This is a genomic window from Pantoea sp. SGAir0430, assembly GCF_043549295.1.
Genome location: NZ_CP039427.1, coordinates 2,691,284 through 2,921,969, shown reverse-complemented (window position 1 = coordinate 2,921,969; position 230,686 = coordinate 2,691,284). Strand labels below are relative to the sequence as shown.

Annotated in this window: 200 protein-coding genes, 10 tRNA genes, 3 rRNA genes, 2 other RNA genes and 1 riboswitch (2 of these 216 cut by a window edge); of the genes, 140 read left to right on the top strand and 75 right to left on the bottom strand. The window is 58.1% G+C overall.

Annotation, left to right across the window (positions count from 1 at the left end; translation table 11 throughout):
- On the bottom strand, positions 1–280 hold the start of the coding sequence (glnL, locus tag E7738_RS13845; protein ID WP_021507118.1) for a nitrogen regulation protein NR(II). It extends 770 nt beyond the left edge of the window; the window shows 280 of its 1,050 coding nt (coding positions 1–280); its start codon is at positions 278–280; its stop codon lies beyond the left edge, outside the window.
- Positions 281–478: 198 nt separating this feature from the next.
- Positions 479–1,888: a glutamate--ammonia ligase gene (glnA, locus tag E7738_RS13840; protein ID WP_031279641.1), complete on the bottom strand. Its 1,410-nt coding sequence runs from the start codon at positions 1,886–1,888 to the stop codon at positions 479–481.
- 440 nt (positions 1,889–2,328) lie between these two features.
- Between glnA and typA the strand changes: the two genes are divergently transcribed.
- The 5 genes from typA to fabY all read left to right on the top strand — a co-directional run bounded on the left by typA (position 2,329) and on the right by fabY (position 7,243).
- Entirely contained in the window at positions 2,329–4,149 is a 1,821-nt protein-coding gene (gene typA, locus E7738_RS13835) for a ribosome-dependent GTPase TypA (protein WP_058771001.1), read from the top strand.
- Positions 4,150–4,332: 183 nt separating this feature from the next.
- Positions 4,333–4,929 (top strand): glucose-1-phosphatase, encoded by a 597-nt coding sequence (gene yihX / locus E7738_RS13830; RefSeq protein WP_021507115.1) that lies wholly within the window; start codon positions 4,333–4,335, stop codon positions 4,927–4,929.
- A gap of 6 nt (positions 4,930–4,935) precedes the next feature.
- Positions 4,936–5,802, top strand: a complete 867-nt coding sequence (locus E7738_RS13825) for a virulence factor BrkB family protein (RefSeq protein ID WP_021507114.1) — start codon at positions 4,936–4,938, stop codon at positions 5,800–5,802.
- Positions 5,799–6,236, top strand: coding sequence for a D-aminoacyl-tRNA deacylase (gene dtd, locus E7738_RS13820; RefSeq protein ID WP_021507113.1), 438 nt, complete (start codon positions 5,799–5,801; stop codon positions 6,234–6,236). The genes E7738_RS13825 and dtd overlap by 4 nt, the downstream gene beginning before the upstream one ends.
- A gap of 59 nt (positions 6,237–6,295) precedes the next feature.
- On the top strand, positions 6,296–7,243 hold the full coding sequence (gene fabY, locus E7738_RS13815; protein ID WP_021507112.1) for a fatty acid biosynthesis protein FabY: 948 nt from the start codon (positions 6,296–6,298) through the stop codon (positions 7,241–7,243).
- Between the two features lie 205 nt (positions 7,244–7,448).
- On the opposite strand, the gene E7738_RS13810 is transcribed toward fabY, so the two are convergent.
- From E7738_RS13810 to E7738_RS13800, 3 genes are all read right to left on the bottom strand, one after another.
- On the bottom strand, positions 7,449–9,128 hold the full coding sequence (locus E7738_RS13810; RefSeq protein ID WP_394515721.1) for an AsmA family protein: 1,680 nt from the start codon (positions 9,126–9,128) through the stop codon (positions 7,449–7,451).
- 122 nt (positions 9,129–9,250) lie between these two features.
- A complete protein-coding gene (locus tag E7738_RS13805) occupies positions 9,251–10,639 on the bottom strand; it encodes a nucleobase:cation symporter-2 family protein (RefSeq protein WP_058780487.1) in 1,389 nt (462 codons plus the stop codon).
- Between the two features lie 90 nt (positions 10,640–10,729).
- A complete protein-coding gene (locus E7738_RS13800) occupies positions 10,730–11,665 on the bottom strand; it encodes a quinone oxidoreductase family protein (RefSeq protein ID WP_088516694.1) in 936 nt (311 codons plus the stop codon).
- Between the two features lie 69 nt (positions 11,666–11,734).
- Between E7738_RS13800 and E7738_RS13795 the strand changes: the two genes are divergently transcribed.
- Positions 11,735–12,220, top strand: coding sequence for a MarR family winged helix-turn-helix transcriptional regulator (locus tag E7738_RS13795; protein WP_127833485.1), 486 nt, complete (start codon positions 11,735–11,737; stop codon positions 12,218–12,220).
- Here E7738_RS13795 and recG read toward each other — a convergent pair.
- The 5 genes from recG to gmk are packed head-to-tail and all read right to left on the bottom strand — an operon-like array spanning position 12,217 to position 18,079.
- On the bottom strand, positions 12,217–14,295 hold the full coding sequence (gene recG / locus E7738_RS13790; protein WP_262256692.1) for an ATP-dependent DNA helicase RecG: 2,079 nt from the start codon (positions 14,293–14,295) through the stop codon (positions 12,217–12,219). The two genes, E7738_RS13795 and recG, sit on opposite strands and share 4 nt — an antisense overlap.
- Positions 14,292–14,987 carry a tRNA (guanosine(18)-2'-O)-methyltransferase TrmH gene (trmH, locus tag E7738_RS13785; protein ID WP_031279638.1) on the bottom strand — a complete coding sequence of 232 codons (696 nt, stop codon included), beginning with the start codon at positions 14,985–14,987 and terminating at the stop codon, positions 14,292–14,294. Before trmH ends, recG begins: the two co-directional genes overlap by 4 nt.
- A 3-nt stretch (positions 14,988–14,990) precedes the next feature.
- Complete coding sequence (spoT, locus tag E7738_RS13780; protein WP_021507105.1) at positions 14,991–17,102, bottom strand: bifunctional GTP diphosphokinase/guanosine-3',5'-bis pyrophosphate 3'-pyrophosphohydrolase; 2,112 nt, start codon at positions 17,100–17,102, stop codon at positions 14,991–14,993.
- Positions 17,103–17,122: 20 nt separating this feature from the next.
- Entirely contained in the window at positions 17,123–17,398 is a 276-nt protein-coding gene (rpoZ, locus tag E7738_RS13775) for a DNA-directed RNA polymerase subunit omega (RefSeq protein WP_021314198.1), read from the bottom strand.
- 57 nt (positions 17,399–17,455) lie between these two features.
- Entirely contained in the window at positions 17,456–18,079 is a 624-nt protein-coding gene (gene gmk / locus E7738_RS13770) for a guanylate kinase (protein ID WP_021507104.1), read from the bottom strand.
- Between the two features lie 238 nt (positions 18,080–18,317).
- Between gmk and ligB the strand changes: the two genes are divergently transcribed.
- On the top strand, positions 18,318–20,087 hold the full coding sequence (gene ligB / locus E7738_RS13765) for an NAD-dependent DNA ligase LigB (protein ID WP_262256688.1): 1,770 nt from the start codon (positions 18,318–18,320) through the stop codon (positions 20,085–20,087).
- On the opposite strand, the gene E7738_RS13760 is transcribed toward ligB, so the two are convergent.
- A complete protein-coding gene (locus E7738_RS13760; protein WP_031279636.1) occupies positions 20,001–20,618 on the bottom strand; it encodes a trimeric intracellular cation channel family protein in 618 nt (205 codons plus the stop codon). The genes ligB and E7738_RS13760 overlap by 87 nt on opposite strands.
- Positions 20,619–20,906: 288 nt before the next feature.
- On the opposite strand from E7738_RS13760, the gene E7738_RS13755 reads away from it, so the two are divergent.
- A complete protein-coding gene (locus E7738_RS13755; protein ID WP_058771006.1) occupies positions 20,907–21,596 on the top strand; it encodes a response regulator transcription factor in 690 nt (229 codons plus the stop codon).
- Between the two features lie 79 nt (positions 21,597–21,675).
- On the opposite strand, the gene E7738_RS13750 is transcribed toward E7738_RS13755, so the two are convergent.
- The 6 genes from E7738_RS13750 to E7738_RS13725 all read right to left on the bottom strand — a co-directional run bounded on the left by E7738_RS13750 (position 21,676) and on the right by E7738_RS13725 (position 27,202).
- Positions 21,676–22,320 carry an oligosaccharide flippase family protein gene (locus tag E7738_RS13750; protein WP_021507100.1) on the bottom strand — a complete coding sequence of 215 codons (645 nt, stop codon included), beginning with the start codon at positions 22,318–22,320 and terminating at the stop codon, positions 21,676–21,678.
- A gap of 74 nt (positions 22,321–22,394) precedes the next feature.
- Positions 22,395–22,661, bottom strand: a complete 267-nt coding sequence (locus E7738_RS13745; protein ID WP_021313935.1) for a hypothetical protein — start codon at positions 22,659–22,661, stop codon at positions 22,395–22,397.
- Between the two features lie 436 nt (positions 22,662–23,097).
- On the bottom strand, positions 23,098–23,493 hold the full coding sequence (locus E7738_RS13740) for a hypothetical protein (RefSeq protein WP_058771009.1): 396 nt from the start codon (positions 23,491–23,493) through the stop codon (positions 23,098–23,100).
- 121 nt (positions 23,494–23,614) lie between these two features.
- Positions 23,615–24,757: an alanine racemase gene (locus E7738_RS13735; RefSeq protein WP_262256683.1), complete on the bottom strand. Its 1,143-nt coding sequence runs from the start codon at positions 24,755–24,757 to the stop codon at positions 23,615–23,617.
- A 53-nt stretch (positions 24,758–24,810) separates the two neighbouring features.
- A complete protein-coding gene (lpxP, locus tag E7738_RS13730; RefSeq protein ID WP_021507097.1) occupies positions 24,811–25,734 on the bottom strand; it encodes a kdo(2)-lipid IV(A) palmitoleoyltransferase in 924 nt (307 codons plus the stop codon).
- A gap of 604 nt (positions 25,735–26,338) precedes the next feature.
- The gene (locus tag E7738_RS13725) at positions 26,339–27,202 is read right to left on the bottom strand and encodes a YicC/YloC family endoribonuclease (RefSeq protein ID WP_021507096.1); all 864 of its coding nucleotides are present in this window, start codon (positions 27,200–27,202) and stop codon (positions 26,339–26,341) included.
- 566 nt (positions 27,203–27,768) lie between these two features.
- Here E7738_RS13725 and E7738_RS13720 point away from each other — a divergent pair.
- From E7738_RS13720 to pyrE, 15 genes are all read left to right on the top strand, one after another.
- The gene (locus E7738_RS13720) at positions 27,769–28,293 is read left to right on the top strand and encodes a fimbrial protein (RefSeq protein ID WP_021507095.1); all 525 of its coding nucleotides are present in this window, start codon (positions 27,769–27,771) and stop codon (positions 28,291–28,293) included.
- A 63-nt stretch (positions 28,294–28,356) separates the two neighbouring features.
- Positions 28,357–28,893 (top strand): fimbrial protein, encoded by a 537-nt coding sequence (locus tag E7738_RS13715; RefSeq protein ID WP_021507094.1) that lies wholly within the window; start codon positions 28,357–28,359, stop codon positions 28,891–28,893.
- 29 nt (positions 28,894–28,922) lie between these two features.
- Positions 28,923–31,469, top strand: coding sequence for an outer membrane usher protein (locus tag E7738_RS13710; RefSeq protein WP_072208991.1), 2,547 nt, complete (start codon positions 28,923–28,925; stop codon positions 31,467–31,469).
- A gap of 14 nt (positions 31,470–31,483) precedes the next feature.
- The gene (locus E7738_RS13705) at positions 31,484–32,233 is read left to right on the top strand and encodes a fimbria/pilus periplasmic chaperone (protein WP_021507092.1); all 750 of its coding nucleotides are present in this window, start codon (positions 31,484–31,486) and stop codon (positions 32,231–32,233) included.
- Between the two features lie 3 nt (positions 32,234–32,236).
- The gene (locus E7738_RS13700) at positions 32,237–32,767 is read left to right on the top strand and encodes a fimbrial protein (RefSeq protein ID WP_132466155.1); all 531 of its coding nucleotides are present in this window, start codon (positions 32,237–32,239) and stop codon (positions 32,765–32,767) included.
- Positions 32,760–33,266 (top strand): fimbrial protein, encoded by a 507-nt coding sequence (locus tag E7738_RS13695; RefSeq protein WP_081035969.1) that lies wholly within the window; start codon positions 32,760–32,762, stop codon positions 33,264–33,266. The genes E7738_RS13700 and E7738_RS13695 overlap by 8 nt, the downstream gene beginning before the upstream one ends.
- 9 nt (positions 33,267–33,275) lie before the next feature.
- Positions 33,276–33,791 (top strand): fimbrial protein, encoded by a 516-nt coding sequence (locus tag E7738_RS13690; RefSeq protein ID WP_132466149.1) that lies wholly within the window; start codon positions 33,276–33,278, stop codon positions 33,789–33,791.
- Between the two features lie 9 nt (positions 33,792–33,800).
- On the top strand, positions 33,801–34,652 hold the full coding sequence (locus E7738_RS13685; protein ID WP_394515720.1) for a winged helix-turn-helix domain-containing protein: 852 nt from the start codon (positions 33,801–33,803) through the stop codon (positions 34,650–34,652).
- A complete protein-coding gene (locus tag E7738_RS13680; protein WP_127833493.1) occupies positions 34,619–35,128 on the top strand; it encodes a hypothetical protein in 510 nt (169 codons plus the stop codon). Before E7738_RS13685 ends, E7738_RS13680 begins: the two co-directional genes overlap by 34 nt.
- A gap of 36 nt (positions 35,129–35,164) precedes the next feature.
- Positions 35,165–36,193, top strand: a complete 1,029-nt coding sequence (locus tag E7738_RS13675) for a fimbrial protein (protein WP_394515719.1) — start codon at positions 35,165–35,167, stop codon at positions 36,191–36,193.
- 153 nt (positions 36,194–36,346) lie between these two features.
- Complete coding sequence (locus E7738_RS13670; protein ID WP_394515718.1) at positions 36,347–37,408, top strand: fimbrial protein; 1,062 nt, start codon at positions 36,347–36,349, stop codon at positions 37,406–37,408.
- Between the two features lie 277 nt (positions 37,409–37,685).
- Positions 37,686–39,521 (top strand): PglL family O-oligosaccharyltransferase, encoded by a 1,836-nt coding sequence (locus tag E7738_RS13665; RefSeq protein WP_394515717.1) that lies wholly within the window; start codon positions 37,686–37,688, stop codon positions 39,519–39,521.
- Positions 39,522–39,654: 133 nt separating this feature from the next.
- A complete protein-coding gene (locus E7738_RS13660) occupies positions 39,655–39,936 on the top strand; it encodes a DUF3574 domain-containing protein (protein ID WP_394515716.1) in 282 nt (93 codons plus the stop codon).
- Between the two features lie 85 nt (positions 39,937–40,021).
- Entirely contained in the window at positions 40,022–40,738 is a 717-nt protein-coding gene (rph, locus tag E7738_RS13655) for a ribonuclease PH (protein WP_021507082.1), read from the top strand.
- 49 nt (positions 40,739–40,787) lie between these two features.
- Positions 40,788–41,429: an orotate phosphoribosyltransferase gene (gene pyrE / locus E7738_RS13650; RefSeq protein WP_021507081.1), complete on the top strand. Its 642-nt coding sequence runs from the start codon at positions 40,788–40,790 to the stop codon at positions 41,427–41,429.
- Positions 41,430–41,880: 451 nt separating this feature from the next.
- Here the strand turns inward: pyrE and slmA are convergent, their stop codons facing one another.
- The 3 genes from slmA to coaBC form a co-directional block, all read right to left on the bottom strand.
- Positions 41,881–42,477: a nucleoid occlusion factor SlmA gene (gene slmA / locus E7738_RS13645; protein WP_021507079.1), complete on the bottom strand. Its 597-nt coding sequence runs from the start codon at positions 42,475–42,477 to the stop codon at positions 41,881–41,883.
- A 115-nt stretch (positions 42,478–42,592) separates the two neighbouring features.
- Positions 42,593–43,051, bottom strand: coding sequence for a dUTP diphosphatase (dut, locus tag E7738_RS13640; protein WP_031279631.1), 459 nt, complete (start codon positions 43,049–43,051; stop codon positions 42,593–42,595).
- A complete protein-coding gene (coaBC, locus tag E7738_RS13635; RefSeq protein ID WP_058759428.1) occupies positions 43,020–44,249 on the bottom strand; it encodes a bifunctional phosphopantothenoylcysteine decarboxylase/phosphopantothenate--cysteine ligase CoaBC in 1,230 nt (409 codons plus the stop codon). Before coaBC ends, dut begins: the two co-directional genes overlap by 32 nt.
- Before the next feature lie 190 nt (positions 44,250–44,439).
- On the opposite strand from coaBC, the gene radC reads away from it, so the two are divergent.
- The 4 genes from radC (at position 44,440) to mutM (ending at position 46,635) form a co-directional block, all read left to right on the top strand.
- Complete coding sequence (gene radC / locus E7738_RS13630) at positions 44,440–45,096, top strand: RadC family protein (protein ID WP_021507076.1); 657 nt, start codon at positions 44,440–44,442, stop codon at positions 45,094–45,096.
- Positions 45,097–45,339: 243 nt separating this feature from the next.
- Entirely contained in the window at positions 45,340–45,576 is a 237-nt protein-coding gene (rpmB, locus tag E7738_RS13625) for a 50S ribosomal protein L28 (RefSeq protein WP_010616494.1), read from the top strand.
- Between the two features lie 11 nt (positions 45,577–45,587).
- Positions 45,588–45,755: a 50S ribosomal protein L33 gene (gene rpmG / locus E7738_RS13620; RefSeq protein ID WP_001051798.1), complete on the top strand. Its 168-nt coding sequence runs from the start codon at positions 45,588–45,590 to the stop codon at positions 45,753–45,755.
- Between the two features lie 70 nt (positions 45,756–45,825).
- Entirely contained in the window at positions 45,826–46,635 is an 810-nt protein-coding gene (gene mutM / locus E7738_RS13615) for a bifunctional DNA-formamidopyrimidine glycosylase/DNA-(apurinic or apyrimidinic site) lyase (RefSeq protein ID WP_394515715.1), read from the top strand.
- On the opposite strand, the gene coaD is transcribed toward mutM, so the two are convergent.
- The 8 genes from coaD to E7738_RS13575 form a co-directional block, all read right to left on the bottom strand.
- Complete coding sequence (gene coaD, locus E7738_RS13610; RefSeq protein WP_394515714.1) at positions 46,636–47,121, bottom strand: pantetheine-phosphate adenylyltransferase; 486 nt, start codon at positions 47,119–47,121, stop codon at positions 46,636–46,638.
- Entirely contained in the window at positions 47,118–47,894 is a 777-nt protein-coding gene (locus E7738_RS13605) for a glycosyltransferase family 2 protein (RefSeq protein WP_394515713.1), read from the bottom strand. Before E7738_RS13605 ends, coaD begins: the two co-directional genes overlap by 4 nt.
- Positions 47,895–47,897: 3 nt before the next feature.
- Complete coding sequence (waaA, locus tag E7738_RS13600) at positions 47,898–49,172, bottom strand: lipid IV(A) 3-deoxy-D-manno-octulosonic acid transferase (RefSeq protein ID WP_021507071.1); 1,275 nt, start codon at positions 49,170–49,172, stop codon at positions 47,898–47,900.
- Between the two features lie 85 nt (positions 49,173–49,257).
- Positions 49,258–50,391, bottom strand: coding sequence for a glycosyltransferase family 4 protein (locus tag E7738_RS13595; RefSeq protein WP_215480752.1), 1,134 nt, complete (start codon positions 50,389–50,391; stop codon positions 49,258–49,260).
- Positions 50,384–51,460 carry a putative lipopolysaccharide heptosyltransferase III gene (rfaQ, locus tag E7738_RS13590; RefSeq protein WP_394515712.1) on the bottom strand — a complete coding sequence of 359 codons (1,077 nt, stop codon included), beginning with the start codon at positions 51,458–51,460 and terminating at the stop codon, positions 50,384–50,386. Before rfaQ ends, E7738_RS13595 begins: the two co-directional genes overlap by 8 nt.
- A gap of 73 nt (positions 51,461–51,533) precedes the next feature.
- Entirely contained in the window at positions 51,534–52,484 is a 951-nt protein-coding gene (locus tag E7738_RS13585; protein WP_241798873.1) for a glycosyltransferase, read from the bottom strand.
- Positions 52,485–52,515: 31 nt separating this feature from the next.
- On the bottom strand, positions 52,516–53,637 hold the full coding sequence (locus E7738_RS13580; protein WP_394515711.1) for a glycosyltransferase family 9 protein: 1,122 nt from the start codon (positions 53,635–53,637) through the stop codon (positions 52,516–52,518).
- Positions 53,638–53,680: 43 nt separating this feature from the next.
- On the bottom strand, positions 53,681–54,805 hold the full coding sequence (locus tag E7738_RS13575) for a glycosyltransferase (protein WP_058759422.1): 1,125 nt from the start codon (positions 54,803–54,805) through the stop codon (positions 53,681–53,683).
- A 314-nt stretch (positions 54,806–55,119) separates the two neighbouring features.
- On the opposite strand from E7738_RS13575, the gene E7738_RS13570 reads away from it, so the two are divergent.
- Positions 55,120–56,085, top strand: a complete 966-nt coding sequence (locus E7738_RS13570; protein WP_394515710.1) for a polysaccharide deacetylase family protein — start codon at positions 55,120–55,122, stop codon at positions 56,083–56,085.
- A gap of 14 nt (positions 56,086–56,099) precedes the next feature.
- Here the strand turns inward: E7738_RS13570 and rfaC are convergent, their stop codons facing one another.
- Genes rfaC through rfaD form a run of 3 tightly spaced genes read right to left on the bottom strand, consistent with a single transcriptional unit; the run spans position 56,100 to position 59,064 of the window.
- Positions 56,100–57,068: a lipopolysaccharide heptosyltransferase RfaC gene (rfaC, locus tag E7738_RS13565; protein ID WP_132466116.1), complete on the bottom strand. Its 969-nt coding sequence runs from the start codon at positions 57,066–57,068 to the stop codon at positions 56,100–56,102.
- A gap of 2 nt (positions 57,069–57,070) precedes the next feature.
- Positions 57,071–58,114 (bottom strand): ADP-heptose--LPS heptosyltransferase RfaF, encoded by a 1,044-nt coding sequence (gene rfaF / locus E7738_RS13560; RefSeq protein ID WP_132466113.1) that lies wholly within the window; start codon positions 58,112–58,114, stop codon positions 57,071–57,073.
- Positions 58,115–58,131: 17 nt separating this feature from the next.
- Positions 58,132–59,064, bottom strand: a complete 933-nt coding sequence (gene rfaD, locus E7738_RS13555) for an ADP-glyceromanno-heptose 6-epimerase (RefSeq protein WP_021507062.1) — start codon at positions 59,062–59,064, stop codon at positions 58,132–58,134.
- Positions 59,065–59,295: 231 nt separating this feature from the next.
- Between rfaD and E7738_RS13550 the strand changes: the two genes are divergently transcribed.
- Positions 59,296–60,507: a glycine C-acetyltransferase gene (locus tag E7738_RS13550; protein WP_058771026.1), complete on the top strand. Its 1,212-nt coding sequence runs from the start codon at positions 59,296–59,298 to the stop codon at positions 60,505–60,507.
- The gene (tdh, locus tag E7738_RS13545; RefSeq protein WP_215480754.1) at positions 60,504–61,532 is read left to right on the top strand and encodes an L-threonine 3-dehydrogenase; all 1,029 of its coding nucleotides are present in this window, start codon (positions 60,504–60,506) and stop codon (positions 61,530–61,532) included. Before E7738_RS13550 ends, tdh begins: the two co-directional genes overlap by 4 nt.
- A gap of 30 nt (positions 61,533–61,562) precedes the next feature.
- Here tdh and E7738_RS13540 read toward each other — a convergent pair whose 3' ends face one another.
- From E7738_RS13540 to envC, 4 genes are all read right to left on the bottom strand, one after another.
- Entirely contained in the window at positions 61,563–62,474 is a 912-nt protein-coding gene (locus E7738_RS13540) for a hypothetical protein (RefSeq protein WP_058775481.1), read from the bottom strand.
- A complete protein-coding gene (locus E7738_RS13535) occupies positions 62,467–63,696 on the bottom strand; it encodes a glycosyltransferase (protein WP_394515709.1) in 1,230 nt (409 codons plus the stop codon). Before E7738_RS13535 ends, E7738_RS13540 begins: the two co-directional genes overlap by 8 nt.
- 67 nt (positions 63,697–63,763) lie before the next feature.
- Positions 63,764–64,672: a divergent polysaccharide deacetylase family protein gene (locus E7738_RS13530; protein WP_394515708.1), complete on the bottom strand. Its 909-nt coding sequence runs from the start codon at positions 64,670–64,672 to the stop codon at positions 63,764–63,766.
- Entirely contained in the window at positions 64,673–65,974 is a 1,302-nt protein-coding gene (gene envC, locus E7738_RS13525; RefSeq protein WP_031279626.1) for a murein hydrolase activator EnvC, read from the bottom strand.
- A gap of 249 nt (positions 65,975–66,223) precedes the next feature.
- On the opposite strand from envC, the gene E7738_RS13520 reads away from it, so the two are divergent.
- From E7738_RS13520 to cysE, 5 genes are all read left to right on the top strand, one after another.
- On the top strand, positions 66,224–66,655 hold the full coding sequence (locus E7738_RS13520) for a rhodanese-like domain-containing protein (protein WP_058759412.1): 432 nt from the start codon (positions 66,224–66,226) through the stop codon (positions 66,653–66,655).
- A 19-nt stretch (positions 66,656–66,674) separates the two neighbouring features.
- Complete coding sequence (grxC, locus tag E7738_RS13515; protein WP_010616518.1) at positions 66,675–66,929, top strand: glutaredoxin 3; 255 nt, start codon at positions 66,675–66,677, stop codon at positions 66,927–66,929.
- Positions 66,930–66,969: 40 nt separating this feature from the next.
- Positions 66,970–67,434, top strand: a complete 465-nt coding sequence (secB, locus tag E7738_RS13510; RefSeq protein WP_021507054.1) for a protein-export chaperone SecB — start codon at positions 66,970–66,972, stop codon at positions 67,432–67,434.
- A complete protein-coding gene (gene gpsA, locus E7738_RS13505) occupies positions 67,434–68,453 on the top strand; it encodes an NAD(P)H-dependent glycerol-3-phosphate dehydrogenase (protein ID WP_262256650.1) in 1,020 nt (339 codons plus the stop codon). Before secB ends, gpsA begins: the two co-directional genes overlap by 1 nt.
- A gap of 68 nt (positions 68,454–68,521) precedes the next feature.
- Positions 68,522–69,337 (top strand): serine O-acetyltransferase, encoded by an 816-nt coding sequence (gene cysE, locus E7738_RS13500; protein ID WP_021507052.1) that lies wholly within the window; start codon positions 68,522–68,524, stop codon positions 69,335–69,337.
- Here the strand turns inward: cysE and trmL are convergent.
- The 3 genes from trmL to cpxR are packed head-to-tail and all read right to left on the bottom strand — an operon-like array spanning position 69,334 to position 71,914.
- Positions 69,334–69,807, bottom strand: coding sequence for a tRNA (uridine(34)/cytosine(34)/5-carboxymethylaminomethyluridine(34)-2'-O)-methyltransferase TrmL (gene trmL, locus E7738_RS13495; protein ID WP_021507051.1), 474 nt, complete (start codon positions 69,805–69,807; stop codon positions 69,334–69,336). The two genes, cysE and trmL, sit on opposite strands and share 4 nt — an antisense overlap.
- A gap of 35 nt (positions 69,808–69,842) precedes the next feature.
- Positions 69,843–71,219: an envelope stress sensor histidine kinase CpxA gene (cpxA, locus tag E7738_RS13490; RefSeq protein WP_031279625.1), complete on the bottom strand. Its 1,377-nt coding sequence runs from the start codon at positions 71,217–71,219 to the stop codon at positions 69,843–69,845.
- Entirely contained in the window at positions 71,216–71,914 is a 699-nt protein-coding gene (gene cpxR, locus E7738_RS13485; protein WP_007885339.1) for an envelope stress response regulator transcription factor CpxR, read from the bottom strand. The genes cpxA and cpxR overlap by 4 nt, the downstream gene beginning before the upstream one ends.
- Positions 71,915–72,064: 150 nt before the next feature.
- Here cpxR and cpxP point away from each other — a divergent pair, with 150 nt between their 5' ends.
- The 5 genes from cpxP (at position 72,065) to E7738_RS13460 (ending at position 76,864) form a co-directional block, all read left to right on the top strand.
- Complete coding sequence (cpxP, locus tag E7738_RS13480) at positions 72,065–72,577, top strand: cell-envelope stress modulator CpxP (RefSeq protein WP_021507049.1); 513 nt, start codon at positions 72,065–72,067, stop codon at positions 72,575–72,577.
- A 194-nt stretch (positions 72,578–72,771) separates the two neighbouring features.
- The gene (gene fieF / locus E7738_RS13475) at positions 72,772–73,674 is read left to right on the top strand and encodes a CDF family cation-efflux transporter FieF (protein WP_058781662.1); all 903 of its coding nucleotides are present in this window, start codon (positions 72,772–72,774) and stop codon (positions 73,672–73,674) included.
- Between the two features lie 207 nt (positions 73,675–73,881).
- The gene (gene pfkA, locus E7738_RS13470) at positions 73,882–74,844 is read left to right on the top strand and encodes a 6-phosphofructokinase (RefSeq protein WP_021507047.1); all 963 of its coding nucleotides are present in this window, start codon (positions 73,882–73,884) and stop codon (positions 74,842–74,844) included.
- Positions 74,845–74,991: 147 nt separating this feature from the next.
- Positions 74,992–75,981, top strand: a complete 990-nt coding sequence (locus E7738_RS13465; protein ID WP_021507046.1) for a sulfate ABC transporter substrate-binding protein — start codon at positions 74,992–74,994, stop codon at positions 75,979–75,981.
- Positions 75,982–76,108: 127 nt separating this feature from the next.
- Positions 76,109–76,864 carry a CDP-diacylglycerol diphosphatase gene (locus tag E7738_RS13460; protein WP_262256646.1) on the top strand — a complete coding sequence of 252 codons (756 nt, stop codon included), beginning with the start codon at positions 76,109–76,111 and terminating at the stop codon, positions 76,862–76,864.
- Positions 76,865–76,931: 67 nt separating this feature from the next.
- Here the strand turns inward: E7738_RS13460 and tpiA are convergent, their stop codons facing one another.
- The 3 genes from tpiA to fpr all read right to left on the bottom strand — a co-directional run bounded on the left by tpiA (position 76,932) and on the right by fpr (position 79,263).
- Entirely contained in the window at positions 76,932–77,699 is a 768-nt protein-coding gene (gene tpiA / locus E7738_RS13455; protein WP_031279624.1) for a triose-phosphate isomerase, read from the bottom strand.
- A 121-nt stretch (positions 77,700–77,820) separates the two neighbouring features.
- Positions 77,821–78,411: a YiiQ family protein gene (locus E7738_RS13450; protein WP_058771031.1), complete on the bottom strand. Its 591-nt coding sequence runs from the start codon at positions 78,409–78,411 to the stop codon at positions 77,821–77,823.
- A gap of 105 nt (positions 78,412–78,516) precedes the next feature.
- Positions 78,517–79,263, bottom strand: coding sequence for a ferredoxin--NADP(+) reductase (gene fpr, locus E7738_RS13445; protein WP_058771032.1), 747 nt, complete (start codon positions 79,261–79,263; stop codon positions 78,517–78,519).
- Positions 79,264–79,554: 291 nt separating this feature from the next.
- Here fpr and emrD point away from each other — a divergent pair, with 291 nt between their 5' ends.
- Complete coding sequence (emrD, locus tag E7738_RS13440; RefSeq protein WP_275044624.1) at positions 79,555–80,748, top strand: multidrug efflux MFS transporter EmrD; 1,194 nt, start codon at positions 79,555–79,557, stop codon at positions 80,746–80,748.
- On the opposite strand, the gene glpX is transcribed toward emrD, so the two are convergent.
- The 3 genes from glpX to E7738_RS13425 all read right to left on the bottom strand — a co-directional run bounded on the left by glpX (position 80,738) and on the right by E7738_RS13425 (position 84,233).
- A complete protein-coding gene (glpX, locus tag E7738_RS13435) occupies positions 80,738–81,748 on the bottom strand; it encodes a class II fructose-bisphosphatase (protein WP_141497161.1) in 1,011 nt (336 codons plus the stop codon). The genes emrD and glpX overlap by 11 nt on opposite strands.
- 95 nt (positions 81,749–81,843) lie before the next feature.
- Complete coding sequence (gene glpK, locus E7738_RS13430; RefSeq protein ID WP_021507040.1) at positions 81,844–83,355, bottom strand: glycerol kinase GlpK; 1,512 nt, start codon at positions 83,353–83,355, stop codon at positions 81,844–81,846.
- A gap of 29 nt (positions 83,356–83,384) precedes the next feature.
- Complete coding sequence (locus tag E7738_RS13425) at positions 83,385–84,233, bottom strand: MIP/aquaporin family protein (protein WP_021507039.1); 849 nt, start codon at positions 84,231–84,233, stop codon at positions 83,385–83,387.
- A 416-nt stretch (positions 84,234–84,649) separates the two neighbouring features.
- On the opposite strand from E7738_RS13425, the gene zapB reads away from it, so the two are divergent.
- Positions 84,650–84,889, top strand: a complete 240-nt coding sequence (gene zapB / locus E7738_RS13420) for a cell division protein ZapB (RefSeq protein WP_021507038.1) — start codon at positions 84,650–84,652, stop codon at positions 84,887–84,889.
- Positions 84,890–84,940: 51 nt separating this feature from the next.
- Here zapB and rraA read toward each other — a convergent pair whose 3' ends face one another.
- The 5 genes from rraA to E7738_RS13395 form a co-directional block, all read right to left on the bottom strand.
- Positions 84,941–85,426: a ribonuclease E activity regulator RraA gene (rraA, locus tag E7738_RS13415; protein WP_021507037.1), complete on the bottom strand. Its 486-nt coding sequence runs from the start codon at positions 85,424–85,426 to the stop codon at positions 84,941–84,943.
- A 165-nt stretch (positions 85,427–85,591) separates the two neighbouring features.
- Positions 85,592–86,140, bottom strand: a complete 549-nt coding sequence (gene mtlR / locus E7738_RS13410) for a mannitol operon repressor MtlR (RefSeq protein ID WP_193717991.1) — start codon at positions 86,138–86,140, stop codon at positions 85,592–85,594.
- 60 nt (positions 86,141–86,200) lie between these two features.
- On the bottom strand, positions 86,201–87,349 hold the full coding sequence (gene mtlD, locus E7738_RS13405; RefSeq protein WP_058758068.1) for a mannitol-1-phosphate 5-dehydrogenase: 1,149 nt from the start codon (positions 87,347–87,349) through the stop codon (positions 86,201–86,203).
- Positions 87,350–87,443: 94 nt separating this feature from the next.
- Positions 87,444–89,378, bottom strand: a complete 1,935-nt coding sequence (locus E7738_RS13400; RefSeq protein ID WP_058771034.1) for a PTS mannitol transporter subunit IICBA — start codon at positions 89,376–89,378, stop codon at positions 87,444–87,446.
- 433 nt (positions 89,379–89,811) lie between these two features.
- The gene (locus E7738_RS13395) at positions 89,812–90,528 is read right to left on the bottom strand and encodes a DUF3053 domain-containing protein (RefSeq protein WP_010616539.1); all 717 of its coding nucleotides are present in this window, start codon (positions 90,526–90,528) and stop codon (positions 89,812–89,814) included.
- A gap of 270 nt (positions 90,529–90,798) precedes the next feature.
- Positions 90,799–90,893, top strand: a riboswitch (guanidine-I (ykkC/yxkD leader).
- 63 nt (positions 90,894–90,956) lie between these two features.
- Here E7738_RS13395 and E7738_RS13390 point away from each other — a divergent pair.
- The 7 genes from E7738_RS13390 to E7738_RS13360 all read left to right on the top strand — a co-directional run bounded on the left by E7738_RS13390 (position 90,957) and on the right by E7738_RS13360 (position 99,210).
- A complete protein-coding gene (locus E7738_RS13390) occupies positions 90,957–92,015 on the top strand; it encodes a putative urea ABC transporter substrate-binding protein (protein ID WP_058758070.1) in 1,059 nt (352 codons plus the stop codon).
- 14 nt (positions 92,016–92,029) lie between these two features.
- Positions 92,030–92,842 carry an ABC transporter permease gene (locus E7738_RS13385; RefSeq protein WP_058771035.1) on the top strand — a complete coding sequence of 271 codons (813 nt, stop codon included), beginning with the start codon at positions 92,030–92,032 and terminating at the stop codon, positions 92,840–92,842.
- A gap of 10 nt (positions 92,843–92,852) precedes the next feature.
- Complete coding sequence (locus E7738_RS13380; RefSeq protein ID WP_058758072.1) at positions 92,853–93,614, top strand: ABC transporter ATP-binding protein; 762 nt, start codon at positions 92,853–92,855, stop codon at positions 93,612–93,614.
- Between the two features lie 11 nt (positions 93,615–93,625).
- The gene (locus E7738_RS13375; protein ID WP_394515707.1) at positions 93,626–94,333 is read left to right on the top strand and encodes an urea amidolyase associated protein UAAP1; all 708 of its coding nucleotides are present in this window, start codon (positions 93,626–93,628) and stop codon (positions 94,331–94,333) included.
- On the top strand, positions 94,333–94,968 hold the full coding sequence (locus E7738_RS13370) for an urea amidolyase associated protein UAAP2 (protein WP_021507029.1): 636 nt from the start codon (positions 94,333–94,335) through the stop codon (positions 94,966–94,968). Before E7738_RS13375 ends, E7738_RS13370 begins: the two co-directional genes overlap by 1 nt.
- A gap of 80 nt (positions 94,969–95,048) precedes the next feature.
- Positions 95,049–98,648 carry an urea carboxylase gene (gene uca, locus E7738_RS13365; protein ID WP_394515706.1) on the top strand — a complete coding sequence of 1,200 codons (3,600 nt, stop codon included), beginning with the start codon at positions 95,049–95,051 and terminating at the stop codon, positions 98,646–98,648.
- Between the two features lie 265 nt (positions 98,649–98,913).
- A complete protein-coding gene (locus E7738_RS13360) occupies positions 98,914–99,210 on the top strand; it encodes an HTH-type transcriptional regulator (protein ID WP_021507026.1) in 297 nt (98 codons plus the stop codon).
- A 46-nt stretch (positions 99,211–99,256) separates the two neighbouring features.
- Here E7738_RS13360 and E7738_RS13355 read toward each other — a convergent pair whose 3' ends face one another.
- Entirely contained in the window at positions 99,257–99,850 is a 594-nt protein-coding gene (locus E7738_RS13355) for an HD domain-containing protein (RefSeq protein ID WP_021507025.1), read from the bottom strand.
- A 60-nt stretch (positions 99,851–99,910) separates the two neighbouring features.
- On the opposite strand from E7738_RS13355, the gene E7738_RS13350 reads away from it, so the two are divergent.
- The 17 genes from E7738_RS13350 (at position 99,911) to E7738_RS13270 (ending at position 122,169) form a co-directional block, all read left to right on the top strand.
- On the top strand, positions 99,911–100,375 hold the full coding sequence (locus E7738_RS13350; RefSeq protein WP_010616544.1) for a MarR family winged helix-turn-helix transcriptional regulator: 465 nt from the start codon (positions 99,911–99,913) through the stop codon (positions 100,373–100,375).
- A gap of 96 nt (positions 100,376–100,471) precedes the next feature.
- Positions 100,472–100,900: an organic hydroperoxide resistance protein gene (locus E7738_RS13345; RefSeq protein ID WP_021507024.1), complete on the top strand. Its 429-nt coding sequence runs from the start codon at positions 100,472–100,474 to the stop codon at positions 100,898–100,900.
- A 269-nt stretch (positions 100,901–101,169) separates the two neighbouring features.
- Complete coding sequence (gene eptB, locus E7738_RS13340; RefSeq protein ID WP_104094238.1) at positions 101,170–102,864, top strand: kdo(2)-lipid A phosphoethanolamine 7''-transferase; 1,695 nt, start codon at positions 101,170–101,172, stop codon at positions 102,862–102,864.
- A gap of 124 nt (positions 102,865–102,988) precedes the next feature.
- Positions 102,989–103,065, top strand: a tRNA-Pro gene (locus E7738_RS13335).
- A gap of 937 nt (positions 103,066–104,002) precedes the next feature.
- Positions 104,003–105,613 carry a dipeptide ABC transporter periplasmic-binding protein DppA gene (gene dppA / locus E7738_RS13330; RefSeq protein WP_058758078.1) on the top strand — a complete coding sequence of 537 codons (1,611 nt, stop codon included), beginning with the start codon at positions 104,003–104,005 and terminating at the stop codon, positions 105,611–105,613.
- A 245-nt stretch (positions 105,614–105,858) separates the two neighbouring features.
- Positions 105,859–106,878, top strand: coding sequence for a dipeptide ABC transporter permease DppB (gene dppB / locus E7738_RS13325; protein ID WP_021507021.1), 1,020 nt, complete (start codon positions 105,859–105,861; stop codon positions 106,876–106,878).
- A 9-nt stretch (positions 106,879–106,887) separates the two neighbouring features.
- Complete coding sequence (dppC, locus tag E7738_RS13320; protein ID WP_021507020.1) at positions 106,888–107,790, top strand: dipeptide ABC transporter permease DppC; 903 nt, start codon at positions 106,888–106,890, stop codon at positions 107,788–107,790.
- A 12-nt stretch (positions 107,791–107,802) separates the two neighbouring features.
- Positions 107,803–108,789, top strand: a complete 987-nt coding sequence (dppD, locus tag E7738_RS13315; RefSeq protein WP_021507019.1) for a dipeptide ABC transporter ATP-binding protein — start codon at positions 107,803–107,805, stop codon at positions 108,787–108,789.
- Positions 108,779–109,789 carry a dipeptide ABC transporter ATP-binding subunit DppF gene (dppF, locus tag E7738_RS13310; RefSeq protein ID WP_021507018.1) on the top strand — a complete coding sequence of 337 codons (1,011 nt, stop codon included), beginning with the start codon at positions 108,779–108,781 and terminating at the stop codon, positions 109,787–109,789. The genes dppD and dppF overlap by 11 nt, the downstream gene beginning before the upstream one ends.
- A gap of 474 nt (positions 109,790–110,263) precedes the next feature.
- Positions 110,264–110,896 carry a cellulose biosynthesis protein BcsO gene (gene bcsO, locus E7738_RS13305; protein ID WP_394515705.1) on the top strand — a complete coding sequence of 211 codons (633 nt, stop codon included), beginning with the start codon at positions 110,264–110,266 and terminating at the stop codon, positions 110,894–110,896.
- Positions 110,887–111,687 carry a cellulose biosynthesis protein BcsQ gene (bcsQ, locus tag E7738_RS13300; protein WP_031279622.1) on the top strand — a complete coding sequence of 267 codons (801 nt, stop codon included), beginning with the start codon at positions 110,887–110,889 and terminating at the stop codon, positions 111,685–111,687. Before bcsO ends, bcsQ (E7738_RS13300) begins: the two co-directional genes overlap by 10 nt.
- A gap of 61 nt (positions 111,688–111,748) precedes the next feature.
- The gene (gene bcsA / locus E7738_RS13295; protein ID WP_394515704.1) at positions 111,749–113,854 is read left to right on the top strand and encodes a UDP-forming cellulose synthase catalytic subunit; all 2,106 of its coding nucleotides are present in this window, start codon (positions 111,749–111,751) and stop codon (positions 113,852–113,854) included.
- The gene (bcsB, locus tag E7738_RS13290) at positions 113,851–116,370 is read left to right on the top strand and encodes a cellulose biosynthesis cyclic di-GMP-binding regulatory protein BcsB (RefSeq protein WP_394515703.1); all 2,520 of its coding nucleotides are present in this window, start codon (positions 113,851–113,853) and stop codon (positions 116,368–116,370) included. The genes bcsA (E7738_RS13295) and bcsB (E7738_RS13290) overlap by 4 nt, the downstream gene beginning before the upstream one ends.
- Positions 116,371–116,381: 11 nt before the next feature.
- Positions 116,382–120,185, top strand: a complete 3,804-nt coding sequence (locus E7738_RS13285) for a cellulose biosynthesis protein BcsC (protein WP_394515702.1) — start codon at positions 116,382–116,384, stop codon at positions 120,183–120,185.
- Positions 120,185–120,631, top strand: a complete 447-nt coding sequence (bcsD, locus tag E7738_RS13280; protein ID WP_058758083.1) for a cellulose biosynthesis protein BcsD — start codon at positions 120,185–120,187, stop codon at positions 120,629–120,631. The genes E7738_RS13285 and bcsD overlap by 1 nt, the downstream gene beginning before the upstream one ends.
- A 9-nt stretch (positions 120,632–120,640) precedes the next feature.
- Positions 120,641–121,645, top strand: a complete 1,005-nt coding sequence (locus tag E7738_RS13275) for a glycosyl hydrolase family 8 (protein ID WP_031279620.1) — start codon at positions 120,641–120,643, stop codon at positions 121,643–121,645.
- 221 nt (positions 121,646–121,866) lie between these two features.
- Positions 121,867–122,169, top strand: coding sequence for a BrnA antitoxin family protein (locus tag E7738_RS13270; RefSeq protein ID WP_058775497.1), 303 nt, complete (start codon positions 121,867–121,869; stop codon positions 122,167–122,169).
- Between the two features lie 5 nt (positions 122,170–122,174).
- Here E7738_RS13270 and bcsC read toward each other — a convergent pair whose 3' ends face one another.
- From bcsC to bcsR, 5 genes are read right to left on the bottom strand one after another with little or no spacing between them, the layout of a single operon-like run.
- Complete coding sequence (gene bcsC / locus E7738_RS13265; RefSeq protein WP_394515701.1) at positions 122,175–125,555, bottom strand: cellulose synthase complex outer membrane protein BcsC; 3,381 nt, start codon at positions 125,553–125,555, stop codon at positions 122,175–122,177.
- Positions 125,548–127,845, bottom strand: coding sequence for a cellulose biosynthesis cyclic di-GMP-binding regulatory protein BcsB (gene bcsB / locus E7738_RS13260; RefSeq protein WP_394515700.1), 2,298 nt, complete (start codon positions 127,843–127,845; stop codon positions 125,548–125,550). Before bcsB (E7738_RS13260) ends, bcsC begins: the two co-directional genes overlap by 8 nt.
- Positions 127,846–127,860: 15 nt before the next feature.
- On the bottom strand, positions 127,861–130,476 hold the full coding sequence (gene bcsA, locus E7738_RS13255; RefSeq protein WP_394515699.1) for a UDP-forming cellulose synthase catalytic subunit: 2,616 nt from the start codon (positions 130,474–130,476) through the stop codon (positions 127,861–127,863).
- Positions 130,473–131,204, bottom strand: a complete 732-nt coding sequence (gene bcsQ / locus E7738_RS13250; RefSeq protein WP_021507006.1) for a cellulose biosynthesis protein BcsQ — start codon at positions 131,202–131,204, stop codon at positions 130,473–130,475. The genes bcsA (E7738_RS13255) and bcsQ (E7738_RS13250) overlap by 4 nt, the downstream gene beginning before the upstream one ends.
- Positions 131,204–131,398, bottom strand: coding sequence for a cellulose biosynthesis protein BcsR (bcsR, locus tag E7738_RS13245; RefSeq protein ID WP_021507005.1), 195 nt, complete (start codon positions 131,396–131,398; stop codon positions 131,204–131,206). Before bcsR ends, bcsQ (E7738_RS13250) begins: the two co-directional genes overlap by 1 nt.
- Before the next feature lie 199 nt (positions 131,399–131,597).
- Here bcsR and bcsE point away from each other — a divergent pair, with 199 nt between their 5' ends.
- From bcsE to E7738_RS13215, 6 genes are all read left to right on the top strand, one after another.
- Entirely contained in the window at positions 131,598–133,142 is a 1,545-nt protein-coding gene (gene bcsE / locus E7738_RS13240) for a cellulose biosynthesis protein BcsE (protein WP_394515698.1), read from the top strand.
- A complete protein-coding gene (gene bcsF, locus E7738_RS13235) occupies positions 133,139–133,327 on the top strand; it encodes a cellulose biosynthesis protein BcsF (protein ID WP_010617915.1) in 189 nt (62 codons plus the stop codon). The genes bcsE and bcsF overlap by 4 nt, the downstream gene beginning before the upstream one ends.
- The gene (gene bcsG / locus E7738_RS13230) at positions 133,320–134,957 is read left to right on the top strand and encodes a cellulose biosynthesis protein BcsG (RefSeq protein ID WP_125309552.1); all 1,638 of its coding nucleotides are present in this window, start codon (positions 133,320–133,322) and stop codon (positions 134,955–134,957) included. Before bcsF ends, bcsG begins: the two co-directional genes overlap by 8 nt.
- A 204-nt stretch (positions 134,958–135,161) precedes the next feature.
- Positions 135,162–137,174 carry a biofilm formation regulator HmsP gene (gene hmsP, locus E7738_RS13225; protein WP_021507002.1) on the top strand — a complete coding sequence of 671 codons (2,013 nt, stop codon included), beginning with the start codon at positions 135,162–135,164 and terminating at the stop codon, positions 137,172–137,174.
- A gap of 232 nt (positions 137,175–137,406) precedes the next feature.
- On the top strand, positions 137,407–138,687 hold the full coding sequence (locus E7738_RS13220; protein WP_031279619.1) for a dicarboxylate/amino acid:cation symporter: 1,281 nt from the start codon (positions 137,407–137,409) through the stop codon (positions 138,685–138,687).
- A 242-nt stretch (positions 138,688–138,929) separates the two neighbouring features.
- Positions 138,930–140,444, top strand: coding sequence for a M16 family metallopeptidase (locus E7738_RS13215; RefSeq protein WP_264249806.1), 1,515 nt, complete (start codon positions 138,930–138,932; stop codon positions 140,442–140,444).
- Between the two features lie 134 nt (positions 140,445–140,578).
- Here E7738_RS13215 and E7738_RS13210 read toward each other — a convergent pair whose 3' ends face one another.
- A complete protein-coding gene (locus E7738_RS13210) occupies positions 140,579–141,451 on the bottom strand; it encodes an alpha/beta hydrolase (protein WP_058771051.1) in 873 nt (290 codons plus the stop codon).
- Positions 141,452–141,847: 396 nt separating this feature from the next.
- The gene (locus E7738_RS13205) at positions 141,848–142,786 is read right to left on the bottom strand and encodes a 2-dehydro-3-deoxygluconokinase (RefSeq protein WP_394515697.1); all 939 of its coding nucleotides are present in this window, start codon (positions 142,784–142,786) and stop codon (positions 141,848–141,850) included.
- A gap of 283 nt (positions 142,787–143,069) precedes the next feature.
- On the opposite strand from E7738_RS13205, the gene pdeH reads away from it, so the two are divergent.
- Together pdeH and E7738_RS13195 are read left to right on the top strand one after the other, a co-directional pair.
- Positions 143,070–143,843 carry a cyclic-guanylate-specific phosphodiesterase gene (gene pdeH / locus E7738_RS13200; protein WP_394515696.1) on the top strand — a complete coding sequence of 258 codons (774 nt, stop codon included), beginning with the start codon at positions 143,070–143,072 and terminating at the stop codon, positions 143,841–143,843.
- Between the two features lie 61 nt (positions 143,844–143,904).
- The gene (locus E7738_RS13195; protein ID WP_394515695.1) at positions 143,905–145,965 is read left to right on the top strand and encodes an AsmA family protein; all 2,061 of its coding nucleotides are present in this window, start codon (positions 143,905–143,907) and stop codon (positions 145,963–145,965) included.
- On the opposite strand, the gene ppiC is transcribed toward E7738_RS13195, so the two are convergent.
- Entirely contained in the window at positions 145,966–146,247 is a 282-nt protein-coding gene (gene ppiC, locus E7738_RS13190; protein WP_058758095.1) for a peptidylprolyl isomerase PpiC, read from the bottom strand.
- Positions 146,248–146,414: 167 nt separating this feature from the next.
- Here ppiC and rep point away from each other — a divergent pair, with 167 nt between their 5' ends.
- Entirely contained in the window at positions 146,415–148,436 is a 2,022-nt protein-coding gene (gene rep / locus E7738_RS13185) for a DNA helicase Rep (RefSeq protein WP_058758096.1), read from the top strand.
- 141 nt (positions 148,437–148,577) lie between these two features.
- Here the strand turns inward: rep and ppx are convergent, their stop codons facing one another.
- Complete coding sequence (gene ppx, locus E7738_RS13180) at positions 148,578–150,062, bottom strand: exopolyphosphatase (RefSeq protein WP_031279616.1); 1,485 nt, start codon at positions 150,060–150,062, stop codon at positions 148,578–148,580.
- 6 nt (positions 150,063–150,068) lie between these two features.
- On the bottom strand, positions 150,069–151,364 hold the full coding sequence (gene rhlB / locus E7738_RS13175; RefSeq protein ID WP_031279615.1) for an ATP-dependent RNA helicase RhlB: 1,296 nt from the start codon (positions 151,362–151,364) through the stop codon (positions 150,069–150,071).
- A 116-nt stretch (positions 151,365–151,480) separates the two neighbouring features.
- Between rhlB and trxA the strand changes: the two genes are divergently transcribed.
- From trxA to E7738_RS13075, 20 genes are all read left to right on the top strand, one after another.
- Positions 151,481–151,813 carry a thioredoxin TrxA gene (trxA, locus tag E7738_RS13170; protein WP_021313352.1) on the top strand — a complete coding sequence of 111 codons (333 nt, stop codon included), beginning with the start codon at positions 151,481–151,483 and terminating at the stop codon, positions 151,811–151,813.
- A gap of 346 nt (positions 151,814–152,159) precedes the next feature.
- Positions 152,160–153,419: a transcription termination factor Rho gene (gene rho, locus E7738_RS13165; protein ID WP_021506991.1), complete on the top strand. Its 1,260-nt coding sequence runs from the start codon at positions 152,160–152,162 to the stop codon at positions 153,417–153,419.
- A gap of 280 nt (positions 153,420–153,699) precedes the next feature.
- Entirely contained in the window at positions 153,700–154,776 is a 1,077-nt protein-coding gene (gene wecA, locus E7738_RS13160) for a UDP-N-acetylglucosamine--undecaprenyl-phosphate N-acetylglucosaminephosphotransferase (protein ID WP_021506990.1), read from the top strand.
- A 37-nt stretch (positions 154,777–154,813) separates the two neighbouring features.
- Positions 154,814–155,863: an ECA polysaccharide chain length modulation protein gene (wzzE, locus tag E7738_RS13155; protein WP_058758099.1), complete on the top strand. Its 1,050-nt coding sequence runs from the start codon at positions 154,814–154,816 to the stop codon at positions 155,861–155,863.
- A gap of 10 nt (positions 155,864–155,873) precedes the next feature.
- Entirely contained in the window at positions 155,874–156,998 is a 1,125-nt protein-coding gene (wecB, locus tag E7738_RS13150) for a non-hydrolyzing UDP-N-acetylglucosamine 2-epimerase (RefSeq protein WP_166712334.1), read from the top strand.
- Between the two features lie 2 nt (positions 156,999–157,000).
- On the top strand, positions 157,001–158,260 hold the full coding sequence (wecC, locus tag E7738_RS13145) for a UDP-N-acetyl-D-mannosamine dehydrogenase (protein ID WP_394515694.1): 1,260 nt from the start codon (positions 157,001–157,003) through the stop codon (positions 158,258–158,260).
- Entirely contained in the window at positions 158,257–159,333 is a 1,077-nt protein-coding gene (gene rffG, locus E7738_RS13140) for a dTDP-glucose 4,6-dehydratase (RefSeq protein WP_166720213.1), read from the top strand. Before wecC ends, rffG begins: the two co-directional genes overlap by 4 nt.
- A gap of 23 nt (positions 159,334–159,356) precedes the next feature.
- On the top strand, positions 159,357–160,238 hold the full coding sequence (gene rfbA, locus E7738_RS13135) for a glucose-1-phosphate thymidylyltransferase RfbA (RefSeq protein WP_166720212.1): 882 nt from the start codon (positions 159,357–159,359) through the stop codon (positions 160,236–160,238).
- The gene (gene rffC, locus E7738_RS13130) at positions 160,216–160,911 is read left to right on the top strand and encodes a dTDP-4-amino-4,6-dideoxy-D-galactose acyltransferase (protein WP_058758102.1); all 696 of its coding nucleotides are present in this window, start codon (positions 160,216–160,218) and stop codon (positions 160,909–160,911) included. The genes rfbA and rffC overlap by 23 nt, the downstream gene beginning before the upstream one ends.
- The gene (gene rffA, locus E7738_RS13125; RefSeq protein ID WP_021506983.1) at positions 160,911–162,041 is read left to right on the top strand and encodes a dTDP-4-amino-4,6-dideoxygalactose transaminase; all 1,131 of its coding nucleotides are present in this window, start codon (positions 160,911–160,913) and stop codon (positions 162,039–162,041) included. Before rffC ends, rffA begins: the two co-directional genes overlap by 1 nt.
- Positions 162,041–163,294, top strand: a complete 1,254-nt coding sequence (gene wzxE, locus E7738_RS13120) for a lipid III flippase WzxE (protein WP_394515693.1) — start codon at positions 162,041–162,043, stop codon at positions 163,292–163,294. Before rffA ends, wzxE begins: the two co-directional genes overlap by 1 nt.
- Positions 163,291–164,361, top strand: coding sequence for a TDP-N-acetylfucosamine:lipid II N-acetylfucosaminyltransferase (locus tag E7738_RS13115; RefSeq protein WP_058775511.1), 1,071 nt, complete (start codon positions 163,291–163,293; stop codon positions 164,359–164,361). The genes wzxE and E7738_RS13115 overlap by 4 nt, the downstream gene beginning before the upstream one ends.
- Positions 164,358–165,701: an ECA oligosaccharide polymerase gene (gene wzyE / locus E7738_RS13110; protein ID WP_104094224.1), complete on the top strand. Its 1,344-nt coding sequence runs from the start codon at positions 164,358–164,360 to the stop codon at positions 165,699–165,701. Before E7738_RS13115 ends, wzyE begins: the two co-directional genes overlap by 4 nt.
- A gap of 28 nt (positions 165,702–165,729) precedes the next feature.
- Positions 165,730–166,464: a lipopolysaccharide N-acetylmannosaminouronosyltransferase gene (gene wecG, locus E7738_RS13105; protein ID WP_021506979.1), complete on the top strand. Its 735-nt coding sequence runs from the start codon at positions 165,730–165,732 to the stop codon at positions 166,462–166,464.
- Between the two features lie 159 nt (positions 166,465–166,623).
- Positions 166,624–166,700: transfer RNA gene (locus E7738_RS13100), tRNA-Arg, on the top strand.
- A 90-nt stretch (positions 166,701–166,790) separates the two neighbouring features.
- A tRNA-His gene (locus E7738_RS13095) sits at positions 166,791–166,866 on the top strand.
- Between the two features lie 16 nt (positions 166,867–166,882).
- Positions 166,883–166,969 (top strand) — tRNA-Leu (locus E7738_RS13090).
- Positions 166,970–167,005: 36 nt separating this feature from the next.
- Positions 167,006–167,082, top strand: a tRNA-Pro gene (locus tag E7738_RS13085).
- Between the two features lie 35 nt (positions 167,083–167,117).
- Positions 167,118–167,247: non-coding RNA, RtT sRNA (locus E7738_RS13080), on the top strand.
- 35 nt (positions 167,248–167,282) lie between these two features.
- Positions 167,283–167,412, top strand: a non-coding RNA gene (locus tag E7738_RS13075) — RtT sRNA.
- 629 nt (positions 167,413–168,041) lie between these two features.
- Here the strand turns inward: E7738_RS13075 and hemY are convergent.
- From hemY to hemC, 4 genes are read right to left on the bottom strand one after another with little or no spacing between them, the layout of a single operon-like run.
- On the bottom strand, positions 168,042–169,238 hold the full coding sequence (gene hemY, locus E7738_RS13070) for a protoheme IX biogenesis protein HemY (protein WP_058775512.1): 1,197 nt from the start codon (positions 169,236–169,238) through the stop codon (positions 168,042–168,044).
- A gap of 2 nt (positions 169,239–169,240) precedes the next feature.
- Positions 169,241–170,371: a uroporphyrinogen-III C-methyltransferase gene (gene hemX / locus E7738_RS13065; RefSeq protein WP_058758109.1), complete on the bottom strand. Its 1,131-nt coding sequence runs from the start codon at positions 170,369–170,371 to the stop codon at positions 169,241–169,243.
- A gap of 23 nt (positions 170,372–170,394) precedes the next feature.
- The gene (hemD, locus tag E7738_RS13060) at positions 170,395–171,135 is read right to left on the bottom strand and encodes a uroporphyrinogen-III synthase (RefSeq protein ID WP_058758110.1); all 741 of its coding nucleotides are present in this window, start codon (positions 171,133–171,135) and stop codon (positions 170,395–170,397) included.
- Positions 171,132–172,073: a hydroxymethylbilane synthase gene (hemC, locus tag E7738_RS13055; RefSeq protein WP_059012020.1), complete on the bottom strand. Its 942-nt coding sequence runs from the start codon at positions 172,071–172,073 to the stop codon at positions 171,132–171,134. The genes hemD and hemC overlap by 4 nt, the downstream gene beginning before the upstream one ends.
- 317 nt (positions 172,074–172,390) lie before the next feature.
- On the opposite strand from hemC, the gene E7738_RS13050 reads away from it, so the two are divergent.
- The 9 genes from E7738_RS13050 (at position 172,391) to E7738_RS13010 (ending at position 183,352) form a co-directional block, all read left to right on the top strand.
- The gene (locus tag E7738_RS13050) at positions 172,391–174,949 is read left to right on the top strand and encodes a class I adenylate cyclase (protein ID WP_021506974.1); all 2,559 of its coding nucleotides are present in this window, start codon (positions 172,391–172,393) and stop codon (positions 174,947–174,949) included.
- A 125-nt stretch (positions 174,950–175,074) separates the two neighbouring features.
- A complete protein-coding gene (locus E7738_RS13045) occupies positions 175,075–175,281 on the top strand; it encodes an LPS translocon maturation chaperone LptM (protein ID WP_022548017.1) in 207 nt (68 codons plus the stop codon).
- 29 nt (positions 175,282–175,310) lie between these two features.
- Positions 175,311–176,135 carry a diaminopimelate epimerase gene (dapF, locus tag E7738_RS13040; RefSeq protein ID WP_031279612.1) on the top strand — a complete coding sequence of 275 codons (825 nt, stop codon included), beginning with the start codon at positions 175,311–175,313 and terminating at the stop codon, positions 176,133–176,135.
- A complete protein-coding gene (locus tag E7738_RS13035; protein ID WP_021506972.1) occupies positions 176,132–176,836 on the top strand; it encodes a DUF484 domain-containing protein in 705 nt (234 codons plus the stop codon). The genes dapF and E7738_RS13035 overlap by 4 nt, the downstream gene beginning before the upstream one ends.
- Complete coding sequence (gene xerC, locus E7738_RS13030) at positions 176,833–177,744, top strand: tyrosine recombinase XerC (RefSeq protein WP_021506971.1); 912 nt, start codon at positions 176,833–176,835, stop codon at positions 177,742–177,744. The genes E7738_RS13035 and xerC overlap by 4 nt, the downstream gene beginning before the upstream one ends.
- Positions 177,741–178,457 (top strand): 5-amino-6-(5-phospho-D-ribitylamino)uracil phosphatase YigB, encoded by a 717-nt coding sequence (gene yigB / locus E7738_RS13025; RefSeq protein ID WP_211727046.1) that lies wholly within the window; start codon positions 177,741–177,743, stop codon positions 178,455–178,457. The genes xerC and yigB overlap by 4 nt, the downstream gene beginning before the upstream one ends.
- A 173-nt stretch (positions 178,458–178,630) precedes the next feature.
- Entirely contained in the window at positions 178,631–180,793 is a 2,163-nt protein-coding gene (uvrD, locus tag E7738_RS13020) for a DNA helicase II (RefSeq protein ID WP_021506969.1), read from the top strand.
- 321 nt (positions 180,794–181,114) lie between these two features.
- The gene (corA, locus tag E7738_RS13015) at positions 181,115–182,068 is read left to right on the top strand and encodes a magnesium/cobalt transporter CorA (RefSeq protein ID WP_010617090.1); all 954 of its coding nucleotides are present in this window, start codon (positions 181,115–181,117) and stop codon (positions 182,066–182,068) included.
- Between the two features lie 231 nt (positions 182,069–182,299).
- A complete protein-coding gene (locus E7738_RS13010) occupies positions 182,300–183,352 on the top strand; it encodes an AbrB family transcriptional regulator (RefSeq protein WP_394515692.1) in 1,053 nt (350 codons plus the stop codon).
- On the opposite strand, the gene rarD is transcribed toward E7738_RS13010, so the two are convergent.
- A complete protein-coding gene (gene rarD, locus E7738_RS13005; RefSeq protein ID WP_058771068.1) occupies positions 183,323–184,222 on the bottom strand; it encodes an EamA family transporter RarD in 900 nt (299 codons plus the stop codon). The two genes, E7738_RS13010 and rarD, sit on opposite strands and share 30 nt — an antisense overlap.
- 43 nt (positions 184,223–184,265) lie before the next feature.
- Positions 184,266–184,736, bottom strand: a complete 471-nt coding sequence (locus tag E7738_RS13000) for a thioesterase family protein (RefSeq protein ID WP_031279610.1) — start codon at positions 184,734–184,736, stop codon at positions 184,266–184,268.
- A gap of 164 nt (positions 184,737–184,900) precedes the next feature.
- Here E7738_RS13000 and pldA point away from each other — a divergent pair, with 164 nt between their 5' ends.
- Genes pldA through rhtC form a run of 3 tightly spaced genes read left to right on the top strand, consistent with a single transcriptional unit; the run spans position 184,901 to position 188,259 of the window.
- Complete coding sequence (gene pldA / locus E7738_RS12995; RefSeq protein WP_021506965.1) at positions 184,901–185,779, top strand: phospholipase A; 879 nt, start codon at positions 184,901–184,903, stop codon at positions 185,777–185,779.
- Between the two features lie 20 nt (positions 185,780–185,799).
- Positions 185,800–187,623: an ATP-dependent DNA helicase RecQ gene (recQ, locus tag E7738_RS12990; protein ID WP_394515691.1), complete on the top strand. Its 1,824-nt coding sequence runs from the start codon at positions 185,800–185,802 to the stop codon at positions 187,621–187,623.
- 12 nt (positions 187,624–187,635) lie between these two features.
- Positions 187,636–188,259 carry a threonine export protein RhtC gene (gene rhtC / locus E7738_RS12985; protein ID WP_021506963.1) on the top strand — a complete coding sequence of 208 codons (624 nt, stop codon included), beginning with the start codon at positions 187,636–187,638 and terminating at the stop codon, positions 188,257–188,259.
- An 81-nt stretch (positions 188,260–188,340) separates the two neighbouring features.
- Here the strand turns inward: rhtC and rhtB are convergent, their stop codons facing one another.
- Positions 188,341–188,964, bottom strand: a complete 624-nt coding sequence (rhtB, locus tag E7738_RS12980) for a homoserine/homoserine lactone efflux protein (RefSeq protein ID WP_021506962.1) — start codon at positions 188,962–188,964, stop codon at positions 188,341–188,343.
- 103 nt (positions 188,965–189,067) lie between these two features.
- Between rhtB and pldB the strand changes: the two genes are divergently transcribed.
- Positions 189,068–190,063, top strand: coding sequence for a lysophospholipase L2 (pldB, locus tag E7738_RS12975; RefSeq protein WP_058775518.1), 996 nt, complete (start codon positions 189,068–189,070; stop codon positions 190,061–190,063).
- A gap of 32 nt (positions 190,064–190,095) precedes the next feature.
- Positions 190,096–190,896 (top strand): sugar/pyridoxal phosphate phosphatase YigL, encoded by an 801-nt coding sequence (yigL, locus tag E7738_RS12970; RefSeq protein WP_058758117.1) that lies wholly within the window; start codon positions 190,096–190,098, stop codon positions 190,894–190,896.
- A 34-nt stretch (positions 190,897–190,930) separates the two neighbouring features.
- Here yigL and glpT read toward each other — a convergent pair whose 3' ends face one another.
- Complete coding sequence (gene glpT, locus E7738_RS12965) at positions 190,931–192,271, bottom strand: glycerol-3-phosphate transporter (RefSeq protein WP_058758118.1); 1,341 nt, start codon at positions 192,269–192,271, stop codon at positions 190,931–190,933.
- A gap of 404 nt (positions 192,272–192,675) precedes the next feature.
- Here glpT and E7738_RS12960 point away from each other — a divergent pair, with 404 nt between their 5' ends.
- Positions 192,676–193,554, top strand: coding sequence for a carboxylate/amino acid/amine transporter (locus tag E7738_RS12960; RefSeq protein ID WP_150361811.1), 879 nt, complete (start codon positions 192,676–192,678; stop codon positions 193,552–193,554).
- On the opposite strand, the gene E7738_RS12955 is transcribed toward E7738_RS12960, so the two are convergent.
- Both E7738_RS12955 and metR read right to left on the bottom strand, forming a co-directional pair.
- On the bottom strand, positions 193,551–194,033 hold the full coding sequence (locus tag E7738_RS12955; protein ID WP_021506956.1) for a YehS family protein: 483 nt from the start codon (positions 194,031–194,033) through the stop codon (positions 193,551–193,553). The genes E7738_RS12960 and E7738_RS12955 overlap by 4 nt on opposite strands.
- A 90-nt stretch (positions 194,034–194,123) precedes the next feature.
- The gene (gene metR, locus E7738_RS12950) at positions 194,124–195,056 is read right to left on the bottom strand and encodes an HTH-type transcriptional regulator MetR (RefSeq protein ID WP_021506955.1); all 933 of its coding nucleotides are present in this window, start codon (positions 195,054–195,056) and stop codon (positions 194,124–194,126) included.
- Between the two features lie 226 nt (positions 195,057–195,282).
- On the opposite strand from metR, the gene metE reads away from it, so the two are divergent.
- Positions 195,283–197,553, top strand: coding sequence for a 5-methyltetrahydropteroyltriglutamate--homocysteine S-methyltransferase (gene metE / locus E7738_RS12945; RefSeq protein WP_394515690.1), 2,271 nt, complete (start codon positions 195,283–195,285; stop codon positions 197,551–197,553).
- Between the two features lie 53 nt (positions 197,554–197,606).
- On the opposite strand, the gene E7738_RS12940 is transcribed toward metE, so the two are convergent.
- Positions 197,607–198,446: a dienelactone hydrolase family protein gene (locus E7738_RS12940; RefSeq protein ID WP_394515689.1), complete on the bottom strand. Its 840-nt coding sequence runs from the start codon at positions 198,444–198,446 to the stop codon at positions 197,607–197,609.
- Between the two features lie 300 nt (positions 198,447–198,746).
- Between E7738_RS12940 and udp the strand changes: the two genes are divergently transcribed.
- From udp to tatD, 10 genes are all read left to right on the top strand, one after another.
- Entirely contained in the window at positions 198,747–199,508 is a 762-nt protein-coding gene (udp, locus tag E7738_RS12935) for a uridine phosphorylase (protein ID WP_021506952.1), read from the top strand.
- A 100-nt stretch (positions 199,509–199,608) separates the two neighbouring features.
- Positions 199,609–200,880: a tetratricopeptide repeat protein gene (locus E7738_RS12930; RefSeq protein ID WP_059012367.1), complete on the top strand. Its 1,272-nt coding sequence runs from the start codon at positions 199,609–199,611 to the stop codon at positions 200,878–200,880.
- A gap of 117 nt (positions 200,881–200,997) precedes the next feature.
- Complete coding sequence (gene rmuC / locus E7738_RS12925; RefSeq protein ID WP_021506950.1) at positions 200,998–202,509, top strand: DNA recombination protein RmuC; 1,512 nt, start codon at positions 200,998–201,000, stop codon at positions 202,507–202,509.
- Positions 202,510–202,584: 75 nt separating this feature from the next.
- Positions 202,585–203,343 carry a bifunctional demethylmenaquinone methyltransferase/2-methoxy-6-polyprenyl-1,4-benzoquinol methylase UbiE gene (ubiE, locus tag E7738_RS12920; RefSeq protein ID WP_021506949.1) on the top strand — a complete coding sequence of 253 codons (759 nt, stop codon included), beginning with the start codon at positions 202,585–202,587 and terminating at the stop codon, positions 203,341–203,343.
- 6 nt (positions 203,344–203,349) lie between these two features.
- Positions 203,350–203,955, top strand: coding sequence for a ubiquinone biosynthesis protein UbiJ (locus E7738_RS12915; protein WP_394515688.1), 606 nt, complete (start codon positions 203,350–203,352; stop codon positions 203,953–203,955).
- Positions 203,952–205,589, top strand: coding sequence for a ubiquinone biosynthesis regulatory protein kinase UbiB (gene ubiB, locus E7738_RS12910; RefSeq protein WP_021506947.1), 1,638 nt, complete (start codon positions 203,952–203,954; stop codon positions 205,587–205,589). The genes E7738_RS12915 and ubiB overlap by 4 nt, the downstream gene beginning before the upstream one ends.
- Before the next feature lie 110 nt (positions 205,590–205,699).
- Positions 205,700–205,942 carry a Sec-independent protein translocase subunit TatA gene (tatA, locus tag E7738_RS12905; RefSeq protein WP_010618194.1) on the top strand — a complete coding sequence of 81 codons (243 nt, stop codon included), beginning with the start codon at positions 205,700–205,702 and terminating at the stop codon, positions 205,940–205,942.
- 9 nt (positions 205,943–205,951) lie between these two features.
- A complete protein-coding gene (gene tatB, locus E7738_RS12900; RefSeq protein WP_127833538.1) occupies positions 205,952–206,461 on the top strand; it encodes a Sec-independent protein translocase protein TatB in 510 nt (169 codons plus the stop codon).
- A 2-nt stretch (positions 206,462–206,463) separates the two neighbouring features.
- A complete protein-coding gene (gene tatC / locus E7738_RS12895) occupies positions 206,464–207,225 on the top strand; it encodes a Sec-independent protein translocase subunit TatC (protein ID WP_021506945.1) in 762 nt (253 codons plus the stop codon).
- A gap of 107 nt (positions 207,226–207,332) precedes the next feature.
- Positions 207,333–208,115, top strand: coding sequence for a 3'-5' ssDNA/RNA exonuclease TatD (gene tatD / locus E7738_RS12890; RefSeq protein WP_058758125.1), 783 nt, complete (start codon positions 207,333–207,335; stop codon positions 208,113–208,115).
- On the opposite strand, the gene rfaH is transcribed toward tatD, so the two are convergent.
- Positions 208,112–208,600 (bottom strand): transcription/translation regulatory transformer protein RfaH, encoded by a 489-nt coding sequence (rfaH, locus tag E7738_RS12885; RefSeq protein WP_031279607.1) that lies wholly within the window; start codon positions 208,598–208,600, stop codon positions 208,112–208,114. The two genes, tatD and rfaH, sit on opposite strands and share 4 nt — an antisense overlap.
- Before the next feature lie 209 nt (positions 208,601–208,809).
- Between rfaH and pepE the strand changes: the two genes are divergently transcribed.
- The 3 genes from pepE (at position 208,810) to fre (ending at position 211,832) form a co-directional block, all read left to right on the top strand.
- Positions 208,810–209,541, top strand: coding sequence for a dipeptidase PepE (pepE, locus tag E7738_RS12880; protein WP_058758126.1), 732 nt, complete (start codon positions 208,810–208,812; stop codon positions 209,539–209,541).
- 73 nt (positions 209,542–209,614) lie between these two features.
- Positions 209,615–211,099 (top strand): 4-hydroxy-3-polyprenylbenzoate decarboxylase, encoded by a 1,485-nt coding sequence (ubiD, locus tag E7738_RS12875; RefSeq protein ID WP_127833539.1) that lies wholly within the window; start codon positions 209,615–209,617, stop codon positions 211,097–211,099.
- Positions 211,100–211,130: 31 nt separating this feature from the next.
- Positions 211,131–211,832 (top strand): NAD(P)H-flavin reductase, encoded by a 702-nt coding sequence (gene fre, locus E7738_RS12870; RefSeq protein ID WP_021506940.1) that lies wholly within the window; start codon positions 211,131–211,133, stop codon positions 211,830–211,832.
- Between the two features lie 88 nt (positions 211,833–211,920).
- On the opposite strand, the gene fadA is transcribed toward fre, so the two are convergent.
- Entirely contained in the window at positions 211,921–213,084 is a 1,164-nt protein-coding gene (gene fadA, locus E7738_RS12865) for an acetyl-CoA C-acyltransferase FadA (protein WP_394515687.1), read from the bottom strand.
- 10 nt (positions 213,085–213,094) lie between these two features.
- The gene (gene fadB / locus E7738_RS12860; RefSeq protein ID WP_309785566.1) at positions 213,095–215,278 is read right to left on the bottom strand and encodes a fatty acid oxidation complex subunit alpha FadB; all 2,184 of its coding nucleotides are present in this window, start codon (positions 215,276–215,278) and stop codon (positions 213,095–213,097) included.
- 185 nt (positions 215,279–215,463) lie between these two features.
- Here fadB and pepQ point away from each other — a divergent pair, with 185 nt between their 5' ends.
- The 10 genes from pepQ (at position 215,464) to birA (ending at position 227,135) form a co-directional block, all read left to right on the top strand.
- Positions 215,464–216,795 (top strand): Xaa-Pro dipeptidase, encoded by a 1,332-nt coding sequence (pepQ, locus tag E7738_RS12855; protein WP_132465979.1) that lies wholly within the window; start codon positions 215,464–215,466, stop codon positions 216,793–216,795.
- Positions 216,795–217,412: an IMPACT family protein gene (locus E7738_RS12850; RefSeq protein WP_215800466.1), complete on the top strand. Its 618-nt coding sequence runs from the start codon at positions 216,795–216,797 to the stop codon at positions 217,410–217,412. The genes pepQ and E7738_RS12850 overlap by 1 nt, the downstream gene beginning before the upstream one ends.
- Before the next feature lie 27 nt (positions 217,413–217,439).
- Positions 217,440–218,891, top strand: coding sequence for a Trk system potassium transporter TrkH (trkH, locus tag E7738_RS12845; RefSeq protein WP_021506935.1), 1,452 nt, complete (start codon positions 217,440–217,442; stop codon positions 218,889–218,891).
- 17 nt (positions 218,892–218,908) lie between these two features.
- Positions 218,909–219,457 (top strand): menaquinone-dependent protoporphyrinogen IX dehydrogenase, encoded by a 549-nt coding sequence (gene hemG, locus E7738_RS12840; protein ID WP_058781596.1) that lies wholly within the window; start codon positions 218,909–218,911, stop codon positions 219,455–219,457.
- 394 nt (positions 219,458–219,851) lie between these two features.
- Positions 219,852–221,393 (top strand): 16S ribosomal RNA (locus E7738_RS12835).
- A gap of 88 nt (positions 221,394–221,481) precedes the next feature.
- Positions 221,482–221,556, top strand: a tRNA-Glu gene (locus E7738_RS12830).
- A 214-nt stretch (positions 221,557–221,770) separates the two neighbouring features.
- A 23S ribosomal RNA gene (locus tag E7738_RS12825) occupies positions 221,771–224,675 on the top strand.
- Positions 224,676–224,872: 197 nt separating this feature from the next.
- Positions 224,873–224,988 (top strand): 5S ribosomal RNA (rrf, locus tag E7738_RS12820).
- Together the 16S, 23S and 5S rRNA genes with 1 tRNA gene alongside form the textbook arrangement of a ribosomal RNA operon.
- A gap of 150 nt (positions 224,989–225,138) precedes the next feature.
- Positions 225,139–226,176 (top strand): UDP-N-acetylmuramate dehydrogenase, encoded by a 1,038-nt coding sequence (murB, locus tag E7738_RS12815; RefSeq protein ID WP_150361795.1) that lies wholly within the window; start codon positions 225,139–225,141, stop codon positions 226,174–226,176.
- Positions 226,173–227,135, top strand: a complete 963-nt coding sequence (birA, locus tag E7738_RS12810) for a bifunctional biotin--[acetyl-CoA-carboxylase] ligase/biotin operon repressor BirA (RefSeq protein WP_021508689.1) — start codon at positions 226,173–226,175, stop codon at positions 227,133–227,135. The genes murB and birA overlap by 4 nt, the downstream gene beginning before the upstream one ends.
- Before the next feature lie 53 nt (positions 227,136–227,188).
- Here birA and coaA read toward each other — a convergent pair whose 3' ends face one another.
- On the bottom strand, positions 227,189–228,139 hold the full coding sequence (gene coaA / locus E7738_RS12805; RefSeq protein ID WP_058759911.1) for a type I pantothenate kinase: 951 nt from the start codon (positions 228,137–228,139) through the stop codon (positions 227,189–227,191).
- Between the two features lie 396 nt (positions 228,140–228,535).
- Here coaA and E7738_RS12800 point away from each other — a divergent pair.
- From E7738_RS12800 to secE, 6 genes are all read left to right on the top strand, one after another.
- A tRNA-Thr gene (locus E7738_RS12800) sits at positions 228,536–228,611 on the top strand.
- 7 nt (positions 228,612–228,618) lie between these two features.
- Positions 228,619–228,703: transfer RNA gene (locus tag E7738_RS12795), tRNA-Tyr, on the top strand.
- 189 nt (positions 228,704–228,892) lie between these two features.
- A tRNA-Gly gene (locus tag E7738_RS12790) sits at positions 228,893–228,967 on the top strand.
- Between the two features lie 5 nt (positions 228,968–228,972).
- Positions 228,973–229,048: transfer RNA gene (locus E7738_RS12785), tRNA-Thr, on the top strand.
- 106 nt (positions 229,049–229,154) lie between these two features.
- Positions 229,155–230,339: an elongation factor Tu gene (gene tuf, locus E7738_RS12780; RefSeq protein WP_022547082.1), complete on the top strand. Its 1,185-nt coding sequence runs from the start codon at positions 229,155–229,157 to the stop codon at positions 230,337–230,339.
- A gap of 227 nt (positions 230,340–230,566) precedes the next feature.
- Positions 230,567–230,686 carry the 5' portion of a preprotein translocase subunit SecE gene (gene secE, locus E7738_RS12775; RefSeq protein ID WP_021508209.1) on the top strand. The gene runs 264 nt beyond the window's last position, so only the first 120 of its 384 coding nucleotides appear in the window; the start codon lies at positions 230,567–230,569; its stop codon lies off the right edge, out of view.

Here is a 230,686-nt window from a genome sequence, read left to right as displayed (position 1 = left end):
GCGACATAATGTGCGCGCGGCCATCCACCACTAACGTGACTTCGCTATCGGTAAAGCCCTGGCCTGCCCCTAAACTCTCGCTCATTACCTCAATGTTCAGCGAAAAATAGCCGGTAAGTTCCGGTAAGGGCGTGCCGAACAATTTTCGTGAGCTTTGCGCCAGTAATTGCTGGGCCGCCGGGTTGGCGTAGTGGATAACCAGATCGTTATCGACCAGCAAAATACTGTTGATCAGGGAGTTGAGAATCTGCCCCGCGTCGGGCAGCGTGCCAGTTGCCATACAGCGTTCCTCTGCACTAAATTAGTGCATTATAGCCTTTGGGGACGCAAATCTATCCGTCGAACGATGAATTCGCGGTGAAAAAAGCCCATCCGGAGATGGGCTAAAGTTTCCACGGCAACAAAAAATCTTCAGCGCCAGGATTAGCACCGTCGCGGCGTTGGCGGCTACGATGCATCTGCGCGAATCTTTTAAGGATTAAACGCTGTAGTACAGTTCGAACTCAACCGGGTGCGGCGTCATGCGTACGCGGTCGTTGTCAGCTTTACGCAGTTCGATGTAAGCATCGATAGCGTCGTCGGTGAACACGCCGCCACGGGTCAGGAACTCGCGGTCTTCGTTCAGTGCATTCAGCGCTTCTTCCAGTGAACCGGCCACTTTTGGAATCTCAGCTTCTTCTTCCGGCGGCAGGTCGTACAGATTTTTGTCCATCGCATCGCCAGGGTGGATCTTGTTGATCACGCCGTCGAGGCCGGCCATCAGCAGTGCGGTGAACGCCAGGTATGGGTTAGCCGCTGGATCCGGGAAGCGCGCTTCGATACGACGTGCTTTCGGGCTGGCCACCACCGGGATACGGATAGAGGCAGAACGGTTACGCGCTGAGTAAGCCAGCATGACCGGTGCTTCGTAGCCTGGGACCAGACGCTTGTATGAGTTGGTGGTCGGGTTAGCCAGGGCGTTGATGGCTTTTGCGTGCTTGATGATACCGCCGATGTAGAACAGGGCAGTTTCAGACAGGCCGCCGTATTTGTCGCCAGAGAACAGGTTTACGCCGCCTTTAGACAGTGACATGTGGCAGTGCATACCGGAACCGTTGTCGCCAAACATTGGCTTCGGCATAAAGGTAGCCGTTTTGCCGTAGGCGTGCGCGACGTTGTGCACAACATATTTGTAGATCTGAATTTCGTCAGCTTTCTTGGTCATGGTGTTGAAGCGGGTAGCCACTTCGTTCTGACCAGCTGTAGCCACTTCGTGGTGATGCGCTTCTACCACCAGACCCATCTGCTCCATGGTCAGACACATGGCAGAACGGATGTCCTGTGATGAATCAACCGGTGGCACCGGGAAGTAGCCGCCTTTCAGACCTGGACGGTGACCTTTGTTACCGCCTTCGTACTCTTTACCGGTGTTCCAGGCTGCTTCGATGTCGTCGATAGCCACGTGTGAGCCGGAAGTTGAAGAGCCGAAACGGATGTCGTCAAACAGGAAGAACTCTGGCTCAGGTCCGAACAGTACGGTGTCGGCGATGCCGGAAGAACGCAGGAACTCTTCTGCGCGCTTGGCAATGGAGCGTGGATCGCGATCGTAGCCCTGCAGCGTGCCTGGCTCGAGAATGTCACAGCGGATGATGAGCGTTGGATCTTCGAAGAACGGATCCATCACGGCAGTTGTTGCATCCGGCATCAGCACCATGTCTGATTCGTTAATGCCTTTCCAGCCGCCGATGGAAGAGCCATCGAACATTTTGCCTTCTTCGAAGAAGTCAGCGTTAACCTGGTGAGCAGGGATAGTAACGTGCTGTTCTTTACCTTTGGTATCGGTAAAACGCAGGTCAACAAACTTAACTTCGTGCTCGTTCATCATCGAGAGAACGTGTTCAGCGGACATACTCAACTCTCCTGGAAATGGTCATTTTGTCGTCGTGGTGAGAGAACTTCTGTTGCCGGGAATGTGTCACGACTACTGACCACCCCTGACCAAGATCTCGGCAAGCTCTTCAACCGTTGTGCAACTGTCGTTTTCGCTTAAAAGATATAAAGCGAATTCTGTGCCAACTTTATTACAATGGTGAAAATGGCGCTGTGATGCGCCCTGCGGTGAGACGACGGCTGCACCAGCGTGGATGGAATGCACCAAAATAGTGCCGTCAGTTTAGGGGTAAGCACTTAAATGGTGCAAAGCGCCATCAAAGTGCAGCTTAATGCACCGTTATTGGTGCTAAAAACGCGCACTGCGAGAATCTTTCGGCGAAAACTGTGATCATGTTCAGTCTTTCGCTTAATCCGTGTACAATACCGCGTTATTTCTATAATGCCTGAGGCAAAGCTGTGATCGAAAATTTGCGTAACATCGCCATCATCGCGCACGTTGACCATGGTAAGACCACCCTGGTTGACAAACTGCTGCAACAGTCCGGTACTTTTGATGCCCGTACCGAAGCGACTGAGCGCGTAATGGACTCCAACGATTTGGAGAAAGAGCGTGGGATTACCATCCTCGCGAAAAACACCGCCATCAAATGGAACGACTACCGTATCAACATCGTTGATACCCCGGGACACGCCGACTTCGGTGGTGAAGTTGAGCGCGTCATGTCCATGGTGGATTCGGTGCTGCTGGTTGTAGACGCGATGGATGGCCCTATGCCGCAAACCCGCTTCGTAACCAAGAAAGCCTTTGCCCACGGTTTGAAGCCGATTGTAGTCATCAACAAAGTTGACCGTCCTGGCGCGCGTCCGGACTGGGTTGTGGACCAGGTATTTGACCTGTTCGTCAACCTCGACGCGACTGACGAGCAGCTCGATTTCCCGATCATTTATGCGTCTGCGCTGAATGGTATCGCCGGTCTGGATCACACCGACATGGCTGACGACATGACCCCGCTGTATCAGGCCATCGTCGACCACGTTTCTCCACCGCAGGTTGAAGTTGAAGCCCCACTGCAGATGCAGATCTCGCAGCTGGACTACAACAACTACCTCGGCGTAATCGGTATCGGCCGCATCAAGCGCGGTAAAGTGAAGCCAAACCAGCAGGTTACTGTAATCGACAGCGAAGGGAAAACCCGTAACGCGAAAGTCGGTAAAGTGCTGGGCCATCTGGGTCTGGAGCGTATTGAATCCGATCTGGCTGAAGCGGGCGACATCATCGCTATCACCGGTCTGGGCGAGCTGAACATCTCCGACACCATCTGCGACACGCAGAATGTGGAAGCGCTGCCAGCGCTGAGCGTGGATGAGCCAACCGTAACCATGTTCTTCAACGTCAACACCTCACCGTTCTGTGGTAAAGAAGGTAAGTTTGTGACGTCGCGTCAGATCCTTGAGCGTCTGAACAAAGAGCTGGTGCACAACGTAGCGCTGCGCGTAGAAGAAACTGAAGATGCTGATGCATTCCGCGTATCCGGTCGTGGTGAGCTGCACCTGTCAGTTCTGATCGAGAATATGCGTCGTGAAGGCTACGAGCTGGCGGTATCCCGTCCGAAAGTTATCTACCGTGAATTCGAAGGCCGCAAGCAGGAGCCATTCGAAAACGTTACCCTCGACATCGAAGAAACCCACCAGGGTTCAGTGATGCAGGCGATGGGTGAGCGTAAAGGCGACCTGAAAAACATGGATCCGGATGGTAAAGGCCGCGTACGTCTCGACTACGTGATCCCAAGCCGTGGTCTGATCGGCTTCCGTAACGAATTCATGACTATGACTTCCGGTACCGGTCTGCTGTACTCCACCTTCAGCCACTACGACGACGTGCGTCCGGGCGAAGTGGGCCAGCGTCAGAACGGCGTGCTGATCTCCAACGGTCAGGGTAAAGCGGTTGCCTTCGCCCTGTTCGGCCTGCAGGATCGCGGTAAGCTGTTCCTCGGTCACGGTGCGGAAGTGTATGAAGGCCAGATCATCGGTATTCACAGCCGTTCTAACGACCTGACCGTAAACTGCCTGACCGGTAAGAAACTGACCAACATGCGTGCGTCAGGTACTGACGAAGCTACCACCCTGGTACCACCGCAGAAAATGACGCTGGAGCAGGCTATCGAGTTCATCGATGACGACGAACTGGTAGAAGTGACGCCGCAGTCAGTACGTATTCGTAAACGCCACCTGACCGAGAACGATCGCAAACGCGCGTCTCGCGGCAGCAAAGAGTAAGCGAAATCGTCTGATAATGAGCCCCGCACCCGCGGGGCTTTTTTTTGCCTGCCGTCTGAGGCAGCGCGACCCGCACGAAATCAGACCCCGCTTGCGGAATGCGGATTTCCCCTAAGCGTACCTGTTCAGGCTTGCCTTTTACCGCTAGAGTGAATGATCCAGGGAACGTAGAGGAGAGGTGTCATGCTGTACATCTTTGATTTAGGCAATGTGATTGTTGATATCGATTTCAATCGGGTACTCGGCGTCTGGAGCGATCTGGGACGCGTGCCGCTTGCCACGCTGCAGAGCCGTTTTCGCATGGACGAGACCTTCGAGCAGCACGAGCGGGGCGAAATCAGCGACCCGGAGTTTGCCGCGCGGCTGTGTGACCAGCTCGATATTGCCCTGAGCTATCCGCAGTTCACCGCTGGCTGGCAGGCGGTATTTGTCGGCGTGCGTCCGGAAACGCTGGCGATCATGAACCAGCTGCGCGCCAGCGGCGAGCGCGTGGTGATTCTGTCTAACACCAACCAGCTGCATTTCGAGTTCTGGCCAACGCAGTATCCGGAAGTGCAGCAGGCTGCCGACCACATCTATATGTCGCAGGATATCGGCATGCGCAAACCAGAAGCGCGCATCTGGCACTACGTACTGGAGCATGAAGGCTTCACCGCCGATCAGGCGGTATTCTTTGATGACAACCAGGCCAATGTTGATGCGGCGCGCGCGCTGGGCATTGAGAGCGTGCTGGTCGAAGATGCGAAAACCGTGCCTGACTGGTTTGCGAGCCGTCGCTGAGTGACCATGCGAACTCATCTGCGCCACTCGGCGCATGCATTTTTCCTGTGGATCAAACTGCTGTGGCGCCGCATCGATGAAGACAACATGACCACGCAGGCCGGTAATCTGGCCTACGTGTCGCTGCTGGCGCTGGTGCCGTTGATTGCCGTGGTATTCGCGCTGTTTGCCGCCTTCCCGGTGTTCTCCGACATCAGCGTGCAGCTGAAGAACTTCATCTTCACTAACTTCATGCCGGCCGCCGGGGATGTGATTCAGCGCTATCTCGATCAGTTTGTCGCCAACGTCAACAAAATGACGGCAGTGGGGGCGGTCGGGCTGATAGTCACTGCGCTGCTGCTGATGCACTCGGTCGACAGCGCACTCAATGCCATCTGGCGCAGCGACAAGCCGCGCCCGATGGTCTACTCCTTTGCGGTCTACTGGATGATCCTGACGCTGGGACCGCTGCTGGCCGGTGCCAGTCTGGCCATCAGCTCATATCTGCTGTCGTTGCGCTGGGTGAACGTGACCGGCGTCACCAGCCTGATCGATCAGGCGTTACGCATCTTCCCGCTGGTTTTGTCGATTCTCGCCTTCTGGCTGCTGTACAGCATTGTGCCGACGCGGCGCGTGCCGGGACGTGATGCGTTGATAGGTGCGGTGGTCGCGGGTCTGCTGTTCGAGCTGGGCAAAAAAGGCTTCGCGCTCTATGTTACGATGTTTCCTTCGTATCAGTTAATTTACGGCGTGCTGGCGGTGATCCCCATCCTGTTTCTGTGGGTTTACTGGACCTGGTGTATTGTGTTGTTAGGCGCGGAAGTGACCGTCACGCTGGATGACTATCGCCAGTTAAAACAGCAGGAACGCGATAAAGAACGAGAGGAAACATGATTGCTTTGATTCAGCGTGTGACGCGCGCCAGCGTCAGCGTGGATAACGCCACGGTGGGCGAAATTGGCGCCGGTCTGCTGGTGCTGCTGGGGGTGGAAAAGGGCGATGACGAGCAGAAATCACAGCGCCTGGCGGAGAAAGTGCTGGGCTACCGTATCTTTGGCGATGAGAACGACAAAATGAACCTCAGCGTACAGCAGACAGGCGGTAGCGTGCTGGTGGTCTCGCAATTCACCCTGGCGGCCGACACGCAAAAAGGCATGCGTCCCTCTTTCTCTGGCGGCGCGCATCCGGCGGAAGCGGAGCGCCTCTATCACGACTTCAGCGATCGCTGCCGGGCGCTGGGCGTCACCACCGCCAACGGGCGCTTCGCCGCCAATATGCAGGTTTCACTAATTAACGATGGTCCGGTGACCTTCTGGTTACAGGTGTGAGATTTTTAGCCGAGCGGCAAGGGATCAGCCACGCAAGCTCCGAACGAGAGAATCACTTTATGTATCATCTTCGCGTACCGCAAACGGCGGAAGAGCTGGATATGTATTACCAGTTCCGCTGGGAAATGTTACGGAAGCCGCTGCGCCAGCCGCAGGGCTCAGAACGTGATGCCTGGGATGCGCTGGCGCATCACCAGATGGTGGTGGATGAGCACGGCAAACCGGTAGCGGTAGGCCGGCTGTATATCAATGCGGAAAATGAAGCGGCGATCCGCTTTCTGGCGGTGCATCCGTCGGTGCAGGGCAAAGGGCTGGGTACGCTGGTGGCGATGACGCTGGAGTCGGTGGCGCGCCAGGAAGGGGCCAAACGCGTCACCTGTAGCGCGCGCGAGGATGCGGTGGAGTTCTTTGCCAAGCTCGGCTTTGTTAATCAGGGCGAAATTACCGCACCGCAAACCACGCCGGTGCGTCACTTCCTGATGATTAAACCGGTGGTGACGCTGGATGATATTCTGCATCGCGCCGACTGGTGTGGACAGCTGCAGCAGGCGTGGTACGAACACATCCCGCTGAGCGAAAAGATGGGCGTGCGCATTCTGCAGTATACCGGGCAGAAGTTTGTTACCACCATGCCGGAAGCCGGCAACCAGAACCCGCACCACACGCTGTTTGCCGGCAGCCTGTTTTCACTCGCCACGCTTACCGGCTGGGGGTTGATCTGGCTGCTGCTGCGCGAACGCCATCTCGGTGGCACCATCATTCTGGCCGATGCGCATATTCGCTACAGCAAACCCATCAGCGGACGGCCCGGCGCCATCGCCGATCTCGGCTCGCTGAGCGGCGATCTCGACCGGCTGGCGCGCGGACGAAAAGCACGCGTACAGATGGAGGTGGAGCTGTTTGGGGATGATGAGCTGGGCGCGGTGTTTGAAGGTGTCTACATCGTGTTACCCGCCGATCCCGACGGGCCGCTGGAAGAGGGCGGTTCAGGCGCGCGCATTAATTAACCACGCAGCGCGCAACAAAACCACAGGGTCACTCTGCATGGCGTAATGCTTGCCAGCTAAGATTCAAATGCATGCAACAACAGTTGCATTTTTGGTAGCGGCGCAATTTATTGCGCGATAAATCGCGCCGCTACAAGAATTGTGCGATTGGCGATGGCCTGACGCGCCCGCATCGCGCTTTTCAGCGCGATCGGTCATGCAATTATCACTGCACCTGCCCGCCACGCATCGTCTGCTGCAGCGACTGCGTATCCGTCGTCACCGACAAACTGCCTTCTGCGCTGGTACGCAGCGGGGCGTCCGCGCTGAGCGAACCCTTCAGCTGCAGCTGCAAATTACTGCTACCGCTCAGCGGCAGCGCAGGCCAGCCCCAGTTTTGCAGCACGTTTGCCGACACCGCCTGGCCTTTCAGGTTCAGCGTAAACGGACGCTGTGCTTCCTGTCCTGCGGTTGCCGTGCCTTCCAGTAATCCGCTGCCGTTAAAGGCGCTCATCTCGCTGACCTCAATCTGCCGATCGCTGGCGTTCAGGCTAATCGACGGATGGCGCAAATCGGTGCGGTTAAAGGTGGCTTCCGCCGCGTTAAAGCTGGCTTTGCCCGCCCAGATGCCCCATTGATGCTGGCGCGCCAGCAGCAGATTCTCTGCATTACCGTCGAGCGCGGTCATCTGGAACGGGAAGGCCGGATTGATATCAATCACCAGGTTACGGTTAGCCGTCGCGCGCTTCACCAGCACGCTATCCAGCCAGCCCGGCAGCGTCTGCTGCCAGCGATCGCGCCAGTTTTGCGGCAGCGTGTATTCCAGGCCGGCAATGGCTAAATCGTCAAGCGTCAGGCGCTTATCGCTGCGCGTCCAGCTGCCGCTGGCGCGAATCACGCCGTTGACCCAGCGGGAGCTGAACTGCGTCAGCTGAATGCCCTGCGGTGAGAATTCGGCGTTGACGATCGGATCGTTGAGTTCAAAGCTGCCGTTAATAAAGTTGCCGGCGTTCATGGCCAGCGAACCGTCGTCGCTCTGCCAGTCATCGCCGCGCAGCGTAATGTTCTTCAGGGTCAGATCGAGATCGGTCACCGCCCAGTCCGGGCCCTGCAGGCGCGCATCGGTCATATCCAGCCGGTTGATGCTCACCGAAGGCACGTCACGCAGCGGACTGAGGAACTCGCTCAGGCTCTGTTGGGTTTGCAGACGAATATCGTTAAGACGCAGCTGGTTGATTTGCCAGTTACCCTGCGCGTCGCGCTCGGCCCGTCCGGTCATTGAGCCGCGCGCCAGATCGGCGCCGATATTGCTCAGCACCAGCCGGCGTTTGGCGATATTGCCCTGCAGCAGCACGTTGTTACCGGCGACGCCGTCCAGCGTCATGGCACCTGCGCTCATCTGGAACTGCGCATCGCTGCCCAGCATATCGTCAGGCGTGGGCTTCCACGGCACAATGCCGCCGTTGACCCGCTGCGCCGCCAGCGGCAGGGCGCTGTGCGGGCTTTCGATCTGCACGTTATTGAGCTGCAGCCGGTTGGCCTGAATCGGCAGCGTGGTTTGTGGTGACTGGTTAGCGAGGTTGATGTCGCCGTCGCGCACTTCAATGCTGTCGAAATGCAGCGGATCGCTGAACTGCACCAGTGCCAGTCCGAGATCGACGCGCTTCGTCACCAGTACCGCCGGCTGGCCGTCGTGGCCGAAGCTGAAGTCATCCAGGATGATGTGGGAAGGCGAGGAGAAGTTGTGCTCAATCTTACTCAGCGACAAATGCCAGGCGGTTTTATCGCTTACCCAACGGCTAAACCAGCCTGCGCCCCACTGGGTTTGCAGCAGCACATAGAGAACCACCAGCGCCAGCAGAATCAGCAGTAACAAGGTAAGGAAAAACTTGCCTAAAAATTTCATCGCATCCATCCATCCCGATATTTATCCGGTGAGTGGTTGTTATGCCTGAATTACCGTTACAGCTCAACAGCCTGGATGAAAAAGCGGATAAATAACAGGCAGGCCGTAGCCTGCCAGCAGCATTACTTTTCCTGCGGAAAGACGAGGTTAAGCACGATAGCGGTGATACCCCCGGCGGCGATGCCGGATGACAGCAGGGTTTTCAGCCAGTCCGGGGCAAATTGCAGAATCAGCGGCTGTTGCGATACGCCGAGGCCCACCGCCAGCGACAGCGCGATGATCATAATGGCGCGGCGATTGAGCGGCTCGCGCGACACGATACGCACGCCAGAAGCGGCAATGGTACCAAACATCACGATGGTGGCACCGCCCAGTACCGGTTCCGGAATATGCTGCACAAAGCCGCTCACCGCCGGGAACAGGCCGAGTACGATCAGCATCAGCGCCACCACAAAGCCCACGTAGCGGCTGGCCACGCCGGTCAGCTGAATCACCCCGTTGTTCTGACCAAAGCAGGAGTTAGGGAAGGTGTTGAACAGCGCCGACACAAACGAGTTGAGACCATTGGCCAGCACGCCGCCTTTCAGACGCTTCATATACAGCGGACCGCTGACCGGCTGTTCGGAGACATCGGAGGTGGCGGTAATATCGCCGATGGTTTCCAGCGAGGTCACCATAAACACCAGCATCAGCGGGATCAGCAGATTCCAGTCAAAACCCAGGCCGTAATAGAGCGGCGATGGCACGGCCAGCAGCGCCTGGTTGGTTGGTGCAGAGGTAGCGGGCAGCATATCCAGCGCCCAGGCCAGCGCATAACCCACCGCCATGGCGATCACCAGCGACGCGACGCGCAGATAAGCGTTGCGCTGGCGGTTGAGCAGGATGATAACCACCAGCACGGCACCGGCCAGCAGCAGATTTTTCGGCGCCCCAAAGCTGTGATCGTTCATGGCGGCGAAGCCACCGCCAATCGAGGTCAGGCCGACCTGAATTAGCGACAGACCGATAATCATCACCACAATGCCGGACACCAGCGGCGTGATGATGCGGCGCGCGAGGTGCAGCACGCGTGATAGCAACATCTCAGTACAGGAAGCCACCATCAGGGTACCAAACAGCGCTGCCATCATGGTCGGCACATCGGCACCGCCGTTTTTCAGCGCCATACCACCCATGATCAGCGGTGTGACAAAGTTAAAGCTGGTGCCCTGAATCGACAGCAGGCCAGAGCCCACCGGTCCCCAGGTTTTGATTTGCAGAATGGACGCCACGCCCGAAGCAAACAGCGACATGCTGATGATGTGCTGCGTGTCCTGCGCCGGTAAGCCGAGCGCCTGGCAGATCAGCAGTGCCGGGGTAATCACCGCCACAAACATCGCCAGCAGATGCTGGCAGGCGGCAAACAGCGTTTGCGGCAGCGGCGGACGATCTTCAAGACGGTAAATCAGTTCACTTTTGCTCTCGCCTGGCGCAGTGGCAGGCTGGCGGGATTCAGCAGTATTGACGGACATGGTGGCTTCTCAATAACAACAAAGGGGCGATTTTAAACGGTTGCGTTGTGAAAGCAATCGTTTGCAATGCCCCTTTTAGTTGCGATTGATCTAGAGCGTAAACACCGTGCGGCAGCGGCTGTCATCCTGCTGCCACGCCTGCTCTACCTCACTCAGCGGACGCTGCTGAAAAGCGATGGAGAAGTCACTTTCAGCGGCGGCGTTCAGCATCTCACCAATGCAGGCGATCAGTTCGCTGTCAGAGACGCTGCCCAGTCCGCTGCCCATCAGCGTCAGCCCGGATGAGCGCAGCAGTTTACTGTGCAGCGCGATCTCCTGCCCGCTGAGCGAGCCAATCTGCACGAAGCGCACCGTTTTCTCACCGCCGGCCACCGCCGCGTGCATGATGTCGAGCGCACTCTGGCCCCACAGATAATCCAGCACCACATCAATGCCCTGCTGCATCAGCGCTGGCAGCGCGCCGGGCAGTTCATCCAGCGTCAGGATGATATCCGCACCCTGCGTGCGCAGCTGCTCCAGCACCGCGCGGTTACGGCCGGTGGCGATGATTTTCCCGGCACCGAGGTGACGCGCAATGCGCACCGCCAGCCCGCCGGAGGTGCCGGTTGCACCGTTGATCAGCACGGTTTCACCCGCCTGAAACTGCGCGCGACGCGTCAGTGCGGCCCACGAGGACATGCCGGGATTGGCGATTGCCGCAGCCAGCAGCGGATCAAGCGTCGGCGGCAGCGCAACCACCGCCGCAGCCGGCACCCGGGTCTGCTGCGCCATACTGCCCCACGGTGCGCTAAAGGCGAGAAAATAGACCGGATCGCCGTTGCTCAGCGTGCCGGTGCCATCAATACCGGCGATAAACGGATAGTGGCTACCGGCGCTGTAATGGGCACCGGCAGCTCGCGCTTTCGCCAGCTGGCTGATGGCGGCGGCCTTCACCGTTACCACCACATGCTGTTCATCGGCCTGCGGTGCCGGGAAATCGCCCCATACCGGTTTCTCACCTGCGGCACTGACAATAGCTGCTTTCATGTTTCACCTTCAGTTCATCGGATAATATGTGTAATATGCACACATTAGGCCTGCTCTGGGATGACGTCAATGAAAAGCGTGCAAAATACACATAATAATGCCGGCTTCGATGATTTGCACAACGCGCTGCTGATGATCGTCGGCACCTTTAATCGTCCGCAACGCGATGAATTATTAATAAAAGAGTCCGGTATCCAGCTGGATCGTGCCCTGTTTCCGCTATTGATCCAGATTGGCCGCTTTGGTCCCCTCGGCGTGGTCGAGCTGGCCGATCGCGCCGGGCGCGATTACACCACTGTCAGCCGCCAGGTGGCGAAGCTGGAAGAGCTGGGGCTGGCGCAGCGGCAGAAAAATGCCAGAGACAAGCGGATCAATGAGGCGGTGATCACGGCGGCGGGAAAAGCGATGACGGATAAAGTCGACGTGGCGCGCACCCAGATCTATCAGCAGCTGTTCGCTGGCTGGCCAGCTGAAGAGCGCGCTGAGTTAACGCGCCTGTTACAGCGCTTCGTCGGGGATTTTATGGCAGTGGATCGACAGCCGCAGCTGGATTAAGCGTGGCTGTAGCGCTCGGTTTCCGGCAGCCAGCGCTCGATCAGCGCCTGAGCCTGTTCGGGATAATGCTGGTGGATATGGCGCGCCACGCGCTGAACTTCCGGAATCATGCTTTGATCGCGCAGTAAATCGGCGACTTTAAACTCGGCGTTGCCGGTCTGGCGCGTGCCGAGCAGTTCACCCGGACCGCGAATTTCCAGATCGTGCTGGGCGATGACAAAACCGTCGTTGCTGTCGCGCAGCACCTGCAGGCGTTTCTGCGCGGTTTTACTCAGCGGCGCTTTATACAGCAGCACGCAGTGTGAGGCGACGGCACCGCGGCCAACGCGTCCGCGCAGCTGATGCAGCTGCGCCAGACCAAGCCGTTCCGGGTTTTCGATGATCATCAGGCTGGCGTTGGGCACATCCACGCCAACCTCAATCACCGTGGTGGCCACCAGCAGCTGGATTTCGTTGGCCTTGAACGCCGCCATCACCGCCTGCTTCTCCGCGGGCTTCATGCGCCCGTGTACCAGACCAACCTGCAGGTCCGGCAGCGCCACTTTCAGCTCCTGCCAGGTGGCTTCCGCCGCCTGCGCTTCCAGCACGTCGGATTCATCGATCAGCGTACACACCCAATAGGCCTGACGGCCCTCGTGGCAGGCGCTTTGCACCCGGCTGATGATGTCGCTGCGGCGGGTATCGGGAATTGCCACCGTGGTCACCGGCGTACGGCCCGGCGGCAGCTCGTCAATGGTTGAGGTATCGAGATCGGCGTAGGCCGTCATCGCCAGGGTGCGCGGAATCGGGGTGGCGGTCATGATCAGCTGATGCGGATGGAAACCCTGCTCTTCGCCTTTTTCCCACAGCGCCAGCCGCTGATGCACGCCGAAACGGTGCTGCTCATCAATGATCACCAGCGCCATGCCGTTGAACTTCACCTGTTCCTGGAACAGCGCGTGCGTGCCCACCACCATCGCCACCTGACCGCTGGCAATCGCCTCCTGCTGCGCTTCGCGCGCTTTGCCTTTCTGCTTTCCGGCCAGCCAGCCAACCTCTACGCCAAGCGGCGCAAACCACTGGCGGAAATTACTGGCGTGCTGTTCAGCCAGCAGTTCGGTCGGCGCCATCAGCGCCACCTGTTTGCCGTGGGCGATCACATTCAGCGCCGCCAGCGCAGCCACCAGCGTTTTACCGGAGCCGACATCACCCTGCACCAGGCGCATCATTGGGAAGTCGTGCGCCAGATCGCGCTCAATCTCTGCGACCACGCGCCGCTGCGCCGCGGTGGGCGAGAATGGCAGTGCGGCCAGCAGTTTGTCCACCAGTTCGTGGCGTGCCGGCATGGGCAGGGCGTGATGGCGCTGCGCGCCGGCGCGTACCGCCAGCATGCTGAGATTGTGCGCCAGCAGCTCTTCGAGAATCAGACGCTTCTGCGCCGGATGACGGCCGGTTTCCAGCTCGCTCAGGCGCAGGTCCGGCGGCGGCCGGTGCAGGGTGCGCAGCGCCTCCGGCAGGCTGATCAAACCGCCGCTCAATTCCGGCGGCAGCAGCTCGGCAATCGGGCAGCTCTCCAGCAGCGTCAGTGCCTGATCGGTGAGATTGCGCAGCGTGGCCTGGCGAATACCTTCGGTGGTGGGATAAACCGGCGTCAGGGTTTCCTGCAGCTCAACGCCACCCAGCTCGCCCTGGACGCGATACTCCGGATGAATGATTTCAGCGCCGCGCTGGCCGCGTTTGATCTCGCCATAAGCGGTAACGCGACGGCCCGGTGCCAGGCTGTTTTTCATGCCGGCGTTGAAGTTGAAGAAGCGCATCGTCAGCACGCCGCTGCCGTCGCTGATCTGGCATACCAGCATGCGGCGGCGGCCAAAGGTGATTTCGCTGTGCAGCACTTCACCTTCCACCGTCGCCCAGATGCCGGGCAGCAGATCGTTAATTTTGTACAGCTGGGTGCGGTCTTCGTAGCGCAGCGGCAGGTGCAGCAGCAGATCCTGAATGGTAAACAGGCCGAGTTTCGCCAGCTTACCCGCCTGGCTGGCGCCGACGCCGGTCAGGGTACTGAGCGGAATGGCATCCAGCAGACGGCCTTTCATTTTTTACCCGTCGCTTGCATGGTGGACCACCAGGCGGCATCGGCTTCGACTTCGCCCTGCGCGTTGATGTGCGGATAGGGCAGGCCTTTCTGCTTCGCTACGCGCGCCAGCACCGGATAACCGCCCTCAAACAGCAGGCGCTGCTGCTCATCCTCGTCCAGCAGGCTGTGCTGGCGGCGATACATACCGGCGTTTTGCCGCTGGCGCTGGGCTTCATACAGAATCAGCGCGGAGGCCACGGAGACATTCAGCGACTGCACCATACCGACCATCGGAATGATGATATCGCGGTCGGCCAGCGCCAGCGCTTCAGCGGTGATGCCGGTTTTTTCCTGACCCATCAGAATACAGGTCGGTTTGGTGTAATCGATCTCGCGGAAATCGACCGCTTTATCTGACAGATGGGTCGCCAGCACCTGCATGCCGCGATCTTTCAGATGGCGCACCGCATCAGCAATGTGGCGATGGGTTTTCACCTTCACCCAACTGTTACTGCCCGCCGACGCGGACACCATGGTGCGCATACGCACGCTGGGCCATACGGCGTGCACTTCGTGGATGCCGACGGCGTCGGCGGTGCGGATCACCGCAGAGACATTGTGCGGCTTATGCACCTGCTCCATGCAGACGGTGAGATCGTGCTGGCGCATGGCCAGCATCTCCTGGATACGAGCAAAACGTTGAGCGTTCATGCACTAATTACGGTTACGGTGAACTTTAATCACGTCCGGCATCACGCGGATTTTACGCATGATATTGGCCAGATGGACGCGATCGTTCGCAGTGAGGCGGATGAAGGCGCTGTAAACGCGGCCGTCACGCTCTTCGGTATTGAGGCTTTGAATATTCGAACCTGCGGTATTGATTGCCGCGGTCAGGTTGGCCAGCGCGCCCTGGTGGTTAAACATATCCACCTTAATCTCGGCGACAAACTCCTGATCGGTCACTTTATCCCATTCAACCGGCATGAATTTTTCCGGTTCTTTCTGGTAGCCACGAATGTTGCGGCAGGATTCGTGATGCACCACCAGACCTTTACCGGGGCTGACGTGCGCGACAATCGGGTCGCCAGGGATCGGACGGCAGCACTTGGCGAAGGTGATCAGTACGCCATCAGCGCCCTTGATCGGCAGCTTTTTGCTGCGCTTACTGCTGCCAGATGACGGTTCGCTACCGGATTGCAGCAGGTTCTTCGCCACCACCACGCTCATGGCATTGCCGAGGCCAATCTCCGCCAGCAGATCGTCGATGCTGGAGAGCTTCATACGCTCCAGCTCCTGCTGAATATTCTCCGCCGGAATTTCGGCCAGCTTTTTGCTGCCGCCGAGCGCGTGGCTCAGCAGACGACGACCGAGGTTAACGGAATCTTCGCGCTTGAGGTTTTTCAGCAGCTGGCGAATTTTGGCACGCGCTTTTGAGCTCACCACAAAGTTGAGCCACGCGGCATTTGGCCGGGCGCCAGGTGCGGTAATGATTTCAATCGTCTGGCCGCTGGTCAGCGCCTGCGACAGCGGATACGGCTGGCGATCGACGCGCGCACCGACGCAGGCGTGACCGATATCGGTGTGCACCGCATAGGCGAAATCCACCGGCGTGGCGCCAGCGGGCAGTTCGACGATACGGCCTTCCGGCGTAAACACGTAGATCTCATCCGGGAACAGATCGGATTTTACGCTCTCGATGAATTCAAACGAGCTGCCGGCGCTCTGCTGCAGCTCCAGCAGGCTTTGCAGCCAGCGCTGGGCGCGAATTTGCGCGGTGGTACCGCTTTCGCCAGCTTCTTTATAAGCCCAGTGGGCCGCCACCCCCATCTCCGCCATCTGATCCATATCTTCGGTACGGATTTGCACCTCAACCGGCACGCCGTGCGGGCCGATCATCGAGGTGTGCAGTGACTGATAGCCGTTGGCTTTGGGAATGGCGATGTAATCTTTCACGCGTCCGGGACGCGGTTTGTACAGGCTGTGCATCTGACCGAGCACGCGATAACAGGTATCGAGGTCCTTCACGATGACGCGAAAGGCATAAATATCCATGATCGAGTGAAATCGCTGCTCTTTCAGGTGCATTTTGCGGTAGATCGAATAGAGATGTTTTTCACGTCCGCTAACGCGGCACGGAATGCCGGCTTCCTGCAGACGCCCGTCGATTTCCGACAGGATCTTCTGAATCATCTCTTTACGGTTACCGCGCGCCGCTTTCACCACCTCTTTGATCACGCGGAAACGGTTTGGATAGAGTGCTTCAAAGCCGAGCTCTTCCAGTTCCGTTTTCAGGTGATGAATACCGAGGCGGTGCGCCAGGGGACTGTAAATCTCCAGCGTTTCCAGCGCGATGCGCCGTTTTTTATCCGGACGCAGCGCGCCCAGCGTGCGCATGTTGTGCGTGCGGTCAGCCAGTTTGATCAGGATGACACGAATGTCCTGCACCATCGCCATGATCATTTTGCGGAAGTTTTCAGCCTGCGCTTCTTTCTTATCGCGGAATTTCAGCTTATCGAGCTTGGAAACGCCTTCCACCAGCTCGGCCACGCTTTTTCCGAACAGCTGTTCCATGTCCTGATAGGTGGCGGGCGTATCCTCGATCACATCATGCAGCAGCGCCGCCATCAGCGTTTCGTGGTCGAGCTTCATCTCGGCCAGAATGCAGGCAACCGCAACGGGATGGGTGATATAGGGTTCGCCGCTGGAGCGTGTCTGGCCCTCGTGGGCATCACGTGCGACAAGGTAAGCTTGCTTGAGGCGCTTGATTTGCTCCTCAGGCAAGTATTTTTCAATCAGCTGATTGAGGCTTTCAAACAGATACAAGGTTGACCTGCAGAGTGCTGTTAACGACGACCTTCAGCGATAGCGGTAACGGCTTGTAACTCAGCGGCTTCCTGCTCTTGCTGTTCCTGACGATCACGGACATCCAGAATCTGGTTGGTGATCAGGCCTTCTTCGATTTCGCGCAGGGCGATAACGGTGGCTTTATCGTTCTCTTCCGGAACCAGCGGATCTTTGCCGCCTACCTGCATCTGACGTGCACGACGTGCAGCGACCAACACCAGGTCAAAACGGTTACCAACTTTCTCTACTGCGTCCTGAACGGTTACGCGTGCCATAGGTGTGCTACTCCACAGATGATGAAGAAATGACTGGGCATAATACTGAAAGTGACTTCAGACTGCCAATAGTTTGCTGATTAAAGCATCATGTCGCGCTTTCTGGCGACCCATACGCAGACGTTCTGCGCGAATAATGGTTTTCAGATCCGACAGCGCCAGATCGAAATCATCATTAACAATCAAATAATCGTATTCGGCATAGTGGCTCATTTCTGCCACTGCCTGCGCCATGCGGCGGGCGATCACCTCTTCGCTGTCCTGACCGCGGCCGCGCAGGCGGCGATCCAGCTCTTCGGTGGACGGCGGCAGAACAAAGATGCTGCGGGCGGCCGGCATTCTCTGGCGAATCTGCTGCGCGCCCTGCCAGTCAATGTCGAGAAACACGTCAACGCCGGTCGCCAGCACCTGCTCAATCGCCGCGCGTGAGGTGCCGTAATAATTGCCAAACACTTCCGCATGCTCAAGGAAAGCATCCTCGGCGATCATGCGTTCGAATTCAGGCTTTGAGACGAAAAAGTAGTGTTCACCATGCGCTTCGCCGGGGCGCACGCCGCGGGTGGTATGAGAAACAGACACCTGCGTATCGTACAGCGGTTGTGTCTTTAACAGCGCCTGAATCAGGCTGGATTTACCTGCGCCGCTGGGGGCGGAAACAATATAGAGCGTGCCTTGAGCCATGGTTATCTTGAATTGAGTAAAGAGCGGAGTCGATTTCCTGCACAGTATACACGGCTTAAGCGCAGCACGCAGCGTTTGCCGCCCGCACGCGGCAATTCTTTTTCTGTGCGCGCCCTCCAGCGGCAGCGCAACTTTCTGCAATTCGCACAAAAATCCGTCAGCCTCGCTCCACAATCGGCTTTTTAACGCTGGTGTCACTCACCGCGGCACGCTGCAATCAGCAAAAAAGGAGGCGACGATGAAAGGATGGAGATGGCTGTGTGCGATGTTGCTGGCGGGATGTGCGAATGGGATGGCGGTTTGTCCCAACTGGTCACCGGTGCGCGCTGAACAGGAAATGGGCGTGCTGCACAACCAGCTGCGCCACTGGGATGATGCCTACTACCGTCAGGGGCAAAGCCCGGTAAGCGATGCCGACTACGACAGCCTGCAGCAGCGCTTACAGCAGTGGCAGCGCTGCTTCACGCCGGCGTTGCCCGGCTATGCGGCACAGCTCAGCACCGACGGCAGCACGCTGCACCCGGTGGCGCATACCGGCGTGCGCAAGCTGCGTGACAAGCTGGCGGTGGCCTACTGGATGCAGGATAAACAGGCACTGTGGGTGCAGCCGAAAGTCGATGGCGTGGCGGTGACGCTGGTGTATCGCCACGGCGAACTGGCTGGCCTGATCAGCCGGGGCGACGGACTGCGCGGTGAACAGTGGCTGGCGAAAGCACCGCACATTGCGGCGATCCCGCGGCATATCGCGACCGACCGTGCGGAAGTGGTGTTACAGGGCGAACTGTTTCTGACGATGACCGATCACCAGCAGGCGCGCGACGGCGGTCAGAATGCGCGCGCCCAGGTGGCGGGCGCCATGATGCGGCGCGAAGCCAGCTCGCTGCTGTCGCGCATTGGCGTGTTTATCTGGGCATGGCCGGATGGGCCGCCGATGATGCAGGCGCGGCTGGCGCAGCTTACGCAGTGGGGCTTCGCCCTGACGCAGCAGTGGAGTCGCCAGGTCAGCAATGAAGAGGAGGTCGCAGCCTGGCGTGAGCGCTGGTATCGCCAGCCGCTGCCTTTTGTCACCGATGGTGTGGTGATTCACCAGTCACCGCAGCGCGTCGGGCGCGACTGGCAGCCCGGACAGGGCAGCTGGTCGGCCGCGTGGAAATATCAGCCTGCCGAAGTCAGCAGCGAAGTGCTGTCGGTGGATTTCAACGTCGGACGCACCGGCAAAATTGCCGTGGTGCTGAACCTGCAGCCGGTGCAGCTGGAGGATAAAACAGTCCGGCGGGTCAATCTGGGCTCGCTGCGTCGCTGGAAGCAGTGGGATGTGATCGCCGGCGATCAGGTCACGCTGTCGCTGGCCGGGCTGGGTATTCCGCGGCTGGAACGGGTGATCTGGCGCGTGGCGCAGCGCGACTATCCGCTGCCGCCACAGGACGACGCATTCAATCCGCTGAGCTGCCTGCACTTCAGCGCAGGGTGTCGCGCGCAGTTTCTGGCGCGCCTCAGCTGGCTGAGTCACAAGTCAGTGCTGGATATTGCTGGCATGCAGCGCAGTAGCTGGCAGCGTCTGCTGGACGGCGGCAGCATCAGCCACCTGTTCTCCTGGCTGACGCTCACGCCAGAGCAGATTGCGCAGGCGCAGGGCATCTCCACCGTACGCGCCCGGCAGATCTGGCATCGCTTTAACCTGACGCGCCAGCAGCCGCTGCGCCGCTGGATCAGCGCGCTGGGCTTACCGCTGCCGCGCACGGCACTCCAGGCGTTGCCCGATACGCAGTGGTCGCAGCTGCTGGCGCGTTCAGCCGACAGCTGGCAGCAGCTGCCGGGTATCGGCAACGTCCTGGCACAGCGGCTGGTGACGATGCTGCAGGATGCGCGCCTGCAGTCGCTGATTCACTTTCTGCAGCAGCAGAATATCCCGGCGCAGCCGTCAGTGCTCGGGGTGGGGGTAGTTGAAAATCGGCAGACCGAGGCGGAAGCGCAGCGCCAGCAGGCGGGCGAAGAAGCCGAACAGTAGCGTGATGATCACCACCACTTCATGCGCCAGCGGTGTTTTCAGCAGCAGGATATACATCCAGCCGGAGGCAAAAGCGATACCGGCATACAACTCTTTCTGGAATACCAGCGGAATGCGGTTGCAGAACATATCGCGCAGCACGCCGCCAAAAACGCCGGTGATGACTGCGGCGATGGCGGCGATGATCGCTGCATGGCCGGAATCCAGCGCAACCTGTGCGCCGATAATCGAGAACACCACCAGACCCAGCGCATCCAGCACCAGAAACACTTTACGCAGATGATTCATCAGCGGCGCGACAAAGGTGGTGACCACGGCCGCCGCCGCGACGATCATGATGTATTCCGGGTGTTTCACCCAGCCGAGCGGATAGTGGCCCAGCAGAATATCGCGCACCGAGCCGCCGCCAATCGCCGTGACTGACGCAATAATAATGACGCCGAACAGGTCCATTTTGCGTCGGCCTGCCGCCAGCGCACCGGTCATTGCTTCGGCGGTAATACCAATGATGTACAGGACGGTTAATAACATAGAGCACTCCAGTAAACTGGCGGCAAGGCTAAAGATTTCCCAGAGTGTAGACCACTGAGATTTTCTAAAAAAATGTTTTCGGATTAGCCATCCTGATGGTGAGCCTGCTGATGGGCTTGTTACAGAGGAACTGCGGTTATCAGCCGGTGTTTTCGCATCAATAAAAATGATGCGAGACGGCGGAACGACCCTGATTTAAGTTTCGCCGATGATGTGTCGTACCTGATTAATGCCTGCTCATTCAGGCTCATCATTTACGGGCGCGACGTGCAGCAACTCTGGACAGGCATGAAAAAACACAGCGAAGACATCCTCTACTACTCCTCCGATAAGCTGGCGGCACTCGGGCTGGAAAGCCTGCTATCAGCGTTACCGGTGGGCTGCCGGGTGCATGAACTCTGGTCGCTCAGTACCGTCATCTCGCAGTGTGAAAGAGTGCGGCCGCGGTTACTGGTGTTTATTTTTCACGAGAATATGCCGCTGGCTGGCACCTTCAAAGTGCTGTATGCGCTGCAGCAGCAGTTTCCGGCCATGCAGATGCTGGTGCTGACCCGACGTCTGTTGCCGATGATGCACGCCCTCAGTCGTTATCTGCCCGGACTCAGCGTCCTCGATTTAAAGTCCTCACACACCGCGCTGCGTCGTTGCCTGCTGGCCTGTATCGCCGGCGGGATACCGCAGTTGCAGGAGGGGGCTGACATTCTGCTACCGGACCGGCAGCTACGGGTGCTGCTGATGATGGCGTGGGGCTACAACACGGAGCAGATTGGTAACCGGCTCGGTATCAGCCATAAAACGGTGAATGCACACAAGCTAAATGCGCTTACCCGCCTGCAGGTGAAAAGCAAAAACGACATGGCCGATCTGTTTATGGTGATTGACGAGCTGCGCATGCTGGTGGGATGGCTGCGCCTGCACCGCAATGGCAAGCTGAGCGAGCTGGCTTATCATTCGCTGGAAGAGTTACTGGAAGCATAAAAAGAAAAAAGCGTGCTGGTAACCAGCACGCGAACGCATCTTGCAGATGCCCAGAGCCCACCATACAGACTTGTTGTTATTATCCGTTTCTTGCTCGCACTGCGGCGAAAGCTTTCAGGCTAAAACGGTACTCCGGCTGGAACCAGGGACGTCCGTAGTAGCAGTAGATCAGCATTCTGATGGAAACCATCGCCAGGTAACCCCAGATGGCGCACAGCACTGACGGCGTCAGCCACACGGTAAACAGCGTGACCGCCAGCCCTGCCAGCACGGAAGACGTTTCCGTAAAGGCAATGCGCGTAAATTGTTTTTCCCGTTGCAGGATGGCGCGATAGTGCTGCCCCTGCGGAATAATAATAAAGATGACGGAAATCATCTCCAGCATAATTGCCAGTTCCGGCTGTCCCATTACTCGGCTGTAAATGTCACTACCGATAAATAGCGCGGCAAAAATAAATAAACCGCTTAATACATTACCCCAGTAAAGCGTCGAGAGTTCGCTGTTATTTAAACTTTGATAGCGAATAAGTGCGTTACCAAAGCCGCGATCGGCTAGTGTATCAATCACTAATAATATCACTACGGCAATCGCGAGCAAATTGAGCTCATTTGCCTGCAGGATTTGCGCCAGCAGTGAAAGCTGTAATACCCCAATGCCAACGATTTTTATGGATGACAACACTGACCATTTGGCGCTGGCCAGATTTCTTTCGCGTATCGCCATACTCTGCTCATTATGGTACATGTACCAGTGCAATTAAGGGTTCACCCGGGCGGCGGCCCAGAGTACAGATCACATCAATGCAGCGCTTCCTGTCGCAGTCCTGAGATACCTTTCAGGGCCGGCCACGTCGCGATGCTGTTAATTAAGTGATGCTCTGATAATAAAATGATGCCCCTGGCGCGTAATTGTTGTGGCGTCTGCGCGGTATCTCCTCCGGTCAGGAGGAAATCCGCGAGATCGTTATAAAATCCTTTTGCATTATTATATTTCCCGGCCAATATCCGTCTGGCGATCTCAACAAATTCTTTTTCAGATAACAAAGGATAGGTTGAGCGATCCATGTTATGTCCCTGCTGTTTTTATTATTAAGTACTGCTGTGTGTGAAGGAGTTATACCGTGTTTTATTTAAATTAACACCATAAGAAAACTCCTATAAATCGACTGCAGGAATAAATGGTTTCAGAATATGGATGTGAATATATAAGTTCTGGTCTTTACAATTTATTAGTCCTTTTCCACCTTTTATGGTGCTGCAAAGTTGAACAAGTCAGCGCACAGGAAAAAACAGAGATAAATCAGAAGCACTCAGCTCTCGCCAGTCCGGCACGACCAGGAATTTTCCCGGTTACGACGCTTTAGCCAGACTGGTGAATGGTGCGAAAATGCGCTTTGCGCGCGGTGAAACAGTTAAACACCGCTGCGCGAAAAAAATGCCGCTTTTTCGCGATTGCGTCCAGCGCAGTATAAAGGGCGGCTGGTGGGATAATGCATTGATTCTAATGGGTTAACAGATGCAGGAGACGCTCGAGATCGCGTTTTACCCAGGCAACATCCCCGGCGAACTTCTCATCAGACATCAGCGGCTGGCGATAAACCACCATGACGACTTCGGCCCCCTGCTCGTTGGCAATGACCCGCATCGGCATATAAATCTCTTTACCGCTGCCGGTGTCGATCCAGTGATCCATCACGCCAAACGGGTTATAGGGAGTGAAACGAATCTTCACTGTGCCTTCCGGGCCTTTCGCTTTCCAGTACTGGCCTTCCTGCGTCAGCGTTCTGCTGCTCAGGCCGCTGGCCCACTTCGCAAAACATTCGGGTTTCCAGATGGTTTCGTACAGATCTAACCAGTTACGGGGAATGGTGAGCGTCACTGTCTGAGATGGCAGCATGGAGCCTCCGCGGGGCAGGTAAACGACAAATTAAACCTGAAACATCGCCTGTCACCTTAACTGAAGGTCACCGGACTGCAAATGGCCCGGTGACGGAAGTGTGCTGCAACAGCGTTTTCTGTCAGATAAAACGACCGCGGCCCTGAATGTCATGCAGTCCGGCGCTGCCGTCGGGCTGACGCAGCACGAAGCGATCGGATTGCGCCACCACCGCGCAGCTGTGGTTAGGGAAGATGCGCAACAGGGCGCCAACCGCAGGCGCATGTTCGCCATAGGTTAAAAAGCCGTGCTCTTCCGACAACTTCTGCACTTCATACTGATGGCCATGCTCGTCCACCGCGATGCCGAAACCGCTGGCATTGGTGCCGTGCGGGCCTTTGTCCGAGCTCAGCATTTTGGAGCCGGCATCAATGATGGCGTAATAAGGATTAACGGCCACCACGCGCGTCACGACCGTTAACGCCAGCGCATCCGCCTCACACAAGCCCAGACGCCAGGCAGTGAGATCCAGCAGGGCATAATTGCCGGGACGAATTTCATCGCTGCCAGCGGCTACCGGTGCCGCCAGCGCCGTGGGCGTGGAGCCAACCGAGATGGGACAAGGAACAAAGCCGGCATCCAGCAGCCGCCGTTGCAGGTCACGCATCAGCGCGATCTCCTGCTGCGCCACCTCAGCTATCGCCGTGGCATGACCCGCAGCGTACGCATGACCCGCATGCGAGATCAGCCCGGCGAAGGGCAATCCGCTGGCGACAATCTGCTGCGCCAGCGTCAGCGCGCTATCGCTATGCGGATCGACGCCAACGCGATGCAGACCCACATCCACTTTAATGGCGATCGCCAGCGCGCAGTCCGGCTGCTGCTGATGGGCGGCGGCAATGGCGCTCACGCCCGCCGCGCAATCTGCGATGCAGGTAATGCGTGCCTGATGCTGTGCCGCCAGCTGCAGCAGTTCGGTCAGCGCGGCGGCGTGCACCACGGGATAGGCCAGCAGCACATCGCGTGCCCCGCCGAGCACAAAAGCCACGCCTTCGCTCGGTTTCGACACGGTAATGCCGCGCGCACCCAGCTGGTGCTGCTGTTCAGCGATCCAGACGCTTTTATGAGTTTTGATGTGGGGACGCAGCGCGACGCCGGCGGCATCGGCTTTCTGTTGCATCAGTTGCAGGTTACGCTGCAGGCGCGCAGCATCAACTTCCAGGTAGGGCGTAAGCCGGTCGGCGTGCAGCGGTCGCAGCCAGCCTGCTGTCTCAGAATGTTCCATTATAATAGTCCGCAGGTTATGTCTTGGTGCGGACTATCATTCACGAGCGCTGGTTAGACGTAAAGTGAAGCTTCGCCTGGCGGACGGGTTTTAAAGCGGCGATGCAGCCACAGATATTGCTCAGGCGCGCGCAGAATTTCTTTCTCAATCACCCGATTCATGTACGCCGCGGCGGCCGCTTCATCATCATGCGGGTAATTTTCCAGCTGCGGCTGAATGATCAGCTGATAGCCGTCTTTGCGCGCATTACGAATCAGCACGATGGTCAGCATCGCCGGTTTCGCCAGCCGCGACAGCACAAAGGTGCCATTGGTGGTGGCCGCTTTCTCGACCGCAAACAGTGGAGCAAACACGCTGCCTTTCGGGCCGTAGTCCTGATCCGGCGCGAACCAGACGGCTTCACCCTGTTTCAGCGCCTGTACCATGCCGCGCAGATCGCGTCGATCAATCATTGCTTTATTGGATCGCATGCGCCCTTTGGTTTGCGCCCACTCCATCGCCTGATTATTGTGCGGGCGATACATGGCCATCATTGGCTGGCACAGTCCGGTAATACGGCCGCCCAGCTCCAGCGACATAAAGTGCACGCCAATCACCATCACGCCGCGCTGCTGGCTCTGCGCATGCTGAAGATTGGCGATGCCGTGCACCTGAAACAGCTGCCGCACGCGCGCATCGGACCAGAACCAGGCGATGCCGGTTTCCGCCAGCGCCATGCCCAGCGACTCAAAATTGCCGGCAATCATCATCTCTTTCTCGTCTTCATTAATGTGCGGGAAGCAGAGTTCGATGTTACGCCGCGTGATGCGTTCGCGCCGCTTCAGGAAGTGGCGTGATAGCCGGCCCGCTGTCGCACCCAGCCGGATTAATAAAGGATAGGGGAGCTGCACCAGCAGCCAGAGCACTGCCAGCCCGAACCAGGTAAACCAGTAGCGGGGATGCAAAAGTTTGGAACAGAACTGCCCGGTTTTCTTCATAGCGCCTTCATGTCAGGAGTGAATGTAACGCGCGAAGAAGTCGGTCCATGGTTCCCGGTGCGGTACAACTGTAGTTATTACGACCGGCACTTTAGCAAATAGTGCCGTATAAGATATGTAAACTCTGCAATCTTCAGGATTCAGATGATTGATGGATCGTGCACTAACTGGCGTGAGAATGAAATCGGATTGGGTTTAAACTGCTTAAAAACAATAGGTTGGTGGATTGGCTGGCTAGATTTATATGTCATTTTCGGTCAGTAACAGACACAGTTGTTCATCATTCAGGCAATAAACCTTACATTGCGAAAATTAAATATTGGTCTACCACTGCAACTGGTAGCTTCTGCAAGCCAGTTCCAGACACAGTAATGTCCATTTGACGCTAAAAAAGCCATGCTCAGACACTATTGTGTCTATATGGAAGCGTTATAGCTCAATCAGGCTTACCCTATGGCTACGGTGTGCAGCAAAATCTCACCGCATACCTGCGGCAGGCCGTAAAACCGTGCGATCCAGCAACCAGGCGCTATACAAACCGGCGTAATGGCTGCTGTTAGCAAGGAAAGATAAAGCCCTGAGCAGGGCTTTACAGAGATAAGCGTTACTCGATGTTCTGAATCTGCTCGCGCATCTGCTCGATCAGCACCTTGAGCTCAATTGCCGAGGCGGTGATGTCCGCATTGATCGATTTCGACGCCAGCGTGTTCGACTCGCGGTTGAACTCCTGCATCATAAAGTCGAGGCGACGGCCGACGGCTTCTTTCTTCTTCAGAATGTTGTAAGTCTCTTTTACGTGCGCATCGAGGCGATCCAGCTCTTCGGCTACATCAATACGCTGGGCCATCATCACCAGTTCCTGCTCAAGGCGATTGTTCTCCAGCTGAACCTCAGCTTCTTCCAGCTTGCTCACCAGACGCTCGCGCTGCCATTTCAGCACTTCTGGCATCTGTGCACGCACTTTACTGACCTGCTCGGTCACGCCCTGCAGTCGCTGTTCGATCAGCGCTTTCAGCGCGTTGCCTTCACTTTCACGCGCAATGATGAAATCGTCCAGCGCGCCATCCAGCGCTGCCAGCAGTTCCGCGTTGATGGCATCCAGATCCTGCTCCTGCGCGGTCATCACGCCCGGCCAGCGCAGAATATCCAGCGGGTTAATTGCGCCTTCATCACTCTGCATCTTCACCCAGTTCGCCGCCTGCACCAGCTGTTTAGCCAGCGACTCATTCAGCTGCAGCTCACCCTGGGCGCTGGCATCAGCGTCGAAGCGCAGGTTGCACTCGATTTTGCCGCGCGTCAGGCGGTTGCGGATGCGTTCGCGAATCACCGGCTCCAGGCTGCGAAACTGCTCCGGCAGGCGGATATAGGTTTCGAGGTAACGCTGGTTGACGGAACGCAGTTCCCAGGCGGCGCTGCCCCAGCTGCCTTTGGCTTCACGGCGGGCGTATGCGGTCATACTGCGGATCATAAGCTTCTACTCATTCAGGAAATGTTCTTCGAATTATAGCGAGGGTGCTCCCGGCATGATAGGCGTAAACGCACAGCAGGGTGCCAGGCCTTTAACAATCGCGTTTATTGTTATTGACCGATGTTTTCAGACAATAAAAATATCAAGGTTGTGAATGCAGCGATAAATAACGTTTTAATCTGGCGAAAAAATAGCTACTGCGTGAATTGTTCTGCGTTAATTATCGCCAGCTTGTGAACGGGCAGGGTTTTTCCCTTGATTAAAATCATTAAAACACTGATGCAAAGCTGTGAATTGTGTCAATCCATTGATTTAAATGGCTTTAATAACCGTTAAAACATAATGGATTTGTGAGTGTTGTTTTTGATCATATATAACGAAAATACCGTTGCGCAGGGCAAAATTGATCTCTATCGTTGGCACCACTTGAGGACGACAACCACAAAAATGATGTGGACGGCCATCAGGAAAAATATAAGTAATTAAATTTTTCTATACACAGCAAATTGAATAAGACCGACGCAGAACGCGCTCCTTGTTTTATTCACCTAAATGGAAATCAGCAAATGAACATGAACAAAATCGTTGTGGCTTTAGGTCTGTCTATGTCTCTGGTGGCGGGTTCTGCGATGGCAGCAGGTGAAGGTAACGGTACTGTGACGTTTAAAGGTGCGATTGTTGATGCGCCATGCTCCATCGAACCAGGTTCAGTCGATCAGACGGTTGAGCTGGGTCAGATTTCCAACCTGGCGCTGAAAGACGGTGGCCGTTCTACACCGCGTCCATTCCAGATCAAACTGGAAAACTGCGACACCGCAACGAAGAAAGAAGTGACCGTGACCTTTGCCGGTACTGGCTCTCAGGTTATCCCGGGCAAACTGGCTATCACCGGTACTGCATCAGGCGCGGCGATCGGCATCAACTTCGGCGATACCGAAATTGAACTGGGTACCGCAACACCAGCGCAAAAACTGATGGACGGCAACAACCAGCTCTCCTTCGCAGCCTTCCTGCAGGGTGGCGGCGCTTCTGAGACTATCGTCCCGGGCGAATTCCAGAGCGTGGCTGACTTCGCACTGAACTATCAGTAATGGTCAGAGACTGGCGGGCTTCCTTGCCCGCCACTCTATCTTTTCGCTTAAGGAACTGCGGCGATGAGTCGTTTTATGCCTGCGGCGATAGTTTCGGCATCGGTGCTTTTCATCAATGACTGCCGCGCCGAACAGTTGATCGACCGCGGCCGCGTTGCGTTACGCGGCGCCATTCATCAGGGTGCCTGCGCCATTAAGGTCGATGATGCTGAACAAACCATCGCGATGGGGGTGCTGCCGCTGGCGCGCCTGCAACGTGACGGTAAAGGGCCGGGTTTTCCCTTCTCTATCCAACTGGTGAATTGTCCGGTGGAGTACAGCGCGTCGGGAGGCGTGGCACGCACCTTTTCTATCACCTTTGACCACGATGGCCCGCCGGGTCAGCAGCGTTTTGCTGTGTATGGCGATGCCAAAGGGGTAGAGCTGATGATTACGGATACGCAGGGCAACACCATTGCTCCCGGTGAGGCGCAGCCGATCGATCAGCATCTGACGCAGCAGCACGACCTGCGTTATCGGCTCACGCTGGTCAGCAACCAGCAGCAACTGCACAGCGGGAGTTACGCCGCCGCGATTCGTTTTCACATTAATTACAACTGATCTTTCACGGTTTACGGACACCGCTTGCCATGAAAAAGGCTTCATTAACTGCGCCAGCCTCATGTGCGCGCAGGCAGCGTATCAGGCTGACGCCGCTCAGCGTGGCGTTAATGTTAGCCCTCGGCTACAGTGCTCCGCTCTTCGCTGCCGGTGCGGTCTCATTCAACACCGATATCCTTGATCTCAACGATCGGCAAAACATCGATCTGTCGCAGTTTGCTCAGGCCGGCTACATCATGCCGGGCGAATACATGATGGAGCTGCGCGTCAACCAGACACAGATTCCGGAAATGCTGGTGCGCTACTACGCGCCCGAAAATGCGCCGAATGAAAGTCTGCCCTGCCTGACACCTGAAATGGTGGATAAACTGGCGCTGAAACCGGAAGTGCTGAAAAACGCGTCGTGGCTGCAGGATGGCCAGTGTCTGGCGGTGGATTCCATCTCCGGTATGCAGGTGCGCGGCAATCTGGGTGAATCTCGCCTCAACATCACCATTCCACAAGCATGGCTGGAGTACAGCGCCGCCAACTGGGAACCGCCGTCTCGCTGGGATAACGGCGTCCCGGGCCTGTTAATGGATTACAACCTGTTTGCCTCCACTACGCGTGCGCAATACGGCGCTAAAAGCCAGAGTGTGAGCGGCAACGGCACCGGTGGCGTTAACGCCGGTGCCTGGCGCCTGCGTGCGGACTGGCAGATGCAGCAAAATCGTGGCACGGGCAGCCATCGCCAGGAATTCACCTGGACACGCTTTTACGCCTATCGGCCGCTGCCTTCTCTCCAGGCGAAAGCCACGCTGGGCGAGAACTATCTCGATTCCGGCATGTTTGACAGCTTTCGCTATCTTGGTGCGGCGATCACCAGCGATGACAACATGCTGCCGCCCAACCTGCGTGGCTATGCGCCGGAAGTAACCGGTATCGCCAAAACCAACGCCAAAGTCACCATTAGCCAGCAGGGACGGGTGATTTATGAATCGCAGGTGGCTGCCGGTCCATTTCGTATTCAGGATCTCAATGATGCCGTCTCCGGCCAGCTTGACGTGCGCGTCGAGGAGCAGGATGGCAGCGTGCAGACCTTTAGCGTCGATACCGCCACTATCCCGTATCTGACCCGTCCGGGCCGCGTGCGTTACAAATTCGCCAGCGGCAAACCGGGCAGCGAAGAGCATAAAACGCAGGGCCCCACATTTGCCACCGGCGAATTCTCCTGGGGGATCAGTAACGGCTGGTCGATGTACGGCGGCGGGCTGGCCGCAGGCAATTACAAAGCGTTATCGATGGGTCTGGGACGCGATCTGCTGTTGCTGGGCGCCATTTCGTTTGATGCCACCCAGTCTAAGGCTGGCTTGCCGCAGCAGGGCAACAAAAGCGGCGGCTCTTATCGCCTGAGCTATTCCAAACGCTTCGAGGAACTTGATGGTCAGGTGACGTTTGCCGGCTACCGCTTTTCGCAGCGCAATTTTATGAGTCTGCCGCAGTATCTCGACGCGCGTTATCGCAACCAGCAGGTTTCTAACAGTAAAGAGCTCTACACCATTACGCTCAACAAGCACTTTCGCAGCCTGAACCTGAGTAGTTACCTCAGCTACAGCCATCAGACCTATTGGGATCGTGCCCCGCTGGATCGCTGGAGCTTTTCCACTTCGCGCTACTTTGATGTCGGCCGGTTTAAGAATCTGAGTTTAAGTCTGTCGCTCAACCGGACGCAATATAACGGCAAAAACGATGACAGCGTTTACCTCAACTTCAGTATGCCGATTGGCGGTGACAGTAGCCTGAGCTACAGCCAGCAAACCAGCGGTAAGCAAACCACCCACTCGGCCAGTTTTTATGACCGGCTGGACAGTAACAACAGTTACAGCCTGAGCGCCGGCCTCAATAACGATCGCCGTCAGTCGTTCAGCGGGTTTTACAGTCATCAGGGCAGTCTGACCAGCATGACGGCCAGCGCCAGCGCGCAGCAGGGACAGTACCGCAGCGCCAGCCTGTCACTGCAGGGCGGTTTAACGCTCACGCCGCAGGGCGCGGCGCTGCACCGGCTGGGCATGCCCGGCAGCACGCGTCTGATGGTCGATACCGATGGCGTGTCCGGCGTACCGGTCAACGGTGGTGGCAGTAACACGTATACCAATTTCTTTGGCAAAGCGGTGATTTCGGATGTGAACAGCTACTACCGCAACACCGCCAGTATCGATGTCACCGGACTGGCCGACAACGTGGAAGCGTCGCGCCCGGTAACCCAGATCACCCTGACCGAAGGTGCCATCGGTTACCGGCGTTTTGGTGTGATTAAAGGTATCAAAGCCATGGCCGCCATCCGGCTGGAAGATGGTAGCTGGCCGCCCTTTGGTGCCAGCGTCCAGAGTAACGGACGCGAAGTGGGCATTCTGGATGATGACGGCCTGGTATGGCTGAGCGGCATTGAGGCCGGTGCCAGCATGGATGTGCGCTGGAACGGCGAAACCCAGTGTCAGCTGGCATTACCCGATCCTCTGCCGCAGCAGTTGCTCGACGAAGGACAGAACTTGTTATTACTTTGCACGCGCCGCGCCGCGCCTGCTTCTTCAACGTAAGGAAAGAGTTAATCATGCTGGTAAAAACGCTGAGCAGCGCCTTGCTGCTCTCCACGCTGACGCTATCGCTGCAGGCTCACGCGGCGATTGCGCTTGATCGCACCCGGGTCATTTTTAACGGTAACGAAAAAAACGTCTCACTGAATATCAGCAATGAAAACAAGCAGCTGCCTTATCTGGCGCAGGGCTGGATTGAAGACAGCAGCGGTAAAAAAATTACGTCACCGCTGGTGCTGCTGCCGCCGGTGCAGCGCGTCGAACCGGGCGAACGCAGCGTGGTGAAAGTGCAGGCGCTGCCAGCCATCAAGGCGCTGCCACAGGATCGTGAATCGGTGTTCTATTTCAGCATGCGTGAAATCCCGCCGCGCAGCGAGAAGAGCAACGTGCTGCAAATCGCGTTGCAGACGCGTATCAAGCTGTTCTATCGCCCGGAAGCGATCGTGGTGAGCAATCCGTCAGTGGTGACGCCATGGCAGGAAAAACTGACGCTGACGCGCAAGGGTGCACGCTACCAGCTGAATAATCCCACGCCTTACTTCATCACGCTGGTGGATGCACAGCCAGCGAAAGGCCAGTCGCTGAAGAAGAGCTTTGAACCGGTGATGGTCGCGCCAAAAACCAGTATCGATCTGGGCGTGAACGCAGCAGAACTGGGCAGCGCGCCGCTATTAACCTACATCAACGACTACGGCGGCCGTCCAACGCTGGCGCTGAAGTGTGCTGGCGACAGCTGCAGCGTCGTCAGTAACAAGGTGGAGCAGTAAGCGATGCGTGTGCTGTTGCTGGTGCTGACGCTGTTGAGCCTGACTCTGCAGGCGGCAACCAACGGCGTGGTGCATGTGTATGGCGCGCTGCAGGAGAGTCCATGCTGGCTTGACGTCGGTAACAATGATCAGGCGGCTGGCCTCGATACCACGCCGACCGCCGCGCTGCAACAGGTCGGCGAGCAGGTGATGAAGCAGGCGTTAACGCTGCATTTGCAGGACTGTCCGTACAGTATCCGCAATGTCGCCGATCCGCTATGGCTGCAACATGTGCCGTCCATCAGCATCGACTTTTTTGCCCCGCAAAGTCTGGCCGACCCGCAGCTGATTCGCGTCCAGGGCTCTGACGGCGTGGGCCTGCAATTGTTTGATGAGAACCATCAGCCGCTGCCGCCCACCTTCCGCAATCTGCGCGTGCCGCTCAGCGCTGGCAGCAATGTGCTGAGCTGGCTGACGGTTGAGGAACGCACCGCGCTGCCGCTGCAGCCGGGTGCCTGGTCAGCCAGCGGTCAGTTACAGGTGAACTATGACTAAGCATCGACTTGTTCCGTTGATGAAGTATTACAGCAGGCTGCTGATCGGTAGCCTGCTGCTGTGCATCTGCTGGCCGCTGCATGCGGTGGAGCTGCGCCTGCACGGTACGCTGATTGAGAATCCGCCCTGCACGCTGAATGACAACCAGAGCCTGATGATTGAGTTTGGCGATGCGCTGAGCGTGAAAAAGATCGATGGCGTCAACTATCTGCAGCGTAAGGCGATACCGGTCAAGTGCACCGAGGATCCGGGTGCGGCATTGCAGGTGCGTCTGACCGGTACCGCTTCCGGTTTCGACAGCAGCGCGCTGCTCAGCAGTGTGAGTGCGCTGGGTATTCGCTTTTATCTGGCCAGCAAGCCGCTGGCGGTCAACAGCACGTTGCCGATTGTTTTCCCCGGCACACTCGATCTCGGCGCGGTGCCGGTACAGCAGCCGGGCGTGACGCTGGAGGGTGGGGAGTTCACCGCCAGCGCGGCGCTGCTGCTGGAATATCAGTAAGGAGAGGCGATGAGAGCGGGCGTAATGCTGGTACTGGGATGGCTGCTGGTGTCACAGGCACAGGCGATAGAGATGCAGCTGCACGGCACGCTGGTGGCGGAACCCTGTTCGCTGGAACCGGATCAGCAGCAGCTGGAACTCAACTTTGGCGATATCGTCGCGAAATCGCTGTATCAGAATCCGCGCACGCCGGCGCGTCCGCTGGTGATGCGTCTGAGCGGTTGTGATACCGAACTGGGTAAAGATGTCGAGCTGGTGTTCAACGGCATTGCCGATGCCGAGCAGCCCGATCTGCTGGCGCTGGCCGGTGATGCCGGTGCCAAAGGCGTGGCCATTGGCCTGAGTGATGCGGACGGAAAGCTGGTGCCCATTAACCGCGGCGTGATGCATTTTCCGCTGCAGCAGGGCGACAACCAGCTGCAGTTCAGTGCCTGGTTGCAGGCTTCGGCGAGCGCGATTGCCGAGCGCACCATTGAGCCTGGCAACGTATCGGCGATTGCTACTTTTTATCTGAACTATCCCTGAGTGCCTGTTATGTGGTTGATAAATCAACATATCACGTTTGACCCGGATCGGCGCCTGTTGCGCGATCGGCATGATAACGAGCTGCTGCTCAACCAGAGCAGCGCACGCTGCCTGGCGCTGTTTCTGCAAAAGCCGGGTGAGGTCATTAGCCACGAAACGCTGCTGGATGAGGGCTGGCGTAGCCAGGGGGTGCACGTGACGGAAAACTCGCTGCGCCAGATGCTATCGATGCTGCGCAAACAGTTTCTGCAACTGCGGGTTGAAGGAGAAACCTTTGTCACCGTTCATCGTCAGGGCTACCGGCTGCATGAGTCGGTGCGGGTGGAAGCCTGTTTACCGCTGGTCGAAGCCGTGGAGGAAGCGCGCATTACGTCGGAAGCACGTATTCAGCCGCTGGTGACCACCCATGTGCACACGGCGCCGCTGCCGGTGATAGCGCCGCCGATCACCGCCACTGTGGCGGAGGAAATACCCGCTGCGGCGCCACGCAGCCGTTCCGGACTGGTGTTAATCGGCATGTTAATCAGCGCAGTGTTGTTACTGGTGCTGGCCTTACTCGGTATTAAGGTACTGGAGATTCGCGACGTGGTGACTGTGACCTATGCACCCTATCGCCACGTGCAGGGCCGGCAGTGGTATATCCAGGACGACTTCAGCGCCACCGAGCGTGAAGAGATCGATCAAAACCTGCAGCTGGTGAGTGACAGCATGGCGCGCTTTATCCAGCTGGCCGAAGAGGAACGCCACATCTATATCAACCGCACCAAGCTGGCTGACCGTTACAGCTGGTTTATCTGTCAAAACCCTATCGAGCAGAAGGATGCGTTATGTCGGTCAGCCATATATTTCGTCGCCGAGTAACCTGGGTGTTGCAGGGGGGATTACTGATGCTGGCGCTGGTACTGGCGGCTATCCTGATTTATCAGCTGTCGCGCCGTATCCCTCATTGTGAAGCGGATTCGATTCTGATTTCCAGAGAGGCGGGACAGCTGGTGGTGTCGCATGGGCAGTGGAAAGTGCAAAACAGTCTGTTTCAGGCCACCGGCAATTACAGCGGCATGATCAGTTATTACTCGCCACAACAGCAACTGCAGCGCCGCGAACCGGTTGATGTCTCTTTTGAACTGCGCCACAGCTTCTCCGGCGCCGCGCTGCGCAGCGAAACCACTGCCATTTCCTACAATCTTGCCAATCGCGCCTCACCACAAAATATTGAACGCTATATCTCCGCCGGCCTGGCGCCCGGCCATGTCAATTACGGCTGGATTTATCGTCTGCAGAATGTGCGCTATGTGATTGGCAATAATGCGAATCCGTCGGTGATTTGTAAGAAATAACATTATTTTTAAGCTTTAAAATTAAGGGCGCTACAAATGGGAAAATTAATTATTATCTTCATTTATTTCACGATGATTAATTCGGTAGTCGCTTATGCAAGGAATGAAAACGCATGCTGGGGAGAACCCGTAAATATCACGGCAATTTCAGCAACTTCAATTGGCTCTTTCCCTTCTAATAGAAAAGGGACAGAAAAAAGAATTTTCTTTAAGACGGAGCCAACAACATTTCCTGGTTATTGTAATAAAAGTTTTGCGGGAACACCGAATGGCATGCATTATTATGGGGATATGAATCCATTATTTTCTCTTTCTGAGTTAAATCAAGGGTACTATAAATTAAGTGAAGATGTTGATATCAGAATATCTCTTGGGACAATTTATAAAAGTTATAAGTTTCCTATGATTCCTCCGAATTCTGTAAGCGGAGGTGTCACGCCAAATGGTGTGGGTGAAAGAATATACGTTAATAATTTTTCAGCCGCAGGTGAGGGTTTTATAGATTTAGTACTTAGGCGGGATATCATTGGTGGGGCTATAATTATACCGGCTGGTGTAAAGCTCTACGATATGTATAGAGTTTTAACTATATCTCCATACCCACCTAAACCTGAAGATCCACTTCTTCAAGGTGTTATTATGGGCGGAGGAGTTATAATCCCAGTTCCTGTTGTCTGTAAAATTAATCAGGATAATCTAATTCAGGTAGAGTTTGGTAATTTAAGTATTGCAGCTGTTTCTGATTCTGAATCAAATCCGTCCTTCATCAAAGACATTCCTATTGACGTGTCGTGTAGTGAGAGTATCACAAAAAAGGTTGGAATAAAGCTGGTTTCAGAGTTCTCTCCATTTTCGAGTAATCTGGTGGCAACAAGTAATCAAAGTTTAGGTCTTGCCATGCTTCATAATGGGGTAATAATAAAGCCGTACGACTCTTTTCCAATGGATATATATGATGGGTTAGGTCATGCTGCCTTTAGTATATTTCCTGTAAAAAATAAAATGTCCAAGTTAGAATCAGGTGAATTTACTGCTTCTGCGATCTTGATTGTGACGCCAGACTGAGCTCTGTTTAAATAAAGCATGATAGTTGTTGTATTGCACATTCTGAGTCGGGCTCGATTCTGATTTCTCAGGAGGCAGGCATCTTTTGCGATTCTTTGCAAAATAACAACGGTCTAATTTGATTATTTTAAATTATTTGTGCGTGAATAGACTATGATGATTATTTTGTTGCGAAGGATATATATATTATTTATTGCTAAGGCTTTTTTTATGAGCATTTTTTCTCATCAGGCTCATGCTGGTCTTGATTATGCCTGCTGGACCGACCCTTTAGCAGTAATGGTATTGACATCAGGCCGTTTGGCTAGCCACAGCATATCTCCTGTAAAAGGAGTACACGGCAGGTTATTCTTTGATGAATCATTAGGGGGGTTTTCTGGCATATGTAATAATCCCGGTAAATATGAATGGTATAACTTACTTATTGAGGCTGATCTGGGTGCACATTTTATCCCTTCATCTACAAATATCGGTTATTATAAACTCACTGATGAGGTTGATGTGAAGGTGCAAGGCTATGCTCCAAGCTGGTATCCTTATCCAATGACTTTCGAGGACCGTAGATATAAAAATCCTGGTCGTGGGACAATAAAGCCTGGGCTGGGAATGATTCATGATGTTTTTTCGGCTTCTTCATTTCTTTTAACTGATTTTATTATAACAAAAGATATTATCGGTGGAGCGATTTTTGTCCCGCCTGATGTAGAGATGGTGACCATTTATACGATTGGTTATATGAGCCCGCCTTATCCTCCGAGACCCGAAAAACCCTTGCTAAAAATCGTTATCGGACCTCACGGCATTATCATCCCGGTACCCATTGTCTGCGATATCAATAACGGCAGGGATATTAACGTTGAATTTGACCGCATCGCGGTAAGCTCCGTTTCTGAGTCAGTATCCAATACCGCCAACTACAAAGATGTGCCGTTAGAAGTCAAATGCAGTTCTGCATTAAATCAGGACGTCAATTTACGCTTAGTCGCCGGAACCACCTCTTTCTCGGATGAACTCATCGCCACCAACTATCCTGATCTGGGGATTGCGGTTAAACATAAAGGACAATTGCTCAAACCGATGGGCACTTCTACTGTCCGGTTAATCAACGGCATGGCTTCAGAGGTCATCACCGTGTTCCCGGTGAAAAAGAAAGGACAACCGCTGAGCGGTGGTGAATTCAATGCTTCAGCAACATTGCTGATCAGCATGCCTTGATGATGCTTTAATCCGCGTTATTGATATTAATGTTAATTAATCTTTTTATGATGGTTAAAGTTAAACACTTATCAGAGGGAGATCGGCTTAACCTGCAGCGATACAGATTAACGGTGTTTGAAAATATTTTTCATCATCACAGCTGTGTGAATCACCATGATTCACGGGGGTTTTCACACCATTCACAGCTTTTTGGCCGTACATTTTCTGTAGCCAAAGTCTATCAACCATTATTCAACGAGACAGTTTTTGGCCTGTTTCGGCAATTGGGTTTGCTATGCTCTTTCTCTGTTTTATGTCGTGGTATCTGTCCGGACGAGACCCGCGCGTCACGCCACCTTTGCTGATGCAGCAATTTCTGCAGCGGCGGCGTCGGGGACAGTGCGGTGAGAAAGTCGCCTCTTTCCCTTTCGCTTCGCTGGCCTGTCTTATCTGTTTCCTCCCCACGCTGATTTATCTGCCCAACAGTGGTGGCAACGGCTTTGATCTGCCGCTGAATTTGCTCACTGCAGGCTGCCTCGCGCTGCTGGCGGCCACGCTGCTGTTGAAGAACTGGCGCCAGCCGCGCGATTTAATTGATGACAACGTCATGACGCATGCGCTGCTGCTGATGCTGTTTTGCTTTGCGCTGGCGGTGATCCTGCAGGAGAACGATAACGGACTGCTGACCGGCGTTATCCGACTACTGGGGCTCAGTGCCATACTCATACTGTGGCTGCTGCTGGGCCTGATGCCGCAGCTCTGGCAGCAGCGTCAGCAAATCATTGCCGGCATCGTATTGCTCAGCACCTTGCAGGCGCTGCTGGCGATTGCGCAAACCTGTTTTCCTGCCCAGCTGCAAACGCTGATGGAGTTTCGCTATCACGCTGGCCAGATTCGCCCTTACGGTATTTTTCAGCAGTTCAATTTGCTGGCCAGCTTTCTGGCGACCGGCCTGGCGGCAACGGTGTGGCTCAGCCTGCAATCCGATAATAAACACCGATTCTTACTCCTGTCTGCGGTCCTCATTAACAGTCTGGCACTGTTACTGACGCAGTCGCGTACTGGCGCCTTTGGGTTTGCGCTGGCTCTGCTGGTGATGCTGCTGGTGTGCGATCGCCGCCAGCGTGCGGTAATCATCAGGATTATTATCGTTATGGCGCTTGCTGTGCTGTGCGCCCTGTTGCTACGCAGCGAGTTAGCTCCCGGTATACGTGAATTCGCCGGATCGGATCTGGCACGCCAGCAACTGCTTGAGTACACGCTGCGCATGATAATGGAAAAACCGTTCAGCGGCTGGGGCTTTGGTCAGTTTGAGTATCATTTTTCGCGGATACGCATGGTGGACGCGATTCACCTGAAAGATTTCAATGCCACCCATCCCCATAACGAGTGGCTGTATAGCTGGGTGGAGGGCGGTGTTTTGCCGATGGTAGGCTTCACCGCCGTGTTGCTGGCCTGGCTGACCCCGCTGTGGCGCTGGCGCAGCCAGCCGCAGCGCCTGATGCTGTGGAGTCTGACGCTGCCCGTCATGCTGCACACCATGGTCGAATTTCCGCTCTATCAATCGCTGCCGCATCTGTGGCTGCTGATGCTACTTACCCATCTGGCGTTACGTCAGCCCGAAGATCGGTCAATGATTGAACCTGCGACGCCGGGTCTGCCGTCGCGTATGCTGCGCCTGAACATGGCCGGCGGCGCGATTGCGCTGATGCTGTTTTTCTTCAGCGGCCTGCAGACCAACGCGCTGCTCACCCAGGCGGAGCGCGGTCAGTTCCTCTCGTATCCTTCACGCGATCAGCTGTGGAATCCGTGGATTCAGGGCGAGCGCTATGAGTTCGGTGAAATGGTGCATTGCCTGATGCGCTACAACCAGACGCGGGATGAGCGCCTGCTGGCGCGCTTTGTGCAGCAGTCGTCGCTGTGGCTGGAGCGCCATAACGATCTCAACGTGTTCCGGAATGCGGTAATGATTGAGTGGCATCTGCGGCACTATCAACGCTCGCGCAGGCTGCTGCGTCAGGCGCTGACTCTCTATCCAACAGATGAAAGCCTGCTGCAGCTGAAAGCAAAAATGATGACGGAATGGTCATCGGCGGCCTATGCTGTGACAGATGAGACAGGCAACTTCTGAGGCTAAGATGTTGAATAAATGGATGAGGCCGCTGGGCTTCGCCATGATATTAAGCGGATGTCAGACTTCTCCGCCCACCCCGCAGGTTATTCCGCCGCACACCGCGCCCGTGGCCGTGTGCGGGGCCGGCGAGATGATGATGCAAACCACGCTGTGGTTTGACCTGCCGTCCTCCGCTAGCAGAGCAGCGGGCTGGTCGCAGTTTACTGAACGCGACATCACGCCGCACTTTCCCTCGCCGCTGACGACTTACGATGCCCGCGGCCCGCAGGGCAATCGCAAGGTACTGGTATTGCTTCATCCGGCGGATCGGGCCAGCTCCGAAAGCATTAACGCGCTGCGCGACAAGTTTAAACATCGTTTTGCGACACAACCGGTGACGCGTATCGACTCGCTGGTGTGCGCGGCGCTGTAACACGCGCTGCCTGCACGCGGGCAGGACAGCCGCCTGTGAAGTCCGTATAATGCGCAGCCAAACCCAAGCAAGCCGGAGAGAAACCATGCGTCCAGCAGGCCGTAGCACTTCTGAAGTGCGTCCCGTCACCCTCACTCGTCACTTTACCAAACATGCGGAAGGCTCGGTTCTTGTCGAGTTCGGCGAAACCAAAGTCCTGTGCACCGCGACCGTTGAAGAGGGCGTGCCGCGTTTTCTCAAAGGCAAAGGTCAGGGCTGGGTAACCGCAGAATATGGCATGCTGCCGCGTTCGACGCACAGCCGTATGGCGCGTGAAGCCGCCAAAGGCAAGCAGGGTGGACGTACGCTGGAAATTCAGCGCCTTATCGCCCGCTCGCTGCGTGCGGCGGTTGATCTGCAGGCGCTGGGTGAATTCACCATCACGCTGGACTGCGACGTAATTCAGGCCGACGGCGGCACGCGCACCGCGGCAATCACCGGTGCCTGCGTGGCGCTGGCGGATGCGCTGAACGCGCTGGTGGCAGCCGGTAAACTGAAAGCCAGCCCGCTGAAAGGCATGGTGGCGGCGATCTCGGTCGGCATCGTGGCCGGTGAAGCGGTGTGCGATTTAGAGTATGTCGAAGACTCCGCCGCTGAAACGGATATGAATGTGGTGATGACCGAAGATGGCCGCATGATTGAGGTGCAGGGCACCGCAGAAGGCGAGCCGTTCAGCCATGATGAATTGTTGCAGCTGCTGGCGCTGGCGCGCGGCGGCATTGAGCAGCTGATTCAGGCGCAGAAAGCGGCGTTAATTGATTGATGTAACAGGCGACCACAGAGTCGCCTTTTCTTTATTTGAGGAGTGAGAAATGAAAGCCTGGCAGCGTCAGTTTATTGAGTTCGCCCTGAACAAAGGGGTGCTGAAGTTTGGTGAGTTTACCCTGAAGTCTGGCCGTAAAAGTCCCTATTTCTTTAATGCCGGTCTGTTCAATACCGGGCGCGATTTAGCGCTGCTGGGCCGTTTCTATGCGCAGGCGCTGGTGGATGGCGGCGTCGATTTCGACCTGCTGTTTGGCCCGGCCTACAAAGGCATTCCCATTGCGACCACTACCGCCGTGGCGCTGGCCGATCATCATGACCGCGATGTGCCGTACTGTTTTAACCGTAAAGAGGCCAAAGATCACGGCGAAGGCGGTTTACTGGTGGGCAGCCCGCTGCAGGGCAAAGTGATGCTGGTCGATGATGTGATCACCGCCGGCACGGCAATTCGTGAATCGATGGACATCATCAACGCCCACAACGCCACGCTGGCCGGCGTGCTGATTTCACTCGACCGCCAGGAGCGTGGCCGTGGCGAGATTTCCGCGATTCAGGAAGTGGAGCGCGATTATCAGTGCAAGGTCACGGCGATCATTACGCTGAGCGAGCTGATTGATTACCTGGCGGAGAAGCCAGAGATGGCCGACCATCTGGCGAAGGTGAAGGCGTATCGCAAAGAGTACGGCATCTAAGGTTTGCCGCGGTCGCCATGAATGGCGACCCTACAGTAGCAGGATGTTTGAGCGTAGGGTGCGCATTGATGCGCACTTGGTGGCAAAGGTGAAGGCGTATCGTAAAAAGTACGGTATTTAAGGTTTGCTGCGGTCGCCATGAATGGCGCCCCTACAGTAGCAGGATGTTTGAGCGTAGGGTGCGCATTGATGCGCACCTGGTGGCAAAGGTGAAGGCGTATCGTAAAAAGTACGGTATTTAAGGTTTGCTGCGGTCGCCATGAATGGCGCCCCTACAGTAGCAGGATGCCAGGTCACAGGGTGCGCATTGATGCGCACCTGGTGGCGAAGGTCGGGGCGATTGCAAAGAGTACGGTATTTAAGGTTTAGCGCGATATTCAGCGCCGCACGATAGCGTAGCGGCGCAATTTATTGCGCGATGGATCGCGCCGCTACAAATCCGCTGTGCGTATTAAACCAGCTGTGCGGCAATCAGCGGCCAGCGGCTGTCGAAATCGGCGGTCGGACGATAACGGAACTCCGAGCGCACATAGCGTGACAGCAAACCTTCGCAGAACGCCAGCAGCTGGCTGGCGAGCAGCGTCTCATCGGTCTGGAAACCTTCGCCGTCGCGCATCTTCTTCTCTTTCATCACCTGGCGCAGCTGAACTTCGATACGCTCAAACAGCTGATTAATGCGCCCCTGCAGACGATCCTGTTCAAACATCAGCGCGTGGCCGGTCAGGATGCGCGTCAGCCCTGGATTACGCTCACCAAATCCCAGCAGCAATTGCACGATCAGGCGCAGGCGCGCCATCGTCTCTTTTTCATCTTTCAGGATCAGATTGATGCGGGTAATCAGACTGTCTTCAATAAACTCAATCAGGCTATCAAACATGCGCGTTTTGCTGGGAAAGTGGCGATATAACGCCGCTTCCGAAACGCCGACATTGGCGGCCAGCTTGGCGGTGGTGATACGCTGACTGCCATCGCCCGACTCCAGCATTTGCGCCAGCGCCTGCAAAATCTCTTCGCGACGATTCCGTTTCGCGACTTTTTTTTCTGCCATGACCTTCAACACCCCTGAAATTCACCAAAAACAGGCAATACTGCCTTATCTGCCACAGATAAAGCGGCCTGTGGCGACAAGAAATAAAAAGATGGCTATGCGAAAAGTGAGCGTATTACTGACGGCCAGAGTGACCGAAACCGCCTGCGCCGCGATCGCTGGCGTCAAAATCTTCCACCAGGTTAAATTCGGCCTGCACCACCGGTACAAACACCAGCTGAGCCAGGCGATCGCCAGGCTGCAGCGTGAAGCTATCCTGGCCACGGTTCCACACTGAAACCATCAGCTGGCCCTGATAGTCGGAGTCAATCAGCCCCACCAGGTTACCCAGTACGATGCCGTGTTTGTGACCGAGACCGGAGCGCGGCAGGATGACGGCGGCCAGTGACGGATCGGCAATGTGAATCGCCAGGCCGGTCGGCACCAGCGTGGTCATGCCCGGTGCGATTTCCAGTGCGTCATCAAGGCAGGCGCGCAGATCGAGACCCGCGGAGCCAGAGGTCGCATAGGTGGGTAGTGGAAATTCCTTGCCTACGCGCGCATCAAGTATTTTTACGTCGATTTTTTTCATCATAACGGCTGACAATCTCGTCTATTAATTGTTGGCCAAGGAGCGTCTTATCACTGAGCGGTAAGACTTTCTCTCCCTCCTGCCAAAAAAGGTGAAGAGCATTGGTGTCGCTATTGAAGCCCTGCCCGGCCTGCGCCACATCATTGGCGCAAATCAGGTCCAGGTTTTTCCGCACCCGTTTTTGCCGCGCGTATTCTTCCACATTCTGGGTTTCGGCAGCAAATCCCACCACGAAAGGGCGCTGCACTTTGAGCGCCGCGACGCCTGCGACAATATCCGGGTTCTTCACCAGCTGCAGCGTGACGTTATCATCGCCACCCTGTTTTTTAATTTTCTCTGCGGCAATGTTTGCCGCCCGGTAGTCTGCCACGGCTGCGCTGGCAATGAAAATATCTTGTTGGCTGATTTGCGCCATCACCGCCGCTTCCATCTCCAGTGCGCTGTTGACATCAATGCGCGTCACGCCGGCGGGCGTGGCTAAGTTCACCGGACCGGAAATCAGCGTCACGTTTGCGCCGCGCTTTGCCGCCGCCGCCGCAACCGCATAGCCCATCTTGCCGGAGCTGTGATTACTGATATAGCGCACCGGATCCAGCGCTTCACGCGTCGGACCGGCGGTGATCATAATGTTGAGATGTTGCAGATCGTTGACGGGCGCGGCCCACTCCAGCGCATGCGCAACGATGGCCAGCGGGTCCAGCATACGGCCCGGGCCGATATCACCGCACGCCTGGCTACCGCTGTCCGGTCCCCAGACCAGCACGCCGCGCTGCGCCAGACGCTGCAGATTCTCCTGCGTGACTGCCGCGCGGTACATCTGCTGGTTCATGGCTGGCACGATGGCGACCGGTGCCGCGCTGGCCAGGCAGGCGGTGGTGACCAGGTCGTTTGCCATGCCAGCGGTAATACGTGCAATCAAATCGGCGGTTGCGGGCGCAAGCACAATCAAATCGGCCCATTTTGCCAGTTCGATATGGCCCATTGCCGCTTCGGCCGCCGGGTCGAGCAGGTCATCAAACACCGGATAGCCGGAAACCGCCTGCAGGCTGAGCGGCGTAATAAAGGCTTTGGCCGCATCGGTCATCATCACGCGGACATCCGCGCCGCGATCGCGCAGACGGCGCACCAGTTCCGGTGCTTTATAGGCCGCGATGCCGCCACTGACGCCCAGCAGAATTTTTTTTCCGGCTAATCCCATCATGTTGTTTGCCTCACTTCAACGCAGAGTGCCGCGCCTGGCGCGACAGATGCAGGCAACTTTATCACAAAATCGGCGACCCGCCTTTTCACTGCCTGCGCCCTTTGCGAGCCGGCTCTGGAATTTGTCACGCGCCGCTGGTGGCCTGCAATGCACCGGCGCAGAATGGCGGCATTGCAGGGAGGGCGGAACGATGACGGAACTGGCACCACGGGAAAAACTGACGCTGCTGGGCGCCGAGGCGCTAAGCGATGCCGAACTGCTGGCGATCTTTTTACGTACCGGCACGCGCGGCAACAGCGTGATGGGGCTGGCGCGGCTGATGCTGAATGAATTCGGTTCGCTGTATCGCATCATGACCGCCAGTAAAGAGGAGCTGGGGCAGATAAAGGGCGTCGGCAGCGCCAAAATGACGCAACTGCATGCCATTGCGGAACTGGGGCGGCGCTTTTTTGCCAGCCAGCTGGCGCGCGAAAATGTGATGGAGAATCCGCAGGTCACGCGCCACTACCTGCAAAGCGTGCTGGCACATCAGGAGCGTGAAATCTTTATGGCGCTGTTTCTGGATAACCAGCACCGCGTTTTGCAGGCGCAGAAGATGTTTTCTGGCTCCATTGCCAGCGTGGAAGTGCATCCGCGTGAAATCGTGCGTGAGGCGCTAAAGCTCAACGCGGCGGCGGTGATACTGGCGCACAATCATCCGTCCGGCATGGCGGAACCGAGCCGTGCCGATCGCGAGATTACCAGCAAGGTGGCGCAGGCCTGCGCGCTGCTGAATATCCGCTTATTAGATCATCTGGTGATTGGTCACGGCGAGTTTACCTCTTTCGCTGAGCGCGGCTGGCTGTAATTCGCGGCGTCAACTGGGCAGAAATCCGGCGTTTTTGCGCGATCCGGAGGGATCTTTATCTGTTCGGGACTTGAGCACTTCGGCTTAGCGGCGTATACTACGCCACCTTTGAGAATCTCGGGTTTGGCGTTTGGGCCAGCTTAGCGGGTTCACATGGAACTCGCCTGGGCGGGCTAAGGCCTGACGAGGCGGCCAAAACCTAGTTTTTAAAGCTCGAGCTGATTTGATTTTTGGAGAATAGAAATGTCACGAGTCTGCCAGGTAACTGGAAAGCGTCCGGTGACCGGTAACAACCGTTCCCACGCAATGAACGCGACGAAACGCCGTTTCCTGCCGAACCTGCACTCTCACCGTTTCTGGGTTGAGAGCGAGAAGCGCTTCGTTACTCTGCGTGTATCTGCTAAAGGTATGCGTGTTATTGATAAAAAGGGCATCGATACGGTTCTGGCCGAAATCCGCGCCCGTGGTGAGAAGTACTAAGGAACTGAATCATGGCTAAAGGTATTCGTGAGAAGATCAAGCTGGTTTCCTCTGCTGGTACAGGTCACTTCTATACCACCACGAAGAACAAACGTACTAAACCTGAGAAACTGGAACTGAAAAAGTTCGATCCGGTTGTACGTCAGCACGTGATCTACAAAGAAGCCAAAATTAAGTAATTTTGGTGTTCTTGCGAAAAACCCGGCTCCGGCCGGGTTTTTTGTTTCTGCGCTACGTTGAGGAGATGAGATGCCTGAATTACCTGAGGTAGAAACCAGCCGACGCGGTATAGAACCTCACCTGGTGGGAGAAACCATTCTGCATGCCATTGTGCGCAATCCGCGTCTGCGCTGGCCGGTTTCCCATGAAATCCACGCGCTGAGCGACCAGCCGGTGCTCAGCGTACAGCGCCGCGCCAAGTATTTGCTGCTGGAGCTGCCGCACGGCTGGATTATCATTCATCTTGGCATGTCCGGCAGCCTGCGCGTCCTGCCCGGCGAACTGCCGGCTGCGAAGCACGACCACGTTGATTTGGTGATGAGCAATGGCAAAGTGCTGCGCTATACCGATCCGCGGCGTTTTGGCGCCTGGCTGTGGACTACCGATCCGGAAGGCAGCAGCGTGCTGGCGCACCTCGGTCCGGAACCGCTGAGCGATGCCTTCAGCGGCGGGTATCTGTATGAAAAGTCGCGCGGCAAACGCACGGTGATTAAGCAGTGGCTGATGGATAACAAAGTGGTGGTGGGCGTGGGTAACATCTATGCCAGCGAATCGCTGTTTACCGCTGGGATCTTACCCGATCGTCCGGCAATGACCCTGAGTGAAGCGGAAGCGGAGCTGCTGGCGAATACCATCAAAGCCGTGCTGCTGCGTTCGATTGAGCAGGGCGGCACCACGCTGCGTGATTTCCTGCAGACCGACGGTAAGCCGGGCTATTTTGCGCAGCAGCTGCAGGTGTATGGCCGCGCCGGCGAGCCCTGTCGCGCCTGCGGTACGCCGATCCTCAGCGGTAAACACGGTCAGCGCAGCACCTTCTGGTGTCCACGCTGCCAGCACTGATTACGGCTGCGCCAGCTTCGCCAGCAGCGCCTGATGCACCACGGCAGACAGAAATGCCTGCACGTCACCCTGATGGCGCGCTACTTCCTTGACCAGCGACGATGAGACAAATGAGAAGCCTTCGGACGGCATCAGAAACACGCTCTCCAGAGTGGGCAGCAGATGACGGTTCATGTGCGCCAGCTGCAGCTCATACTCAAAGTCCGATACCGCACGCAGACCGCGCACCAGCACGTTCGCGTTCTGCGCCTGGGCAAAATTCGCCATCAAATCGCTAAAGCCAACCACCTCAACATTGGGCAGATGGGCCGTAACCTGGCGCGCCAGATCGACACGTTCATCAAGGCTAAACAGCGGCTTTTTACTCGGGCTGGCGGCAATCGCCAGCACGATGCGATCAAACATCTGCGCGGCGCGCGTGACGATATCCAGATGGCCCAGCGTCATCGGGTCAAACGTGCCGGGATAAATCGCTTTAGTGCTCATACGCGGCCCTGTGTTGAGGTGTGATGCAGCGCCCAGAGCGCCGAGTATTTATTAAAGGTGTATTGTGCGTTGACCACCGCCAGAATCCAGCCCTGTTTACCATCGAGAAAACCGGCGCGCAGCAGCAGTGTCTTAATAAACGCGCCTGCGGTGTGGCTGAAAACAGAGAGAATACTGCAGCGCTTGCCGCGCTGAAAGCGCTCCTGCGCCCAGGCTTCGGCATAGTTCATCTGCTTGCGCTGGAAGGCGATCAGGTCGCGGCAGGTCAGGTGTTGCAAATCACCCGGCAGCGCCACCACCGGCGTGCCCTGCGTCTCCAGCGATTCGTGCACCAGATTGTCGTTATAGCGCAGATGGCGCGGATAGAGGCGCAGCACGCGGTCGGGATACCAGCCGCTGTGGCGCATAAAGCGGCCGAGAAACAGATTACTGCGCCCGAGGCTATAAACCTTATCGCTGGGCGGCTGTGTCAGCATCTGCTCAATGGCGCGGCGCAGCTCTGGCGTAACCCGTTCATCGGCATCCAGCATCAGAATCATATCGCCGCTGGCAAAGGCCTGGGCGCGCTGACGCTGCTTACCAAAGCCGGCCCAGCCGTCTGCCTGATAGACCTGCGCACCGTGCGCGCGTGCCACCTCGATGGTCGCATCGCTGCTGCCCGAATCCAGCAGAATGATTTCATCTGCCCAGCTGACGGAAGCCAGCGCCTCCGGAAGAAGTTCAGCTTCGTTTTTGGCGATCATCACCACGGAGAGACGTTGGCGTTGCGACATGCGTTAATGAGCTCGTGGAGGCAGATGCGGTTCGAGTAACTGTAGCAGACGCTGCAGTGCGCCCTGATTCTGGTGCAGCACGTCTACCGCGTGGCGGCCATAGTAGCGGCGATAATCGTCATCCTGCAGCAGGTTCGCCACTTCTTTTTCCAACGACACCACATCAGTAACGGTAATCAGCCCTTCCGCCTGTTGCAGACGGGCGCAGATATCTTTGAAGTTCCAGATGTGCGGGCCCATCAGCACCGGAATGGCGTGCGCAGCGGGCTCGAGCGGATTATGGCCGCCGCGCTCCACCAGGCTGCCGCCAACAAAGGCCAGATCGGCGATGCCGTACAGCAGCATCAGTTCGCCCATGGTATCGCCAATCACCACCTGCGTGGCGCTGGAGGGAATCTCGCCGCTGCTGCGCAGGGTAAAGCTGAAGCCGCGTTTTTGCGTCAGGTTGCAGGCATCTTTAAAGCGTTCCGGATGGCGCGGCACCAGAATCAGCAGCAGATCCGGGAACTGTTGCAGCAGGCGGCGATGGGCGTCGAGCACGATGGCCTCTTCGCCTTCGTGCGTGCTGGTGGCGATCCACACCGGCCGGCGCGATGCCCACTGGCGGCGCAGTGTCACCGCGCGTGCCGCCAGCTCCGGCGTAACGGAGATATCAAACTTAAGACTGCCGGTCACGGCCAGGTGCGAGCGCTTCAGGCCAAGGCTGAGGAAACGATCGCCGTCCTCAACGTTCTGCGCGGCGATCAGCGTAATGCGCTGCAGCAGGTCACGCATGAAACCGCCGAGCTTTTTATAACCTCTGGCGGAGCGTTCAGACAGGCGCGCATTGGCAATCACCAGCGGAATCTGGCGCTGATGCAGAATGCGAATGATGTTCGGCCACAGCTCGGTTTCCATGATAATCACCAGCCGCGGGTCGACGGTATCGAGGAAACGGTTGATTGAACCGGGCAAATCGTACGGCAGATAGACGTGGTGCACGTCTTTGCCAAACGCCGACTGGGCGCGCTCGGAGCCGGTGGGCGTCATGGTGGTCACGGTAATGGGCAGCGTCGGATAGCGATGACGCAACGCGCGCACCAGCGGTACGGCGGCGAGCGTTTCACCGACCGAAACCGAGTGCAGCACAATGCCGTGCGGCGCCACTTTACCGCTGCAGTAGCCGTAGCGCTCCGCCCAGCGTTTGCGATAGGCCGGTGCTTTTCGACCGCGCAGCCACAGGCGCAGCCAGATCAGTGGCTGAATCAGATAAAGCAGGGCTGTATAGAGAGTCGTCATAGTTAAGGTTACGACCAGTTCGCGTCAAAAAACACAGGAAAGGCGGCATGTTAACAGAAACTGACCGCCTGCTCATACCACTTCGTCAACGGGTTTGCAGGACGTGCTGATAAAGCGAAGTCAGTGCCTGCGCCAGTCTCTGTGGACCATAAGGTTCAATTTTGCGACGTGCGGCTTCGCCCAGCGCCGGATTGAGCGAAAGTGCGGGCGTTGCGATTACCGCTTCGTTTAACGCTTTGATATCCAACGCATCGCAGACAAAACCCTGTTCACCGTTGGTGATAAATTCTGCGCCGCCGCAGCCGGTGCTGGTAATGATTGCCAGCCCGCAGGCCATCGCCTCCAGCACCACATTGGGGAACGGATCGTACAGGGTTGGCAACAGCAGCGCATCGGCGGCGTGATAAAACGGCTGAACGTCCTGCTGCACGCCCGCAAAGCGCAGGCGGTCAAGACAGTTAAGCTGGTTCGCCAGCTGCTGATAGCGCGCCAGCTGTTTGTCCTGGCCGACCACCACCAGGTAGCGATCGCTATTAGCGACCGCTTCGATAGCGGCCTTTAGCCCTTTGCGTTCGAAGCCGGAGCCGACGTAGATCATCACCGTGGCGTCCTGCGGCAGGTTGAGTCGCTGACGCGCGGCGTGACGCAGCGTATCGCTGGCAGGCTGAAAACGCTGGCTATCAATGGCGTTGTGAATCACGTGGATTTTGCTGGCATCCAGCGCGAAGTGGCGCAAAATATCCTGCTTCACCATGTGCGAATTACAGATCACCGCTTTCAGCGAGGGCGCGTTGAACATCTCCGCTTCCGCCTGCAGCACATAGCGATGGTACGGGCTCAGGCTGGCGCTCAGCCGCTGCCACGGCGAAACAATGCGCGCGCGCTGCTCCAGCCATACGCGATGCACACCGTCGCCGGCGCGGAAAATATCGCAGCCGGCGATGCGCTCGTGGCTCTGTACGATATCGAATTTTTCCCGCTCCCAGCAGGCGCGCGCCGCGCGGGCAAAGCCGCGTTCACGCGAGATGCGGCCGAACTTTGCCGGATTGCAAATGTGCAGGTGCCAGGCCGGGTTCGGCGTGCCCTGCCAGCTGCGGGTAATGATGTTGAGATCGAGCTGCTCGCCGTCCAGCGCTTCCAGCGCGCGTGAGATAAAGCGCTCGGCACCGCCGTCCGGCCGGTATTTCTGCCGGACAATCGCCAGCCGTAACTTAGTCATGCAAAAGGCTCCTGGCGGCGTCAAGCACATCCTCAACCGGGATGGCAGACAGATAGCGCTGCTCGGTATTGGTATTGATCGAATCCGGTGACGGCAGCGGCGCATAGTCGCCCGCCCAGATAACGCGGTTATTGTCGCCCCACGGGCGCCAGTGCTGCAGCTTGGTCGGGCCGAACAGCGCCAGGCACGGCGTCTGCAGCGCCGCGGCCATGTGCATCGGTGCGGAATCAACGCCAATAAACAGCTGTGCCGCGTCGATCAGCGCCGCCAGCTGCGGCAGCGAGAGCTGGCCCGCCAGCGACACCACGTTCGGCGTGCGGCACAGCGACTGGATATGGGCGATCATCGCCAGCTCTTTCTGATCGGGCGCGGCGGTCAGCACCACGCTGCGACCATCAGCGGCCAGCGCATCAATCAGCTGCGCCACCTTTTCATCTTCCCAGCACTTAAAAACCCAGCGCGAGGTGGGCTGCAGCACCACAAACGGGCCGGTAATCGACTGCTGAGCGAGGACATCCTGCACTTTTTGCTGGTCGGCGGCGCTGAAATGCATGGAGGCTGTCGCCCCGGCGGTGGGAATGCCGAGCGGCTGCAGCGCCGTCATGTTTTGTTCCACGGTGTGCAGCTGATGGTGACGGTCGGTGGAAACCAGCTGGTTATGGCACCAGCGCCAGAACGCGTTGTCGCGCTTGCGGTAGGCAAAGCCAATGCGAACCGGCGCACCGGACAGGCCGGTAATAATGGCGCTGCGCCACTGGTCGGCCAGATTAATCACCACATCGTAATGGCAGGCGCGCGCCGCCCGCACCAGCGCGACCTCATGGCGAAACTTCTGCCAGCCGCCTTCCTTTTTCCAGTTGCGATCGATGATATGCAGCTGACGGATCGCCGGATGCGCTTCCAGCATCGGGCGCGTCTCTTTATACAGCAGCACATCAATGTTGGCCTGCGGATAGCGCTGGCGCAGCGCATTGATGGCAGGCGTGGTCAGCAGCATATCGCCATGATGACGCAGCTTTATCAGCAAAATATTTTGCGGTGCAAAGTGGGCTGGAATCGGGCTTGCCATACTCAAATCATCTCAAAATTCAGTGAGCTGATTGTAGGGCAAACCCTGGAGGGGTTAAAGCCGCGGCGGGCGCTTATTTATTGCGCCAGCGATAAATGCGGCTCAGCCACAGCAGCAGCTGATACCACTGACGCGCGCCGCGCGCATTGCGCAGCATGCGTTTGTGCGTCTGGCTGCTAAACAGATCGGCGATCATCGCCTGGCGCGCTGCGGCGTCCGGTTCGCGCCGGATAGCGTGGCACACGCTGAGCGCTTCGCGGGTAATCTGCGCGTGGAAGCTCGGGTAAATCTTCACCTTGTGACGATAGCGCGTGTTGATCTCTTCCAGCATGCGCGCGATTTTCAGGTAGTGACGCTGATAGTCGACATTGTGCTGGCCGGTGCGCTTGCGGTTGCTGATCGACGCATCGTGCATGTAGTAGCGATACAGCACCCGATCGGTGTAGCGCACGCGTTTAACGTTGAGCATGAACTCAGTGGTCCACGGGATGTCCTGATGATGCAGACCGGGTTCAAACTGCAGATTAAGCTGTTCGATCAACTCACGACGGTAAATACCGAGCCACACGACGTGCAGGTAACGCCGGGTTTTCAGCGCCTTGTTGAGCCACTCCGGCCCGCTTAATACGCCAGTGCTGGTGAGGCGATCCCGCGGAATCATCGGCTTAGTTGTCTGGCTGGCCTTGAAAAACCACTCGGCGTTGCACTGCGCAGCGTCCAGCCGATCGCGCTCCGCCATGTCGACCAGCGTCTGGTACATCGCCGGGTCCATGGTGTCGTCAGCGTCGGGAAAGCTGACGTATTTACCCCGCGCCACGGCCAGCCCGGCATTGCGCGCACGCGACACGCCACCGTTCGGCTGATGAATCACCTGGATATGTGGGTACTGCTGCGCCAGCGCGTCGGCGCGCTCGCCGGAGCCGTCGGTGGAGCCATCGTCAACAATGATGATCTCCAGCGACGTCAGGGTTTGCGCCAGCAATGCATTGATACAGCCGGTAAAGTCAGCACCAGCGTTAAACATCGGGATAATGAGACTGAGTAGCGGGGATGAGCTATCGGGCTGCGCTGTCATGTTCTTCGTTGTTCCGTCGCGCCAGGCGCTGCTGCTGCCGGGTGCGGATAAAATCATGGATATCATTTAGCTTGCGTTCATCCAGCTCGAACAGCTGTTCAACCGGATGGGCAAATTTGTATTGCGCAGCGAACACAAACGAAGAGGGCGCGATGTGGTTCGGGCCAATTAAGAGCACGTCACCCAGCGGCCTTTGCTCCTCTACGCAGCAGGGACCATAAATTAAAATCACCGGTACCTGTTGCGCGTCGGCAATATACACATTGCCGGAATCCGAGGCGATATAGAAATCCATCTCGTTAATGGCGGCAGGCAGCGCCTCGAGCGGAATTTTACCTACCAGACTCACCAGATTGTTTCGCTGACCGGCAACTTTAAACAACTCCTGAACGCGTGATTGTTCATTCGGTGCGCCGAAAGCAAAAAAAGTGCAGGGGAGATCGCTCAGGTGGTCGAAAAGCCGACACCAGATTAACGGCGGAATGGTTTTGGCCTGATTCCCTGCCGTTACGCTAATACCAATACGGATGCCCGGCGCCTGAGTAATTTCCGCTGGCAGGGTTTCCGGTTGCCACAGTGGCAGGGTGGCATGTTTGGGATAACTCTCTTTGGTAAAAGAGCAATCGGCCAGTTTCAGGTAATTTTCCAGCGTTAAGGTATTTTTCTCGTGATAAACCACGCCGCTGGCCGTTAAATAAAACAGGCCCTGATAGCCTTTGCGCCGATAGCTGGAAAGAAATTGTTTGTTGCTGGCATTGCAGCAGGCGGCAATAAATAAATTGAGATTGGTGGGATGCAGCAAATAAATATTGTCGTAGCGATTGAGCAGCTGCCACACCAGTTTTATTTTTTTCATCAAACCGGAGCGGTGATCTTCGATATACCAGATGTGCTCCAGCGTGGCGTCACGTTCAGCCAGCGGGGCGACACTATAGCTCAGCAGGGCATCGCTTTTTCCCAGGTGGGATAATAACGGCGTGATATTAATATAGTCGCCAATTTTAGCGGTCTGTATCACCAGATTTTTACCGGTGCGGCCATGAACAAACTTCATCACCCATTTGACCGGCGAAAAAAGAATAAACAGTAGTACGTACGTCAAGTAGTCATCCCCATGATTCGGTCACACCGTCATGGGGGACCTGTTAACCTGAAACGTGCTGCGTGGTTGAAAATGACGTCTCCGCCACCTGAATAAGCTGCAGGTATTGCTGGCAAACAACGCTCAAACTATAAATGCTTAAGTCCAGATGTTGCAACCTGGGGGGAGTTGTATAAATTTCTCGCATTTTTTCTGCCAGCGATGTTGCATTCATCTCTGCCAGACCGCGTGACAGTTCGCCGGTGAGGATCGAAACAGGACCGCCCGGACAGCGCGTACTGACCACCGGGGTGCCGCAGCTCAGGGCTTCGACCAGCACATTACCAAAACCTTCACTGTCGGAGCTGACCACCAGCAGGCGCGCGTGCCGTATCCAGGGATAAGGATTGCGCTGAAAACCCTCGAAGCGTACGCGCTCCGCAATGCCAGAATTCTGCGCCTGCTCACGCAATTTTTGCGTTATTTTTTCGCTTCCCTGTCCCAGCAAAACCAGCGGCGCGGTGATGCCACTCAGGGCATAGGCTTCGAGCAGGCGGTCATGGCGTTTGGTTTCATGGAAGCGTCCCACGTGCACCAGGAAATCGGTGCCGGCTAACGGGCAGGGTTCAGCGGCCAGCCGGGCGAGGCTGTCAAAATCGAAAGGATTGGCGATCACTTTGGCCTGGCGAGGCTGTACGCCAATGTTTTGCACCATATCGTCGATGACGTACTGCGAAACCCCGACGATTTGGCGATCCTGATAAACATGACGGATTTTCAGCCGCTTCAGCCACAGCGAGAAGCCGGTTTTACGTGCCAGATACGAAGCAGAAAACACGCCGTGCAGACAAAACCAGGTCCTGTCTCCATCGAGAGCAGGCGTTTGCCTGACAATGCGGTCAGTTTTATGCAGATGAGAGAGGATCAGATCAAATTTGCCGTGCCGCGCTTCACTGTCGCGCACCGCACGATCCAGCAGGCGCGCGCGGCGCCATGTTTCTGTCAGCTTGCGCCACGGGTGGTTACAGCGATCAAGAATCACCTGGTAATCCACGCCAGCCGGAATAGGGTAATCACATACCTTCCGCAATGAGAAGATCGAAACCTGGTGTCCCTGACTGAGGAAGCCCCCCGCCAGAGTCAGTACGACTTTTTCGGCGCCGCCGCCCGGCAGGCCATCAATCACCATTAAAATGCGTTTCGACAAAATTTTTTACCCCTACATGCCAGTCTGCTGTAAAGACTTAGCTGCTATCATTCCCGGTGCTATCAGGACTTAATATAAGAAAATTCAATTAATTATTTTTATGGCCAGGTAATTTTACACGAACGTGCGCTCGGTTAATTGCTAAAATTCAGGCCAGTGAAGAGTTTAAATTATTCTAGTTTAACTAATCTTATACCGCTATCGACTTCCCCCTGAACGAGCATGGGAAAAGTTTGCGCCCGTCAGGAGCGTTGCGTACCATAGCGATTATAACACTGTAATTCACCGGATAAGTTATGGAAAAACCTGCCTTTTTAATTACCCTTGATACCGAAGGGGATAACCTGTGGCGCAATCGCAGCGGCAAGGTCACTACCCATAACGTCCGGTTTTTACCGCGCTTCCAGGCGCTGTGTGAGAAATACGGTTTTAAACCGACCTGGCTGACTAACTATGAGATGGCCAGTGACCCGGCTTATGTCGAGTTCGGGCGCGATCTGCTGGCGCGCGGTCAGGGCGAAATCGGTATGCATTTACATGCCTGGTACAGTCCACCTGAATATGCGCTGACCGACGATGAGTGGCGTTACCAACCTTATCTGATCGAATATCCGGAAAACGTCCTGCGCGATAAAGTCGCCTTTATGACCGAGCTGCTGGAGAACGCTTTTCAGCGTAAAATGACCAGCCACCGCGCCGGCCGCTGGGCATTTAATGAAGTGTACGCCCGCGCCCTGATCGATCAGGGCTATCTGGTTGACTGCTCGGTTACGCCGCGCGTGAGCTGGCGTAATGCGCAGGGTGCACCGCAGGGACAGGGCGGAACAGATTACAGCCATTTCCCCGATCGCGCTTATTTCCTTGATGAACAGGATATTTCCAGGCCGGGAGACAGCCCGCTGCTGGAACTGCCAATGAGCATTCAGTATCGCTATGGCGCGTTCACCAATCAGCTCAAACAAGTGTGGAATGGCATCCGCGGCAGACAGCGGGGACCTTCGGTGAACTGGCTGCGTCCGGTGGGGGGAAATCTGGCCCAGATGAAACAGGTGGCAGAACAGACGCTCGCACAGGGCAACGACTATGTGGAGTTCATGCTGCATTCATCCGAGTTTATGCCAGATGGCAGCCCCACGTTTAAAACGGAGGCTGATATTGAACGCCTGTATGACGATCTGGAAGGTCTGTTCAGCTGGCTGGCGACCCGGACGCAGGGCATGACGCTCACGGAGTTTGCCCTGCTGAAGCAACAGCAGCGCTAAGCCGCCCAATCGCGTTATAGCGCGATCTCAGCCAGCATGGCCATCACGTCGTCAGGCTGAATGTCTGCCATGCTGCTGCCCTGAGCGGGCCGTAACGCATGCTGATTCCTGCCGTAGCCACCAATCAGACCCGGGTCAGTCGGGCCGAACAGGGTGATGTTGGGGCGATCCAGCGCGGCGGTCAGATGGCTCAAACCGGTATCCACCGAGACCACCGCACGGGCGCCCGCCAGCTGCTGCGCCACCTGCTCCAGCGTTAGCTTCGGCAACACCTCTGCGTGATCAAACCCTGCTGCCAGCCGCTGCGCGCGCTGATGCTCGTGTTCGGCGCCCCACGGCAGCCTGACGCGCAGGCCAGTGGGCTGAACCCGCGCGATGAGCTGACGCCAGTGATCTTCCGGCCAGTGTTTGTTGTCGCGCGTTGTGGCGTGCAGAAACACCAGGTACGGTTGGCCATCCTGCGGTTGTGCCGCGAGAAAATGACCGGCAATGGCATAGTCGCCCTGCGTGGCCGGTTTTTCATAGCCCAGACTTTTCGCGAACAGTTCGCGCGTGCGTTCCACGGCGTGCTGCTGCTTGCCAATCTCATGACGCTTGTCATACCACCAGCTGGCGAACGGTTCGCGTGCGCTGCGGCTGTCCTGACCATGTTTGATGCCTTTGGCGAGGCGCGTCACCAGCGCGGCGCTTTTAATCAGCCCCTGGGCATCAATCACCACGTCGTACTGACGTGACTGCAGCTCGCGTTTGAATTGCACGCGCTCTTCGCGCTGCTGGCTGCCAAACCAGTGTTTGCGCCAGCGACGAATCGCCACCGGCAGGACTTTGTCAACGGCCGGATGCCAGCCGGGGATCTGCGCAAAATTCTCTTCCACCACCCAGTCGAAGCGAATGCCGGGAATCGCCTGCATCGCGTCGGTCAGCGCCGGCAACGTGTGCAGCACATCACCCATCGACGAGGTTTTAACAATCAAAACGTGCATGGTTACTCCTGCACCGGATGCAGTAACTCGTTGAGTTCCTGATGCACGCGTGCCGGTTGAATATCAATCAGGCTCTGGTGATAGCCCTCTGCGGCATCGCCTTTGCGCACTTTGTGGTAGCCGGTAATCAGGCGAATGATGCGCGCCTGATGGGACAGCGGCGGCGTGAAGTCCGGGCTGCTCGGGCCATACAGCGCCACCAGCGGCCGGTTGAGCGCGGCGGCAATGTGCATCAGTCCGGAATCATTGCTGACGACCGCAGCACAGTGGGCGATCAGAATCACCGCCTGCTCCAGCTGCGTTTCGCCCGCCAGATTGCGGCAGTGCGCGCGTGCCGTGTCCGGCAGCGCCTGCAGGATCGCCTCGCCGGTTTCCCGATCTTTAGCCGAGCCGAACAGCAGCACCTGATAGCCTTCAGCAATCAGCTGTTCCGCCAGCGCGGCGTAGTGATAGTGTGGCCAGCGCTTCGCGGGACCAAACTCAGCGCCGGGGCAGAAGCCGATGGCCGGGCGATCGGCCGACAGCGCAAACTGCGCTGCGGTCATGCGTTTTTCATCGTCGTCGACGCGCAGCTGCGGCCACAGCAGCGGCTGCGGCAACTGTGCTGCCGACGTAACCGGCTGGTCATAGCCCAGCGCCACATAGCGCTCCACCATTAAGGGAAACGCGGCTTTGTCCAGCACCCGCACGTCATTCAGCACGCCATAGCGCATTTCACCGCGCCAGCCGATGCGGCGTTTGATGCCGGCAAAAAACGGCACCAGCGCCGATTTAAACGAGTTTGGCAGCACATAGGCGCGATCGTAACCGCTGGCCCGCAGCGCTTTGCCCAGGCGACGCCGCTCACCCAGCGCCAGCGCACCGTGGCCAAGCGGCATCGCCAGCGCCTGATTCACTTCCGGCATGCGTGACAGCAGCGGCCGGCACCAGGCCGGCGCCATCACATCAATTACCGCCTCAGGGTGCGCCTGTTTCAGCGTGCGATAGAGACTTTGCGACATCATCATATCGCCGACCCAGGAGGGGCCAATAACCAGAATTTTCATCGCCGGTGCCGGTTTCCTTATGCGTGACGGTTCAGCCAGGCCATGTATTCGCCCACGCCCTGCGCAACGGTTTTAAACGGTTTGTCATAGCCCGCGGCGCGCAGTTTGCTGAGATCCGCCTGCGTAAAGGCCTGGTAGCGCCCTTTCAGTTTGTCCGGGAACGGGATGTATTCGATCTGGCCTTGCTGGTGGAACTTCAGCACCGCATCCGCCACTTCCTGGAAAGATTCGGCGCGGCCGGTACCACAGTTATAGATGCCGGATACGCCGTTTTCCCAGCACCACAGATTGACCGCCACCACATCATCGACGTGGATGAAGTCACGACGGAAGCTGTCGCTGCCCTCGAACAGCTTAGGATTTTCACCGTTGCTGATTTGCGTATTGAGGTGGAACGCGACGCTCGCCATGCTGCCTTTATGGCCTTCACGCGGCCCGTACACGTTGAAATAGCGGAAGCCGCACACTGGTGAATCCGCTTCCGGCAGAATCTGGCGGACATAGTGGTCGAACAGCATTTTTGAGTAGCCGTACACGTTGAGCGGCTGCTCGTACTGGCGCTCTTCAATGAAGTTCTCGTTACGCCCGCCGTAGGTGGCGGCCGATGAGGCATACAGGAACGGAATTTCACGTTCGAGGCAGAAGTGCAGCAGATCTTTTGAGTACTGATAGTTGTTGTCCATCATGTACTTACCGTCCCACTCGGTGGTGGCTGAACAGGCACCTTCATGGAACACCGCTTCAATCGGACCCAGATCTTCACCCGACATGATGTAGGTGAGGAACTCCTCTTTATCCATATAATCCGCGATGTCCAGATCCGCGAGGTTCACGAACTTGGTGCCATCTTTCAGATTATCCACCACCAGGATGTCGGTGTGACCGCGATCGTTGAGCGCTTTCACAATGTTGCTGCCAATCATGCCCGCGCCGCCGGTTACGATAATCATATGCTTTGCCTTTAAACAGTTGGGGTGAAACAGGAGGTTTCACGCACGAATACCTAACATCATAACATTTCAGCCCGATGCGGACAGCCAGATGACGCCGATCGCGCTGCACAAATCCTGCGCGCCGCGTGAACTATGCTGCAAAACGGAGATTTCCCTGGCTGAATTGTCGTCCATTCGCTTTTCGATCAGTAATATGTGCCAAAATTTTGCTATCTGAGGAGCAGAATCATGTCCGATCAGTTCTATTCACAAATCCGGCAACAGCTTGAGACAACGCGGCAGGACGGATTGTTCAAACAGGAGCGCACCCTGACCTCGGCGCAGCAGGCGGAAATCAACGTCGCCAATAGCCCGCCGGTGATCAACTTCTGCGCCAATAACTATCTCGGCCTTGCGAACCATCCGGCGCTGATTCAGGCCGCCAAAGACGGTATGGATACGCATGGTTTCGGCATGGCGTCGGTGCGTTTTATCTGCGGCACGCAGGACAGCCATCAGCTGCTGGAGCGCCGGCTGGCGGAGTTCCTCGGCATGGAAGAAGCTATCCTGTTCTCCTCATGCTTCGACGCCAACGGCGGGCTGTTTGAGACCCTGCTGGGCGCGGAAGACGCGATTATCTCGGATGCGCTCAACCATGCGTCGATCATCGACGGCATCCGCCTGTGCAAAGCTCAGCGCTATCGTTACGCCAACAATGATATGGCTGAGCTGCGCGCGCGCCTGCAGGAGGCCCGCGACAAGGGCGCGCGCCACCTGCTGATTGCCACCGACGGCGTGTTCTCCATGGATGGCGTGATCGCTAACCTGCAGGGCATTTGCGACCTGGCCGATGAGTTTAATGCGCTGGTGATGGTGGATGACTCGCACGCGGTGGGCTTTGTCGGCGCAAGCGGACGCGGCACGCATGAATACTGCGGCGTGATGGATCGCGTGGATATCCTGACCGGCACGCTGGGTAAAGCGCTGGGTGGTGCGTCCGGCGGTTACGTGGCGGCAAAACGCGAGGTGGTTGAATGGCTGCGTCAGCGCTCGCGCCCTTATCTGTTCTCTAACTCGCTGGCACCGGCGATTGTTGCCGCGTCGCTGCGCGTGCTGGATCTGCTGAACGAAGGCGATGGGCTGCGGCAGCGGCTGTGGGAAAACGCCCGCTTCTTCCGGGAAAAAATGACCGCCGCGGGCTTTACGCTGGCCGGTGCCGATCACGCCATCATTCCGGTGATGCTGGGCGATGCCAAAGTGGCGCAGCAGTTTGCCAGCCTGCTCCAGCAGGAGGGCATCTACGTTACCGGCTTCTTCTATCCGGTGGTGCCACAGGGCCAGGCGCGCATTCGCACGCAGATTTCTGCCGGCCACACTCAGGCGCAGCTGGAGCACGCGGTGGCGGCCTTCACGCGCATCGGACAACAGTTAGGGGTTATCACTGCAGGAGCCAACGGATGAAAGCACTGGCTAAACTGAAAGCGGAAGAGGGGATCTGGATGGTGCACGACGCGCCGGTGCCGGAGCCCGGTCATAACGATCTGCTGATTAAAATCCGCAAAACCGCCATTTGCGGCACCGATGTGCATATCTATAACTGGGACGACTGGTCACGCAAAACCATTCCGGTGCCAATGATCACCGGCCACGAATACGTGGGCGAAGTGGTCGGTATCGGTCAGGAAGTGAAGGGTTTCGCCATTGGCGATCGCGTATCGGGTGAAGGTCACATCACCTGTGGCCACTGCCGCAACTGTCGCGCCGGCCGTACCCATTTATGCCGTAATACCGTGGGTGTCGGGGTTAATCGTCAGGGCTGCTTCGCTGAATATCTGGTGATCCCGGCGTTTAACGCGTTCAAAATTCCCAACAATATTTCCGACGAGCTGGCGGCGATTTTCGATCCGTTCGGTAACGCGGTGCATACCGCGCTCTCGTTTGATCTGGTAGGTGAAGACGTGCTGATCTCCGGTGCCGGACCGATTGGCATTATGGCGGCAGCGGTGTGTAAACACGTCGGCGCGCGGAATGTGGTGATCACTGACATCAATGAGTACCGCCTCGGGCTGGCGCGTGAAATGGGCGTGACGCGTGCGGTCAACGTGGCGCAGCAGAATCTGCGCGAGGTGATGACGGAACTGGGGATGACCGAAGGCTTTGATGTCGGACTGGAGATGTCCGGCGCGCCGCCGGCGTTTCGTACCATGCTGGAGACCATGAATCACGGCGGACGCATTGCACTGCTGGGCATTCCGCCGGGTGAGATGTCGATTGACTGGAATCAGGTTATCTTTAAGGGGCTGTTTATCAAGGGGATTTACGGCCGTGAGATGTTTGAAACCTGGTACAAAATGGCCGCGCTGATTCAGTCCGGCCTCGATCTGACGCCGATCATCACGCATCGCTATCACATCGACGACTTCCAGCAGGGCTTCGACGAGATGCGTTCCGGGCGTTCAGGCAAAGTGGTGCTGAGCTGGGATTAAACGACACACCGGCCTGCGGGCCGGTGACGCTCAGGATTGCTGTTTTTCCGCATCGGTCAGGTAACGCACCTTACGCGTGTAATCCTGGCCCTTAAAGCTCAGCGGCTGGTGCGGATCCTGCAAATATTTTTGCCATTCACTTAAGGGAAAGCCGCCATGCGCGCCAATCACCTGCGGTGGAATCACGGCCGACTGACCACCAATGCGTTTCGACACCGGCCAGTTAGCCCATTCGCCCAGATTGACCGTGCGGAGATCCAGCAGGTCGAGCAGGGCAGCGAGCGGTAGCTGATCGGTTGGCGGCTGGTCGTCGTTCATCAATTCCCAGGTATCATTAAATAACGTCAGCCACAGCGGACAAATACGCTGCCATGTGCGACGGGAGGCCGCCAGATAGGCGCCATTCACGTGATCCTGCAAATAAGGGCGAACGGTGTGGTGGTAATAGGCCGGAATATGTTCTTCTGGCGCGCCGGCCAGTTTGGCGATCATCTTGCCCTGACGGAAGCTGCTGTACAGATGATGCTCACGCATCGCAATATCCGGCGTTTTTAATAAATTGAGATCGGAATCGATCATCAATATACCTTCACCGGTCGCCTGCAAGGGGGCCTGAAGTTTAATCAGGCGGCTGCGGTAGATCTGTTTATAGCGGTAGTTTTCTTCACGAAACGGCACCTCCAGCGTCACCACACGCACTCGTGCCGGCAGCGGCGGAAAAGCGCTGGAAGGCTGATCGCTGACGATGACAATTTCGCTGATGGTGTCGGCGCAGCGGCTGGCAAAATAAGCGCTGAGCACCGCTTCTTCAATGTAATCAGCGCCGGTACAGGGGATGACGACGGAACTGACGGCAATTGTGCCCTGCGCATCCGCCTGCGTGGCGGGAATGTTGTGGCGCGAGAGAATATAGCGACGGTGTTTATTTAAAAAATCAAACATGCTTTTCTCTCTCCATGACGTTTTCCAGAATGTTTTCCACGCCCGACACGTAATGTTCAATGCTGTAGCGCTCGCGCACCCGGGCGGCGGCGGCGGCGATTAAACGCTGGCGCAATGCAGTATCCTGCCACAGCGCGCTAAGATGCTGGCTAAGCTGTTGCGTATTGCCATAGTCAAACAGTAAACCGGTCTCGCCGTGTTGAATTAATTCCGACGTACCGACGACATTCGAACCTATCACCGCCGTATTCACCAGCATCGCTTCCAGCACCACGCGCGGCAGCCCTTCACTGGCTGAGGCGAGAATAAACGTATCGAATGCCGCCAGATAATCCAGTGCATTATTTTGAAAGCCGGTAAAAATAACCTGCGCGGCAATCCCCTCTTTTTGCGCCAGCTGCTGTAAGTGCTGCTGCTCCGGGCCGGCACCGACGATCACCATTTTCCATTTAGCGGCAGGATGCGCGCGGCTGAATTCACCTAACGCCTGCAAAATATGATGATTGGATTTACGCGCAATCAGGGAACCGATGGAGCCGAAAATAAAGGTATCGGCGGGATAATCAAAGCGCTGACGCACCGCCTCACGCACCGGCAGCGGCTGATGAATATCGATAGCGTTGGATACGGTAAAGCAGCGCTGCGCATCAACACCGCTTTCGCTCAGGGTGCGGTGTACGCCCTGTGACACGGCAATCACCGCATCACAATGCCGATTAATCATGTTGACCAGCGCATTATTGAGTAATGGATCAATGCGGCAGTGCTGAATTAACGCCACGTGAGTCTGTTCAGCGGCGAGATAGCCTTCAACGTTGGTGCTGGGCTGATTATTCATGTACAGCGCATCATAGCCACCGTCGCGTAAAATCGTCGCGATTTGGCGGGCGTTAGGCTGCATGCGCCACTGGCGATCGATGCGGTCGATGGCGTTTTTTTTCACCGCGCGGTTAAAAAACAGCAGGGTGCGCAGCAACTCTTTGGTGATTTTTGCCCAGAGCGGCTGGCGACGCTGCGCAATAAATGTCACCGGGATGCCGATCGCGTCTAATACCGAGGCAATCGTCTCCTGATTGCCACGCGCATAATTCTGATAAAAACAGCAGGTGATAGCGAAACGCTGGCGATCAATGCGCTTGAGTAATTCCAGCATGCTGTTGGTACCGCCGCCCCATTCGCGCCCGGTATCCAGCAGCAGAATTTTCTTTCTGGTTGACGTCATCTGTTCCGATATCCTTGCGCGGAAAAGGTGTGGCGTTAAATAAGGCGCAGCATGCTGCGCCTGATAATCAGAATAGCTGTTTAAGCGACTGCACGAGTGGACTGCCGGTAATGCTCTCTGTCACCATCTCCACCGCACGACTCTGCGGTACGGCAGGCAGCGGCTGTGCAGGCTTACACACGCCCGGCGCACGGAATACCGGGGTGCGCGGTTTCACCGGCGTGCTGGCCGGCGGCGTAGTACCCTGGCGCAGCGGTTCGTTGAGCAACTGGCTGGGGCGGATGAGGGTGATATCGCCCGGTAGCGTCGGCAACATCTGCTGCAACACCCGTACCGTGGTGGGATGCGGATGGCCAATGGCGATAGCGTAGCCATCACGCTGTGCCAGCTTCACTGCGCGGGTGAACTGGGTGCGAATCGCCGCTTCATTCTGGCTGTCGTCGAGGAATACGCGCCGCTTCAGGACTTTGACCTGCGTGCCCTGCGCGGCCGGGACCGACTGGCTGTTGCCAATGGTCATGCTATCGAGGAAGTAGTAGTTGTAGTGATTAAGCACCTGCATCACTTTCTGCATGCCGGGCAGGCTGGAGGTCATTTTGCTGCCCATATGGTTGTTCAGGCCAACCGCATACGGCACTTTGTTGCTGGCTTCACGCACGATGCGCGCGATCTCTTCGCTGCTCATCTCCGGCGTTAGCGTGTCCTTCTCCAGCGGCTGTTTGCTCAGCGGCGCCATCGGCAGGTGAATCAGCACTTCATGACCGCCCTGATGCGCTTTGGTTGCCATATCACGCGCATGAGGCGCGTTGGGTAGCACCGCCACAGAAATCGCGGCGGGCATCTGCAGCACTTTATTCTCTTCAGCCGGGCGGTAGCCGAAGTCGTCAATGACGATAGCCAGTTTTCCCGCATGGGCGGCAAAGGTGAAAAACAGCCCGCACAGGGCGGCGCTAAGCTTTTGGGACTGAAACAACACTTATCTTCCTAACCACGGCAGTGGGTTGACGGCCTGTCCCTGACGACGAATTTCAAAGTAGAGCGAGGGCGTACCGCGGCCGCCGCTGGTGCCCACGAGGGCGATAGGCTGTCCTGCCTTCACCTGCGCACCGACGCTCACCAAGGCGCTCTGATTGTAGCCATAAAGGCTCATATCGCCTTTACCGTGTTCGACGACCACAACCAGGCCGTAGCCTTGCAGCCAGTCGGCCATCAGCACGCGACCATCAGCAATGGCTTTGACTTCAGTGCCTTCCGGCGCATCAATCACCAGACCTTTCCAGCGCAGTTCGCCCTGCATTGCTTCACCAAAGCGATGTTCAATGCGACCGCGCACTGGCCAGATAGCCTGTCCGCCCGGCCGGCCAAGGCCGCCGGTGCGCGCCATCAGCTCGCGCTCGCTTTGCGTAGGGGAATAGCTGGAGCCTTTGGCTTTTGCCTGGGCCTGACGCTGGCGCACTTTTTCCGCCTCGCGCGCTTCGCGTTGCGCCCGTTCGCGCGCCTCACGTTCGGCTTTGGCAATTTTGTCCTGCAGGCGGCTTTCGTTCTGGCGCATCTCGACCAGATCGGCTTGGTCTTTCTCCAGCGCGCTCTCCAGCGCGGACAGCGTTTTCTTGCGTGCGGCGCTGGCGGTTTCCAGCTTGTTCTGTTGCGTCTGCTGCTGGGCTAACAGCGACTTTTGCTGCTCCTGCTTTCCCTGCAGCGCCTGACGCTGCTGCGCCAGTTCCTGCTGAGTCTGCTTAAGCTCATCGATGTTTTTCTGCCGGGCGGCATTGAGATAGCCAAAATAGGCCAGAATGCGTTCGCTGCGCTGTGCTTCTTCACCGCCGAGCAGCAGCTGTACGCCGTTGTGCTGGCCCTGACGAAACGCGGCATCCAGCTGCTGCGCCAGCAGTTTTTCCTGCTGCGCCTGCTGCTTTTCCAGCCGGGCAATCGCGGCGGTGGTTTGAGCGATTTCGCCGTTCAGCGCGCTCAGGCTGTTGCGGGTTTCACGCAGCTGGCGACTGGCCTGGGCAATCACTTTTTCCTGACTCTGCAGCTGATCCAGCAGCTTACTGCGCTGCAGCTTCTGCGCTTTAACGCTTTTCTCTTTTTCGGCGATGTCCTGCTGAATGGACTTTAGCTGCGTTTTGCTGTCATCGGCGCTATGCGCGGCGACGGGCAACAGCAACGCACCCGCACAAAGCAGGCTGAGGGAGATATCGGACCAGCGAAATGACAACGGAGATGCCGGGTCGTTGTAACGGGTCCTTGTGTGTGTAACGGTCGCTTTTCCCTTCATAGTCGATAATTATTCCACGATGAACAGCCGCTTACCAGTTATCCCGGCCGGGTTTTGCTTTACGAAAGATGTCGGCCACAGCTTACCGGGATAAAGATTGTCTCAATTTTGCGATTAGAACACTTTTTTTGGAAAATGACGCACAAATCGTAACTCTGCCCGCTTCGCGACTGTACATGCGAAGTGGCGCAGGTATACTCAGAACCCTTGTTTTAGCTTATTAGCCCCGGTCTGGAGTCGTTACCCCTCATGCAAGAAATTATGCAGTTTGCAAGCAATCACCCCATCCTTAGTCTGGCATGGGTCGCTTTACTTATTCTAGTGATTGTAACCACCGTTAAAGGTATGTTCTCTAAGGTAAAAACCATCAGCCGTGGTGAAGCAACCCACCTGATCAACAAAGAGGACGCGGTGGTGGTAGACGTTCGTTCACGCGACGACTATCGCAAAGGACACATTTCAGGGGCTATTAACATCGCCGCAGCCGATATCAAAAAAGGCAGCTTCGGCGAGCTGGAAAAGCACAAGTCGCAGCCCATAATTGTGGTATGTGCCACCGGCCAGAGCGCCGCAGAACCGGCAGCCACCCTCAGCGCAGCGGGTTTTGACAAAGTGACCGTGCTGAAAGATGGTGTGAGCGGCTGGAGTGGCGAAAACCTGCCGCTGGTTCGCGGTAAATAACTTCCTGAGGTATCACCGCATGGCTAATGTTGAGATTTACACCAAAGTGACGTGTCCTTACTGCCACCGGGCGAAGGCGTTGCTGGATCAAAAAGGCGTGTCATACCAGGAGATTCCCATTGATGGGGACGCGGTAAAGCGCGAAGAGATGATCAAACGCAGCGGCCGCACCACGGTGCCACAGATCTTTATTGACGCGCAGCACATTGGCGGCTGTGACGATCTCTACGCGCTGGACGGGCGTCAGGGACTCGATCCCTTACTCCGCGCATAATATTTTCGACCGACAATTTTCACTTAAAGGATTCAGTAACATGTCAGAGCATAGCAGCAACGAAATGCAGTTCCAGATTCAACGCGTTTACACCAAAGACGTCTCATTTGAAGCGCCAAACGCACCTCAGGTTTTCCAGAAAGAGTGGGAACCGGAAGTGAAGCTGGATCTGGACACCGCCTCTTCTCAGCTGGCGGATGAAGTGTATGAAGTCGTGCTGCGCGTTACTGTCACCGCCACCGTGGGCGAAGACACCGCGTTCCTGTGCGAAGTACAGCAGGCCGGTATCTTCACCATCAGCGGTATCGAAGGCACGCAGATGGCACATTGCCTCGGCGCTTACTGCCCGAACATTCTGTTCCCGTATGCGCGTGAATGTGTCACCAGCCTGGTGTCACGCGGTACCTTCCCTCAGCTCAATCTGGCGCCGGTCAACTTTGATGCGCTGTTCATGAATTATCTGCAGCAGCAGGGTGAAGGCGAAGCGCCACGTCAGGATGCCTGATGACTACACTCAACGCTTCGATTAGCGTCATCGGTGCCGGCTCGTACGGCACCGCACTGGCCATTACGCTGGCCCGTAATGGCCATCCGGTGCTGCTGTGGGGCCACAATCCGCAAAGCGTGGCGCAGCTGCAGGCTGACCGATGCAATACCGCTTTCCTGCCCGATGTTCCTTTCCCCGATAATCTCGTTCCTGAAGCCGATCTGGCCCGCGTCGTCAGCGCCAGCCGCGATCTGCTGGTGGTAGTGCCAAGCCATGTGTTCGGCGACGTGCTGATGCAGCTCAAACCGCTGCTGCGTGCCCACTCACGCATTGTCTGGGCGACCAAAGGACTGGAAAAAGAGACCGGACGGCTGCTGCAGGATGTGGCGCGCGAAATCCTCGGCGACAGCATTCCGCTGGCGGTGATTTCCGGCCCGACCTTTGCCAAAGAGCTGGCGGCCGGTTTGCCGACGGCGATTGCGCTGGCGGCTACTGACGCGCAGTTTGCCGACGATCTGCAGCAAAAGCTGCACTGCGGCAAAAGCTTCCGCGTTTACAACAATCCGGACTTCATCGGCGTGCAGCTGGGCGGCGCAGTGAAAAACGTCATTGCGATTGGTGCCGGGATCTCCGACGGCATTGGCTTTGGCGCCAACGCGCGTACGGCACTCATCACCCGCGGTCTGGCGGAGATGAGCCGTCTTGGTGCTGCGCTGGGTGCCGATCCAACGACATTTATGGGCATGGCGGGTCTTGGCGATCTGGTGCTGACCTGTACCGATAATCAGTCGCGAAACCGCCGTTTCGGCATGATGCTGGGGCAGGGCGAAAGCGTGGATGAGGCGCAACGCATTATCGGACAAGTTGTAGAAGGCTACAGAAACACGAAAGAAGTCAAGGCGTTAGCTGCTAGTGTGGGCGTGGAAATGCCAATAACCGAGCAAATTTATCAGGTATTATATTGCGAAAAATCGGCGCGAGAGGCAGCATTGAGCCTGCTTGGTCGTACAAGGAAGGACGAGAACAGCCAAAGCTAAAGCAGGACGCTTAAGCATTATCACCTGTAGCGCCTAATCGGGCGCTTTTTTATCGGGAGCAAACAGCAATGTCGTCTGAAGAGTTAGAACTGGTCTGGAACCATATCAAAGCCGAAGCCAGAGCGCTGGCCGATTGTGAACCGATGCTGGCCAGTTTTTACCATGCGACCTTGCTCAAGCACGAAAATCTCGGCAGCGCGCTCAGCTACATGCTGGCTAACAAGCTCGCTAACCCGATCATGCCCGCTATTGCCATACGCGAAATTGTTGAAGAAGCCTATCGTCAGGATCCTGAGATGATTGTCTCGGCCGCGTACGATATTCAGGCAGTGCGTCAGCGCGATCCGGCGGTCGACAAATATTCCACGCCGTTACTCTATCTGAAGGGCTTCCACGCGCTGCAGGCGTACCGTATTGGCCACTGGCTGTGGAAAGAGGGACGGCGCGCGCTGGCGGTGTATCTGCAAAACGAAATCTCGGTCTCATTCGCCGTGGATATTCATCCGGCGGCGCGCATCGGGCGTGGCATCATGCTGGATCACGCCACCGGCATCGTAATTGGTGAAACGGCTGTGGTGGAAAATGACGTCTCCATTCTGCAGTCGGTCACGCTGGGCGGTACCGGTAAAACCAGCGGCGATCGCCATCCGAAGATCCGTGAAGGGGTGATGATTGGCGCGGGGGCCAAAATCCTTGGCAATATTGAAGTCGGGCGCGGTGCCAAAATCGGTGCCGGTTCGGTGGTCTTGCAGCCGGTGCCGCCCCATACCACGGCGGCCGGCGTGCCGGCGCGCATTGTCGGCAAACCAGCCAGTGACAAACCGTCGATGGATATGGATCAGCACTTCACCGGCGCCGGGTTTGAGTACGGCGACGGCATCTAGCCTTTGATCAGCGCGCCCGCATAATCCAGCTGGCGCCACGCCTCATACACCACCACTGAAACCGCATTCGACAGGTTCATGCTGCGGCTTTCCGCGCGCATCGGAATGCGGATCTTCTGTTCTGCCGGCAACGCATTAAGAATTTCTGGCGGTAAGCCACGGCTCTCCGGGCCAAACAGCAGATAGTCGCCCGGCTGATAGCTGACGGCGCTGTGCGCCGGTGTGCCTTTGGTGGTCAGCGCGAATAAGCGCTGTGGCGCTTCCGCCGCCAGAAAAGCAGCGTAGCTGGCGTGCTTTTTCAGCGCGGTATATTCATGGTAATCCAGTCCGGCGCGGCGCAGGCGTTTATCATCCCAGGCGAAGCCTAACGGCTCAATCAGGTGCAGCTGAAAGCCGGTATTGGCGCACAGGCGGATGATGTTGCCGGTATTTGGCGGGATTTCAGGTTCAAATAAGACGATGTTTAGCATAAGGCCCCCGGAAACGAGGGCCGCAGCATAGCAAATTATTGCCGGGCGGAGTACAGCGGCAGCCACAGCGTCAGGCGCAGACCGCCTAACGGGCTATCATCGGCTTTCACCCAGCCGCGGTGCTGTTGCACGGCGGTTTCGACAATCGCCAGCCCGAGCCCGGTGCCGCCAGATTCACGGTCACGCGCTTCATCGGTGCGGTAGAACGGACGGAAAATCTGCTCGCGATCTTCCGGGCTGACGCCGGGACCGTCGTCGTCGACGTGCACGGTGATGCCCTGAATATCCACCGCAAAGCTAACGCTGATGTGCGTGTGCGAATAGCGCAGCGCGTTACGCACAATGTTCTCCAGCGCGCTTTCCAGCGCATGCGGGTTACCGTACAGCGGCCACGGACCGGGCGGATACGGCACGTCCATGGTTTTACCCATCTGCTCCGCTTCGAATTTGGCATCTTCCAGCACGCCGTTCCACAGCTGGTTGGCCTTCATCGCTTCGCTCACCAGCGCGTTCTTGTGCTGGGTGCGCGACAGTACCAGTAAGTCGTTGATCATGCCGTCCAGACGCTGCGCTTCGGTCTCAATACGCTCCAGCTCTTTGCCTTCGCCATGACGCCTGCGCAGTAGCGCCGTCGCCAGCTGCAGACGCGTCAGCGGCGTGCGTAATTCATGGCTGATATCCGACAGCAGACGCTGCTGTGCCGTCATCATGCGTTCGAGCGCGCTCACCATCTGGTTGAAACTGGAGCCGGCAGCGAGAAATTCCTGCGGGCCCGATTCCAGTTCCGGATGCTGACGCAGATTTCCGCTCGCCACTTCATCCGCGGCATGCTTTAGTTTGCGTGCCGGACGCGCCAGGCTCCACGCCAGCCATAGCAGCAGCGGTGAGCTGATTAACATGGTGACGATGAGCAGCAGCAGGGGGCGGTCAAACAGCAGGTTGACGAAATCAAGCTGAGAACTGGTGGCGGGACGGATCAGATACAGCTGGTAATTGTCTTCGCCGTCGCGCACCGCGAAGGGGCCGACCATCTCGACGCGGCCATACTTTTTCTTCTGCGGATGATCGGCATTATCGGACTGGCCGATAAAGTTGCGGATCACCTGCATTTCATTGTGCTGCGCACCGATCACCCGTCCTTCGCTGGTCACCAGCAGCAGGCGCTGACCGGGCGGTGCCCATTTGTCGATGGCGCGAAACAGCCGGCGCCACCACATCAGGTCGTTGGGCGGATCCTGTGACAGCTCCGCCTCAACGTGTTGCTCAATCATGGTGCCCTGGCGCTGTTCGCTCTCCATCAGCGAGGTCATCTGGCGCGAATCGAGTTTGGGCACCATCAGTACCAGCATCAACACCAGCGCCAGGGTGAGCCAGAAGATGGCGAAGATGCGGGTGGTCAAACTTCCAATCATGATGCCGAAACCATCAGATAGCCGCGTCCGCGCAGAGTTTTGAACCACGGATGACCATCACGACGTTCCGGCAGCTTACGACGCAGGTTAGAGATGTGCATATCGATGGCGCGGTCAAACGGCGTCAGGCGCTTGCCCAGCACTTCCTGGCTGAGATGCTCGCGTGACACCACCTGGCCAAGATGCTGCGCCAGTAAGTAGAGCAGGGTGAACTCGGTGCCGGTGAGATCCAGCGTTTCGCTGTCGAAGCTGGCTTCCTGACGGCCCGGATTCAGGCGCAGGCAATCCACTTCCAGCGTCGGTGAGCTGTTATCGTGCTGTTGCTGCTGTTCGCTCCAGTTGGAACGGCGCAGAATCGCACGGATACGCGCCACCAGTTCGCGATCGTTGAATGGCTTTGGCAGATAGTCATCCGCGCCCAGTTCCAGGCCCAGAACGCGGTCCAGCTCGCTACCGCGGGCGGTCAGCATGATGACAGGGGTTTGATGTTGCTGGCGTAGCTCTTTTAACGTGTCGATACCGTTCTTCTTCGGCATCATTACATCGAGCAAAAGCAGGTCGACGGTGTTGTCCAGCAGATTGAGCGCCTGCTCGCCATCGCTGGCGACAATCACCTCAAAACCTTCCATTTCAAGCAGTTCTTTAAGCAGCGAAGTCAATTCGCGGTCGTCATCAACCAACAGGATTTTATTCATTTTTTGTTGCCCTCCGCAGGCAAAATACCGTGTTCCTATAGTGGCAATCCAACGCTTTACGTAGTTTTACACCCCCTGACGGATGTTTGCAGCTGTCGCCGTACACTAGCTCTCGTTGAATCGCAAAACGGAACGAACCGGGAGTAAACGATGCGCTACTTAACCGCCGTCGTCTTTGCCTCAGCGATGGTTCTCAGTCACGCCAGCGCAGAAGCAGCAGACACGACGACGATTGACGAGATGCATCATAACGGCGGATTGACGACAGGCAGTATGACGCAAAATCCGCAAAGCCACATGTTCGATGGCATTGAGCTGACTGAACAACAGCGGCAACAGATGCGCGACCTGATGCAGCAAGCGCGCCATGAACGCCCGGTGTTAAGCGTTCAGGACATAGAAACTATGCATGACCTTGTCATTGCAGACAAATTTAACGAATCGGCTATCCGCCAGCAGGCAGAGAAACAGGCCCGCGAGCAGGTAGAACTGCAAATCGAGATGGCCCGGGTTCGTAATCAGATGTATCACCTGCTAACGCCTGCACAGCAAGCGACATTGCAGAAGAATTTTGAGCGGCGCCTGAATGAAGCGCGTCGGCTCTCCGGATTGCAGCCATCATCACCGCTGCAAGCAGTGAGTAGTACCAGCAGTAACCAGTAACATAGTATCCCTGTTTTCCTTGCCATAGACACCATCCCTGTCTTCCCCGCCATGATGGCGGGGTTTTTTTTGCCCTGAATTCGCGGGCAAACTGCATCCGTTTCGCTATCCTGTCACGCAGTCTGCACGGGACGGTGATAAACTTGAGCCATTTTCCACTGCATGGCGTGCTGCAGCGCCTGACGAGGCAAGGCATGGAACCTTCCTACGCAAAACTGGTAAACCGCGCGGCGCTGGCGGCAACCACGCTGGCAACGCTGTTGCTGATCGTGAAAATTTTCGCCTGGTGGTACACCGGTTCGGTCAGCGTGCTGGCGGCGCTGGTGGATTCGCTGGTCGATATCGCCGCGTCACTGACCAATCTGCTGGTGGTGCGCTATTCATTGCAGCCTGCCGATGACGATCACACCTTTGGTCACGGTAAAGCGGAATCGCTGGCGGCACTGGCGCAAAGCATGTTTATCTCCGGATCGGCGCTGTTTCTGTTTCTTACCGGGTTACAGCATCTGGCCACGCCGGAAACGCTGCGCGCGCCGCTGGTAGGTATAGTCGTGACGCTGATCGCCCTCAGCTCCACGCTGGTTCTGGTCGCTTTTCAGCGCTGGGTGGTGCGGCGTACCCGCAGCCAGGCGATTCGCGCGGACATGCTGCATTATCAGTCGGATGTGGTGATGAACGGCGCGATTCTGGTGGCGCTGGGCTTAAGCAGTTATGGTTTTAAGCGTGCGGATGCGCTGTTTGCGCTCGGCATTGGCGTATATATCCTCTATAACGCGCTGCGCATGGGCTATGAAGCGGTGCAGTCGCTGCTCGATCGTGCGCTGCCGGAGCAGGAAAAACAGGCGATTATCGCGCTGGTAAGCCACTGGCCCGGCGTGCGCGGTGCCCATGCATTACGTACGCGGCAGTCCGGTCCTACGCGGTTTATTCAGCTTCATCTGGAGATGGACGATCATCTCCCGCTGGTGCAGGCGCATCAGGTGGCGGATCAAATTGAGCAGGCATTACGGCAAAAATTTCCCGGCTCAGATGTGATCATTCATCAGGACCCCTGTTCTGTTGTGCCGCAAAATCAGCAGGGTTTTTTTCAGTTTTAGCCGTTATAAAACATAGTATTGCGTAAAAAAAATGACGTAACGCTAACAACTCTGTAAAAAATTAGCGAAAACTTGTCTGACCTGAATCAATTCAGCATCAAGCCTTTGATATACTATCTGCAACTATTAAGCCGTGCGATCGCGAGCTGGTCCACACCGGTCGACAGGCAGGAATAATCCTTAGTTTTGAACAATCCAGAGGTTGTCATGATCAAAAAAATCGGAGTACTGACCAGCGGCGGCGACGCCCCAGGCATGAACGCAGCCATTCGCGGAGTTGTCCGTTCCGCGCTGAGTGAAGGCCTTGAAGTTTTTGGTATTTATGACGGCTATCTGGGTTTGTACGAAGACCGCATGATCAACCTCGACCGCTACAGCGTGTCGGACATGATTAACCGCGGCGGCACCTTCCTCGGCTCGGCGCGTTTCCCGGAGTTCCGCAACGAAGAAGTGCGTCAGGTCGCGATCGAAAACATGAAAAAACGCGGCATTGATGCGCTGGTGGTGATTGGCGGTGACGGTTCTTACATGGGTGCCAAACGCCTGACCGAAATGGGTTTCCCGTGCATTGGCCTGCCGGGCACCATCGATAACGACGTCGCCGGTACCGATTACACCATCGGTTATTTCACCGCGCTGGAAACCGTAGTTGAAGCGATTGACCGTCTGCGCGACACCTCTTCTTCGCATCAGCGTATCTCCATCGTAGAAGTGATGGGCCGCTACTGCGGTGACCTGACCCTAGCGGCGGCCATCGCCGGTGGTTGTGAGTTCATCGTGCTGCCTGAAATCCCTTACACGCGCGAAGAACTGGTGGCAGAAATCCAGGCTGGCATTGCGAAAGGTAAAAAACACGCCATCGTGGCGATCACCGAACACATCTGTGACATCGACGATCTGGCGCACTTTATTGAAGCGGAAACCAAGCGTGAAACCCGTGCCACCGTGCTCGGTCACATCCAGCGCGGCGGTGCGCCATGCGCTTACGACCGCATTCTGGCATCACGCATGGGCGCTTATTCAATTGAGCTGCTGCTGCAGGGCTACGGCGGTCGCTGCGTGGGGATTCAGAACGAGAAGATGGTGCATCATGACATCATCGACGCTATCGAAAACATGAAGCGTCCGTTCAAGCGCGACTGGCTGGATACCGCGAAAAAACTCTACTAATCAACGATAAATCGGGCGCGATCGCTTTCGCGCCCTTTTTTATGCCTTGCTATATTCTCCATAGTTATAACAGCTTATTTTTAATTCTTTAATCCATGGATTGCTTTGTGTCAGTCTTGTTCTATAACGACCTCGGGAGAGCAAGCAATGAACAAGTGGAGTATTGGTGTCACCCTGTTACTGGCTTCAACCAGTGTTCTGGCAAAGGATATTCAGCTGTTAAACGTCTCTTACGATCCAACCCGTGAGCTGTACGAGCAGTACAACAAAGCGTTTAGCGCGCACTACAAGCAGGAAACCGGCGATAACGTGGTGATCCGCCAGTCGCACGGCGGTTCGGGTAAGCAGGCGACGTCCGTGATCAATGGCATCCGCGCAGATGTGGTGACGCTGGCGCTGCAGTCCGACGTGGATGCTATTGCTGACCGTGGTCGTATCGATAAAAACTGGATCAAGCGTCTGCCGGATAACTCGGCACCTTATACTTCCACCATCGTGTTCCTGGTACGCAAAGGCAATCCTAAAGGCATTCATGACTGGCCGGATCTGATTAAGCCAGGCGTTTCCGTAATCACGCCAAACCCGAAAACCTCCGGCGGCGCACGCTGGAACTATCTGGCGGCCTGGGGCTGGGCGCTGGACCAGAACCACGGTGACCAGGCAAAAGCGCTGGCTTACGTCCGGGCGCTGTTCAAAAACGTTGAAGTGCAGGATTCCGGTGCACGTGGCGCGACCAATACCTTCGTTGAGCGCGGTATCGGTGATGTGCTGATTGCATGGGAAAACGAAGCCTATCTGGCCGTCGATAAGCTGGGCAAAGACAAGTTTGAAATCGTTACGCCGAGCGAATCGATCCTCGCCGAACCGACGGTCTCCGTGGTCGATAAAGTGGTGGATGAGCAGGGCACGCGTAAGGTGGCGGAAGAGTATCTGAAATATCTCTACTCACCGGAAGGCCAGACCATCGCGGCGCAAAACTTCTATCGCCCGCGCGATCCTGAGGTGGCGAAGAAGTTTGCCAGCAGCTTCGCGCCGGTTAAGCTGTTCACCATCGATGACAAGTTTGGCGGCTGGAGCAAAGCGCAGAAAGCACACTTTGCCGACGGCGGCAGCTACGATCAGGTCATGAAACCGTAACCGCGTTTTCATCATGACGAAACGGTCAGCCCTGCGCTGGCCGTTTTGCTTTGCGGCGCGGAAAAAGCCGTGACTTTCCGCTGGCGACAGGTGAGGATGCTGACAGCTCATCACTGAGGATCTGGCCATGCAGGCGCGCCGCCGTAGTCTTACGTTGCTGATTATCGCGTTCATCCTTCTGATTGCCGGGCTGATCGCCGGTGCGGTGCATTTACATAAAAACGCCGACGCGCTGTGGCAGATTGTCAGCGAAAAGTGCGTACCGGACATGACGCAACGCGGTAATCCTGCCCCCTGTCAGCAGGTCAATCTGGCGCAGGGTTACGTCACGCTCAAAGATCTGAATGGCCCGCTGCAATATCTGCTGATGCCGATAGCAAAAATCACCGGCATGGAGAGCCCAATCCTCCTCGAACCCACCACGCCGAATCTGTTTGCTGCCGCCTGGCAGCAGCGCCGCCTGCTGGCACAGAAGCGCGGTGCGCCTGTCGACGACCGCGTGCTGTCGCTGGCCATCAACGCGCAGTATGGTCGTACGCAGAATCAGCTGCATATTCATATCTCCTGCCTGCGACCGGATGTGCGTCAGCAGCTGGATACGCTGGCGCCGAAGCTGAATGCGCAGTGGCAGACGGTAACGCTGCTGCGGCATACCTGGCTGATTCGCACGCTGAGCACCGCCGAACTGGCGCAGCAGAGCGTGTTTATCCGGCTGGCTGAGGAGGTGCCGCATGCACGCGGTGAGATGGGCAAATACGGGCTGGCGCTGGCCCAGCTGCCGGATGGACGTCTGGCGCTGCTGGCGCTGGAGCGCAACTGGCTCAAGCTGAATCGCGGTTCGGCGGAAGAACTGCAGGATCACCAGTGCCGTTTGCTGGAGTAAGTCGCGTCGCGACCGATCAGGCAATAAAAAAGGCGGCTCATCAGCCGCCTTTCTCTGCGTGAGAAACTTACGCGTTTTTCGCTGCTGCAGCGGCTTTGACGATCACCGCGAAAGCGTCGGCTTTCAGAGATGCACCGCCCACCAGCGCGCCATCGATGTCCGGCTGAGTGAACAGTTCTGCGGCGTTTTTGTCGTTAACCGAACCGCCGTACTGAATGATTACCTGCTCAGCGATAGCGGCATCTTTCTTCGCGATGTGGTCGCGAATGAATTTGTGTACTGCCTGCGCCTGCGCTGGGGTCGCTGATTTGCCGGTACCGATGGCCCAGACTGGCTCATAGGCGATAACCGCGCCTTCGAAGGCCGCTGCGCCCTGAGTTTCCAGCACGGCGTCGATCTGACGTGCGCACACTTCTTCAGTTTTGCCGGCTTCGTTCTCGGCTTCGGTCTCACCGATGCACAGCACTGGTACCAGGCCTGCGGCCTTCAGCACGGCGAATTTCTTCGCGATGAACTCGTCGCTCTCTTTATGGTAGGTGCGGCGCTCAGAGTGGCCGATGATGATGTATTTCGCGCCGATGTCTTTCAGCATCTCGGCAGAGGTTTCACCGGTGAAAGCGCCAGACAGGTTCACGTCAACGTTCTGCGCACCCAGCGCAATGTGGCTGCCGGAAATGGCGTGTTTGGCCTGATCCAGATAGATCGCCGGCGGAGCAATCGCCACACCGCAGCCTTCCACACCGGACAGCTCTTTGCGCAGGCCTTCAATCAGCTCGCCCGCCATGTGCTTGCTGCCATTCAGTTTCCAGTTACCCATAACCAGTGGATGTCGCATTCTTTCCTCCGCATAACGCGATTCATGAAATAGCGCTGCCATCGGGGCAGCGATGTCTGCCAGACAGTATAGAGATCAAATGGGGCGCTGGCTTTGCTTTTCGTCATTTTTGCCGGGGAGATCAGGGGCTAGCGAGCGCCAGTTTGATGGGCTCAACGGCGAAGGTCAGCCCTTTGTCGCCGTTGTCTGCGACCACGAAGCGCAGTGCACCTTCGGTGCGGGAGAAATAGCGTGCACCCTTGCCGGCGCTGAGCAGGCCGTCGAGCTTCTTGTGTCCCTCTTCCGCTGACAAACCGGGCACAAAAAAGCGCAGTAGCGCAGTCATGTAATCCATGGCGCGCGTCTGTGCCGCTTTCATATCCGGGCCCGGCACCGGCAGCCAGGTAATCTGCAGCGTTTTAATCTTGCCGGTGCCCTGTTCCAGCGCGGTAGAGGCATACAGCGTTTCGCTGATTTTGCTGGCGGCACGAGTCAGGTGGCTCTTGTCATCGCGGTTGTCGATGGCGCGATACTCCTGCAGCGGCAGGTCAGGATTGGCAGCGTTGTACTTTTCGCGGAACTGCGCGATGGTCATATCAAAGGTGGGCGCACCCGCCAGCAGATACGGCGCCGCAGGCAGGTGATCGTTGCGATCCTGCGCGGGCGCGTCCTCCGCCCAGGCGGGAAATGTCAGTGCGACGCTGAGCAGCAGCGCGACTGGCAGATTCTTCATTGCTTCGGCCCTAAATCATTCACTTAGCCCACGATTAGAACGGTTTTTACCGCTGAAAGTCAAAACCCGCGCCGGTAAAAATCTGACATTTTGCTGCCGGCGCGATTACCAGTAATGCTCGCTGGTCATGTGGCCCGGTTTACGTTTGAAATGCTTGCGCATATCGCGGGTCTCTTTCAGCAATTGCTGGGTATCGCGCACCATCTGCGGGTTACCGCACAGCATCACGTGGCTGGTATCGGCGAGCATCGGCAGGCCCACGGCGTTTTCCAGTTCTCTGCTCTCGATCAGCTGCGGTACGCGGCCATGCAGTGAACCGGGCATCTGCTCGCGGCTGACCACTGTCTGAATGTGCAGTTTACCCTGATAACGCTGCTGTAGCTGCTGCATCAGCGGCAGAAAACTCAGGTCGGCGGCATAGCGCGCAGCGTGCACCAGCACAATGTTGTCGAAGCGTTCCAGCCCTTCGCCCTGTTGCAAAATCGACAGATACGGGCCGATCGCCGTGCCGGTCGCCAGCATCCACAGCGTCTGGCAGTCGGGGATCTCATCCAGCACAAAGAAACCGGCCGCCTCTTTGGTTACCATCACCTGATCGCCAGGCTGCAGCGCCTGCAAACGCGGGCTGAGCTTCCCTTCCGGCACCGTTACCAGATAGAACTCCAGCAGCGGATCCTGCGGCGCGTTAACGTAGGAGTAGGCGCGCTGCACGCGCTCGCCGTCGACTTCCAGCGCCAGCTTGGCAAACTGGCCGGCGGTAAAAGGGTCGATGGGCGCCGTGACGCGCAGGCTGAACAGTGCGTCGGTCCAGTTTTTCACTTCTTTTACTTCTGCATTGACCCACTCTGCCATGTTCGCTCCTGATGATTGATAATTGGTCTCTTTCTATCTTCGTCAGCCCGGCACCAGATTTCCAGCCCCGCAGCCGGTAAAGGGCTCTCTGCGACAAATCGTCCGCACACATCAGCAACTGTAGCGGCCACGTTACAGCCTGGTACAGAAGCTTGACGGTGCCTGAGCTATCGCTTTACGCCCGCCTCTCGCTTTGTGCGCAATTCCTGATATTTTTGCCGCCATAACTCTCCGGCAGCCCTGTTTAGTGCTGTCATTACTTTGTTTCTCAGGCAGACATTTTGTTCCATGATGATGAGTAATACGCAAAACCGCTTCCTGCTGTTCATGCTGATTGTGCTGGTGGCGGTCGGGCAGATGGCGCAGACCATTTATGTGCCCGCGATGGCGAATATGGCAGAGGCGCTTAACGTACGCAGCGGCGCCATGCAGCAGGTGATGGCGGCCTATCTGATGACCTACGGCGGATCGCAGCTGATCTACGGCCCGCTGTCGGACAGCATTGGCCGGCGTCCGGTGATCCTCGCGGGCATGACGATCTTCGCGGCGGGCGCGCTGATCGCCCTGTTTGCGCCGTCGCTGAGTGTGCTGGTGCTGGGCAGTGCGGTACAGGGACTGGGTACCGGCGTGGCCGGCGTGATGGCGCGCACCATGCCGCGCGATCTTTACTCCGGCATTGCGCTGCGCCAGGCCAACAGCCTGCTCAACATGGGCATTCTGGTCAGCCCGCTGCTGGCACCGGTAATCGGCGCGCTGCTGACCCATCTGTTTGGCTGGCACGCCTGCTTTGCTTTCCTGCTGCTGCTGTGTGTTGGCGTAACGGCGGCGATGGCCCGCTGGCTCCCGGAGACCCGTCCGGTGGATGCGCCCGCGACACCGTTTCTGCGCCGCTACATCACGCTGCTCAGCGACGGCAACTTTGTGCGTTATCTGCTACTGCTGATCGGCGCGCTGGCGGGCATTGCGGTATTTGAGGCCAGCTGTGGCGTACTGATGGCGGGCGTGCTGGGGCTGGACGGACTGACAGTGAGTATTTTGTTCATCCTGCCGATTCCGGCGGCCTTTTTCGGCGCCTGGTTTGCCGGCCGCGAGCAGAAATCCTGGCATACGCTGATGTGGTACGGCGTGAACAGCTGCCTGCTGGCGGGCCTGCTGATGTGGCTGCCGGCGTGGTTTGGCGTGATGACTATCTGGACGCTGCTGGTGCCGGCCGCGCTGTTCTTCTTCGGCGCGGGCATGCTGTTTCCGCTGGCAACTTCTGGCGCGATGGAGCCCTACGCGTGGCTGGCCGGCAGTGCCGGTGCGCTGATTGGCGGTCTGCAGAATCTCGGTTCCGGCGTGGTGGCGTGGCTCTCAGCGCTGCTGCCGCAGCACGATCAGTCGAGCCTCGGCATGCTGATGTTTGTGACGTCGCTGGTGATGCTGCTGTGCTGGTGGCCGCTCTCGCGTCATCCGGAGAGCGGCAAACAGACGGTTACAGGATAAAAGGGTGCAGCGCCGCGTCTTTGCGGTCCAGATAGTGGATTGACTGAATGCGGCGAATGGTGCGCGATTTACCGCGCACCAGCAGCGTTTCGCTGGTGGCGATATTGCCCTGGCGCGTGATGCCCTTTAGCAGATCGCCCGTGGTGATGCCGGTCGCCGCAAAAATCACGTTATCGTTACGCGCCATCTGTTGCAGCGTCAGCACTTCCCCGGCGTTGATGCCCATTTCGGCACAGCGCGCCAGCTCCTGCTCACCCAGACGGCGGTTTTCGGCCGAATCCCCTTTGACCTGATGACGAGCCAGCAGGCGCGCCTGCATGTCGCCATCCATGGCGCGGATCACCGCCGCTGACACCACGCCTTCCGGCGCGCCGCCGATGCCATACAGCACGTCCACTTCGCTGTCCGGCATGCAGGTAAGAATCGAGGCCGCGACATCGCCGTCCGGAAAAGCAAACACGCGCACGCCCAGCTGCTGCAGCTGCGCGATGACCGCATCGTGACGCGGTTTGGCGAGAATCGACACCGTCAGCTGGCTGAGCGGTTTATTGAGTGCCTGCGCAATCGCCTGCAGATTGGTGGCGAGCGGCTGGTTGAGATCGATAGCGCCGCGCGCGCCCGGACCGACAATCAGCTTTTCCATATACATATCAGGTGCGTGCAGGAAGCTGCCTTTATCGCCCACCGCCAGCACCGCCAGCGCGTTGGCCTGGCCCATCGCAGTCATACGCGTGCCTTCGATAGGATCAACTGCAATGTCCACCGCATCGCCGTGGCCGGTACCGACTTTTTCACCAATGTAGAGCATCGGTGCTTCGTCGATTTCGCCTTCGCCAATCACGATCTGGCCGTCGATATTGATGGTGTTGAGCATAATGCGCATGGCGTTGACGGCGGCGCCGTCGGCGGCATTCTTGTCGCCGCGTCCTAACCAGTGATAGCCCGCTAACGCAGCGGCTTCGGTCACACGGGAAAATTCAATCGCGAGTTCTCGTTTCATGGTCTGCACCTGACAAAAAACAGGCGGGCAGTGTAGCACAGCGGGGCAGGGGGACGGGAAAAACCCGCGGCAGGGCGCCGCGGGTCAGCACAGTGTTACTCTTCTTCTTCCCACGCCTGGGCGCGCGCCACGGCTTTTTTCCAGCCGGCATAGCGCACGTTGCGTTCGGTGGTTTCAATGCTTGGACGGAACTCGCGTTCCACTACAGCTTTAGCACGAACTTCTTCCAGATCGTTCCAGAAGCCGACCGCCAGACCGGCGAGGTAAGCCGCACCCAGCGCAGTCACTTCGCGCACTTCCGGACGCTCCACACGCGTGCCGAGAATATCGGACTGGAACTGCATCAGGAAGTTGTTGGCCACCGCACCGCCATCCACGCGCAGCGACTGCAGGCGGGTATCGGCATCGTTCTGCATTGCTTCCAGCACGTCACGCGTCTGGTAAGCGATGGACTCCAGCGTGGCGCGAATGATGTGGTTGGCGTTGGCACCACGGGTCAGACCGAAGATTGCGCCGCGCGCATACGGGTCCCAGTACGGTGCGCCAAGACCGGTAAAGGCCGGCACCATGTACACGCCGTTGGTGTCTTTGACTTTCATCGCGAAGTATTCGGAGTCGCCCGCATCGCTGATCAGCTTCATCTCATCGCGCAGCCACTGAATTGACGCACCACCGATGAACACGGCACCTTCCAGCGCGTAGTTCACCTCGCCGCGTGGACCGCAGGCGATGGTGGTCAGCAGACCGTGAGTAGAAGTAACCGCTTCGGTACCGGTGTTCATCAGCATAAAGCAGCCGGTGCCGTAGGTGTTTTTCGCCATACCAGGCTGCACACACAGCTGGCCATACAGCGCAGCCTGCTGGTCACCGGCGATACCGGCGATAGGAATACGCGTGCCGCCCTTACCACCAATGTTGGTCTGGCCGTAGATTTCGGACGATCCTTTCACTTCCGGCAGCATTTCACGCGGAATATCCAGAATCTCCAGCATGCGCGCATCCCACTCCAGCTTGTGGATGTTGTACATCATGGTACGCGATGCGTTGGTGTGATCGGTGATGTGCACGCGGCCCTGAGTCATTTTCCACACCAGCCAGGTGTCAACGGTGCCAAACAGCAGCTCGCCGCGTTTCGCCCGCTCACGTGCGCCTTCCACGTGGTCGAGAATCCATTTCACCTTGGTGCCGGAGAAGTACGGGTTAATCACCAGACCGGTGGTGTGCTGGATGTACTCTTCCAGACCCTCTTTCTTCAGCTTGTTACAGTAGTCGGCGGTACGCGGATCCTGCCAGACGATGGCGTTGTAAATCGGTTTGCCGGTCTCTTTGTCCCAGACAATCGCGGTTTCACGCTGGTTGGTGATACCGATGGCGGCGATCTGGTCAGAACGGATATCAGCGTGCGCCAGCACTTCCACCAGCGTGGAGCTCTGTGAGGCCCAGATGTCCATCGGATCGTGTTCAACCCAGCCGGCTTTCGGGTAGATCTGGGTGAATTCGCGCTGTGAGACGGCGACGATGTTGGCGTCATGATCGAGCACCACGGCACGTGAGCTGGTTGTGCCCTGATCGAGCGCGACAATATATTTTTTATCAGTCGTAGTCATTATGGTTTCCTGATGATTAACGATGAAACTTACGCTTTACGCTGCTCAGCGCGCGCGACCGGTTTTTCTGTTTTACTGGTTTCTGCAAGGTTGCCCGGCAGGTGACGGCCAATCAGCGCACGGTAACCGAAGGCTCCGAGGCAGGCACCGACCAGCGGGCCAAAAATTGGCACCAGGAAGTAAGGAATATCTTTACCACCGGTGAACGCCACGTTACCCCAGCCCGCGAAGAAGGCGAACAGCTTCGGACCGAAGTCACGCGCCGGGTTCAGGGCGAAGCCGGTCAGCGGACCCATGGAACCGCCAATCACCGCCACCAGCAGACCAATCAGCAGCGGCGCCAGCGGGCCACGCGGTACGCCGTTGCCATCGTCGGTCAGCGCCATGATCACCGCCATCAGCACGGCAGTAATCACCATTTCTACCAGGAACGCCTGCGCCACGGTGATGTGCGGGTTCGGATAGGTGGAGAAGATACCGGCCAGATCGAGGCTTTGCACGCTGCCGCGTACCATCTGGTGGCTGGCTTCGTAATCAAAGAACAGATTGTAGTAAAGACCGTAGACCAGCGCCGCCGCACAGAACGCGCCAGCGATTTGCGACACAATATAAGGTAAAACTTTGCGGCCTTCGAAGTTGGCGAACAGGCACAGGGCAACCGTGACTGCCGGATTGAGGTGAGCGCCGGATACGCCTGCGCTCAGATAAACCGCCATGGAGACAGCAAGACCCCAGATGATACAAATTTCCCACTGGCCGAATGCGGCACCGGCCAGCTTCAGCGCCGCCACACAGCCGGCACCAAAAAAGATGATCAAACCGGTACCGAGAAACTCGGCGATGCACTGACCTTTGAGTGTGTTCGTTGTCTGACTCATAATGGAATTCCTGAAGCGAGGTTAAATTTTATCAGTTTTTGTTCTCAATCCTTGAGTCGCCCAGCTCTAATGTAGGGTTGATGTGAATTTATCGTTAACGAGCATAAACGAGAAATAGCGAAATCGAATTTTGTGTGCCGTGTCATAAAAATGCGCGTTTTCGCGTCTTTTGCCTGTGTTTAGGGCCAAAAACCCCCGCTGCGCTGCACCCCGCGCGTGTGACCGCGCGCAAAATGCGCGAAGTTGCGCGTTTTCCAGGTATAAACTGAAAAGTGTTACAGACTTCCCTCGCAGGCCTTGTGCTGCTGGACTTGCCGGGTGTGGCTACATACAATCGGGACATCGTGGCTGGACGCACTATTTTAAGGCACGCCCGGTCTATCAACGCCTTGCACGATTTAGGAGAGGTCAGAAAGATGTCATTTGAAGTATTCGAGAAACTGGAAGCGAAAGTACAGCAGGCGATTGATACCATCACCCTGCTGCAGATGGAAATTGAAGAGCTGAAAGAGCAGAACAATAACCTGAAAAATGAAATGAGCCAGGCATCCGGCAATCACGAAGCGCTGGCGCGTGAAAATCAGCACCTGAAAGAAGAGCAGCATGTATGGCAGGAGCGCCTGCGTGCACTGCTGGGAAAAATGGAAGAAGTTTAAGCCTCAGCGCTTAAACCAACGGGTGCCGCGGCACCCGTTTTTGTTTGTCGCTTACTCGATGTCGAGTGCGTCTTCAGACAGGATCATGCCGGTGTTGTCGGCGTAGAGATGATCGCCGGAGAAGAAGGTGACGCCGCCGAAGTTAACCCGCACGTCGCTCTCGCCGATGCCTTCGCCTGCGGCGCCAGCCGGAATGGCCGCAATCGCCTGAATGCCGATCTCCAGCTCTTCCAGTTCATCGACCTGGCGAACCGAGCCGTACACCACGATGCCTTCCCACTCGTTTTGCGCCGCCAGTCTTGCTAACTGAGCGTCAACCAGCGCGCGCCGCACTGAGCCGCCGCCATCGACCAGCAGCACGCGACCGCGACCGTTCTCTTCGAGCAGGTCATACAGCAGGCCGTTGTCTTCGAAACATTTCACTGTGGTAATTTGACCACCGAATGAGGTGCGCCCACCAAAGTTCGAAAAAAGCGGTTCAACAACGTTCACTTCTTCATGGTAGATGTCGCAGAGTTCAGATGTATCGTATTTCATAGGGATGTCGTCTGTTTGCCACAGGAGCGGTAAGTATATCGCTATCTGACGATTGTTGGCAAAATCATCAACCGCCAAAAAAAGCGCTGCATCAATATCCTGCGTAATATTTTGTCTGCGGCGGAGAGAACAGCGGCGCGTGGCAACAGCGCCGCAGGGGAAGCGTTACACGGCGGGCTTCTTGAAGGCCTGTTTGTGCGAGATACGGGAAATCAGCTCGGTCAGCGACAGCACCATGGTGGATCGCACCATCTGCAGGTAGCGCTGCTGCTGCATGGCGCGCAGCGCGGCGTCGTCGCGGGTGAAATCGGGTTGCGGCGGCCAGGCCAGCACGCAGTGCAGTTCGCCGAACGGGCCGAGTATTTCATCGTCGGTAAAGCGGTAGTCGCTGGTGTCGTGATTCAGCTCCTCACGCAGCGCCAGCAGCAGCTCGCAGTCTTCGTATTCGTGGCGATTGATCACCCCCAGGCCGTAGATGAGCTTCAGGCGTACCGACAGCTCGCCCAGCGGGCCGTCGCCCAGCAGCAGCGGTTCCACCGCATATTTCACCGCGTAGTCGTCTTTGCGAAAGACCTGCAGCACCAGCAGATTGACTGCTTCCGCCAACAGTTCGACAGCGGCGATCAGGAAGCTTCTCACCGAACGACCGGCGTTCAGCCGCTCAAGCACCCGGTTTTCAAAAGCCTGCTTCTCTTCCATTATTGCCTGCATCATTCAGCTACCGTCGACGGGCACGCGGCTGCCGTGCCCGAATTGACCACTAAAGGGCGCGCATTATGCCATAGCGTGGTAAGCGCTCACCACTGAGCTCACCACTTCGCTATTGGCATCGAGGCCAGAAATCTCCGCCAGCGCCGCCTGTGGGCCTTTCTGCGCGATCAGTGACGCCAGCTCCTGCGCCTGCGGATCGGCTTCGCTGCGATAGTGCATCGCGGCAGCAATACCCTGCACCAGGCTGGCGTGCGGCAGCTGATACTCCAGCGTGCCCAGCGTCGGCTTGATCAGGCGATCGCCGGCGCTCAGCTTGCGCAGCGGCTGACGGCCCACGCGCTCGACGTCATCTTTCAGGTATGGATTTTCGAAACGCGTGAGGATTTTCTGGATATACGCGGCATGTTTCTCCGCATCGAAACCATAACGCTTGATCAGCACCGCGCCGCTCTCCTGCATCGCGCCCTGCACCACGGCACGTACTTTCTGGTCGAGAATGGCTTCGCGAATGGTGGCGTGACCGGCGAGCTTACCGAGATAAGCGGTAATGGCGTGGCCGGTGTTGAGGGTAAACAGCTTGCGCTCGACGAACGCCATCAGGTTATCGGTCAGCTCCATGCCAGGAATGTCCGGCAATGCGCCTTTGAACTGGGTTTTGTCGACGATCCACTCGCTGAAGGTTTCTACCGTGACTTCCAGCGGATCGGTGCTGCCGGCTTCAGATGGCGGCACGATGCGGTCAACTGCCGAATCAACAAAGCCAACATGCTCTTCAACCCACGCATGATACTGCTGCGGCAGCGCCTTCAGTACGTGCTGCTTCAGCTGGCTGGTGCCGCGCACCATGTTTTCACAGGCGATGATATTCAGCGGACGGACATTACCGTTGTCACTGCGTTTGGCCAGACCCTGCGCCACGCTGCCCGCGATGCGCTCAAGGATCTGCGGACCAACCGCCGTGGTAACGATATCAACCTCAGCGATCAGCGTGACGATGTCGTCGCTGGTGCTGTTCACCGCGCTGACGCCGGTAACGATTTCAACCTGCGCCTGCTCGCCCACCACGTGAACCGGATACTCATGACGGGCGTTAAGGGCATCAAGCACCACCTGATTCACATCAGCAAACACCAGTTCGATACCGGCATCCGCCAGCAGCTTACCGATAAATCCACGGCCGATGTTACCTGCTCCAAAATGTAACGCTTTCATAAATTTGACCCATATCAAATGACGAAGGGGCGAGCATGTCCGCCCCGGAAAGTGGGGACGGGCTTGCCCGCCCCAGGGAAGTTAAAACCGCGAATTACGCGTTGGCAGTGCTGCCAGACAGCAGATCCAGCACATCCTGCACGCTGGTGGTGTTCGCCAGCTTCTCGATTACGCTGTCGTCGTCGAGCGCATTGGTCAGGCTGGTGATCACCTGAATGTGTTCGTTATTGCGTGCGGCAATACCAATCACCAGTCGCGCGACTTCGTCCGGCTCATCGCCAAACTGCACGCCGGCCGGATACTGGCAGAATACCACGCCGGTTTTCAGCACGCGGTCTTTGGCTTCGACGGTGCCGTGCGGCACGGCGATGGATTCACCGAGGTAGGTTGGCGTCAGCTGCTCGCGCGCCAGCATCGCTTCAACATATTCCGGCTGCACGTAGCCGCCTTTCACCAGCTGCTCGCCGGCGAAGCGAATCGCCTGCTCTTTATTGCTGGCGCTCAGGCCGAGGAACACGTTGTCAGCGCCCAGTTTGAACAGGTGCGCGCTGCCGTCGTCATAGCTGTCTGCCAGCGCGGTCTGTACCGTTTCACGGTGGGCTTCGCTGCGGTTCGCCGCCACCAGACGCTCGGTAAGGTTGGTGTACAGCGCGCTGTCGAGGAAGTTGTTCAGCGAGATGTGCTGCGCCTGTGGCGCCTGACGCATCGCACGTTCGGTCAGATCGCGGTGAGTAATCACCAGATCGACATCGCCCGGCAGCGAGTTAATCGCGCTGTTGGTCACAGAGATATTGCTCAGGCCCGCATCCTGCACCTTCTTGCGCAGCACGCCTGCACCCATCGCGCTGGAGCCCATACCGGCATCACAGGCGACGATGATTTTGCGCACGTGGCTGACGTCAACGCTGCTGGCATCGGCAACCACCGGTGAACCGGCAACGGCCTGGCCTTTTGACTGCGCTTTCATGTCTTTCATGCGCTGGGTCGCCGCTTCGATATCGTCTTCTTCTTTTACTTTGCTGGTTTTCAGCAGAATCGAGGAGACCACGAAGGAGACGGCGAAAGCCGCAACGATAGCCGCGATGTTAGCGAAGTAAGCGCCTTTTGGCGTCATCGCCAGCACGGCCAGAATCGAACCTGGTGAGGCCGGTGATACCAGACCGCCGTTCAGCAGCGTCAGGGTGAACACGCCGGTCATACCGCCGAGGATCACTGCCAGCAGCAGGCGCGGCGCCATCAGCACGTACGGGAAGTAGATTTCGTGGATACCGCCAAGGAAGTGGATGATCGCTGCACCGCCCGCCGACTGCTTGGCGCTGCCGCGGCCGAAGATCATATAAGCAACCAGCACGCCCATACCCGGACCCGGGTTCGCTTCAATCAGGAAGAAGATCGATTTGCCCGCTTCGCTGGCCTGCTGGATACCCAGCGGCGAGAAGATACCGTGGTTGATGGCGTTATTGAGGAACAGGATTTTCGCCGGTTCAACAAAGATTGAGGTCAGCGGCAGCAGGTTGTTCTGCACCATCAGGTTTACGCCGGCGGCGAGAATGTGCGACAGACCTTCTACCAGCGGACCGATAGCGAGGAAGGCCAGCAGCGCCAGCAGCATACCGATAATACCGGCCGAGAAGTTGTTGACCAGCATCTCGAAGCCGCTTTTGATTTTGCCGTCAACCGCGCGGTCAAACGACTTGATCGCCCAGCCGCCCAGCGGACCGGCAATCATCGAGCCAAGGAACATCGGCATATCGGCACCGACGATCACGCCCATGGTGGTGATGGCACCGACCACGCCGCCGCGATCGCCACCCACCAGACGACCACCGGTGAAGCCGATGAGCAACGGCAGCAGGTAGGTAATCATCGGGCCGACCAGTTTGGCCAGCGTTTCGTTAGGAATCCATCCGGTTGGAATGAACAGTGCTGTGATGATACCCCAGGCGATAAACGCACCGATGTTTGGCATCACCATATTACTCAGAAAGCGACCAAAGCTCTGAACCTTGACCTTGACTGATGAGGACATAAACCCACCCCTTATTGAGACGCGCTGCAATAAGAGAGCGCGTTTGTTTTTGTTAAGACGTTACGGCGGGGGCCGTGGCATTACTGTATGCACGCGGACTCTAGCACTAGTTGATTACACTGCGTAGCGTCAGGAAAAAGTGTGATACATATCACGCTAAGTTGGGGTGGGCAGGGGGATTAAAGGTGACTTTGATCACAAAAATACCCTGTAAGAAAGCAACGCCGGCGAAAAAATGCGCGCAACAGCGGTAGAAATGTGACAAAAATCACCTTTCACCTGGGCCGGTTTGTTTCACAAATGTGATTGAGATCACAAACTATTTTTGGTTGAAAATGCGCCAGATCACACTCTGTGCTGACAGAAAAAGGCGATGTAAGGAAGTGACGAAAATCTGAAAAAGCGGGCAGTGGAGAACTGCCCGCTGAGCGGCTTACTGCAAACCACCCTGTACGGCATTTTGTGCCTGGGTCAGCGCCTGCGTGTTGCTGGCGAGATTGCTCATCAGCGTGTTGTACTGCGTGGCCTGCTCCTGCGTCGGGAACTGAACGCCGCCGTCATTGAAGCTGACGCGCGCGCCCTGCGACTGCAGATAATCGCCGGCCTGAACTGCCGACTGGCTCAGCGCCTGCAGCTGCGGCAGCAGCGGAATCAGCGTGCTGGCTGGCTGCGTCACCACTTTGGCGTACACGCTGTCGTACACTTTCTTCAGATCGTCCGGCTGCTTCAGCGTGGCTTTGCTGCTGTCGGCCTGCATTTTGGCGCTCTGAATCTGCTGCGTCAGCACGCTCAGATTGCCGCTCGCCTGGCGCAGGCTGTCGCGGCGTGTCAGGTAATCCTGCGGCACGCGAATAGCCGCCAGCTCATCAACCACCGGGCGCATGCCCTGATCCACCGCCTGATTCACCTGCTGCGAGAAGCCATACAGGATGGCGTAATCACTGGCGTAATTACCGAAGGTTTGCTTCTGGTTTTCGCTCAGGCTGGGCAGATGTTCACCGCTGCGCATCACGGTGTTTTGCAGAAAATCAGTAAAGGCTTTGCGCTGATCGCCCTCTTTATCGCCGCAGGCGGTAAGCTGCAGCACAAGTAGCACGCCGGTCAGCAGCATGCCGCTACGCATCCAGATGCGGGAAATTCCTGACGCCATAATTCAACTCCTGTTGTGACGATGGCTAAATTCGATTCGCTGGGAAAGGTCCTAAAGAATAGTGCAATGGCCCCGGCTGTACAACGGCTGGTCTGCAGTGCTTCACGCTGGTGCGTGCCTGCTGCACAACTGTGCAGCGCAGCCTGCCTGCGAGCGCAGCGCTGTGCAATAACACATGTAATTCAGGCTGATAGCAACCTGGCATTGATATTGCCTGCTTTCTGGCAGATGCAGGAGCGATCGCGGGCAACCGACGTCGCCACACAATTTGCAATGGGTCACTAGGGTTCCGATCGCGAGATGCTGGTCCGAGAGTGACCGACCGTCCTCTGACGGTTACACGGCGGGAAAAAAGCCCGGGAGGAAAGCGAGAACGTTGCTCGCCGCCTCCTGCCTGATTTTCGTCCGTTAACGCCAGAGGAATCATCATGATTAAAGCCTGTCTGCGCCTGCTGCTGATTTGCAGCGTCGCCCTGTTCAGCGTTCCGTCGCTGGCCGCCGCTAAACCATCCTTTAAGCTTTGCTGGTCCATCTACGCTGGCTGGATGCCGTGGGATTACGCCCAGCAAAGCGGCATCGTGAAAAAGTGGGCCGATAAGTACGGCATCGATATTCAGTTTGTGCAGGTTAACGACTATATCGAGTCGGTCAATCAGTACACCGCAGGTGGCTTTGACGGCTGCACCATGACCAACATGGATGCGCTGACCATTCCGGCCACTGGCGGCGTCGACAGCACCGCGCTGATTGTCGGCGACTACTCCAACGGTAACGACGGCATTCTGCTTAAAGGCGCGGACAGCGTCAGCGCGCTGAAAGGCAAACCCATCAACCTCGTCGAACTCTCGGTCTCACACTATCTGCTGGCGCGCGCGCTGGAGAAATCCGGCATGAGCGAGAAAGACGTCAGGGTGGTTAATACCGCCGATGCCGATCTGGTGGCGGCATTTGGTACTGCTGACGTTAACGCCATCGTCACGTGGAATCCGCTGCTGGCGGAAGCAGAGAAGCAGCCGGACAGCCATCTGGTGTTCTCCTCGGCGCAGATCCCGGGCGAAATCCTTGACCTGCTGGTAGTTAACACCGCCACGCTCAACAAATATCCTCAGCTCGGCAAAGCGCTGACCGGTGCCTGGTACGAGACGCTGCACAGCATGGCCGGACAAAGCGACAGTGCCAAAGCGGCGCGCACGCAGATGGCGCAGGCATCCGGTACCGATCTGGCCGGTTTTGATCAGCAGCTTGCCGCAACACACCTGTTCAGCGATGCCAAAACCACGCTGGATTTTGTCGACAGCCCGCAGCTGAAAGCCACGATGCAGCTGGTGGCCGAATTCTCCTTTAAACACGGCCTGCTGGGCGAAGGCGCGCCGGGAGCCGATGCGGTAGGGGTCGCTACCCCGGCCGGTAACTGGGGCGATGCCGGCAACATCAAACTGCGCTTTACCGACACCTTCACCAAACTGGCCGCCGCCGGTCAGCTGTAAGCGAGGCGCTGCCGATGCGTAAATTGATCAACTACCAACCGCTGCCGCTCGGCCGCCTGCTGCTTGGCATTCTGCCGCTGCTGGCGGTGCTGCTGGTGTATCTGTTCGCGTCGGATGCGCGCCTCAGCCTGAACGCGGCAGACAAACTGCTGCCGGGATTCAACGCCATGGGCGAGGCCATCAGCCGGATGGCGTTTCAGCCCAGCCCGCGCACCGGCGAGTATCTGCTGTGGAGCGATACCGCCGCCAGCCTGCTGCGTTTGCTGAGTGGCGTCGCTATCAGCGCGCTGCTGGCGCTGGCAATCGGCCTGTTTACCGGCGCGCTGCCGGTGGTGCGCGCGGTGCTGGCGCCGCTGGTGACGCTGTTTGCGCTGGTGCCACCGCTGGCGATTCTGCCGATTCTGTTTATCTGCTTTGGCCTTGGCGAAGTCTCCAAAGTGGTGTTGATCGTTATCGGCATCACGCCGCTGATCGCCCGCGATCTGCAACTGCAGGTGCAGAAAATCCCGCAGGAGCAGCTGGTCAAAGCGCAGACGCTGGGTGCGCATAGCGCGCAGATTCTGTGGCGGGTGATTCTGCCGCAGCTGATGCCGCGCCTGTGCGATGCGGTGCGGCTGTCGCTCTGTTCGGCGTGGCTGTTCCTGATTGCTGCCGAAGCGATTGCGGCCACGGAAGGCCTCGGTTACCGCATCTTCCTGATGCGCCGCTATCTGGCCATGGATGTGATTCTGCCGTACGTGGCGTGGATCACCCTGCTGGCCTTTGCCCTCGACCTGCTGCTGCGGCTCGTCAGCCGACGCTGCTGGCCGTGGTATCACGCCAAATAAGGAGCGCGCGATGCCCTTACTGCAACTGAAAAATCTGGAAAAACACTACGGCGATCAGGTGGTGCTGGAGCGGCTGAATATGCAGGTCGAGCGCGGCGAATTCGTGGCGATTGTCGGCGCCTCCGGCTGCGGCAAAACCACGTTTCTGAATATGCTGCTCGGCACCGAAGCGCCGACCAAAGGCGAGCTGCTGCTGGATGGCGCACCGATTCCCGACGAGCCGGATGCCCATCGCGGCGTGGTGTTTCAGCGCTACTCGGTGTTTCCGCATCTGACGGTGCTCGGCAACGTGATGCTGGCTGACGAGTTCAGCAGCGCACGCTGGCTGGGACGCGTCTGGGGACGCAAACGTCAGGCGATTCGCCAGCGCGCGCAGGCAATGCTGGCGCAGGTCGGATTGGAACAGGCGCAGAGCAAATATCCGCATCAGCTGTCGGGCGGCATGCAGCAACGTCTGGCCCTGGCGCAGGCGCTGATGAAACAGCCGCGCATTCTGCTGCTGGATGAACCTTTTGGCGCGCTCGATCCCGGTATTCGCAGCGAGATGCATCAGCTGATCACCCAGCTGTGGCAGCAGCATCAGCTGACCATTTTCATGATCACCCACGATCTGAAAGAGGGCTTCAGCCTCGCGTCACGCCTGCTGGTGTTCGACAAACTGCGCCACGATCCGCACGCGCCGCAAGCCTGGGGCGCCACTATCACATACGACCTGCCGCTGGATCGCACTCAGCCCGCCGCTGAAGTGCTGTCCGCAACGCAGGTGGCTTAAAGGAGAGCACGATGCAGCCATACCAAACCCTGCTGCCCGCCGGGGCGCACTGGTCTTTTGTCATGCGCAGCGGCAGCGCGCTGACGCTGACCGATGTGGAGGGCGGCGCCAGCGCCAGCCTGCTGTTTTATAACCCGGAAAACCTGCTGGAGCGCTATAACGCGCCGGATACGCTCAAGTGCCAGCACACTTTCCGGCTCACCGCCGGCCACTGTCTCTACTCGGACATGGGGCGCATTTTCTGCGGCATTGAATACGACAGTTTCGGCTGGCACGAGAGCGTGTGCGGCACGCTGAACGCGGTACAAACGGCTGCGCGCTATGGGGTCAGCGACTATCAGCAGGCGCGCAACCTGCACCATCAAAACGGCTACGACAGCTTCCTCGTCGAGCTGGCGAAATATGGCCTTGGCCAGCGCGACATGGCGGCCTGCCTCAATCTGTTTGCGCAGGTACGCGCCGATGACAGCGGGCGCTTAACGCTGGAGCGGCAGGGCGAAGCCGGCGCGCAGGTTCGGCTGCGTTTCGCCATGGACACGCTGGTGCTGCTGCACACCTGTCCGCACCCGCTCAGCCCGGCGAGCGATTATGCGCGCCAGCCGCTGCAGCTGATGCTGGATGCGCAGCGCGCGCCGCTGCCGGAAATCTGTCTGCAGCGCACGGAAAACCAGCGCGGCCTGCGCAATAACGCCCTCTATCAACTGCAGGGAGAAGTGTGATGATTAAAGAGAGTGAACGAAACCCGGCGCAGGCGCGTCTGCAGCAGCAGATCGACGCCGGTGATTACTGGCTGCAGCGCATTGCCGCTGGAGAAACGCTGCGCATTACCGATCTGGAAGGCAATCAGGCGGCGGATACGCTGTTTTTCAACGCCGACGATACCGCCGAGCGCTACAGCATGAGCGAGACGCTGCGCGGCCAGCACAACGTGTTTCTCACGGCCGGCAGCGTGCTGCGTTCTAATCTTGATCGGCCGATGCTGACCATCACCGCCGATACCTGTGGCCGTCACGATACGCTCGGCGGCGCCTGCTCGTGCGAGAGTAATACGGTGCGTTATGACCTCGAAAAGCGCCACATGCACTCCTGTCGTGACAGCTGGATGCTGGCGGTCGCCGCGCATCCGGAGTCTGGCCTGACGCGCCGCGATATCACGCACAACATTAACTTCTTTATGAATGTGCCGGTGACCCACGACGGCGGCCTGACATTTGCCGATGGCATCTCCGCGCCGGGTAAGTATGTTGAGATGGTGGCGCAGATGAACATTCTGGTGCTGATCTCCAACTGTCCGCAGCTCAACAATCCCTGTAACGGTTACAACCCGACGCCGATTGCCGTCAGCGTGTGGTGATTCTCTGACGCAACGGGACGACCCGTTTTACGCCGTCACAGCTGGTGCAGGACGACCTGCCGCAATAAGAGTATTCAGTCATGATTGATCGCGTATTGATTGCCAACCGTGGCGCGATTGCCGTGCGCATCATCCGTACCCTGCAGGCCATGAATATCCGGGCGATTGCCGTCTATGCCGAAGCCGATCGCCATGCGCGCCACGTGCGGCTGGCCGATGAAGCCTGGTCGCTGGGCGAGGGCCAGGTGCGCGACACCTATCTCAACCAGGACAAACTGCTGGCGATTGCCGCGCAGAGCGGCGCGCAGGCGCTGCATCCGGGCTATGGCTTTCTCAGTGAAAAACCGGAGTTCGTCACGCGCTGCGAAGCGGCGGGCCTGCATTTTCTCGGGCCGGATGCGGCGCAGATGCGGGCGTTTGGCCTGAAACATCGCGCGCGTGAGCTGGCGCAGCAGAACGCGGTGCCACTGCTGCCGGGCAGCGGCCTGCTGACCTCCCTGCAGCAGGCACAGGCCGCCGCGCAACAGATTGGCTATCCGGTGATGCTGAAAAGCACCGCCGGCGGTGGCGGTATCGGGATGCAGCGCTGCAACAGCGCGGACGAGCTGGAGGAAGCCTTTATCCGCGTGAAGCGTCTGGCAGGTAACAACTTCGCCGACGATGGCGTGTTTTTAGAGAAATTTATCGCCCGGGCGCGCCATATCGAAGTACAGATTTTTGGCGATGGCCACGGCAACGTGATTGCGCTGGGCGAACGCGACTGCTCGGCGCAGCGCCGTAATCAGAAGGTGCTGGAGGAGACGCCCGCGCCGCGGCTCAGCGATGCGGTGCGCGCGCAGTTGCAGGCCACCGCCGTACGGCTGGCGCGCGCGGTTAACTATCGCAGCGCTGGCACGGTGGAGTATGTCTATGATGAGGTCAGCCAGCAATTCTGGTTCCTGGAGGTGAATACCCGCCTGCAGGTCGAGCATGGCGTCACTGAACTGGTGTACGGCGTAGACTTGGTGCGCTGGATGGTCGAACTGGCGCAGCAGCGTTTGCCGCCGCTGGCGACGCTGCAACCGGTGGCGCAGGGCCATGCCATTCAGGTGCGGCTGTACGCTGAGGATCCGGCGAAGCAGTTTCAGCCGAGCGCCGGACTGCTCAGCCACGTGCAGTTCCCGACGGCGCTCGATCACGCTACGCTGCGCATCGATAGTAGCGTTGAGAGCGGCATGGAGGTTTCACCGTTTTACGATCCGATGCTGGCGAAGATCCTCGTGCATGCGGCCGATCGCCAGCGCGCGCTTGATGGCATGATCGCGGCGCTGGCGCAGAGTGAGCTGTATGGCATCGAGACCAACCTGCGCTGGCTGCGTCAGCTCTGTACGCTGCCGGACGTGCAGCAGGGACGCATCATTACCGCCACGCTCGGCAGCGTGGCGTGGCAGCCGCCGACGCTGGATATCCTCAGCGGCGGCACTCTCACCACGGTGCAGGATGCGCCGGGCCGCGTCGGCTACTGGCACGTCGGCGTACCGCCTTCCGGGCCGTTCGACAGCCGCGCCTTCCAGCTCGGCAATCGCCTGCTGGGTAACGAGGCCCAGGCGGCCGGGCTGGAAATCACGTTGCGCGGCCCGACGCTGCGCTTTAATCAGGCATGCAGCTTTGTGCTGAGCGGCGCGCCGCTGGCGGCCACCCTCGACAGCCAGCCGCTGGCGATGCATCAGGTGCTGCATGCGCAGGCCGGGCAAACCCTGACGCTGGGCGACGTGCGCGACGGCTGCCGCAGCTATCTGCTGCTGGCGGGCGGGCTGGATACGCCGCGCTATCTGGGCAGCCGCAGTACCTTTACGCTGGGTAAGTTTGGCGGTCACGCCGGGCGGGCGCTGCGCGCCGGCGACGTGCTGCAGCTGGCCGCGCCGCGTCAGGCTGCGGCGGCGCGCCTGCCTGAGACGCTGCTGCCGCCGCTTAACGGTGAATGGCAGCTGCGCGTTATTTATGGTCCGCACGGCGCGCCCGCCTTTTTTACCGATGACGATATAAGCGAATTTTTCGCTGCCGAGTGGCAGGTGCACTACAACTCCAGCCGCACCGGGATTCGGCTGATCGGCCCGAAACCTGACTGGGCGCGCAGCGACGGCGGCGAGGCGGGCATGCATCCGTCCAATATTCACGACAACGCCTATGCCTTTGGCACGGTGGATTTTACCGGTGATATGCCGGTGATTCTTGGTCCGGACGGCCCTTCGCTGGGCGGCTTTGTCTGTCCGGCGACGGTGATCGACGCCGATCTGTGGAAGCTGGGTCAGCTCAAAGCGGGCGATCGACTGCGCTTTGTGCCGATCGCTCTTGCTGATGCCGATCGTCTGGCGCAGGCGCAGCGCAGCGAGATCGCGCATCTGCAAGCGGAAGCGGTGCGCGTGGCGCCAGCACTGCCGCTGATTGATCCGATCTTGCACCAGCATGCAGCAACCGCCGGGCGGCCTGCACTGTGCGTGCGCGCCGCGGGTGACCGTTTTCTGCTGGTGGAGTATGGCGCGCTGACGCTGGACATTGCGCTACGTTTCCGCGTTCACGCCCTGATGCAGTGGCTGGAGGCGCATCCGCTGGCGGGTCAGCTGGAGCTGACGCCCGGCATCCGCTCGTTACAGGTGCATTATGATGCGCAGCAGTGCGCAAGAAGTGAGCTGTTGGCGCAAATTTTGCACGCTGATAATCTGCTGGGCGACCTTGCCGACGCGGCTGTGCCGTCGCGCACCGTGTGGCTGCCGCTCAGCTGGGATGATGCCGCCTGCCGTGAAGCCGTAACACGCTATAGCCAGTCGGTGCGTCCGAATGCGCCCTGGTGCCCGAGCAACATTGAGTTTATCCGGCGCATCAACGGGCTCGATAGCGTGGAGGCGGTGAAACAGATTGTGTTCAGCGCCTCGTATCTGGTGATGGGGCTGGGCGATGTCTATCTCGGCGCGCCGGTGGCAACGCCACTCGATCCGCGTCACCGCCTGGTGACCACCAAATACAATCCGGCGCGCACCTGGACGGCGGAAAACTCGGTGGGCATCGGCGGCGCGTATCTGTGCGTGTATGGCATGGAAGGGCCGGGTGGCTATCAGTTCGTCGGACGTACGCTGCAGATGTGGAATCGCGATCGCCGCACCAGCGCCTTTACCCAGCCGTGGCTGCTGCGCTTCTTCGACCAAATCCGTTTTTATCCGGTCAGTGCCGACGAACTGCTGCAAATCCGCGAACGTTTCCCGTGGGGCGATTATCCGCTGCGCGTGGAAGCCGGTGAGTTCCGGCTCGCCGAGTATCAGGCGCTGCTGACTGCCCAGGCGAGGGAGATCGACGCGTTCCAGCAGCAGCGTCAGCAGGCGTTTGACGCCGAGCTGGCACGCTGGCGCGCCGATGGCCAGTTCACCTTCGACAGCCAGCTGCAGGCGCAGAGCAGCGAGGAAGTGGTGGTGCCGGCGGGCTGCCACAGCGTGGAGAGCCAGGTAGCGGGCAGCGTGTGGCAATGGCTGGTGGAGGAAGGTAGTGACGTAACCGCGGGTGCCACGGTAGGCATTCTCGAATCCATGAAGATGGAAATCCCGATCGTGGCGCCGGTCAGTGGCAAAATCCACAGCCTGCAACGCCAGGCCGGGCAGCAAGTGCAGGCGGGTCAGTTACTTATGGTGATCGATCCGTTTGCAGTATAAGAAAGAAGAAAAAATAATCAGGAAACAGGCAGCAAAGCCGGGGATCTGACCCATACTTAGAGACCCGGTTCAATGTTGCATTGCCCTGACATCTTTTCGCAGTGTGCAACAGGCTGTGTCCCGTAACGGTTTCATTAAAACACTATTTTCGCCCTGATAAGGGAAAACTGTTTCGGGATACAGCCTGATAAGGCCGGTTTCAGCGCCTGGTGGCGCTTACCTCTCTACTTTCACGTGCTTCATAGTGAGTTTTAAGGAGTTCTCTATGGAAATAAAAGATCCAATGGTCGAATTACTCAGCAGTCTTGAGCAAATTGTTTTGACACGTGATGCACAGACTCCCGTATCAGAAATTGCACTCAATACCGTTTCCGTTCCCGAACCGCAGCGTTTACGCGAGATGACCGGCATGCAGGTGGATGAATTCGCCCGCGTGATGGGGGTGAGCGTCTCGTCAGTAAAAAGCTGGGAAGCGCAACGTACGCGCCCATCCGCCACGGCTCGCAAACTGATGAAACTGCTGCAGGCCAATCCGTATCTGGGCCGACAGCTGCTGGAATAACGCCGACTATCGGTTCTCTGTGACCCGCCTGCACGGCGGGTTTTTTTCAGCTTAAGCCACCGTATTTTGCCGCCTGTTTGACAAACCAGCTCTCCGGCACGCTGTACGGCGGTTTTGCCAGCTGCGCGATGCCCTGTTCAATGATGTGATTCGCCTGCTGCCACAAACGCCGATCGCCCTGCTGTAACAGCTGAATCTGAATCTGTTTCTCGACCAGGTAAACCCGGGCAAAGTTGGGATCGAACTGCACGATGGCACGGGTGTTATCGATGATATCGGCCAGCTTGATGGTTTGCGCCTCGGGCGAGGCTTCGGCAGTGTGGCGAAAGTGTGCCAGCTTACGGGCGGTACGATTTTTCGCCTGCGGCTGGGCGCTGTCGGTAAGCATGTCCACCAGGTGGGCAACGCGCGCACCAAAGTGTTCTTCAATATCCTGTAAAGTACTGGCGGTGTCCTCCACCGTGTCGTGCAGCCAGGCGGCAGCGATCATCGCTTCGTCATCGCTGACGCTGCGTACCAGCTCCGCGACGGCAGCCGGATGCACAATATAGGGTTCGTCGGTGTATTTGCGACGCTGGCCCGCATCGGCATGTGCCTGCGTGGCATAACGGCGCGCCTGCTCTTCCAGTGAATCACGCATCTTCACACTCCAGGAAAAAGTTGCTTGCAATTATCTAGCGCGCTATCTATATTGAGTCGCATGAACAGTAATCAAGATGACAAAAAAGTGAAGCCTGCGCCACTCCAGCTTGATCAGCATCTGTGTTTCGCGCTCTATTCGGCGAACCTGGCGATGCATAAAGTCTATCGCCAGCTGCTGGCGGCGCTGGAGATCACCTATCCGCAATATCTGGTGATGCTGGTGCTGTGGCATCAGGATGATCTGACGGTATCGGAGATTGGTGAAAAGCTGTTTCTCGATTCGGCCACCCTGACGCCACTGCTGAAACGACTGGAGAGCGCTGGTTTGCTGCGCCGCCAGCGTTCGCGTCAGGATGAGCGCCAGGTCGTGGTCACGCTGACCGACCAGGGACGCGCGCTGCAGGAAAAAGCCGCCAGCATTCCGGAAGCGGTACAGTGCGCGACCGCCTGCGATACCGACACCATGGCGGCGCTGAAACAGCAGCTGGACGATCTGCGCGGCAACCTGAATCGCGCCACCTGAGCATCAGGGATGTCGCTGCGGCGGCATCCTGAGAGTGAAGTTTTCCCCTGTGCCTTATAAATAGCACGCGATTATATAGCGAATAGTGAGGTTATGATGTCTTTAGAAAAAGTGATTTACACCGCCAAAGCCAAAGCAACCGGTGGCCGCGATGGCCGCGCCACCTCGTCTGATAACGTGCTGGACGTGAAGCTGGGCGTGCCAAAAGAGATGGGCGGCGCGGGCGGCGAGGTGACAAACCCGGAGCAGCTGTTTGCTGCCGGCTACTCTGCCTGCTTCCTCGGCGCGATGAAATTTGTCGCCGGCCGCGACAAAATCGCCATGCCAAAAGACGCGTGGATTGAGGGCGAAGTAGGGATTGGCCCTATCCCCACCGGTTTTGGCATTGAAGCAAAACTGAATATCCATCTGCCAGAGATGGACGCGGCGGAAGCGCAGAAGCTGGTTGATGCGGCACACATTGTTTGTCCGTACTCAAACGCGACGCGCGGCAACATCGACGTGACGCTGAATATCATCAACTAAGTTGATGCATGCATAAAAGGCTCCTGCGGGAGCCTTTTTTATCACGAACACCATCCCGCATCCCATCGAACTAAAGAATTTTCTGGTCTTACCATTGGTTAAATGTTCTACTGCTGCGCTCCGTGCATCATCGTAATTATTTGGGTTCAGATTCGTCCCGATCCTACTCGCCAGGTCACGCTTTTCTGCTACGCAAGCGAACCTTACGCTCTTTGCACAGTCACATTTACGGTTGAAGCATCGACACCAGGTCGGGAACAGAAATTTATATGAATTATATTAAAAGTTTAACGCAGCAAAAGTTGTCGCTTTTGCTGGCGCTCTATCTTGGCATCTTATTGAATTTGCCAATCTTTTATCGCCGTTTTGACGGCTTCTTAACGAAATCCACCGTCACCAACTGGTTATCCGCCGCGGCGGAAGTGACCGCGGCCGTACTGCTGACCTTCTTCCTGATGCGACTGCTGTCGCTGGGTGGCAAATGGTTTTATCGCGTGATCGCCAGCCTGCTGGTGGTGATTTCGGTGGCCGCCGCCTATTACATGGCGTTCTTTAACGTGGTGATCGGTTACGGCATCGTGGCGTCGGTCATGACCACCGATGTCGATCTCTCTAAAGAGGTTATCGGGCTGCACTTTGTGCTGTGGATGGTGCTGGTGAGCGCACTGCCGCTGCTGCTGATCTGGCGCAATAACCTGAGCCTGACGCTGATTGAACAGCTGAAAACCCCCGGTCAGCGCCTGAAACCTACAGTGATCCTGCTGCTGAGCGTGGCGCTGGTATGGCTGCCGATTCGCTACTTCGACAAGCTGCAAAAAGCCAATGAAGAGCTCACCAATATCGATCTGCCAAGCTATGGCGGCGTAGTGGCGCACTCTTATCTGCCTTCGAACTGGATCGCGGCGCTGGGCCTGTTCGCCTGGACTAAGGTGGACGAGAAGCTGGACAGCCAGGAGTTGCTCGATCCGGCTAAGAAGTTTACCTATGTGGCGCCGCCTGGCATTGACGATACCTATGTAGTGTTTGTGATTGGCGAGACCACGCGCTGGGATCACATGGGCATGCTGGGCTACAACCGCGATACCACGCCGAAGCTGTCGAAAGAGAAGAATCTGGTGGCATTCCGCGGTGAATCCTGTGATACCGCCACCAAGCTGTCGCTGCGCTGCATGTTTGTGCGCGAGGGCGGCACCATGGATAACCCTGGCCGTACGCTGAAAGAGCAGAACATTTTTGCGGTGATGAAAGAGCTGGGCTTCACCTCCGAGCTGTTCGCCATGCAGAGCGAAGTATGGTTCTACGACAACGCTGATGTGAATAACTTCTCGTTCCGCGAGCAGATTGGTTCTGAGAAGCGCAATCAGGGCAAAGCGGTGGACGATATGCTGCTGGTGCCGGAGCTGCAGGCTTCGCTGCAGCGCTTCCCGAAAGGTAAGCATCTGGTGGTGTTGCACACGAAAGGTTCGCACTATCTTTATTCACAGCGTTATCCGCGCGAGTTTGCCCGTTATCAGCCTGAATGTATTGGCGTGGACGATAAGTGCAGCAAAGCCCAGCTGATCAATGCCTACGACAACTCGATTCTGTATGTCGATACCATGCTGGACAGCGTGCTGGATCAGCTGCGTGATAAGAAGGCGATTGTGTTCTATGCCGCCGACCACGGCGAGTCGATCAGCGAAAATATGCACCTGCACGGTACGCCGCGCGAGATGGCGCCGCCGGAGCAGTTCCGCGTGCCGATGATTGTGTGGGCGTCTGATAAGTATTTGCAGGACCCGACTAACCGCAGCAACTTTGAGCGGTTACAGGCGCAGCAGCGCGTCGGCAAAACCCATCGTCACGTTGAGTTGTTCGACACCATTTTAGGGTGTCTGGGTTATACCTCGCCGGATGGCGGTATTAAAGCAGCGAATAACTGGTGCCAGGCACCTGCCACTGCCAGCAGTGCGAAAGCGCTGTAATTCGTGCCTGGATCTTATTGAGCAGGCAGGTGTTTAAGGCACTGCTTGCTTTCCAGGCAATCAGGCGGATTTTCGGGAAAAGGGATTGACGCTCTAAAGTCACGGCAGTAATATTCGCCCCCATCGGCGAGTAGCGCAGCTTGGTAGCGCAACTGGTTTGGGACCAGTGGGTCGGAGGTTCGAATCCTCTCTCGCCGACCATCATTTAAGAAACCTGCTTTGCAAAAAGCAGGTTTTTTTTCGTCTGTCGTTTTTGCAGTTTCAGGGTGAAATACGGGACCGCTCCGTAAAGACGCTGTCTCGTCCCTGATCGCTCGGCACACGCCATCCATGGCGTGTGACGCTTTACTCCACGGCCCCGCATTCCACCCTTTATCCGGCTTCGGTGATGACTGAAGGTTTACTGGCTGCCGTGCACATCTTCCTGGTGCGTATGAATACGCACCCTACAAAAGTGCATAATCCTGTAGGGGCGCCATTCATGGCGACCGGATGACCTTCCCTGAACCAGACTCACATCCCGGCAGCGATCAAGCAAAGTCATCAATTTACGCGTTCCATTAATCATCACCGGGATAAACCGTATTATCCTTCAACACCGCTCTTCATCCCTTGCTGCATCAAAGCACCTCTCTTAATTCGCGACACATTCTGCTTATGACCGGCTTTTGCTTTTTGCTGATTTCTTATGCCATTACGCCAGCATATTTCGCTGCCTGAACGTCATAACGCACGGGGAATCGTTCAGATATTCAACATTTACCGACAACTTTAAGACGTTTTTTAACGGTGATAATCACTGTCATCAGGCGCTATTGCCAGAGAATCACACGGCATTGCGCGCTTTATCACCTTTTTAAATTTTGGCTTAGCGTGCAAACACTGTTTTTTATCGTTGCTTGCACTTACTCACACTCTGTGTAAATAACCCCACGTTGTATTGACGTTCATTGCAACTGTTGACAAATTGATGCGTCAATAAGATGCAGAGACGGCCAGCGCTGGCAGGTTCCACGGCGTCAGCGCTACAACAATAACCGCTCGCATTTTGGTCATTACATAACTGACCTGCCCGAACCGCATAAAAAAATCAGAGGTCGGGCGACGCACACAACATCACATCACAATGGAGCAAAACATGATCAACTCCCTGGCCAAATCCAGGATGCTGAAGGTCGGTCTTAGCCTGATTGCTATGACCGTGGCCGCGGGCGTTCAGGCGAAAACCCTCGTTTACTGTTCAGAAGGTTCGCCGGAAGGCTTCAACCCGCAGCTGTTCACATCCGGCACCACTTACGATGCCAGCTCAGTACCGATCTACAACCGTCTGGTTGAGTTCAAAACCGGTACCACCGAGCTGCAGCCGGGCCTGGCAGAAAAATGGGACGTCAGCGAAGATGGTAAAACCTATACCTTCCATCTGCGTCAGGGCGTGAAGTGGCAAACCACCAAAGACTTCAAGCCGACCCGCACCTTCAACGCTGATGACGTCGTGTTCTCCTTCGAGCGCCAGCTCGATAAAAACAACAAGTACCACGGTGTCTCCGGCGGCAGCTACGAATACTTCGAAGGCATGGACATGCCGAAGCTGATCGCCAAAATCGAAAAAGTGGATGACTACACCGTACGCTTCACGCTGACCCGTCCGGAAGCGCCATTCCTCGCCGACCTTGGCATGGACTTCGCGTCAATCCTGTCGAAAGAGTACGCCGACAACATGCTGAAAGCCGGCACGCCAGAAAAACTGGACCTCAACCCGGTGGGTACCGGTCCGTTCGTGCTGCAGCAGTACCAGAAAGACTCACGTATTCTGTACAAAGCCAACCCGGACTTCTGGGGCACCAAGCCAAAAATCGATCGTCTGGTATTCTCCATCACGCCAGATGCTTCGGTGCGCTACGCCAAACTGCAGAAAGGCGAGTGTCAGGTGATGCCGTATCCCAACCCGGCTGATATCGCCAGCATGAAGAAAGACACCAAAATCAACCTGATGGAACAGCCAGGGCTGAACGTCGGTTACCTGTCTTTCAACACCGAGAAAAAACCGCTGGATAACGTCAAAGTGCGTCAGGCACTGACCATGGCGGTGAACAAACAAGCGATCATTGATGCGGTCTATCAGGGCGCCGGTCAGGCAGCGAAAAACCTGATCCCACCAACCATGTGGGGCTACAACAATGACGTCAAAGACTACGCTTACGATCCGGCCAAAGCCAAAGAGCTGCTGAAAGAAGCGGGCATGCCGGATGGCTTCAGCATTGACCTGTGGGCGATGCCGGTACAGCGTCCGTACAACCCGAACGCCCGTCGCATGGCGGAAATGGTTCAGGCTGACTGGGCGAAAATCGGCGTGAAAGCCAAAATCGTTACCTTCGAGTGGGGCGAGTACCTGAAGCGTGCTAAAGCCGGTGAACACCAGACCGTGATGATGGGCTGGACCGGTGATAACGGGGATCCGGATAACTTCTTCGCCACCCTGTTCAGCTGCGCGGCAGCGAAAGACGGTTCCAACTACTCACGCTGGTGCTACAAGCCGTTTGAAGATCTGATTCAGCCAGCGCGTGCTGAAGCCGATCACAACAAACGTATTGAGCTCTATAAGCAGGCGCAGGTGGTGATGCACGACCAGGCGCCAGCACTGATCATCGCGCACTCAACCGTGTACGAGCCAGTGAGCAAGAAAGTGAGTGGCTATGTGGTTGATCCATTAGGTAAACATCACTTCGAAAACGTCGACATCCAGGAATAACCTTTCGGATTATCGCGGTCAGGGCCAGCATGGCTGGCCCTCGGGCGGCACCTTCGCCGCCCGTACTCCGCACTTTATTTCCGGCTAATTTCTTATAAACCCTCAATACCTTGCGCTGATGCAGCGTGAAGTATGACGGGGATTTTGAAGCGCTTCTTGCGTCGCGTCCGGCTATGCCGGCTGCGGATTGTGAGCAATGTAGTCCATGGCGTTAGCGCCACGGAAAATGACTGAGAATCCGGCTTATGCTGCAATTCATACTCCGACGTCTGGGCCTTGTCATCCCGACGTTCATCGGTATTACATTATTGACCTTTGCCTTCGTTCACCTGATCCCCGGCGACCCGGTGCTGATCATGGCCGGTGAACGCGGCATCTCCCCCGAACGTCATGCGCAGCTGATGGCCCAGTTTGGTCTCGATCAGCCGATGTGGAAACAGTACATCACTTACATCAACGGCGTGCTGCATGGCGACCTCGGCATCTCGCTGAAAAGCCGCATCCCGGTGTGGGATGAGTTCGTGCCGCGCTTTAAAGCCACGCTTGAGCTGGGCATTTGCGCCATGATCTTCGCCGTTGCCGTGGGTATTCCGGTCGGCGTGCTGGCGGCGGTGAAACGCGGCTCAATTTTCGATCACACCGCCGTGGGCATCTCGCTGACCGGCTACTCAATGCCGATCTTCTGGTGGGGCATCATGCTGATCATGCTGGTGTCGGTGCAGCTCAACCTGACGCCGGTCTCTGGCCGCGTCAGCGACACCATCTTCCTTGACGACAGCCATCCGCTCACCGGCTTTATGCTGATTGATACGCTGCTGTGGGGCGAAGAGGGCGACTTCAAAGATGCGGTGATGCACATGATCCTGCCGGCCATCGTGCTGGGCACCATTCCGCTGGCGGTGATTGTGCGTATGACGCGCTCTTCGATGCTGGAAGTGCTGGGTGAAGATTACATCCGCACCGCGCGCGCCAAAGGCCTGACGCGCATGCGCGTGATCGTGGTGCATGCGCTGCGTAACGCCATGCTGCCGGTGGTCACGGTGATCGGTCTGCAGGTGGGCACGCTGCTGGCGGGCGCCATCCTCACCGAAACCATCTTCTCCTGGCCGGGACTCGGCCGCTGGCTGATCGAAGCACTGCAGCGCCGTGATTATCCGGTGGTGCAGGGCGGCGTGCTGCTGGTGGCAATCCTGATCATTCTGGTCAACCTGCTGGTTGATCTGTTGTACGGCGTGGTGAATCCGCGCATCCGTCATAAGAAATAAGGGGGAATCATGTCTGCTGTTGATCCCGCAAGCGTCACCGCTGCACCGAAGCCGATGACCCCGATTCAGGAATTCTGGCACTATTTTAAACGTAACAAAGGCGCGGTTATCGGCCTGGTTTACATCATTCTGATGCTGCTGATCGCCATCTTCGCCGATGTGCTGGCACCGCATGCCCCGGCTGAGCAGTTCCGCGATGCGCTGTTGCACCCGCCGGTGTGGCAGGAAGGCGGCAGCTGGAAATTTATTCTCGGCACCGATGACGTCGGCCGTGACATCCTGTCGCGCCTGATGTTTGGTGCGCGCCTGTCGCTGCTGGTGGGCTGCATGGTGGTGGTGCTGTCGCTGATTCTGGGGGTGATTTTCGGTCTGATGGCCGGTTATCTCGGCGGCGTGGTGGATGCAGTGATCATGCGCCTCGTCGATATCATGCTGGCGCTGCCAAGCCTGCTGCTGGCGCTGGTGCTGGTGGCCATCTTTGGCCCGTCGATTGTCAACGCCTCACTGGCGATCACCTTCGTTGCGCTGCCGCACTACATTCGCCTGACGCGCGCGGCGGTGCTGGTGGAAGTCAATCGCGACTACGTAACCGCCTCCAGCGTGGCCGGTGCCGGTACGCTGCGCCAGATGTTCATCAATATTCTGCCTAACTGCCTGGCACCGCTGATCGTGCAGGCGTCGTTAGGTTTCTCCAACGCCATCCTGGATATGGCCGCGTTGGGCTTTCTCGGTATGGGGGCGCAGCCGCCGACGCCGGAGTGGGGCACCATGCTCTCCGACGTGTTGCAGTATGCGCAGAGTGCCTGGTGGGTCGTGACCTTCCCCGGAGTGGTCATCCTGCTGACGGTTCTGGCCTTTAACCTCATGGGCGATGGTTTGCGTGATGCACTCGACCCGAAACTCAAGCAGTAAAGAGGCACCGAGATGGCGTTATTAAATGTAGAAAAACTGTCGGTGCATTTCGGCGACGAAAAGGCACCGTTCCGTGCGGTTGACCGCATCAGCTACCAGGTAGAACAGGGCCAGGTCGTCGGGATTGTCGGCGAGTCCGGCTCCGGTAAATCGGTCAGCTCGCTGGCGATCATGGGGCTGATTGACTATCCCGGCCGCGTGAAAGCAGAGAAGCTGGAGTTCAATCAGCGCGACCTGCAGCGCATCTCCGAAAAAGAGCGCCGCCAGCTGGTGGGCGCAGAAGTGGCGATGATCTTCCAGGACCCGATGACCAGCCTCAACCCGTGTTACACCGTGGGCTACCAGATCATGGAAGCGCTGAAAGTGCATCAGGGCGGCAGCAAGCGCACGCGGCGTCAGCGTGCCATCGACCTGCTGGAGCAGGTGGGCATTCCCGATCCGGCGTCGCGGCTCGATGTCTATCCGCATCAGCTGTCCGGCGGTATGAGCCAACGCGTGATGATCGCCATGGCCATTGCCTGTAAGCCGAAGCTGCTGATTGCCGATGAGCCAACTACGGCGCTCGACGTAACTATTCAGGCGCAAATCATCGAACTGCTGCTGGAGTTACAGAAGCAGGAGAACATGGCGCTGATCCTGATCACGCACGATCTGGCGCTGGTGGCCGAAGCGGCGCAGCACATCATCGTGATGTACGCCGGTCAGGTGGTGGAAAGCGGCAAAGCGGTGGATATCTTCAAAGCGCCGCGTCACCCGTATACGCAGGCGCTGCTGCGTGCGCTGCCGGAGTTTGCCGCCGACAAAGCGCGGCTGGCGTCGCTGCCGGGCGTGGTGCCGGGCAAGTATGACCGCCCTAACGGCTGTCTGCTCAATCCGCGCTGCCCGTACGTGACCGACCGCTGCCGTACTGAAGAACCTGAGCTGCGCGATATTCCGGGCCGCCAGTCCAAATGTCACTTCCCACTGGATGATGCCGGGAGACCGACTTATGAGTCTTGATAACACGAAGCAGGATTACCTGCTGCAGGCGATTGACCTGAAAAAACACTATCCGGTGAAAAAGGGTCTGTTCGGCCAGGAGCGCCTGGTGAAGGCGCTGGACGGCGTCTCCTTTAACCTCGAGCGTGGCAAAACGCTGGCGGTGGTGGGCGAATCCGGCTGCGGTAAATCCACGCTGGGTCGCCTGCTGACAATGATTGAAACGCCGACCGCCGGCGAGTTGTACTGGCACGGGCAGGATCTGCTGAAACACGATCCGCAGGCGCAAAAGCTGCGCCGGCAGAAAATCCAGATTGTGTTCCAGAACCCGTATGGCTCGCTCAATCCGCGTAAGAAAATCAGCCAGATTCTGGAAGAGCCGCTGGTGATCAACACCGCGCTGAGCAAAGCGGAACGGCGGGAAAAAACGCTGGAGATGATGGCCAAAGTGGGCCTGAAAACCGAGCACTACGATCGCTACCCGCACATGTTCTCCGGCGGTCAGCGCCAGCGTATCGCTATTGCGCGCGGCCTGATGCTCGATCCCGACGTGCTGATTGCCGATGAGCCGGTCTCGGCGCTCGACGTCTCGGTGCGCGCTCAGGTGCTCAACCTGATGATGGATTTACAGCAGGATCTCGGCCTGTCCTATGTGTTCATCTCGCATGACCTGTCGGTGGTGGAGCACATCGCCGACGAAGTCATGGTGATGTACCTCGGACGCTGTGTGGAAAAGGGCAGCAAAGAGGCGATCTTCAGCAACCCGCGCCATCCGTATACTCAGGCGCTGCTGTCAGCCACGCCACGCCTCAATCCGGACGAACGCCGCGAGCGCATCAAACTGACCGGTGAGCTGCCGAGCCCGCTCAATCCGCCGCCGGGCTGCGCGTTCAACGCACGCTGCCGCCGTCGTTTCGGTACCTGCGTGCAACTGCAGCCGAAACTGAAGCAGTATGGTGAGCAGCAAATCGCCTGCTTCGCCGTCGACCAGGATGAGAATCAGCCGGTGGCGACACCGTAATTACGGCCAGTCAGTGCGAAAGGCTCCTGCGGGAGCCTTTGTTATTGGTGGCCTGATACATGAGTAAAATTAACCTGACGTGTCTTAATCCCCTGCGATGGCAGAAATGTATTACGCGACTGAATCTTTAAATCGCTGGTCCTGAACCACAGCGAAAAGGTTAAGGCAAATTCTGAATCCGTGCCGCATTGTGTGAGCGCCGTCACGGCCAGAGATAACTGCGTATTTCAATGATATGTTGTTTATTATCAGTGCATTACTTTAATTATCTTCCGGCTGCTATTTCCGTTAATCGATTTTTATTAATCCTGCTCAATTAATCAGTGCATGCTTTTTGCATCTGCATATTTTCAATCTTTCAGATAAAACTCTTTTGTCGAATCTGCGGTTTTAATAATCAGAATTCTCTCACCGTGTCTTAACGTGTGTGTTATATTCGCGGAAATTACCCCTCCGCTTTAACAGGCTCTGATCATGAAGAACTACGACGATCTGCAGCGTTTCCAGGAAAAAACGCAAACGCTGGACATTGCTTTTAAGGATATGTCCGGGCAATCGCTGGAAGCCGATCACAGCCAGTGGGCGATCATCCGTCAGCTGGCAGCGGATGATGAGCCGGAGCTGGGTAGCGGCCAGCGCGTCGATCTGCCGCAGCCGCAGCCGATTCGCGGCGATGAGTTTTTCGCGCCGCCGCAGGCTCTCAATCCGGCGCCCGTCGCCCGCAGTGAAAAGGCATCGCTGCTGCAGAGCCTCGCCGCCAGCGCGCCGGCACCCGACACAGAAACACCGCGCAGCGCGTTATTCCCGCCAGCAAGCAGCGCGCCCACTGCCGCGTCCGTGTCGTCGCTGGCACCGGCAGCCACGCACGTAGCGCGTCAGGCGGCCACTTCACTGTTCCCACCGCCTCCGGTCAGCGCGCCGGTCGCTGAACAGGCGGTCGCCCCTGCTGCCGCAGCACCGGCCACTGCGCCCGCCGTGGTGCAGCCGGAGCCTGCTACGCCCTCGCGCTTTGGCGCACTGTTCCGCTCGCGTGCGGCGGAACCGGTTCATTTATCTAAAGAAACACTGCTCAAACCGTTACTGGAGAAGATCGCGCTATGCCATTAGTTTGTGTGTGCTCGCCAAAAGGGGGAGTAGGAAAAACCACCATGGCGGCCAACCTGGCCTGGAGTCTGGCGCGTGCCGGCAGCAAAGTGCTGGCGATCGATTTTGACGTACAAAATGCGCTGCGCCTGCATTTTGGCGTACCGCTGCACGACAGCCGCGGCTTTGTGGCGCGCTCGGAAGAGCAGGCTGACTGGAGTCAGTCGATCCTCACCACCGGCAGCAACATCTTTGTCATGCCTTACGGTGAGGTGACTGAAGCGCAGCGTGAGCGCTTCGAACACAACCTGGCGCACGATGCCCATTTCTTAAAACGTGGCCTGGATACCGTCCTGAATTATCCGGGTCTGGTAATTATTGCAGATTTTCCGCCGGGACCCGGTCCGGCGCTGAAAGCCATGCAGGCGCTGGCCGATATGCATTTAGTGGTGATGCTGGCGGATACCGCCTCGGTGGCGCTGCTGCCGCAAATTGAAAACCATCGCATGATTGGCCAGCCACTAAATAATCAGCACGGTCATTATTTCGTGCTCAACCAAAGTGATAATCGCCGGAATATCAGCCGTGAAGTGACCGCATTTATGCAGCAGCGGCTGGGCGATAATTTACTCGGCGTGGTGCACCGCGATGAAAGCGTGGCTGAGGCCAATGCCTCGCAGCAGTCAATCTATGATTTCAGCCCGGCTTCAGCAGCGGCGTTTGATATTGAACTGGTGGCAAAACGGGTGGCGAATATCCTGAATATCAACGTAGGCAACGGCGAAGTTCAGGCACCGATCCGCAGTCATTATTAACAAGCCCGGCCGCCAGCGGCCTGGTTCAAATAATAACAACACAGCTTCTTCAGGGTGAATCATGAGTAAACTCGGGTTTTACCTGCTGCTGCTGGTGCTTGCACCGGTCGCTGCGGTAATCGTCATCACGCCTATGGACAGCCAGAAACAGTATATTTTTGGTTTGATCAGTATTGGCATGATGTTTTTACTGGGCTTCAGTAAAAGCCGTAAAATAACCATTGTGATGGTTTTTCTTTCCGCGCTGATGTCGACCCGATATATCTGGTGGCGCACCACGGAAACGCTGCAATTTAATTCCGAAATTGAAGCGATTCTCGGTATCGGCTTATATCTGGCCGAGCTGTACGTGTGGCTGATCTTAATTCTCGGCTTCCTGCAAACCAGCTGGCCATTAAAACGCACCATCGAACCGCTGCCGGATGATACCCGCTTGTGGCCGACGGTCGATGTCTACGTGCCGACCTATAACGAAAGCCTCGACGTAGTGCGGGATACCGTGCTGGCGGCGCAGTGTATCGACTACCCGCGCGATAAGATCAAAGTTTACCTGCTGGATGATGGCAAACGCAGCGAGTTCGCGGTATTTGCCGCCGATGTTGGCGTCGGCTATATCACCCGCGACGATAACCGCCACGCCAAAGCCGGCAACCTCAATCACGCCATGAAAATCACCAAAGGCGAGCTGATTTGCGTGTTTGACTGCGACCACGTGGCGACGCGCACGTTCCTGCAGGCCACCGTCGGTCCGTTCCTGAAAGATCCGAAGCTGGCGCTGCTGCAGACGCCGCACTACTTTTACTCGCCGGATCCGTTCGAACGTAACCTGCGCGCCGCGCGCAGCATCCCGAATGAGGGCTCTCTGTTTTACGGCCCGGTGCAGCAGGGCAACGACAACTGGAACGCCACGTTCTTCTGCGGCTCCTGTGCGGTGATCCGCCGCAGCGCGCTGGAACAGATTGGCGGCTTCGCGGTGGAAACCGTCACCGAGGACGCACATACCGCGCTGAAAATGCAGCGTCTCGGCTGGGGTTCGGCGTTCCTGGCAATTCCGCTGGCGGCGGGTCTGGCGACCGAACGTCTGGGCCTGCACGTGATTCAGCGTACCCGCTGGGCGCGCGGCATGACGCAGATTTTCCGCGTCGACAATCCGCTGCTGGGCCGTGGGCTCAGGTGGCAGCAGCGTCTGTGCTACCTCAACGCCATGCTGCACTTCCAGTTTGGCCTGCCGCGCGTGGCGTTCCTCACCGCGCCGCTGGCTTACCTGCTGTTTAACCTGAATATTATCCACTCGTCGGCGTCACTCATCTTCGCTTACGTACTGCCGCATCTGGTGATGTCGCTGTACGTTAACTCGCGCATGAACGGCAAATTCCGCTACACCTTCTGGGGTGAAATCTACGAAACCGTGATGTGCTTCCACCTGGTGATTCCGACGCTGCTGACTCTGCTGTCGCCAAAGCACGGCAAATTCAACGTGACGGATAAAGGCGGCCTGCTGGACCAGGGCTTCTTTGACTTCCACATCGTGCGGCCTCACGTCATCGTTGCCGCGCTGCTGTCGATTGGCATCTTGGCCGGCGTGGTGCGCGCCGTGGCGCATGATTACTTCGGGGTGGACCCGTATGTGATTGCGCTCAACGTCGGCTGGGCGGTGTTCAGCCTGATCATCCTGATGGCGGCGATTGCCGTGGCGCGTGAAACCAAACAGGTGCGTAAAACCATTCGTATCGAGGTGCAGATCCCGGCGGTGATTCACTATGCCAGCGGCATCTCTTCGCGCACGCAAACCAGCGATCTGTCGATGGGCGGCGCGCAGCTGGATGCGCCGGACAACCGGCATGAGCACGATGAAATCGAAGAGATCGATCTGCTGCTGAAATCGGGTGCCATCACCATTCCGGTGAGCAAGATCTCCGGTGATGAGGAGACCATTCGCCTGCGCTTTGGCGCGATGCCGCTGGCGCGCCGCCGTGAACTGGTGCGCGTGGTGCTGGCGCGGGCCGATGCGTGGATCCAGCCGGAATATAAGCAGGACAATCCGCTGGTGTCGCTCGGCACCATCATCCGTACCGTCTTTGAGCTGTTCTGGCTGAGCTGGAAAGATCGCCGTGAGGCGCGCAAGCGTGATGGCCAGGCAACGGCCAAAGAGGACAGCGCAGCATGAAAACATTGACGTACACGCTGCTGGCCAGCGCGCTGACCACCACGCTGCTGCTCGCCCCTGCCTGGGCAGAGACGCCGGCGGTAACCCAGGACAGCGCCGCGCTCTCTGACGTACCGCCGCCGCAGGGGCTGGATGGCAGTGCCGATCCGCAGCTGAAGCAGGCCGCGGGCGACGCGCCGTACACGCCGGGCGATGCAGCGCCGGTGCAGGAAAATACAGCACCCGCACAGCCAGCAGAGTCAGCACAGCCGGCAGAGTCAGCACCGCCAGCAGCATCGGCGGCGCCTGACATCGTCATACCGCAGGTGGCTGCAGAGGCACCGGCTGCCGCTGAGCCTGCTGGCGCGCTGTTAAACCAGCCGGTGAGTAGCACCATTTCGGTGGCGCAGATGGGACAGCCGCGCGGCATCACCCTGACCGGCGGCCAGCTGCAGTCCGGTATTCTGTTTACCCTGCCGGGTGATGAGGTGATCACTAATGCGCGGCTCAACCTGTCGCTGCGCGTCTCTGCCGCGCTGGCGGCGCGCAACACGTCGCTGCAGCTGATGCTCAACGGCCAGCCGCTCGGCACGCTGCCGCTGGGTGCCAGCGACAGCGATGTCAGCGACTATCAGCTGGATATTCCGGCGGCGATGGTGGTTTCCAGTAATAACCTCAGCTTTAAAATCAACGATGCTGACAAGCTGCTGTGCGAAAAAGAGAGCGCGCAGCAGTATCAGGTCACCATTCTGCCGAAAACCACGCTGAGCCTTGAAGGCCAGCAGCTCAACATCGGCACCAGCCTGCGCAACTTCCCGCGTCCGTTTATTGATGTGCAGCGCATGACGCCCGCCAGCGTGACCTTTGGTTTTGCCGCTAACGTTTCGCCGGATAGCGTCAGCGCCGCCGCGCTGGTGGCTTCCTGGCTCGGCATTCAGTCGGATTACCGTGGCATCCGTTTCCCGGTGGTGCGCGGCGATCTGCCCGAGCACAACGGTATCCTGATCGGCCATCCGGGTGACAAAATCGGCAGCGTGACGCTGCCCGCAGCCCGTGGTCCGCTGCTGCAGGTGATCGATAACCCCAACAATCCGGTGTACAAACTGTTGCTGGTGGTCGGTGCGGATGATGCCCAGCTGCGTCAGGCGGCCAACCGCCTGACCACGCAGCCGCTGGCCACCGATGCCAGCAGTCTGAACGTACCGCCGCAGCCGCTTGGCACGCGCAAACCGTACGACGCACCGCGCTGGATCAACACCAGCCGCCCGGTGCGTCTCAGCGAGCTGCTGCGTAAAGATCAGAGCCTGACTACCACCGGTATCTGGCACGATGCGCTGCGGGTTAACTTCCGCGCGGCGCCGGATCTGTTCCTGTGGGACGGCGACGCGATTCCGGTCAATCTGCACTACCGTTTCCCGTCGGAAAGCTGGATCGATGAAAACAATTCGTTCCTCAACGTCACGCTGAACGGCACTTTCCTGCGCAACCTGACGGTGAACAAAGTCGGGCTGCTGGAGAGTGCCTGGCACCGGCTGGGCGGGGATGCACGCCAGGAGCAGTACACGCTTAAGCTGGAGCCATACCTGATTTACGGCGACAACCAGCTGGCGCTCTACTTCAACATCAAGCCAAAGGCGGATGCGCCGTGCGGCGTGCTGCTCAACAACAACATCAAGAGCCGTATCGAAGAGGATTCGTGGATCGATCTGAGCCACACGCGCCACTTCACCATGCTGCCGAACCTGTCGTACTTCGTCGGTGCTTCGTTCCCGTTCTCGCGGCTGGCGGATTTTTCGCAGACCACGCTGCTGCTGCCGGAGGCGCCGGGTGATGCCGAGATCGCGACACTGCTGGACATGGCCGCGCGCGCCGGTAACGCCACCGGCGTGCCGCTGGTGCAGAACCAGGTGTTGTTTGGTCTGCCGAACGGCGGCACCAATCTGACGCGCCTGCAGCACAGCGATGTGCTGGCAGTGAGCACCATGCAGCACAGCGCCTTCACGCAGCAGATGCTGGCCGGCACCGCTTACCAGACCAGCGGCAACACGCTGGGCGTTAAAGAGCCGACCACCGTCGATAAGCTGCGCGGCTGGCTGACCGGTGACTGGTCTCGCCAGCAGCTGGATGCCGATCGCTACTTCTCCTCAAATGAAGCGTGGCGCGGCTTTGTCAGCTATCGCTCACCGTGGAGCGCCGATCGTCTGGTGGTGATGACGGTTGCCACCAGCGATCAGCAACTGCTGCGTTTGCACGATGATTTGAATTCGGCGCGCATCAACGCCGGCATCCGCGGTGATACCGCCATCATCACCGATGAGAACGGCATCCGCAGCTTCCGCGTCGGGCCGCAGTTCCCGAGCGGTGAAATGCCGTGGTACATGATGGTGGTGTGGTATGCCAACCAGCACTCGGTACTGATGGCGCTGGCGGCGCTGCTGCTGTCGGCGCTGATCGGCAGTGCGGCCTGGGTGATGCTGAAGCGCCACGCGTGGCGCCGTCTCCACCCGAAAGACGATAGCCACTCCGGCCGGAAGTAAGGATAAAAATAATGAAAAAACAGCTGATAAGTGCCGGTATTCGTCAGGCGTTGCTGCTGGGCGGCGCGCTGGCCTTCTCACAGCCGCTGCTGGCGGCGGAGAGCACCAATCCGGCGTTACAGGCACTGTTCGACCAGGCGGCCTACTGGCATCAGAAAGCGCATGACGATCTGGCGAAAGCCTCGCTGCAAAAAATCCTGATGGTGGAGCCGAACAATACCCAGGCGCTGTATCTGCTGGCGCTCTATTCACAGCAAAGCGGCAGCGCGGCTGATGCGGCACAGTGGCGCGCCCGCCTGAGTGCGGTATCGCCCAACGATCCGCATCTGACGGAGCTGGACAACGCGCGGCAGCTGCAGAGCATACCGCAGGCGCAGCTGTCGCTGGCGCGTCAGCAGGCGCGCAGCGGTAACATCGCCGCCGCGCTGCAAACCTGGCGCAACACCTTCAGCGGCAACGAGCCGCCACCGAGCGTGGCGGCAGAATATTATCTGACCATGGCCGGCGACCGCACGCTGCTGCCCCAGGCGGTGGAGGCGCTGCGGCAGTTTGCCGCTGATCATCCGCAGGATACCGGCGCTCAGCTGGCGCTGGGCAAAGCGCTGACCTATCAGGAAGCGACGCGCCGCCAGGGCATTGATGTGCTGGCCAGCATGGCGGACGGTAATAAAGAGGCCGATCGCTCGCTGCGTCAGGCGCTGCTGTGGCTGGCGCCGCAGGCGTCGGACGCCGCGCTGTATCAGACCTGGCAGCAGCGCCATCCGCAGGACAGTGCAGTGGTGGATTACTACCGCAAAAATGTCGGCGGCGCGGAGAAGGGCGCGGGCTTTAGCGCGCTGAACAGCGGCGACGTCAGCGGTGCGCAGAACAACTTTGAAAAAGTGCTGCAGGCCAACCCGCAGGACGCCGATGCGCTGGCCGGTATGGGCTACGTGGCGCAGCGCGCCGGACGCTACGCCGAAGCCGCCGATTATCTGACGCGCGCCGCACAGTTGGGCGGCGATCAGAGCCAGCAGCGTCAGCAGCAGGCGGCCGACGCCCGCTTTTATGCGCAGCTGGCGAATGCCCAGCAGGCGCTGAAAAACGGTGACAGCGCGCAGGCGCTGGCGCTGAGTGAGCCGCTGACGCAGGCTGAGGGCGAAAAAGGCATATCGGCGAAGCTGTTCCACGCTGATGTGCTGCGCCGCAGCAATCAGCTGCAGCAGGCGGAGCAAACCTACCGGGCCATTCTGCAGAGCGATGCCGATAACCGCAGCGCCAAAGAAGGGCTGTTTTACGTGCTGCGCCAGCAAAACCGCAGCGCCGAAGCCAATACCCTGCTGGCATCATTGCCCGACAGCGTGCGCCAGAGCGTGGCACCGCGCGGTAACAGCAGCGATCCGCTGCGTGCGCAGGCAAAACGCGAGCTGGCGGCAGGCAACCGCAGTGCGGCCATCGCCACGCTGAACAGCGCCATTCAGCGCTATCCCAGCGACGGCTGGCTGCGACTCGATCTGGCGCGCATCTACCGCGCGCAGGGCGATAGTTTACTGGCTGCCAACGTCATGCAGCCGACCCTGCGCAGCGGTGCCAGCACCAGCGAGCTGTACGCCGGTGCGCTCAACGCCAGCGAGAGCGGTGCCTGGCAGCAGGCCAGCCAGTTGCTGGCGCGCATTCCCAACGGCAGCAAGAACAGCGAGATGCGCGAACTGGCGCAGCGCGTGAATTTCAATCTGCAAATGGCCACCGCCGATCGCTATCTGGCACAGGGCTCTGACGCGGCGGCGGCCAATACGCTGCGCGCGCTGGCCGCCACGCCGCCAGCCAATCCTGTCGATGCCGGTAATCTGGCGCAGAAACTGGCCAAAGCCGGCGATCTCACCACGGCGGTGACGGTGGTGCGCGGCAACATGCAGCGCGGCGTGCAGGGCAACGCCGGTGATTACGCCGCGCAGGTGGCGGTACTGAATCAGGCGGGACTGACGACCGAAGCACAGAGCTTCCTCAGCAGTCCGGAGCTGCAGGCGCGCAGTACGCCCACGCAGCTGGCCGGCATCCGCAATGGTTATCTCATCAATGAAGTCGATCGCCTGCGCGAGCAGAAGCAGTACGCCGCCGCCTATGACAAGCTGGTGGGCGCGCTGCAGCACGATCCGCAGAACCGCGATCTGATGTTTGCCATGGCGCGTCTGTATCAGTCCGGCAAGATGAACAAAGAAGCGGGCGTGGTGTATGACTATCTGCTGACGCAGGATACGCCCACTCAGGATGCGCGCACCGGTGCTATTGATGTGGCGCTGGCGCAAAACGACGTCGACAAAGCGAACACCTTAACCCGCGGCCTGCGCAATGAGCAGACGCCGGATCGCCTGTTACTGCTGGCGCGCGTGGCGGAAGCCAACGGCGAGCACAGCCAGGCGATGAGCTACCTGCGCAGCGCGCGCGGCCAGCTGATTGGTCTGCAGGGCGCACAGAGCGGCAGCGTGCCGACCGTTGGCGGTCTGGCGCTGGCGGACAATCCGTTTATCAACCGCAGCACCTCGCCGGTGTCCGGTTCGCCTTCCAGCTATGGCACGGTAATGCCGTGGCAAACGGCCCCGGCCACCAGCAGCAGCGCGCAGGACGTCACGCTGGCGAGCACCACGCCGGAGGTCCGGCAGAGCCAGACGCTGCGCCAGATTGACGAAATGATGGACAATCTGCAGGAGAAAACCGGCACCTGGGTACAGGGACAGATGCAGGTGCGCGGACGCGACGGCGAATCGGGGCTCAGCAAGCTGACCGAAGCCAAAGCGCCGCTAACCTTCTCGACCGTGCCGTTCGGCGAGTCGCGCTTCGACTTTACTATGACGCCGGTGTCGCTCACCGCTGGCAGTGCGGCCGGTGATGCTTGGCGTCGCTTCGGCAGCAACGCGCTGGTGCAGGGCAATGTGGTGGCATCCGGCGCGGCCAAAATAGACGACACGCCGTCTTCGTCGACCGATTCGCAAAAGGCCACCGGCGTGGAGCTGAATATGGCGCTGAAGGGCGACAGCTACAAAATCGACCTCGGCAGCACGCCGCTCGGCCAGGATCTCAGTACGCTGGTGGGCGGCGTGCAGTGGTCGCCGAAGCTGACCGATTTCCTGACGCTGATCCTCACCGGTGAACGCCGCGCCATGACTGACAGCCTGCTGTCGTACGTTGGCGTGGAGGACAAGACCAGCGGCAAGCGCTGGGGGCGCGTCACCAAAAATGGCGGCAACGCCATGCTGAGCTTCGATAACGGCGACGCGGGTTTCTACGTCGGCGGCGGCGCTTACAGCTATCTGGGCGAGAACGTGGCGAGCAACAACAGCGTGCAGGCCACGGCGGGCGCTTACGTGCGGCCTTACCACTACGACGACCGCGAGCTGAAGGTCGGCATGAGCCTGTCGTGGATGGATTTCTCCAAAAACCTGAGTTACTTCAGCTACGGTCAGGGCGGCTATTTCAGTCCGCAGAATTATGCCGCGGTGTCGTTCCCTGTCGACTTCAGCCGCAAGTTTGATGACCTGAAAGTCAACGTTGGCGGTTCGGTCGGCTATCAGTCGTACAGCCAGGACAAGAGCGCGTATTTCCCCAACGATCCGTCGCTGCAGTCCCAGCTGCAAAGCCTCGCCGATCAGGGCTTTGTCAAAAGCGCCTACTACAGCGGTGAGAGCAAAAACGGCATCGGCTATAACCTGCACGCCGGTGCCGATTATAAGATTAATAAAGATGTCACCATCGGCGGCCAGCTCGGCTATGACACCTTTGGCGATTACAACGAAAGCACAGCCAATCTGTACTTCCGTTATCTGTTTGGAGACAACTAATGAGTGAGCAACCGGGCGCACGCATCAGCCATCCGTATCAGCCGGGCTGGTTTGATCTGGTCAGCGTGATGATTGAGAGCATGCTGGACAACGCTGGCGCGGAGGCGGAAGCCTTCCTCAACGGCGTGGGCGAATTGCTGGCAACGCGCTATCCTTTGCCGGAGGCGCGCACCGTGCAGGATCTGGAGCGCGAAATTAATCTCCAGCTGGCGCGCTTTAACTGGGGCTTTGTCCAGCTGCAGCCGCAGCAGAACGCGATTATGCTTGAGCACCATGCTCTGCCGCAGGGCGACAGCCAGCTTGATGCAGAACGCTGGCAGCTGGCGCTGAGCGCAGTGCTGGCCGGCGTGTACGCGCAGTGGCTACGTGCGCAGGGTGGTAGCGCGGCGGTACCGCTGACGCTGGAAAAAATCGACGGCGGCACGCTGCATTATCGATACCAATAGGAAGCTGTGATGAGAGTGATGCGGTTCTGGCGTCAGTGGATGCTGTGTTTCATGGTGATATTTTTCAGTGCTCAGGCGGCCGCCGATGGCTGGAGCAGTTACAAAAGCCGCTTTATGAGCAGCGACGGCCGCATCAGCGATACGGCCAACAATAACGTCAGCCACACCGAAGGTCAGGGCTACGGCATGCTGCTGGCGGTGGCGTATAACGACCGCGCCACCTTTGATTTGCTGTGGCAGTGGACGCGTACCCATCTGCGCAATCCGCAGAATGACCTGTTCTACTGGCGCTATACGCCGGGCGCAGCCGATCCCATCGCCGATAAGAATGATGCCTCGGACGGGGATGTGCTGATCGCCTGGGCGCTGCAGCGCGCGGCACAGAAGTGGGGCGGTGATTATCAGCAGGCGTCGGATCGCATTCAGCGCGCGGTCATCAAGCTAACGGTGATCGACTACGCCGGCCGCAAGGTCATGCTGCCGGGTGCGCAGGGCTTCAATAAAACCAGCTATGTGGTGCTTAACCCTTCCTATTTCCTGTTCGCCGCATGGCAGGAGTTTGCGCAGCACAGCCATCTGCGCGTGTGGAACACGCTGATTGATGATGGCCTTGCGCTGCTGGGCGACATGCAGTTTGGCAAAACCGGCCTGCCGCTGGACTGGGTGGCGCTGAACGCCGATGGCTCCGTCGCGCCGGCGGTCGGCTATTCCAACCGCTTCAGCTATGACGCGATTCGTATTCCGCTGAATATCTGGTGGTACGATCCGCAAAGCCTGCGGCTGGTGCCCTTCCAGCGCGTCTGGCAGGGCTACGCGCGCGACACCACGCCAGCGTGGTTTGATGTGCTGGCCAATACCCCGGCACCTTACAATATGGAAGGTGGCCTGACCGCGGTGCGCGACCTGACGCTCAACCAAACCGGCTACCTCAGCGACCGCTTAGCGCCGGAGCAAAACTATTTCTCCGCCAGCCTGCAACTGCTGACCTGGCTGGCTTATCAGGAGAAGCGATAGCCTCTCTGTGCCGGACGGAATTAACCTTCCGTCCGGCCGATCACCATCAGGCCCGCCCGCCTGGTTTCAACCGCTGTTCCAGCGTTTCACTCGATTCCAGACCTGTCTGTATTTCATTTCATTCCTGTACTGAACGTGCAGCTATTGCGCCCGATCAAAATAAATCGCGCGAATAAGGATTATCAGCGCACGCCATGCAACGCGCAATGAGAGGAGGCGCTATGAGCAAAGTCAGGTTTAAACGCAGTGAATTACCGCCGCTCACCGATAAGCAACAGGCGGAGCTGGATGCTTTGAGCCGGAAACAGGACAGCGACATCCAGTGTGATGATATTGCGCCGTTAGACGACAGTTTCTGGCAGGCTGCCGAACGTGGGCGTTTTTACCGCCCGGTAAAAACCCAGGCTTCGATCAGAATCGATGCGGATATTCTTGAGTGGTTAAAGGCGCCTGGCAAAGGTTACCAGACGCGCCTCAACGCGATCCTGCGAGCTGCGATGCTAAGAGAACTGCAGGGTAAATAGTGTGCTTATTTAAAATCCGCATACGGTTCCAGTGGCTGTGGTGGCATATCCATGTCGCCGTTCCAGCCGGCCATTGAATAGCGCACATACAGCAGCCCGTGGCTTGGGGTGTAATCTTTCGCCTGCTGAATGTCCATGGCCAAACCCAGCGACCAGTGCGGCGTGATGCGCCGTTCTATCAACGCCTGCACGGTATAGCCGAAACCGCGTCCGGAACTGCTGTCCGATGACGGATTGCTGGCCAGCGTAAAGCCTGGATTCACCGGGTAGCGCGCCTGAGCGTCGGTGGTTGACTGTGACCACGACACCGAGCCGCCGAGTTCATACGACCAGTTTTCCGTTCGCTGACGCCAGGTCAGCGGCACCGCCAGCGAGAAGTAGCGCTGCGGGCTGTAATAGCCGCCCTGGCCAAAGGTGTAGTCGCTCAAATCTTTCTGATAGTGCCACAGCATACTGTTCAGGCCGATGGTGGTGCGCTGGTTGTCGCTATTGATCAGCTTGTAGTAGTAGCCTGCCATCAGCCGTTCGCGGCTGTTATCCGCCACGTTTTCACCGCTGATTTGATGGGCGCTGAGATCGGCCCACACCCCGTGCGCGCCGCCCCGATCGTAACTCAGGCCGATGCCGCCGCCGGTCGCGACGACGCCGCCCCAGTTTCTGCCGCCGTTGGTGGCCGGATCGCGCGCGCCGGCGTAAGCCAGCAGCGAACTGGAGATCGGGCGACGTGAAGCGGTAAAGGTCACCCCGAGATCGTCGATGTCAGTTTTCCAGCTTACGCCGCCGACCCAGTTAGTGACGGTAAAACCGAGCGGCGTGGTGCCGATATCGGCTGACCAGCGATCGTTGTGCCAGCCGACGCCCAGCGCGGTGCCTTCGTCCCGCTGGGTGAAATCGCGCCGGCAGCCCCCGGCGTTGGCGTCGTTACAGCTGCCGAACTGTTCACTGTGGCTGCCATCCGTGGTGGAAAATGTTCCGGCAGACACCTGTACGTGATCAACGCGCACAAAGCTGCGGCCATCGGCCAGCGGGGTTTCCGCCTGCAGCATGGTGGTATGGGCGGTAAAGTCAGAGGTGCCACCGTTGCCCTTATCGCGCGAGTAGTCCTGTTCCAGCGTCACGGTGGTGTCCTGCTGGCGATACAAGTCAGCGGCGTCGCTGCGAATGCTGCGCTTCAGCCAGTCGTCCTGGGCCTGCGTGCGCGTCAGCCGGGTATAGCGGGCGTTATCGTCTGGCAGCGCAGGCGTGATGCCGCTGGCGACCATCGCCGCGCGGTAATCCTGCTGTGCCAGCGCGGGCTGGCGCTGCTGTCTCTCCAGCCGCGCGGCATCACGCAGCACCAGCGCTTTTTCCTGTGACGGCGCGACAGCAGCGGCGCGGGTTTTCAGCGCGCTGAACAGCTGCTGCGCTTTGAGGAGATCGCCGCTGTTTTGCCAGGCGAGTGCCACGCGCCGGCCGCTGTTCAGGCTCTGCTGCGCCACGCTGTCCGGCAGGCTGTGCAGCGCTGCGCGCGCTTCGGTGGTGCGCTGCAGCGCCAGCAGCGCCTCGATGCGGCCGAGCGCGGCATCGTTGTTGCTGGCGTCCTGCTGCAGCACCTGCTGATAACCGGCCAGCGCTGTTGTGGCATCGCCCCGCTCCAGCGCCCAGTCGGCCAGCGTAATGTCGCGGCGCGGCGAGGCCGGCTGCTGTTGCAGCAAGCGGATGGCGGCGACTTCATCACCGCGGGCGCGTAGCTCCCCGGCACGCCCGAACGCCTGGTTTTGCGCCAGGCGATCCGCCAGTTCATGCATGTTGCCGTCCCAGCGGGCGGTGGGTAAACGATGCAGCGTGGCCAGCGCAGCGGCATCGTCGTCGCCGGATGACTGCCACAGTGCCGTGGCATACAGCGCGGCTGGCTGCTGCGGCTGCTGGCGCACCATCGCGGCCATTACCGCCGCGCCTGCCTGGTTGTCACCGCTGCTGCGTAGCGCACTGGCCAGCCGCCAGGCCAGCCAGACATCATCCGGTCGCGCCTGAGCCGCCTCACGGTATTTCGCTACCGCCTGCGGCCATTGCTGCTGCTGCGCCAGTGTGTCTGCGTCGGCCAGCAGGCTCTCAATACGTAAATTGCTCAGGCGCTGCTGCGCCGTGCCGTTGCTGCGGTCAAGGCGCAGCGCCTGCTGCCAGTACTGCCGGGCTAACGCGCTGTTTTTACGCGCCTGCGCCACATCACCGAGGCCGATGAGCGCCCAGCTGTCATTACTGTCGATGGCCTGCGCGCTGCGGTACTGCTGCTCAGCGCCGGACAAATCCCCCTGCTTCAGCGCCGCGTCGCCGCTGTCGATGGCCAGCCAGTAACGATTGGTCTGTAACAGGGACTGCCACTTGCCGATTTGCGTGCTGGCCTGGCCCGCCTGAATCGCTTTCTGTAGCCAGCTGATGGCGGCGGCGCGGTGACCGGCACGCGCCTGTGCCTGGCCCATGGCACCGAGCAGTTCGGCGTCGTCCGGATTGGCCTTCAGCGCCGCCTGTAATGCGCCGATTGCCGCCGCGCCGCCGCCAGCTTCGACCAGCGCCAGGCCGCGCATGCGCTGGCGGAAGGCCGGATCGGCCAGCATTTTTTGCTGACGCGCCAGCTCATCCGCTCCGCGCTGTTGCGCATCGCCGCTGGTGAACACCTGCAGATACTGCTGCAGGCTGGCAACGCTGCGCTCGCTCACCGGCTGGTTCTGGATCTGCTGCAGCCACAATTCGGACGCGGCATCGCGGCCGCCGTCGCGGTTGGCCAGCTGACGCAGCTGGGTCACCGCCTGATCCGGCTGATTATTATCAAATGCCATGCGCGCCAGCTGTAGCTCGACGCCGATATTGCCCGGATAACGCTGCTCCAGCGCCTGCAACTGACGCCAGGCGAGCGGCTGCTGGCCCGGCAGGCGCGCCACCAGCCGCCAGTACTCCAGTTCGGTGTTTACATCGGGAAAGACGCCGTGAAACAGCGCATCCCACGCTGCTTTGGCCTCCGGCAGCCGTCCGGCGGTGGCCAGCAGCCGCGCCTGCTGCAACTGCTGACGTCCTTCGGGGCTCATCAGGCGCAAACCTGCCGCAGATTCGCGTGTGGCGGCGTCATCCGGTGCAGCCTTTTGCAGTGCATCGAACAGCTGCTGCGCTTTGGCCTGATCGCCCTGACGCAGCGCCATACGAATGCGTGCCGCCAGCACCTGCGGGTTATCCGGATCGATTTTTTCCAGCCGGTACAGCGACTGCTGCACCAAATCGTATTTGTTGGTGGATTCGCCGGTACGAATCTGCATCAGCAGCCACGCTACCGGCGCCACCTGCGGACCGGGCGCGGCCGCCACGCTGCCGGCCAGCGCACTGGCGATCAGCAGCGCAAGCGGTAACTTATTCATCGTCATCCAGCTCAGCCAGGCGACGACGGCTCACCATGCGCATCAGGCGCCAGGCCATCAGGGCGAACAGGATCACCACCAGCACGGCACACACGGCCAGCCATACCGGATGGGTGGCCAGCAGATTCCACAGCCGCTCCCACCACGGCAGATGCCCTACAAAGTAGGTATCGCCCACGCGCACGCTGTTGACGCCGGACTCCCGGACGATGCTGACGGAACCGAACATCGCCGCGCGTTTGCCGCTGTCGCGCAGCGCTGCATTCAGCAAATCCCAGCCGCGCGGGCTGTCAGCCAGCAGCGCCACCACGCTGCGCTGATCGTGGAACGGCGACTGGAAGCCAACCAGGGCGCCGATCGGACCGCGCGAACTGATGCCGGTCTGGCTTTCGGCAGTGCGCTCGCTGGCTGACAGTGGCACGTTGGGCGCGCTGCCCGGGCGCGATGGCATGTTGAGGGTGCTGCGCGTGCGATCCACCAGCAGATTGATCGCCGTGTCCGCCTGCAGATCCGGCGGAATGCTGCCGATCAGCAGCAGATCGGCATCGTGGTCTTTGGCGTTGCGCCAGTCATCGCTCATCTGCACGCGCAGTGCCGGATAGCCGGTCTGGGCGCCGATCGCCCCCAGCGCGTCAAGCAGCGTACTGACTTCGCCGCTCTCCGGTTTTGCCGGCACCAGCACCAGGGTTTGCGCCAGATCGGCGTAGCGGCTGAACGGGAAGCCAGCGCTGGCAAACGCGCCGAGCGAGGGCATTTCGATGTAGTGACGATAGCCGGAGAAATCGATGCTGGAGCGATCGTCGATCACCGCATGATGCGCGACGGGGGTGACGGTTTCACAGCGGCCATCGGCAGTGCCGCCGATAAAGGTATTGGCGTAGTCAAAATCAAAGCGCAGCTGGTTCACCACACCGAGACGCAGTGCCGGAATGGTCAGCTGACGGCTGTTGTCCTGCAGGCCCTGCATCAGCGGAATGCGCATCAGCTGCTGACCCGCGCCATCTTTACTGGTCAGCGGATAATCCTGCATGAACTGGTTATTGAGATGCACCGCCAGCCGTGAGCCGTCCTGCTGCACCGGTGAGGTGTAGCGATAGATCAGGTCCATATCAATGCCGCGTGCGCGCACCAGGAACAGATCCGGCGGCAGGTTGAGCGTCAGGCTAATCGGGTTGGGTTGCAGGCCATCGGCCTGCAGCTGGTTCTGATACTGCGTCAGTTCACCAAAGGTGGTGCGGCGATCGGTGCGTACCCAGTTTGGCGCATCGTACGGCTGGCGCGGGGCCAGCAGTTTTACGCTGTCGATGGTGGCGCGCTCGCCGCGCAGCAGCAGTTCACCCTGCGCAATGCCCTCTACTGCAGTGATCAGATCGTTATCGTCGCGGCCGAGAATCAGCAGCATCTTCTGATAGGGATTGTCCGGCTGGCTGACCATTTCCACGGTGGGTTTGTCCACCGGCGGCAGCGTTTGCAGGAAGTCAGGCCGGCGATCGTTGGTGGCGAACACCACCGCATGCTGCCCTTCCGGCAGCTGGTTATACAGCACCGGGAAGGACTGGCCGCGCCACTGCGCCTGGCTACCGAACCACGAGGCCAGCAGGCCTGCCGCACGCTGTTGCTGCACATCCGGCTGGCCGCTGAAGACCATCGGCAGCTGCAGCGGCCGGTTGTCGCGCGCGTCAAAGAATGGCTCCGGGAAATGAGAGAGATCGTTTTTCAGCGGCAGCTTCTGCAGCGTCAGGTCCAGTTTGCTCGCTTTACCGATATCCAGCCAGATGGTGCTGTTGGCCGGATTTTCACACACGTTGGCGTAGTGGCCGACCAGTTCCAGGCGGATGCGGTTAAAGTCGCTAATGTAGCGCGGGTCGATCGCCAGCTGCGTCTGGTTCTCTTTGCCGAGCTGATCGGCGGTGACGGTGATCAGTCCCACCAGTTCATCGTTGAGATACACCTTGAGCTGCGACTGCGTCGGCAGCAGCGCCGGCGAAGGTCGGTAGTTGAGCGTCAGCAGCGCGCGCGTGACCACTTCGTCGCTGCGCACGCCGAACTCAATCTGGCTGGTAGGGACGGTGCCGCGCAGCGTCATGCTACCCGGCGGCGGTGCCACCTGGGTAAACAGCAGCTGGCTATCGCGCAGCGGTGCGCTGGCATCGAGCGGTTGGTTCACGTCGGACAGCGGCGCAGAGGTTGCCGCAGGCGGTGCATCAGGAAGCGCCGCCGGAAGTGCCGCCTGCGCCAGAGACGCCGTGCCCAGCAGCAGGGCGGTGAACCAACTCAGTTTTCTCGTCATGGTCATATCATCAGCTTAGGTAAAATCAGTGTTGAGCGTTGCCGGTCGCGGACGGACGTTGTGCGGCAACAGCGTTGCCAGCCAGTGCAGTCCGGCGGTCAGGCCACGGAACAGGCGGCGCAGCGGTGCCGGACCATACTCCGCCAGCCGCAAATAGCCTTTGAAGCCGAGCAGCATAATGTCCGCCAGGCTCTGTACCGGTTTATCCTCCGGAAAACCGTCCTGCCACAGCGCCCAGGTATCGGCGCGCGCAAAGGTGCACTGAATAAATTCGATGTGCTGGCGGGTGGAGAGCTGGTGCAGGCGGATACCCGCGCGGCGGCCAAATACGCGCTGCACCTGGCACGGGAAGCTGAACTCCTGCTGTCCGCGCCGCAGCAGCAGCGAGACGCTTTCGTTCTCGCGCAGTGCATCCGGCTCGCGCAGTTCGACGCCCACGCCGCCGTCAGAGTAGTCGCGCAGCGTGCACGGCAGCATATGACCATCGGCGCGTGCCAGCGCCGCCGGCATGGCGATCTCCACGCGGTGCGCTTCACGGATTTGACGCGCTTCCACCGACACCGCCACCGCGCCGCCGAGAATAATCATGTTGTAAACCACCCACACCAGACTGACCCAGATGGTGAGCAGCTCATTGGCCGGGCCGTGCGCCATGCGCCAGAAGCCCATGCCGATACCGGCAATGTTCAGCAGCACCAGCAGCATATAGGGTTTGGTGATCACCCAGTCGAGATGGCGCTCTTCTACCAGGCCCCCTTTGGCGGTCACGTTGAATTTGCCTTTGTGCGGATTAAACAGCGCGACGGTGGTGGGGCGGGCGATGTACCAGGCGAGCACGGTTTCATACACCTCGCTCCAGAACGAGTGGCGCCAGCGCCCCTGGATGCGCGAGTTGGTCAGGCTGGTATGCACCATGTGCGGCAGCACGTAGATGGCGATGGCCAGCGCGGGCGCATAGATGATGTAGGCATGGCACAGCAGGAACGCCAGCGGCGCCAGCAGAAAGATCAGCCGGGGGATACCGGCAAGAAAGTGCAGCATGGCATTGGCGTAACACAGCCGCTGTACCAGCTTCAGCCCTTTGCCAAACAGCGGATTATCGAGACGGAAGATCTGCACCATACCGCGCGCCCAGCGGATGCGCTGGCCAATATGCGCTGACAGACTTTCGGTCGCCAGCCCGGCGGCCTGTGGAATGCGGATGTAGGCTGAGGTGTATCCGCGGCGGTGCAGTCGCAGCGAGGTGTGCGCATCTTCGGTAACGGTCTCTACCGCGATGCCGCCAATCTCATCCAGCGCGCTGCGGCGCAGCACTGCGCAGGAGCCGCAGAAAAAGGCGGCATCCCAGGTGTCGTTACCATCCTGCACCAGACCGTAAAACAGCGAGCCTTCATTCGGCGTCTGGCGGAAACGGCCGAGGTTGCGCTCAAACGGGTCTGGCGAGAAGAAGTGGTGCGGCGTCTGCAGCATGCCCAGCCGGTGATCTTTCAGGAACCAGCCCATGGTGAGCTGCAGGAACGAGCGCGTCGGCACGTGGTCGCAGTCAAAAATCGCCACGTATTCGCTGCGGCAGGTGGTTTTCAGCGCATGGTTGATGTTGCCGGCCTTGGCGTGTTCGTGGCTGGGCCGCACCACGTAATTGACGCCCACGCTGGCGGCAAACTCGCGGAACTCCTCGCGCGTGCCGTCATCAAGGATATAGATGTTGAGTTTATCCTGCGGCCAGTCGATGCCTAGCGCAGCATAGATGGTGGGTTTGACCACGCTGAGCGGCTCGTTGTAGGTCGGCACCAGAATATCGACGCTGGGCCAGCTGGCGATCTCCGGCGGCATGGAGACCGGCTGGCGGTTGAGCGGCCACAGCGTCTGGAAATAGCCCAGCACCAGTACTGTCCACGCATAGGTTTCCGCGCCAATCAGCAGCAGGCCAAACGTCAGGCTGAGCGGATCGTCCCAGTTAAGGGTTTCCGTATAGCGCCACCACAGATAGCGGCAGGAGATGGTGAGCGACAGCACAATCAGCATGATGGTCACCAGCCGGCCCGGCATACGGCGCACCAGCATGGCCAGCGCCCACAGCAGCAGCACAAATACAAACTGCGTAGTAATATCAAACGGCTGCGAGATGCACAGCAGCGCCAGCAGGCTGGCGGCGATCGCCACCACGATGAACAGCAGCTGACGCACGCGCCGTGGCAGGCGCTGCAGCCAGCGTTCGCTGCGCTGCGGCATGCCGCTGTGCTCCAGCCGCGCCGGCAGCTGCGCCAGCCATTGATACAGCTGCTGGCGCCAGCGGAACAGCGAGCCAAAGGCGTTAAAACGTTTACGCTCGCTGCGCGCGCTGCCGTCCAGCGGCAGCATGATAAGCAGCCACAGGCTCTGAAGTGCATAGCGCACAATATCGAGCGGACGCGGGCGCAGCGGAGAGATATGCGGGAAGTAGCGCTGACGCTGCTGCAGCACGCGCCGCCACGCCGGCGTTTCCAGCCGCAGCAATGACCAGGCGAGCACGCACCACAGCAGATGCAGCGCGACCGTTAACTGCCCGGCGCCGTGCTGACGCGCCTGGTGCGCGCGCTGCTGCAATGCCTGCGAGGCCTGCGGCACCAGCAGCCAGCGCAGCGCATTCATGCGCCACCTCCGGCGACATGCAGCAGCAGCCAGTTGGCCAGGGTATTGATCTCTTCGCTGGCCAGCGCATGCGGACGCCAGGCGCCCACCGGCTGTTTCATCATCAGCGCTTCCGCCAGCGCTTCATCGCGATGAATCACCTGTGGAATCAGGTTCTTAAGCGAGCGCAGCCACAACTGATGCAGATCCTGCTGCAGCTGGCTGTTGGCGTTGAACTGGTTAATCAGAAACAGCGTCTGCGGCGAAAAGTGCGCGCGGTGCAGGCGCAGCTGGCAGTTGGCATCCAGCGTTAACAGCTGAAGCAGCCGATCGGCGGCCGGAATGAACGCCTGCTGCCACGGCAGCAGATCCGCCGGAAGGTCGAAAATAATCCACTGATAGCGCTGTTTCAGGGCCGGCAAAGCCTTAAGCAGCGGTTGTGCAATTTCCGCTGTCGCTGCGTTTAAGGATAAGGTCTGCTGATGCGTGAGCGTGCCAGACGGCAGGAAATCCAGCCCCGGCTGATAGCGCAGCGCGCTGTGCTGCCACGGCTGGTTATCCAGCTGCGCACGCAGCCAGCCGTGCGGCGTGTCGAGCGGCAGATTAAAGTGGGCCGCCAGTTGGTTGGCTGGCGAAAGGTCGATAAGCAGCACCGACTGCTGCAGCGCGTTTAGCGCCCAGCCTAGCGCGGCACTGAGTGCCGTCGCGCCGCACCCGCCGCGCAGCCCCTGTAAGGCGAGAACCGGCATTAGCGTGGTGACTCCGGTCCCTGCGTGCATTCCTGCAACAACGGCCAGCGCGACAGCAATTGTTGCAGACGCGCTTCACGGGCAATATCAATATAGCGAAACGCCTTCAGTGAAAAGGCGTCACTCAGGGCGTTAATATCATCCTGATCTTCGCTGCCGACAGCGATCAGTGAAAAAGCATTTTCAGTTTTCATTACTTTTTTGCCACCAAAGAAACGACAACGGATAAAGAGGGGTGATATTTTTCTTGTCGCGTATAAAACCGCAGCCAGCGATTTCTGGCCCGGCAAAGTTCAAACAGTCTGGCGCGTGCGCAGCTTTTTTTATTTCAGCAGTTCCAATCGTTGCCGTCTATATTAAACTAGCCTGGATTGTACAGATCGCGACGCTAATATGAAAAATCTTTATACGCTTGGCCTGCAGCAGGTACAACAGGAATTAATCGCCCTGCAGTCGCCGGGATTTTACTGGATAACCTGCCAGCGGCCCGAAGACGCACGAACGCTGTTACGTCAGGTGGTTAGCCAGCAAAAGGCGGCCACGCTGGTGAGCGCGGATGAACCCCCGCAGGCGCTGTTAACGCCCGATCCGCCCGGCGGTCCGGCGCGTATTCCCTTATTTTCGCTGCCTGCCAATAAAGCCAGCCTGCAACATCTGGCCAGCGATATGGCGCGCGTAATGAATAAACGTAGCGGTCTGGTCATGTTTTATAGTCAGGCGGCGCTGTGGAACAAATTATCCCCGAATGAACTAACCGTGTGGATAAAAGGCTTGCGCCGGGTTCTGTTAAAAAAACAAATGACGCTGCTAATGATCACCTGCGGAACCGCAATTATTCCCCTGCGAAATCATCTGCAGCGTTATTTTCGTCAGCTTGATGGTGTCGCTCATTTAGAATTTCAGCAGGATAGCTGGCAATATCGAATTAACTGGTGGTATTCCGCCGATAAATTGCTGGCCGACCGCGCTATCCGCCTGAACTGTATTGATAATCAGTTTATTGCGCAGGCTGAAGCTGCCGCGTCGCAGCCGCTGAGCCTCAATGATGAAAACCAGTTTCTGGCCCAGCAGGATGTGCTGGAAGGGGCGCCGCCGCTTTCCGCGCAGTGGCAACTGTTCAGCGATAACGAGAGCGTGTATGCGCGCGCGCAGCAGGCTAACGCCGCCACGGTCATCTTTAGCCTGGCCCATAATCAGGATGTACCGACTCTGGCGAGCATGGTCCATGGTTTGCGGCGATCGCGCGGCAACGCGCTGAAAATCGTGGTGCGGGAACTTGGTACCAGCCTGCGCTACAGCGATGAACGTTTGCTGCTGGCGTGCGGCGTTAACAGCATTGTCCCGACGGCGGCGCCGCTGTCGCGCTTGCTGACTGCACTGGAAGGCGTGCAGGGCCAGCAGTTTACCCGCCACGTGCCGGCCGATCTGCCGGCGCTGGTGCAGGCGCTACAGCCGCTGCAGCAGAAAGGCTATTTGCCGCTGGAGCGTTTCTGTGCGGCGGTACAGCAGTTGATGAACAATACGCTGCTGCCGGAAAACGACAAAGGGCTGATGGTGGCGCTGCGCCCGGTGCCGCAGTTGTCGCCGCCGCAGGTGCTGACGCTGTGTAAACCGCGTCGTTTTGGCGACCTGGTGACGCTGGTCGACGATCGGCTCTATTTATTCCTTTCTTCCTGCCGCTTTAACGACCTGGACATTGCCCTGAAATCGATATTTTCCCTGCCGCACGACGAGCTGTTCAGCAACCGCATGGTGTGGTTTGCCGACAATCAGATTTTGTCGGAGGTGAATAAAGTGCGGCAGCTGACGCCGGTGTCGCAGTTCGAACCGCTCACGGTACCGGCCGCTGCGCAACCTGCCGCGCCGGCAGCGGCCGCGCCGCGCGGCCCTCAGACGCCGCAGCCGATCATCATCGACCTCGGGGAACCGCACGTATGACGCTGATGGATGGTGTGCAGGTGGCGATCCTGCTGTTACTGATTTTGCTGTTCCTGAAATCGCTGTGGCGACGCTGGCTGCCGCAGCGCAGCACCAGCCTGCTGATGCGCCTGTTACCTGCCCGCGCCCTCAAATCGGAAGGGCAGTGGCAACGCCAATCGACCAAAACGGATAAACATGGATAACACACCTTCGACGCTGCACGCGGCGCGCTGGCGCGGCCTCGGCGGCTGGAACTTTTACTTTCTGATCAAATTTGGTCTGTTGTGGTACGGCTATCTCAACTTCCATGCACTGAGTAATCTGGTGTTTCTGGCGTGGCTGCTGTTTCCGCTGCCATCAGCGCGGCTGCATCGTCTGCGCCAGTGGGTTTCGCTGCCGATTGGCTTCGCGCTGTTCTGGCACGATACCTGGCTACCGGGTCTGAACTCGCTGCTCAGCCAGGGCAGCCAGGTGGCGGGATTCTCGCCGGCCTATCTGCTGGATTTGCTGCAGCGCTTTATTAACTGGGAGATGATCGGCGCGGCCTTTGTGCTGCTGGTGATTTACCTGTTCGTGGCGCAGTGGATTCGCGTCACCGTGCTGGTGTCACTGGCGCTGATCTGGCTGAACGTGCTGACGCTCGCCGGCCCGGCGGTCAGCCTGCTGCCCAGCAAAGCCGCCGCACCGCCGGTGGCGCTGAATGACAAACCGGCCGCCAGCCCGGCCGCGGCGGGACTCGATCAAAGCGCGCCGCCCACCAGCGCCAACCTCACCGCGTGGCTGAATCGCTTTTACGACAGCGAACGCCAGCGCGTCACGCACTTCCCGGATGCGCTGCCCGCCGATTCGCAGCCGTTCGATATTCTGGTGATCAACATCTGTTCGCTGGCGTGGTCGGACATTGATGTGGCGCAGCTGCGTGACCATCCTCTGTGGAAGCACTTTGATATCGTGCTGAACAACTATAACTCCGCCACCGGCTACAGCGGCCCGGCCGGTATTCGCCTGCTGCGCGCCAGCTGCGGCCAGACCTCACACAGTAACCTGTATAAAGCCACCGACCAGCGCTGCTATCTGTTTGATAATCTGGCGAAGCTTGGCTTTAAGCAGCAGCTGATGATGGACCATACCGGCGTGTTCGGTAACTACCTGAAAGAGCTGCGCGAGGACGGCAACATGCAGGCGCCGCTGATGTCGCAGGCCGGGATTGCGCCAGAGCTGACGTCTTTTGATGGTTCGCCGGTGTACAACGACGGACAGCTGATGCAGCGCTGGCTTGATGACCGCAGCAAAAGCAGCGATGCGCGCAGCGCCACCTTCTACAACCTGATTCCGCTGCACGACGGTACGCGCGAGCTGGGCAGCACCCGCACCGCCGAGTGGCAGCCGCGCGCACGGGTGCTGTTCGACCAGCTCGATAGCTTCCTGACCAATCTGGAGAAGTCGGGACGCCGGGTGATGGTACTGGTGGTGCCGGAGCACGGTGCGGCACTGCAGGGGGATAAAATGCAGATGTCCGGGCTGCGCGACATTCCGAGCCCGGGCATCACCCACGTGCCGGTTGGCATTAAATTTGTGGGCATGAAAGCGCCGCATCAGGGCCAGCCGCTGACCATCGATACGCCTGTCAGCCTGCTGGCGATTTCCGAGCTGGTGTCGCGGGTGGTGGACGGTCAGGTGTTTAACGCACCGAATGTCAACATGTCGGTGCTGGCGGATAACCTGCCGCAGACGCCAGTGGTGTCGGAAAATGATAACGCCGTCGTGATGATGTATCAGGGCAAACCGTGGATTCGCCTTAACGGCGGCGACTGGGTAGCCTATCCGCAGTAAAACCTGAGCGGCAAACGGTGCGGGCTGGCGCGCACCGTTTTGTCTCTGCGCCGCTAATGGCTGACAAAATGCTGAAACAGCGCGCAAAGCGGGGCAGTTGCGTGATTTTCGCCTTTATCCCGGCGCAAAAAAATGCTGACCTGGGATATACTTGCTGCGCATTCCGGCAACTGTCACGGCCCCCGGCGGCCAGGAGAGGTTTTGTTGCGCGTCAGTCGTTCGTTAACGATAAAGCAGATGGCCACCGTGTCCGCCGTGGCGCTGGTCACCATCTGTATTTTTATCGTCATCCAGTTATTCCATTTTGTGCAGCAGCGCAGGGTGGATTACGCCCAGCAGATGGAGAACGTCGCGCATACCGTGCGCCAGCCGCTGTCCGAAGCGGTGCTCAAAGCCGATATCCCGCAGGCCGAACGCATTCTGAATACCCTTAAGCCGGCGGGCATTCTGTCGCGCGCCGATGTGGTGCTGCCGAACGCCTTCCAGGCGCTGCACGCCGACTTCGCGCCGGAGAAACCGGTGCCGCGCTTTGTCGCCCGGCTGTTCGAACTGCCGGTGCAGATTACGCTGCCGCTCTATTCGGTCGAGCGCAGCGGGCTGCCGAAGCCGATTGCCTATCTGGTGCTGCAGGCTGATTCGTCGCGCGTTTATCAGTTCCTGCTCAGCACGCTGTCCACCATGATCACTACCTATCTGCTGCTGGCGCTGATTCTGTCCGTGGCGATCAGCTGGTGTATCAACCGGCTGATCGTGCATCCGCTGCGTAATATTTCGCGTGAGCTGCAGGAGCTGCCGCCGCCCGCCATTCTCACTCATAAGCTGGCGCTGCCGCACAATCATCGCGACGATGAGATCGGCATGCTGATTCGCAGCTACAACCGCAACCAGCAGGTGCTGGAGTCGATTCACGATGAGATGAGCCGGCTGACCACCCATTTCGCGGTGACCGATTTGCCCAACCGCGCGCTGTTTCTGGCGCTGCTTGATCAGCACATCCGTCATCGCCACAGCCAGCAGCCGTGGGGGCTGATGGTGATCCGTATCGAAACCCTGCAGGAAGCCAATGGCGTCCTGAGCGATGAGCAGCGCGATACGCTGATGCTGACGCTGGTGGAAAAAATCCGCAGCACCATTGATGACCATACGCTGCTGGCACAGACCGGACCGAGCGACTTTGCGCTATTGATGAAGCGTGCGCACAACCCGTTTCGCGCCATGCGGCTGGCGCGCAACCTGATGCTACGCATCAATCAGCCGGTGAACCTGTATCAGCTGCAGCTGCGCCCCAACGCCAGCATTGGCCTGGCGCTGCATGATGACAACACCGTGTCCGCTGGCGAACAGCTGGCGCGTGCCACGTCGGCGATGATGTCGGCGCGCCATCAGGGTAAAAACCAGATTCTGTTCTTTGACCCGGCGCTGACCGAGCGGGCGCAGAAGCGCTTAACCCAAGAGCACGACATCCTGCAGGGTCTGCAGGATGGCCAGTTTGCGCTCTATCTGCAGCCGCAAATCAATATGGCCACCGGCGAGCTGGCCGGCGCAGAAGCGCTGCTGCGCATGCGAATGCCGGACGGCAGCTATGGTTTATCCGAAGAGTTCATCGCCAGCGCCGAAGAGATTGGCGTCATCTCCGCGCTCGGCCGCTGGGTATTTGAAGAGGCGTGCCGCATTATCGCTGGCTGGCAGCGCCACGGCATCAATCTGCCGCTCAGCGTGAATATCTCCGCAGTACAGCTGCGCGATGCCAGCGTGGTGAGCCATCTGCAGGGGCTGCTGGAGCGCCACCGCATTGCGCCGGGTAACTTCGTGCTGGAGATCACCGAAACCGCGCAGATTGGCGATGCTGAACAGGCGATGGCGCTGCTGCGCTCGCTGCAGCAAACCGGGGTGGCGGTCGCGCTGGATGATTTCGGCATGGGCTACTCCAACCTCAACTACCTGCATCAGTTCAAAGCGCTGCCGGTCAATAAGCTGAAAATGGATCGCAGTTTTGTCGCCGCGCTGCCGGATGATGACACCATGGTGCGCATCGTGGCGGCAATTGCCGATATCATTCACCTCGACGTGATTGCCGAAGGCGTCGAAACCGCCGAGCAGCGCGACTGGCTGCTGGCGCGCGGAATTACTATAGGACAGGGCTATTTATATGCTGAAGCCCTGCCGTTATCGGTGTTTAACCAGCGCTGGCTGGCCAGCTCGTCACCGTCTGAATAATCACCTTATTTATTGATTTTCCTTGCAGAATTGCACCGTTATGGGGTGCTGAAGCGTTTCAGTTCATAGTTAGAGTTTTGTAACTTTTGTAAGGAATGTAAGGGTATACTAATCCTGTTAACAGAGTGTTATTTTCCTCGCCATCGGTAAGGTCATACGCTTCCAGGCGGCTTGCCGCATGCGTTTCTCCATAACAATGGCGGTGAATGCCGTCTATACCTGGACACCTGTTATGAAACTGTTCAAAAGCCTCTACTTTCAGGTGCTGGTTGCCATCGGCATCGGCGTCCTGTTAGGCCACTACTACCCTGAGTTAGGCGCGCAAATGAAGCCGCTTGGCGATGGCTTCGTTAAGCTGATCAAGATGATCATCGCCCCCGTGATTTTCTGTACGGTGGTGACCGGTATTGCCGGCATGGAGAGCATGAAAGCAGTTGGACGGACCGGCGCAGTAGCGCTGCTCTATTTCGAAATTGTCAGCACCATCGCGCTGATTATCGGTCTGGTGGTGGTCAACGTGATCCAGCCGGGCGCGGGGATGAACGTCGATCCGGCGACGCTGGATGCCAAAGCGGTTGCGGTCTACGCGCAGCAGGCTGAGCAGCAGGGCGTGATTGCCTTCCTGCTGGACGTGATCCCGAACAGCGTGGTCGGTGCCTTCGCCAGCGGTAACATCCTGCAGGTGCTGCTGTTCGCTATCCTGTTTGGCTTTGCGCTGCATCGCCTCGGTAACGCCGGCACCGTGATGTTCAACGTCATCGAGAGCTTCTCGAAGGTGATTTTTGGCGTGATCAACATGATCATGCGTCTGGCGCCGATTGGTGCGTTCGGCGCCATGGCGTTCACCATCGGTAAATATGGCGTCGGATCGCTGGTGCAGCTCGGTCAGCTGATTATCTGCTTCTACATCACCTGCGTACTGTTCGTGGTGATTGTGCTGGGGATTATTGCCCGCTGGGCCGGCTTCAACATCTTTAAGTTTGTTGCCTACATCAAAGAAGAGCTGCTGATTGTACTGGGTACATCTTCTTCCGAGTCGGCGCTGCCGCGCATGCTGGATAAGATGGAGAAGCTGGGCTGTAAGAAATCGGTGGTCGGGCTGGTGATTCCAACTGGCTACTCGTTCAACCTCGATGGCACGTCGATTTACCTGACCATGGCGGCGGTGTTTATCGCTCAGGCGACCAACGCCCACATGGATGTCTTCCACCAGATCACGCTGTTAGTGGTGCTGCTGCTCTCCTCCAAAGGCGCGGCAGGGGTGACCGGCAGTGGCTTTATCGTGCTGGCGGCTACGCTGTCGGCGGTGGGACATCTGCCGGTGGCCGGTCTGGCGCTGATTCTCGGCATTGACCGCTTCATGTCGGAAGCCCGTGCGCTCACCAACCTGGTGGGTAACGGTGTGGCGACTGTGGTGGTGGCGAAGTGGGTCGGCCAGTTGGATGAAGCGCAGATGAAAGCGACGCTTTCTTCAGCGAAAAAGGTCAATAACGCTTCACAGACCAGCGCGTAATCCTCTATTTGCGTTAATTTGCCGTGAAATGCCCGCTGTCGCTTGCCCTGACAGCGGGCATTTGCATAATAACCCCATTGATTTTTTTCCCGATTTTTTTCCTCGTCGCGCGACATCCTGGCCTTCCTGTGGTCAAAGAGTCTGTCGTTGAATAAACGTGGCGGCAGCCTGCCGCCGTGGTTCGCTGAAAAGCGGCCGCCTATGGCGCGCACGAGCGTTTATCTGTTTGAGTAGGGGTTCACATGCAGGGCACCAGAATTCGGCTTTTGGTTGGCGGATGGCTGCTTGCGGCATCTGGCTTCGGCGTCCACGCCGAAACACTTCAGCCTGATCCCGCCTGGCAGGAAGGCAAACTGGACAATGGTTTCAGCTGGCAGCTGCTGACCACACCACAACGTCCGAGCGATCGCATCGAGCTGCGCCTGATAGTTAATACCGGTTCGCTGGTGGAAAGCGCCCAGCAAACCGGGTTCAGCCATCTTTTACCGCGTCTGGCGATGGTACATAACACCGCGCTGGATACCAATCAGCAGCGCGCACTGTGGCAACAGGCGATGGATCCACAGCGACCGCTGCCGCCGGCCATCTCGTCTTATGATTTCACCCAATACAATCTCAGCCTGCCGAACAACCGGCCGGAGCTGCTGAAAGAGGCGCTCAGCTGGCTGGCGGCCACCGCCGGTAAAATGACCATCAATGAGCAGGTGGTGTCGACCGCGCTGACCGCCACCGATCCCATCGCGACCTGGCCGCCCAATACGCAGGATGTGTGGTGGCGCTATCGTCTGAAAGGGTCGACCATGCTGGCGCATGATCCGGGCGAACAGCCGCGCGCGCCGGTGGATATCGCGCAGCTTAATGCCTTTTACCAGCAGTGGTACACGCCGGACGGCATGACGCTGTACGTGGTGGGCAACGTGGATAGCCGCAGCATGGCGGAGCAGATCAACAAAGCGTTCTCGCCACTGCAAGGCAAACGGGTGGCGCCCGCGGCGCTGCCCACGCTGTCGCCGCTGCCGCATCAGCCAATCAACCTGGTTAACGGCGGCATGATGCAGGATCGCCTGTCGCTGGTGTGGGATACGCCATGGCAGCCGATCCGCGACTCGCAGAATCTGCAGCGCTACTGGCAGAGCGATCTGGCGCGCGAAGCGCTGTTCTGGCACGTCCAGCGCGCGCTGGCCGACAGCAAAGCGCAAAGCGTGCAGGTTGGCTTCGACTGTCGCGTGCTGTATCAGCGTGCGCAGTGCGCCATTAACATGGATTCGCCTAACGCGTCGCTGGCGCAGAACCTGAACCAGGTGGCGCGTGAGCTGGCCACCGTGCGTGACAAAGGTCTGCCGCAGGAGGAGTTTGATGCGCTGATGGCGCAAAAGCTGCTGGAACTGAACAAACTGTTTGCCACCTACGCGCGCACCGACACCGATATTCTGATGGGGCAACGTCTGCGCTCGCAGCAGAATTCCGTGGTGGATATCGCGCCGGAGCAGTACCAGAAACTGCGTCAGGCGTTTCTCAGCGAGTTAACGCGCGACCAGCTCAACCAGGAGTTGCGTCAGCAGTTAACGCAGGAGCTCACCATGGTGCTGATTCAGCCGCAGGGTGAGCCCGAAACCAACGTCAGGATGCTGCAGGACAGCTGGGACAAGGTGATGAAGGTTCCGGATGCGCCTGCCGCCGCCGCTACCCCGGACGAGGCTAAACCCGAAAATAATGGCAGCGCGAGCGCGACCGATGCGGCTCAACCCTCGTCATGACAAAGGGCACATGAATCCCCGCAATAAGGTGCGCTGCAGCAAGGCGGCACGGCTGTTCATCCTCAGGAGCTTACGTAAGCGACCGGGATGAACGCGCGCCGCCAGCGCCGCTGCGGTTCAACGTAGCAGGGGCATCAGGTCTTTGCGCGCAGCCATTCGGTCACCAGCATCGGCCAGCTGGCCAGCGGCAGATCCGCCACGCCACGAATCCCAAAGCCGTGGCCGCCTTTCTGATAAAAGTGAATTTCCGCCGGCACCTTGTGCTCCCGCAGGGCACTAAAAAACACCATGCTGTTATTAACGGAAACCGTCTCATCGTCAGCGGCGTGGATCAGCAGCGTCGGCGGCGTCTGGCCGTGCACGCGCGTCTCCAGCGAATAAGCCTCAATGCTTTTCTGATCCGGCCACGCGCCCAGCAGGCGGGTGCGTGAACTTTCATGCGCCAGACCGTCGCGCATGCTGATGACCGGATAGAGCAGTACCATCGCATCAGGCCGCGGTGACAGGCTGTCGGCCTGATCCTGCAGCGGATAGATTTTTTCGCCAAAGCGGGTGCCGAGGCTGGCGGCCACGTGCCCGCCGGCGGAAAAGCCCATCATCACGATGTACTTTCCGTTCAGGCCGCGCTGTGAGCGCTCGCGCAGCACGCGCACCGCACGCTGGGCATCGGCCAGCGGCGCATCCGGCCCTTCATGATGGCCGTCGTACGGCAGGCGATAGGTCATTACCGCCAGCGTGTAGCCCATCGAGGTGAAAAAGGTGGCGAGGGCGCTGCCTTCGCGGTCGATCAGTACGCGCTGATACCCGCCGCCCGGTGCCACCAGCAGGGTGATACCGTTTGAGGTTTCCGGATGCCAGATCGCCATCTCCGGGCAGCGCACACCGGTGGCGGCGCGGTCGTAAGGTTCGAACTCTCTGGCCAAATCGACGATCTGCGGCTGAGCGCGCGAGTCACTCGCGCCTGGCGCGTCGCCGTGCGGCCAGATATTGATAATTTCTGTGTGCATAAATCTGTCCTGAGCGAGTCATGTTGTCGTTATTGTGTTCGCGGTCGACCTGATAGCTTCCTGCTGTGGTTGATTAAAACATGGTCTTTTTTCGCGCGATCGTCCAGCCGAAAACCGCCGGCGTCGCCAGTTTCGGACTATGCCTGGCGGTCGGGTTTATCGTCGTAATGCATTGAATTTAAATCAGTCTGATTAGCGGCATTTAAGTGGTGAGCGTCAGGCAGAGAGGCGGCTGGATGGCGTGCGTCATTAGTAAAAATTGCCCGGTGAATCTGCGTCATTAAGCCAAATTTTCGCGGTGATATTTTTCAGCGTAATAATCAATTTGCCGTCAGGGCAGAGGGGAAATTGTCGCGACGCGTAGCAGGCAGCGCGGCGCGACACTCGTGTGCGGTATTAAACGGTTTTTGGCATCGCGCTGTGCGGAATAATCGCGCCGCGATGCTGGATCACCGTACTGGCGGTGAGATGGCCGCGCGCTGCGGCCTGCTCCACGCTGCCACCCGCGAGGCGCACCGCCAGATAACCAGCGCTGAAGGAGTCACCTGCGGCGGTGGTATCGACAATCTGCGCCGGAGCCAGTTTGATGGCCGCAATGTCCCGCAGCGGCTCGTCGCCGCGCGCCACCAGGCAGGAGTCAGCACCACGTTTGATCACAATCTCCTGCACGCCGGCGGCGCGCGTGCGCGCAATCACGTCCGCCAGCGGCTGTTCGCCCCACAGCAGGTGTTCATCATCCAGCGTCAGAAAGGCGATATCGGTGTGGCGTAGCATCGCCGCATAAGCCTGCTGCGCACTGGCGCTATCCGCCCACAGACGCGGCCGGTAGTTGTTGTCAAAAATCACGGTGCCACCGTTTTGCCGGCAGGCACTGAGCAGCGCCATCAGCTTTTCGCGGCTGGCCTGAGGCAGGATCGCCAGGCTGATGCCGCTCAGGTAGAGATAGTCGTAATGCGCCAGCTGCTGACAGATGGCCCCGGCCTGCGGGCTATCCAGCCAGAAGCGCGCGGCTGCATCGCTGCGCCAGTACCAAAAGGTGCGCTCGCCGTGGGCATCGGTTTCGATGAAGTAAAGCCCGGGCATTTTGTCCGGCAGGCGCTGCACCAGCTGCGTGTGCACCTGCTCCTGCTGCCAGGCCGCGATCATCTGGTCGCTGAAGCTGTCGGTGCCAAGCGCGGTGACATACTCCACACGCAGCTGGCTGGGATCGCTCTGCCGTGCCAGATAGACTGCGGTATTCAGCGTATCGCCGCCAAAGCCGCGTTTGATGTTCTCACCTTTTTCGGACAGCTCAATCATGCATTCGCCAATAATGGCGATGGTTTTCTGCGTCATGGTGTTTGGCCTGTAGTGAATGCTGCGCTCTAGTCTCGCGTCTGGTATGGCAGTCGTCAATGCTTTTTAAAACGCTGTTTTAATTTGCCTTAAGGCGTAAAACCGCGCTTCTGCACCGATTTAGCGGCCAAACCGGGGGTTGTTTTGCCGATTAAGCCGCAGACACGCTGCTAGACTCAACAGCTCGTGTGGCTGCGCAGGCCAATAAAGTTATCCAGGGGAGAGCCGATACTTGCCACTGAGATGCTATTTGCAGGCACTCAATACCAACCAGGAAAACACCATGGTGATGAAGAATTTGAGTCATCGGCTGCCTTTTTCTCCCGAACTTGAGCAACAACAGGAAATCCGTCTCTACTGGCAGCAGTGCCAACGGTGCTACACTTTCCAGCCGATTTACCAGGTTTCTGGCCGCTTACTGGCTATTGAACTGCTTACCGCCGTGGTGCATCCCGCCGCACCTGAGCAAAACGTGTCACCCGAAGACTATTTCGAGGCGCTGACCATTGCCCAGCGTCTCGACATCGTCCAGGAGCAGCTTGAACTGTTATTACAGTGGGCTTCCTTCTTCAGCCAGCGCCAGCTGGTGGCCTCCGTCAATATTGATGGGCCCACGTTACTGGCCATTCAGCAGCATGCGCCCGTGCGCGCGCTGATCGTCCAGCTGCCGTGGGTGCGCTTCGAACTGACCGAGCACCACGCGCTGCCGCAGGAAGAGATGGTGGCGCAGATGCCGGAGCTGGGCCCGCTGTGGCTGGATGACTTTGGGTCCGGCATGGCCAACTTCTCCGCGCTGACCGAACTGCGCTACGACTACATCAAGCTTTCGCGCGAGCTGTTTATGCTGCTGCGCGCCAGTGATGAAGGGCGCTCGCTGTTCTCCATGCTGCTGGCGCTGATCAACCGTTACTGTAACGGTGTGATCGTCGAAGGGGTGGAAAACGAGGAGGAGTGGCAGCAGGTACGCAACTCGCCCGCCATGGCCGCACAGGGCTATTATTTTTCACGTCCGCTGCCGTTTAACCAGCTGGAAAACCTGGTACTTGAGCTTCCGTGATTCCGTTCTGCCGCGTCTCGACTATCTTTAAGGAGACGTGGAAGGGCAAGGAGGAGGCAAAATGTCGCGTACAGGAAAAATAATTAGCTGGGTGGTCGGGATTTTATTGTTGCTGGTTGTGGTGGTCGTGGTGATTATCGCCACCTTTGACTGGAACCGCCTGAAGCCAACCATCAACCAGAAAGTCTCGGCAGAACTGAACCGGCCGTTCGCTATTCGCGGCGATCTTGGCGTGGCCTGGGTGCGCAATCGCGAAGAGCCAGGCTGGCGCAGCTGGGTGCCGTGGCCGCAGGTGCACGCTGACGATGTCATGCTCGGTAATCCGCCCAGCGTGCCGGAAGTGACGATGGTGCATTTGCAGCGGGTGGAAGCCACGCTGGCGCCGCTGGCGCTGCTGCACAAAGAGATTTACCTGCCGTGGATTAAGATGCAGCAGCCGGATGCGCGACTGGTGCAGACCGCCGATAAGAGAAATAACTGGACCTTCAACCTCGCCAGCAGCGAAAACAGCGACCCCAACGCGCCGCCTTCGGCATGGTCATTCCGCCTTGATAATATCCTGTTCGATCAGGGACAGCTGCGCTATCGCGACGCCATCAACAAAGCCGATGTCACGGTAAAGATCAATCCGCTGGGCAAACCGGTGCCGTACGCGCAGGTCGCGGGCGGTAACGACCAGCAAAAAGGGGCCGGCGATTTTGTGTTTGGCTGGCAGGCAAGCGGGACCTACAACAACCAGAAACTCGACGGCGACGGTAAGATTGGCGGTATGTTGTCGCTGCGCAGCAAAACCACGCCGTTCCCGTTACAGCTCGACGTACGCAACGGCACCACACGTGTGCGCGTGGATGGCACCCTGCAGGATCCGCTCAATCTCGGCGGGCTGGATGTGCGGCTGCGTTTCTCCGGCGACACGCTGGCAAATCTGTACGGCTTAACCGGCGTGCTGCTGCCGGACACGCCACCGTATGAAACTGACGGCCATCTGATTGCGCGTTTCAACGAAGAGAAAGGGCCGCTGTTCCGCTACGAAAAATTCAACGGTCATATTGGTGACAGCGATATTCACGGTTCGCTCAGCTACCGTCAGGGCAAACCGCGTCCGACGCTGAGCGGCGAGCTGACATCGAACCAGCTGCGTATGGCGGACCTTGGGCCGCTGATTGGGGTTAACTCCGGCAAGGGCAGTGAAAAAACGGCGCAGGCCAAAGCGCAGCGCGGTGAGGCCAGCACTCAGCCGGCGGATCGCGTGTTGCCACATGACAAGTTCGATACCAAAAACTGGGATGTGATGGACGCTGACGTGAAGTTCAGCGGCAAGCGTATCGAGCACAGCAGCAAGCTGCCGCTCAGCGATCTCTATACCCATCTGCAGCTGAAAAATGGCGACCTGCTGCTGGATCCGCTGCGCTTCGGCATGGCCGGCGGCAGCATTAATTCGACCATCCATCTGGAGGGCGATCGCTCACCGATGCGCGGCCGCGCCGACCTGCATGCACGCAAGCTGCAGCTGCGTCAGCTGTTCCCGGATGTCACCGCCATGCAGCGTAGTCTCGGCCAGCTCAACGGGGATGCCAGCCTGACCGGCACCGGCAATTCGGTGGCCGACCTGCTGGGCACCAGCAATGGCGAGCTGAAACTGTTGATGAACGATGGCCTGATCAGCCGCAGCCTGATGGAGATTGCCGGGCTGAACGTCGGTAACTATGTGGTGGGTAAACTGTTTGGCGACGATGAGGTGCGCATCAACTGTGCCGCGACCGACCTGAATATTAGACAGGGACTGGCGACGCCGCGGCTGTTCGTGTTCGATACCGAGAACGCGGTGATTAACGTTACCGGCAACGCTAACTTTGCTAATGAGCGACTGGATCTGTCGATCAATCCGGAGAGCAAGGGCATTCGTATCATTACGCTGCGTTCGCCGCTGTATGTGCGCGGCACCTTCAAAAACCCGGATGCCGGAGTTAAAGCCGGTCCGCTGCTGGCGCGCGGTGCCGCAGCCGTCGCGCTGGGGACCGTGGTCGCGCCGGCGGCCGCACTGCTGGCGCTGATTTCACCAAGCGACACCGATGATAATCAGTGCAGCAACGTGCTCCAGCAGATGAAAAGCAAAAAGTGATCAGTTACGCCACAGCACTTTGATGATGTGGTAGCCAAAAGCGGTTTTCACCGGTCCGTAAGGTTGCAGCAGCGGGCAGGTGAACACCGCTTTATCAAACGCCGGCACCATCTGCCCTTTGCGAAACTCTCCCAGATCGCCCCCGTTACGCCCGGACGGGCAGGTCGAGTGTTTTTTTGCCAGTTGCTGAAAATTCGCGCCTTTTTCCAGCTGCGCCAGCAGCGCTTTCGCCTGAGCTTCCTGTTTCACCAGGATATGTAAAGCCGCCGCGGTTTTCGCCATGATGGTGTTCCCGTTATGTATGTATAATATTCGACGCATTATAGCGTAGTGCGCGTCAGTTGTAGGGTCGCCATTGATGGCGACCTTTGCGCTCAGGTGCGCATCAATGCGCACCCTACGGCGCGATGTAAATCTTCCTGTCTGATTAAATTGAGTGATGTTTTTCTATGCGTCTTAATCCCGGCCAACAACGTGCTGTCGAATTTGTCACCGGTCCCTGTCTGGTGCTGGCCGGTGCGGGTTCCGGTAAAACCCGCGTGATCACCAATAAAATCGCCCATCTGATCCGTGAATGCGGCTATCAGGCGCGCCATATCGCGGCGGTGACCTTTACCAACAAGGCGTCGCGTGAGATGAAAGAACGCGTGGCGCAAACGCTGGGACGCAAAGAGGCGCGCGGCCTGATGATCTCAACCTTCCACACGCTGGGCCTGGAGATCATCAAGCGCGAATACAAGGCGCTCGGCATGAAATCGACCTTCTCGCTGTTCGACGATCAGGATCAGCTGGCGCTGCTTAAGGACCTGACCAAACAGTGGCTGGAAGAAGATAAGACCCTGTTGCAGCAGCTGATTTCCACCATCTCCAACTGGAAAAACGACCTCGTCGATCCGCAAGGCGCGGCCGGCCTCGCCAAATCGCAGCGCGACCAGATTTTTGCCCACTGCTACGCGCTGTACGATCAGCATCTGAAAGCCTGCAACGTGCTGGATTTCGACGATCTGATTCTGCTGCCGACCCTGCTGCTGCAGCGGAATCAGGAAGTGCGCGAACGCTGGCAACAGCGCATCCGCTATCTGCTGGTGGATGAGTATCAGGACACCAACACCAGCCAGTATGAGCTGGTGAAGTTGCTGGTCGGTGCCCGGGCGCGCTTTACCGTGGTCGGTGATGACGATCAGTCTATCTACTCGTGGCGCGGCGCGCGGCCGCAGAACCTGGTGCTGCTGAAAGAGGATTTCCCGGCGCTGGAAGTGGTGAAGCTGGAGCAGAACTACCGCTCGACGCAGCGTATTCTTAAATGCGCCAATATCCTCATCGCCAACAATCCGCACGTGTTTGAAAAGCGGCTGTTCTCTGAGCTGGGCGAGGGCAGCGAGCTGAAAGTGCTGAGTGCCAACAACGAAGATCACGAAGCCGAGCGCGTAGCGGGCGAGCTGATTGCCCATCACTTTATTAATAAAACCCAGTACAAAGATTACGCCATTCTTTATCGCGGTAACCATCAGTCGCGCGTGTTTGAAAAGCTGCTGATGCAAAACCGTATTCCTTATCGCATCTCCGGCGGCACGTCGTTCTTCTCGCGGCCGGAAATCAAGGACTTGCTGGCCTATCTGCGCGTGCTGACCAATCCGGAAGATGACAGCGCGTTTCTGCGCATCGTGAACACGCCGCGTCGTGAGATCGGCCCCGCGACGCTGCAGAAGCTGGGTGAGTGGGCCAATCTGCGCAACAAAAGCCTGTTTAACGCCAGCTTTGATATGGGGCTGGAACAGACGCTTTCCGGGCGCGGGCTGGAGCATCTGCAGCGCTTTACCCACTGGCTGAATGAAATCGTTCAGCTCACCGAGCGTGAACCGGTGAATGCGGTGCGCGACCTGATTCGCGGCATCGACTACGAAAGCTGGCTGTTCGAAACCTCCCCCAGCCCGAAAGCGGCGGAAATGCGCATGAAGAACGTCAATACGCTGTTTCAGTGGATGACCGAAATGCTGGAGGGCGACGAACTTAACGAGCCGATGACGCTGGCGCAGGTGGTGACGCGTTTTACCCTGCGCGACATGATGGAGCGCGGCGAGAGCGATGAAGAGCTCGATCAGGTCCAGTTGATGACGCTGCACGCCTCGAAAGGGCTGGAGTTCCCCTATGTCTATCTGGTGGGCATGGAAGAGGGGCTGCTGCCGCATCAGAGCAGTATCGATGAGAACAATATCGAAGAGGAGCGTCGCCTGGCCTACGTGGGCATCACTCGCGCGCAGAAAGAGCTGACTTTTACCCTGTGCCGCGAGCGCCGTCAGTACGGCGAGCTGGTGCGTCCGGAACCAAGCCGCTTCCTGCTGGAATTGCCGCAGGATGATGTGGCGTGGGAGCGTGAGAAAAAGGTGATCAGCGCCGAAGAGCGGGTGAAAACCGGGCAAACGCGTGTCGCCGGCTTACGTGCGATGCTGGAGAACGCGAAGAAGGGGTAATGGTTTCGTCACAGCCGCAAGACTGGCCTCTGGCGAAATCTGTTGCGCGCGCCGCAGAGGCAAAGCGCCCGGCAAAGCAAACTTCACTCGCGTAAAGGCGCAGTTGCCGGGCGTTTTTCAACGCAGCATCAGCAGGTTCGATCAGGAAATCGTCAGCAGCCAGTGCACATACGACTGGTAATGGCTCTCCTGCTCCAGCAGCTCGGCGCGCAGCGGATGCGCAGCCAGCCAGCCTGCCGGCAGCGTCAGATGCAGCGCATCATCATCCGCCTGCAGACGCACCGCCGGCAGCGTGTCGTCGCGCCGCCGGCTGGAGAAGATGATTGCCAGCCGCAGCAGACGGCTCAGCCGCTCTGCCATGCGCGGTGGCACGGCGTTTTGCTGCGTCAGCAGCGCCAGATCAATGCTGCCGCTCTGGTTCTGCAGCAGGCAGGCCAGCATTTTTTTCTGTGCGGGGGTGAAACCAGGAAGATCGAGATGGCGAATCAGATACGCGGCGTGCTGCGGTGCCTGGCGGAAATCGACGCTCAGGCCAATTTCGTGGATTGAACAGGCGCTGAGGAGTAAATCGCGACATCGCTGATCCAGCTTCCAGCTGCTGCTCACCTGACGGAAAAAGCTCTCTGCCAGCTGGCGCACGCGGCCCGCCTGCTCAACATCAATGGCGAAACGACGCTGAACGTTCTGCAGCGTGCGGCTGCGAATATCGCGGTCAATCGGCAGATGAAGCATGCCGTACACCAGCCCTTCGCGCAGTGCGCCGCCGGCCAGCGTCATGCTCTCAATGCTCAGCTCGTGGAAAATGGCGATCAGAATCGACAGGCCGCTGGGAAACACCAGCGCACGCTCCAGCGTCAGGCCTTCAATCTCCAGCTCCTCCAGCTTGCCGCACTGGATGGCACGCTGCTTAAGCTGCTGCAGTTTGCTCAGAGTGATGCGCTCATCCATGCCCTGCGCCACCATGATCTCCTGCAGCGCCTGGACGGTGCCGGACGCGCCCACGCAAATCTGCCAGCCTTTCTCTCGCAGTGCCGGCGCAATCGGACGGATCATTTCACGTGCGGCCTGTTCGGCCTGGGCAAAGTTCTCTTTGGCGAGATGACGATCGCTGAAGAAGCGCTCCAGCCAGGTCACACAGCCCATCGACAGGCTAAACAGCGTCGTGGCATGCGCACCTTCGCCGGTCACCAGCTCGGTGCTGCCGCCGCCGATATCGACTACCAGCCTCTGGTCAGAGCCGCCGGTGGTATGCGCAACACCCTGATAGATCAGGCGCGCTTCTTCCTCACCGCTGATGACGTTCACCGCGCAGCCGAGAATTTGTTCCGCCTGAGTCAGGAAATCCTGCGCGTTGCTGGCAATGCGCAGCGTGGCGGTTGCCACCACGCGGATTTGTTCCGGGGGAATGTCCTGCAACTGCTCGGAGAACAGACGCAGGCACTGCCAGCCGCGCTGCATCGCCTCAGCCGAGAGATGGTTGGCCGCATCAAGACCTGCCGCCAGACGCACCTTGCGTTTAATTCGCGCGACGGTCTGAATACTGCCGGACACTTCGCGCACCACCAACATATGAAAGCTGTTAGAACCTAAATCAATCGCAGCATAAAGTGACGATGCGCTTAGCATGTGTGCTTAACCCGAACGTTTACGGTTGTTGTTGCGCGGGGCACCGCCGCGACGGTTGCTGTTGTTGCCACCGCGACGTGGACCGTTGCCAGAGCGGTTACGCTGCAGGCGTTTCGGTGGCGGCAGGTCGCTCAGCAGGGCGTCGCTGTTGTACTTGCTCACCGGAATACCGTGACCGATGTACTCTTCAATCGCCGGCAGGTTGAGCGCGTACTCTTCACAGGCCAGGCTGATGGAGTGACCGCTGGCGCCAGCACGACCGGTACGGCCAATGCGGTGCACGTAATCTTCGCGATCGTCCGGCAGGTCGTAGTTGAAGACGTGCGTAACTGCCGGGATGTGCAGGCCGCGCGCGGCGACGTCGGTGGCAACGAGGATATCCACATCACCTTTGGTGAAGTCGTCCAGAATGCGCAGGCGTTTTTTCTGCGCCACGTCGCCGGTCAGCAGGCCTACGCGGTGACCATCGGCAGCCAGGTGGCCCCAGATATCTTCACAGCGGTGCTTGGTGTTGGCGAAGACGATGGCGCGATCCGGCCACTCTTCTTCCAGCAGGGTCTGCAGCAGACGCATCTTCTCTTCGTTCGAAGGATAGAACAGCTCTTCTTTAATGCGGTGGCCGGTTTTCTGCTCGGGCTCAACTTCAACGTATTCGGCGTTGTTCATGTGCTCGAACGCCAGTTCACGTACGCGATAAGAAAGCGTGGCCGAGAACAGCATACTCAGGCGCTGGGTGGCCGGCGGCATGCGGCGGAACAGCCAGCGAATGTCTTTAATGAAGCCGAGATCGAACATGCGATCCGCTTCATCCAGTACCACGACCTGAATGGCGCCGAGGTTGATGTGATTTTGTTTGGCGTAGTCAATCAGGCGTCCGGTGGTGCCCACCAGAATATCGACGCCGTCTGCCAGCACTTTCAGTTGCTTGTCATAGCCGTCGCCACCATAGGCCAGGCCCAGCTTCAGACCGGTGGCCTGCGCCAGCGGCTCGGCATCGGCATGAATCTGCACCGCAAGCTCACGCGTCGGTGCCATGATCAGCGCGCGTGGCTGATTAACCTGACGGCCTTCAGCAGCAGGATGAGAAAGAAGATAATGAAACGTTGACGTCAGGAACGCCATCGTTTTGCCGGTACCGGTTTGCGCCTGACCCGCGACATCACGCCCTGAAAGCGCAAAAGGCAACGCGAGCGCCTGAATCGGCGTGCAGTTATGAAAGCCTTTTTTATCAAGGGCTTCCACTACCTGTGGGTGCAGGGCGAAGTCGGAAAACTTCTGTTCTGTTAAGTGTGTTTTGCTCATAGTGTGGTAGAATATCAGCTTACTATCGCTTTACGAAAGCGTATCCGATGAAATAAAGTCAACCTACGTTGGTATATTTTACGCCAATTCGCCAGGCATAATCTTTGGAGTTAAACATGAGCAGCGATAAAATCGTTCACCTGACCGATGACAGTTTCGACACTGACGTGCTGAAAGCCGACGGTGTGACGCTGGTAGATTTCTGGGCTGAATGGTGTGGTCCTTGCAAAATGATCGCCCCGATTCTCGACGAAGTCGCAGAAGAGTACGACGGTAAGCTTACCATCGCCAAGCTGAACATTGATGAAAACCCAGGTACTGCGCCAAAATACGGTATTCGCGGTATCCCGACCCTGCTGCTGTTCAAGAACGGCGAAGTGGCGGCGACCAAAGTGGGTGCGCTGTCTAAAGGTCAGCTGAAAGAGTTCCTGAACGCTAACCTGGCCTAAGCCCGGCGCGGTGTTTGTTCGGCAGTGGTGAATTTTTTCGCCACTGCTGGACGTCTCCCTTCAGGCGTGTTAAGTTGACCTCACTGCATTACGCACTTACCTTGTAGTTTGCATCTAAAGTTTTCCCTTGTCAGACCCAGCTCGCATTGAACGTTTTCGTGGTTTGGCAATCTGACGGCTAGCACATTCGGCATCACCTTTCGACCGTCTCCTCGCTTCCTATCGCCACATCTGACGATAACCGTCGAGCAGCGTTGAAAAAGAGCCATTAACAGGCATGGAATTTTTGCCATACCATTCACGACAAACATTTCGAGAATTACCCCGAGTTTAAGAACCCATCACTATGAATCTTACCGAATTAAAGAATACGCCGGTTTCTGAGCTGATTACTCTCGGCGAAAATATGGGGCTGGAAAACCTGGCGCGTATGCGCAAACAGGACATTATTTTCGCCATCCTGAAACAACACGCGAAGAGCGGCGAAGACATCTTCGGTGATGGTGTGCTGGAGATACTGCAGGATGGATTTGGTTTCCTCCGCTCCGGAGACAGCTCCTACCTCGCCGGTCCCGATGATATCTACGTTTCTCCCAGCCAAATCCGCCGCTTCAACCTCCGCACTGGTGACACCATTTCTGGCAAAATCCGCCCACCGAAAGAAGGTGAACGCTATTTTGCGCTGCTGAAAGTTAACGAAGTTAACTACGACAAGCCAGAAAACGCCCGTAGCAAGATTCTGTTTGAAAACCTGACGCCGCTGCACGCGAACAACCGTCTGCGCATGGAGCGTGGTAACGGTTCGACCGAAGACCTGACGGCGCGCGTGCTGGATCTGGCATCGCCAATCGGTCGTGGTCAGCGTGGTCTGATCGTCGCACCGCCGAAAGCCGGTAAAACCATGCTGCTGCAGAACATCGCGCAGAGCATCGCGTACAACTATCCTGACTGCGTGCTGATGGTGCTGCTGATTGACGAGCGTCCGGAAGAAGTAACCGAAATGCAGCGTCTGGTGAAAGGCGAAGTTATCGCGTCTACCTTTGACGAACCGGCCTCGCGTCACGTGCAGGTTGCAGAGATGGTGATCGAGAAGGCTAAGCGCCTGGTCGAGCACAAAAAAGACGTTATCATCCTGCTGGACTCCATCACCCGTCTGGCGCGCGCCTACAACACCGTAGTGCCGGCGTCGGGTAAAGTCCTGACCGGTGGTGTTGACGCCAACGCCCTGCATCGTCCGAAGCGTTTCTTCGGTGCGGCACGTAACGTGGAAGAGGGCGGCAGCCTGACCATCATCGCCACCGCGCTGGTTGATACCGGTTCGAAGATGGACGAAGTGATTTACGAAGAGTTTAAAGGTACAGGTAACATGGAACTGCACCTGTCACGTAAAATCGCTGAGAAGCGCGTGTTCCCGGCTATCGATTACAACCGTTCCGGTACGCGTAAAGAAGAGCTGCTCACCTCTCAGGAAGAGCTGCAGAAGATGTGGATCCTGCGCAAAATCATCCATCCGATGGGTGAAATTGATGCAATGGAGTTCCTCATCAATAAACTGGCAATGACCAAAACCAACGACGAATTCTTCGATATGATGAAACGCTCGTAATCTGTTGCCGCCGGTAACGGCCTGAGCCAGCCGGCTAACGGCACAAAATGCCAGGATTTATGACTAACGCCACGTCTTAACGTGGCGTTTTTCATTTGTGGGCATTAGGATTATGCCTGTCAGGAAGCAGACATATTGACTGAGGCAGCAAAGCGGCGGTTTTTTCAGCAAACGCACGCGCTGCGACAGAATTCAGACCAGGGATATACAGCAATGGCGGGAAAATTGCTTATTGTTGTCCATGATTTTAGCTGAGAGCGTTAACGTGAATTTACTCACTATGAGTACTGAGCTTGGTTTAGTTTTTCTTTTTTCTTTAGCGTTCCTGTTTTTTGCTCGTAAAGCGGCTAAAAAAATTGGGCTTGTGGACACGCCGAATTCCAGAAAACGACACCATGGCGCCATTCCGTTAGTCGGCGGTATCTCCGTGTATGCGGGGATTTGCTTCGCCTTTGCCATCTCAAATTATTATCTGCCGCACGCCGTACTGTACCTTTTCTGCGCCGGGGTACTGGTGCTGGTCGGCGCGCTCGATGACCGCTTTGATATCAGCGTCAAAATCCGTGCCGTGGTTCAGGCGGCGATTGCCATCGTGATGATGGTCGGGGCAAAACTCTATTTACTGAGCCTGGGGTTTATCATTGGTCCGGTCGAGCTGATCGTCGGGCCTTTCGGCTATGTGCTGACGCTGTTCGCGGTATGGGCAGCGATCAATGCTTTCAATATGGTGGACGGTATTGATGGTCTGCTGGGTGGCTTATCCTGCGTCACCTTCGCTGCGATGGGCATCATCCTCTACTTTGACGGACAGACCAGCCTGGCGATGTGGTGCTTCGCGATGATCGCCGCCACCATTCCCTACATTCTGCTTAATCTCGGCTTTTTAGGCCGCCGTTATAAAGTCTTTATGGGTGATGCCGGCAGTACCATGATCGGCTTCACCATCATCTGGATTCTGCTGGAAACGACGCAGGGCCTCAGCCATCCCATCACGCCAGTTACCGCCCTGTGGCTGATTGCTATTCCGCTGATGGACATGGTGGCGATCATGTATCGTCGTCTGCGCAAGGGCATGAGCCCGTTCTCGGCCGATCGTCAGCATATCCATCACCTGATCATGCGGGCCGGTTTTACCTCCCGGCAGGCATTTTTATTGATTACCGTGGCCGCCGCGCTGCTGGCCGGGATTGGCGTGCTGGGCGAATATCTGGCATTTATTCCCGAGTGGGTCATGCTGGCGCTGTTCCTCGCTGCTTTCCTCCTTTACGGTTATTGCCTGAAACATGCATGGCGCGTCGCGCGCAAAATCCGTCGTATCAAACGTCGCTGGCAAAGCAGCGGCGAAGAGAAAAAATAATTACCCAGATAAGTACCCGGATAAGGACACTTTTGTTATGACCTCTGTCGTTGTGGAGAACGAACTGGATGTACGCGGCCTCGGCTGCACGCTGTGGCGTGGCAAAGGCTGGATTATTGGCCTGGCGCTGCTGTTTGCGCTGCTGGCGTGGCTGGCTTCCATGTTAATGAAGCAATCCTGGAGCGCCACGGCGGTGACCGATCGGCCGACGGTGAATATGCTGGGCGCATTCTTTGTGCAGCAGCAGTTCCTCAATAATCTGGATGTGCGCAACGAGACCGTCAGCCTGAATACGCCTGCGCCGACGGTGATGGATGAGGTCTATCAGGAGTTCACCATGCAGCTGGCGTCGTGGGATACGCGTCGTGATTTCTGGCTGCAGACTGATTACTATAAGAGCCGCAAAAGCGGTAATGCGCACAATGATGCCGCGCTGCTCGACGATCTGATCACCAACATTCAGTTCACCCCGGCCGATGCCACCCACAATACGCTGGATAACATTAAGCTGATCGCGGAGACCGCCGGCGACGCCAACAATCTGCTGCGGCAGTACATTGCCTATGCCAGCGAACGCGCCGCGCGCCATCTCAACGATGAGCTCAAAGGTGCGTGGCAGGCGCGCAGCGTGCAGCTGCAGGCGCAGGTCAGTCGTCAGCAGGAAGTGGCGCAGGCGGTGTTTGATCGCCGTCGCCAGCGCATTGAGCAGGCGCTGAAAGTGGCCAGCCAGCAGGGCATTAAAGAGAACCGCGCGCCGGTCAGCGGAGAAGCGCTGCCGGACAGCGATCGCTTCCTGCTGGGGCAGCAGATGCTGCAGGCGCAGCTGGATACCCTGCAAGCCAGCGGACCTGCTTACGATTTAAGCTATGATCAAAACAGGGCGATGCTCAACACACTGCAGGCCGGACCGCGCCTGGATAAACCGTTCCAGACCTACCGTTACCTGCGCACGCCGGAAGAGCCGGTCAGCCGCGATAGCCCACGTCGTCTGTTTATGATGGTGATGTGGGGCGCGATCGGTGCGCTGGTGGGTGCCTGCGTAGCGCTGGTGCGTCGTCCGCGTGCAACCTTCGCCAACCGTCACTAAGAGAATCCGCGTGAAAGTTCTGACTGTATTTGGCACGCGCCCTGAAGCGATCAAAATGGCTCCGCTGGTGCAGGCACTGGCGCAGGATGCTGCCTTCGAATCGCGCCTGTGCGTGACGGCACAGCATCGTGAAATGCTTGACCAGGTACTGCGCCTGTTCCGGCTGCAGCCCGACTATGACCTCAATATTATGCGGCCCGAACAGGGGCTGACCGAGATCACCAGCCGCATTTTGCAGGGCATGAAAACCGTGCTGGCGGACTTCCAGCCAGACGTCGTGCTGGTGCACGGCGATACCACCACCACCTTTGCCGCCAGCCTGGCCGCGTTTTACCATCAGATTCCGGTGGGCCACGTTGAGGCGGGTCTGCGGACCGGTAACCTGATGTCACCGTGGCCGGAGGAGGCCAACCGCACCCTGACCGGCCATCTCGCCAGCTATCACTTCACGCCGACAGAAAATTCCCGGCAAAACCTGCTGCGCGAAAATCTGCCCGATGCGCGCATTTTCGTAACCGGCAATACGGTGATCGACGCGCTGCTGTGGGTACGCGATCGCGTGCTGGATGATGCCGATCTCAATGCCCGCCTGGCGGCGCGTTACCCGTTCCTTGAGGCCGACAAAAAGCTGATTCTGGTTACCGGCCATCGGCGCGAAAGCTTTGGCGAAGGCTTTGAACGCATCTGCAGCGCGCTGGCGCAGCTGGCGCGTCAGCATCCGCAGCTGCAAATTGTCTATCCGGTGCACCTCAACCCTAACGTCAGCGAGCCGGTGAACCGTATTCTGAGCGGTATCAACAACATCATTCTGATTGAGCCGCAGGAGTACCTGCCGTTTGTCTGGCTGATGAATCGCGCCTGGCTGATTCTTACCGATTCCGGTGGCATCCAGGAAGAGGCGCCGTCGCTGGGCAAACCGGTGCTGGTGATGCGCGAAACCACCGAGCGGCCGGAAGCGGTCGCGGCCGGTACGGTGAAGCTGGTCGGCACCGACGTGAATAAAATTGTTGCTGAAGTCAGCCTGCTATTGCAGGACGACGAGGCGTGGCAGGCGATGAGCCGCGCGCACAATCCGTATGGCGACGGCCATGCCTGCGCGCGCATCCTGCAGGCACTTAAACAACACAGAGTTTAACTATGCGTTTTTCAACCATTTCCGTTATCGGACTGGGCTACATTGGGCTGCCGACGGCAGCCGTTTTTGCGTCGCACGGGAAACAGGTCATCGGCGTGGATATCAATGCGCGCGCGGTGGAAACCATTAATCGCGGCGAAATTCATATCGTCGAGCCTGAACTGGGCGACGTAGTACGTGCAGCGGTGCACAACGGCAACCTGCGCGCCACCACCCAGCCTGAAGCTGCCGACGCCTTTCTGATTGCCGTGCCGACGCCGTTTGTCGGCGATCATCAGCCGGATCTCAGCTACGTGCAGGCGGCTGCGCTGTCGATTGCGCCGGTGCTGAAAGCCGGCGATCTGGTGATCCTCGAATCAACCTCGCCGGTGGGCGCTACTGAACAGATGGCGCAATGGCTGGCGGCGGCGCGCCCGGATCTGCGCTTCCCGCAGCATGGCGAGCAGCCTGACGTGTTTATCGCTTACTGCCCCGAGCGCGTGCTGCCGGGGAAAGTAATGGTCGAGCTGCTGGAAAATGACCGCGTAATTGGCGGCATGACGCCGGCCTGTTCGGCGCGCGCCAGCGAGCTGTATCGTATTTTTCTGCGCGGCGAGTGCGTGGAAACTAACGCGCGCACCGCAGAGATGTGCAAGCTGACGGAAAACAGTTTCCGCGATGTGAACATCGCGTTTGCCAACGAACTGTCGCTGATCTGCGCCGAACAGGGGATCAACGTGTGGGAACTGATTGCGCTGGCGAACCGCCATCCGCGCGTCAATATCCTGCAGCCGGGACCGGGCGTTGGCGGCCACTGCATTGCGGTCGACCCGTGGTTTATCGTGGCGCAAAACCCGCAGCAGGCACGGCTGATTCGAACCGCGCGTGAGGTTAACGATGCCAAGCCGGGCTGGGTGCTGGATCAGGTTAAACAGGCGCTGGCCGAGTGCCTGACGGCCAGCGGCAAGCGTGCCACGGACGTGACCATCGCCTGCTTCGGTCTGGCATTCAAACCTAATATCGATGACCTGCGTGAAAGCCCGGCGATGTCGGTGGCGCAGCGTATTGCGGGCTGGCACAGCGGCCGCACCTGGGTGGTCGAGCCGCATGTGGCGGATATTCCGCCGCAGCTCGCCGAACGCGCTACGCTGGTGTCGCTGGCTGATGCCCTGCAACACGCCGACATCCTGGTGATGCTGGTCGATCATGCGCAGTTCTGCGCCGTCACCCCTGAACAGGTGACGCAGCCGTGGATTGTGGATACCAAAGGAGTCTGGCGATGAAACAGTTTTTAGTCACCGGCGGCGCCGGTTTTATTGGCTCCGCGCTGGTGCGCTTCCTGATTGCCAATACCGACCACCGGGTGGTGGTGGTGGATAAGCTGAGCTATGCCGGCAATCTGGCGTCGCTGGCACCGGTTGAGCAGGATGCACGCTTTGCTTTTGAGCAGGTCGATATCTGCGACCGCGCCGCGCTGGATCGCGTGCTGGCGCAGTACCAGCCGGACTGCATCATGCATCTGGCGGCAGAGAGTCACGTGGACCGCTCGATTGACGGGCCAATCGCCTTTGTCGAAACCAACATTGTCGGCACCTACCAGCTGCTGGAGGCGACGCGCCAGTACTGGAACGGCATGACGGATGAGCGCAAGAAAGGCTTCATCCTGCACCATATCTCCACTGACGAGGTGTTTGGCGATCTGCACGGCACGGAAGATTTCTTTACCGAAACCACGCCGTACGCCCCGAGCAGCCCTTATTCGGCGACCAAAGCCAGCAGCGACCATCTGGTGCGCGCGTGGCTGCGCACCTACGGACTGCCTGTGGTGGTCACCAACTGTTCCAACAACTACGGGCCTTATCATTTCCCGGAAAAACTGATTCCCCTCACCATTATCAATGCGCTGGCCGGTAAGCCGCTGCCGGTGTACGGCAACGGCAGCCAGATTCGTGACTGGCTGTATGTGGAAGATCACGCCCGCGCGCTGTACACCGTGGTCAGCAGCGGCAAAGTGGGCGAGACCTACAACATTGGCGGCCACAACGAGCGGCGCAATATTGAGGTGGTCGAGACGCTGTGTGATTTGCTGGATGAGCTGGCACCGCAACAGCGCGCTGCCGGGCTGAGCAGCTACCGGGAACTGATCACCTTTGTTCACGATCGTCCCGGCCACGACCTGCGCTATGCCATTGATGCCAGTAAAATTGCCCGTGAACTGGGCTGGACGCCGCAGGAAACATTCGACAGCGGCATCCGCAAAACCGTGCAGTGGTATCTGGCCAATCCGCAGTGGTGGCAGGCGATTCTCAACGGTAGTTATCGCGGCGAGCGTCTGGGCTTAGCCACCCCGCGTTAAGCGCGCATGCAGGAGGAGCAACGATGAAAGGTATCATCTTAGCCGGTGGCTCGGGCACGCGCCTGCACCCGATAACCCGGGCGATATCCAAGCAGCTGCTGCCGGTGTACGACAAACCGATGATCTACTATCCGCTGTCGGTGCTGATGCTGGCGGGGATTCGCGACATTCTTATTATTACCACGCCGGACGATCGCGCCCATTTTGAGCGGCTGCTGGGGGATGGCAGTGAATTTGGCCTGCAGCTGCAGTATGCCGAGCAGCCGAGTCCGGATGGCCTGGCGCAGGCCTTTATCATCGGTGAATCCTTCATTGGCGACGACAGCTGTTGTCTGGTGCTGGGCGACAATCTCTACTTCGGCCAGGGCTTCAGTCCGAAACTGAAAAAGGTGGCCGCGCGCAGCCACGGTGCCACGGTCTTTGCCTATCAGGTCATGGATCCGGAACGTTTTGGCGTGGTGGAGTTTGATGACGACTTCAACGCGCTGTCGATTGAAGAGAAGCCGCAGCAGCCGAAATCGCGCTGGGCAGTCACCGGCCTCTACTTTTACGACAACCGCGTGGTGGATTTTGCGAAGCAGGTGCAGCCTTCGGCACGCGGCGAGCTGGAAATTACCGCCATCAACCAGATGTATCTGGAGCAGGGCGAACTGGCGGTGGAGCTGCTGGGGCGCGGCTTTGCCTGGCTGGACACCGGCACCCACGACAGCCTGATTGAGGCTAGCGTGTTCGTGCAAACGGTTGAGAAACGCCAGGGCTTTAAAATTGCCTGCCTCGAAGAGATTGCCTGGCGCAACGGCTGGCTGAGCGATGAGCAGCTGCTGGCAGCGGCACAGGCGTTGACCAAAACCGGCTACGGCCAGTATCTGCTGGATATTCTTCATGCCCGTCCGCGTCAGTATTGATCCCCTTGCGTGGGAGAGCGACTTCTTCCGCTGCGCCACGGCGCGGCTGACGCTGGACGGCGATGTGCCGCTGGCCGAGGCGCTGCAGCAGCCTTACACGCTGTGGCAGGTTAAGGTGCCGGCGCAGGACAGCGCGGCGATAGATGCGCTGAGCCAGCACGGTTTTCAGCTGGTGGAAGGCGAAGCGGATCTGGCGATCAATATCAAACGCACCGAACGGCAGACCGGCGTGCGCATCGCGCGCGAAGCGCAGATCCCGCAGCTGCGCGCGGCAGCGGCCCAGGCGTTTAGCCAGAGCCGTTTTCGTGCCCCCTGGTTTGACGCTGAAGACAGCGGCCGCTTCTACGCACAGTGGATTGAGAACGCGGTGCGCGGCACTTTTGATCACCAGTGTCTGATCGCCTGCGACGAGCAGGGCGCGCTGCAGGGTTTCGTCTCCATGCGCGAAGTCGCCGGTGATGCGCGTATCGGTCTGCTGGCGGTGCTGCCGGCGGCGCAGGGCAACGGCGTCGGTCAGCGTTTGCTGCTGGCAGCTGCCGACTGGGGCCGGGTGCGCCAGCTCGAGCGTCTGCGGGTCGCGACCCAGCTCAGCAATCTTACGGCGATGCGCCTCTATTTACGCAGCGGTGCCCGGCTGGAAAGCACCGCCTACTGGTTTTACAGGAAAGCCTGATGATCCCATTTAACGCGCCCCCGGTTGTGGGCACTGAAGTTGACTATATGCAGTCGGCGATGGCCAGCGGCAAGCTGTGCGGCGACGGCGGCTTTACCCGGCGCTGTCAGCAGTGGATGGAGCAGCATTTTGGCAGCAAAAAAGTGCTGCTGACGCCCTCGTGCACCGCTTCGCTGGAGATGGCCGCGCTGCTGATCGATATCCAGCCCGGCGATGAAGTGATCATGCCGAGCTACACCTTTGTCTCCACCGCCAACGCCTTCGTGCTGCGCGGTGCCACCATTGTGTTTGTCGACGTGCGCCCGGATACGCTGAATATCGACGAAACGCAGATTGAAGCAGCAATCACGCCGAAAACGCGCGCCATCGTGCCGGTACATTACGCGGGCGTGGCGTGCGAGATGGATACCATCATGGCGCTAGCGGCGAAGCACCAGCTGTATGTGATTGAAGATGCGGCGCAGGGCGTGATGTCGCAGTACAAAGGGCGCGCGCTGGGCACTATCGGCCATATCGGCTGCTTTAGCTTTCATGAGACGAAAAACTACACCGCTGGCGGTGAAGGCGGCGCTACGCTGATCAACGAGGCGAAACTGATCGAGCGTGCGGAGATCATCCGCGAAAAAGGCACCAACCGCAGCCAGTTCTTCCGCGGACAGGTGGATAAATATACCTGGCGCGATATTGGTTCCAGCTACCTGATGGCGGATTTGCAGGCGGCTTATCTGTGGGCACAGCTGGAAGCGGCGGAACGCATCAACCAGCAGCGTCTGCGCCTGTGGCAAAACTATTACGACGCGCTGCAGCCGCTGGCGGCCAGCGGACGCATTGCGTTACCGGCGGTGCCGGCCAGTTGCCGTCACAACGCCCACATGTTCTATCTCAAATTGCGCGACAGCGAGGATCGCCAGGCGCTGATTAACTGGATGAAGGAAGCGGAGATCCTCACCGTGTTCCACTATATCCCGCTGCACTCCTCACCGGCCGGCACGCGTTTTGGCCGCTTCCACGGTACGGATGCGTTCACTACGCGCGAGAGCGAGCGCCTGTTGCGGCTGCCGCTGTTCTACAACCTGTCGGACAACAACCAGCGTACGGTAATCAGTTCGCTGCTGAGCTTCTTTGCCTGATGTCGTTAGCCAGAGCCTCAGTGTGGACCGCCTCGTCCACGCTGGTAAAAATTGTCGCTGGCCTGCTGGTGGTGAAACTGCTGGCGGTGAGCTTCGGCCCCGAGGGCGTCGGCCAGACGGGTAACTTTCGCCAGCTGATTACCGTGCTCGGCGTGCTGGCCGGCGCGGGTATCTTTAACGGCGTAACCACCTATGTCGCGCAGTTCCGCCAGCAGCCGGCGCAGCTGCGTGCCGTGACCGGCACCGCGTCGGCAATGGTGCTGGGGTTTTCCACACTGCTGGCGCTGCTGTTCCTGCTGGCGGCGGAGCCCATCAGCCGGGCGCTGTTTGGCCACGCCGCCTGGCAAAACGTGGTGCGCATCGTCGCTTTTTTGCAGCTGGGTATTGCCTGGGCCAACCTGACGCTGGCGCTGCTGAAAGGTTTTCGCGATGCGCGCGGTAACGCGCTGGCGCTGATCGCCGGCAGCCTGATCGGTGTGGTGGGTTATGTGCTGTGCTGGTGGCTGGGTGGCTATGCCGGTGCGCTGGTCGGGCTGGCGCTGGTGCCGGCGCTGCTGGTCGGGCCGGCGCTGTGGATGCTGCGACGCCATCGCGAGGAACTGCCGCTGCGCTGGCTGATGCCGCAGTGGCAGCCGGCGCTGGCGCGTAATCTGGCCAAATTTACCCTGATGGCGCTGATGACGGCCGTGACCCTGCCGGTAGCCTGGGTGATGATGCGTAATCTGCTGGCGCAGCAGCAGGGCTGGGCGCAGGTCGGGCTGTGGCAGGGCGTCACCAGCATCTCCGATGCGTATCTGCAATTTATCACCGCCACGTTCAGCGTCTGGCTGCTGCCAACGCTGGCACGGCTGGAGCATAAAGCTGACATCGCGCGCGAAATTGGCCGTGCGCTGCGCTTTGTGCTGCCGGCGGTGGCGGCGGCCAGCTTTTGCGTCTGGCTGCTGCGCGATGTCGCCATCTGGCTGCTGTTTTCCCCGCAGTTCAGCGCTATGCGCGATCTTTTTGTCTGGCAGTTGTGCGGTGACGTCTTTAAAGTAGGCGCCTATGTTCTCGGATACCTGGTGATCGCCAAAGCCTCACTGCGCTTTTATATTCTCACGGAAATCAGCCAGTTTGTGCTGCTGACCGCCTTTGCGCACTGGTTGATCCCACTGCACGGAACGGCGGGCGCGGCGCAGGCTTATATGGCGACCTACGTGCTCTACTTTGCCCTTTGCTGTGGCGCTTTCTTGATTTATTGCCGGAAAAAATGACGCTATTTCACGTGCTGGGCTCCGATATCCCGCATCACAATCACACGCTGCTGCGCTTCTTTAACGACGTCATGAGCGTTGAATCGCCAGCCGACGCGCCGCGTCAGTTTATGGTGGTGTCGGCCGCGCCGGATACCCTGCTGGCCTATCCTCAGCTGCAGATCGACGTGTATCCCAGCAAGCGCGCGCTGGCGCAGGCGGTGATCGCACGCGCCGCCGATCGCCGTCAGCGCTTCTTCTTTCACGGCCAGTTCAATCCGCGCCTGTGGCTGGCGCTGCTCAGCGGCAAGCTGCGGCGACAGCAGGCGTTCTGGCACGTCTGGGGCGCCGACCTCTATGAAGAGGGCGCCGGGCTAAAGTACCGCCTGTTTTATCTGCTGCGGCGTATCGCCCAGGGGCGCATGGCGCAGGTGTTTGCCACGCGCGGCGATCTGCACTTTTTCCAGCAGCGCCATCCGCGCGTGCCCACTTCGCTGCTCTATTTTCCAACGCGTATGCCGGAGGCCGCGATACCCGCCCCTGCCGCCAGCGACAGCTTTACCATTCTGCTCGGCAACTCGGGCGATCGCAGCAACCGGCACATTGAAGGATTGCAGGCGATTCGCCGCCAGTTTGGTGAGCAGGTTAACGTGGTGATCCCGCTCGGTTATCCGGCCAGCAACTATGAGTACATCGATGAGATTGATGCTGCCGCGCAGCGCCTGTTTCCGCGCGGCCAGGTGACGCTGCTGCGCGACAAAATCGACTTCACTGCCTATCTGCAATTGCTGAGTCGCTGTCAGCTCGGTTATTTTATGTTCGAGCGTCAGCAGGGCATTGGTACGCTGTGCCTGCTGATTCAGGCCGGCATTCCGTTTGTGGTTAACCGCAAGAATCCGTTCTGGCGTGATCTGAGCGAGCAGGGGCTGCCGGTGTTATTTAGCGCTGATGCGCTGGATCGCACGCGCGTGGCGGAGGCGCAGCGTCAGCTGGCGCAGTGCGATCGTTCCGCTATCGCCTTTTTTGCCCCGGGCTATCTGGCGGGATGGCGCCACGCGCTGGCGGAGAGTGAAAGGGAGTCTACATGAGCCTGCTGCAGTTTAGTGGTCTGCTGGTGGTGTATCTGTTTTCGCTGGGCTTCATTCTGACGCTGACCTGGCGCGAATTTAAACGGGTGCGTTTTAATTTCCACCTGTTCTTTACCCTGCTGTTTTTGCTGACCTTTTACTTTGGTTTCCCGCTGACCAGCGTGCTGGTATTCCGCTTTAACGTCAGCGTGGTGCCGGCAGACTATCTGCTGCAGGCGCTGCTGGCCGCCACCAGTTTCTACGCCATCTATTACGTCAGCTACAAAGTGCGGCTGCGGCCTGCGCAGGCGGAGCCGCGCAAACCTTGGCTGACGATGAACCGGGTGGAAACCCATCTGACCTGCCTGCTGCTGGCGCTGGTGGCGGTGGGAACCGTCACGGTGTTCTTTATGCATAACGGCCTGCTGCTGTTCCGGCTGTCGGCCTATAACCAGATCTTCTCCAGCGAAGTGTCCGGCGTGGCGCTCAAGCGTTTCTTCTACTTCTTCATTCCGGCGATGCTGATCCGCTATTTCCTTAATCCTACCCAGCGCCAGTGGCTGCTGTTTTTGCTGATCACGGTGGCGTTTGGTCTGCTGACCTATGCGCTGGTGGGCGGGACGCGCGCCAATATCATCATCGCCTTTGCGCTGTTCCTGTTCATCGGCATTACGCGCGGCTGGATTACGCTGTGGATGCTGGTCGGGGCCGGCGTGATGGCGATTGGCGGCATGTTCTGGCTGGCGCTGCGTCGTTACAATCTGGATGTGGTGGGCGATGAAGCGTTTTACACGTTTCTCTATCTGACGCGCGACACCTTTTCGCCGTGGGAAAACCTTGCGCTGCTGCTGCAGAATTACGACAAAATCGATTTTCAGGGGCTGGCCCCGATCTGGCGTGATTTCTACGTGTTTATCCCGGGCTGGCTGTGGCCGGATCGGCCATCGATGGTGCTCAACAGCGCCAACTATTTCACCTGGGAAGTGCTGAATAATCACTCCGGGCTGGCGATTTCACCTACGTTGCTCGGTTCGCTGCTGATCATGGGTGGCGCAGGTTTTATTCCCCTTGGGGCGATAGCGGTCGGGCTGTTGATGAAAGGGTTTGATTCTCTCTACCAGCAGGGGCGCGAAGCCGGCAACCGCTACAGCGGTGCCATTTTGCAAAGCTTCTGCTTTGGCGCGGTGTTCAATATGATCGTGCTGGCGCGCGAAGGGCTGGATGCCTTCGGCTCGCGCGTGGTGTTCTTTTGCCTGATTTTCGCCGCCTGTGTTGGGCTGGCGAAGTTACTTTTCTGGCTGTTAGCGCGTGCCGGGCTGATTCGCCCGCGCGCGGAGCCAGTTTTATCGCGCTCTGCTTAACCTCCGGGCCTGACGGGAAATACCGACCATGGAAACCGATCATCCGCGTTATACCCTGCGCGGCATCGATTTACACGCTTTCGCCGATATGGCGAGCTTTCTTCACTTTCTGCTGCCGGACGGCAAGCCGCGCAGCGGCACGCTGGTGGCGATCAACGCCGAAAAGATGCTGACGCTGGAAGAGGATGCCCAGCTGCGCGCGCTGATCGCCGCCGCGGAGATCAAATACCCGGACGGCATCAGCATTGTGCGTTCGCTGCGAAAAAAATACCCGCAGCTGACGGTGAACCGCATCGCCGGCGCCGATCTGTGGGAAGCGCTGATGGAACAGGCGGGCCGCAGCGGTATTCCGGTGTTTTTAATCGGCGGGCGTGAGCAGGTGCTGCAGGAAACCTGCGATAAATTACGCCGTCAGTGGAATGTCAACATCGTGGGCAGCCAGAACGGCTACTTCGCTCCAGCCGAACGCGAGGCGCTATTTGCGCGCATTGCCGCCAGCGGGGCGCAGATTGTGACCGTGGCGCAGGGATCGCCGCGCCAGGAGCTGCTGATGCGCGACTGCCGCGAACACTGGCCGCACGCGCTGTATATGGGCGTCGGCGGCACCTATGACGTCTTTACCGGCCACGTCACGCGTGCGCCGCGCATCTGGCAGCAATTAGGGCTGGAGTGGCTGTATCGCCTGATACGCCAGCCATCACGCTGGCGCCGTCAGTTAAAACTGCTGAAATATTTACGCTATCACTGGCGCGGCGATCTGTAACGCGGCAGGAATAGTGCTGTAATTCCGGCAGGTTAAGCAGGCAAATTGCGTTATTTATCGACGGAATGCACAAAGCGTAAGCAAACGCGATTTTTTTATGAAAAAGCACTGGACAGCCTGGAGTCAAATACGTAGTATGCCCATCCGCAACGGCGCTACGCGCCCGTAGCTCAGCTGGATAGAGCGCTGCCCTCCGGAGGCAGAGGTCTCAGGTTCGAATCCTGTCGGGCGCGCCATTTAGTTTGTGCGCAAGAGCTTCGGTGGTTGGTTTAACCGCGTTATGCAGTGCATTGAGTAAGCGGTTACGCTTACGCACCAGAATTATGGTGGCTATAGCTCAGTTGGTAGAGCCCTGGATTGTGATTCCAGTTGTCGTGGGTTCGAGTCCCATTAGCCACCCCAGATTTTGCTGGGACATGCGAAGGTGGCGGAATTGGTAGACGCGCTAGCTTCAGGTGTTAGTGTTCTTACGGACGTGAGGGTTCAAGTCCCTCTCTTCGCACCAGGCAAAACAAGTAAGCAGTGACAGGCAGTACAAAATCGGCGAGTAGCGCAGCTTGGTAGCGCAACTGGTTTGGGACCAGTGGGTCGGAGGTTCGAATCCTCTCTCGCCGACCATATTCGAAAAGCCCGCTTTGCAAAAAGCGGGCTTTTTTCGTTCGTAGCAAAAGAGGATGAGAACCTCCGAAGGAGGTTTGAGCCGAGCGCAGCGAGACAACGTTGCGTCAGCAACGGCCCGCAGGGCGCTTCTCGCAGAGAAGCGTAATCCTCTCTCGCCGACCATATTCGAAAAGCCCGCTTTGCAAAAAGCGGGCTTTTTTCGTTCGTAGCAAAAGAGGATGAGAACCTCCGAAGGAGGTTTGAGCCGAGCGCAGCGAGACAACGTTGCGTCAGCAACGGCCCGCAGGGCGCTTCTCGCAGAAAAGCGTAATCCTCTCTCGCCGACCATCATTCAAGAAACCTGCTTTGAAAAAAGCAGGTTTTTTTTCGTCTGTAGCAAAAGAGGATGAGAACCTCCGCAGGAGGTTTGCGCCGGGCGCAGCGAAGGAAAAGCAGTCGGGGTAGTTGTCGCTATTACGCGACATATAACCTGCTGATTCTCAACAGCATTACCTTTCCTTGCACAGCCTGTCGCTCAGCGGAGACAGCTTTAAACCGGTCTGTCGCGTTTTCGCGACATCGTAACCGCTGTTAGCAGGCAGGGATTATCTAACTGACTGATATAAAATAACTTCCCGTGATTCGTGCCATTCTGGCACGCTTTGTGCAATAATTCCTGCGTAGATGCTCATTCCACCTCTTATGTTTGCGGATGCAACATAAACCTGGGAATGATGCAGAGCCCCTTACGGTATCCGTTGTCCAGCTGGCAGTAACGTGCACGCGCTACTGCAGTAAGAAGGACATTACGTTGAGTCGGATACCATCAGTTGTCTTACCGACCTGATCTTACACCTGCTTCTGGCAGGTGTTTTTTTATCTGCCGTTCACGGATTGATGCCGCATTCACTGCACTTTCTTTCAGGCAAAAAAAAGCCGGGACTGGCCCGGCGTGCACAAAAATAACAACTGTAAAATCAGGCGCCAGGATTGTTCTTCAGCGTCAGTAACAGACCTTCGCGACGCATTTTAGCCGCGTCTTCCGGGCGATGCAGGCGATCGTAAACGTCCGCCAGCCAGGCGTAGTCAAAGCCATCCGGACGCTGTGCCAGCGCCTGCTGGAAGGCTTCTGCGGCCTGCTGCCATTCACCGTGGCGCATCAGCAGCTGGCCGAGCGTGCTGTGCAACAGCGGCGTGGCACCGTGCTGCTTAATCTGCTGACGCAGCGCTTTCTCCAGGGCCTGCGGGTCACCGCTTTTGATGCGCGGCATCAGCAGCACCAGCCGATCGTCATACTGACGCTTCAGCCCTTCCAGCACGATGCTTTGCGCGGTGTCCGGATCGTCGCACTCAATCAAATGCTCAGCCATCGCCACCTGCAGCGCGGTCTCCTGGCGGGTTTTGCGACTCTGGTTCTGCCACCATTTTTTCAGGCCTTCGCTGCCCTGATCGGCCATGGCCTGATTCATCAGACCCAGCCACGCCTGCTGCTGCAGCGCGTTACGCTGGTTCTCATCGTTAATCTGCGCCTTCTGCATGGAGGGCAGGATATCCAGCAATGCGCCCCAGGCGCCGGTGCGGATATAAGCCTGCTCGGCCAGACGCAGCACTTCCGGATGGCGCGGCGCCACTTCCAGCAGGCGATCGATACCGTGACGTGCGGCGTGATCTTCGTTACGCGCCAGCTGCAGGCGCACGCGGGTGATCTCAACCGGAATGGTATCGTTCTCGGAGAGCTCAGAGGCGCGCTCCAGATGCTGGTTAGCACGGATTTCGTCGCCGCGCTGCTGCGCTGCTTCCGCCGCCAGCAGATAGTTCGCCACCGGCTGATCGGCGTGATCGGCATTCTTCGACAGCAGCTTCTCCACCTGACGGTAATCGCCTTCCGCCAGCTTCATCAGCGCGCTCTGCGTGTGACGCTGGGCGCTGCGACGTTTACGCCCGGTGAACCAGCCGCGGGTGCGGGCGCCGGTGCGGAACAGGCGACGCAGAATCCACTCGACCAGCAGAATCACCAGCAGGCTGAGAATCAGGATGATGGCCAGACCGGTGACGCTGGTCTCAATGTTCCAGTTATCGGTCTGGATCAGCACGTAGCCCTGATGGCCGGCAACCATCGGTCCCAGCACAATGCCGGCAATCAGCAGCAGGAAAAGCACCAATACTTTCAGCATGGTTAGCCTCCCTGTTGATCAGCCGCAGCCGATGGCTGCGCCAGCAGATTGCGCACGCGCGTTTGCATCAGTTTTTCCAGCAGCGCCTGGCTCTCCAGCGTGTCCGGCACGTCCATCGAAATACTTTGCTGACTCAGCTCGTCGAGCTGGGCGAGGAAGGCTTTGGTTGCCGCATCGTTAGTGTCGTACCAGGCACGCACCCAGGTGGATACCGCATCGATGGACTGTTTGTAGATCTCATCCTGATGGCGCGGCACCGCCTGCGCGGCAATCAGCAGACGTGAACGGATGTTTTCGCGCAGATAAACATCCTGATTCGGTGCCAGCAGCGGCTGCGCGGTGTTATCGCGGCGGCGGATGGTGATGAAATCATCCATGAAGTTGTGCCAGCTCTTCACCAGATTCTGACGCCACTCGTGCAGCGAGCTGGAGAGCTCACCGCTGTCGGCATCCATTGGCGATTCATCGCTGTCGTTATCGGCCAGACGCAGATTATCCACGCCGTTCGACAACTGATTCAGCTTGAGGATGATGCCGTCGTAGTCCACCTGGCTGACCGCCGCCAGTGAACTGATGTCCTGGGTCAGCGCGCGGCGCACGTTCATGATGCTGGGATCGTTCATCTCCGCCAGGCTGGTGTCCGCGCTTTTCAGCAGCGCTGCCGCGGTGGTGACGTCCTGATCGCTCCACAGTTTGCGACCCGCCAGTTTGACGAGGTAGTCGGCCTGCGCCAGCAGCCAGGTGCGGGTATCGTTGCCGGAAATAGTGGCCACTTTTTCACGCAGCGTCTCCAGCTCTTTGGCGCTGTTATCCTGCTGGCTGCGCGCTTCCTGCAGCGCGGTATTGGCGTCCGCCAGCTGCTGCGAGAGCTGTTGTTTATCGCTGCCCAGTTGCTGCTGCAGGGCGCTCAGCTGCTCGCTCAGGTTCTGGTTAGTCTGAGCCTGTAAGTCGGCCTGGTGTTTCCCATTCAGGTAAAGTCCCGCGCCAATCGCCAGTGCAATGACAATTGCCACCGCGCTCAGCACCTTGCCGTCGCTCTTTTTCGCGCGAGGCGGCTGGCTGGCTGGCGTCGGGGAAGTGTCCGCAGGGGTGGTTTCTTCAACCATGGCGGAGGAGTCTTTTTGTTCCGTCATTGTGGCTCATCCCAATGTTAAGTTCAGCGTAACGCACGCAGCAGCGCGTCGTTATCCGCACCATCGGCTACCTCAATCTCCTGCCAGCCTAATTCGGCGGCCTGGGTAGCCAAACGTTCACTGACGACCAGCAGTCGACAGTGCAGCAGCCATTCCCGCCGATCGATTGGCGGAAACAGCGCAAACAGTTGTTGTAACATTTCACCGCTGGTCACCACCAGCGTGGTAATACCGCGATCGCGCCAGCGACGGCCTTCAATCGCGCCGTCGTACTGCTTTTCACAGCGCTGATAGCACTCACAGTATTGCACGTCCGCGCCGCGGGCGATCAGCGTCTCCGCCAGCAGTTCACGGCCCGGACTGCCGCGCAGAATCAGCGCACGCTTGCCGCTGACCTGCTGCAGGCGATTCAGCCGCACCAGCTCTTCGCTGGTTTCCCGCGCATGCGGATAGTCAACTTTCAGATTACTGACGGTGTGCAGCGCCAGCGCGGTGCTGCGACCAATGGCATAATAGTCGAGAAATGCCGGCCACGCGCTGCGCTGCTGCTGTAAAGCGGGCTGGGCAAAGTGCACCACCTGCTGCGACAGCAGAAATACCAGGTCACCGGGCTGCAGGGCGGCCAGCTTCAGCGGCAGTTGGGGGAGATCGCGACCCGGCGTGAATTCAATCAGCGGAAACGACCACGCCAGTTTGCCCTGGCTGCGCAGGCGCGCAACCAGTTCGCTGGCGGCGGGTTCCGGACGGGTCACGAGGATAGTCATGCGGGCGGCTGTCCCTGATAAACTTCACGCAGAATGTCACGCGCGCCGCCGTCCAGCAGCTCTTCGGCCAGTGAAATCCCCATCTGTTCGGCGTGTTCACGCGGGCCGCGGCGTTCGCCCACCACCATCTGGCTGCCATCCGGCGCACCGACCAGGCCGCGCAGCCACAGCTGATCGTCTTCCAGCACGGCAAAACTGCCGATCGGCACCTGACAGCCGCCTTCGAGACGGGTATTCATGGCTCGCTCAGCGCGCACGCAGACGGCTGTGTCGCTGTGGTTCAGCGCCTGCAGCAGCGTAATTAACGGCTGATCGTCAAGACGGCACTCAATGCCGACCGCGCCCTGGCCCACCGCCGGCAGGGAAAACTCCGCCGGCAGCGCCTGGCGAATGCGATCTTCCAGTCCAAGGCGTTTCAGCCCGGCGGCAGCAAGAATGATGGCGTCATACTCGCCAGCGTCCAGTTTGCTGAGACGCGTACCGACGTTACCGCGCAGCGAGCGAATCACCAGGTCCGGGCGCCGTGCGCTAATCTGGCACTGGCGACGCAGGCTGGACGTGCCGACCACCGCGCCCTGCGGCAGCGCGTCGATCGAGGAATAATGATTCGAGACGAACGCGTCGCGCGGATCTTCGCGCTCGCAGATGGTCACCAGTCCCAGACCGTCGGGAAAATCGACCGGCACATCTTTCATGGAGTGCACCGCCATATCGGCACGGTTTTCCAGCATCGCCAGCTCAAGCTCTTTGACAAACAGTCCCTTGCCACCCACTTTCGCCAGCGGCGTATCAAGGATGACATCACCTTTGGTGACCATCGGCACCAGCTCAACCTGCAAGCCGGGATGCGCAGCCATCAGGCGCTGTTGGACATATTGTGCCTGCCACAAGGCAAGCGGGCTTTGCCTGGTAGCAATTCTGAAAATTTTGTTTAACATACTGTTAACCATTTTGATCGTTCATCGATTATCCTATCATTGATAGGGGAATGCTGTCAGTTTCAACGGATTGACCAGGCTGCAATCTCAGACCGGAGCCCGCTTTTTATGGCGTCAGATTCTGAGGCTGGAGTCCGAAAATGCAGGGCTACGTTTGGAACGTGCTAAACTGTCAGGTAGCGCAACTTTCTTTACGGTCAATCTTCCAGGTGTTAGATTGATCACGTTTCCAGCAATAATTTGCCCGACATCTTTATTATTAAGCGGCAGATTTTGGAAACAGGGTGCTTAACACTGGGACAATCAGGCGAAACGTCTTGTACCTCTACATTGAGACACTGAAACAGAGACTGGATGCGATTAACCAGCTGCGTGTAGATCGCGCACTGGCTGCCATGGGACCTGCTTTCCAGCACGTCTACAGTCTGCTGCCAACATTACTGCATTATCATCATCCGCTGATGCCGGGTTACCTTGAAGGTAGCGTTCCCCATGGCGTCAGCTTCTTTGCGCCTGATGAAAACCAACAGCAGCTGTTGCAACAGTTAGCGGGCGACCATCCGCTCGACCTCAGCAGCGCGGTGAAGGGCGAACTGCCTATCACCGGCATCTACTCAATGGGCAGCACCTCGTCCGTCGGCCAGAACAGCGTCTCCGATCTCGACATCTGGGTATGCCATCAGTCATGGCTGGATAACGAAGAGCGTCTCAATCTGCAGCGCAAGTGTACGCTCCTGCAAAAATGGTGTGTGTCGCTGGGTGTGGAAGTCAGCTTCTTCCTGATCGACGAAAACCGCTTCCGCCACAATGAGAGCGGCAGCCTCGGCGGTGAGGACTGCGGTTCTACCCAACATATTTTACTGCTGGATGAGTTCTACCGTACCGCCGTGCGCATGGCGGGCAAACGCATTCTGTGGAACATGGTGCCTGGCGAAGAAGAACATCACTACGACGATTACGTGATGTCGCTCTATTCACAGGGCGTGCTGACGCCGAATGAGTGGCTGGATCTCGGCGGTCTCGGCACGCTGTCGGCGGAAGAGTATTTCGGTGCCAGCCTGTGGCAGCTGTATAAAAGTATCGATTCGCCGTACAAAGCGGTGCTGAAAACCCTGCTGCTGGAAGCTTACAGCTGGGAATACCCGAACACGCAGCTGCTGGCGATGGATATCAAACAGCGGCTGCACGACGGCGAAATTGTCTGCTTCGGTCTCGATCCCTACTGCATGATGCTGGAGCGCGTGACGCGCTATCTGACCAGCGTCGATGACACCGCGCGCCTCGACCTGGTGCGCCGCTGTTTTTACCTCAAAGTGTGCGAAAAACTCTCCAGCGAGGAGCAGCATCCGCGCGCGGGCTGGCGGCGTGAAATTCTGTCGCAGCTGGTGAAAGAGTGGGGCTGGGACGATGAGAAGCTGGCGGTGCTGGATAATCGCGCGCAGTGGAAAATCGAACGGGTGCGCGAGGCGCACAACGAGCTGCTGGATGCGATGATGCAGAGCTATCGCAACCTGATCCGTTTTGCCCGTCGCAACAATTTAAGCGTCAGCGCCAGCCCGCAGGACATCGGCGTGCTGACGCGTAAATTGTACGCCGCGTTTGAAGCGCTGCCGGGCAAAGTCACGCTGGTGAACCCGCAAATCTCGCCCGATCTGTCGGAAGAGAATCTGACCTTTATTCATGTGCCGGCCGGGCGCGCCAACCGTGCCGGCTGGTATCTGTATAACCAGTCGCCAGACATGAGCTCAATCATCAGCCATCAGCCGCTGGAATATAACCGCTATCTCAACAAGTTAGTGGCATGGGCGTGGTTCAACGGACTGCTGACGCGCAAAACCCGTCTGCACATTAAGGGCAACGAGTTCTGCGATCTGCCGCGCCTGCAGGAGCTGGTCAACGATGTCTCCAGCCACTTCCCGCTGCGCCTGCCGGCACCGACGCCGAAAGCGCTCTACAGCCCGTGCGAAATCCGGCATCTGGCGATCATCGTTAACCTCGAACACGATCCGACCTCGGCGTTCCGCAATCAGGTAGTGCACTTCGACTTCCGTAAGCTGGATGTGTTTAGCTTTGGTCAGCAGCAGCAGTGCCTGATCGGTAGCATCGATCTGCTGTACCGCAACTCGTGGAACGAAGTGCGTACGCTGCACTTCAGCGGCGAGCAGGCGATGATTGAAGCGCTGAAAACCATTCTGGGCAAAATGCATCAGGACGCCGCACCGCCGGACACTGTAGAAGTATTCTGCTACAGCCAGCATCTGCGCGGTCTGATTCGTACCCGCGTGCAGCAGCTGGTGTCGGAATGCATTGAGCTGCGCCTGTCGAGCACGCGTCAGGAGCCGGGCCGCTTTAAAGCGCTGCGCATGGCCGGTCAGACCTGGGGGCTGTTTTTCGAGCGCATGAGCGTCTCGGTGCAGAAGCTGGAAAACGCAGTCGAATTTTACGGCGCGATTTCCAACAACAAGCTGCACGGTTTGTCGATCAAAGTTGAATCGAACCAGACGCCGCTGCCACCGGTGGTCAACGGCTACGCCAGCGAAGGCATCATTCAGTTCTTCTTTGAAGACACCAGTGACGATCGCGGCTTCAACATCTATATCCTCGATGAAAGCAACCGGGTTGAGGTGTATCACCATTGCGAAGGCAGCAAAGAGGAGCTGGTACGTGACGTCAGCCGCTTCTATTCGTCGTCGCACGATCGCTTTACCTACGGCTCGAGCTTTATCAATTTCAACCTGCCGCAGTTCTATCAGATTGTGCACGCCGGCGATCGCTTCCAGGTGATTCCGTTCCGCAGCCAGACGCTGACGCAGCTGTGCGCCACCCAGCCGGACAACGACAACGGCGACTTCCAGCCGCGCTACCAGATGCACTAAAGCCGCTGCGCTGCACGCAGTGGCCTGCCCCCGTTTCTGAACCTTCTGCCGGATATTTCCTGTTGCTTTTACAACGTCAACTGCGATGATAAGCAGCTGGGATTTGGATAAAAAGAGCAGACAGAATGATACGAGTGATGAGCCAGCTGGGTATGGCGCTGGCACTGGTCAGCCTGGTAGGCTGTGGCCTGAAAGGACCGCTGTATTTCCCGCCCAACGATCGGCCGCAACAGAAAAATCAGCCGGTGACTGAGCAGCAGCAGAAAGCAGCACAGGATGCGGATACCAGCGGCCTGGTCACCAGCAAACCGGCTGGCGTGCAGGCGAATTAAACCCGATGAGTCATCCGGCGGAGCAGAAAATGCAGTTCTCGAAAATGCACGGTCTCGGTAACGACTTTATGGTCGTCGATGCCGTGACGCAAAACGTCTTTTTTTCGCCGGAACTGATTCGCCGCCTGGCGGATCGGCATCTGGGGATCGGCTTCGATCAGTTGCTGATCGTCGAGCCACCTTACGATCCGGATCTCGATTTCCACTACCGCATCTTCAACGCTGACGGCAGCGAAGTGGCGCAGTGCGGCAACGGCGCGCGCTGTTTTGCCCGCTTTGTTCGTCTCAAAGGCCTGACCAATAAAAGCGACATTCGCGTCAGCACCCAGACCGGCCGCATGGTACTGAGCGTCACCAGCGATGAGCTGGTACGCGTTAACATGGGCGAGCCCAACTTTGACCCGCAGCAGGTGCCGCTGCGCGCTAACAAGGCGGAAAACCTCTATCTGCAGCGCGTGGCCGAGCAGACCGTGATGTTTGGCGCGGTATCAATGGGCAATCCACACTGCGTGATTCAGGTTGAAAGCGTGAAAACCGCCGCGGTGGAGACGCTCGGTCCGGCACTGGAGAGCCATGAGCGCTTTCCCGAGCGCGTGAACGTCGGCTTTATGGAAGTGGTCAATCCGGAACACATCCGTCTGCGCGTGTATGAACGCGGCGCGGGCGAAACCCAGGCGTGCGGCAGCGGCGCCTGCGCCGCAGTGGCCTGCGGCATTCAGCAGGGCATTCTGGCGGAGAAAGTGCGCGTCGATCTGCCCGGCGGCACGCTGCATATCGCCTGGAAAGGGGCCGGTCAGCCGCTGTTTATGACCGGGCCAGCCACACACGTCTATGATGGGTTTATTCATCTATGAAAAATATCGAAGAGCAGACCGACAGCGCGGTTTTGCTGGACGATCAGGCGGTGAGCGCCTGGCTGCGTCACAACCCCGATTTCTTTATTCGCAATGCGCGCCAGGTTGAGCAAATGATGGTGCCGCATCCGGTGCGCGGCAGCGTATCGCTGGTGGAGTGGCATATGGCGCGTCAGCGCAACCACATCCAGCAGCTGGAAGAGGAGATCACGCTGCTGATGGAGCAGGCAACCGCCAATCATCAGCTGTTCGATCGCCTGCTGGCGTTGCAGAGCCATCTCGCGGCGGCCGATAGCCTGCAGGAGATGCTGACGCGCCTGCATCGCTGGGCGCGCGAGCTTGGCCTGGCGGGCGCCAATGTGCGGCTGTTCAGCGACCGCTGGCGCATCGGCGCACCCTCCGATTTCACCCAGCTTGGTCTGTCACGCCAGGCGTTTGAGCCGCTGCGCATCCAGCGCTTTGGTCAGCAGCATCACTACCTTGGCAGCCTGAACGGACCGGAGCTGCTGCTGCTGCTGCCGCAGGCAAAAGCCGTCGGGTCGGTGGCGATGTCGCTGATGGGCGAGCAGGGCGATCTCGGCGTACTGATCTTCAGCAGCCGCGACAACCAGCACTATCAGGCAGGCATGGGCACGCTGCTGCTGCAGCACCTGGCACAAATGCTGCCCGACCTGCTGTCTCGCTGGGTGGAGCGCGCATGAGCAGCGCCAGCCCGCTGTTGCCGGCCGTTGAGGGCTTTCTGCGCTATCTGAAAGTCGAACGCCAGCTCAGCCCGCTGACGCAAAAGAATTACCAGCGCCAGCTGCAGGCGCTTATCGCCATGGCGGATGACATGCACATTACCGCGTGGTCGCAGCTGGAACCGGCACAGGTGCGCAGTCTGGCGGCGCGCAGCCGGCGCGGCGGTCTCGGTGCCAGTAGCCTGGCCCTGCGCATGTCGGCGCTGCGCAGCTTTCTCGACTGGCAGGTCAGCCAGGGCATGCTGAGCGCCAATCCGGCGAAAGGCATCGCCACGCCGCGCAACGCACGGCATCTGCCAAAAAATATGGATGTCGACGAAGTCAGCCAGCTGCTGGAGATCGACCTCGACGATCCGCTGGCGGTGCGCGACCGCGCCATGCTGGAAACCATGTACGGCGGTGGTTTACGTCTCGCTGAGCTGGTGGGCATCGACTGTCGTCATCTGGACCTGGAGAGCGGTGAGGTCTGGGTGCGCGGTAAAGGCAGCAAAGAGCGCCGCGTGCCGATTGGCGGCACCGCCGTCACCTGGCTGCAGCACTGGCTGCCGTTACGCAACAGCTTCGCGCCGCAGGATGATGCGGTTTTTGTGTCGACGCGCGGCAGCCGTATTTCGGCGCGCAATGTGCAGAAACGCTTCGCCGAATGGGGCATTAAGCAGGGCGTCGCCAGCCATATCCACCCGCATAAGCTGCGCCACTCGTTTGCTACCCATCTGCTGGAATCGAGCGGCGATCTGCGCGCGGTGCAGGAGTTGCTCGGCCACGCCAACCTCTCGACCACGCAAATCTATACCCACCTGGATTTCCAGCATCTGGCGTCGGTATACGATGCGGCACACCCGCGTGCCAAACGAGGAAAGTCTGAATGAAGTTTTATCGCCCGCTGGGCCCGATCAAAGCCATCACCTTCGATCTTGACGATACGCTGTATGACAACTATCCGGTGATCCGCAAAACCACGGCGGAATCGCACGCTGCGCTTCAGGCGTATCACCCGGCGCTGCGCGAGTTTACGCCGGAAGATTATCAGGCGCTGCGCGATGAACTGCTGCTGCGTGAGCCGGAAATTTATCACGATGTCTCTGAGTGGCGTCGCCGCTCGGTAGAGCTGGCGCTGCTCAACGCCGGACTGCCGGCCGCGCAAGCCAGCGCAGGTGCCCGCGACGTGATGAGCGTGTTTCACCAGTGGCGCAGTGCGGTGGAGATGCCAGAAGAGACGCATCAGACGCTGGCCTGGCTCGGCGAGCGCGTGCCGCTGGTGGCGATCACCAATGGCAACGCCGACCCGCAAAAGCTCGGTATTGATCACTACTTCCAGTTCGCGCTGCGCGCCGGTCCGCACGGGCGCGCCAAGCCGTGGCAGGATATGTACCATCTGACCGCCGAACGGTTGGGCATTGCGCCGCAGCATATTCTGCATGTCGGCGATGACCTGACCACTGACGTCGCCGGTGCGCTGCGCGCCGGTCTGCAGGCGTGCTGGATCAACCTGCGTGACGGCAATCTGATGAAGATTGATGACGCGCGCCTGCTGCCACACGTGGAAATTCATCAGTTGGCATCGCTGACCTCGCTGCTATAATGGCTGTAAATTTATCCAGTCGTATTCTGTATTCTGCAACGCGCGGCCGTGCAGGCTGTGTGTCACCAGCCTGATCGCTTAGCTGATTACGCCCTCGCAGATGTCTGCCCTTGCCGCCTGGCGGCAACGCGAACGGTGCAGGATACGCATCCTACTTGCTTAAAACGGTGCTTATGGACGTTTCCGATCTGCTTAACGGCTTGAATGACAAACAGCGCGAAGCGGTCGCCGCGCCGCGCAGCAATCTGCTGGTGCTGGCCGGAGCAGGCAGCGGTAAAACCCGCGTGCTGGTGCATCGCATCGCCTGGCTGTTGTCGGTAGAGAACTGCTCGCCTTACTCAATCATGGCGGTGACCTTCACCAACAAGGCGGCGGCGGAGATGCGCCACCGTATCGACCAGCTGATCGGTACCAGCCAGGGCGGCATGTGGATTGGTACTTTCCACGGCCTGGCGCACCGTTTACTGCGCGCGCACCACCTGGATGCCGGGCTGCCGCAGGATTTTCAGATCCTCGACAGCGAAGATCAGCTGCGTCTGCTCAAGCGCCTGATCAAAGCCATGAACCTCGACGAGAAACAGTGGCCGGCGCGTCAGGGCATGTGGTACATCAACGGCAAAAAGGACGAAGGGCTGCGGCCTAAGCACATCGAAAGCTACGGCAATCCGGTGGAGCAGACGTGGCTACGTATCTATCAGGCGTACCAGGAAGCCTGCGATCGCGCCGGGCTGGTCGACTTCGCCGAACTGCTGCTGCGGGCGCATGAGCTGTGGCTCAACAAGCCGCAGATTCTCAATCACTACCGCGAGCGCTTCAGCAATATTCTGGTGGACGAATTCCAGGACACCAACAACATTCAGTACGCGTGGATTCGCATGCTGGCTGGCGACAGCGGCCGGGTCATCATCGTTGGCGATGACGATCAGTCCATTTACGGCTGGCGCGGCGCGCAGGTGGAGAACATCCAGCGTTTCCTGCAGGATTTCCCAGGCGCGGAAACCATCCGTCTTGAGCAGAACTATCGCTCCACCAATAACATTCTGAAAGCAGCCAACGCCCTGATTGCCAACAACAATGGCCGTCTTGGGAAAGAGCTGTGGACCGATGGCAGCGACGGCGAAAAGATTTCGCTGTATTGCGCGTTCAACGAACTGGATGAAGCGCGCTTTGTCGTTAATCGCATCAAAACCTGGCATGAAAACGGCAACGCGCTGCAGGATTGCGCCATTCTCTACCGCAGCAACGCCCAGTCGCGCGTACTGGAAGAGGCGCTGCTGCAGGGCAGCATGCCGTACCGCATTTACGGCGGCATGCGCTTCTTCGAGCGCCAGGAGATCAAAGATGCGCTGGCCTATCTGCGGCTGCTGGCCAACCGCAATGACGATGCGGCATTCGAGCGCGTGGTCAACACGCCGGTGCGTGGCGTTGGCGATCGCACGCTCGACGTGGTGCGCCAGACCGCACGTGAGCAGCAGCTGACGCTGTGGCAGGCCACGCGCGCACTGCTGCAATCCAAAGCGCTGGCCGGCCGTGCCGCCTCGGCGCTGCAGCGCTTCTGCGAGCTGGTGGATGCGCTGGCAACGGAAACCGCTGAGCTGCCACTGCACGTACAGACCGATCGGGTGATTAAAGACTCCGGCCTGTGGCTGATGTACGAGCAGGAAAAGGGCGAAAAAGGCCAGGCGCGTATCGAAAACTTAGAGGAACTTGTTACCGCCACGCGCCAGTTCAGCTATCAGGACGAAGACGAAGATCTGATGCCGCTGCAGGCGTTTCTGTCGCACGCGGCGCTGGAAGCTGGCGAAGGCCAGGCGGACAAGTGGCAGGATGCGGTGCAGCTGATGACGCTGCACTCGGCGAAAGGGCTGGAGTTCAGCCAGGTGTTTATCGTCGGCATGGAAGAGGGCATGTTCCCGAGCCAGATGTCGCTGGACGAAGGCGGCCGGCTGGAGGAGGAGCGTCGCCTGGCGTATGTCGGCGTGACGCGCGCGATGGAGAAGCTGACGCTCACCTACGCCGAAACCCGTCGCCTTTATGGTAAGGAAGTGTATCACCGGCCATCGCGTTTCATTGGTGAACTGCCGGAAGAGTGCGTGGAAGAGGTGCGGCTGCGCGCCAGCGTGAGCCGGCCGGTGAGCCATCAGCGCATGGGCACACCGGTGGCGAAGAGCGACAGCGGCTTCGCGCTCGGGCAGCGCGTGCGCCACGCTAAGTTCGGCGAAGGCACCATTATCAATCTGGAAGGCAGCGGCGAGCACAGCCGTCTGCAGGTGGCCTTCCAGGGCCAGGGCATCAAGTGGCTGGTGGCGGCTTACGCCCGGCTGGAAACCGTGTAGCGCGGTTGCGCTACCTTGACGACTTTTTCGTCTCAGCGTAACATGCGCGCACTATTATCATGAGAGGACAATGCCTTGGACGCGCCCAGTCGATGCTGGCTCTATACCCTGGTTAACAGGGACAATTTCTAAGGCTACCTCTTTAACGCGGGTAGCCTTAGCGGTTATCAGCGACCTCCCTTTTTGATCCCGTCGCACGAGTCAGCACTGATTTACCCTTGAAGCGAAAGTTTCCGCGTTCAGGCTTTGCCGTGCCCGTGGTGCCAGCAGCACTGCGGTTCACCGCCTTGTCCCATGTCGTCTGCAATGGGGAGTATTGCTATGCTGAGCGCATTTAAACTGGAGCGCGATCGCCTGACGCGCATCGAGCTGGAAGACAACAACGACAAACTCAACACCTCGGTGTGGGTCGATCTGATCGAGCCGGACGACAGCGAGCGTGAGCGCGTGCAGTCAGAACTGGGGCAGAGCCTGGCAACGCGCCCCGAGCTGGAGGACATTGAGGCCTCGGCGCGTTTCTTCGAAGACGAAGACGGCCTGCACATCCACTCCTTTTTCTTTTTTGAAGATGCTGAAGATCACGCCGGCAACTCCACCGTGGCGTTTACCATCCGCGAAGATCGCCTGTACACGCTGCGCGAGCGTGAGCTGCCGGCGTTCCGCCTGTACCGCATGCGCGCGCGCAATCAGCAACTGACCGACGGCAACGCCTACGAGCTGCTGCTCGATCTGTTCGAAACCAAAATCGAGCAGCTGGCGGATGAGATCGAGAACATCTATAGCGCGCTGGAAAAACTCAGCCGCGTGATCATGGAAGGGCAGCAGGGCGAAGAGTACGACGACGCGCTGTCGCGCCTGGCGGAGCTGGAGGATATCGGCTGGAAAGTACGCCTGTGTCTGATGGATACCCAGCGTGCGCTGAACTTCCTGGTGCGTAAAGCGCGGCTGCCGGGCAATCAGCTGGAGCAGGCGCGCGAGATCCTGCGCGACATCGAATCGCTGCTGCCGCACAACGAATCACTGTTCCAGAAGGTTAACTTCCTGATGCAGGCGGCGATGGGCTTTATTAACATCGAGCAGAACCGCATCATCAAAATCTTCTCGGTGGTGTCCGTGGTGTTCCTGCCGCCGACGCTGGTGGCCTCCAGCTACGGTATGAACTTTGAGTTTATGCCGGAGCTGAAGTGGAGCTTTGGTTATCCCGGCGCGATTGGCCTGATGATTCTCGCCGGGCTGGCGCCGTATCTCTATTTCAAACGGAAGAACTGGCTGTAATCGCACAGCATTGCATCATCGCACAGAACCGTAGCGGCGCGATTCATCGCGCTTTGTCTAACGGATGCTCAGCATATTGCGTCGTGGCATTCGCGTTATTAATACGCAAACCTGAGCGCAATAAATTGCGCCGCTACAACAGCGTGCGGTCTTTTGCTGGCGCCTTACCCCTGACGCGCCAGCGCTAATCTGCTAACCTGTTGCCTCAATTCACTTTCTGATTTCCACCCTATGGCGCGTTTCTCTTTGCGGCAGCAGTGGGCGCTGCTGCTGACGGCTTCGCTGGTGCTGGGCTGCCTGCTGCAGCTATTGCACCTGCCGGCTGCACTGCTGCTCGGTCCGATGATGGTTGGCACCCTCATGGGTCTGAGCGGCGCAACCGTGCGCATCGACAAACGGCTGTTCGTGCTGGCGCAGGCGGTGCTGGGCTGCATGATCGGCCAGAGCCTGTCACCGGCGATCCTCGCGCCGTTACTCGATGACTGGCCGGTGGTGCTGGCGGTGCTGCTGCTGACGCTGGCGGCCAGCGGGCTGTCCGGTTTTCTGCTGGTGCGCTTTAGCTCGCTGCCGGGACCAACCGGCGCGTGGGGATCGTCGCCGGGCGGCGCGTCCGCAATGGTGGCAATGGCGGGCGATTTCGGTGCCGACGTGCGGCTGGTGGCGTTTATGCAATATCTGCGCGTACTGTTTGTCGCCACCGCGGCGGCCGTGGTGGCCCGCATCGGCCTCGGCAACAGCGGTGCCGCCGCCCACATTGTCTGGCTGCCGCCGCTGCACAGTGGCTTCGCGCTGACGCTGCTGGTGATGGTGGTGGGCGCGTGGCTGGGGCAGAAACTGCGTATTCCGTCCGGCGCGCTGCTGCTGCCGGCGCTGATGGGTGCCACGCTGCACGGAACAGGTGTCGCGACGCTGCAGGTGCCGGAGTGGCTGCTGGCACTGGCCTATGCGCTGATCGGCTGGAGCGTTGGCCTGCGCTTTACCCGGCCGATCTTTTTGCTGGCGCTGCGCACGCTACCGCAAATGATCGCCTCGATTATCGGCTTGATGCTGTTGTGCGGGGGGCTGGCGTGGATGCTGACGCGCGTGCTGCACGTCGATCTGATGACCGCTTATCTGGCAACCAGCCCGGGCGGGCTGGATACGGTGGCGATTATTGCTGCTGGCAGCCGGGTCGATATTGCGTTTGTTATGGCGCTGCAGACGCTGCGTCTGTTTACCATTCTGCTTACCGGCCCGGCGATGGCCCGTTTTATCTCACGCTATGCGCACGCGCGTGCGGGCTGAAAACAGCAGCGCGTCCAGAATGAAGATCGCCAGCGCCAGCCAGATGAAGCCGAAGGTCACCATTTTATCCGGCGTCAGGCTCTCACCGTAAAACAGCACCGCCAGCAGGAACATCAGCGTCGGCCCCAGATACTGAAAGAAACCGACCGTCGACAGGCGCAGGCGCGCGCAGGCGGCGGCAAACAGCATCAGCGGAATGGTGGTAATGATGCCGGCGGCGATCAGCTTGAGGTTCAGGCTGAGCGGATTAGCGCTGAGGTGGCTGGTGGCGCTGTCAGCAAAGCCAAACAGATAGATGGCCGCCAGCGGGAACAGCCACGCGGTTTCAATCAGCATACCGCTCTGTGCATCAACCTGAATCTTCTTGCGCACCAGCCCGTACAGCGCGAAGCTCAGCGCCAGGCCGAGGCCGATGATCGGCAGCGAACCGAACTGCCACAACTGCACCAGCACGCCGGTGGCCGCCAGCAGCACCGCCAGCCACTGCAGACGGCGGAAGCGCTCACGCAGAAACAGCATGCCAAACACCACGTTAATCAGTGGGTTGATAAAGTAGCCGAGGCTGGCCTCCAGCATATGCTGATTATTCACCGCCCAGATAAACAGCAGCCAGTTGCCGCCGATAGTCAGTGCGGTCAGCGCCAGCAGCAGCACTTTTTTCGGCTGCGCCAGCACGCTGCGTACCTGACGCCAGCTGCGGCTCAGGGTAATCAGCCCCAGCATAAACAGGGCCGACCAAATCACACGGTGGGTCATAATTTCCGTCGGTGGCACTTCTTTGACCAGCTTGAAATAGGCCGGTGCGATGCCCCAGATAAAGTAAGCGCCCAGCGCATAAAAAATGCCCTGACGCGTTTGTTGCGTATCCATCATCTATTCCAGAAAAGCGGCGAGAGTGGCAGGCCGCACGAAGTTAACCAATAAGATAGGTCGCAGTCGCAGTGGCGATGTAATCGCCCTGCTGATTGTGCAATTCGACGCGCGCAACCGCGACTTTATTCCCGGCGCGCAGCAGGCTGCTGGTGGCGACAAAGCGCTCGCCGCGGCCCGGGCGCAGGTAGTCGACGCGCATATCAATGGTGCCCATGCGTGACAGGCGCTGACGCAGCTCCTCTTCGCTGATGCTCTGCTGGCGCGACAGCGCATGGCTGACGCACACCAGCCCGGCGGCAACATCCAGCACTGAGGCAATCACGCCACCGTGCAGAATCTGCTGCGCGGCATTACCCACCAGCATGGTTTTATTGGCAAAGCCGAGTTCGGCGTAATCGGCTTCAAGGCGATCCAGCTCAAGGCCCAGTGCCTGATTAAACGGCATGTGATAGACAAAAATTTCGCCAATCAGCCGGCGCGCTTCCTGCTGTGTCAGCATCGGGGATGACATTTTTCCTGCCTTAAGATGTTAAAGAATTGTGTATATTATGCCGCGTTCGCGCCGCTTTCCAGTTTCAGAAATCCGCGCTAATCAACCACCGGGTTTGCGTGTAGAATGGCGTGCTTTTTGAACCGTCGCCCGACGATAACTTTTGCAGCGCTCTGGAGAATTCTATGCGTAAGCAGTACGCCTTGCTGGCCGCGGCATTTATGGTCCCTGCGCTGGCGCAGGCCGATGAAGCCACCGTGAAAGAGGTTCATGACGCACCAGCAGTGAAGGGCAGTATTATCGCTAACCTGCTGGAAAAACACGATAACCCATTCGTGCTTTATCCCTATGAAAATAACTATCTGCTTTACACCTACACCAGCGACATGAATAAAGAGGCGATTTCCTCTTACAACTGGGCAGACAAAGCGAAAAAGGATGAAGTAAAATTCCAGCTCAGCCTGGCGTTTCCGCTGTGGCGCGGCATTTTGGGTGACAACTCGGTGCTGGCCGCGTCGTATACTCAGCGCTCCTGGTGGCAGTTGTCGAACCGGGGGGCTTCATCACCGTTTCGTGAAACCAACTATGAGCCGCAGATTTTTCTCGGCTGGGCTACCGACTATTCGCTGGGCGGCTGGACATTACGCGACGTCGAGCTGGGTCTGAATCATCAGTCAAACGGCCGCAGCGATCCCACGTCACGCAGCTGGAACCGCGCTTACGCCCGTCTGATGGCGGAGAACGGCAACTTCCTGGCGGAAATCAAACCCTGGTATCGCCTGCCGGAAAGTGCCAGCAACGACGATAACCCGGACATCACCAAGTACATGGGCTACTACCGCGCGAAGCTGGGCTATATGCTCGGCGACAGCATTTTCAGCGTGGAAGGCAACTACAACTGGAATAGCGGCTACGGCGGTGCAACCTTCGCGTGGAGCTATCCGATTTCTGAACACGTGCGCTTTTACACGCAGCTGTTCAGCGGTTATGGTGAATCCCTTATTGACTATAACCATCGCCAGACGCGTCTTGGCGTCGGCGTAACGCTTAACGATCTGTTCTAACCAGTCAAAACAGGATTACCGTGGTAACATCGGCAGTGCTTAATCAGGAAATGCTGGCGCAGCAGGTATTACAGGATACCTTCGGCTATCAGCAGTTCCGTCCGGGTCAGCAAACCATCATCGAAACCGCGCTGTCAGGGCGCGACTGCCTGGTGGTGATGCCGACCGGCGGCGGCAAATCGCTGTGCTATCAAATCCCGGCGCTGGTGCGCGAAGGGCTGACGCTGGTGGTTTCGCCGCTGATTTCACTGATGAAAGATCAGGTCGATCAGCTGCTGGCAAACGGCGTGGCGGCGGCGTGCCTTAACTCGACGCAGACGCGTGAGCAGCAGCAGCAGGTGTTTGCGGACTGCCGCAGCGGCAAACTGCGGCTGCTGTACATCGCGCCGGAACGTCTGATGATGGATAACTTCCTCGACACCCTGCAGCACTGGAATCCGGTGATGCTGGCCGTCGATGAAGCGCACTGTATTTCGCAGTGGGGCCACGATTTCCGTCCGGAATATGGCGCGCTCGGTCAGCTGCGCCAGCGCATTCCGCAGCTGCCGGTGATGGCGCTGACCGCCACCGCCGATGAAGCCACGCGTAACGACATCGTGCATCTGCTGCAGATGCACGATCCGCTGATTCAGATCAGCAGTTTTGACCGTCCCAACATTCGCTACACGCTGGTGGAGAAGTTCAAGCCTACCGAGCAGCTGCTGCGCTATGTGCAGGATCAGCGCGGCAAAAGCGGCATCATCTACTGTAACAGCCGCGCCAAAGTGGAAGACACCGCTGCGCGTCTGCAGAGTCGCGGCATCAGCGTTGGCGCTTATCATGCCGGCATCGACAGCGAGCAGCGCGCACGCGTGCAGGAAGCCTTTCAGCGTGACGATTTGCAAATCGTGGTCGCGACCGTGGCGTTCGGCATGGGCATCAACAAGCCCAACGTGCGTTTTGTGGTGCACTTCGATATTCCGCGTAATATCGAATCCTACTATCAGGAGACCGGCCGCGCCGGGCGTGATGGCCTGCCGGCGGAAGCGATGATGCTGTACGACCCGGCCGACATGGCGTGGCTGCGTAAGTGTCTGGAAGAGAAAGCGCCAGGGCCGCTGCAGGATATTGAACGCCACAAACTCAACGCCATGGGCGCGTTTGCCGAGGCGCAAACCTGCCGTCGTCTGGTGCTGCTTAACTACTTTGGTGAAGGTCGCCAGCAGCCGTGCGGCAACTGCGATATCTGCCTCGATCCGCCGCGTCGCTATGACGGCCTGGTCGAAGCGCAAAAAGCGCTGTCGGGCATTTATCGTACCGGGCAGCGTTTTGGGATGAGCTATATTGTTGAAGTTTTGCGCGGCTCAACCAACCAGCGCATCCGCGATAACGGCCACGACAAACTGCCGGTGTACGGCCTCGGGCGCGAGCAGAGTCAGGAGCACTGGGTCAGCGTGCTGCGCCAGCTGATCCATCTGGGCATGGTGACGCAAAACATCGCCATGCACTCGGCGCTGCAGCTCACCGAGGCCGCGCGCCCGGTGCTGCGCGCTGAAGTGCCGCTGATGCTGGCGGTACCGCGTACCGTGACGGTGAAAAGCCGCAGCAGCGCGCCAAAAGTCTACGGCGGCAATTACGATCGCAAGCTGTTCGCCAAGCTGCGTAAGCTGCGTAAAGCCATCGCCGACGAAGAGAATATTCCGCCTTACGTGGTGTTTAACGACGCCACGCTGATTGAAATGGCAGAACAAATGCCGGTCAGCGCTTCAGAGATGCTGAGCGTGAACGGGGTCGGTCATCGCAAACTGGAGCGCTTCGGTAAGCCGTTCCTGCTGATGATCAAAGAACATCTTGATGAAGAATAAGGGAAATAAACCATGCTGATGTTATTTGCCACCGTCGCGCTGGTGCATCTGGTTGCGCTGATGAGTCCGGGACCGGACTTCTTTTTTGTCTCACAGACCGCCGCCAGCCGCTCGCGCAAAGAAGCGATGATGGGCGTGCTCGGCATTACGCTGGGGATTGTGATTTGGGCCGGTGTCGCGCTGATGGGCCTGCATCTGATCCTGGAGAAAATGGCGTGGCTGCATGAAATCATCATGGTCGGTGGCGGGCTGTATCTGCTGTGGATGGGCTGGCAGCTGCTGCGCTCGGCGCGTCAGCGTCACAAGCAACCTCATACGGAAGCGCCGGTGGTTGAGCTGCCAAAGCGTGGCATGAGCTTCCTCAAAGGGTTTCTCACCAACCTGTCTAACCCGAAAGCCATCATCTACTTCGGCAGTGTGTTTTCACTGTTCGTGGGTAACGATGTGGGCGCGATTGAGCGCTGGGGCCTGTTCCTGCTGATCGTCGGTGAAACCTTTGCCTGGTTTACCCTGGTGGCGGCGATTTTTGCCCTGCCGTGGATGCGCGATAAGTATCAGCGGATGGCGAAGTGGGTGGATGGTATGGCGGGCGTGCTGTTTGCCGGGTTTGGTATTCACCTCATCATCTCCCGATAAGATCCCGAACCGTAGCGGCGCAATTTTTTGCGCGTTTCAACTGGGCGCGATAAAGCGTGCCGCTACGATCAGTGCCAATCGTTACGCCATTTTACGTGCGCTGGCCAGCAGTGCGCCGACCGCCATAAACAAGCCACCAAACACCCGGTTCAGCAGCTTCATCTGCTTCGGACCTTTGATCCAGCCGGCAATGCGCGTCGCCAGCGTGGCGTAACCAATCATCACAATGATGTCGACCACGATGGTGGTCACGCCGAGCACCAGATACTGCATCAGCTGCGGCTGGTGCGGCACGATAAACTGCGGAAACAGCGCGGCGAGAAACACAATGCTCTTTGGATTGGTGAGATTCACCAGCAGCGCTCGCTGAAACAGACGACGACGCGGCATCGCTTTGGCCACCGCATTGAGATCGATTCCGCCCGCTGAGCGCCACTGTTGAATGCCAAGCCACACCAGATAGGCCGCGCCCGCCCATTTCAGTACCTCAAACGCCAGCACCGACTGCGAAAACAGCGCGCCCAGACCGGCGCCCACCAGCACAATATGCACGGCGAGACCCAGCTGTAATCCGGTAATTGAGGCTGCCGCACCGCGATAGCCGTGGCTGATGCCGGTGCTCATGGTGTTGATCGCGCCGGAACCGGGCGAGAGGCTGAGGATGGTCGTGGTTAACAGGTAGGTTAACCACCATTCAATGGTCATGGGTGACATTCCCTGAAGAGAGTGAAGTGTGACACAATACGCCAGAAAATCGCGCTGCGCTATTAAGTGCAGGGCCGCGTTTGACGTTTTTTCAGGGGGACGGATGCAGCAGCATAAACAGAGTTGGCTCGGACGTGAGCACGCTTTTTCAGCCTTTGCTACCGGTCCGCTGCTCGACTTCTGGCGTCAGCGTGAAGAGTGTGAATTCAGCGGCGTGGGCAATCTGACCATTCGCTATGTGCGCTTCACCTCACCGCAACACCGGCGTGTCATCCTGATTGTGCCCGGACGCATTGAAAGCTACATCAAATACCCCGAGCTGGCCTATGACCTGTTCCACTGCGGCTACGATGTGGTGATTATCGACCATCGCGGTCAGGGGCGTTCAGACCGGCTGCTGGCCGATTCGCATCGCGGTCACGTGGTGGAGTTCAGCGATTATGTCGACGATCTGGAAACGCTGTATCTGAAAGAGATCGTCAGCCATCACTATCAGCAGCGCTACGTGCTGGCGCACTCGATGGGCGGCGCAATTGTGGCGCTGTTCCTGGCGCGTCAGCCGCAGGCCTTCCACGCGGCGGTGTTTTGTGCGCCGATGTTTGGTATCGTGCTGCCGCTGCCGCCGTTTCTGGCGCACCGTATTCTCGACTGGGCGGAAAAGCTGCCCGCGCTGCGCGACGGCTACGCGCTGGGCACCGGACGCTGGCGCGCCAGCCCGTTTGGCATTAACCGGCTGACGCACAGTCGCGAACGTTATCGTCGCAATCTGCGCTTTTACGCCGACGATCCGGCGATTCGCGTCGGCGGCCCGACCTATCACTGGGTGCGGGAAGGGATTCAGGCCGGACGCCATATCCTTAATCAGGTGGCGCAGATTACGACACCGATTCTGCTGCTGCAGGCCAGTGAAGACGACGTGGTGGATAACCGCGCGCAGGATCTGTTCTGTGAGGCCATGGCGGCAGCGGGACATGCGGTGGAAGGCACCACGCCTTACATCATTCAGGGCGCGCGTCACGAGATCCTGTTTGAAACAGACGCCATGCGCGCCGAAGCGCTCAATGCGGTGGTCGACTTTTATCAGCGCCACCGTGACTAATGTATTCTTAGACATCAATACCAGAGGCCTACATGTACCACATCGTTGCATCCGACCTGGATGGCACGCTGCTTTCTCCGCAACATCGTCTGACGCCGTTTGCCCGCACCACGCTGCAGGAACTGGTGGCGCGCGATGTGCATTTTATCTTTGCCACCGGACGCCACTACATCGACGTCGGTCAGATGCGCGATAAGCTCGGCATTCCGGCGTATATGATCACCTCAAACGGCGCGCGCGTGCATAACGCCGACGGCGAACTGGTGTTCAGCCATAATCTGGACAGCGATATCGCCAGCGAGCTGTATGGCCTGAAGTATCACGATGAGAAAATCCTGACGCACGTTTACCGCGACGATGAGTGGCACATCAGCCGCCATAATCCGCAGGAAGCGGAGTTTTTCCAGGAATCGGTGTTCACCTATCAGGTGTATCAGCCCGGCATGCTGGCCACCGACGGCATCAGCAAAGTGTTCTTCACCTGCGACGATCCGGAGCATCTGGTTCCGCTGGAACAGGCGATTGAAGCGCGCTGGGGTGACCGGGTTAATGTCAGTTTCTCGCTGCCCACCTGTCTGGAAGTAATGGCTGGCGGCGTCTCGAAAGGGCACGCGCTGGAAGCCGTGGCGAAACAGCTTGGCTATTCGCTGAAAGAGTGCATCGCGTTTGGCGACGGCATGAATGATGTCGAGATGCTGAGTATGGCGGGCAAAGGCTGCATCATGCGTAACGCTCATCAGCGCCTGAAAGATACCCTGCCGACGCTGGAAGTGATTGGCAGCAACGCCGACGACGCGGTGCCGCAGACGCTGCGTAAGTTGTTCCTGGCCTGAATAAAACGGGCCGGTATGCACCGGCCCGCTCAGATTATGCCTGCTGCTGCTTGTGGCGATGCTCGCTGACCATGGTCAGCAGCAGTAACACCACCGCCAGCACCGATCCGACAATCATCACTAAGAAACCGCCGTCCCAGCCGAAGAAATCCACGGTGTAACCGACAATCGCACTGGCTGCCACCGATCCGCCGAGATAGCCGAACAGACCGGTAAAGCCTGCCGCAGTACCGGCCGCTTTTTTCGGTGCCAGCTCCAGCGCGTGCAGACCAATCAGCATCACCGGACCGTAGATCAGGAAGCCAATGACGATCATGCAGATCATATCCACGCCCGGATTACCCGGTGGGTTCAGCCAGTAAATGATGGTGGCGATGGTCACCAGCGTCATGAAAAACACCCCGGTGGCACCGCGATTGCCGCGGAATACCTTGTCCGACATCCAGCCGCACAGCAGCGTGCCCGGAATCCCGGCGTATTCGTACAGGAAATAGGCCCACGAGGATTTATCCAGCGTGAAGTGCTTCACCTCTTTCAGATAGGTCGGTGACCAGTCGAGAATGCCGTAGCGCAGCAGATATACGAACACGTTGGCCAGTGCGATGTACCACAGCAGCTTATTCGGCAGCACGTACTGCATGAAAATCTGCTTCGCCGTCAGCTCCTGTTCGTGGTTCTCGCTGTAATCCGGCGGATAGTCATTCTTCCATGCCTCAATCGGCGGTAGCCCGCACGACTGCGGCGTATCGCGCATCAGCGCAAAAGCGATGATGGCGACGAGGATGGCACCAAACGCCGGCATATAGAGCGCGGCTTTCCAGTCGTTAAACCACGCCATGCCGAGCAGGAACAGCAGCGGAGGAATACCGCCACCCACGTTGTGCGCGCAGTTCCATACCGACACAATGCCGCCGCGCTCTTTCTGCGACCACCAGTGCACCATGGTGCGTCCGCACGGTGGCCAGCCCATGCCCTGGAACCAGCCACACAGAAACAGCAGCACGAACATCACCATGATGCTCGAGGTTGCCCACGGCACGAAGCCCATCACCAGCATCACGGCGGCGGCGAGAATCAGGCCGGCGGGTAAAAAGACCCGCGGGTTGGAGCGATCCGAGACCGATCCCATGATGAATTTGGAAAAACCGTAGGCGATGGAGATGCCGGAGAGGGCAAAGCCAAGGTCGCCGCGGGAAAAGCCTTGTTCGACCAGGTAAGGCATCGCCAGCGCAAAGTTTTTGCGCACCAGATAATAGGCGGCGTAGCCAAAGAAAATGCCGAAGAAGATCTGCCAGCGCAGACGACGATAGAGCGGATCGACGCGATCATCCGCCACCTGGGGCTGGTGTGGTGCAGGTTTAAAAATACTCAACATCAGAATGGCCCTCCAAGGGCGCAATATAGTTATCGATTCCCAGCAGGTTGGGGCAAAAAAAGTACGACAGCGAACAGAAAGCAACCTTTCCATTTCGCGCACAGAATAGTGATGGTTACGCGCAGTTACTGTGACGTGTGACACATATGTTACAGTTTTATGACAATAAAGAGCGATATAAACCAGTAAATGTTGGATTTCGCGCATTTCTGTCAGAGAAAACGGCGCGCTGCCTCATAAAAATCGCCGCCCGTCGGTCAACCCGCCATGCGGACGCGTGCCTGCTGACCGGGCAGGGAAGATGCGATCGTGTTTAATTTCATCACATGTCAACCAGATTATCCCGCCAGCGCGCTGTAGTTTGTTTACACTAGCGCCAGTGTTGAACTTTAGGATACATAACCGTGCTGTTGCTGATCGTTACCACCATTCTGTGGGCTTTTTCTTTTAGTTTAATCGGGGAGTATCTGGCGGGGCAGGTGGATACCTGGTTCTCGGTGCTGATGCGTTTAGGCCTGGCGGCGCTGGTCTTTCTGCCGTTTCTGCGCTGGCGCGGTTACCGCGCCTCAACGTTACTGCTCTATATGCTGGTGGGCATGCTGCAATTAGGCATCATGTATCTGATCAGTTTCGAGGCTTATCTCTATCTCAGCGTGCCGGAATTCCTGCTGTTTACGGTGATGACGCCGCTATATGTCACGCTGATTTATGACCTGCTCAGCAAGCGCCCGCTGCGCATTGGCTATGCTTTCAGCGCGCTGCTGGCGGTGCTCGGTGCGGCCATTATCCGCTACGACAAAGTCAGCGATGATTTCTGGTTCGGACTGCTGCTGGTGCAGGCGGCTAACATCTGCTTTGCGATTGGCATGGTGGGCTATAAGCGCCTGCAGGAAGTCCGCCCGATGCCGCAGCACACCGCGTTCTCGTGGTTCTATCTCGGCGCAGTGCTGATCGCGGTGATCGCCTGGTGCATCTGGGGCAATCCGCACAAGCTGCCGACCACCACGCTGCAGTGGGGCGTGCTGGTGTGGCTGGGCGTGGTCGCGTCCGGGCTGGGTTACTTCATGTGGAACTACGGCGCGACCCAGGTCGATGCCGGGACGCTGGGCATTATGAACAACATGCACGTGCCGGCAGGATTACTGGTGAATTTGGCGATCTGGCAGGAGAAGCCGCACTGGCCGAGCTTTATCGCCGGGGCGATAGTGATTTTTGCGTCCCTGTACGTGCATAAACGCTGGGTACTGGGACACACGGCCAAAAGCAGCAGTTCAGGCGCTTAGCTTTTTTTCGCGGGTGTAGATGGCCGCTGAATCAGCGTTAAACCTTTCAGGAAGTTACGCAGAATCTGGTCACCGCACTCGCGATAATTTTTATGATCCGGGTTGCGGAAAATCGCGCCGATTTCAGCCTGTGACACCTTGAAGTTAGCCTTCAATAAGATATCCGGGATATCGGTGGTTTTCAGCGCGAAGGCGATGCGTAACTTCTTGAGAAAGATATTATTGTTCATGCGGCGCTCAACCGACGGGGCCGGCGCGTCTTCGCTTTTGCCGCGACGGTAGAAAATCAGACCGTTGAGGAAGTAGCCCATCAGCACATCCGGCAGTTTACGAAACGCCTCATCGTCATCTTTCTTCAGCCACGCCTGCACATCTTCACGCGGTACTTCACTGCCCGCCAGCGCAAAAATCTCCACCACTTTGCTGTCGCTCAAATCCAGCATATAGCGCACGCTGCGCAGCACATCGTTATTGGTCATGGTGAAACTCTCCGGTAGCGGTTAAGGCGGCGCATTATAGAGCAGGCAGGGCAGGGATAACAGCACGGGCGACATTGGCCGCCCGCGGCATCAGGACGAGACCGGCTGCAGGGAACCGGGGCGCGAGGCATCGCGCACATAAGGCAGGTGTTCGCAGGCGTGCTGACGGGCAAAGCGCACAAAGGCCTCCAGCACCGGCTGCCGCTGCTCGCCATCGCGCATCGCCGCGTATAAACGGCTCCACAACCCGTCGCCCAGCGTGCGCGTCACCACCAGCCCCTGGTGCTCAAAGCTCTCTACCACCCAGTGCGGCAGCGCGGCAATGCCCATGCCGGCTGACACCATCTGGATCAGCAACAGTGTATTATCCACGCTCTTCAGCGCCGGGCTGACGCCGGCTGGCTGTAAGAAGTTACGCCACACGTCCAGCCGCTGACGCTGTACCGGATAGATCATCAGCACCTCATCGGCCAAATCTTCCGGCGTGATGTGAGCCAGCTGCGCCAGGCGGTGATCCGGCGCCAGCACCAGCCGCACCTCAAAATCAAACATCGGCGCATAGAACAAACCGCTGCGCGGCAGAATATCGGACGTCAGCACCACGTCCAGTTCACCCTGCTGCAGCGCCGGCTGCGGATCAAAGGTCACGCCGGATTTGAAGTCCATCACTACCTGCGGCCAGCTCTGACGGAAATTGTTCAGGGCCGGCGTCAGCCACTGGATGCAGCTGTGGCATTCGATAGCGATGCGCAACGTGGTCTGATGCGGCTCATGACAGGCCTGCAGCGCCTGCTGAATCTGCGGCAGAATCTGCTCCGCCAGCTGCAACAGAATCTCTCCCTGCGGCGTAAAACGGAGCGGCTGGCTCTTACGCACGAACAGCCGGAAGCCCAGCCGCTGTTCCAGGTCGCTGAACTGGTGAGACAACGCCGATTGCGTCTGATGAAGCTGAGCGGCGGCGGCAGCCAGCGAGCCGGTGTGCCGTAACGCCTGCAGCGTCCGCAGGTGTTTGAGTTCGATCATGAGAGTCCTTCACATCGAGATTGAACAAATTGCGCTTGAGACACATACAGTACCCGCAGATTATAGCGGTGTAAACATCTGGACGGCTAAACATCTCAGTCAGACGCGACGGCCACTTTACCTTTGTCCAGCTAATACGCTCAGCGCACGGCAGGATTGCCCGCTGGATGAACGTAAATCGGTTGCTGCGACTGTCGCACAGCGAACAACTTCTGGAGAATCTCACATGACCATTCTGAACCATACTCTCGGTTTCCCTCGCGTCGGACTGCGCCGCGAACTGAAAAAAGCGCAGGAAAGCTACTGGGCCGGGAACAGCTCACAGGACGAACTGCTGGCGGTGGGTCGTGAACTGCGCGCCCGTCACTGGCAGCAGCAGAAAGACGCCGGTGTTGATCTGCTGCCGGTCGGCGATTTTGCCTGGTACGATCACGTACTGACCACCAGCCTGCTGCTCGGTAACGTACCGGCACGGCACCAGAATAAAGACGGCTCGATTGACCTCGACACCCTGTTCCGCATCGGCCGCGGTCGGGCGCCCAGCGGCGAGCCTGCGGCGGCGGCAGAGATGACCAAATGGTTTAACACCAACTATCACTATATCGTGCCGGAATTTACCCAGGGTCAGCAGTTCCGTCTCAGCTGGACGCAACTGCTGGACGAGGTGGATGAAGCGCTGGCGCTCGGCCACACCATCAAACCGGTGCTGCTGGGGCCGGTGACCTATTTGTGGCTGGGTAAGGTGAAAGGTGACGCCTTTGACCGCCTGTCGCTGCTGCAGGCCATTCTGCCGGTGTACCGTCAGGTGCTGGCTGAACTGCGTCAGCGCGGCATCGAATGGGTGCAGATTGATGAGCCGGCGCTGGCGCTGGAACTGCCGCAGGCGTGGCGCGAGGCGTTTAAACCGGCGTACGACGCGCTACAGGGCGAAGTGAAACTGCTGCTGACCACCTACTTTGACAGCATTGGTCAGAATCTTGATGTCATCAAAACGCTGCCGGTGCAGGGCCTGCACGTGGACCTGGTGCACGGCAAAGACGACCTTGAGCAACTCAACCAGCAGATCCCGGCGGACTGGCTGCTGTCGCTGGGGGTGATCAATGGCCGTAACGTCTGGCGCGCCGATCTCACCCGCTGGTTTGAGCGCCTGCAGCCGCTGACCGGCCAGCGTCAACAGCTGTGGATCGGTTCCTCCTGCTCACTGCTGCACAGCCCCATTGACCTGAGCGTGGAAACCCGCCTCGACGACGAGATAAAAAGCTGGTTCGCCTTTGCGTTACAGAAGTGCACGGAGCTGTCGCTGCTGAGTCAGGCGCTGAACCAGCACGATGCCGCTGCGCTGCACGCCTGGAGCGCGCCGATTCGTGCCCGGGCAAATTCTGCTCGCGTGCATAATCCCGCCGTGGCGCAGCGTCTGGCGCAAGTCCAGGCCAGAGACACTGAGCGCAACAGCAGCTACACCGTGCGTGCTCAGGCGCAGCGTCAGCGCTTTAACCTGCCGGCGTGGCCCACCACCACCATCGGTTCTTTCCCGCAGACCACCGAGATTCGCGGCCTGCGCCTCGACTTCAAAAAAGGCAACATTGACGGCGGCCACTACCGCACCGGTATCGCGGAACACATCCGACAGGCGATTGCGGAGCAGGAGCGTCTGGGGCTCGACGTGCTGGTGCATGGCGAAGCCGAGCGTAACGACATGGTGGAGTACTTCGGCGAAAACCTCGACGGCTTTGTTTTCACCCAGAACGGCTGGGTTCAGAGCTACGGCTCGCGCTGTGTTAAGCCGCCGGTGATCATCGGGGACGTCAGCCGCCCGCAGCCGATTACCGTCGAGTGGGCAAAGTATGCGCAGTCGCTGACCGACAAACCGGTGAAGGGCATGCTGACCGGACCGGTCACCATCCTGTGCTGGTCGTTCCCGCGGGAAGACGTGACCCGCGAAACCATCGCTAAACAGATTGCGCTGGCGCTGCGCGACGAAGTGCAGGACCTGGAAAAAGCCGGTATCGGCATCATTCAGATTGACGAACCGGCGCTGCGTGAAGGCTTGCCGCTGCATCAGTCTGACTGGGCAGCCTATCTGCGCTGGGCGGTGGACGCGTTCCGCCTTAACGCCGCGGTGGCGCAGGACGAGACGCAGATTCACACCCACATGTGTTATTGCGAGTTCAACGACATCATGGATTCGATTGCCGCGCTGGACGCCGACGTGATCACTATCGAAACCTCACGTTCTGATATGGATCTGCTGGATGCGTTTAAAGCGTTTGAATATCCCAATGAAATCGGGCCGGGCGTGTATGACATCCACTCACCCAACGTACCGAGCGTGGAGTGGATGGAAGATCTGCTGCGCAAAGCGGCGCAGAGTATTCCGCAGCAGCGCCTGTGGGTGAACCCGGACTGTGGCCTGAAAACGCGCGGCTGGAGTGAAACGCGTCAGGCGCTGGCCAACATGGTGAAAGCGGCGCAGAAGCTGCGCGCCGAAACCGTTTGATGGCAGGATAATACGTTGTGTTGTTGAGTTGGGGCGCGCTGGCGCCCCTTTTTTTATTCCGCGTTTGGCGCGACGCCATACTGCTTAAACCACGCCAGCATGCGCTGCCAGCCATCCTGTGCGGAATCGGCGTGGTAGCTCGGACGATAGTCGGCGTTGAAGGCGTGGCCAGCTTCCGGATACACCACAATCTCGGCTTTGGCATTGGCCGCGTGCAGGGCCTGGCGCATCTTATCGATACTCTCCAGTGGAATGCTTTCATCCTGGCCGCCATACAGGCCCAGCACCGGTGCATTCAAATCCACTGCAATATCAATAGGATGTTTCTGCTGCTTCAGCGTTTTCTCGCCCTCCAGGCGACCGTACCAGGCGGCGGCGGCGCGCACCTGCGGATTATGGGCGGCAAACAGCCAGCTGATGCGACCGCCCCAGCAGAAACCGGTGATCGCCAGACGACGGATATCGCCGCCGTGGCGCGCCGCCCAGTTGGCCACGTGGTCGAGATCCGACAGTACCTGCGAATCCGATACTTTGCTCACCAGCTCTTTGAACAGGGTGGGGATATCGTTGTAATCGTTGGGATCGCCTTCGCGGAAATAGAGCTCCGGCGCCACGGCGAGATAGCCTTCCAGTGCCAGACGGCGGCACAGATCGCGGATGTGCTCGTGCACGCCGAAAATTTCCTGCACCACCAGCACGACCGGCAGCGTGCCTCTAAACTGTTGCGGACGAGCATAATAAGCCGGCAGGTTCTCACCCTGGCTCGGCACGGACGTCTCGCCCGCGTGAATGGCATCGCTGGCGGTAATGATGGTGCTGGCTGCGGTGGGCTGCACCGCTGGCGCAAAGCCGTCGGTGGCGGATTTTTGTGCCATATTGTCTTCGGTTTTCATGGTTCTCTCCGTGCTAGCAAGTGCGCAATCACGTAACTATAGCCTGGCCTTACGGCAAGGCTGGCGTAGGGTACGGGGGATGGTTAACCTGGTCTGCTTCTCTATTAACACTGCCTTTTACGGTTACACAGCACCGCTTGTAGCAATTCAGCGCAGCAGACCGCTAATATGTGATTAGAGTCACACAATATTTTTAGTTCAATGTAACTTTCATTATTGATAGTGAATTCAGTCACATATTTATCCGGGCCGCTGACGTAAAGTGGCGCGCTTATTCCCCTTATCTTCCAGGAGTCTGATATGGCCCAGTCTGACGTTTTCCACCTTGGCATCACCAAAGCCGATTTGAAAGGAGCCACGCTGGCGATTGTTCCTGGCGATCCGGAGCGCGTGAAGAAAATCGCGGCGCTGATGGAGAATCCACAGCACCTCGCGTCGCACCGTGAATTCACCACCTGGCTGGCGGAGATCGACGGCAAACCGGTGGTCGTCTGTTCCACCGGTATTGGCGGTCCGTCCACTTCTATCGCCGTTGAAGAGCTGGCGCAGCTGGGCGTGCGTACCTTCCTGCGTGTGGGTACCACCGGCGCGATTCAGCCACACATCAACGTGGGTGATGTGCTGGTGACCACCGCCTCGGTCCGTCTGGACGGTGCCAGCCTGCACTTTGCGCCGATGGAATTCCCAGCGGTGGCTGATTTCGCCTGCACCACCGCGCTGGTGGCCGCGGCAGAAGCCTGCGGTGCGACCACGCATATTGGTGTCACTGCCTCGTCAGACACCTTCTATCCTGGCCAGGAGCGCTACGACACCTTCTCCGGACGCGTAGTGAGCCGCTTCCAGGGCTCGATGAAAGAGTGGCAGCAAATGGGCGTACTTAACTATGAAATGGAATCCGCTACACTGTTAACCATGTGCGCCAGTCAGGGACTGCGTGCCGGCATGGTGGCTGGCGTCATCGTGAATCGCACGCAAAAAGAGATCCCGGATGCGGCCACTATGAAGCAGACAGAAAGCGATGCGGTGAAAATTGTGGTGGATGCCGCGCGTCGCTTACTTTAGCGCGCCAGTCAGGGAATGATTTCGAGACCAGGCTTATAGGGAGCTCAGCAATTGCCTGATTAGAATGCGCGCAATTTCAGCCGATTCTGAGAAATTTCCTATGCGCAAAACGATCTCTGTCCCACGTCCGGGTTTTACCAGCCGCCCTGCTGCAATGCAGGCCCGCGTTGAGAGTGCCGCCGCGCGGTTTCGTCAGGCAATGGCCGCGTCAGATTATCCTCTGGCGCGCCAGTGCTGCGAAGAAGTGCTGCGCGTCATGCCTAACCAGATGCAGGTGCTCAGCGACTACGCGCTGACGCTGATGCGCGTCGGCGAACATAAAAAATCCTACAAGATTTACCAGAAAATCTATCAGGCACCGGCGGCGCAGCGCGCGCAGGCGTCGGAAACCTGGCTGGATGGCCTGACGGAAGTGTGTGGCTGGCTGGATAAGACAGATGAAGTGGCGCGTTATGGCCTGGAATCGCTCACCCAATCCGACATGCGTTTCAGTCAGGGCGCGAAAGCGACTTTTCCCGCACCGGCGCCTGCGCCGATTAACCGCAGCAATCCGGCAGAAAATATCATCTCCTTCAGTCTGTATGGCGGTCAGCCGCGCTATTGCGAAACCCTGATCAAAAACGTTGAGGTGGCGCGTGAGCTCTATCCGGACTGGATGTGCCGCATCTATCTCGACGATAGCGTGCCGCAGCACGTGTGGCAGCGCCTGACCCAGCCAAACACCCAACTGGTGGATATGTCGCAGGAGAAAACCATTTTCCCTACGCTGTGGCGCTTTCTGGTGATGGACGATGTCAGCGTAAAACGCTACATCGTGCGGGATGCGGATTCGCTGCTGTCAGAGCGCGAAGTCGCGGCCGTCGACGCCTGGCTGGCTTCGCCATTCTGGTTCCACCACATGCGCGATTATTATTCGCACACCGAGCTGTTACTGGCCGGCATGTGGGGCGGCTGTCACGGCGTGTTTCACAACGTGGAGCAGCAGATGCGCGACTTTATCGCGCAGTATGACGGCAGCGAGCGCTTTACCGACCAGTACTTCCTCAAGGTAGCGCTGTGGCCGACGGTACGCGACAGCATCCTCAATCACGACGATATCTTTCACTTCCACCACGCGCAGCCGTGGCCGGCGCATGCGCCGATTCGCTGGCAGACCGACAGCTTCCACGTCGGCAGCAACGCCGGTTTCGCCAGCATGGCCGGCAAAGTGGCTAACGCTGAAAATGGCCAGCAGCAGGTGGAGCTGACCTACGGCGGCAACAGCTGGTGCTATCCGGCGAAGGTGAAAAGCGACAGCGAATGGGTGCTGCCGATGCCGTTTTTCCTGATTGATGCCTGGAAAGCCGGCGACCTGACCGTACGCGCCCTGTAGTTGCCCGGACGGAGCCTATCGCGCCCGCGATAAAATCCGCGGGTTGCCATGAATGTTCTGGACATTCATACAGTGGCGCTCTACCTTCTCCTCAGCGAGACGATCCGCGGGGGGATTATGGATCAGCAACTTATCATCAGCGGCGCGCTGGCGCTGGCCGGTTTGGGCATTGGCTGGATTATTGCCCAGCTGCGCGCCGGCCATCAGCACGCCAGCTTCACCACCGAACGCCGCCTGCTGGAACAGGCGCAGCAGCGTCAGCAGCAGCAGCTGGAACAGCTGCAACAGCAACTGCAGCAGCGCGAACAGGAGCTGCGCCAGCTACACGGCACGCTAAGCGGCGCGCAGGAGCGCCTGCAGCAGCTGGATTACTGGCGGGCCGAGAGTGAACAGCTCAGCCGCGAGTTGCGTAATCAGCTGGAAGTTAACAGCGCGCAGGAAGCCGAACTGCGGGAAGTCACCATTCGATTAGAAGAGACGCGTTTCGCCGCTGAGGAGAAGCAGCGTCTGCTGACCAACAGCGAACAGCGCCTGAGTGCGCAGTTTGAAAACCTCGCCAACCGAATCTTCGAAAACAGCGGAAAACGCGTCGACGAGCAGAACCGGCAGAGCCTCAACAGCCTGATCGGCCCGCTGCGCGAACAGCTGGACGGCTTCCGCCGCCAGGTCAACGACAGCTTCGGCCAGGAAGCGCGTGAACGCCACACGCTGGCGCATGAGATTCGTCAGCTGCAGCAGCTCAACGCGCAGATGGCGCAGGAAGCGATCAACCTCACCAAAGCGCTGAAGGGCGACAATAAAATTCAGGGCAACTGGGGCGAAGTGGTGCTCAGCCGGGTGCTGGAGGCCTCAGGTCTGCGCGAAGGCTACGAGTACCAGACTCAGGTCAGCGTGCAGCTGGAGCAGCAGGGCCGTATGCAACCGGATGTGATTGTGCGTCTGCCGCAGGGTAAAGATGTGGTAATTGACGCCAAAATGACGCTGATTGCCTATGAGCGCTACTTCAACGCCGACGATGAGCTGACGCGCGAACAGGCGATTCAGGAGCACATCAACGCGGTGCGCGGGCATATCCGGCTGCTGGGGCGTAAAGATTATCAACAATTGCCCGGTTTACGCTCGCTGGATTATGTGCTGATGTTTATTCCGGTCGAACCGGCGTTTCTGCTGGCGATCGATCGTCAGCCGGAGCTGATCAGCGAAGCGCTGCAGCAAAACATTATGCTGGTCAGCCCGACCACGCTGCTGGTGGCGCTGCGCACCATTAATAACCTGTGGCGCTATGAGCATCAGAGCCGTAATGCCCAGCGCATCGCCGACCGCGCTGCGCGCTTGTACGATAAGATGCGGCTGTTTGTCGATGATATGAGCGGCATCGGGCATAGCCTCGACAAAGCGCAGCAGAGTTATCAGCTAGCGATGAAAAAGCTGGCACAGGGGCGCGGCAATCTGATCGCCCAGAGCGAGTCGTTTCGTGCGCTTGGCGTGGAGATCAAACGGCCCATCAACCCGCAACTGGCAGAGCAGGCGCAGCCCGACGCGGCGGATGATACATGGGCCGATGATAGCGAGCCCGCTGAAAATGCGGCAGATTCTTCCGCCGCTTCCCTGCGCCGCATTAACGAATAACACGCCGGTGGCGTGCTCGGATCGCCCGACTCTGATACACTTCGGGAAGTATTGTTTGTGGAACAGGTAAAACCGATGGCAGATGAATCACAGCAGGAAACTACCCATTTTGGCTTTCAGACCGTCGCCAAAAGTGAAAAGGCCGATAAAGTCGCGGACGTGTTTCACTCCGTCGCGGCGAAATATGACCTGATGAACGATCTGATGTCGTTCGGCATCCATCGCGTCTGGAAGCGTTTTACCATCGACAGCAGCGGCGTGCGCCGCGGTCAGCGCGTCCTGGATCTGGCCGGCGGTACCGGCGATCTGACGGCAAAATTCTCGCGCCTGGTCGGTGAAACCGGTCAGGTGGTGCTGGCGGACATCAACAGCTCAATGCTGAAGATGGGACGCGAAAAGCTGCGCAATCTCGGCGTAACCGGCAACGTCAGCTACGTGCAGGCTAACGCAGAAGCGCTGCCGTTCCCGGATAACTATTTCGACTGCATCACCATCTCCTTCGGCCTGCGTAACGTGACCGAAAAAGAGAAGGCGCTGGCGTCGATGTTCCGCGTGCTCAAGCCGGGCGGCCGTCTGCTGGTGCTGGAGTTCTCTAAACCGGTTTTCGATCCGCTGAGCAAAGCCTACGACACTTACTCTTTCCACATTCTGCCGCGCATCGGCCAGCTGGTGGCAAAAGACGCGGAGAGCTATCGCTACCTGGCGGAGTCGATTCGTATGCATCCGGATCAGGAAACCCTGAAGGCGATGATGAACGACGCTGGCTTTGAAAATACCAGCTACTACAACATGACCGGCGGCATTGTGGCGCTGCATCGTGGCTTTAAGTTCTGATTAATCATGACTTTTACCCCTCTCATCACCGGCGGTCTTGAGACCGCCCTGAACCGTGTGTTGTACCACGATCGCAGCCTGAAAACCGCACGCCAGCGTCTGGCCGGCAAAGTCCTGCTGCTGCGCCTGCAGGAGCTGGATTTTCCGCTGGTGCTGGTGTTCAGTGAAAACCAGCTGGATGTGCTGAGTGACTGGCAGGACCGCAGCGACTGCAGCGTCAGCCTGCGTTTCAGCACGCTGCCTAAGCTGCGCGATCGTCAGCAGCTGACCAGCCTGATTCGCAGCGGTGAGCTGGACGTGGAAGGCGATCTGCAGGTGGTACAGCAATTCTCCGCGCTGATGGATCTGGCTGAACTCGACCCGGCGGAATATCTCGCGCCGTGGGTGGGCGACATCGCGGCACAGGGCATCAGCCAGGCCGCTCAGCGTGCGCTGGCCCAGCTCAGACAGCAGGTCACCCGCCGTCAGGATTATCTGGGGCAGGTGCTGACCGAAGAGTGGCGCGTGGCACCGGGGGCGCTGGAGCAGGCGTGGTTTTGTGAGGAGGTAGAAGCGATGGAACGTGCGCTTAATGCGTTTGAGGCGCGTTTGGCACAGCTGGAGGCGAAATGACGCTGGGAGAAATTCGGCGCTTATACTTCATTATCAAAGTTTTTCTGACCTACGGGCTGGATGAACTTATTCCGCATATGCGCATTACGCTGCCGCTGCGGCTGTGGCGACGCTGTGTTTTCTGGATCCCCAACCGGCACAAAGAAGCTGAGATGGGCATCCGTCTGCGTCTGGCCATGGAGCAGCTCGGTCCGGTTTGGATCAAGTTCGGTCAGATGCTCTCGACGCGCCGCGACCTGTTCCCGCCGAAAATTGCCGATGAGCTGGCGATTCTGCAGGACCGTGTGGCGCCGTTCGACGGCGTGAAAGCCAAAGCGCAGATTGAGCGTTCGATTGGCGGCCCGGTGGAAACCTGGTTCGACGACTTCGATATCAAACCGCTGGCATCGGCTTCGATCGCCCAGGTGCATACCGCGACGCTGAAATCCAACGGCCGCGAAGTGGTGATCAAAGTGATTCGCCCGGATATCCTGCCGGTGATCAAAGCTGACATGAAGCTGATTTACCGCCTGGCGCGCTGGGTGCCACGTCTGCTGCCGGACGGTCGCCGTCTGCGTCCGATGGAAGTGGTGCGCGACTACGAAAAAACGCTGATTGATGAACTCAATCTGCTGCGTGAAGCTGCCAATGCGATTCAGCTGCGCCGCAACTTCGACCAGAGCCGCATGCTGTACGTGCCGGAAGTGTTCTCCGACTACTGCAGCGAAACCATGCTGGTAATGGAGCGCATTTACGGCATTCCTATCTCCGACGTTGCCACGCTGGAGCAGCACGGCGTCAACATGAAGCTGCTGGCCGAACGCGGCGTGCAGGTGTTCTTCACCCAGGTGTTCCGCGACAGCTTCTTCCACGCCGATATGCATCCCGGCAACATCTTCGTCAGCTACGAGCATCCGGAAGATCCGCAGTACATCGGCATTGACTGCGGCATCGTTGGCTCGCTGAACAAAGAAGATAAGCGCTACCTGGCGGAAAACTTCATCGCCTTCTTCAACCGCGACTACCGCAAAGTGGCCGAGCTGCACGTCGACTCGGGCTGGGTACCGCCGGATACCAATGTGGAAGATTTTGAGTTCGCGATCCGTACCGTGTGCGAGCCGATTTTCGAAAAGCCGCTGGCGGAAATCTCCTTTGGTCACGTGCTGCTCAATCTGTTCAACACCGCGCGCCGTTTCAATATGGAAGTGCAGCCGCAGCTGGTGCTGCTGCAGAAAACCCTGCTGTACATCGAGGGCATCGGCCGTCAGCTCTATCCGCAGCTCGATCTGTGGAAAACCGCCAAGCCGTTCCTGGAGGACTGGATTAAGGATCAGATTGGCATTCCGGCCATCCTGCGGGCGGTGAAAGAGAAGGCGCCGTTCTGGGCGGAGAAACTGCCGGAGCTGCCGGAGCTTTTTTACGACAGTATGCGCCAGCACAAGTTATTGCAGCACAGTGTCGATAAACTCGTCACCGATTTGAACGCGCAGCGCACCCGTCATCATCAGGCACGTTATCTGTTTGGCGTCGGGGCTACACTGTTATTAAGTGGCACCGCCGTGCTGTTGAGCCGGCCTGACTGGGACTTCTTCCCGGCGCTGTTAATGGCCGCCGGCATCGTCACCTGGCTCATCGGCTGGCGCAAGACAAACTGATTGTCTGCCTGGTGCAAATCGCGTAATGTCGCAGGCTTAAGTCCGGGTAAAAACGGACTTTCTGTGCGTTACAGTTAACCGTTTTTCACAGAATATTAGAGGCATATCTCATGGGCGGTATCAGTATTTGGCAATTGTTAATCATTGCCGTCATTGTTGTACTTCTGTTCGGTACCAATAAGCTTCGTAACCTGGGTTCGGATTTAGGCTCTTCCATTCGCGGCTTCAAAAAAGCCATGAGCGATGAAGACGAGAAAAAGGATCAACCGAAAGAGCAGGACGCTGACTTCAACGCCAAACTGGCAGACAAACAGCACACCCCGGCGAGCAAAGACGACGCCCGGGACAAGTAAGGTAAAACTGTGTTCGATATTGGTTTTAGTGAACTGGTATTGGTGTTCGTGATCGGGCTGATTGTACTGGGCCCGCAGCGCTTACCGGTTGCGGTGAAAACCGTTGTTGGCTGGATCCGGGCCATTCGCTCGCTGGCTGCTAATGTGCAGAACGAACTGGCCCAGGAGCTGAAACTGCAGGAGCTGCAGGACAGCCTGAAAAAGGTCGAAGAGGCAGGACGCGGCACGCTGTCGCCGGAGCTGAAGCAATCCATGGAAGAGCTGCGTAAAACCGCGGACTCCATGAAGCGCTCGGTGCAGCAGAGCATCGATATCGAAAAAGCGGAAGATGAAGCCAACACCATTCATCAGCCGCCCGCTGCCGCGCCACAGCCCGCAGAGCCGCACAGCGTCGTGACGCCGGCCAGCGCGGCACATCAGGCCAGCGCCCCGGCGCAGGCGCCGCAGCCTGCACCAGCCACCAGCCACACCGATTCCGTCGCGCCTGCGACCACTCCTCCCGTAAAAGATGAACGATAAACATGGCCGTTGAAGATACCCAACCGCTCATCAGCCACCTGATTGAGCTGCGCAAGCGTCTGCTGAACTGCATCATCGCGGTGTTTGTTATCTTCCTGTGTCTGGTTTACTTCGCCAACGACATCTATCACGCGGTGGCAGCGCCGCTGATTAGCCAGATGCCCGCCGGCGCCAGCATGATCGCCACCGACGTGGCCTCACCGTTCTTTACGCCGATCAAACTGACCATCATTGTGTCAGTGTTTCTTGCGGTGCCGGTGATTCTTTATCAGGTCTGGGCGTTTGTCGCCCCCGCGCTGTATCGCCATGAGCGCCGCCTGGTGATGCCGCTGCTGTTCTCCAGTACGCTGCTGTTTTATGTCGGCGTGGCATTTGCCTACTTCATTGTGTTCCCGCTGGCATTTGGCTTCTTTGCCAAAACCGCGCCGCAGGGCGTCACCATCGCCACGGACATCACTAACTACCTCGACTTTGTCATGACGCTGTTCATGGCGTTTGGCGTGGCGTTTGAGGTGCCGATTGCCATCGTGCTGCTGTGCTGGACCGGCATTACCAGCCCGGACGATCTGAAAAAGAAACGGCCCTATATTCTGGTCGGCGCGTTCGTGGTTGGGATGTTGCTCACACCGCCGGACGTTTTCTCGCAAACTTTGCTCGCTATTCCGATGTACTGCCTGTTTGAAGTCGGCGTATTCTTCTCCCGCTACTATGTGGGTAAAGGACGTCAGGCGGCAGACGATGAGGAACAGAACCCCGACGCCTGATGTCTTTTATGCAGGGCATCCCGCTGATGGGGTGATGATGAATCTTAACCGCCCGCCTGCCGGGCGGTTTTTCTATCCGTCGCTTTAAGACGGAATGGGGAGCAAACATGTTTGATATCGGTGTAAACCTGACCAGCACGCAATTCGCAAAAGATCGCGATCAGGTGGTAAAACGCGCGCGCGAAGCAGGCGTCACCGGCCTGTTAATCACCGGCACCAATGCCCTGGAGAGCCAGCAGGCGCGTCAGCTGGCGACCCGGCACGCGGGCTACTGCTGGTCGACCGCCGGCGTGCACCCGCATCATGCCAGCGAGTGGTCGGCGGAAACCGCCAGTACGCTGCGCCGCCTGGCTGACAGCGAGCAGGTGGTCGCGATTGGTGAATGCGGGCTCGACTTCAACCGGAACCTTTCCGCGCACGAGCAGCAGGAGTACGCGTTTGATGCGCAGCTCCAGCTGGCGGCGGAACTGCAGCTGCCGGTGTTTTTACACTGTCGTGAGGCACATGAACGTTTTCTGGCGGTGCTGCAGCCGTGGCTGCCGAAACTGGTGGGCGCGGTGGTGCACTGTTTTACCGGCACGCGTGACGAGCTGGAAGCCTGCCTGGCGCTGGGGTTATCGGTGGGCATTACCGGCTGGGTGTGCGATGAACGGCGCGGAATGGCGCTGCGTGACATGCTGCCGCTGATTCCGGCAGATCGTCTGCTGCTGGAGACGGACGCGCCCTATCTGCTGCCGCGCGATATGCGTCCGCGTCCGACCTCGCGCCGTAACGAACCCTGCTTTCTGCCGCATATCGTTCAGCAGGTGGCGCACTGGCGTGGTGAACAGCCAGACGCACTGGCGGCACGCGTCGACCACAATGCGCGTCAGCTATTCAGACTGGCTTAAACCTTACGGAACTGCTTGTTGTCCACGCTGCGCATCACCTGTTTATTCAGCAGGTTAAGCAGCAGGATTGAGCGGGTTTCACCATCGGGCTCGGCAAAGATAGCGCGCAGCCCTTCAAAGGTGCCGTCGGTGATCAGCACTTCATCACCGACCTGCGGCGTTTCCGGATCCAGCAGGATCTGCGGCGCATCGGTTTGCAGCGCTTCGATCACTTCATACGGCACCGTCGCGGGCATGGCGCCAAAGCGCACAAAGTGGCTGACGCCGCGCGTGCTGCTGATGGTGGTGGTGTGAATCGCTTCCGGATCGAATTCGATAAACAGATAGTTGGGAAACAGCGGCTCACTCACGGTGGTGCGTTTGCCGCGCACAATCTTCTCCAGAGCGATCATCGGGCTGAGGCAATTCACCTCCTGCCGCTCAAGATGCTCCTTCGCGCGCAACAGCTGACCACGTTTGCAATAGAGTAAGTACCAGGATTCCATAACTGCTCCCAAATAATGGACGCTAAGAATAACAAACCTGTTGTCAGAGTTATAGCGCATCGGCGGCCGGAAACCCGGTCACACAAGAAAAATCTCTACGAATTTTCCGATTGGTGCGGCGAACTAACGCTTTTCAGCAAGAAAATTGACGTCTGGCGATCATCTGTATCAGACTGCCAACCCATTAGACGAAGAAAAAGGACGGGCTGATGGAACTGTTTTTACTGAGCAATGGCAAAGTGGCCGACGATGCGCCGCTGCTGAGCTATGCGCATCCGCAGCTGCACGCGATGATTGCCCAGCGCGGTATCACTTCGGCGGTGCTGGTGCCCTACGCCATTATTCGTGACGATCACGCCCAGCGTGCGCAGGCGTTGTCTCAGTCACTGGGCATTCCGGTGCGCACGGTACACGAGTTCGAGACACCGGTTGCGGCCATTGAGCAGGCGGAGCTGATTCTGGTAAGTGGCGGCAATACCTGGTTGCTGAACCAGATGCTGCACGAGCAGGGGCTGATCGTGGCGATTCAGCGCGCAGTGCGCGAGCGCGACGTCCCTTACGTTGGCTGGAGCGCGGGCTGCAACGTGGCGACACCGTCGATTCGTACCACCAATGATATGCCGGTACGCAGCAGCGTGGTGCTGCCTGCGCTGGGGCTGTTCCCGGTGCAAATCAATCCTCACTATCTTGATGCGCACGTCAGCGGCCACATGGGCGAAACCCGTGATGAGCGTCTGGCCGAGTTCTGCGCAGTGAATCCGCAGGAGTCGGTGATTGCGCTGCGGGAAGCCAGCTTCCTGCACGTCAGTGAGAACCGTCTGCGCTACTACAGCGCGCGCGGTGAAGATTTCAAAGTGTTCCGTCACGGTGAAGCGATTGCCGCTTATCACGATGTGCTGGCCCTGCAGTCGCTGGTGCCGTTTTCCTGTCAGCCCGCCTGACGCAGAAACTCAAACACGCTGGCGTGAACAAACTTATAATGACGCTTCACTCTGGCCGGAAGACTAACGCCGCATGAAATATCAGGATTTACGAGACTTTCTCGCGCTGCTGGAACAGCGCGGCGAGTTAAAGCGCATCACTCAGGAGATCGATCCTGTCCTCGAGATGACCGAAATCGCCGACCGCACGCTGCGGGCCGGTGGCCCGGCGCTGCTGTTCGAAAACCCGAAGGGCTACAGCATGCCGGTGCTGTGCAACCTGTTTGGCACGCCGAAGCGCGTGGCAATGGGTATGGGCCAGGAAGAGGTCAGCGCGCTGCGCGAAGTGGGTAAGCTGCTGGCGTTTCTGAAAGAGCCGGAGCCGCCGAAGGGGTTCCGCGATCTGTTCGATAAGATGCCGCAGTTCAAACAGGTGCTGAACATGCCGACCAAACGGCTGCGTAATGCGCCGTGTCAGGAAGAGATTTTCAGCGGTGACGAGGTCGATCTGGCGCGCATCCCGGTCATGAAATGCTGGCCGGGCGATGCGGCGCCGCTGATTACCTGGGGATTAACCGTCTCGCGCGGACCGCATAAAGAGCGGCAGAACCTCGGCATTTATCGTCAGCAGGTGATTGGTAAAAATCGGGTGATCATGCGCTGGCTGTCGCATCGCGGTGGCGCGCTGGATTTCCAGGAGTGGTGCAAAGCGCATCCCGGTGAACGCTTCCCGGTGGCGGTAGCGCTGGGCGCCGATCCGGCCACCATTCTTGGCGCGGTGACGCCGGTGCCGGATACGCTATCGGAATATGCGTTTGCCGGTCTGCTGCGCGGCAACAAAACCGAGGTGGTGAAGTGCGTCTCGAACGATCTGGAAGTGCCGGCCAGCGCCGAAATCGTGCTGGAAGGCTACATCGAACCGGGCGACATGGCGCCGGAAGGGCCGTACGGCGATCACACCGGCTACTACAATGAAGTAGACAGCTTCCCGGTGTTTACCGTGACGCACGTAACCCAGCGGCGCACCCCGATTTATCACTCCACCTACACCGGCCGTCCGCCGGATGAGCCCGCGGTACTGGGCGTAGCGCTGAACGAAGTGCTGGTGCCGATTCTGATCAAACAGTTCCCGGAGATTGTGGATTTCTATCTGCCGCCGGAAGGCTGCTCTTATCGCCTCGCGGTAGTGACGATTAAAAAACAGTATGCCGGTCACGCCAAGCGCGTGATGTTCGGCGTGTGGTCGTTCCTGCGCCAGTTTATGTACACCAAGTTTGTGATTGTGTGTGACGATGACGTCAACGCGCGTGACTGGAACGACGTGATTTGGGCCATCACCACGCGAATGGATCCGGCGCGCGATACGGTACTGGTAGAAAACACGCCAATTGACTATCTCGACTTCGCTTCGCCGGTTTCCGGACTTGGCTCGAAGATGGGACTGGATGCCACCAACAAGTGGCCGGGTGAAACCCAGCGTGAATGGGGGACGCCGATTGTGAAAGATCCTGCGGTTACGGCGCGTATTGATGCAATCTGGGATGAGTTAGCGATCTTTGCCGAGCCGCCGCAGCGCTGATGGCGGCTGAGAACCATAAAAAAGGGCACCTATGACGACGTTAAGCTGCAAAGTGACTTCGGTTGAAGCAATTACGGACACGGTTTACCGCGTGCGGTTAATTCCGGCGGCGGATTTTAGCTTCCGCGCCGGCCAGTATCTGATGGTGGTGATGGATGAGCGCGACAAGCGCCCGTTTTCGCTTGCATCGACGCCAATGGAAAAGGACATCATTGAGCTGCACATTGGTGCCTCAGAGCTGAACCTGTACGCCATGGCGGTGATGGATCGCATCAAAAATGATCGGCAGATCACCGTGGATATGCCGCACGGCGACGCCTGGCTGCGTGAAGACAGCGCGCGGCCGATTGTGCTGATTGCCGGCGGCACCGGCTTCTCCTATGCGCGTTCGATTCTGCTGACCGCGCTGGCGCAGCAGCCGGATCGCGATATCGCTATCTACTGGGGCGGCCGCGAGCTGAGACATCTGTACGATCTGGATGAACTCAATGCGCTGGCGGTGAAGCATCCGAACCTGAAAGTGATTCCGGTGGTGGAGCAGCCGGCGGAGGACTGGCAGGGGCGCAGCGGCACGGTGCTGACCGCGGTAATGCAGGATTATGCCAGCCTGAGTGGACACGATATCTACATTGCCGGCCGGTTTGAGATGGCAAAAATTGCCCGCGAGCGCTTCTGTGCCGAACGTGGTGCGTTAGAAGCGCAGATGTATGGCGATGCGTTTGCCTTTATCTGATGTGTGACGCGGTGCGCATGCACGTGCCGCTGCAAAAAAAAGCCCGCCCGGTTGGGCGGGAACACGTGCAAGTGTAGTGGTCAACGTATTAAACCCGTTCGAATACCGTCGCGATGCCCTGGCCTAAGCCAATGCACATGGTTGCCAGACCAAACTGTGCATCGCGACGCTCCATCAGATTCAGCAACGTGGTGCTGATACGAGCGCCGGAACATCCCAGCGGATGCCCGAGTGCGATTGCGCCGCCGTTAAGGTTCACTTTCTCATCCAGCTGCTCCAGCAGCCCTAAATCTTTCAGGCACGGCAGCGTCTGCGCGGCGAAGGCTTCATTGAGTTCGAACAGATCGATATCCTGCACGCTCAGCCCGGCGCGCTTCAGCGCCAGCTTACTGGCCGGTACCGGACCGTAACCCATGATCGACGGATCGCAGCCAACCACCGCCATGCTGCGGATGCGTGCGCGCGGCGACAGCCCCAGTTCGCGCGCCCGGCTTTCGCTCATGATCAGCATGGCGGCCGCGCCGTCGGACAGCGCCGACGAACTGCCGGCGGTAACCGTGCCGTTGACCGGATCGAACGCCGGACGCAGCGCGGCTAAGCCTTCAAGACTGGTGTCCTCGCGAATCACTTCATCACTGTCATAGCGTTTCAGCACGCCATCGGCATCGTGGCCATAGGTCGGGACGATTTCGCGTTTGAAATCACCGCGCTGAGTGGCGGCCGCAGCGCGCTGGTGTGAACGCAGCGCGAAGGCATCCTGCTGTTCACGGCTGATGTGGTGCGTGCGCGCCAGCATCTCGGCGGTCAGCCCCATCATGCCCGCCGCTTTCGCCACGGTGCGCCCCAGGCCGGGATGAAAATCCACGCCGTGGTTCATCGGTACGTGGCCCATATGTTCCACGCCGCCAATAATACAGCTGTGGGCATCGCCGACCATAATCGCGCGCGCCGCATCGTGCAGCGCCTGCATGGACGAGCCGCACAGGCGATTGACGGTGCTGGCCGGCACGCGATGCGGGATCTCCGCCAGCAGCGCGGCGTTGCGGGCGATATTAAAGCCCTGTTCCAGCGTCTGCTGCACGCAGCCCCAGATAATGTCATCCAGCGCGGCGGCATCGACGGCCGGATTGCGGCTGAGGAGTTCGCGCATCAGATGGGCGGAGAGATCCTCGGCGCGCACCTGGCGAAAGGCGCCGCCTTTGGAACGGCCCATCGGCGTGCGCACGGCATCAACAATCACTACGTTTTCCATGTTCATTACCTCAGGCAGTTTGCAGCGCCGCTGCGTCAATCGGTTGAGCGACGGGATACCAGCTCTGATGCTGGTGGGCTTTCTGAACCAGCAACTCAGGCAGTGCGTACAGCGGGCCGAGCGCGAGGTAGCGTTTAGCCTGATCGACGACATTGCTGATGCCCAGCGTGTCCATATAGCGGAACGCGCCACCGCGGAACGGTGGGAAACCTAAGCCATACACCAGCGCCATATCCGCCTCGGCAGGGGAAGCGATGATGTTTTCTTCGAGGCAGCGCACCACTTCGTTGAGCATCGGCAGCATCATGCGGTTGGCGATCTCTTCATCGCTGAATACCCGCTTCGGTTCACATACCGGCTCCAGCAGCGCATCGACATCTGCATCGGCGCGCTTCTGCGCTTTGCCTTTTTTATCCTGTTCCCAGCGGTAAAAGCCCTGGCCATTTTTCTGGCCGTAGCGTTTGGTTTCGAACAGCACATCAATGGCATCGCGGTAATCTTTCTGCATCCGCGACGGGAAGCCCTGCGCCATCACCTGTTGTGCATGATGCGCGGTATCAATGCCCACCACGTCCAGCAGCCACGCCGGCCCCATTGGCCAGCCAAAATGCTTCTCCATCACTTTATCGATCTGGCGGAAGTCCGCGCCGTCGCGCAGTAGCAGGCTGAAGGCGGCAAAGTAGGGGAACAGTACGCGGTTCACAAAGAAGCCGGGGCAGTCATTCACCACAATCGGCGTTTTGCCCATCTTGCTGGCCCACGCCACCACTTTACTGATGGTGGCTTCAGAAGTTTGCGCACCGCGAATCACTTCGACCAGCGGCATACGCGGCACCGGATTGAAGAAGTGCATGCCGCAGAAATTTTGCGGACGCTGCAGCGCCTGCGCCAGCTGGCTGATTGGAATGGTGGAGGTATTCGAGGCCAGCACGGCATCATCCCGCAGCTGCTGCTCGGTTTCAGCCAGCACTTTGGCTTTGATTTGCGGGTTCTCGACCACCGCTTCGACCACCACATCGGCGCGATCAAAGCCGCTGTAATCCAGCGTCGGCTGAATGCTCGCCAGCACGCTCGCCAGCCTGGTACCGTCGATTTTGCCGCGCTCCAGCTGCTTATTAAGCAGCTTGCTGGCTTCATTCATGCCCAGCGTCAGCGCCTGCGGATTAATATCTTTCATCTTCACCGGCACGCCTTTCCAGGCCGACTGCCAGGCGATCCCGCCGCCCATGATGCCTGCGCCCAGTACCGCCGCCTGCTCTGGCGTGCCGGCCGCGCTGCTGTGTTTCTTCGCCAGGCCTTTTACGTACTGGTCATTGAGGAAGATGCCCACCAGCGCGCGTGCCACATCGCTCTGCGCCAGCGGCACAAAGGCAGCAGTTTCCAGCTTCAGCGCATCATCACGACCTAAGCCCGCTGCCGCTTCGATGGTTCGCACCGCGGCGATCGGTGCCGGATAGTGTTTACCGGCGGTTTGCTGCACCATGCTTTTGGCGAGGGTAAAACTCATCGCGGCTTCAATCGGACTGAGCTTAAGCGGTGCCAGCTTCGGCGCACGACGCGCCTGCCAGCTGCCCTGGGCTATGGCGTCCTGCAGCATGGTCAGCGCCGCGCTGCGCAGCTTCTCGCTGCTGACCACCGCATCCACCAGACCGAGCTTCAGCGCGCCCAGGCCATCAATATCTTTGCCGGCGGCGATGATCTCCAGCGCGCTGTCGGCACCGAGCAGGCGCGGCAGACGCACGCTGCCGCCGAAGCCCGGCATAATGCCGAGTTTGGTTTCTGGCAGGCCAATGCGCGCGGTGGGCGTGGCCACGCGGAAGTCGGTTGCCAGCACACACTCGCAGCCCCCGCCCAGTGCATAGCCGTCAATGGCGGCGATCGTCGGCACCGGCAAATCTTCCAGACGATTAAAGATGCTGTTGGCGAATGTCAGCCACTGGCTGAGCTGCTCAGCGGGCGCATCAAACAGCGACAGGAATTCTGTGATATCCGCCCCGACAATAAACGCCGGTTTGGCGGAAGAGAGCAGCAGGCCGCGCAGCGTGCTTTGCTGCTCCAGTACGCTCAGCGCCTCGCCTAAGGCGGCGACGGTTTTGGTATCAAGTTTGTTCACCGAACCGGGCGCATCAAAAACCAGCTCGGCGATGCCATCGTCAAGCCAGTGCACTGAAAGGGTATCGCCTTGGTAGAGCATGTCCGTCTCCTGAAACGCGAAAGGTGATCTGGTCATACCAGATGATCAGGAGTGTGGGTGTCATGTTAATTTTTTGCAAACGAGAGTTTGCTTATTTGATACGGCGATCACAGCGCGCGCAGCACGGCATCCCCCGCGCGGCTGTGCTACACTGCCGCCACTTTCGCGACATCGGAGACAAGTCCATGGATTCACTGAAAACCCTGTATCACGCGCATATCTCAACGCTGCAGCAGCGTGCGCAACAGGTGCTGGCGCGCTTCAAGCTGGACGCCATGCTGATTCATTCAGGCGAGTTGCTGACCGTATTTCTTGACGATCATGACTATCCGTTTAAGGTGAATCCGCAGTTTAAAGCCTGGGTGCCAGTGACCCAGGTGCCCAACTGCTGGCTGTGGATCGATGGCGTGAATAAACCCAAACTGTGGTTCTACTCGCCGGTCGATTACTGGCACAACGTCGAGCCACTGCCGGACAGCTTCTGGACCCAGGATGTCGAGGTCATCGGCCTGAAAAACGCTGACGATATCGCTCAGCTGTTGCCGGCACAGCGCGACAAGGTGGCCTATATCGGGCCGGTACCGTCCCGCGCCACCCAGCTGGGCATCCGCAGCGAGGGGATCAATCCTCAGGGCGTCATCGACTTCCTGCATTATCATCGCAGCATCAAAACCGATTACGAGCTGGCCTGTATGCGCGAAGCGCAGAAGCTGGCGGTGGCAGGCCATCGCGCAGCGAAAGAGGCGTTCTTCTCCGGCATGAGCGAGTTTGATATCAATCTTGCCTATCTGACCGCCACCGGCCACCGTGACATTGATGTACCGTATGGCAATATCATCGCGCTGAATGAGCATGCTGCGGTACTGCACTACACCCGGCTTGATCACCAGCCGCCGGCGAAACGTCACAGCTTCCTGATAGATGCCGGCGCAGAGTATCTTGGCTATGCGGCAGACCTGACGCGCAGCTACGCGGCGCAGAGCAAAACGCGCTACGCGGAAATGGTTGCTGCGATGAATAAAGAAGAGCTAGCGCTGATCGCCACGCTGAAAGCTGGCGTGCGCTATACCGATTACCATCTGCAAATGCATCAGCGTATCGCGCGTCTGCTGCTGAAGTTTGAACTGGTGCAGGGGCTGAGCGAAGAGACGCTGGTGGCGGAAAACCTCACCGGCCCCTTCATGCCGCACGGTCTCGGCCATCCGCTGGGCCTGCAGGTGCACGACGTTGCCGGGTTTATGCAGGACGACAGCGGCACGCATCTGGCGGCGCCATCGCAATATCCTTATCTGCGCTGTACGCGGGTACTGCAGCCGGGCATGGTGCTGACCATTGAACCGGGCTTCTATATTATCGATTCACTGCTGGCGCCGCTGCGCAGCGGTAAGTTCAGTCAGCACTTTGACTGGCAGGCGATTGATGCTCTGAAGCCGTACGGAGGCATTCGTATTGAGGATAATGTGGTGATTCACGCCAGCCGCATCGAAAACATGACGCGTGACTTGCATCTGGCCTGATGGACGCTTACGACATTCCCGCTGAGGCCGTCAGTCTCAGCGAGGAGACCATCAAAAAGAGCCGCTTTATTACCCTGCTGGCGCATACCGATGGGGTGGCCGCTGCGCGCGCCTTTGTGCAGCAGGTGAAGCACGAACACCCGACCGCGCGGCATCACTGCTGGGCCTGGGTGGCGGGCGCGCCCGATGATTCACAACAGCTGGGGTTTTCTGACGATGGCGAACCCTCCGGCACGGCCGGTAAGCCGATGCTGGCGCAGCTGATGGGCAGCGGCGTGGGCGAGATCACCGCCGTGGTGGTGCGCTATTATGGCGGTATCATGCTGGGCACCGGCGGGCTGGTGAAAGCCTACGGTGGCGGCGTGCAGCAGGGGCTGAAGCTGCTGACGCGCCAGCGCAAAGTGCCGATGCAACGTTTTACCCTGCAGTGTGACTATGCGCAGCTGAGCGATATAGAGCGTCTGCTGCAGCGTTTTGACGGCAGCCTTGAACAGAGCCATTATCAGGATCGCATTACGCTACGTCTGGCGTTGCCCCATCCGCAGATTGATGGCTTCAGGCAAAACCTTTCTGATTACAGCCGGGGCGCTTTGGCGCTGATCCCGCTGGACAACTAACCGCATCTGTTTAAAGGAAACGGCTGAATGCATTTTCGCGCCATTACCCGCATCGTGGGCCTGCTGGTGATTCTGTTCTCGGTAACTATGATCCTGCCCGGCTTAGTGGCCCTGATTTATCGCGACGGTGCCGGGCGCGCGTTCAGTCAGACGTTTATGATGGCGATCGTCATCGGTTCGCTGCTGTGGTGGCCCAACCGCAAACAAAAAAGTGAGCTGAAACCGCGTGAAGGCTTTCTGATTGTGGTGCTGTTCTGGACCGTGCTGGGCAGCGTGGGGGCAATGCCGTTTATCTTCGCCGAGCAGCCACACCTGTCGGTGACCGACGCCTTCTTCGAATCCTTCTCGGGCTTAACCACCACCGGTGCCACTACGTTAGTAGGGCTCGACTCGCTGCCCAAAGCCATTCTGTTCTATCGCCAGATGCTGCAGTGGCTTGGCGGCATGGGGATCATCGTGCTGGCGGTGGCCATTCTGCCGATTCTCGGCGTCGGCGGCATGCAGCTGTACCGCGCCGAGATGCCGGGACCGCTGAAAGATAACAAAATGCGCCCGCGCATTGCCGAAACGGCGAAAACCCTGTGGTTGATTTACGTGCTGCTGACGGTGGCCTGTGCGCTGGCGCTGTGGCTGGCGGGCATGCCGATGTTTGATGCTATCGGCCACAGCTTCTCGACCATCGCCATCGGCGGTTTTTCTACCCATGATGCCAGCATCGGCTACTTCAATAGCCCGACCATTAATACCATCGTGGCGATTTTCCTGCTGATCTCCGGCTGTAACTACGGCCTGCACTTCTCGTTGCTCAGCGGGCGAAACCTGAAAGTCTACTGGCGCGATCCGGAATTCCGCATGTTCATTGGCGTGCAGCTGACGCTGGTGCTGATTTGTACCCTGGTGCTGTGGTTCCATAATGTCTATTCCAGCGGCTGGCAAACCCTCAATCAGGCGTTTTTCCAGGTGGTATCGATGGCGACGACGGCGGGCTTTACCACCGACAGTATTGCGCGCTGGCCGCTGTTCCTGCCGGTGCTGCTGCTGTGTTCAGCCTTTATTGGCGGTATGGCGGGTTCGACCGGCGGTGGCCTGAAGGTGATTCGTATTCTGCTGCTGTGCAAGCAGGGGTCGCGCGAACTGAAACGCCTGGTGCATCCCAATGCGGTCTATACCATTAAATTGGGGAACCGTGCGCTGCCGGAACGTATTCTCGAAGCGGTGTGGGGCTTTTTCTCGGCTTACGCGCTGGTATTTCTGGTCAGCATGCTGGCGATTATCGCCACCGGCGTGGATGACTTCTCGGCCTTCGCCGCGGTGGCGGCGACGCTGAATAACCTTGGCCCGGGTCTGGGTGTGGTGGCAGATAACTTCACGTCGATGAATGATGTCGCCAAGTGGATTTTAATCTCCACCATGCTGTTTGGACGCCTTGAAGTGTTCACGCTGCTGGTGCTGTTCACGCCCACCTTCTGGCGCGAATAATAAAACAGGAATGAGTGATGAAAGCGTTAATTCTTTATTCCAGCCGTGACGGGCAAACCCGTGAAATCGCGGCGCGTATTGCCCGCACGCTGACACCGCAGCAGTTGTGTGATGTGCTGGATCTGGCGCAGGCACCGCAGGTGGAGTGGGCACAGTATGATCGCGTGCTGATTGGCGCCTCGATTCGCTATGGTCACTTCCAGCCCGAGCTGATGAAATTCGTCACGCAACATAAGGCGGCACTGCAGCAGCGCGTCAGCGGCTTTTTCAGCGTCAATCTTACTGCGCGCAAAGCTGATAAGTGCACGCCGGAAACCAATGCCTATACGCGTAAGTTCCTGGCGCAGTCACCGTGGCAACCGGATCGCTGTGCGGTGTTTGCCGGTGCGCTGCGCTATCCACGCTATCGCTGGTTCGATCGCATCATGATTCAGTTCATTATGCGTATGACCGGCGGCGAAACGGATACATCGAAGGAAGTTGAATACACCGACTGGGAGAAAGTCACGCGTTTTGCCCAGGATTTCGCACAGTTACCAGGCAAATTGCCGCAAAATAACGCGTAGTGGTGAAATTTAGGCCGAACGATCATTTTTTTGCAATAAACCCTTGTCAGCCAGAATTAACGCCCTATAATGCGCCACCACTGAGACGGCAAAGCGGCAACGCAGGCGGCTCAGCAGGGCGTGAAGTGATTCACCCCGCCGGAGAGAAACGCTGAAAAAAGTGTTTGACTCTGAAGGAGGAAAGCGTAATATACGCCACCTCGCGACAGCAGGCCGAACGCCGCGTCGCACCGCTCTTTAACAATTTATCAGACAATCTGTGTGGGCACTCGCAGGATTGATATCAGCGTCTCCGGACGTAAAAAAATATCAAGTCTTTGCTGAGTGAACACGTAATTCATTACGAAGTTTAATTCACAGAGCATCGCTGCACTCGTTGCAGCAAATCAAACTTAAATTGAAGAGTTTGATCATGGCTCAGATTGAACGCTGGCGGCAGGCCTAACACATGCAAGTCGAACGGCAGCACAGAAGAGCTTGCTCTTTGGGTGGCGAGTGGCGGACGGGTGAGTAATGTCTGGGAAACTGCCCGATGGAGGGGGATAACTACTGGAAACGGTAGCTAATACCGCATAACGTCGCAAGACCAAAGTGGGGGACCTTCGGGCCTCACACCATCGGATGTGCCCAGATGGGATTAGCTAGTAGGTGGGGTAATGGCTCACCTAGGCGACGATCCCTAGCTGGTCTGAGAGGATGACCAGCCACACTGGAACTGAGACACGGTCCAGACTCCTACGGGAGGCAGCAGTGGGGAATATTGCACAATGGGCGCAAGCCTGATGCAGCCATGCCGCGTGTATGAAGAAGGCCTTCGGGTTGTAAAGTACTTTCAGCGGGGAGGAAGGCGGTGAGGTTAATAACCTTGCCGATTGACGTTACCCGCAGAAGAAGCACCGGCTAACTCCGTGCCAGCAGCCGCGGTAATACGGAGGGTGCAAGCGTTAATCGGAATTACTGGGCGTAAAGCGCACGCAGGCGGTCTGTTAAGTCAGATGTGAAATCCCCGGGCTTAACCTGGGAACTGCATTTGAAACTGGCAGGCTTGAGTCTCGTAGAGGGGGGTAGAATTCCAGGTGTAGCGGTGAAATGCGTAGAGATCTGGAGGAATACCGGTGGCGAAGGCGGCCCCCTGGACGAAGACTGACGCTCAGGTGCGAAAGCGTGGGGAGCAAACAGGATTAGATACCCTGGTAGTCCACGCCGTAAACGATGTCGACTTGGAGGTTGTGCCCTTGAGGCGTGGCTTCCGGAGCTAACGCGTTAAGTCGACCGCCTGGGGAGTACGGCCGCAAGGTTAAAACTCAAATGAATTGACGGGGGCCCGCACAAGCGGTGGAGCATGTGGTTTAATTCGATGCAACGCGAAGAACCTTACCTGGCCTTGACATCCAGAGAACTTAGCAGAGATGCTTTGGTGCCTTCGGGAACTCTGAGACAGGTGCTGCATGGCTGTCGTCAGCTCGTGTTGTGAAATGTTGGGTTAAGTCCCGCAACGAGCGCAACCCTTATCCTTTGTTGCCAGCGATTCGGTCGGGAACTCAAAGGAGACTGCCGGTGATAAACCGGAGGAAGGTGGGGATGACGTCAAGTCATCATGGCCCTTACGGCCAGGGCTACACACGTGCTACAATGGCGCATACAAAGAGAAGCGACCTCGCGAGAGCAAGCGGACCTCATAAAGTGCGTCGTAGTCCGGATTGGAGTCTGCAACTCGACTCCATGAAGTCGGAATCGCTAGTAATCGTAGATCAGAATGCTACGGTGAATACGTTCCCGGGCCTTGTACACACCGCCCGTCACACCATGGGAGTGGGTTGCAAAAGAAGTAGGTAGCTTAACCTTCGGGAGGGCGCTTACCACTTTGTGATTCATGACTGGGGTGAAGTCGTAACAAGGTAACCGTAGGGGAACCTGCGGTTGGATCACCTCCTTACCTGAAGATACCTTCCCGCGAAGTGCTCACACAGATTGTCTGATAGAAAAGTAACGAGCAGGACGGCTGCGAAGTCGTGACACTTTGTGTCCCCTTCGTCTAGCGGTTAGGACTCCGCCCTTTCACGGCGGCAACAGGGGTTCGAATCCCCTAGGGGACGCCACTGCTTGGTGACAGGTGAAAGGTGTCTCCACAGAATATCTCAAAACTGACGGTAACGTCGTGTTTGAGATATTGCTCTTTAACAATCCGGAACAAGCTGAAAATTTGAAACGATGCGTCGTGTTCATTCTCCGTAATAAGAATGAAATGGCGATGCGTTCGAGTCTCTCAAATGCTTGCAGTCCGCAGCGTTGCAAAACGCCTGTGGGTTGTGAGGTTAAGCGACTAAGCGTACACGGTGGATGCCCTGGCAGTCAGAGGCGATGAAGGACGTGCTAATCTGCGAAAAGCGACGGTGAGGTGATATGAACCGCTACAGCCGTCGATGTCCGAATGGGGAAACCCGGTGCACTCTGTGCATCATCGTTAACTGAATACATAGGTTAACGAGGCGAACCGGGGGAACTGAAACATCTAAGTACCCCGAGGAAAAGAAATCAACCGAGATTCCCCCAGTAGCGGCGAGCGAACGGGGAGCAGCCCAGGACCTGAATCAGCTTGTGCATCAGTGGAAGCGTCTGGAAAGTCGCGCGATACCGGGTGACAGCCCCGTACACGAAGATGCATGAGTTGTGAGTCCGACGAGTAGGGCGGGACACGTGGTATCCTGTCTGAACATGGGGGGACCATCCTCCAAGGCTAAATACTCCTGACTGACCGATAGTGAACCAGTACCGTGAGGGAAAGGCGAAAAGAACCCCGGCGAGGGGAGTGAAACAGAACCTGAAACCGTGTACGTACAAGCAGTGGGAGCACCTTCAGGGTGTGACTGCGTACCTTTTGTATAATGGGTCAGCGACTTATATTCTGTAGCAAGGTTAACCGCATAGGGGAGCCGAAGGGAAACCGAGTCTTAATTGGGCGTTAAGTTGCAGGGTATAGACCCGAAACCCGGTGATCTAGCCATGGGCAGGTTGAAGGTTGGGTAACACTAACTGGAGGACCGAACCGACTAATGTTGAAAAATTAGCGGATGACTTGTGGCTGGGGGTGAAAGGCCAATCAAACCGGGAGATAGCTGGTTCTCCCCGAAAGCTATTTAGGTAGCGCCTCGTGAACTCATCTCCGGGGGTAGAGCACTGTTTCGGCTAGGGGGCCATCCCGGCTTACCAACCCGATGCAAACTGCGAATACCGGAGAATGTTATCACGGGAGACACACGGCGGGTGCTAACGTCCGTCGTGAAGAGGGAAACAACCCAGACCGCCAGCTAAGGTCCCAAAGTCATGGTTAAGTGGGAAACGATGTGGGAAGGCACAGACAGCCAGGATGTTGGCTTAGAAGCAGCCATCATTTAAAGAAAGCGTAATAGCTCACTGGTCGAGTCGGCCTGCGCGGAAGATGTAACGGGGCTAAACCATGCACCGAAGCTGCGGCAGCGACACTATGTGTTGTTGGGTAGGGGAGCGTTCTGTAAGCCGCTGAAGGTGTGCTGTGAGGCATGCTGGAGGTATCAGAAGTGCGAATGCTGACATAAGTAACGATAAAGCGGGTGAAAAGCCCGCTCGCCGGAAGACCAAGGGTTCCTGTCCAACGTTAATCGGGGCAGGGTGAGTCGACCCCTAAGGCGAGGCTGAAAAGCGTAGTCGATGGGAAACAGGTTAATATTCCTGTACTTGGTGTTACTGCGAAGGGGGGACGGAGAAGGCTAGGTTATCCGGGCGACGGTTGTCCCGGTTTAAGCGTGCAGGTGTGAAGACCAGGCAAATCCGGTCTTCTTTAACACTGAGGCGTGACGACGAGCCGCCACGGCGGTGAAGTAACTGATGCCCTGCTTCCAGGAAAAGCCTCTAAGCTCCAGGTAACACGAAATCGTACCCCAAACCGACACAGGTGGTCAGGTAGAGAATACCAAGGCGCTTGAGAGAACTCGGGTGAAGGAACTAGGCAAAATGGTGCCGTAACTTCGGGAGAAGGCACGCTGGCGCGTAGGTGAAGGGACTTGCTCCCGGAGCCGAGGCCAGTCGAAGATACCAGCTGGCTGCAACTGTTTATTAAAAACACAGCACTGTGCAAACACGAAAGTGGACGTATACGGTGTGACGCCTGCCCGGTGCCGGAAGGTTAATTGATGGGGTTATCCGCAAGGAGAAGCTCTTGATCGAAGCCCCGGTAAACGGCGGCCGTAACTATAACGGTCCTAAGGTAGCGAAATTCCTTGTCGGGTAAGTTCCGACCTGCACGAATGGCGTAATGATGGCCAGGCTGTCTCCACCCGAGACTCAGTGAAATTGAAATCGCTGTGAAGATGCAGTGTACCCGCGGCAAGACGGAAAGACCCCGTGAACCTTTACTATAGCTTGACACTGAACATTGAGCCTTGATGTGTAGGATAGGTGGGAGGCTTTGAAGCGTGGACGCCAGTCTGCGTGGAGCCAACCTTGAAATACCACCCTTTAATGTTTGATGTTCTAACGTAGGCCCGTAATCCGGGCTGCGGACAGTGTCTGGTGGGTAGTTTGACTGGGGCGGTCTCCTCCCAAAGCGTAACGGAGGAGCACGAAGGTTGGCTAATCCTGGTCGGACATCAGGAGGTTAGTGCAATGGCATAAGCCAGCTTGACTGCGAGAGTGACGGCTCGAGCAGGTGCGAAAGCAGGTCATAGTGATCCGGTGGTTCTGAATGGAAGGGCCATCGCTCAACGGATAAAAGGTACTCCGGGGATAACAGGCTGATACCGCCCAAGAGTTCATATCGACGGCGGTGTTTGGCACCTCGATGTCGGCTCATCACATCCTGGGGCTGAAGTAGGTCCCAAGGGTACGGCTGTTCGCCGTTTAAAGTGGTACGCGAGCTGGGTTTAGAACGTCGTGAGACAGTTCGGTCCCTATCTGCCGTGGGCGCTGGAGAATTGAGGGGGGTTGCTCCTAGTACGAGAGGACCGGAGTGAACGCACCGCTGGTGTTCGGGTTGTCATGCCAATGGCACTGCCCGGTAGCTAAGTGCGGAAGAGATAAGTGCTGAAAGCATCTAAGCACGAAACTTGCCCCGAGATGAGTTCTCCCTGACCCCTTGAGGGTCCTGAAGGGACGTTGAAGACGACGACGTTGATAGGCCGGGTGTGTAAGCGCAGCGATGCGTTGAGCTAACCGGTACTAATGACCCGTGAGGCTTAACCTTACAACGCCAGAGGCGTTTTGGTCCGAGAGACCGAAAGAATTTTCAGCTTTGTTCACCGGATTACGTCCAGTGGATTTTGTGCTGTGACAAGGCGGCACGCGAGACGACGTGAAGGAGCATACACGAGTATGTGACTGAGCGGCGCGAGCGGGGCAACGCAGTCAGAGCGCGAAAGACGCGGACGAAAACAGAATTTGCCTGGCGGCAACAGCGCGGTGGTCCCACCTGACCCCATGCCGAACTCAGAAGTGAAACGCCGTAGCGCCGATGGTAGTGTGGGGCCTCCCCATGCGAGAGTAGGGAACTGCCAGGCATCAAACCAGTGAAGAAGCCCCGGACGAGAGTCCGGGGCTTTTTTACGTCCGTACTCCGGCAAATTTACCGCTAAAAACGCGAAAACTCCCCACTGTAAAACCGTGCAATCGGGTAAACTACGGCCAGATTAATCAGTAAAGGCCGTAACATGTCCAGCCCTCAGACTTCCCTGAAAGCGTTCAACACACTGGGTCTTGCAATCGCGGCTGAAAAGCTTGTTGTTGCGGATAGCGCAGAAGCCATTTCCTCTGCCTGGCACGCCAGCCAGCAAAATAATCAGCCGTTTATGGTGCTTGGCGAGGGCAGTAACGTCCTGTTCCTCGAAGATTTTGCCGGCTGCGTGGTGATCAACGCGATTAAAGGCATTACCCTGGAAGAGCACGACGAAGCCTGGCATCTGCACGTTGGTGCAGGCGAAAACTGGCATCAGTTGGTTGAGCACACTTTAAAGAAAGGCCTCACCGGGCTGGAAAATCTGGCGCTGATTCCAGGCGTGACGGGATCGGCACCCATCCAGAACATTGGCGCTTACGGTGTTGAATTTAAAGATATTTGCCAGTACGTCGAGGTGTTACACCTGCCGGATAGCACAGTCACGCGTCTGCACCGTGATGAGTGCCAGTTTGGTTATCGCGACAGCATCTTCAAACACGCGATGAAGCATGACTATGTGATTGTGGCCGTCGGGCTGCGTCTGGCCAAGCAGTGGAAACCGGTACTGAGCTATGGCGATCTGGCGAAGCTCAATCCCGCCACCGTATGCGCGTGGGACGTATTCAATGCGGTGTGCCATATGCGACAAAGTAAGCTGCCCGATCCGCGCATAACAGGCAATGTAGGCAGTTTCTTTAAAAATCCTTTGATTTCCGCTCAGCAGGCAGAGGTATTGCTCACGCACTATCCTGCTATGCCGCACTATCCCCAGCACAGTGGTGAGGTCAAGCTGGCCGCAGGCTGGCTGATCGATCAGTGTGCGTTGAAAGGCTATCGTCTTGGCGGTGCTGCGGTGCATCGTCAGCAGGCACTGGTACTGATCAATGAAGACAATGCCACACCGCAGGATATTGTCGCCCTGGCACATCATGTGCGTCAGGAGGTGGGGAAAAAATTTGCCGTGTGGCTGGAGCCAGAAGTACGTTTCATTGGCGCGCAGGGCGAGCGTAACGCCGTCGAGGTGATTTCATGAAAGATCATAGCGTTCCATTAAAACTGGTCGCCCTGCTGGCCGATGGCGAATTTCACTCTGGTGAACAGCTGGGTGAAGCGCTCGGTATGAGCCGCGCTGCCGTGAATAAACATATTCAGACGCTGAAAAGCTGGGGTCTGGATGTCTACACCGTGACAGGGAAAGGCTACAGCCTGCCAGCGCCGATTCAGCTGCTGAATGAAGAGGCGATACTGGCGCATCTGCATCAGCCGGATCTGGCGGTGATTCCGGTTATTGACTCAACGAATCAGTATTTACTCGATCGCATGGACCAGCTGAACTCCGGTTATGCGTGCATCGCGGAATATCAACAGGCCGGGCGCGGCCGGCGCGGACGGAAATGGTTCTCGCCGTTTGGCGCCAATCTCTACATGTCCATGTACTGGCGACTGGAGCAGGGGCCAGCTGCGGCAATGGGCCTGAGTCTGGTGATTGGTATCGTGATGGCAGAGGTTATCCAGTCGCTGGGCGCGGCAGACGTTCGCGTTAAGTGGCCAAATGACCTCTATTTGCAGGATCGTAAACTGGCGGGTATTCTGGTTGAGCTCACCGGTAAAACCGGCGATGCGGCGCAAATTGTGATGGGCGCGGGGATCAACCTGGTGATGCGGGGCGAAGGCACGGCGGAAATCAATCAGGGTTGGATCAATCTGCAGGAAGCGGGCATCGAGATCAATCGTAACGAACTCGCCGCCAGGTTGATAAACCGTCTGCGTGAAGCTTTACCTCTATTTGAACGGGATGGGCTGGCGCCGTTTGTCGGCCGCTGGGAAGCGCTGGATAACTTTATCCATCGTCCGGTGAAACTGCTGATTGGCGATCGTGAAGTGCATGGCATTGCGCGCGGAATTGATAAGCAGGGCGGTTTATTGCTGGAACAGGATGGTGAGATTAAATCCTGGGTCGGTGGCGAGATCTCATTACGTCCCGCTAATTAACACAGTAAACAGTGACGCATTAAACGCCCTGATAAAGCAGGGCGTTTTTAATACTATTTTCGTAACCGCACGCTTTGCACGGCATGATCCGCAGACTTGGTCATGATCAGGCTGGCCCGCTCTCGCGTAGGTAAGATGTTTTCTTTTAAATTCAGCCAGTTAATTTCTTTCCATAACCCACGTGCAATACTCTCTGCTTCCTCTTCAGGCAGCTGAGAATAGTGGTGGAAATAAGAGTCCGGATCGCTGAAGGCACCTTCGCGGAATTTAAGAAAGCGATTAACGTACCAGCGCTCTAATAAGTTTTCTGGCGCATCGACATATATTGAAAAGTCGACGAAATCTGAGACAAATACATGATGCGGATCGTGCGGATAATCCATACCGCTCTGCAGGACGTTCAGCCCTTCCAGAATCAGGATGTCCGGCTGCTGCACCACCTTATCGCCATCCGGGATGACATCGTAAATCAGGTGTGAATACACCGGTGCGGTGACCTGACTGGCACCCGATTTCAAATCGGATACGAACTTCACCAGTCGATGCATATCATACGACTGCGGGAAGCCTTTCTTTTTCATCAGGCCGCGCTCTTTCAGCACCGCATTAGGGTGCAAAAAGCCATCGGTGGTGATGAGTTCCACCTTGCGGTGCTCGGGCCAGCGGCTAAGCAGCGCCTGTAACACGCGCGCGGTGGTGCTTTTACCGACGGCGACACTGCCGGCAATACTGATAATGTAAGGGATCTTCTGGCCATTGGTGCCAAGGAACTGCTCCAGCACCGCCTGACGGCGCAGATTTGAACTGATATAGAAGTTCAGCAGACGTGATAGCGGCAGATAGATCTCGGCAACTTCTTCCAGCGAAAGATCTTCATTGATACCGCGCAGCCGTTCAATTTCACTGGCGGCCAGCGTCATCGGTACGGAATCTCTCAGCGCAGCCCATTGCTGGCGATCAAACTGCAGGTAGGGCGTCGTCAGTGGCGTCGTTTTTTTACTCATAAGCATGCATCTGACCGCAAATTCTGGCTCATCAACACCTTGCAGCAACAGGCATACAGCGATGTGTCGAACTCAGTTGCACGTCACAGGGGTAATTTAACGAGAACAATGGGCAGGAGGGTAACACCAGTGTGACTTTAAAAAGAAGTAAAATGATAAACCTGAGCACGCTTTCGTAAGCAGGCCCGCATTTTTATGATCACAGTATGAGGCTAACGCGGTATCAAAGAATAATCAGGCTGTGGGCTGGCGGAAAAACACACCATGTTTGCTGCTTTTTGCTGCGCTGGCAGGGCATTTTGCGAGGATTTGCACAAATAGTAAGCGGTGGTGCAAATTTAGCAATTTTTTTGTTGCATCCTGAACCCGGTCTTCCTAGAATGCGCGTCACTTGATGCCGGCTTAGCTCAGTTGGTAGAGCAACTGACTTGTAATCAGTAGGTCACCAGTTCGATTCCGGTAGCCGGCACCATCAAGTAGGTGGGATTCCCGAGCGGCCAAAGGGAGCAGACTGTAAATCTGCCGTCACAGACTTCGAAGGTTCGAATCCTTCTCCCACCACCATCTCAACCTCTCGGTTGAGCGTCAGATAAAGGCTTATCTGATGGGTGAGTTCAACTCTCTCACCTTCGAATTCAGATTGCGCAGTAGCGTGATCACCGTCAGTCGGAAACTCTGACTGGCTCGAATAATAGAAGGTCTTCTTTTATTATTCATAAGCTACAGAAAGAACAGGTAGCCGAGTTCCAGGATGCGGGCATCGTATAATGGCTATTACCTCAGCCTTCCAAGCTGATGATGCGGGTTCGATTCCCGCTGCCCGCTCCAGATGTGCTGATATGGCTCAGTTGGTAGAGCGCACCCTTGGTAAGGGTGAGGTCCCCAGTTCGACTCTGGGTATCAGCACCACTTCCTTTATCTCTCTCCTGATTCTCTCTCTGTAAAACTAACATCAGGTTTTGCCTGGTTAATGTGACGATATCTTTGATATATCCGTGTCTTAGAGGGACAAGCGATGGCTAAAGAGCAATTTCAACGTAACAAACTGCACGTAAACGTGGGCACCATCGGTCACGTCGACCACGGTAAAACCACTCTGACTGCGGCAATCACCACCGTTCTGGCTAAAACCTACGGCGGCCAGGCGCGTGCATTCGATCAGATCGATAACGCGCCAGAAGAGAAGGCTCGTGGTATCACCATCAACACCTCTCACGTTGAATATGAAACCCCGACCCGTCACTACGCACACGTTGACTGCCCAGGCCACGCCGACTATGTGAAAAACATGATCACCGGTGCTGCGCAGATGGACGGCGCGATCCTGGTTGTTGCTGCGACTGATGGCCCAATGCCTCAGACCCGTGAGCACATCCTGCTGGGTCGTCAGGTTGGCGTTCCTTACATCATCGTGTTCCTGAACAAGTGCGACATGGTTGATGACGAAGAGCTGCTGGAACTGGTTGAGATGGAAGTGCGTGACCTGCTGTCTGCTTACGACTTCCCTGGCGACGATACCCCAATCGTACGCGGTTCTGCGCTGAAAGCGCTGGAAGGCGACGCTGAGTGGGAAGCGAAAATCGTTGAGCTGGCTGAGCACCTGGATAACTACATCCCGGATCCAGTCCGTGCTATCGACCTGCCGTTCCTGCTGCCAATCGAAGACGTATTCTCAATCTCTGGCCGTGGTACCGTTGTTACCGGTCGTGTTGAGCGCGGCATCGTGAAAGTGGGCGACGAAGTAGAAATCGTGGGTATCAAAGCGACTGCTAAATCTACCTGTACCGGTGTTGAAATGTTCCGCAAACTGCTGGACCAGGGTCAGGCAGGCGAGAACTGTGGTGTTCTGCTGCGCGGTATCAAGCGTGAAGAGATCCAGCGTGGTCAGGTTCTGGCTAAGCCAGGTACCATCAAGCCACACACCCAGTTCGAGTCAGAAGTTTACGTTCTGTCTAAAGACGAAGGCGGCCGTCATACTCCGTTCTTCAAAGGCTACCGTCCACAGTTCTACTTCCGTACCACTGACGTAACCGGTTCAGTAGAGCTGCCAGAAGGCGTTGAGATGGTAATGCCAGGCGACAACATCAAAATGGTTGTTACCCTGATCCATCCAATCGCAATGGACGAAGGTCTGCGCTTCGCAATCCGCGAAGGCGGCCGTACCGTTGGCGCGGGCGTTGTTGCTAAAGTTATCGCGTAATAGCGATAATATTTGACGCAATGCACACGGAAAGGGCATCATTTGATGCCCTTTTTGTACGCTGTTAACCAGAACCTGGCTCATCAGTGATTTTCGATCATAATCATTGCTGAGACAGGCTCTGTATTACGGCGCTGGATACCGAGTTATGCCCAAAAGCGCATTCGGTTTGGATGCCTCGCTCTGCGGGGCAGAATAGTTTCTGAATTATTGTGGCAGGTTGGTTTATGAGTGCGAATACCGAAGCTCAAGGGAGCGGGCGCGGCCTGGAAGCGGTAAAGTGGGTAGTTGTGATCGCATTGCTGCTGGTAGCAATCGTCGGTAACTACCTGTATCGCGATGTGACA

Excerpts from the sequence above, each read along its gene's own strand:
- glnA (WP_031279641.1), bottom strand. The coding sequence starts at position 1,888 with ATGTCCGCTGAACACGTTCTCTCGATGATGAACGAGCACGAAGTTAAG.
- yihX (WP_021507115.1), top strand. The coding sequence starts at position 4,333 with ATGCTGTACATCTTTGATTTAGGCAATGTGATTGTTGATATCGATTTC.
- E7738_RS13825 (WP_021507114.1), top strand. The coding sequence starts at position 4,936 with ATGCGAACTCATCTGCGCCACTCGGCGCATGCATTTTTCCTGTGGATC.
- dtd (WP_021507113.1), top strand. The coding sequence starts at position 5,799 with ATGATTGCTTTGATTCAGCGTGTGACGCGCGCCAGCGTCAGCGTGGAT.
- fabY (WP_021507112.1), top strand. The coding sequence starts at position 6,296 with ATGTATCATCTTCGCGTACCGCAAACGGCGGAAGAGCTGGATATGTAT.
- E7738_RS13810 (WP_394515721.1), bottom strand. The coding sequence starts at position 9,128 with ATGAAATTTTTAGGCAAGTTTTTCCTTACCTTGTTACTGCTGATTCTG.
- E7738_RS13805 (WP_058780487.1), bottom strand. The coding sequence starts at position 10,639 with ATGTCCGTCAATACTGCTGAATCCCGCCAGCCTGCCACTGCGCCAGGC.
- E7738_RS13800 (WP_088516694.1), bottom strand. The coding sequence starts at position 11,665 with ATGAAAGCAGCTATTGTCAGTGCCGCAGGTGAGAAACCGGTATGGGGC.
- E7738_RS13795 (WP_127833485.1), top strand. The coding sequence starts at position 11,735 with ATGAAAAGCGTGCAAAATACACATAATAATGCCGGCTTCGATGATTTG.
- recG (WP_262256692.1), bottom strand. The coding sequence starts at position 14,295 with ATGAAAGGCCGTCTGCTGGATGCCATTCCGCTCAGTACCCTGACCGGC.
- trmH (WP_031279638.1), bottom strand. The coding sequence starts at position 14,987 with ATGAACGCTCAACGTTTTGCTCGTATCCAGGAGATGCTGGCCATGCGC.
- rpoZ (WP_021314198.1), bottom strand. The coding sequence starts at position 17,398 with ATGGCACGCGTAACCGTTCAGGACGCAGTAGAGAAAGTTGGTAACCGT.
- gmk (WP_021507104.1), bottom strand. The coding sequence starts at position 18,079 with ATGGCTCAAGGCACGCTCTATATTGTTTCCGCCCCCAGCGGCGCAGGT.
- ligB (WP_262256688.1), top strand. The coding sequence starts at position 18,318 with ATGAAAGGATGGAGATGGCTGTGTGCGATGTTGCTGGCGGGATGTGCG.
- E7738_RS13760 (WP_031279636.1), bottom strand. The coding sequence starts at position 20,618 with ATGTTATTAACCGTCCTGTACATCATTGGTATTACCGCCGAAGCAATG.
- E7738_RS13755 (WP_058771006.1), top strand. The coding sequence starts at position 20,907 with ATGAAAAAACACAGCGAAGACATCCTCTACTACTCCTCCGATAAGCTG.
- E7738_RS13750 (WP_021507100.1), bottom strand. The coding sequence starts at position 22,320 with ATGGCGATACGCGAAAGAAATCTGGCCAGCGCCAAATGGTCAGTGTTG.
- E7738_RS13745 (WP_021313935.1), bottom strand. The coding sequence starts at position 22,661 with ATGGATCGCTCAACCTATCCTTTGTTATCTGAAAAAGAATTTGTTGAG.
- E7738_RS13740 (WP_058771009.1), bottom strand. The coding sequence starts at position 23,493 with ATGCTGCCATCTCAGACAGTGACGCTCACCATTCCCCGTAACTGGTTA.
- E7738_RS13735 (WP_262256683.1), bottom strand. The coding sequence starts at position 24,757 with ATGGAACATTCTGAGACAGCAGGCTGGCTGCGACCGCTGCACGCCGAC.
- lpxP (WP_021507097.1), bottom strand. The coding sequence starts at position 25,734 with ATGAAGAAAACCGGGCAGTTCTGTTCCAAACTTTTGCATCCCCGCTAC.
- E7738_RS13725 (WP_021507096.1), bottom strand. The coding sequence starts at position 27,202 with ATGATCCGCAGTATGACCGCATACGCCCGCCGTGAAGCCAAAGGCAGC.
- E7738_RS13720 (WP_021507095.1), top strand. The coding sequence starts at position 27,769 with ATGAACATGAACAAAATCGTTGTGGCTTTAGGTCTGTCTATGTCTCTG.
- E7738_RS13715 (WP_021507094.1), top strand. The coding sequence starts at position 28,357 with ATGAGTCGTTTTATGCCTGCGGCGATAGTTTCGGCATCGGTGCTTTTC.
- E7738_RS13710 (WP_072208991.1), top strand. The coding sequence starts at position 28,923 with ATGAAAAAGGCTTCATTAACTGCGCCAGCCTCATGTGCGCGCAGGCAG.
- E7738_RS13705 (WP_021507092.1), top strand. The coding sequence starts at position 31,484 with ATGCTGGTAAAAACGCTGAGCAGCGCCTTGCTGCTCTCCACGCTGACG.
- E7738_RS13700 (WP_132466155.1), top strand. The coding sequence starts at position 32,237 with ATGCGTGTGCTGTTGCTGGTGCTGACGCTGTTGAGCCTGACTCTGCAG.
- E7738_RS13695 (WP_081035969.1), top strand. The coding sequence starts at position 32,760 with ATGACTAAGCATCGACTTGTTCCGTTGATGAAGTATTACAGCAGGCTG.
- E7738_RS13690 (WP_132466149.1), top strand. The coding sequence starts at position 33,276 with ATGAGAGCGGGCGTAATGCTGGTACTGGGATGGCTGCTGGTGTCACAG.
- E7738_RS13685 (WP_394515720.1), top strand. The coding sequence starts at position 33,801 with ATGTGGTTGATAAATCAACATATCACGTTTGACCCGGATCGGCGCCTG.
- E7738_RS13680 (WP_127833493.1), top strand. The coding sequence starts at position 34,619 with ATGTCGGTCAGCCATATATTTCGTCGCCGAGTAACCTGGGTGTTGCAG.
- E7738_RS13675 (WP_394515719.1), top strand. The coding sequence starts at position 35,165 with ATGGGAAAATTAATTATTATCTTCATTTATTTCACGATGATTAATTCG.
- E7738_RS13670 (WP_394515718.1), top strand. The coding sequence starts at position 36,347 with ATGATGATTATTTTGTTGCGAAGGATATATATATTATTTATTGCTAAG.
- E7738_RS13665 (WP_394515717.1), top strand. The coding sequence starts at position 37,686 with ATGCTCTTTCTCTGTTTTATGTCGTGGTATCTGTCCGGACGAGACCCG.
- E7738_RS13660 (WP_394515716.1), top strand. The coding sequence starts at position 39,655 with ATGATGATGCAAACCACGCTGTGGTTTGACCTGCCGTCCTCCGCTAGC.
- rph (WP_021507082.1), top strand. The coding sequence starts at position 40,022 with ATGCGTCCAGCAGGCCGTAGCACTTCTGAAGTGCGTCCCGTCACCCTC.
- pyrE (WP_021507081.1), top strand. The coding sequence starts at position 40,788 with ATGAAAGCCTGGCAGCGTCAGTTTATTGAGTTCGCCCTGAACAAAGGG.
- slmA (WP_021507079.1), bottom strand. The coding sequence starts at position 42,477 with ATGGCAGAAAAAAAAGTCGCGAAACGGAATCGTCGCGAAGAGATTTTG.
- dut (WP_031279631.1), bottom strand. The coding sequence starts at position 43,051 with ATGATGAAAAAAATCGACGTAAAAATACTTGATGCGCGCGTAGGCAAG.
- coaBC (WP_058759428.1), bottom strand. The coding sequence starts at position 44,249 with ATGATGGGATTAGCCGGAAAAAAAATTCTGCTGGGCGTCAGTGGCGGC.
- radC (WP_021507076.1), top strand. The coding sequence starts at position 44,440 with ATGACGGAACTGGCACCACGGGAAAAACTGACGCTGCTGGGCGCCGAG.
- rpmB (WP_010616494.1), top strand. The coding sequence starts at position 45,340 with ATGTCACGAGTCTGCCAGGTAACTGGAAAGCGTCCGGTGACCGGTAAC.
- rpmG (WP_001051798.1), top strand. The coding sequence starts at position 45,588 with ATGGCTAAAGGTATTCGTGAGAAGATCAAGCTGGTTTCCTCTGCTGGT.
- mutM (WP_394515715.1), top strand. The coding sequence starts at position 45,826 with ATGCCTGAATTACCTGAGGTAGAAACCAGCCGACGCGGTATAGAACCT.
- coaD (WP_394515714.1), bottom strand. The coding sequence starts at position 47,121 with ATGAGCACTAAAGCGATTTATCCCGGCACGTTTGACCCGATGACGCTG.
- E7738_RS13605 (WP_394515713.1), bottom strand. The coding sequence starts at position 47,894 with ATGTCGCAACGCCAACGTCTCTCCGTGGTGATGATCGCCAAAAACGAA.
- waaA (WP_021507071.1), bottom strand. The coding sequence starts at position 49,172 with ATGACGACTCTCTATACAGCCCTGCTTTATCTGATTCAGCCACTGATC.
- E7738_RS13595 (WP_215480752.1), bottom strand. The coding sequence starts at position 50,391 with ATGACTAAGTTACGGCTGGCGATTGTCCGGCAGAAATACCGGCCGGAC.
- rfaQ (WP_394515712.1), bottom strand. The coding sequence starts at position 51,460 with ATGGCAAGCCCGATTCCAGCCCACTTTGCACCGCAAAATATTTTGCTG.
- E7738_RS13585 (WP_241798873.1), bottom strand. The coding sequence starts at position 52,484 with ATGTTTAACGCTGGTGCTGACTTTACCGGCTGTATCAATGCATTGCTG.
- E7738_RS13575 (WP_058759422.1), bottom strand. The coding sequence starts at position 54,805 with ATGGTGATTGATGGCCTGCCGGGCGGCGGCGCCGAAAAAGTCGTACTG.
- E7738_RS13570 (WP_394515710.1), top strand. The coding sequence starts at position 55,120 with ATGGAAAAACCTGCCTTTTTAATTACCCTTGATACCGAAGGGGATAAC.
- rfaC (WP_132466116.1), bottom strand. The coding sequence starts at position 57,068 with ATGCACGTTTTGATTGTTAAAACCTCGTCGATGGGTGATGTGCTGCAC.
- rfaF (WP_132466113.1), bottom strand. The coding sequence starts at position 58,114 with ATGAAAATTCTGGTTATTGGCCCCTCCTGGGTCGGCGATATGATGATG.
- rfaD (WP_021507062.1), bottom strand. The coding sequence starts at position 59,064 with ATGATTATCGTAACCGGCGGCGCGGGCATGATTGGCAGCAACATTGTG.
- E7738_RS13550 (WP_058771026.1), top strand. The coding sequence starts at position 59,296 with ATGTCCGATCAGTTCTATTCACAAATCCGGCAACAGCTTGAGACAACG.
- tdh (WP_215480754.1), top strand. The coding sequence starts at position 60,504 with ATGAAAGCACTGGCTAAACTGAAAGCGGAAGAGGGGATCTGGATGGTG.
- E7738_RS13540 (WP_058775481.1), bottom strand. The coding sequence starts at position 62,474 with ATGTTTGATTTTTTAAATAAACACCGTCGCTATATTCTCTCGCGCCAC.
- E7738_RS13535 (WP_394515709.1), bottom strand. The coding sequence starts at position 63,696 with ATGACGTCAACCAGAAAGAAAATTCTGCTGCTGGATACCGGGCGCGAA.
- envC (WP_031279626.1), bottom strand. The coding sequence starts at position 65,974 with ATGAAGGGAAAAGCGACCGTTACACACACAAGGACCCGTTACAACGAC.
- E7738_RS13520 (WP_058759412.1), top strand. The coding sequence starts at position 66,224 with ATGCAAGAAATTATGCAGTTTGCAAGCAATCACCCCATCCTTAGTCTG.
- grxC (WP_010616518.1), top strand. The coding sequence starts at position 66,675 with ATGGCTAATGTTGAGATTTACACCAAAGTGACGTGTCCTTACTGCCAC.
- secB (WP_021507054.1), top strand. The coding sequence starts at position 66,970 with ATGTCAGAGCATAGCAGCAACGAAATGCAGTTCCAGATTCAACGCGTT.
- gpsA (WP_262256650.1), top strand. The coding sequence starts at position 67,434 with ATGACTACACTCAACGCTTCGATTAGCGTCATCGGTGCCGGCTCGTAC.
- cysE (WP_021507052.1), top strand. The coding sequence starts at position 68,522 with ATGTCGTCTGAAGAGTTAGAACTGGTCTGGAACCATATCAAAGCCGAA.
- trmL (WP_021507051.1), bottom strand. The coding sequence starts at position 69,807 with ATGCTAAACATCGTCTTATTTGAACCTGAAATCCCGCCAAATACCGGC.
- cpxA (WP_031279625.1), bottom strand. The coding sequence starts at position 71,219 with ATGATTGGAAGTTTGACCACCCGCATCTTCGCCATCTTCTGGCTCACC.
- cpxR (WP_007885339.1), bottom strand. The coding sequence starts at position 71,914 with ATGAATAAAATCCTGTTGGTTGATGACGACCGCGAATTGACTTCGCTG.
- cpxP (WP_021507049.1), top strand. The coding sequence starts at position 72,065 with ATGCGCTACTTAACCGCCGTCGTCTTTGCCTCAGCGATGGTTCTCAGT.
- fieF (WP_058781662.1), top strand. The coding sequence starts at position 72,772 with ATGGAACCTTCCTACGCAAAACTGGTAAACCGCGCGGCGCTGGCGGCA.
- pfkA (WP_021507047.1), top strand. The coding sequence starts at position 73,882 with ATGATCAAAAAAATCGGAGTACTGACCAGCGGCGGCGACGCCCCAGGC.
- E7738_RS13465 (WP_021507046.1), top strand. The coding sequence starts at position 74,992 with ATGAACAAGTGGAGTATTGGTGTCACCCTGTTACTGGCTTCAACCAGT.
- E7738_RS13460 (WP_262256646.1), top strand. The coding sequence starts at position 76,109 with ATGCAGGCGCGCCGCCGTAGTCTTACGTTGCTGATTATCGCGTTCATC.
- tpiA (WP_031279624.1), bottom strand. The coding sequence starts at position 77,699 with ATGCGACATCCACTGGTTATGGGTAACTGGAAACTGAATGGCAGCAAG.
- E7738_RS13450 (WP_058771031.1), bottom strand. The coding sequence starts at position 78,411 with ATGAAGAATCTGCCAGTCGCGCTGCTGCTCAGCGTCGCACTGACATTT.
- fpr (WP_058771032.1), bottom strand. The coding sequence starts at position 79,263 with ATGGCAGAGTGGGTCAATGCAGAAGTAAAAGAAGTGAAAAACTGGACC.
- emrD (WP_275044624.1), top strand. The coding sequence starts at position 79,555 with ATGATGAGTAATACGCAAAACCGCTTCCTGCTGTTCATGCTGATTGTG.
- glpX (WP_141497161.1), bottom strand. The coding sequence starts at position 81,748 with ATGAAACGAGAACTCGCGATTGAATTTTCCCGTGTGACCGAAGCCGCT.
- glpK (WP_021507040.1), bottom strand. The coding sequence starts at position 83,355 with ATGACTACGACTGATAAAAAATATATTGTCGCGCTCGATCAGGGCACA.
- E7738_RS13425 (WP_021507039.1), bottom strand. The coding sequence starts at position 84,233 with ATGAGTCAGACAACGAACACACTCAAAGGTCAGTGCATCGCCGAGTTT.
- zapB (WP_021507038.1), top strand. The coding sequence starts at position 84,650 with ATGTCATTTGAAGTATTCGAGAAACTGGAAGCGAAAGTACAGCAGGCG.
- rraA (WP_021507037.1), bottom strand. The coding sequence starts at position 85,426 with ATGAAATACGATACATCTGAACTCTGCGACATCTACCATGAAGAAGTG.
- mtlR (WP_193717991.1), bottom strand. The coding sequence starts at position 86,140 with ATGATGCAGGCAATAATGGAAGAGAAGCAGGCTTTTGAAAACCGGGTG.
- mtlD (WP_058758068.1), bottom strand. The coding sequence starts at position 87,349 with ATGAAAGCGTTACATTTTGGAGCAGGTAACATCGGCCGTGGATTTATC.
- E7738_RS13400 (WP_058771034.1), bottom strand. The coding sequence starts at position 89,378 with ATGTCCTCATCAGTCAAGGTCAAGGTTCAGAGCTTTGGTCGCTTTCTG.
- E7738_RS13395 (WP_010616539.1), bottom strand. The coding sequence starts at position 90,528 with ATGGCGTCAGGAATTTCCCGCATCTGGATGCGTAGCGGCATGCTGCTG.
- E7738_RS13390 (WP_058758070.1), top strand. The coding sequence starts at position 90,957 with ATGATTAAAGCCTGTCTGCGCCTGCTGCTGATTTGCAGCGTCGCCCTG.
- E7738_RS13385 (WP_058771035.1), top strand. The coding sequence starts at position 92,030 with ATGCGTAAATTGATCAACTACCAACCGCTGCCGCTCGGCCGCCTGCTG.
- E7738_RS13380 (WP_058758072.1), top strand. The coding sequence starts at position 92,853 with ATGCCCTTACTGCAACTGAAAAATCTGGAAAAACACTACGGCGATCAG.
- E7738_RS13375 (WP_394515707.1), top strand. The coding sequence starts at position 93,626 with ATGCAGCCATACCAAACCCTGCTGCCCGCCGGGGCGCACTGGTCTTTT.
- E7738_RS13370 (WP_021507029.1), top strand. The coding sequence starts at position 94,333 with ATGATTAAAGAGAGTGAACGAAACCCGGCGCAGGCGCGTCTGCAGCAG.
- uca (WP_394515706.1), top strand. The coding sequence starts at position 95,049 with ATGATTGATCGCGTATTGATTGCCAACCGTGGCGCGATTGCCGTGCGC.
- E7738_RS13360 (WP_021507026.1), top strand. The coding sequence starts at position 98,914 with ATGGAAATAAAAGATCCAATGGTCGAATTACTCAGCAGTCTTGAGCAA.
- E7738_RS13355 (WP_021507025.1), bottom strand. The coding sequence starts at position 99,850 with ATGCGTGATTCACTGGAAGAGCAGGCGCGCCGTTATGCCACGCAGGCA.
- E7738_RS13350 (WP_010616544.1), top strand. The coding sequence starts at position 99,911 with ATGAACAGTAATCAAGATGACAAAAAAGTGAAGCCTGCGCCACTCCAG.
- E7738_RS13345 (WP_021507024.1), top strand. The coding sequence starts at position 100,472 with ATGTCTTTAGAAAAAGTGATTTACACCGCCAAAGCCAAAGCAACCGGT.
- eptB (WP_104094238.1), top strand. The coding sequence starts at position 101,170 with ATGAATTATATTAAAAGTTTAACGCAGCAAAAGTTGTCGCTTTTGCTG.
- dppA (WP_058758078.1), top strand. The coding sequence starts at position 104,003 with ATGATCAACTCCCTGGCCAAATCCAGGATGCTGAAGGTCGGTCTTAGC.
- dppB (WP_021507021.1), top strand. The coding sequence starts at position 105,859 with ATGCTGCAATTCATACTCCGACGTCTGGGCCTTGTCATCCCGACGTTC.
- dppC (WP_021507020.1), top strand. The coding sequence starts at position 106,888 with ATGTCTGCTGTTGATCCCGCAAGCGTCACCGCTGCACCGAAGCCGATG.
- dppD (WP_021507019.1), top strand. The coding sequence starts at position 107,803 with ATGGCGTTATTAAATGTAGAAAAACTGTCGGTGCATTTCGGCGACGAA.
- dppF (WP_021507018.1), top strand. The coding sequence starts at position 108,779 with ATGAGTCTTGATAACACGAAGCAGGATTACCTGCTGCAGGCGATTGAC.
- bcsO (WP_394515705.1), top strand. The coding sequence starts at position 110,264 with ATGAAGAACTACGACGATCTGCAGCGTTTCCAGGAAAAAACGCAAACG.
- bcsQ (WP_031279622.1), top strand. The coding sequence starts at position 110,887 with ATGCCATTAGTTTGTGTGTGCTCGCCAAAAGGGGGAGTAGGAAAAACC.
- bcsA (WP_394515704.1), top strand. The coding sequence starts at position 111,749 with ATGAGTAAACTCGGGTTTTACCTGCTGCTGCTGGTGCTTGCACCGGTC.
- bcsB (WP_394515703.1), top strand. The coding sequence starts at position 113,851 with ATGAAAACATTGACGTACACGCTGCTGGCCAGCGCGCTGACCACCACG.
- E7738_RS13285 (WP_394515702.1), top strand. The coding sequence starts at position 116,382 with ATGAAAAAACAGCTGATAAGTGCCGGTATTCGTCAGGCGTTGCTGCTG.
- bcsD (WP_058758083.1), top strand. The coding sequence starts at position 120,185 with ATGAGTGAGCAACCGGGCGCACGCATCAGCCATCCGTATCAGCCGGGC.
- E7738_RS13275 (WP_031279620.1), top strand. The coding sequence starts at position 120,641 with ATGAGAGTGATGCGGTTCTGGCGTCAGTGGATGCTGTGTTTCATGGTG.
- E7738_RS13270 (WP_058775497.1), top strand. The coding sequence starts at position 121,867 with ATGAGCAAAGTCAGGTTTAAACGCAGTGAATTACCGCCGCTCACCGAT.
- bcsC (WP_394515701.1), bottom strand. The coding sequence starts at position 125,555 with ATGAATAAGTTACCGCTTGCGCTGCTGATCGCCAGTGCGCTGGCCGGC.
- bcsB (WP_394515700.1), bottom strand. The coding sequence starts at position 127,845 with ATGACGAGAAAACTGAGTTGGTTCACCGCCCTGCTGCTGGGCACGGCG.
- bcsA (WP_394515699.1), bottom strand. The coding sequence starts at position 130,476 with ATGAATGCGCTGCGCTGGCTGCTGGTGCCGCAGGCCTCGCAGGCATTG.
- bcsQ (WP_021507006.1), bottom strand. The coding sequence starts at position 131,204 with ATGCCGGTTCTCGCCTTACAGGGGCTGCGCGGCGGGTGCGGCGCGACG.
- bcsR (WP_021507005.1), bottom strand. The coding sequence starts at position 131,398 with ATGAAAACTGAAAATGCTTTTTCACTGATCGCTGTCGGCAGCGAAGAT.
- bcsE (WP_394515698.1), top strand. The coding sequence starts at position 131,598 with ATGAAAAATCTTTATACGCTTGGCCTGCAGCAGGTACAACAGGAATTA.
- bcsF (WP_010617915.1), top strand. The coding sequence starts at position 133,139 with ATGACGCTGATGGATGGTGTGCAGGTGGCGATCCTGCTGTTACTGATT.
- bcsG (WP_125309552.1), top strand. The coding sequence starts at position 133,320 with ATGGATAACACACCTTCGACGCTGCACGCGGCGCGCTGGCGCGGCCTC.
- E7738_RS13220 (WP_031279619.1), top strand. The coding sequence starts at position 137,407 with ATGAAACTGTTCAAAAGCCTCTACTTTCAGGTGCTGGTTGCCATCGGC.
- E7738_RS13215 (WP_264249806.1), top strand. The coding sequence starts at position 138,930 with ATGCAGGGCACCAGAATTCGGCTTTTGGTTGGCGGATGGCTGCTTGCG.
- E7738_RS13210 (WP_058771051.1), bottom strand. The coding sequence starts at position 141,451 with ATGCACACAGAAATTATCAATATCTGGCCGCACGGCGACGCGCCAGGC.
- E7738_RS13205 (WP_394515697.1), bottom strand. The coding sequence starts at position 142,786 with ATGACGCAGAAAACCATCGCCATTATTGGCGAATGCATGATTGAGCTG.
- pdeH (WP_394515696.1), top strand. The coding sequence starts at position 143,070 with ATGGTGATGAAGAATTTGAGTCATCGGCTGCCTTTTTCTCCCGAACTT.
- E7738_RS13195 (WP_394515695.1), top strand. The coding sequence starts at position 143,905 with ATGTCGCGTACAGGAAAAATAATTAGCTGGGTGGTCGGGATTTTATTG.
- ppiC (WP_058758095.1), bottom strand. The coding sequence starts at position 146,247 with ATGGCGAAAACCGCGGCGGCTTTACATATCCTGGTGAAACAGGAAGCT.
- rep (WP_058758096.1), top strand. The coding sequence starts at position 146,415 with ATGCGTCTTAATCCCGGCCAACAACGTGCTGTCGAATTTGTCACCGGT.
- ppx (WP_031279616.1), bottom strand. The coding sequence starts at position 150,062 with ATGCTAAGCGCATCGTCACTTTATGCTGCGATTGATTTAGGTTCTAAC.
- rhlB (WP_031279615.1), bottom strand. The coding sequence starts at position 151,364 with ATGAGCAAAACACACTTAACAGAACAGAAGTTTTCCGACTTCGCCCTG.
- trxA (WP_021313352.1), top strand. The coding sequence starts at position 151,481 with ATGAGCAGCGATAAAATCGTTCACCTGACCGATGACAGTTTCGACACT.
- rho (WP_021506991.1), top strand. The coding sequence starts at position 152,160 with ATGAATCTTACCGAATTAAAGAATACGCCGGTTTCTGAGCTGATTACT.
- wecA (WP_021506990.1), top strand. The coding sequence starts at position 153,700 with ATGAGTACTGAGCTTGGTTTAGTTTTTCTTTTTTCTTTAGCGTTCCTG.
- wzzE (WP_058758099.1), top strand. The coding sequence starts at position 154,814 with ATGACCTCTGTCGTTGTGGAGAACGAACTGGATGTACGCGGCCTCGGC.
- wecC (WP_394515694.1), top strand. The coding sequence starts at position 157,001 with ATGCGTTTTTCAACCATTTCCGTTATCGGACTGGGCTACATTGGGCTG.
- rffG (WP_166720213.1), top strand. The coding sequence starts at position 158,257 with ATGAAACAGTTTTTAGTCACCGGCGGCGCCGGTTTTATTGGCTCCGCG.
- rfbA (WP_166720212.1), top strand. The coding sequence starts at position 159,357 with ATGAAAGGTATCATCTTAGCCGGTGGCTCGGGCACGCGCCTGCACCCG.
- rffC (WP_058758102.1), top strand. The coding sequence starts at position 160,216 with ATGCCCGTCCGCGTCAGTATTGATCCCCTTGCGTGGGAGAGCGACTTC.
- rffA (WP_021506983.1), top strand. The coding sequence starts at position 160,911 with ATGATCCCATTTAACGCGCCCCCGGTTGTGGGCACTGAAGTTGACTAT.
- wzxE (WP_394515693.1), top strand. The coding sequence starts at position 162,041 with ATGTCGTTAGCCAGAGCCTCAGTGTGGACCGCCTCGTCCACGCTGGTA.
- E7738_RS13115 (WP_058775511.1), top strand. The coding sequence starts at position 163,291 with ATGACGCTATTTCACGTGCTGGGCTCCGATATCCCGCATCACAATCAC.
- wzyE (WP_104094224.1), top strand. The coding sequence starts at position 164,358 with ATGAGCCTGCTGCAGTTTAGTGGTCTGCTGGTGGTGTATCTGTTTTCG.
- wecG (WP_021506979.1), top strand. The coding sequence starts at position 165,730 with ATGGAAACCGATCATCCGCGTTATACCCTGCGCGGCATCGATTTACAC.
- hemY (WP_058775512.1), bottom strand. The coding sequence starts at position 169,238 with ATGCTGAAAGTATTGGTGCTTTTCCTGCTGCTGATTGCCGGCATTGTG.
- hemX (WP_058758109.1), bottom strand. The coding sequence starts at position 170,371 with ATGACGGAACAAAAAGACTCCTCCGCCATGGTTGAAGAAACCACCCCT.
- hemD (WP_058758110.1), bottom strand. The coding sequence starts at position 171,135 with ATGACTATCCTCGTGACCCGTCCGGAACCCGCCGCCAGCGAACTGGTT.
- hemC (WP_059012020.1), bottom strand. The coding sequence starts at position 172,073 with ATGTTAAACAAAATTTTCAGAATTGCTACCAGGCAAAGCCCGCTTGCC.
- E7738_RS13045 (WP_022548017.1), top strand. The coding sequence starts at position 175,075 with ATGATACGAGTGATGAGCCAGCTGGGTATGGCGCTGGCACTGGTCAGC.
- dapF (WP_031279612.1), top strand. The coding sequence starts at position 175,311 with ATGCAGTTCTCGAAAATGCACGGTCTCGGTAACGACTTTATGGTCGTC.
- E7738_RS13035 (WP_021506972.1), top strand. The coding sequence starts at position 176,132 with ATGAAAAATATCGAAGAGCAGACCGACAGCGCGGTTTTGCTGGACGAT.
- xerC (WP_021506971.1), top strand. The coding sequence starts at position 176,833 with ATGAGCAGCGCCAGCCCGCTGTTGCCGGCCGTTGAGGGCTTTCTGCGC.
- yigB (WP_211727046.1), top strand. The coding sequence starts at position 177,741 with ATGAAGTTTTATCGCCCGCTGGGCCCGATCAAAGCCATCACCTTCGAT.
- uvrD (WP_021506969.1), top strand. The coding sequence starts at position 178,631 with ATGGACGTTTCCGATCTGCTTAACGGCTTGAATGACAAACAGCGCGAA.
- corA (WP_010617090.1), top strand. The coding sequence starts at position 181,115 with ATGCTGAGCGCATTTAAACTGGAGCGCGATCGCCTGACGCGCATCGAG.
- E7738_RS13010 (WP_394515692.1), top strand. The coding sequence starts at position 182,300 with ATGGCGCGTTTCTCTTTGCGGCAGCAGTGGGCGCTGCTGCTGACGGCT.
- rarD (WP_058771068.1), bottom strand. The coding sequence starts at position 184,222 with ATGGATACGCAACAAACGCGTCAGGGCATTTTTTATGCGCTGGGCGCT.
- E7738_RS13000 (WP_031279610.1), bottom strand. The coding sequence starts at position 184,736 with ATGTCATCCCCGATGCTGACACAGCAGGAAGCGCGCCGGCTGATTGGC.
- pldA (WP_021506965.1), top strand. The coding sequence starts at position 184,901 with ATGCGTAAGCAGTACGCCTTGCTGGCCGCGGCATTTATGGTCCCTGCG.
- rhtC (WP_021506963.1), top strand. The coding sequence starts at position 187,636 with ATGCTGATGTTATTTGCCACCGTCGCGCTGGTGCATCTGGTTGCGCTG.
- rhtB (WP_021506962.1), bottom strand. The coding sequence starts at position 188,964 with ATGACCATTGAATGGTGGTTAACCTACCTGTTAACCACGACCATCCTC.
- pldB (WP_058775518.1), top strand. The coding sequence starts at position 189,068 with ATGCAGCAGCATAAACAGAGTTGGCTCGGACGTGAGCACGCTTTTTCA.
- yigL (WP_058758117.1), top strand. The coding sequence starts at position 190,096 with ATGTACCACATCGTTGCATCCGACCTGGATGGCACGCTGCTTTCTCCG.
- glpT (WP_058758118.1), bottom strand. The coding sequence starts at position 192,271 with ATGTTGAGTATTTTTAAACCTGCACCACACCAGCCCCAGGTGGCGGAT.
- E7738_RS12955 (WP_021506956.1), bottom strand. The coding sequence starts at position 194,033 with ATGACCAATAACGATGTGCTGCGCAGCGTGCGCTATATGCTGGATTTG.
- metR (WP_021506955.1), bottom strand. The coding sequence starts at position 195,056 with ATGATCGAACTCAAACACCTGCGGACGCTGCAGGCGTTACGGCACACC.
- metE (WP_394515690.1), top strand. The coding sequence starts at position 195,283 with ATGACCATTCTGAACCATACTCTCGGTTTCCCTCGCGTCGGACTGCGC.
- E7738_RS12940 (WP_394515689.1), bottom strand. The coding sequence starts at position 198,446 with ATGAAAACCGAAGACAATATGGCACAAAAATCCGCCACCGACGGCTTT.
- udp (WP_021506952.1), top strand. The coding sequence starts at position 198,747 with ATGGCCCAGTCTGACGTTTTCCACCTTGGCATCACCAAAGCCGATTTG.
- E7738_RS12930 (WP_059012367.1), top strand. The coding sequence starts at position 199,609 with ATGCGCAAAACGATCTCTGTCCCACGTCCGGGTTTTACCAGCCGCCCT.
- rmuC (WP_021506950.1), top strand. The coding sequence starts at position 200,998 with ATGGATCAGCAACTTATCATCAGCGGCGCGCTGGCGCTGGCCGGTTTG.
- ubiE (WP_021506949.1), top strand. The coding sequence starts at position 202,585 with ATGGCAGATGAATCACAGCAGGAAACTACCCATTTTGGCTTTCAGACC.
- E7738_RS12915 (WP_394515688.1), top strand. The coding sequence starts at position 203,350 with ATGACTTTTACCCCTCTCATCACCGGCGGTCTTGAGACCGCCCTGAAC.
- ubiB (WP_021506947.1), top strand. The coding sequence starts at position 203,952 with ATGACGCTGGGAGAAATTCGGCGCTTATACTTCATTATCAAAGTTTTT.
- tatA (WP_010618194.1), top strand. The coding sequence starts at position 205,700 with ATGGGCGGTATCAGTATTTGGCAATTGTTAATCATTGCCGTCATTGTT.
- tatC (WP_021506945.1), top strand. The coding sequence starts at position 206,464 with ATGGCCGTTGAAGATACCCAACCGCTCATCAGCCACCTGATTGAGCTG.
- tatD (WP_058758125.1), top strand. The coding sequence starts at position 207,333 with ATGTTTGATATCGGTGTAAACCTGACCAGCACGCAATTCGCAAAAGAT.
- rfaH (WP_031279607.1), bottom strand. The coding sequence starts at position 208,600 with ATGGAATCCTGGTACTTACTCTATTGCAAACGTGGTCAGCTGTTGCGC.
- pepE (WP_058758126.1), top strand. The coding sequence starts at position 208,810 with ATGGAACTGTTTTTACTGAGCAATGGCAAAGTGGCCGACGATGCGCCG.
- ubiD (WP_127833539.1), top strand. The coding sequence starts at position 209,615 with ATGAAATATCAGGATTTACGAGACTTTCTCGCGCTGCTGGAACAGCGC.
- fre (WP_021506940.1), top strand. The coding sequence starts at position 211,131 with ATGACGACGTTAAGCTGCAAAGTGACTTCGGTTGAAGCAATTACGGAC.
- fadA (WP_394515687.1), bottom strand. The coding sequence starts at position 213,084 with ATGGAAAACGTAGTGATTGTTGATGCCGTGCGCACGCCGATGGGCCGT.
- fadB (WP_309785566.1), bottom strand. The coding sequence starts at position 215,278 with ATGCTCTACCAAGGCGATACCCTTTCAGTGCACTGGCTTGACGATGGC.
- pepQ (WP_132465979.1), top strand. The coding sequence starts at position 215,464 with ATGGATTCACTGAAAACCCTGTATCACGCGCATATCTCAACGCTGCAG.
- E7738_RS12850 (WP_215800466.1), top strand. The coding sequence starts at position 216,795 with ATGGACGCTTACGACATTCCCGCTGAGGCCGTCAGTCTCAGCGAGGAG.
- trkH (WP_021506935.1), top strand. The coding sequence starts at position 217,440 with ATGCATTTTCGCGCCATTACCCGCATCGTGGGCCTGCTGGTGATTCTG.
- hemG (WP_058781596.1), top strand. The coding sequence starts at position 218,909 with ATGAAAGCGTTAATTCTTTATTCCAGCCGTGACGGGCAAACCCGTGAA.
- murB (WP_150361795.1), top strand. The coding sequence starts at position 225,139 with ATGTCCAGCCCTCAGACTTCCCTGAAAGCGTTCAACACACTGGGTCTT.
- birA (WP_021508689.1), top strand. The coding sequence starts at position 226,173 with ATGAAAGATCATAGCGTTCCATTAAAACTGGTCGCCCTGCTGGCCGAT.
- coaA (WP_058759911.1), bottom strand. The coding sequence starts at position 228,139 with ATGAGTAAAAAAACGACGCCACTGACGACGCCCTACCTGCAGTTTGAT.
- tuf (WP_022547082.1), top strand. The coding sequence starts at position 229,155 with ATGGCTAAAGAGCAATTTCAACGTAACAAACTGCACGTAAACGTGGGC.